Genomic DNA, 225095 nt, shown 5'->3' with positions numbered 1-225095 from the left:
CGATCGGGGGACGAGAGGTGCCAGCCGTCGTCCGTGTCCGTCCGCGCGAGGCCGACAGTATGCTCATACGGCTGACGTCGTACGGCAGAGTGCCCGGCGGGCGGAGGGCCGCCGACTTCGGCCACAACTCGGATCCGGGGGACATCGCATATGGACGCGAGCATCACGTCAGCCTTGATCGGGGCCGTCGCTGTCGGCGGCACGGCGCTGGGAACCGTACTCGGCGGATGGGTCCAGGCACGCGGCGGCCAGGCCCAGGCCCGGGCCGCCCAGCAAGCCGCCCAGATAGCGGCGGAGGCCACGCACCACCAAGCTCTCTACGACCGCCGCTGGTCGCTTCTGGCTGCGTACCTGCGGGCCGCCAGCGAATGCATGGAGGCCGCGGACCAGCTCTACAGCACGGACTCGCTGCCGGAGGCCCGGCGGCGCTGGCACGCGTTCACGCTCGCCCATGCCGAGGCCGAACTGGCGGCGCCGGCGGCGATTCTCGTTCCCATCGACAGTCTCCGCAAAGCCGTGGGACGCATGTACTGGACAGCCCAGCTTTCCGCCCCCGCGAAGCGCGCTCTGAAGGAGCTGCGCAATCGTGCGAAGCAGGGGGAAACGGCAGCGGTCCGGGCGGAGGATGCGTTCGAGAGACTCTGGGATACGGGTGAGCACGTGCCCCTCGCCCAGCGGGAATCGTCTCCGGAGTACGCGGACGCGAGGCAGGCGCTCGACGACCTTCCCGGATTCGGCAGCGAGCCGGCGGCGCTCCTCCTGAAGTTGACGAAGCAGCAGTGGGAGGCCGCCGGACGCGACCGGGAGGCGGGGAAGGAGAACCACCAGCTGGCGCGCAAGGAGTTGGTGTCGGCCGCACGGCAGGCGTTCGGCACAGACCGCTTCTGACGGAGTTCGCATCGGCGGCCGCGGCACAGGGCCGACTCCGGAAGCGCGGCATGCCTGCTCCGCCGGTACTGACGGAAGTCCGGTCGGAGCGGTACCGGCAGTGGCGGAGCAGGACGTGAGCCACAGGCGGATCGGCCGGGAGCCGTAGGCAGTGTCGTCGCGCGCGTAGGGCTAATGGGAGCCGGCGGCCACGGCGAGGATCGCCCGTACCTGGGCGATGATGTCGAGCCGGTTCCGTATGAACTCCGCGTCGGTGACCGTGCCCGTCGCCGGGTCGGTGTTTCCCGGGCCGAACTCGAGAACGGGCGTGTGCACATGTCCGCCGGGCAGCCGGGTGAGGCCGAGTCGGTCGCGCAGCAGCGTCGCCCGGTAGGCGATCTCGTTGGACAGGTAGTTGCCGCCCCCGCCCGCCCTGGCGACGGAGCCGGGCGTCGGCCCGCCGGGGCGGACCACGGGCGTGTCGGTCCCGGCCGGCAGCTCGGTCACCGAAGTGTTGTCGTACACCGGGAAACGACCGGTCGGAGCCTTCGTGATCGCCGCGTACGGAAGGGTCGTCGACGTCCACTGGGGCTGCGCGGCCGGGTCGGCGACGGGCACGGTCTCCGTGCGGGACAGGTTCTCGTTGTCGGGGAAGCCACCGCGCCAGGCTCCGTTGGTGCGCTCGATGTCGAACCGGCCCGGCCGGCCCTGGCTCACCGTGGTGAAGAGGTCCACCTCCGGCAGGTGCGGACGCAGGGTCCGCTCGACCGTGCCGTCGGCGAAGTCCTGCCAGCGGACGGGGAAGACGGCCGTCTCGACCCGGGCAAGAGTGCCGTCGGAGGCGCGCAGCCAGGTGCCGTCCAGAGCGAGCGCGGTGGCCCCTGAGGGGTTGCTGATCCGGGTGTCCCGGTCGAGCGTGAACGGGTCGAAGCCGGTCAGCAGGATGCGCTTCACGCCCTTCCCGGCCGGGTAGTGGATCGAGTCCTGGCCTCGCGAGGACCGTTCGAGCCGATCGATCAGTCGGGCCCGGCCCTCCTCGGTAACGGTGAATCCGGGGCGCCAGGCGCGGAGTTCGCGGGTCAGCGCGAGTCGGGCCCAGTACAGCGGGCGGTCGTCGTCACGTGACAGGTCGCCTCCCGCGTCCCCGCGGCCCTGTGCCCGGTCCACGGCCCGTCGCCAGAGCGCCGCCCCGTACCGGCCGACCGCCCGCTCGGCCGCGGCAAAGCAGCCGGCGTCGGCGAGGGCGTCGGCGAACTCCGGCGCCAGGGAGTCGAATCCGCTGCGCCGCAGGATCTCCTGGGGCGCGGCCCGGTCGAGTCGCGCCTCCTCGACGGAGGCGGAGGCCGTTTCGGGCGCCGAGGCGGAGGCCGTCTCGGACGCCGAGGCGGGCGGGATCGCCAGCACCAGAGTGACGGCGGCGAGGGGAAGGGCGAGTGCGCTACGTATCGAGGGCATCGGGGTCCTTAGTCCTTTCGTACGACCATGGCGTTCCGTCAGAAGTGGACCTTCGCAAAGGAACCCATGCTAGGGCGCCACTCGCCGTGCGCGCCCGGAGTTCCTCCAGGTGCTTGCAGAGATCCAGCCGCCGTCAGTGCCCACGGGGCAACGGGCGTGAAGCGTCGCGATCATGAAACCGCTCAGCGGCAGCGTCACGGACCGGGCGTCGGCTGATCCAGCTGATCCGGCTGCCGCAGTCGACATGTTGGCCGGCCAACCCATCAGCTGTTGAGCCGGCCTCGGCCACGAGACTGTGACGCAGCGGCTGCGTGACGCCACGGCCAGGGTCGATGTTCACCCCAGCCGCAGTACTGGATACTCGACCAAGTGACTGGCGGCCCCACGGCGGCCGGCCGCGAAGAGGTGCTCGCCCAGCTGACTCCCCGTGCGGGCGGACAGCACGAGATCCCCCGGGCCATCGACACGGTGACCTCCCTGTGGCCAGGGTGACTTCAGCCGTCGCGGAGGTTGTCGGCCGTCCGCCGCAGACTTCGCCCAGTGGGCCTCCGCAGAGGCCACGCCCCCGCCCCTGATACACCAACGCGGCGAGGCGCGGCGCATTCCAGAGCAGCCCGGCCGGCTCCGAAGGACTTCGGCGAAGGCCGAGCGAGGGCAACGCCGTATCCTGCAGCGGGGGCGGAGCAGACGCTGCTGATGCGCGCAGTCGTCCATTGCAGTGGGCGCATCCCCACTCCGGGGTACCAGGTACCCGACGAACGACCAGGAGGTTAATCAGTGATCGCGCTGTCCGCTATAGGGGGAGTGGCTCTGGTAGAACTGGGCATGGCCCTGACTCCGGGACCGAACATGATCCACCTCGCGTCCCGCGCGATCACCCAAGGCCGCAGGGCGGGCCTGGTCAGCCTCAGTGGGACCGCCGTGGGCTTCGTGTGCTACCTACTGGCCTCGGCTGCGGGCCTTTCCGCGCTGTTCACCGCCGTGCCGGTCGCGTACACCGTGGTCAAGCTTGCGGGGGCCGCCTACCTGGGCTACCTGGCCTGGGGCATGCTCAAGCCCGGCGGCCGTTCTCCGTTCGCTCCGGCCCAGGACCTGCCTCCGGTCTCCGACGCCCGCCTGTTTTCGATGGGGCTGCTGACCAACCTGCTCAACCCCAAGATCGCTCTGCTGTACGCCGCCCTCCTCCCCCAGTTCATGGATCCGCAGTCGGGTCCGGCCTGGGCGCAGCTGCTACAGCTCGGTTGCGTGCAGATCGTCGTGGGGATCACCGTGAACGGTGTGATCATGTTGGGCGCAGCACGGGTCTCGGGGTTCCTGGCTACCCGACCCCGCGTGATGACCGCTCAGCGGTTCGCGTCAGGCGGCATGCTCGGCATCTTCGCTCTGCGCACCGCACTGTCTCGCGGTCCCGTCTCCACGTGAGCCAAGCCGGGGTATTTGTCGCGCCGCCGGTATTGCATGCCGCGCCGGCTCATGCGGTGTGAGGCCACGGCGGCAATCACCTTGGTCGCTACATCGACGAAGCACGTCACGCGCGGGCGCTGAACGGGGTCCAACCTGATTCGGTGGGTGCGTCGTTGAGAGCCCGACGGTTGTGGTGAGACGTGAGGAAGCTCCTGGTAGGCGGGTTAACGACCGAGGTCGCCTGTCCACTGGGAACTTCCGCACCCTGACCACCTGTCCGGCGTCGATATGTCCGTCGCAAGCTCGGGCCACCTGACCGTCCGATTGCGGAACAGCCGCTGGGAGCGCAACACCCGATGGCGTCCTCTGACAGCGGGGCGGGGGCCTGTTCGTCCTGGCGCGGCCCCCTGCGATCCGGCCACACCGGCGCCCAGTTCGCCGCCAGGCTTCGGTTTCGGTGCCACCACCGCCTGGCGCTACATCGCCTAATCCGTCTGGCCCTGGCCATCCAGGCCCCGATCGGCTCCGTTCACGGATTGGATGCACCCGCAAGGCCCTGGCCCGGCATGAACTCGGACCGGCTGCCAACTGCCTGAGGTAAGCCCGCATCGGCGGGCCCCCGACGCGCTGTGTCGGCCCGCGCTCGTCGCACTGCAGGCCGGTCTTGCTGGGCGAACGGCGCACGGTTCCTGCTCTCCAGGCCCCAAACAGACACGGCGGCCTCCACCACTCACCAGCGTGCCTGGCACCGCTCTTTCCCGACGCCCCGGGCAACGGCTGGAAGCCTCTGTCCCATTCCGGATCAATCCACATCGATCACCGGGGCTGGGCCCGGAAAGTCCGGAGGGAGACCCTCAGGGGGAACCGTTCCGCGCACCAGCCCAGCAAGGTACTCAGTCAGGCTTCCGTTGTACTCGCACCAATCATCGTTGGCTCCCCGGACCAAAATCGTCCAGGGCTCAGATTCCAATACCCCAGTTCGCCAATAGAAGTAGTCTCCATCAATGGAATCCCCCCACGGGAAAAGACCACTCGATTCCGGAAACGGAACATAACCAAGGGACCGTCCAGTATCGCGAAGCCGACTCAGAACCTCGAGTTGCCCGCGCACGCCACGAACAAAATACTGCTCCATTCCCGGATCGGGAATGTGAACGCTCAAGAATTCGTCGACAGCAAAAGACGGGTACCAGTCGGAGAGTTCCATAAAATCCTGTGGCAACGCCACGCCAATCTCACCCTGGATGTATTGCCAATCGATCTCTCGTGCTACAGGGCTCCGGAAATCAACGAGTTGCGGAACCGCCCACTCTAGGTCTTCGACACTCAACAGGACACCCGGACTTCCTGGACTATTCTCGATCTCTGCATCAAAGAGGGTAGCTACCTGGGTGGTGGCCACCAACTTGACCCAGCAGGGATGCACTATCACCCAACCTCCATGGGATGCGTGCGGCCGCGGGGAGGCGGTCGGCGGCGGGCGGGGGCGCGAGTTCCTGGCCGCGATCGCACGAGCGGATCGAAGATCCACCTCGTCACCGGACGGTCCGGCCTGCCGGTCGCGGTCGCCATTTCCGCGGGGAACACTCACGGCAGTCTCCCGCTGAAGCCGCTCGTCGCGTCGATACCGCCGATCCGCAGCCGCCTCGGCCCCCGCCGCCGACGGCCCGACAAGCTCCACGGCGACAAGGGCTACGACTACCTCCACCTGCGGCGTCAGCTCCGCTCTCGCGCACCACGCCACGGGTCGCTCGCCGCGGCATCGAGACCTCACAGCGGCTTGGACGCCACCGATGGGTCATCGAGCGGACCATGGTCCTGGCTCGCCGGCTGGCGTCGGCTCCACCGCCGCTACGAACGCAAGCCGGAACACTTCCTCGCCCTCACAGCCATCGCCACCAGCCTCATCAACTACCGACGTCTCACCAAGTGACGTTCTAGTCGGCGTCGCTGACGGCTGTGCGAGAGGAGCTCGTGGTCACGATGTCGACGGCCGTACGCAAGGACGTCTCTTGCCAACCGAGCAACGCGCGATGATCGTGATCGACTGGATGATGCTCAAGCCGCGTTCAGCCAGCAGATCTTGAACGGCCTCCATCCCTTCACCCGCAAGGACGGGCCGGCATTGCTCGACGAGCGCAGTCCATCGTGCCGCTTCCTCGGGCCGTAGCCCAACGACGTGGTCGAACATGGCTAGACCTGCCTCCCTGAACTTGAGCGAGCGATAGTCCAGGGCTGGTGGCCGAGCCGTGCGGCGTGAGTTCGGAAGTCGAATCAGCCCAGACCATCGACCTTGCACTCGGTGTCGATCTCTTCGAGCGTCCAGCAGCGGTCGGCGTAATCGTCGCCGGCGACGCCTCCGGCTTCGAGGACGTGTGACAAGGAGGCACGGATCTCGGCAGCACCGTCGATGTGGCTGGAGACGCTGACCAGCAGGGCCGCAGGCCGGGCGATGGCCGAGCGCGGAGTCCAGCAGGCGTACGTCCTTGGGATCCCAGCCAACGAACAGGTGACCGTCCTGCTCGTCCATGAAGTCGATGAAGAGCTTCCCGTCCGACCAGTACCCGTCCTTGCCTGGCATCAGCCGGCCGAGCCGTGCGGCTGTCGCGGTCGACTCTCCCGCGGGGAACACGAAGACGCTGCACATGGGCGGAACGTAAACGGCAGCGCGGGCTGCTGCCAGGAATATTCGGCCCATTCAGGGGCTGTCTTCGTCGATGGTGACAGAGCGAGAATGATCAAGCGCAGCCTCATCCTCGTTCGCGCCATCGAACCCAGTAGTCGACCCCGTCGACCCGGTAGCGGCCCCCACCGTCGAACCGCCACTCGGCAACCAGCAGCTTCGCATCTGCCGGCGCTTGGCGGTGTGGGGTGAGCTGTGTCGTCAGCTCGTCATACCGGGGGTCGATACCTCCATGACCAGGATGGCGGTCGATCCCGGTGGTTCCCGCTTCGTAGCAGTCGTTCCACGCGACGAAGATCGCCCACTGTTCACGTTCTAGCGCGACCAAGGTCTCGTCCGCTGGCCACACGAAGTACTCATCTGGCACAACGGAGAAGTCCACGTCGTGGCACTGAAAGTAGTGAGGCACCCCATCGACGTCGACAAGCCCGTCGCGGGGACCGTCGTACCACTCCAACTCGGCATATACATGCTCGAATCCGTCAGCGACCAGTCGCCGTTCGTCCCAGATCTCACCCACGCGTGCAGGCTACCGGCGACCATCCCGGCACGGACATGAAGATCACGATCTACGGCTGGAGCGCTGAGGGGGGACTCCAGACAGCCCACCGCCGATCAGCCGGGGGTACGACCACGGCTTCTACCGCGACCAGGCCTGTGCGCGCAGCATCGTTCCCGCCGTTGCCCGATGTGGTACACCCCACGGCAGCGCCCCAGAGGTCTACTGAGGGGTCGTCGAGCGGGTCCTCGACCGGCTGCAGGGTTTCAAACGACTCCGCATTCTTCTGTTCGAAACGCCGAGCGGACATCCACGATGCGTTCCTCACGCTCACCTGCTGCCTGATGCCCCATCGGCAGGTGCCGTCCCCGACCTGACCACCAACTGCCGCACGCCCATAAAAGGCTCCAGCGCGCTGCTGGCACGAACTGCGATGCTCTGCCGTCCGCACCTGCCCCACATCCGGGTTGGGAATCGCCCCGAGGACAGCGGCCATTTACCATGACCGGCCTGACGAGAGGACGACCACCTGTGAGCGCACAGTCCCCGCACGACAGTCCAAAGATGGATACCGCGCTCTACCCAGAGCTCGGGCCCGACGCCGGCGACCCGGGCGCTGGGCTACGGCGCTTCGCGACAGCAGCAGGAATCACCCTGGCTCCCCTGGATGCCACGGAATGGACACAGGCGCCTCCCGAGCCGGTCGTTGTCGTCGTCGAGGCAGACCGTGGGACCGTCCGGGTCGTCCTGGAACGCGACCGGCACGAGATCCAGGTCAGGCTGACCCTGCCCTGGCTGGGAGCGGCCCTTTCCGGGTACGCCGAGACCCTGACGGACGTGGCACAGGCGATCGGCGACTGGCAGCGTGGCGACGCACTCACCGTGATTGCCGGCCGGCGAGCGTGGCTCACCGCCTGTCCGCGGGCAGTGGCCCACGAGGAGGGGCGCGCTGTCGAGTACGCGTGGGACGCGGCAAGGGCCGCGACCGCCGGCCAGAGCCACGGTCGTCTGGTGGAAGAGGCATTCAACACCCCGGAGCTTCGTCGACTCGCCCCGTTCGTCTCCCACGGAGGGCTCACGTTCCACCGTTCCCCCCTGCCCCCCTTCTCCGAGGACTTCTTCGCGATAGGTCCTGCCCAAAACAACAGCTGGCGGGTCGGCAGTCACGAGACACCACGGGGCACGCATACCGTAGTCGCCACCGTCGCCGAAGCGATCGCCCTGGTCGTAGAGGCGCTGCCCCCGGACTGCAAGTAGGAAGTGCAGACCGGCGACGCCGAGTTCGGCTACGGGCTGTCCGACTCTCAGGAGGGCTAAGCGTCGGGCTCAGACTCCCTCGGGGTCTGCTGCTGCGGCCCAGCGACGGATGTGCGGGTCGGGATGGACCCGGGCGGATGCGAGTGTGCTTTCAAGTAGTTCGTGCAGGGGCGGAGGGTAGACCGCGCGGGAGGCAGGCAGGCCCCGCAGGACACGGTGGCGCATCTGCAGGTCCGTGGCTTCGGCGAGCACCCGCAGGGATGCCTCCAGCCAGGCGGCCTTGATGTCCTGTGACTCGTCCAGCGCGGGATCACGTACCCCGCCGGGTCCGTACGCTGGAGACCGGTCTGCACGCAACGGCACCTGGGCGCTGTACCAGGCCCGCACGGCACCAGCTCGCTCGGCATCCGTGCCGGTCCGCAGATAGTCGACCAATGCCGCCATCACACGGCGGCGTCCGAATGCGTAGACCGCCGGCTCGACGAACCAGCGGCAGAAGCTGGAGTCCGGGTCGTATACGGCTGCCGCCATCAGCGGGACGAACCACTCCTCAGGGAGACTTTCACGTTCGAGCAGGGGCTTACGCACCGCATGGGCGAGCTGGCGGGCATGCCTGCCCTTCGATTCCAAGGCGACATCTCCGACGCCCAACAGCCGAGCCACCTCTGTCACGCACGTCAGGAATGAACGCGGTTCTATGCCGCTCTGCTCGTCTTCGACCACGGCAGCATTCTGGACCGGCCAGGTCAGCAGTCACGCGCTAAGGTGCGGCGGTGGAGGAAATCCCCTGGTTCGAGCACGACAAGAACGACCTAACCTCCGCGCAGCAGGAGTTCGCGGCTGTGCTTTCTGTGCGCGCGGGTTCCTGGTCGGTGGACCCGCTCGACACGGTCCTGCTGCCGGCGCACCACACCAGCTTCGGCGAGCTTCTGGCCTATCTGGACATCGGCGACCCGGAGCGCCACCAGGGTGTGCTGACCATCGGAGCCCACTACAACGGCACGATCGTGCGCGCGGACAAGCTCCACAACCAGAACTTCAGTCGCCCCGACGCACCGACCGAGTTCACCTTCGCCACAGCCGGCAACCCCACGGAGGCTGCGCTCCGGACGGCCGACTGGTTCGAGAGAGTCCTCGCGCGACCGCTGGTCCGCTGCGAGTGGCTGTACGAGGGGAAGGTCTACGCCTTCCGCTACGAGCACGCCGACAGCGGGCGAGGCCTCAGTGAGGTCTTCGAGCCGCCGCTCGCGCTACCTGAGCTGCGAGAACGTTTCGCGGCTGAAAGCGTCGACCGCGGGCGTGGCCGGATCAACCGTGCCGGACTGGGCGAACCCGACCAGGTGGTCCTTGTCCGAGGGGTGCTGTCCAGTCCGTAGTTGGGGGACGGCCCTTAGCGGCTGGCCCTGCCCGAGTCGACTCGAACATCATTTGCCGAGCAGCCCTCAGTCGCGGACCTCGGCCACAGCCTCGCGGACGTCGGGGTGCGGATCGTCGGCGAGTGCGGCAAGGAGTTCCGCGACGCCCGGAGTGGTCCAACGGCCCACCGTCCACACGAGGTCCTCCCGGACCCGGGGGTCGGGGTGGGCGGCGAGGGGGGTGAGGCGGTCGAGCGGTCCGCGGCGGCGCATGGCGAACCAGTGCAGCGCCTCGGACAGGACGGCCGGATCACCGGGTGTGCCGGCTGCCGCGATCCTGTCGAGCAGCACCTTGACGGGCGGCGGCGGCCCGTCGAGCGGATGAGGCAGCCGCTCGCGCAGCCGCCGGCCACCGTACTCGCCGCGGACGCGACATCCGAAGCACGTGCAGGGCCGCACGCCGTGGGCGTCCGGGCGGTACCGCCAGCCGACGAGCTGCGGCGCGGCCCTGATGCGGTGCACTTCGCGCGACCGGATCGCCCGTGGCACGAACACCTCCCAGCCACGCGGGTCGTCGAGCGTGGCGATCCGCCGTACCGCCTCGGCCGCGGACACCGTGTGCTGGGCTTCCCGCGGCCGGTCCCCGTAGTGCCCGACCAGCACTCGCTCGTCGTCGTCCAGTCGCACGTGTACGGCGACGAGCCCGCCCCGGCTGCCGAAGCGGGCCAGTTCGCGCAGCCACTGGTGGGTGAGCGTGTACGAGGCCAGCACCGGGAAGCAGTACACGCCTCGCGCGCCACCCTGCCCATGCGCGTCTGCCCGGATCCCGGACCGCCGCACGCGCGGCGCGTTCGCCGCGGAGGTCAGATGCACGAATATCGCCATGCCCCAGATCACACACCAGCACGTCGACGCTCCGCACCTGGTTTCCGGCCCGCCAATCGTGGTCCGGGCCGGTACTCATGCGTCCTGCCGGGTCGGGGGCTCCGCGGCCCGACCCTGACCTGGGGCGTCGGGGTGCTGATGTGGCCTAATAGGGGGCATGACACTGGACGAGGGTCGGCGCGTGCGGCTGGCGAGCGAGCTGGAACTGCCCCTGGCCGGTGACGTCGGCGGCCTTTCCCTCCGCCTCGCGGCAGGCAACGAGGGCACCGTCGAGCGCGTCACCGAGCACTCCCGCGAGGAGACCCCCGAAGCGCGCGAATACCTCCGGCTCGCTTCCCTCCTTGACGCGTACGGCCCCCAGATGCCGCCCGCCAGCAGGAAGCAGCTGGAGGAGCAGATCGAGGCGCTGGAGCCGGAGTGGCGCGCGTACGACCAGCGCCGTACTCGGGTGACCGTGCGTGTCCGTCTCGACAACGGCTTCCTTCTCGACGACGCGGAGGCGAACCTGTTCGCCCCGCTGGTGCCCTGAGCGACAGCTGCCGGCGTCGATCAAAGGAGCACCTCCCCGCGGGAGAGGAAGCGGACTCGGTTCAGACGCCTCGCCTGCCGGGCCGTGCCCTGTGGATCGTCCTTGGCCGGCCTCTCGTCGCCCCGATACCGTGCTGCCATGGCGGAGATCCTGCGGCACCCCCGACCCGGATTCACGTGGGACTGGTGGGCGGTCGATACCGCGGGCTTCCTGGTGCAGTTCGGTTGCGGTCCCGCCCCTGAGCCACTGTTGGCGCATCTGGACCGTGTCGACGCCGCGGCCGCCTGGGCGGAGGAACACCGCCCCGAGTGGTTCGGCGAACATCCCTTGCCGCCGCTCCACGCCTTCAACTGCAATGGCGAGTTGCCGACCTACACCCGACACGGTGTCCCGTGCTCCCCGTTGCGGCTGTCGGACGCGCCGGCAGTCATCGCGGAAGTCGCCACCTTGGTGCACCTGAGGCGGGCAGTGAGCGACACCTGGACCATCCACCTCGACGACGGATGGGTCGAGGGTCTGTCCGACGGGCCGTATGAGCTGGTCAGGGCCGTGGACTAGGGCTTGCAGCCTTGGCACTTGAACTCCTCGACTGCTCCCTGCCCGCGCGGGGATCGGGCGGGGAGCAGGTCGGGCCCTGCCTGGATCCCTGCCTAGCCGAGTTTCGGAGGGTTCTCGGCTGGACGGCGGCCCCAGGCCGAGATCAGCGGTGCGAGTGTCAGGTCGAGTTCGCCCGCGGCGATGGCGGCCAGGTGTACGTCGATCTCGGCGTCGTCGGCCAGGCCGGCCGCGAGCAGTTCGCCGCGAACGTGCCGGATGGTCGCCGCCTCCAGCCGGTCACAGGCCGGCCCGCCGACCGGGAAGAAGCCCGCTGCGGCGACGTCCACCAGGCCGGCCTCACGCAAGGCCCGTGGCAGTGTCCGGCCGTAGCGCAGATCCGCGCCGCGGCGCGCCAGCAGCTCACGGACCGCTTCGCGCAGCCGGTTGGCCCGCCGCTGTGCGGGGCCGCTGTCGTCCAGGCAGGCCAGTGGCTGCAGAGCGGTATCGGCGTCCTCGATCAGCAGCCGGCCGCCTGGCCGGAGCGCTGCCACCATGGTGGCCAACACGCGGGCCCGGTCGGGTACATGGACCAGCACGAGCCGGGCGTGCACCAGATCGAACGTCCCCGGCTCCGGAGGCGGATCAGCGGCGACGTCGTGGCGGCGCACCTCGTACCCGTCGCCTGCCTTCAGCCACGACGGGTCGATGTCCGTGGCCAGCACGTACCCGCTCGGACCGACGGCCGTCGCGAGCGCCTCCGGGATGCCTGGGCCACCGGCCCCCACTTCCCAGCAGCGCGAGCCGGCTCCGACGCCCAGTCGGTCGAAGTGCCCGCGCGTCACACCGTCGAACAGTTCGGCCAGCCAGACGAACCGCTCGCCCGCCTCGGCGCGCGCGTTGTCCAGCAGGTACCCGCGGCCAGGAGCGGACTCACCACCGGGCGCGGAGGGTCCGCCTGACGGATCCGGTCGGCCACCGACGCGCGACGAGCGAGACGAAGAGGTCATGCCTCCATGGTCGACCCTTCCGAGCTCCGCGCCGCCGGCGCCACGACGACGCGGGAGGGATGCCTCGCTTTGCCATCGAGCCCCCGCACGCCGTGCGGAGCGGTCCGGCATGGTCCGGCGCCGTGACACGCAACCAGTGCAGGTGGGGGCGCTGTGGGCAGGATGGGACGGGGGTATCGGAGCAGGTCAGGGGTTTCTGGTCTGCCCCTCCGGCGTTACTTCCGCTCCCCCGCTCGACGAGCCTCGTCGTCAGCTGTCCTGGCGTTCCGCCGGGAAGACGAAGAAGCCGTTGTCCGTGGTGAGGTACCCGTAGCCGGTGGAGCGGGAGAACAGCGGGATGCCGTCGCTGGGGAGGTCCTTGGCCAGGACCTTCTTCGTGCGGGCCTCCACCGCGAGCGTGCTCGTGCCGGATCCGCCGTCCTTGTCGGTGTCGCCGTACAGCACGCCGTTGGCGGAGAAGCGGCGCGGGGTCAGCGGGATCTCGCCGTCCGCCTGCTTCCACAGCTCCTTGCCGGTCCCGAGGTCCCACAGGGCGGTGCCGCTCTTCGTGTGGGCCGCCGCGAGCTTGTGGTCGGGAGAGAAGACCGAGGAGCCCTCGGTGTTGATCGTGTCGCCAGGGAAGTCGGCGTAGCGGTACGTGGTCGAAGCGCCGATCTGCTTCCTGCTGGCCAGGTCGTACGTCGCCGTGACGAAGGTGTCGGGCGAGAACGCGCCGGCGCCCCACGCGGTGAGGATCCGCCCGTCGCGTACGTCGAGGACGCGGACGGCGCCACTGGTGCGCTTGTGGTCCTTGTCCAGCTCCACGCCCTGGGGCGGGGTGACGTCAGCGGTGCTCCAGACCTTCTTCCCCGTGGCCAGTTCGGACATGACGAGCTGTTCGGGGTCGGTCTCGTACGTGGACGCGTTCTCCACGTGGAAGGTGTACGTCCCGGTGATCAGCGGGGCGTGCGCCTGCGCGCCGTCGATCTCCTTGTTGCGCGGGTCGTAGGAGCAGTGCGCGAGGGTGCCGGTGCAGGTGACCTTGCGGGGCTCGCCGCCGTCGATCGGCGTGAGCTTCAGGGCCCCCTCGCCGTCCTGCTCGATCAGGTGGCCCTCGCTGACCGAGACGCCCTTGCCGTCGCCCGCGTGCTCGATCGTGCCGAGCCGCGCTCCGTCGGCTCCGTACACGGTGACCGTGATGCTGCTCTTCGCCGCGCTGAGCCCGTCGGACTCCTGCGTGCTGGTCGTGGTGACCGCCACCGCCGGCACACCGTTGTGCCAGGTCGTGGCAGCTACGGTGCCGGCCTTCAGGGCGAGGGACTTGCGTACGGCTCCGCTCTTCACGTCCCTGAACTCCAGGGTCACCGCTTCCGGCTTGTCCAGGGAGTAGGCGGAGAAGAGCGTGCCGACCGTGCCGTCCAGGGGGTCGTTCTCGTATCCGCCGCGGGCGTAGTCGCCCTGAGCGGCCTTCACGAAGAGCAGGGCGTCGCCGAGGTCGATGGCCTTGGCCGGCGGCAGGCTCCATGCCTGCTGCTTGGCGAGGCCGGGCAGCGCAGGGCCGGCGTAGACCGGTCCCTTGGGCTTGGGGGCCTCGCTGCCGCCCTTGCCGCCGCCCTGGGCCGCGCTGCCGGGCGTGCCCTTGCCGCCGTCGCCGTCGGAGGAGCAGCCGGTCACAAGTCCGAGAGTCAGGACGAGACTTGTGGTGATCAGTGTGTGCTTCTTCATGTCCCCGCTGGTTTCGCTGAAGTGCGCATGGCAAGCGCAGATGATCTTCGCGAAAGCATAAGGTGTCCCGCCGGCTCTTCCCGAACACCCGGGTCTTTCAGCGCGAGTTCGGCGACCACGGTCCCGGCCGGGCCGCCCGCCCTCGCAAAGGTGCGTGCGGCGGACGGCCATCGATGGCCGCTACGAGGGCGGTTGCCCTCGTAGCGGACCGCGAGTGCCTAGGCGCCGGTGCGTCCGTCGACGAGTTCTCGCACGATGTCGAGATGCCCGTTGTGCCGGGAGGTTTCTTCGATGAGGTGGAGGATCACCCAGCGGAGGTCCACGTGCCGGCCGTCTCTGATGGGGCGCTTGGCCCTTGAGTTCAGGTCGTGGTCGGACAGCAGGCGACGGTAGTGGTCGCTCTGCTCCTCATACTCGGCGAGCAGTCGGGGCAACGGGATGTCGACCGCGGTACGCATCTCGGGGTCGGGGTCGTCGTCGCTCGCCTGGGTGAGCGGACCCGCGGGTTCCTCGCCCAGGAACATCACTTGGACCCAGTGGTACTCGACCCACCGCAGATGGCTGATCAGCCCGGACAGGGTCATCAGCGGCGAGTTCGGAAGCGGGGCTCTGACGGCGTCTTCCGCGGACACGCCCTCACACTTGGCTCGCGCCGTGTCACGGGCGTAGTCCAGGAAGGTCATCAGCTGCGTGCGCTCGTCCCAGGCGGGAGGCTTATCGGTTCGTTGTGTCATCGCGGGGAGTTTCCCGCAGGTCGGAGGGGCGGTCGAGTGATTAATGAGCGGGACCCGTCGAGTACTGCCTCATCCGCACGGGTACGCGGGCCCGACGAGATCCTTCGGACAGCCCTGAATGCACGATTTCGGAGCCGCTGTGAGGGCGGGCCGCTCCTCGCAGCTGGGCCAGGAGAGACGTCGCGTCGGGGGCCCGGCCCCCATGGTCCGGAGTCCCGCCGTCGAGGTCGGCCGTGACACTCGCACGCCCGCGCCCGTTGAACATGCCGACCGAATCGAGGAACCGACCATGAGCACAGTGGTGTTCACTGCCCCGGCTGCCGCCGAGGACGCGGAGCGGATGCGCCGCGCGTTCGCGGCCGCGAGCCGCGGTCTGCAGGTCTCCCCGTCCGGCCCTGAGGTCTGGGGGTGGCAGGGCCGCACGCTCGGGCGCCGCGTGGGCGCGAGCTGGCTGCGAGTGGTGTCCGCGCCGTCCGGGAAGGCCGGCGGACGACTCTGGGAGGGCACCGCCCTCGCGGACGCGGCGATGCCACGGGCGGTGCCGCGTCCGCGGCTGCGGGAACTCCTGGACTGGACGCGCGGACCGTACGCGTACCGGGCCGAGCTCACCGAGTTCGTCACCACGCCGGCGGTCGTCGCCGGCAGCCCGGTCCTCGACCGTGATCCCGGGCTCCCGGACGCCTGGTGGCGAGACCTGCGCGCGGCAACGGCCGCGATCGCCACCGTGCCGACGCATCGCGAGGCCGTGCGGCAGTCCTGGATCGACCGCAACCTCCGCACCTTCCTGGGCATCGCCCCCATGCGGATCGGCGACTGCACCACAGGGCACGCGGACCTCCACTGGGCGAACCTCTCCGCCCCGGCGCTCGTCGTCTTCGACTGGGAGGGTTGGGGGCGCATGCCGGTGGGCTACGACCCGGGTCTCCTGCACGCCTACTCCCTGACGGTGCCGGCGGTCGCCGCCCGCGTCCGCCGCGAGTTCGCCGACGTGCTCGGGGCGCCCGCCGGCCGGGCCGGGGAACTCGTCGCCCTCGGCCAGCTCCTCCAGGCCTGCAGCCGAGGCGTCCACCCGCACCTCGCCCCGTTGATCGCCCGGCACGCCGAGAGCCTCACCGGCACTCCGGTCCCCCGCCACTGACCTTGGCGCTCCGTCTCCGGAGGAGCACGGGCCTGCCCCATCCCCCCTCTACGTCGCCCCCCCCTGGCCGCGTTCGCGCGTCCGCCCCATCCGACCCGACCACGGAAGGGAAGCACCGTGACCACCACGAGCCCGCCGAGCCTGATGGGCGTCTTCGCCCACCCCGACGACGAGTCGCTTCTCGCCGGCGGAGTCCTCGCCCAGCACGCCGCCGCCGGAGCTCGCACCGCGGTCGTCACCGCCACGTGGACCGCGGACAGCCGGCGTATCCCCGAACTCGCGGATGCGCTCGCGGTCCTGGGCGCCGGAGCGCCGCGCCTCCTCGGGTACGCCGACGCCCGCAACCCCGCATCGGCGCCCGGCGGAGCCACCAGGCTCGTCGACGCACCGCTCGACGAGGCCGTCGGCCGCGTCGTGGCCACCATCCGCGCCTTCCGGCCTCAGGTGGTCGTCGGCCACGACTGCGTCGGCCAGCTCACCGGCCACCCCGATCACCGACGCGCCCATCAGATCACCCTCCTCGCCGTGGAAGCCGCACCGGTCGCCGCCCTGTACCCGGACGCAGGGGAGCCCTGGCAGCCCACGGCCCTGTACGCCGCCACCCATTCCGGCCACACGGTCGACCCGCTCGGCGACGTGCTGCGCACGGTCGGGAAGAGCGTCATCGCCGTTCCCGACTCCCACGTCACCACCATGGTCGACGTCTCCCCGTGGGCAGAGGTCAAGTGGGCGGCGATCTGCGCGCATCGCGGCGAGGTCGCCGCCGAACGGCCCCTGCCCGGCCTCCTCGCACGCCTCCCGGAAGCCGAGCGCGACCGGATCATCCGGTACGAGCACTTCACCCGGCTCACACCCGGCCCCTCACCGGCCACGCCCGGCCGACTGACCGCCTGACTTCACCCGACGGCGGTTGCCGGACGGCGGTGGTGGGGTCACAGTGGCGGGCTGTTCTCCCGCGATACGGTGCTGTCATGTCTGGATCAGTCGACACCGGATCAGTCCCGTCCCCCGTCACCGCGGACGACATCGACCTTGCCGTGCGGCTCGCCGTGGGCACCCTCCGGGCCGCGCCCCCTGAGGGGTGGAGCGGTAAGGCCGGTTCGCTGGAGTGGGACTGCTGGGAGACCGTCGAACACCTCGCCAACGACCTGTTCTACTACGCCGTGCAGCTGGGTCCGCAGAGCCCGCCGCTGGACACCCATGTGCCCTTCGCGTTGAGCCGGAAGAGGCCGGAAGCACCCATGGTCTTCGCCTACGCCGAGCGTGACGCGGGTCCAGCCGGTCTGCTGCAGGTGCTGGAGGCGTGCGGCGCGCTGCTGGTCGCCATGGTGCGTACGACGCCGCCCCACGTCCGCGCGCACCACGCCGCCGGAGTGTCGGACCCCGAGGGCTTCGCGGCGCTGGGGCTGCAGGAGACGCTGGTGCACATGCACGACGTGGCGGAAGGCTTCGGGCTTGACTGGACCCCGCCGTCCGCTCTCTGCTCGCGGGTGCTCGCCCGTCTGTTTCCGGAGGCGCCGGGCGGCGCGGATCCCTGGCTGACCCTGTTGTGGGCCACCGGCCGCGCCGAACTTCCGGGCCGCCCGCGTCTCACCACGTGGCGCTCGGACAGCACGGCGCGGTCGTAGGAGCAGAGCGGCTTCGGCCGCTGCAGCGGCAGCGGCCGGGCTGATGGTCCAGCGGGAAGTCGCCGTATACCCGGTGGTGATCACCACAGACCATGATCTACGTTCTGGGCACCGTACCGATGAACGAGAAGCCGAGGTCATGACCAACCACTGCTGCGAGACGATGAGCCTCAAGGTGAACGTGTCCTGCGACCAGCACGACGACCCCTTCGACTGTCCGGACGCGCTGATCAGGTTCAGCGCCAAGTTCCAGGAGTACGGGCTGATCATCCACGACGGCGGCAGGTCTTGCATCGGGATCGACTTCTGCCCCTGGTGCGGACAGCGCCTCCCGGAACCAGAGCGGGACCGATGGTTCGACGAACTGGAGCGCCGCGGAATCGATCCGTGGGAGGACGACGTCCCTGCCGAGTTCGAGGACGACCGCTGGCTCGCCGCGCTGCCTCGGGACTGACGAACCGACAGCCCCTCAAGCAGCGATCCGCGAACGGCGTGGGTGCCTTTCTCCGTCGGGTCCGGCGCACTGGGCGGGGGCGGCGTTCTCGGCGGCGCGGTGATCTACTGCGTACATTGACCATGCGGCCGGCTGGTCCGTACAGGGCTTCCGGCAGAGAGCAGACGAGGCTGTGATGAGTGAACTGACGAAGCCCGAGATCGATCTTCCGGAGGGTGACGCTCCCGCCGAACTGACGATCCGCGACCTCGTCGTCGGGGACGGGGCCGAGGCGAGGCCGGGCAATGTCGTCCGGGTCCACTACGTCGGCGTCACCTTCGAGTCCGGGAAGGAGTTCGACGCCTCCTGGGACCGGGGTGAGCCGTTCAAGTTCGCTCTGGGCGGGGGCCGCGTCATCAAGGGCTGGGACCGCGGGATCAGGGGGATGAGGGTCGGCGGCCGACGCGAGATCGTCATTCCCCCGCGTCTCGGCTACGGCAAGCAGTCGCCCACGCCGCTGATCCCGCCCGGCTCCACCCTCGTCTTCGTCGTCGACCTGCTCTCCGTCGCCGTCTGAGCCCGCCCGCCACCACCCGCACCGCCGCACGGCTGTGGCCCCTGCCGTGCGTGCCGCCCGGGCCGCCCATGCCGTCCGTGCCGTCCGTGCCGTGCGTGCCGTGCACGAATCGGCCCGCTCGCCGATCGGCACGGCATTCGATTCGTGGCGGTGTGGACGGGGTATCGCTTCCCTCGCCCGGGTCACGGACCATACTGGTCGGGCCCCGATCACCCACTGAACGGTTCCATGGCCAAGAACAGCGCACCAGCGACCACCGTCCCCGACACCACCTGGCTCGGGCGCGGGCGTCACCTCGGGTCCGAGCCCGAGCGGGACGTCCGGCGCAACCTGATCGCCCTCAAGGCGGCCCGGGTGATCGACGACTTCCTGCACCTCGACCCCGTCGAGGCGGCCCGCTCCACCGACATGTACCCGCGGGACGAGTCCGCCGACCCCGGCCCGCTGGCCCGCCGCGTCTTCGAGGCTCGCTGGCAGGCGGCCGACGGCGTCACGGTGCGCGCGCAGCTGACCACGTACGATCCCGAATCCCGCCGCGCCGGGGGCGAGGGCGTCGGCTGGGTCCTGGCCGCCGAGGCGGAACGGGCGTGGGAGGCCGGCTGGATCTCGCCCGCCACGGTGTTCTGGCCCGACAGTGAGCAGGTCGCGTGGGACCACGAGACGGTGGGCAACGTGCGGCTGCGGGCGGCGAACCAGCTGCCGAAGGACGACGACGAGCTGCGTCGCCTGCTACGGGACTGCGCGCGGGAGAGCTGGTTCATCCATGTCGTGGTGCACGAGGCGATGACACCGGGCGTCCTGGGGCAGCGGCCCGTCACGGCGTTCCTGCCCCCGAGCCTGCGCCACCGGGTGGTCGAGCACCGTGCCACACCGGAGCAGGCGCTGATCGCCGACTTCGCCATGAAGAAGGAACTGGGTGTGGGGATGCCGCGCGGCGGCGCCGTCGTCCTGCCCGGCGTGCCGCAGGTCTCCGGCTACGACGCGGAGCGCTTCACAGTGCGCAACGTCTTCCTGGACGGCACCGAGCCGACCGAACTCCTCAGCAAGATCGTGGAGTTCGCCGCGCTGCCGCGGCCGCTGCCGGCCGGCGCCGAACAGGTCCTCGCACGGCTGCGGAACGGCTGGCACCTTTACACCCCGGACGAGGAACTCGTCCACGCACGGACCATGGTGACCAAGTACGCCAAGGCGCTCGAAGCCATGACGGCGTCCTGTGACCTGTACCGGGAAGCGGCCGAGTCGGCGCTCGCCGCGCTCGCCGAGGCGACCAGCGGCGACAACGCGCCCCGGACGCCCGCACCTCCCACGGCCAAACCCGACACCACCCCGCTGAAGACCCTCACGAAGACCTTCGGCCTCTTCCGGGGCCCGAAGGGGTAGACGCGAACGGGACACCGGGACCGGGAGCCGGACCGGGACCGGGAACCGGACCGGGACCGGGAACCGGACCGGGACCGGGACCGGCGCTCGGAGCGCGTACGAGGACGCGTCCGCTGTCCGGTTGACCCGGGCTCCGGGCCAACCGGACGGGCTCGGCGGTCAGCTGTCGCCGAGGGCCAGCTTGATGCCGAAGCCGACGAGTACGGTGCCGGTGATCGCGTCGATGGCCCGCCGCACCGAGCCGCGGTTCAGCCACCCGCGCACGAGCTGCGTACCGAAGATCAGCGCGCTGAACCAGACCAGCCCCTCCAGGTCGTGCACGATCGCCAGGACGACCCCCATGAGCAGATGCGGGGCGCCGGCGGGGATGAACTGGGGCAGCATCGCCATATAGAAGACGCCGTTCTTCGGGTTCAGCAGGCTGGTGCCCAGGCCGCGCGCCCAGGACCGCGCCCACGTCTCCTCCGCGGTCGGGGCTCCTGCCCGGTCCCCTGCCGCGTCCGCCGACGCCGGGCGGCCGCGCTCCTTGAGCGTCTGGCGGATCATGCCGATGCCCATCCAGGCCAGGTACGCGGCGCCGGCCACGCGCAGCGCGTCGTACAGCAGGCGGGATGCCGTGAGCACCGCCGAGGCACCGACCGCGGCGGCCACTCCCCACACGAGTACGCCGCTGAGGATCCCCAGCGCCGTCGCGAAGGCCCGGCGCCGGCCCAGGGTGATGGCGGAGCGCAGCACCAGAGCGGTGTCGAGTCCCGGCATGACGGTCAGCATGCCGGCCACGACGGCGAAGGAGACGATGGCAGAGGAAACGGTCATGCGGTCATCCTGGAACCGCGGCCGCGATCACGTCCAACGACGTCTGCTGTATCACGCATCAGCAAAACTGATACGGCTGCTCGACCGCACTGCCCGGTGCGCTGCGGTGGTCCGAGTCCCTGTGTCCGTGTGTCCGTGTCCCCGTGTCTCCGTGTCTCCGTGTCACGCGATCGTCCACAAATCGCGACCGCCGGCCGGACGCACGACGTGTCAGGGGCGGGTGGTCGCCGACGCGGCGTCGGCGGGCTCGCTCCCGCGCTCGCGGACGGCGATCCGGGCGAGTTTCGTCAGCATCATGCCGTTGCGGATGGACACGAGGTAGTCGACGGGGAGTCCGTGCATGCGGGTGCCGGGGCCGCGCAGCGGATGCCATTCGAGGAGGAAGAGGGTGTTCCCGCCCCAGGGGATCAGGTTCATGGCGATACGGGCCGCGCCGAAGGGGTCCGCCTTCGCCTCCAGTTCCAGACGGCGCTCGGGCTCGCAGATGCGCACGACGCAGGTGTCGTCGAGGGTCAGCGGGCCGACGCCCACCCGGACGCGGAGCCGGGCGCCCACCGCGGGCCAGTGCGGGTCGGCGGCCAGGACCTCCTGCGTTCCCGAGACCCACTCGCCGTAGCGGTGGCCACTGGACAGCAGGCGCCACACCTCGGAGGGCGGGCTCAGAATCAAGCGGCGATTCCGGGACACGGCGACCCTTCTTTCTCTCCGCGGACAGCGGCGTCATCGGCCTCGGCCGACGCTATCCACAAGACGGCTCCCCGGCACGCACGACAGAGCGCGTGTCGGCGATCACCGCCACCCCCACGGCCCGGTGCCGCCCTTCGCAACGCACGCCGTACCGCCCGTCTTGACGCGCGCCGTACCGCGACCCCGCACCGCGCGTCGGCGCGGGCGACGAAGCGGGCCCGGGTCGGCAACCATGGCAGTAGGAGATTCGCGGCGCGCGCCAGGCCGCAGGCGGCGGCGGCACGCGGCGCTCGGGGGCGGACGCGAGGAGGAGTGCCATGATCGTCGACTGCGCGCACTACCGCGACGGGCGCCGGCAGCAGGAGGGCCCGATGCCGCTCGAACAGGCGGCCGCGTGCCGGGACGAGGGCGGATTCGTCTGGCTGGGGCTGTTCGAGCCCGGGGAGCCGGAGATGAACCAGGTGCGCAGGAGTTTCGGGCTGCACGAGCTCGCCGTCGAGGACGCCCGGACGTTCCACCTGCGGCCGAAGACCGAACGGTACAAGGACGGCACCGAGCTGATCGTCCTGCGCACGGCGCGGTACGACGACGAACGCGAGGAGATCGACACCGGAGAGATCAGCATCTTCCTCGCCCCGAGCTTCGTGATCACCGTGCGCCAGGGCATCGCCAGCGAACTGCACGGCGCCCGGGCCCGGCTCGAGGACCGTCCCGAGCTGCTGCGCGCCGGCACCGTCTCGACCCTGTGGGCCATCCTCGACCAGGTCGTGGACAGCTACGCGCCCGTCGTGGCGGAGCTCGACCGCGACATCGAGCAGATCGAGGGCACGGTGTTCTCCGGCGAGGTCGCCCCCACCGAGCGGATCTACTTCCTGCGGCGCGAGGCCACCGACTTCTACCGCGCCGTGCACCCGCTGCTGTCCGTGCTCGCCCGCCAGCTGCAGCCCGGCAAGGCACCGTCCGAGCTGCTCCCGTACCTCCACAACGTGCACGACCACCTCCTCCTGGTGAACGAGGAGGTCGCGGCGCAGCGTGATCTCCTCGCCACCGTCCTGGAGGCGAACATCGCGGTGGTCTCCGTCGAGCAGAACAAGATCAACCTTCGGCAGAGCGCGACGATGGAACAGCTCACGATCCTCGCGACCGTGTTCCTGCCGCTGTCGTTCGTGGTCGGCTTCTTCGGACAGAACTTCTCCTGGCTGATCGCCCACATCGGCAGCTTCACGGCCTTCGTCGTGCTCACCGCCGTCGGCCTGCTGCTCCCGTGCCTGGCCCTGTTCCTGTGGCTGCGCCGCCGGCGCCGGTCGCGGCCGCCCACGCCGGGCATGACCCAGGGGATGTGAGCCCCCGGCCGGGAGCATCATCGGAGGTGGGGGCGACGAGCGACGAGGAGTGGCGACGAGCGATGCGGCTGGCCTTTCTTGAGTCCCTCTACGCGGAGCCGGGACCGTATGTCTCCGTGTATCTGAACACCTCGCGGGACGGCGACCACCCCGAGCGGGCGATCGCGCTGCGCTGGCGGCGGCTGCGCGAGAGCCTGGCCCGGCAGGGTGCGGACGCGGCGCTGCTGAACAGGCTGGAGGCGGTGGTCGGCGCCGACGCGGAGGTGCCGGGTGCGCACGGGCAGGCCGTCTTCGCCGCGCACGGCGCGCTCGTCCTGGACGGGGAGCTGCCGAGCCCGCCCGAGCACGACTCCGCCCGCTACGGCACCCTGCCGGACGCGATGCCCCTGGTCACCCAGCACGTGCCGGAGATCCCGTACCTGGCGGCGGTCGTCCACTACGGCGGCCTCCCGACGGCCGGGGCCCACGGCTCGGTGACCCTGGAGGCGGAGGCCGGCACCTGGCCCGTGTCCACCGTCGCGCCGGGTGAGCGCCTGCGCCGCAGGGTCGCCGTGGCGACCTGGCACCGCGCTTCCGCGCTGCTCGGCCACCGGCTGGACGCGTGGGCGCGCCGGGTCCACGCGGACGCCTTCGTCGTGGGCGGGAACGAGTGGGCGTGCAACGTGCTCATCCGCCGCCTGCCGCGCACGGTGCGCGACCGGGTCGTACGCGTCGGCGGCCCCACTCCCACCGACACCGGGCGCGCCCTGCTCGAACCCCAGCTCGACCGCGTCTTCCGTGGTCACCTGGCCGCGCACGACCGGGAGCTCGTGGACCTCTTCGTCCGCCGCCGCGCTGTCGGCGGGCCCGTGGCCGAGGGGCTCGCCGCCACCGTCGCCGCCCTCCAGCGCGGGCAGGTCGCCGCGCTCCTGCTGAACCGGCCGCCCGGCTCCTCGCCGCGGCTCTGGGTGGGCTCCCTGCCGACCCAGATCGCCCGAACCGAGGCGGAGCTGCTGTCCTTCGGCGTGCGTGCCCCGCGCGAGGAGCCCGCCGACGAGGCACTCGTCCGGGCCCTGGTCGGCACCGGCGCCGAGCTCGTCGTCGTACCGGAGGGCGAGCTGCGCCTGGCCGAGCAGGTGGGCGCGCTGCTGCGGTACGGCGACGGGGGCCGGCCCCGCGCCTGAGCCGGTACGCCTGCACGCCGGTACGGCCGGCACACCTGCTGCGCCTGCACGCCCGCACGCCTGCACACCTTCGCCTGAACGCCTGCGGGTGTAGGCCGGCGGGGGCCGACGGCACGGGTACCAACGGGCGCCCGTCCCGTCGCGGTCGTCGCCCGGCGCATGTGGCCGCGCCGTCAGCGCTGGTACGTGCCCATCAGCGCGCCGGACGCCAGCTCCCTGCCCTTGAGCGCCCGGTGTACGTCCTCCGCGCCGGGGTGGCCGTGCAGGGGCAGCGGCTCCGACAGCGCGTACAGGCGGAAGAAGTAGCGGTGCGGGCCGTGGCCCGGTGGCGGCATGGGGCCGCCCCAGCCGACCTGCCCGAAACCGTTGGGCCACGGCAGGCCGCCCTGGGGCTTCTGGCCCTCCACCACTCCCGTGGTCCCCGGGTCGATCCCGGTGACCAGCCAGTGCACGAAGGTCTTCCCCGGTGCGTCCGGGTCCTCGCAGAGGAGCACCAGCTCCGTGGCCCCGCCGGGCACGCCCGACCAGGTCAGGGGCGGTGAGACGTTCTCGCCCTCCCCGCTGTGCTTCCGGGGGATCGCCGTGTGGTCGTCGAACGCGCTGCTGCTGATCCGAATTCCGCTCATGCGCGCCGCCATACCCGCGCCGGCGGCACCGCCACCGCTCCGCACAGCGATCCCCGCCGTTCGGCCCAGCGTGGCAAGGCCCGGTCGCCCGCGTCCCCGACTGCGGGAGCGGCGGCGGAGTGGGACGCTGAGGGGAGGGGCCGTGCCGATGAGTCCCGGGAGGGCCTGATGGGACGTGACGTCCCGGCGCTGGAGTTCACCCGTGAGGACCGTCGCCGGTTCCGGAACAAGGTCCACGCGTGTCTCGACGTGTTCGCGCAGATGCTGCGGGAGTCGCGCTTCGACTTCGAGCGGCCCCAGGTCGGGATCGAGATCGAGCTGAATCTCGTGGACGACTCGGGCCGGCCGGCCATGCGGAGCGCCGAGGTGCTCGAAGCCCTCGCGGATCAGGCCTGGTCGAGCGAGCTGGGGCGGTTCAACCTGGAGATCAACGTCGCGCCGCGCGAACTCGTCGCGGAAGGGCGTGAACCCTGGGAGCAGGAGATCCGGGCAGCGCTCAACCACGCCGAGGAACGGGCCGCGGCGATCGACGCGCACCTGGTCATGATCGGGATCCTGCCGACGCTGGAGCTGAAGGACGTGGGCCCGGCGGCGCTGTCCGAGAACCCGCGCTACCACCTGCTGAACGAGCAGATCTTCGCCTCGCGCGGCGAGGACCTGCTGATCTCGCTGGACGGGGTGGAGCGGCTGAGGACGTACGCGGACACGATCACGCCGGAGGCGGCGTGCACCAGCACCCAGTTCCACCTTCAGGTCTCCCCCGACGACTTCGCGGACTACTGGAACGCCGCGCAGGCCATCGCGGGGGTGCAGGTGGCCCTGGCGGCGAACTCGCCGTTCCTGTTCGGCAAGGAGCTGTGGCGCGAGACCCGCATCCCGCTGTTCGAACAGGCCACGGACACGCGGCCGGAGGAGATCAAGGTGCAGGGCGTGCGGCCCCGGGTGTGGTTCGGGGAGCGGTGGATCACCACCGTCTTCGACCTCTTCGAGGAGAACGCGCGCTACTTCCCGGCGCTGCTGCCGCTGTGCGACGACGAGGACCCCCAGGAGACGCTCGACCGGGGCGGTGTCCCCTCGCTCTCCGAGCTCACGCTGCACAACGGGACGGTGTACCGCTGGAACCGGCCGGTCTACGCCGTCGTCGACGGCGTCCCGCATCTGCGGGTGGAGAACCGGGTGCTGCCCGCGGGTCCGACGGTGGCCGACGTGCTGGCGAACGGAGCCTTCTACTACGGCCTGGTCCGGGCCCTGGTCGACGAGGACCGGCCCGTCTGGTCACGGATGTCGTTCTCGGTCGCGGAGGACAACCTGCACGCCGCCGCCCGCCACGGCATCGACGCCCCGCTGTACTGGCCGGGCATGGGCGAGGTCCCCGCGACCGAGCTGGTCCTGCGCCGCCTGCTGCCGCTGGCGGACCGCGGCCTCGAACGCCTCGGCCTGGACGCGGCGCGCCGGGAACCGCTGCTCGGGGTGATCGAGCAGCGGTGCGTCAGCGGGCGCAACGGCGCGGTGTGGCAGGCGGAGACCTTCCATCACATCCAGGACATCGACCACGTGGACCGGAACGAGGCACTGCGCCGGATGACCCGGCAGTACGCCGACTACATGCACATGAACGCTCCGGCGCACACGTGGCCCGTCGACTGACCGACGCGGCGTGCTCCGTCCTCCGTGCTCCCCGCTCTGCGACGCGCCCTACTCCCAGTCGTCCCAGGGCGGGTCGATCTCCTCCGGGTCGTAGGGCGGCTCGTCCTCGTCCGGCGGTTCCGGCAGGTCGTCCGGCGCGGCGGGCGCAATCGGCGTGGCGGGCGTGGCCGGTCCGTCCCCGGCGGACTCCGCCAGGACGGCCAGGACGCCCTCGCCGTACTTGGTGAGCTTGGCCTCGCCGACGCCGCCGACCGTGCCCAGCTCCGCCACCGTGGTGGGCCGGAGCGTCGCGATCTCGCGCAGCGTCGCGTCGTGGAAGACGACGTACGCCGGGACGCCCTGTTCGCGGGCGGTCGCGGCCCGCCAGGCGCGGAGGGCCTCGAAGAGCGGGACGGCGGCCGCCGACAGGTCGACCGGCACCCGCGCGCCCTTGGCCGAGCGCGAGCCCGAGCCGGAGCCCGAGTCCTTGCGGGAAGGTCCGGCGGGCTTCCGCTCCTTGCGCATCGGGACGCTGCGGCGCCCCGCGAGCACCTCGCCGCTGTTGTCCGTGAGCACGAGCGTCCCGTAGTCGCCCTCGACGGCGAGAAGCCCGAGGGCGAGGAGCTGGCGCACGACGCCCCGCCACTCCGCCGTGCCCAGGTCCGCGCCGACGCCGAAGACCGAGAGAGCGTCGTGCTGGAACTGGACGACCTTGGGCGTCTTCTTGCCCTGGAGGATGTCGATGATCTGGCCTGCGCCGAACTTCTGGCGCCGTTCCTTGGCCAGCCGCCACACGGTGGACAGCAGCTTCTGCGCCGCGACCGTGCCGTCCCAGGACTCGGCCGGGGCCAGGCACGTGTCGCAGTTGCCGCACGGGCTGCCCGACTGGCCGAAGTACGCGAGGAGGCGCACGCGGCGGCACTCAACGGTCTCGCAGAGGGCGAGCATGGCGTCCAGGTGCGCGGCCAGGGAGCGGCGGTGCGTGTCGTCGCCCTCGGAGCCGTCGATGAGCTTGCGCTGCTGGACGACGTCCATCAGGCCGTACGCGAGCCAGGCCGTCGCCGGCTCGCCGTCACGGCCGGCGCGGCCGGTCTCCTGGTAGTACCCCTCCACCGACTTCGGCAGGTCGAGGTGGGCGACGAAGCGCACGTCCGGCTTGTCGATGCCCATGCCGAAGGCGATCGTGGCGACGACCACGACGCCGTCCTCGCGCAGGAAGCGCGCCTGGTTCGCCGCCCGCGCGGCGGCGTCCATGCCGGCGTGGTACGGCACGGCGTCGATGCCCTGCTCCACCAGGAAGGTCGCCGTCTTCTCGACCGAGGCCCGGGACAGGCAGTAGACGACTCCGGCGTCCCCGGCGTGCTCGGTCCTGATCAGCTCCAGGAGCTGCTTTTGCGGGCTGTTCTTGGGGACGATGCGGTACTGGATGTTCGGGCGGTCGAAGCTGGCCACGAAGTGCCGGGCGTCCTCCAGGCCCAGGCGTGCCGCGATCTCCGTGTGCGTGGCCTCGGTCGCCGTGGCCGTCAGCGCGATCCGCGGCACCTTCGGCCAGCGCTCGTGCAGCATCGAGAGGGCCAGGTAGTCGGGCCGGAAGTCGTGGCCCCACTGGGCGACGCAGTGCGCTTCGTCGATCGCGAAGAGCGACACCCTGCCCCGGTCGAGCAGCCGCTGGGTGCCCTCGGTGCGCAGCCGCTCGGGAGCGAGGTAGAGCAGGTCGAGCTCGTCGGCGAGGAACGCCTGCTCGACGGCCTGCCGCTCGTACGGGCTCTGGGTCGAGTTGAGGAATCCCGCTCGCACTCCGAGGGCGGTGAGCGCGTCCACCTGGTCCTGCATCAGCGCGATGAGCGGCGAGATCACGATGCCCGTGCCGTCTCTGACCAGCGCCGGGATCTGGTAGCACAGCGACTTGCCGCCGCCGGTCGGCATCAGGACGAGCGCGTCGCCGCCGGCGACGACCTGCTCGATGATCGCCTCCTGCTCGCCCCGGAAGGAGTCGTAACCGAAGACGCGGCGCAGTACGCCTACGGCTTCGGAGGTCTCGGGAGCAACGGGGACCGCGGAGGGCGGGTCCGGCAGGTCGCGCTGGTCGGAAGAAGAGTCGGTGAGGGCCACACGAAAAGGCTAGTGGCCCGCACTGACATCGTGTGCCACCGCCCGGTCACCCTCGCGGGTCCGGCTCGTCGCCGTCCGTCACGACCGCCGGCCGTGTACGGCGGAAGGCCGTCCGGTAGGCGCTCGGGCGGTGGCCGGTGTGGCGGGCGAAGAGGGTGGCGAAGGTGCCGGGGTCCTGGTATCCGACGGCCAGGGCGACGGCGGCGACGGTGCGGTCGGTGGTCTCCAGGAGGTGGCGGGCGCGGCGGACCCGGGATGCCCGGAGATGGGCCAGCGGGCTGTGGCCGGTCTCGTCGGCGAAGCGGCGGAGCAGGGTGCGGGTGCTGACCTGGAAGGCGTGCGCGAGGGCGGCGAGGTCGTAGCGGTCGGCGAGGTTCTGGTCGAGGTGGCGCATCACCCGCTGGGAGAACGCGCCGCCGGGCCGGGGAAGCAGCCGCGGGTCGACGTACGGGGTCTGCGAGGTGCGCGCGTCGTCGACGAGCGCCACCCGTGCGGTGGCCCGGGCCACGCGGTCGCCGCTGTGCCGGCGGATCAGGTCCAGCGCGAAGTCGTACATGGCGCTGAAGGCGGCCGTGGTCGTCACGCCGGTGTCGGTGACGACCAGGTGCTCGGGCCTGACGTCGGCGTCCGGGCACCGCCCGGCCAGTGCGGCGGCGTGCAGCCAGGAGGTGGTGGCCCGGCGGCCGTCGAGCAGCCCGGCCTCGCCGAGCAGGAACGCGCCGACGCAGAGGGAGACGACGGCGGTGCCGGCGGCGGCGTGGGCGCGGATCGCCTCGGTCTCCGCGCGCAGTCGCGCGAGCCGGGCGTCGAGGTCCGTGTCCAAGAGAAGTTCGAAGCCGGGTACGACGAGGACGTCGACCTCGCGCAGGGGGCGCACCTCCAGATGTGTGCCTCCGGAGGCGGTGACCCGGCGGCGGGGCGAGACGATCGTGACCCTGTAGCCGGGCGCGTCCGGGCCGGCGACGTGTGCGGCCATCGTCAACAGGTCGGGGACGCCGAAGACTTCGGACGCGAAGCAGCCGGGGTACGCGAGAACGCCGACCCGCAGCGCTCCCGGCTCGGTGTCCTCGGCCGGCCCGTCCGCCTGCCGCGCCGCTTCTCGCGCCGCCCGCGCCATCGTTCCCGTGCCCCCCTCGCGTGCCCCTGCCGGTGTCCCCGACGGCGTGCCCCCGGTCCGTCGGGTGTGGCGAGATTACCCCCGATCATGGCGATCCCGCCCCTCAACGGACGGCCGGTTCCCCGGCCAGGCTGGTCCCATGAGCGACGACGATCCGATCAGCGACTTCACCCGCCGGAGCATGGCCGTGGAGGGGGCGGAGAAGACGGTGTACGTGGCCGGGGCCGGGCCCGCGGTCGTGGTGCTGCCGGAGATGCCGGGCATCAGTCCCGACGTGCTGCGGCTCGCACGCTGGGTCCGGGACGCGGGCTTCACCGTCCATGTTCCCTCGCTGTTCGGGACGGACGGGGCCTTTCCGACGGTCGACGGCGGCCGGGAGGTCGTCCGGCGGGCCTGCGTGAGTGCCGAGTTCCGTGCCTTCGCCGGGGGCGGCACCAGCCCGGTGACCGTGTGGCTGCGCGGCCTGGCGCGCCAGGCCCATGCCGCGTGCGGCGGGCCCGGAGTGGGCGCGATCGGCCTGTGCTTCACCGGCAACTTCGCCCTGACCATGGCCCTGGAGCCGGCGGTGATCGCTCCGGTGGTCAACCATCCCTCGCTCCCGCTCGACGATCCCGCCGGACTCGAACTCGACCCGGCCGACGCGCGCGCGGTGCGCGACCGGCTGGCCCGGGACGGGCTCACGGTGCTCGCCTACCGCTTCGAGGGCGACCGCTGGTGCACCGGGCAGCGCTTCGCCGCGTACCGCGCGCTGCTCGGCGACGCCTTCGACGGCCGTGTCCTTCCGGACGGCGCCGCCCATCCGGCCCCGCCGCCCTTCTTCGCCGAGGTGGTCGGGACGCCGCACAGTGTCGTCACCGCCCATCTCGTCGACGAGGACGGCCACCCGACGGTCCGGGCCCGCGACGAGATCCTCGCCTTCCTCACCGACCGCCTGCGGCCACGGGAGGACGGAGTCCGGCGCCCCTGACGTGAGGGCTCGCGAGATGACCGACGGGTCGTCAGTTTGCTAGCCTCACGGGTCTTTGATCTTGAACCACGGGGAGTGACATGAGCGCGCGAGGAGTGAGGGCGACGGCCCTGGCCGTGCTGGCGGCAGCGGTGCTGGCCGGCTGCGGAGGCGAGCCGGGCACGGGCACCGACGACCCTCACGGGCCCGCCGCGGACGGAGCGAAGGCGCTCGCCTCGTTCGCGGTGCCGCCGGCGTACGACGGCGCGAAGGGCTGGGACGAGTCGCTCCCCTGGGTGCCCGGGGACGACCCGGTGGCGCCGGTGGCCGTGGTGCCGGGTGGCGGCGCGGTGGCCCTGCTGACCCTGGACGGCGCCGGATTCGCCGTGAAGTCGAGGGCCGTCGACGGTGGCGGGGTGCGGTGGACCTCGGCGACCTGGCGTCCGCCGGTGCCGATGGAGGACGCCAAGGAGAAGAACGAGATCCCCGCCCTGGTGGGCCTGGAGCAGGACGGCCGGAAGTTCGTCGTCGTGGCCGCCCACGGCTTGGTCGGCAAGGACGATCTGCACGAGGGCACCGAGGTGATCCGTCTCGCGGTGTACGACGCCGGGGCGAAGGGTGCCGGGCGCAAGCCGCTGCGCGAGATCGACGTCCCGGTCCGGACGGAGGAGGGCGACTGGCGGGTCAGCGCCGACGGCGCCCGGCTGCTCGTCGCCTACGGCGAGTCCGGTCCCTACCCTCGCTTCGCGTCCGCCGTGGACGTGATCACGGGCAAGGTGACCGCGTACGACCAGCCCACCGGGCTGCTCAAGCAGTGCGAGGGTCAGTCACTGGCGTGCGACTGGGGCCGCGTGGTGGCGGCCGGCGCCCAGGGGCCGCTGGTGGGCCTCGGGCAGGGATTCGGCGTCCCGGGCGCCTGGTTCAGCGAGGCCGTCCGCCCCGAGGGAGCGGACGCGAAGGACGGCGGCCTCGGCGTCGCCTGGAACGGCGACGTGTACGGAGTGGCGGCCGGGCGGTTCCTCGCGCAGTGGCACCGCACCGGCAAGGACGGTTCGAGCGGGCCGGCCATCTGGTCGGTGCACGAGGTCGGGTCGGGAGCGCTGCTCGCCCGTACGGACTGCGGCTACGACGCGTTCCCGACGATCACCTCGCAGGGCAACCTCCGCGACTACCCGGTCGTCGCCTCCCCGTCCGGCCGCTTCCTCGCGGCCGGGCCGGTGGCGTTCGACCTGGAGCGCAAGCAGGGCGTCTGCCTGCAGGGCGACGGCAACCGCAAGACGGTCACCGTGAGCACCGTCGGGGACGACGGCATCGCCTACGGGCAGGTCGACGACTCCGCGGCGCCGCTGCCCGTCCGGCTCGACCTGACCACCGCCACGGGCGGGGCCAAGGTGCTCGGCGCGGGCGTCGAGCTCCCGCAGCGGGCCGACCTCGGCGGGGCCGGCCTGTTCGTCGTCCGCGACAAGGACCGGAACATCCGCGTCTCGGTGAGGGCCGCCCGCTAGGACCTGTCCGACCCTGATCCGCCGGTCAGGCCCTAGGGCTGGTTGTCGATCCGTGGAGAGCCGACGGCCCCGGTGGCCGTCGGCTCTCCGCGTCTTCGCGGGCCCGGGCCTCGCGGGGCGCGGGGTCAGCGCGTGCGTACGCCGTCGATGGCGATGGTCAGCAGGGCGTCGGCCTCGGCGGGGCCGTCGTGTTCCCGCTCGGTGGCGAGCGCGATGGCGCCGACGAGCTTCAGCAGCCGGGCGGTGGTGATGCCGGGGCGCACGGCGTCCACCGCCCGGGCGCGGGCGAGGAGGGCGTCTCCGGCCGTGGTGATCATGTCGTGGCAGGTTTCGCCCAGCGCCGGGTCGCCGTCCCGCATCAGCGCGGCCCCCAGGCCACGGTGGGTGACGGCGTGCGCCGCGACGGCGTGCAGCCAGGCGGACAGCGCCTGGCCGGGCGGGAGTTGGGCGAGGAGGTCGTCGGCCTTCGCGCACAGGGCCGCGACCCGGTCCTTGAAGACCGCCTCCAGGAGCACCTGCCGGGAGGGGAAGTGGCGGTGCAGGGTGGCCGAGCCGACTCCGGCGCGGCGGGCGACCTCCTCCAGGGAGGCGTCGGCGCCGTGCTCGGCGATCAGGGCGCCGGCGGCGGCCACGATCTTCTCGGCGTTGCGGCGGGCGTCGGCCCGCATCGGGCGACCGGGCGCGGCGGCGTCCTCGGGCACGGGTCCTCCTGACGGCTTGATAAACGGGGCGGTCCTCCATATCGTAACGGGCGATAGAAACGGAGGGCCACCCCACTTACAGGGCGGCTCCCCTTCCGCACGCACACGACGGAGTGGACCGTGACGCTGACACAGAGGACCGTGACGCCGGCGCAGCAGGCCGTCGTGGTGGCGGGTGACGCATGAGCGCCCGCTCCCACGGGCTCGGGCGGGTCGGGATCTGGGGTGGGGACTTCGACCAGCTCTCCGCGCCCGAGGTCCGCGGCGCCGCGGCCGCGGTCGAGGAACTCGGCTTCGGCACACTGTGGTTCCCCGAGACGACGGGCCGGGAGGCCATGGCGCAGTCCGCGATCCTCCTGGCGGCCACCGGGCGCATCACCGTCGCCGCCGGCATGACCGACATCTACGCCCGCGACGCGGTCACGGCCGCCGCCGCGCAGCGCACGCTGGAGGAGGCCTATCCCGGCCGGTTCCTGCTCGGTCTGTGGGAGAGCCATCCGAGCCTGGCCGAGGACGTCCGCGGCCACCGCGCCCGCCCCGCGCCGGCCGCCATGCGTCAGTACCTGGACGCGCTGGACGACGCCCCGTTCGGGCCGCCCGGCACGGCCGCCTCACCCCACCGCGTCCTCGCCGCGCTCGATCCCGGCATGCTCGCCCTCGCCGCCGAACGCGCGCGGGGCGCGACGGTGCTCGGCATGCCCGTCGCGTACACCCGGGAGGCCAGGGCCGTCCTCGGAGACGACGCCCTGCTGGCCGTCACCCAGTTGTGCGTGCTCGGCCACGACCCCGCGGACACCGCCGGCCTGGCCCGCACCACGGCCGCGGCCGCGCTGCCGAACCGCCGCGAGCTGCTGCGCGGGCTCGGCCACGCGGCCCCGGACGCGCTCGACCGCCGGCTGGTGGACGCGCTGGTGGCCCACGGCAGCGCCGAGGACATCGCGCACCGCGTCCAGGAGCACTTCGACGCCGGGGCCGACCACGTCAGCCTCCATCTGGTGACCGCCGCGCCCGGCTCCCCGCCCGTACGGCAGTGGGAGCGGCTCGCCGCGCGTCTTGCCGTCTGACCGGTCAGAGCCGGAGCGCGTCCGCGGACGCCTGGGCCGCCGTCCCCGTCCCGTGCCCCTTCTCCGGGCCGAGCAGCCGTTCCGCGCGGTACGGAGAGGTGTCCAGCTTGGCGAGGACGCCGGGGCTGGCGATGTTCGGGAGGATGAGCTGGTAGAGGCGGGCGATCTCCTCGGAGAGGTCGCGGCCGTCGGGCAGGGCCTCCGTGATGAGTTGGACCCCGGTCCAGGCGCCGACGGCGAGGCGCGCGATCTCCTCGGGGACGGCGTGCGGGAGCAGTTCGCCGCGCTCCTTGGCCTCGACGAGGAGGTCCTGGCCCACGTCGATCCAGTCCGGCCAGCGGGTGCCGAACAGGCCGCGCGCCTTGGGGTCGACGGACAGGTGGATGGCGGCGCGCAGGGTGGGCTCGCGGGGCAGCCGGTGGGCGAGGAGGAGGCCGAGGTCGAGCCATTCCTGGAGCTTGTACGTCTGGGGCACGGTGCCCTCGCGGGTCACCGCACGCGCGAGGACCGCGCGGGCGAGCGCGTCCTTGGTGCGGAAGTGGAAGTACAGGGCGCCCCGGGTCAGTCCGGTGCGGGCGACGAGGGCCGCGATGGTGGCGCCCTCGTAGCCGAGCTCGATGAAGAGCAGGGCCATGGCCTCGAGGATGGCCTCACGGGTCCGGATGGCCCGTTCCTGACGCGCCACGTGGCCGCCCCCTCAGAATCTCCCCGTCCACGCCCCACCGGGGCGCCGACCCAACCGCAATAACATACCGGAGGGTCCGGATGTTTCCAAGGCACTGTCACGGGACACGCGGAGCCGTGGGCAGGGGAGTTCTCCACGGCCCCGCGTCCCGGGCGGTCACGTCACTGGTTGACGAAACCGCCGTCCACGGGCAGCACCGTCCCGGTCAGGAACGGGCACCGGTCGCTGAGCAGCCAGGCCGCGGCCGCCGCGATCTCCTCCGGTCCCGCCGTACGGCCCTGCGGGGTCATCGAGTTGACCGTGTGCTCCAGGCCGGGATTGCGCCGGAACCAGTCCTCGGTGATCTCGCTGCGGGTCGTGCCGGGGGCCACGGCGTTCACCCGGACGCCGTGCTGGGCGTACTCGTCCGCCGCCGCTCTGGTCAGTCCGATCACGGCGTGCTTGGCGGCGATGTACGGCGCCGCGGCCGGAATGGCCACAAGGCCGCCCACGCTGCTGTTGTTGACGATCGCTCCCCCGCCGTGCCGCAGCATGGCGGCGATCTCGGGGCGCAGACAGTTCCAGACGCCGCGGACGTTGACGTCCATGACGGTGTCGTAGACGTCGTCGGACATCAGGTGCAGCGGGGTGCGGTCGCCGCCGACGCCGGCGTTGTTGAAGGCGCCGTCCAGCCGGCCGTACTCCGCCTCGGCGAACTCGACGGCCCGTGCCGCGTCGGCGGCGTCCGTGACGTCGCAGACCACGAACGCCGCCTCGATCCCCTTGGCCCGCAGCTCCCCGGTCAGGTCCGCGAGCCGGTCCGCCCGGCGCGCGGCGAGCACCACCGTGGCGCCCTCCTGGCCGAACACCGCCGCCGCGGCGGCGCCGATGCCGCTGCTCGCTCCGGTGACGAGGACGACTTTCCCGTTGAGGAGGTCGCTGTTCATGCCTTGCTTCCTCCCCCTGCCACGAGCAGCTGCGTGAGGTCGGCCGCGTACTTCGCGACGAGGTCCCGGTCGAGGCCGGGGATGTCCCGGTGCCCGGCGATCGCGCCCGCCCGGACGGCGGCGCGGAACCGCTCGGACGGGACGACGGAGCCCGGAACCGGCTGCTCGGGCTCCTTGAATCCGTGCAGGATGGGGAGTGCCGAGTGCTGCCGCTGGGCCTCGGGCAGGGCGCGCAGGGCCGTCTCGAACCGGACGTACCAGTCCGCGTGGCGGTCAATCCGCTCGACGGGGTGGCCCAGTTCGGTCAGCCAGTCGGTGATCGTGTCGAGGGAGATGCCGTCGTCGTTCGGGTTCACCAGGCCGAAGGTGCGGTACGCCGGCGAGGCCGCGTGCCCGGGTGCGCCGCCGCCGAGGGCGGCGACCGCGGCGGCGGTGAAGTCGACGGGCAGTCCGTCGTAGTGGGCCCGGGCGCCGTCCGCGCGGTAGAAGGTGCGCGGTGCGATGCCGGTGGCGAGGACGCTGTACAGCAGGCGGCTGAACATGTCGGGGACGTTGAGCTGGCCCCGGTACCGGCTGTGCGCGAGGATCATGTTGGAGCGGAAGACGGTGACGGGCAGCCCGCACAGGTCGTGTGCCTCGCGCAGCAGCACCTCGCCCGCCCACTTGCTGGCGGCGTATCCGCCGGCGTAGCCCTCGTCGACGGGCAGGGCGGGCAGGGCGTGGCGGATGTCGGCGTCCTCGTCGAGGGGCCGGTCCGGGTGCGCGGTGGCGACCGCGACGCTGGAGATGTAGGTGAACGGCTTCACGCGGCGGGTGAGGGCGAGCCGGAGGAGTTCGGCGGTGCCGACGACGTTGGCCTCGAAGAGTTCCGGGTAGGGCAGCACGTGGTTGACGAGCGCTCCGGCGTGGACGACGAGGTCGACCTCGTCGGCGAGCCGGTCCCAGGTCTCCTCGTCCTGGCCGAGCCGCGGCTCGGCGAGGTCGCCCGCCACCACCTCCAGATGGTCCGCGGCCAGCTCCCGGTACGTGCGCAGCAGTTCGGGGTCGCCGCTGTCGAAGGCCGCGTCGAGGCGGCGGCGGGCCGCGGCGGTGTCCTTGCCGCGCACCACGGCGATCAGCCGGCCGCCGGCCGGGGCGAGCCGGCCGAGCCATTCCAGGGTGAGGAAGCGGCCGAGGTAGCCGCCGGCGCCGGTCAGCAGCACGGTGCGCGGCTCCCCTTCGGTGCGGGGCAGCGCCGGGGCGTCGGCGAGGGTGGTCGCGTCGAGGAACCGGTCGAGGGTGAGGTCCTTGGCGTGCACCTCGGTGCTGCCGCGGCCGTGCACCGAGGCGAAGGTGGGCCGGTCCGCGGCCGCGCCGCGCCGGGACTCGATGTGCTCGGCCAGGTGCCGCAGGTCGTAGCCGGGGCTGATGACCGTGTCCACCGGCACCCGGACCCCGAAGGTCTCCTCCAGCAGGTTCGACAGCTGTACGGCGGACAGCGAGTCGCCGCCGAGGTCGCGGAAGTGCGCGTCGGGAGCGATCTCTGCCAGGGAGCCGGCGAGCAGCGCCTTCACGGCCCGCTGGACGGTCTCCAGGACCGGCCGGTCGGCGCCGGCGAGGCGGATCTCGGCCAGTTCCGCGTTCTCGCGGGCGGCGGTGTCGGAGTAGAGCTGCGCGAGACGCTCGCCGTAACGTTTCACCAGCCGGGGCCGGAGCAGCTTGCGGTGGTCCGAGAGCAGCCCGTTGGCCTGGCTGAACGGCTCGGTCTCGATCAGGAAGTCGCGGGGGATCTCGTACGAGTTGAGGCCGGCCTCCCTGGCGAGCTCCTGGAACGACTCGGCCAGCAGCTGCTTCAGCGCCCGGTGGTCCGGGCCGTCGCCGTGCTCCCGCAGCGCGTCGGGGGTGGGGACGACGACGGCGAGGAGGTAGGAGCGTTCGCTGTCGCCGTGGACGAAGATCTGGCGGACCAGCGGGCCGGCGGCGAGGATGGACTCCAGGCGGGAGGTGGCCACGAACTCGCCCTGGGACAGCTTCAGGACGCTGCTGCGGCGGTCGACGATGGCGATCCGGTCGGGGCCGAGTTCGGCGACGATGTCGCCGGTGCGGTAGTAGCCGTCCTCGTCGAACAGCTTCGCCGACAGTTCGGGCTGCTTGTAGTAGCCGGGGATCAACGCCTCCGACTTCAGCAGCAGTTCTCCGCGCGGGTGGGGCAGGTCGGTGCGGAAGTAGCCGAGTTCGGGCACGTCGGCGAGCCGGTAGTCGATCACGGGCGGGCTCAGCAGCACGCCGTCGACCGAGACTCCGGCGGCCTCGGTGGATCCGTAGACGTTGTGCAGTTCGAGGCCGAGGAGCGACTCGACGAACGCGGTCAGGTCGGCGGAGAGCGGGGCGGAGCTGTTGCTGGCCCAGGTGACCCGGCCGCCCAGGACGTTCTCGCGGATGTCCGCGAGCGCCTCTGCCTCGGCCGACTGACGGTCGGCGCCGGCGGCGGTGCGCCGGTCGGCCTCGCTCAGGAACCGCTGGTGGAGCATCTCCGACACCCTGGGCACCAGCGACAGTTCGGTGGGCCGCGTCAGCGCGATGTCCTCGAAGAACGTCGACAGGTCGCTGCTGGCGGTGAAGTAGCTGGTGCCGCCGCGCACCATGGTGGCCTTCAGGGAGGAGTGCCCGGCCACGTGGCTCATCGGCATGTAGTGGAAGGTGACGGCGTACGTCTCGTCGAACAGCTTCGCCCAGGCACCGCCCCACATCGCGGCGGCCAGCCGCTCGGTGTACATGGCGCCCTTGGGCGTGCCGGTGCTGCCGGACGTGTAGATGAGCATGGCGAGGGGGTCCTCGCCTTCCGGCGACTCGAACAGCGGAGCGCCGGGCGGCGCGGTCCCCCGCTCGACGGTCTCCGACAAGGCCTCCACCAGCACGTCGGGCCGGGTCTCGGCGAGACGCTCGCGGGCCGCCGCGAAGGCCTCGCGGTGGTCGTCCGCCTCGGGGTGGTAGTCGAAGACGACGAGCCGTCGCACCGAGCCGTTGTCGCGTATCAGCTCGACCGCCGCGTCCAGCCGTTCGAGGCTCGCGGCCAGGAGGAACGGTTCGGTCTCCGCGAGGATCGCCCGCAGCTGCGCCGGCGCGGCGCTGGTCTGCAGGGGCACGGTGACGGCGCCGAGATGGATGCAGGCGAGGTCGATCGTCGCGTAGTCGCGGCTGGTGAAACCGAGCAGGGCGACCCGCTCGCCGGCCCTCAGTGGCCGGTCCGGGGTGTGGTGCCAGGCGCTCGCCACCGCACGGACCCGCGCCCACAGTTCCGCGTAGCTGGTCGTCTCGTAGCGGGGCAGCAGCCGGATCACGACCCGGCCCGTGTCGGGGTCCGGCGCGAATTCCTTCACGCGTTCGCCGACTGCGGGCCGGTCCGGGTGGCGCTGCATGACGGATGCCATCACCTGTGCAAGTCGCATTCTGGGTCTCCGCGTCGCAGGATGGGCCGCCTTCAGGGGCGGGATGCCGAACCGGACGGGAGCGGGCGGGCGGCGGCGTGCCGCGGGGCAGCGCCGAGCGCCTCGGGGCCGCCGCACGGAAGGCCGCCCGCGCCGGTTCCGGCTCGTCGACCGATGCTAGGCACAGCCGATCGGGCCCTCCCGGGAATCCGCCGACGATCCGTCAAGTCCGCTGCGAGCGGCGCTTTCCGGCCCGGGACGGGCCGGGGATCGCACCGGGCCCGCCGCAGACCTGGCAGGGCGCCCGTGCCGGTAAGCGTCTGTACATGCCGCGTTGTCCGCGTGGTAGGAAGGGATGTGCGGCGCACCGGACGTGCGCCCGCGATTCCGCCGCAGCGGTGCCCGCCCTCGCCGGCCCGGCATCCGCGCGGTCGAGCGGCCGACCGCTCCGCCCTCGGCCCTCGCCCACCACTCCCCCACCTTCTTCCGGAGTGCGCATCGCCATGCAGGACCGCGCCGCAAAGACACGTCGTCAGTTGATCCGATCCGCCGCCGGCCTCTTCGACCAGGCCGGCTTCGCGGGCACCTCCATCGGGCAGATCTGTGCCGCGGCCCAGGTCAGCCACGGTGCGCTGCACTTCCATTTCAGGAACAAGCACGCCCTCGGCGAGGCGGTCGAGGCGACCGCCTCCGAGATCCTGCGGTGTGTCATCGGGCCGGTCCCGGTGCGTCATCCCGCGCCGCTCCAGCTGCTCGTCGACACCTCGCACGTGCTCGCCACGAGGGTCGCCCGGGATCCGCTGCTGCGCGCTGGCTTCGGTCTGGCCCTGGACCCGGCCTGGCCGGGCGGGGCCAGTCCGTGGCAGCCCTGGCGGGACTGGGTCCGCGGGCTGCTCCGGCTCGCCCGACGGCAGGGCAGTCTGACCCCGGGCGTGGACCTGGACGGCGCCGTCACCGCGATCACGGCGGTGACGGCCGGCCTGGAGGGGCTGCAACGCGCCCCGGACCGGGCCGGGTCCGTGGCGTCGCTGACTCCGTTCTGGCGGCTGGTGCTGCCGCAGCTGGCCGCGGAGCCGGTACGCGGACGGATCGACGCCGCGGGCAGCCTCGCCCCGGCGGGCGGGCCGGACGCGGAGCGCCATCGGCCCGGACCCGACGGGGACGGGCCGGCACACGCCTGCGCGTGGACGGCCGGCGGGTCGGCGACCGGCCGGCCGATAAGCGACGGGTCGACGACCGGCCGGCCGATGACCGCCGGGGAGCTGTGCGGGCTTGCTCACCAGGAGCTGAGCGGCTCTTCCTGGTAGGCCCGGTGCAGCAGTTCCACGAAGGACGGCGCCTCGGGCAGCGGGGTCGGGCCGATCCGGCGCACGGCGACGCCGGGTGTCCAGGAGTTCATGACCGCGGCGCCGGACAGGGCCCGCAGGTCGGCGGGCGTGACCTCCCGGACGTGCTGGGGGACGCCGAGGCGGTCGAGCTGCCGGCGGACGACGCCCATGGTGACGCCGTCGAGCATGGCTGCCGCGGGCCAGACCACGGCCGTGCCGTCCCAGAAGGCCAGGTTCCAGATCGACGCCTCGCTCAGCCGGCCCCGGCGGTCGGTGAAGGCGACGTCGTCGTGGCCCTGTTCGGTGGCCCGGCGCAGCCAGTAGGTCTTCGCGGGTTCGCCGACGTGTTTGACGGACGGCAGGAACCGCTCGTGTTCCACCACCGCGAGGGACAGCGGGCCGGCCGGCCCCGCGGCGGGGGGTGCGGTGCGGACGAGGAGTTCGGGTTCCTCGTCGGGCGCGGCCACGGTGAACTCGCCGGACGGTGAGAAGACGGTCGCGGTGAGCGAGAGGTCAGCCGGGCCGCCGGCGAGGGCCGCGCGCAGCAGGGACCGCACCCGGTCGTCGGGAAGGGCGCGGCCGAAGAGTTCGAGCGAGGCGTGGCGCAGCCGGGCGAGGTGCAGATCGAGGCCGCGCACCCGGCCGTCACGCACCTGCATCGCGGTGAAGTGGGCGTATCCGGCGAAGGCGAGCGGCGCGAGGTCCGCCGCCGCGGGTTCGCGGCCGTCCAGCCGGGTCGTGGTCGAGCCGTTGTTCGTGCTGGTCGTGCGGGTGGTCGTCATGCCGTGCCCAACGACCCGGCTCCCGCGCGGACACCCCTGGCGGGTCCGCCGGGAGGCGGGCGGTGTGGCGCGCGGGAAGGGGTCAGCGGGGCAGGACGGGCGTGAACGTCCGCGTGGTCACGGCGTCCTGGGCGTTGGCGGCGGCCTTGGCGGCGCGCTGCTCCATGCCGTCGAGGAACGTCTCGAGCCCCGTCTCGAAGTCCTCCTCCGTGGCTCTGAGCGGGGACTGCTCGGGCTTGTCGCCGCCGGGCAGCAGCTGCTGCGCCACGTGCTGGATGCACACCCCCTGGACGTAGGACCAGAGGGCGATCGAGAAGGAGCGCGCCAGGTCCGGGTCCTCGGTGAGGCCGGCGAGCGCGTCGACCATCCAGTCGAGGCAGGACGTGTCGGAGAAGTGCCGGGCCGAGCTGGACGTCACCAGCGCCCAGGGGTGCCGGCAGTACACCTCCCAGTCGAGCCGGGCGGCGAGCCGCATGGCCTCGCGCCAGTCCGGCGGCGCCGGTTCGGGATAGGGGTGTTCGTCGCAGGCCGCCTGGGTGATGGCGGTGAGCAGTGCGTCCTTGTTCGCCACGTGCCGGTACAGCGACATGACGCCCGAGTCGAGCTCGGTCGCCAGGCGCCGCATCGAGAGGGCGGAGACGCCCTCCGCGTCGGCGATGCGGACGGCGGCCGCCACGATCGCGCTCCGCGTCAGGGCGGGCGAACTCACTTGTCTGCCTTGTGTCTTGATGGCCACGCGTTATTATACCCAACACCTTGCGTACGACGTACGCGTGAAATTCGCGTACGATGTACGCACGGGATCGCACCGACGCGTCCCGGACCTTGCGCGTACACCGTATGCACCGCCCGGGATCCTTTTCCCGCCACTCGATGCCAATTGACGCCACTTCACTTCTTCACACCGCTTCCTCGCGCCACTTCCTCACGTCAACTCCCCACCCCTTCGCACACCTTCTCGTGAAAGGTTGCCCCCGTGGCTTCTGACGAATTAGTCGCGGAGCGTGCCGACCGACGAGCCTGGCTCGGCCTTCTCATCGTGCTCGGCCCGGTCGCACTCGTCTCGATGGACGGCTCCGTCCTGTATCTCTCGATGCCCAGCATCACGTCCGCGATCACGCCGACCACCGACCAGGCGCTCTGGATCCTGGACATCTACGGGTTCGTGGTCTCGTCCCTGCTCATCGCCTTCGGCAACCTCGGCGACCGGTACGGCCGGCTCAAGTTCCTGCTGACCGGCGCGGTGGTGTTCGGCATCGGCTCGGCCGGTGCCGCGTTCGCGCCGAGCCCGGAGGTCCTCATCGCCTGCCGAGCGCTGATGGGACTCGGCGGCGCCACGCTGCTGCCCTCCGGCCTCGCCATCATCAGCAGTCTCTTCCACAACCCGCGCCAGCGCTCGCAGGCCATCGGCATCTTCGCGGCGACGTTCGCCGCCGGCTTCGCGGCCGGACCGGTGATCGGCGGCCTGCTCCTGAGCCGCTTCTCCTGGGGCTCGGTGTTCCTCATCAACCTGCCGGTCGTCGTGCTCTTCCTCGTCCTCGCGCCGGTGCTGCTGCGCGAGGTGCGGACCACCAACCCCGGCCGGGTCGACGCCCTCAGCGTGGCGCTGTCCGCCGTCGGCATCCTGCTGGCCGTCTACTCGGTGAAGTCGGCCGCCGCCGCGGGCTTCTCGCTCACCCAGGCCGTCACCGGCGTCGTCGGCCTCGCCCTCCTGGTGTGGTTCGTGCGCCGTCAGTTCGGTCTGGAGCATCCGCTGCTCGACCTGCGGCTGTTCAAGGACCGCGTGTTCACCGTGGCGATCCTCACCGGTCTGCTGACGCTCGTCGCCTGGGCCGCCGCCGGCTACCTCAGCGGCATCTACCTGCAGTCGGTCCTCGGCTACAGCGTCCTCGCGGCGGCCCTGCTGGCGCTGCCCGGCGCCGCCGTCCTGACCATCGTCTGCATCAAGACCAGCAGCATCGCCGACCGGATCGGCACCCGGTCGGCGCTCATCGCCTCCCACTTCTTCATGGGCGTCGGCCTGCTGCTCCTCCTGCTGACGACCACCGAGCACGGCGTGGCGGCCTTCATCGCCTCCACGATCGTCGCCGGCGTCGGCTACGGCCTGTCCTTCAGCCTGGTCGCCGACACCGCCGTCGCGGCCGTGCCGCCCTCGCGCGCCGGATCGGCCGCGTCGCTCGCCGAGACCAGCAACGAGCTGGGCAACGCCCTCGGCATCTCGCTGCTCGGCTCGCTGGCGGCCGTGTGCTTCCGGCTCGTCGGCCCCGATGTCGCGGACACGCTCGACGAGACGCTGGACGCACCGGGCCTGTCCGCCCGCACGGTCGCCGAGGCCGAGGAGGCCTTCCTCACCGGTCTGCACGTGGCGATCGGCGTGGCGAGCCTGCTCTGCCTGGCCCTCGGCGTCCTCGCCCTGCGCTGGGTGCCGAAGGAATCGGGCGAACCGCAGGAGCGGGTGGAGGAGGCCGGGACGGTGCCGGCCGCACACTGACACGCCGGCCCACGCCCACGGCGCGGCCCTGCGGACGACCCCGGCTCGGGGGCGAACCGCGGGGCCGCGCCGCGCGTGTGCGTACCCCCGGCCCTCAGCCGGTGCGTGCCGTGCACCTCGTGCCCGGTGGCGCGTCAGGATCCATGGCTGCGGCAGGAGTTCCGGCACGAGGTCCGGCGGCTTCCCGGGAGCTCCGGTGCCGGGGCTCCCGGAAGTCGACCCGGAAGGCGGGCTCGCCGTCCTGCGTCCCGGTGATCCGCAGGGCGCCGGGCTCGGGAAGCGGCGCGGCCTCGATCCAGCAGGGCCGGTCGAACTCGACGTACCGCCAGTAGGCCGCCTCGACGGCGGTGGGCGCGAAGGAGCTCGGGCACCGCACGGCGCGCGCCGCCTGGTCGGCGGCCTCCAGCAGGACGAGGCCCGGCACGTGGTCGACCGGATGGTCGAAGAGCAGGTGGTTCGCCGGGTCGTTGCGCAGCAGCCAGCGGTGGGGCCGGTCCCCCTCGGCCAGCGCCACGTCCCCCGGGCGCATGCGGCCGACCAGCCCGGCGTCCACCGGTGCCGGGACCGGCCAGGACCCCCAGTCGACGTGCCGCCGGGCGCCCCGGAGCCGTGCGTACACCCGCTCCGGGATCCAGGTGAACTCGCTCTCGGCCCGGGCCAGCGTGACCCCGTCGGCGAGGACGCGGAAGGACATGCGCAGCGCGCGCGGGGTACGCCGCGCGCCCGCGCCGTCTGCCACGGTGACGCGCACGTCCAGTGCCGACGTCCGGCCCCGGGGCATCCGCAGGTCGGGGTCGATGGTGAAGGCCAGGGTGGAGAGCATGGTCTGGTGCGTGAGCGGGACGCCGTGGACGGCGTGCGCCACGACGAGTCCGGTCTGCCGGACGGTCTGCGCGAGCACGCGCGGGTCGTACGGCAACTCCCCTTGCGGCGCAGGCCATCTGACGCCCAGGACCACATCGGGGCCGGACGGCGGCTCCCAGCCGGTGACGAGGAGGTGCTCCTCGCGCCTCAGGTGGGTGTAGGCGCCGAGGAGCGCAGGTAAGGGTGTGGACGGCTGCGCGGGCGCGAGCGTGACGTCGTACAAGATTCCCCCCGGAATCGGATCGGTCGGCGGATCGGTGAGGCCCCGTCCCGTACACACTTGGAGTACAGGACGTTCGTTCGCTTTTCCCCTCGGCCAAATGTACGCCTGAGCGCGGGAAAAGGAGAGTGTGTCCGGATCCTGGAGGCTCCCAGCAACGGGACTACCGTCCGGTAACTTGACACTTTCCACCGGCATGAGATGACTCGACCCCCGTTGCGCCCCTTACGCTCGGGCCGGGCGGCCCCACTTGGCGCCCTGCTCGATCACGGCGGATGGGGGCCGCCTCGGGTTGCAACAGCCATTAGGAGACGCATGCTCAGCCTCGACCCGCGCACGCCGCCCGCCTTACGGGGGATGCCTCTCGCTCCCTCCCGGTCCGGCTCCCACGACGCCGGTCTCACCGAGATCGCCTCGACCCTCTTCACCTCGCTGTCCCGGGCCGACCAGTGCACGAAGGCCCTGCAGTACCTGCGGGGCCTCCTGGAGACACCGGGACGCAAGTCCATACGCAACATCGCCGCGCTCCTCGGCGAGCAGGCCTCGGAGCAGAACCTCCATCACTTCATATCGGGCTCCACCTGGGACTGGATCCCCGTCCGCCGGGCCCTCGCCGACCACTGGATCGACACGCAGCCGCCGCAGGCCTGGGTGGTGCAGCCGGTCATCATCCCGAAGACCGGACGGCACACCGTCGGTGTGGAGAAACATTTCGTCCCGACCCTGGGCCAGGTGCTGAACGCCCAGCGCGCCATCGGCGTGTGGGCCGCCTCCGACACCGCGAGCACGCCCATCAACTGGCGTCTCCACCTGCCGCGGGCGTGGCTCAAGGACGCCCTGCGCCGCAGCCAGGTGGCCATCCCGGAGGGCGCGCCGGTGGAGACGCTCAGCGAGAGCGTCGTCGAGGCGTGCCGGGAGTCCGTGGTCCGGTGGCGGCTTCCGGTGCGGCCGTTCGTGCTCGACTCCTGCGAGGTGCACGCCCTGCCCGTGTTCGAGAGGCTGCACGCGGCCGGCCTGCCGCTGCTCGTGAGCGTCTGCCAGGACCAGCCGCTGACCGTCGCGGACCCCGCCCTGCCCGCGGCCGGCCGGGAGCCGCTGACCGCCGAACAGATCATGCTCATGGCCGGTGCCCTACGGCGTCCGGTCCTGGCCGGCCGCCACGAGCCGGGCGCCGGCCCGCGGACCCGCTGGGCCGCGACCGTACGGGTCGGCGGCGCGCCGCTGCCCGACCCGACCGCCGGCCAGGGCGAGGTGCAGCTGCTCGGCGTGGGCGAGGAGGGCGGCCGCTGGCCCGCCAAGCTGTGGCTGACGAACCTCACCACCACGTCGCCGGCCTCCCTGGTCCGGCTGGGCGCACTGGCCGCGCGGGTCGACCGCGACTTCACCGACATCGCCGACCGCGTGGGCATCCGGGACTTCTCCGGCCGCTCCTTCGACGGCTGGCACCGCCACACCACGCTGGCCTCGGCCGCGCACGCGGTCGTCGCCCTCGCCAGAAGCGGCCGCTGAACCGACCCCGGGACATCCGGGGCACACGCACGCCCCGACCGGCGGGCTGGACGCAGACACCACCGTCCGCCCGCCGGCGCTTCCGCATGCGGAAAAACCCGCGCGCATTCCGGCCGTGCACCACGTGAATTCATGACAGCGGTGTTTCCGCGCCGACTTGACACAAACCCGGTCACCTGACGGATCGCACGTCACCTGATGGATACCGCCCCGCTTGATGGTGGCGCCACGGCATTCCGATCGACGATCAGTTCCGACGATCGACCGTTTCGCAGATACGCCATATCCGTAGGGGGAATTCCGTGGACGACGCCCTGCTCGACATCCGGTACGACCAGGCATTGCAGCAGCCGCCCTGGGAGGACGAGGCGGAGGTGCTCCGGGTGCGGAAGGAGCTCGCCGCCCTGCCCACGCTCGTCCACGCCGAGGACGTGCGCACGCTGCGGACCGTGCTCGCACGGGTCGCCGCGGGCGAGGCCCATGTGGTGCAGGCCGGCGACTGCGCCGAGGACACCGCCGAGTGCACCCCCGGCCATGTCGCCCGCAAGGCCGGCCTGTTGAACGTGCTCGCCGGCCGGCTGGAGATGCACACCTGCTTCCCGGTGGTACGGGTCGGCCGGCTGGCCGGCCAGTTCGGCAAGCCCCGCTCCCGCCCCACCGAGCGGGTCGGCGACCTGGAACTGCCCGTCTACCGGGGCCACATGGTCAACAGCCCGGAGCCCGACCCCGAGCTGCGCCGCCCCGACCCGCGGCGGCTTCTCGGCGGCTACGAGGCGGCCCGTGCCGCGATGGCCCACCTGGGCTGGCTCGACGAATCCGGCCGGACCCGCATCGGCGCCCCGGTGTGGACCAGCCACGAGGCACTGCTGCTCGACTACGAGGTCCCCATGCTGCGCCGCCAGCCGGACGGCCGGCTGCTGCTCACCTCGACCCACTGGCCGTGGATCGGTGAGCGGACCCGGCAGCTCGACGGCGCCCATGTCGCCCTGCTCGCCGAGGTCGTCAACCCGGTGGCCTGCAAGGTCGGGCCCGGGATGACCGCCGACGAACTGCTCGCCCTGTGCGAACGGCTCGACCCCGGGCGGGAGGCGGGCCGGCTCACCCTCATCGCCCGGATGGGGGCCGGGACCGTCGCCGAGCGGCTGCCGGCACTGGTCGGGGCCGTGCGCGCGGCCGGCCACCCCGTGAGCTGGCTGACCGATCCCATGCACGGCAACACCGTCAACACCCCGTCCGGCCTCAAGTCCCGTTTCCTGGAGACGATCACGCGCGAGGTCGACGAGTTCCAGCACGCGGTGGCGGCCGGCGGCGGTGTCGCCGGCGGCCTCCACCTGGAGACCACCCCCGACGACGTCACCGAGTGCGTCCGTGACGCCTCCCAGGTCGACCTGGTCGGCACCCGCTACACCAGCTGCTGCGACCCGCGGCTCAACCCCGACCAGGCCCTGTCCGTGGCCTCGGCCTGGTGGACGACCGGGCGCGCCGAGCGCCCGGCCGCCGCCTGACAGGGCGTCCCGCCGGAGTCACGGGCCAGTCCGTCGTCCGGCGGCGGGCCCGTCCTCGGGCAGGCGAGTCCGCCGTCCGGCGGTGCGCCCGTCCCCGGGCAGGCGAGTCCGTCGTCCGGCGGCGGGCCCGTCCTCGGACGGGCGCTCGGCGACCCGGCGGGCGCTCGCCGGTCCGACGGACATCTCCCCCGCCGGGCCGGCGGCCTTGCCCCCGCGGGTCCCGGCCCGGTCCGGCCCTTCCGGCACGGCACCCCCGTGCCCGTCCCCCGATCCCCCGCCGCGCGCCCCGGCCGGTACGGCCCATCGCGCGCGGCCACCCCTCAGCCCCTCGCCAAGGAGAGAACAGCCATGGCCGGCATACCTCCCATCGCGCCCTATCCGCTGCCGACGGCGGACGACCTGCCCCGCAACACCGCCCAGTGGTCCGCCGACCCGGACCGCGCGGCGCTGCTCGTCCACGACATGCAGAGCTACTTCCTGCGCCCGCTCCCCGCCTCCGTGCGCGATCCCCTCGTCCACCACGCCGCCCTGCTGCGCGAGCGGGCCGCCGCCTTGGGCATGCCGGTGGCGTACACGGCGCAGCCCGGCGGAATGACCGAGGAACAGCGCGGTCTGCTGAAGGACTTCTGGGGTCCCGGCATGCGCGTCGATCCCGCGGACCGCGAGGTCGCCGGGCGGCTGGCGCCCGGCCCTGACGACCGGGTGTTCACCAAGTGGCGCTACAGCGCGTTCTTCCGCTCGGGGCTGCTGGAGTGGCTGCGCGAACGCGGTCGCGACCAGCTGGTCATCTGCGGTGTGTACGCCCATGTCGGCGTGCTGATGACGGCGGTCGACGCCTTCACCCACGACATCCGGCCGTTCCTCGTCGCCGACGCGGTCGCCGACTTCTCCGCCGAGCACCACCGGTCGGCCGTCGAGTACGCCGCACAGCGCTGCGCCGTCGTCACCACGACCCGTCTCCTCCTCGACCAGCTGCCGATCGCGGCGCCCACGGCAGGAACCGCCTCGTGACCGCCCCCGAGCCCGCGGCCGAGCCCGCGGCCGCCGGGCTGCTCGCCCGGGTGCTGGCCCCGCACCCGCCGGCCTTCGCGCTGCTGTACCGGCCCGAGAGCGGCGGAACCGACACGGTGGACGTGCTCCTGGGTGACATCTCCACCCCGGCGACGCTGGCGGACGTGCCGCTCTCCGAGGCGGCCGGGCCCGGCTCCGGCGCGGGTCCGCGGCACGAGGTGCTGACGCTCGTCCCGTACCGGCAGATCGCCGAGCGCGGCTTCGAGGCGCCCGACGACGGCGAGCCGCTGATCGCGATGACCGTCACCGACCAGGCCGCGATCCCGCTGGACGAGGTCCTGCGCCGGCTCCCGGACCGGTCGATCGACCTCGCCGGCGGCCACTTCGACGTCGACGACGCCCGCTACGCCGAGACCGTCCGACGGGTGATCGGCGACGAGATCGGCACCGGCGAGGGCGCGAACTTCGTCATCAAGCGTTCGTTCGTCGCCGACATCACCGGCTACGCCCCGCACAGCGCGCTGTCGTTCTTCCGGCGGCTGCTGCGCGGCGAGTCCGGCGCGTACTGGACGTTCGTCGTCCACACCGGCGACCGCACCTTCGTCGGCGCGACGCCCGAGCGGCACATCAGCCTGTCCGGCGGCACGGCCGTGATGAACCCGATCAGCGGCACGTACCGCTACCCGCCCGCCGGGCCCACGCTCCCCGGGGTCCTGGACTTCCTCGCCGACCGCAAGGAAGCCGACGAGCTGTACATGGTCGTCGACGAAGAGCTGAAGATGATGGCCCGGATCTGCGCGTCCGGGGGCCGGGTGGTCGGCCCGTACCTGAAGGAGATGGCGCGGCTCGCGCACACCGAGTACGTCATCGAGGGCGACAGCACCCGCGACCCGCGCGAGATCCTGCACGCGTCGCTGTTCGCCCCGACGGTCACCGGCAGCCCCCTGGAGAGCGCCTGCCGGGTCATCAGCCGGTACGAGCCCGAGGGCCGCGGCTACTACAGCGGCGTGGTCGCCCTCATCGGGCGCGACGACCGGGGCGGCCGGGTGCTCGACTCGTCCATCCTCATCCGCACCGCCGACATCGACCGGGCCGGGCGGCTGCGGATCGGCGTGGGCGCCACGCTCGTCCGCCACTCCGACCCGGAGTCCGAGGTCGCCGAGACCCGCGCCAAGGCGGCCGGGCTGCTGGCCGCGCTCCAAGCGGACGACACGACGGCGACGGCCCCGACCGCCGGGCCGGCCACCGGCCCGGCCACCGGCCCGGGCGCCGGCCCGGGCGCCGAGCGGGACGCTGAACAGAGCGCTGGGCAGAGTGCCGAGCGGGACGCTGGGCCGGGCGGTGGGCAGCGGTCCGCCGCGACGGCCGTACGCTTCGGTGCCCACCCGGAGGTACGGGCCGCGCTGGAGCGGCGCAACGCCACGCTCGCCGGCTTCTGGCTCGACGACGGAGGCCTGCGCGCCCGGCCCGTGCCGGCCCTCGCGGGCAGCCGGGTGCTCGTGGTGGACGCCGAGGACACGTTCACCGCCATGATCGGCCACCAGCTCCGCTCCCTCGGGCTCGTCGTGACGGTGCGCAGGTTCGACGAGCCGTACGCCTTCGACGGTTACGACCTCGTCGTCATGGGCCCCGGCCCCGGTGACCCGCGGGACGGCGCCCATCCGAAGATCGCCCATCTCGGCTCGGCGATCGACGCCCTGCTCGCCGAACGGCGGCCGTTCCTCGCGGTCTGCCTCAGCCACCAGGTGCTCAGCCGGCGCCTGGGCCTGCCCCTGGTCCGCCGGGAGGTGCCGAACCAGGGCGTGCAGCAGGAGATCGACTTCTTCGGCGCCCGCGAACGGGTCGGCTTCTACAACACGTTCGCCGCGCGCAGCGCGGAGGACAAGGCCGACGTCGAGGGCGTGGGTCCGGTGGAGGTGAGCCGCGACCCGTCGACCGGGGAGGTGCACGCCCTGCGCGGCCCGCACTTCGCGTCGATGCAGTTCCACGCGGAATCGGTGCTCACCGAGGACGGTGTGCGTCTGGTCGGCGGTCTGCTGGCCGACACGCTGGGGGCCGCCGCCAGGCCGTGACCGGCGCGGGCCGGCGGCCCGCGCCTCACGGGGCCTTCGGGTGGCTCAGCGCGCGGCGTGGGCGCCGGCCGGGTGGGTGCGTCGCCATTCCAGCCGGGCGCCGACGGCGCACCCGACGGCGACGAGGGCCGTGATGGCCACGACGAGCCACTCCAGGGCTCCGCTTCCGGCGTCCGGGTCGACTCCGAAGACGATCTCGATCCAGTCGCGCCGGACGAGGGTGATCACGAGGAGCACGGCGGACAGGGATCCGAGGACGACTTCCACCCAGAAGCGGGGACGGAGGGCGCGGGGCGCGGGACGGCGCGGGTGCTGACGGGACATCATGGGACCTCCCCCGTCCGGGCGTCCGCCGCCTGCGTGGGGGCGGGGTGGACGGGCCGGACGACGTAGGTGCTGCCGCCCTGCAGGTCGCCCTGGAACTCCTGCAGGACGTTGAACTGCACGGGCCGCTCCGCCACGCTCTCGGGCAGCCGGACGTTGACGGCGAGACCGCGCGAGCCGCGGTCCGGGTCGATGTGGACGCCCTTCAGCTCGTTCTTGCGGTGCTCGTCGGGCTTCATCACGTACGAGCGCGCGAAGTCGAACTTGCGGATCTGTCCGTTGCGGTCGGTGAAGTCGGCGGGGAGGATCTGCTCCGGGTTCTGGAGCGGGTCCACTCCGTGGCCGGGCTGCGGCCCCTGGGCGTTGCCGAGTTTCTCGAAGGCGATGTAGAGCCGCGTCCCCTCGGGCAGGTTCGCCCAGTCGAACCGCACGGTGTACGGCTGCGGGGTGCTCCGGGGGTTGTTGAGCATGACGACGAACGCCTTGGACGGGGTGACTCCGCCGGGAACGGCGTCCTCGACCTGGAGGTTCTTCAGCGTGGCGTGCTTCCTCGTCGTGACGAGCGTGCCCACGTCGAAGACCTCGGCTGCCTGGACGGGGTCCTCGTCGCAGGTGGCGACGGCCAGGACGCAGGAGTGCTCGGCGGCCGTGGCCGGGATGAGGAAGTCCCATTCGGCCACGCCCGGTTCCGCCGGTCCCAGGCGGGCGAAGGTCCAGGTCGGCCCGAGCGGGGTGTACGCGGTGGCGAGGGGGTCGGCGGCGAAGGGTTTGCCGTTGGACCAGAAGTCCGCGGGCAGGGCCGGGAGGCCGGCGGAGGCGTCGGCCAGGAAGGCCCGTACGCGCACGTTCGTCGCCGCGTTCACGCCCCGGTTGTGCACCTGGACGTAGAAGCGGTTCACGCGGGCCCGGCGCGCGGTGCGGTGGGCGATCGTGGTCAGGGCGACGTAGTCGTCGACCGCGCTGGGCGTCTGGTAGTTCGGCTCGGGGGCGTCCACGACGATGTCGGGGCTCTGCCACCACCACATCGTGCCCGGCGTCGGAGCGGGGTCGAAGGGGTCCGCGACGCCCGACGGGGACGGCTGGACGCGCCCGGAGTCGAGCACGGTGTCGCGCAGGTAGAGGTCGGCCATCGGGGTCTGGCCCGCGTCGATGGGCCGCTCCCACACGCTGCGGCCGTGGGTGGCCGCGCGCAGCAGCCTGCGTTTGGCGTGCAGGACGAGGTCGAAGACCGGGGCGTTGGGCAGGCCCTGGTCCCAGGGGAGCCAGGTCAGGCCGGCGTCCTCGGTCCGGAAGACACCGATGTCGCCGCCGCAGAAGAGCCGGTTGCCGTTCGCCGGGTCGATGACGATCGTGTTGATCGGGTTGGCCTGCGCCAGGCCGTTGGAGCGCGAGGTCCAGACCTTGTCGGTCACGGAACGGTAGACGTGGTCGTTGCTGAACTCGCCGGGTTCCTCGGTGTCGAGCAGGCCCGCGATCGTGACCCAGAGGGTGCCCGCGGTGTCGACCGCGATGTCCGAGATGCACACCAGTGGCAGGGACGGCCCGGTCAGATCGGTGCTGGTCACGTCCGCGGGGTTCCAGGTCGCTCCGGTGCGCCGGTACCGGTAGACGCGTCCGCCCTCCGTGCCGGCGTACACGGTGTTGCTGTCGGCCGGATGGACGGCGATGGCCGTGATCGCCTGGCCCGGCGCCGCCGACACCGACGCCCAGGTGTCCATGCTGTCCGCGCTGCGCCAGAGCTGCGCGCCGCCGAAGTAGCAGGTCGTGGGGGTGGTCGGGTCGAGCGCGAAGGGGGCGTAGAACTGCACGCGGCCGGTGATCCCGCTGTTCTTGAGGTTCCACGAGACGCCGGCGTCGTCGGACCGCAGGATGCTCGCGAAGGTGTACTGCATGAACATCCGGGTGGGTTTCGACGGGTCGATGGCCGCGAAGCCGCCGTCCCCGCCCCTCGACAGCGTCCAGGCCGGTGTTCCCGCGTAGCGCTGGACACCGTTGTCCTGGGTGCCGCCCAGCATGACGTTCTCCCAGTCGGGATGGAGGGAGAGCGACTGGAACTGCAGCGTCGCCAGGTCGCGGTTGCGGTGGCTCCAGGTCACGCCCGTGTCGGTGGAGATCTGGACGCCGCCGTCGTTGACCTCCCAGCAGGTGGCGGGGTTGACGGGATCGAAGACGAGCGCGTGGTGGTCGCTGTGGATGTTGGAGACGTACTCGAAGACGCCGCCTCCCGTGCTGGAGCGCCAGAGCATGCGCTCGGCCACGAACACGATGTTGGGATCGGTCGGATGCACGGCCACGCTGAGGGCGTAGAAGCTCATGTCCGTGATGGCGAGGCTCGCCGTGTGGCTGTGGCCGGTGGCGTCGGGGGCGGTGGTCACGGTCGTCTGCCCGCCGCCGGCCAGGCGCGCGAACTGCTGTGCCGTGAACGGCACCGCGTGGGTGTGGGCGGGGGTTCCGGCCGAGGTGCTGGTGTACGTGTGGGCGGCCGTCGGCGCCGACATGTCCGCGGCCGGCACGGAGACGTCGTGGACGTGCCCGGCGCTCACGGACGTCGTCGCCCCCGTGGGGAAGTCGAGGCGTATCGGGACCGCCGACCAGGTGGCCCCGGCGTCCGTCGTCCTGGCGAGCGCGAGGAAGCCGGGGAACGAGGCGAACAGGGCGAAGGCCAGGTCGGGGTTTCCCGCCTGCTGCGTCATCGCCACCCGGTCGAAGGTGTTCGCCGCCGGCAGCGCCGGGCTGTTGACCACCGTCCAGGCCGCCCACGTCCCGTTGCTCCTGGTACTGGTCCACAGGCCGTTGCCGAAGCGCGCGGCGACGACCTTGAGGGTCCCCGGCGGTCCCGGCACGCGGAGGACCACCATGTCGCTGAACAGGCCGCTGTTCAGGACCGTCCAGTTGGCGCCGCCGTCGGTGCTCTCGCAGACGCCGATGCTGGAGCACACCAGCAGGTGCTTCCCGGTGGAATCCGTCGGGTCGAACACCACGCGCGTGATCTCGGCCCGGTCGAAGACCGCGGTCCCCAGCTCCGTCCAGGTGTCGCCGCCGTCGGAGGAACTCAGCAGCCCGTTGCCGTAGTACGTGTCGGCCGAGGATTTGAACTCGCCCGTCCCCGCGACGACGTGGAGATGGTCGTCGGGGTCGATGGCCAGTGCGCCGATCGCCAGGCTGCGCTGGAAGTCCGACTTCGGGGTCCAGGTCAGGCCGCGGTCGGTGCTCTTCCACACGCCGCCGTTGGCGGTGCCCAGGTACACCGTGTTCGTGTCGGTGGGGTCGACGGCGAGCGCGAGGGCGCGGCCGCCGTAGCCGGTACCGAAGGACACCAGTGGGCCCGGGCCCATGGGCGTCCAGTTGGTGCCGCCCGGCACCGGCGCGGACGGATCCGTCCCCGGGTCCTTGCCGGCGACGGCCCGCAGCCCGGCCTCCAGCCGGTCCCGGCGGTCCCGCAATGCCCTGACCTGCGAGATCTGCGTCTCGCGTACGCCGGGCGGGATGCGGCCGAGATGGCCGAAGCGGCGTTCCCAGTGGAAGCGCTCGCGCTCGAAGGGGTCGTCGCCCTCCTCGTGCTCCGCGCCCTCGCCGGCGGCGGTCCGCTGTTCCGCGTCGGGTTCCCGCGCCGGAGCCCCGCCCCGTCGCGTCTCCCCGCGCGCGATGACCGTCACGGTGGTGTGCGCGCCGGCCTCGTAACCGTCCTGCGCGAACCCCTCCCCCGCGTCCGCGTACGCCGCCGCGATGTGGTGCTCGCCCGGCTCCAGCCGGAGCGTCGACAGCCGGCACAGGAAGGTGCCGGTGCCGTCCGGGCGGATCGCCTCGCCCTTGTCGCGCTCGGGATCGGGCACGGTCTGGCCCAGCAGGACGTGGTCGGGCAGAGCGGCCTGCCCGTCGACCGTCAGCCGGACGGGCCAGCTCTGCCAGTCGCTGCCCCGGACGTCGAGCGGCATGCCCTGCCGGCATGCCGGCAGGCTGACCTCGAGAAGGGGGGTGGGGGCCGATCCGCCCTCGGACCGGCTCGTGATGCTTCCGTAGCCGTCCATGGGATTCACGCTAGTCGCGGGTCAGGGGCGTCGCCTGTCCAGGTTTCAATGTTTGAACGGGAGTCGATGAAGGCGTTCGGGGCCTGGGGCCCGTCCGGCTGAGGGCCTGACGGGCTCTAGGACGCGGGGTACGCCGGGGCGCGGGTGGGGAGTGTGTGGGTGTTTCCGGCGCCGTCGGTGATCTGGGCGGTGGTGTCGCGCGGCGGATAGTCGGACGCGAAGCCGATGAAGAAGCTGGTCTGTCCGCTGCCGGGGCCGTTGCCGGCCGGGACGCCGGGGATGCCGAAGTCGATGGTCAGCCGGTCCCCGCGCTGGGTGACGGAGGCGGGCCGGACCGTTCCCAGTCCGCCCTGGGTGACGACGTAGCAGTCCGAGCCGCCGGTGCCGTCGAAGGCGAGGCGGGTGAGGGGCCCGAAGTCGAGGCTGAGCGTACGGACGGCCGACGCCGGGAGCGGCCCCGAGACCTCCGTCATGCTGACGCGGTACTCGTACGGGTACTTGCCCGCGCCGACGGTGCCGGCGACGCCGCGCGGGAACAGCCGCGACTGGAGGAAGCCCGATCCCGTCGTACCGGCGAGCTGAATGGCCGGCGCGATGTCGTTCACCACGACCGTGCCCGAGGGGTCGAACACGTAGTTGATGTCGGGGGCCCGGACCTCCACGACGCGCGGGGCCCACTCGAACGGGTTCAGCGTGCGACGGATCGTGCGCCTGCACACGCCGCAGAAGGGGGTGAGGTTGCGCATCATGCAGTTGAACGCGGGCCGGTACAGACCGCAGTGGTAGTAGCCGGCCCCTTCGAAGGCGCCGACGGTGCCCGCCGGCACGGGGCTGGCCTGCGGGTCGCACACCGCGCAGTTGGCATTCCTGGTCGTGGGCATCGCGGTCGTCGGCTGGATCAGCGGCGCCCATTTGATCGTGGTCCGGTTGGAGTCGAGGGTGACGTTCGGGGCGGTCGGTTCGGTGCCCGTGTACGAGTTGTGTCCGGTCTCCCCGCTCGAACAGCCGGCCCAGGACTCGTACTCGTCGGCGAGTCCGAACGCGGCGTGCCCCATCTCGTGCGCGGCGACGGTGACCCAGTTCGTGGTCGTCGAGCTCACGGCGATGGCGCCGCCGGAGCCTCCGTACTTGGCGCTGTTGACCACCACGATCGCCTGGTGCCAGGCCGGGACCTGTGCCGTGAGCACGCCCTGCACGATCGCCGTGTCCGCCGTCAGCAGCCGGTCGAGTCCGCCGGAGCAGTACGTGGCGTTGAAGTACGTCTTCGGAGTGGCTCCCGTGCCGCCGCAGGACGCGGGGTCGTCGGCGCCGCTGTCGGTGGAGGTGACGTCCACCCGGTGGATGTTGATCCTGCCCTGGACCGCCGGCTCGTCGAACGGCGGCATGGCGAGGAGCTGGTTGACGAAGAACTGCGCGTCCGTGTGCCACTGCGTCATCTCGGTGCTCTTGTAGCCCTCCGCGACCAGCACGAGGTTCCACCGCGAGGCTGCCGGACCGCTGTTGAGGAGCTGCGTCGTGCCGAGGACGGTGCCGTCGCCGGTTCCCATCAGGACCCACCTCCCCCGGTGCCGTGCCCCAGTGGGTAGCGGGCGACCGTCTGGGTGTGCACCTTGGTGCGCAGCAGCGCCACTTCCTTGGCCTCCGCCAGCGCGGGCACCAGGACGAAGAAGCGTCCCTTGGGCTGGTTGACGGCCTGGTGCGTGAACGGCCGGTCCGGATCGGCGGAGGTGACGAGCTCCACGGATTCCCTGATCGGGTTGTCCAGCGCCCGGCTGTGGATCCGCTCCCCGCGCGCGTTGAGTATGTCCACCCGGTACCCCACCGCCATCCCCGGCTCGTCGCCGGCCCCGGCCGGAGCCAGCCCGACCGACGGACCCTGCTGCCCGCCGCCACCGGCCGGAATCACGAGGTCGACCGGTTCGCTGGCGACCAGTTCGATGTGGTTCCCCTGGTACTCGAAGGTGAGCCGTATCGCACTGCTCATCGCGCGTGCCTCCTCGGATCCGGTTCGGCTCGTCCGGTTCGGCTCGGCGAACACGGTCGTCCCCTCCACCGAACCACCATCGGATACGACCCGCGACAGGGGGCGGGGCGGGTGCGGGCGGGGGCCGTTCGGATTACGCCGAACGGGTGGCGTGGCCGCGAAGCGGCGAGGTGCGCCGGAGCCGCGACGGCGCCCGCTTCCACGGCATACGCGGCGTCTGCGGGGGCCGGCCATCCGAACCCCCGCCACAGCACGGTCGTTTCCCGCTGCGCGAGGAACGACTGCCCGTAGCCGGCCCGTCCGTCACTTCCTCCCGGGTTCGCGGTTCTGCGCGTCCAGGGTGGCGAGGTGGGTCACGAGGTCGTCCGTGAAGCGGCCCAGGAGCCGTCCCAGGGTGTCGCGGTCCTCGGTGGACCAGCCGGCGAGGGCCTGGTTGAAGGAGTCGAAGATCGCCTTCAGGTAGCGCTCGGTGGAGGCCGTTCCCTCGGCGGTCGCCTCGATCAGTCTGGCCCGCTGGTCGTCCGGGTCGACGACGCGGCGCACCAGCCGTCGCCGCTCCAGCTCGTTGACCTGTCGGGTGACGTGCGGTCCGACGACCTGCATGCGGTGGGCGATCTCGCCGACGCGCAGCGGCCCGTCGGCCATGCGCAGTTGGACCAGCACGTTCATGGCCGGTCGGTCCAGCCCCGACCCGGCCTGTTCCATGGCGCGTTCGACGAGATCGCCACGGTTGATGGCCGTGCCGAGCTGGGCCAGGCGCGGGAGCAGGACCATGAGGTCGAGCTGTTCGCCCGCGCCGTTTTCGGCGGCGGCGCCGGACGAGGCGCGTGTGCGCGGAGTACTGTTCATCTCCACCCTCGATAGATACCTAAGTTAGGTATACACTTCCCCTGGGCGCCGGCTTTCGACTGCTCGATCGCGCCCGCAATAAGGATACCTAAGGTACGTATCTGACCGCTGTCGCGGCCGAACAGGAGCCCTCCATGCCCGGGTTACGCCTTCCCCGCCACCGTTCCGTCCTCATCTCCGGCGCCAGCGTCGCCGGACCCGCCCTCGCGTACTGGCTGCGCCGCTACGGATTCGACGTGACCGTCGTCGAGAAGGCCGACGCCGTGCGCGGCGGCGGCTACCCCATCGACGTCCGCGGCACCGCGCTGGACGTCGTGCGCCGCATGGGCCTGCTGCCCGAGCTGCGGAAGGCCCACATCGACACCCGCCGCATCACCTTCCTCGACGCGGACGGCGGCACCGTGGCCGCTCTGCGTCCCGAGGCCCTGGCCGGCGGAACCGGCAATGACCTCGAAGTCCCCCGCGGTGACCTCACCTCGCTCCTCCACGGACTCGTCCGCGACGACGTCACGTTCCTCTTCGACGACTCCATCGCCGCGCTCGACGACCGGCCGGACGGCGTCGAGGTGACCTTCCACAGCGGCGCGCGCCGCGACTTCGACCTCGTCATCGGCGCTGACGGCCTGCACTCGAACACCCGCCGGCTGATCCTCGGGGCGGAGGAACGGTTCCATCACTACCTCGGCTACTGCTTCGCGGGATTCACCCTGCCCAACCATCTCGGACTCGCCCACGAGGGCGTGCTGTGGAACGTGCCGGGCCGGTCCGCCGCCCTGTACGCCGTCGGCGCCGGCCAACAGGTCCACGGCTTCCTCAACTTCGCGCGGCCCGAGCCGCCCCTCGACGCCTTCCGCTCCCCCGAGGCACAGCGCGAGCTGGTCGCGGCGACCTTCCCGGACCAGCGGTGGGAGGTCCCGCGGCTGGTCGCGGCGATGCGCTCCGCCCAGGACCTGTTCTTCGACGTGGTCAGCCAGATCCGCATGCCGCGATGGTCCACGGGGCGCGTGGCCCTGGTCGGCGACGCCGCGTACGCCCCGTCCTTCCTGACGGGACAGGGCACCAGCCTCGCCCTGGTCGGGGCCTATCTCCTGGCAGGCGAACTGGCCACCCGCCCCGAACACCGGGAGGCGTTCGCGGCGTACGAGAGCATGGCGCGGCCGTTCGTGACCGCCAATCAGGAGCTCGTCACCGAGGGGAACGCGGCCCTCTTCCCTCGTACCGAGAGCGCGCTGCTCCAGCGCGACGAGGCCTTGCGCGCCCTGTCCGCCCTTCCCGCCGACACGCCCCGCCCGGCCCACTCCGCCCTCGTCCTGCCCGATTACGAGAACGCGTCCTCGTCCAGCACGAGCTGACGCTTCACGTGCGCGTAGTCGGCCAGGGCTCGCGGCTCGCCCCGGTGATAGTCGGTCCAGAATCCGGGGCGCTGCCAGCGGGCGTGCGCGAGGCGGGTGCGGCCGTCGGTGATGGTCAGGGTCCAGTCCGCGGGTATGCGGGTGTCCACCGTTTCGAAGTCGGCGGGGTCCCAGAGCAGTCCGGGGTCGCGCGTGGCCGGGCCGAGCACGCGGATCTGGCAGTCGATGTCGCGGGCGACGAATTCCAGGACCGGGTAGACGCCGCCCACCCGGATCCCGTCGTACTCCTCGACCGGGACGTCGGCGGCGGGATGGACGATCCGCAGGCATCTGACTCTCATGGGAGAAGTCTGCCGTCTCGGATTCAGGACGGCCCAGGCCGTCCGCGTCGGCGCGTCGATTCCTGCGGGCCTGCGCCGGGCACCCCGCCGTCCGGCTGGTCATGTAGCCGGCACGGATCCGGGGCTCCTGAAAGAATTCGGGGGCCGCTGTCGATCCGGCCCCGCCCCGTTCGACGTCATGGTGTGAGGCGGCCCGCCGCACGACGACCCGACGAGACCCCATGAGGATGCACGTGGATCAGCTGGTGAGAGTCATGAACTTCAACGTCTCGAGCGACGGTGTCGGCGCCGGGGAGGAGCAGAGCCTGGAGCGGCCCTTCGGCAACATCGACCCCGGGAACATGTTCGCGTGGGCGGGGGCCACGGCGAGCTGGCCGATGCGCACCGACGCCGGCGGCAGTCGGGGTCTGGACGACTACTTCACGCGGGATTTCGCGCGCAACATCGGTGCGGAGATCATGGGCCGCAACAAGTTCGGTCCGCAGCGCGGGCCGTGGCAGGACCATGAGTGGCGCGGCTGGTGGGGCGAGGAGCCCCCGTTCCGTACGCCGGTGTTCGTGATGACCCATCACGCGCGGCCGTCGTTCACGCTGTCCGACACGACGTTCCACTTCGTCGACGGCGACCCGGCCACGGTCCTTGAGCGGGCTCGGGAGGCGGCGCAGGGCAAGGACGTGCGGCTCGGCGGCGGAGTCAGCACCATCCGGCAGTTCCTCGAGGCCGACCTCGTCGACACGATGCACGTGGCGGTCTCGCCGGTGAAGGTCGGGTCGGGGCTGCGGCTGTGGGACTCGCCCGACGAACTGCTCGACCGCTTCCACCTGGAGGTCGTACCCAGCCCCAGCGGCGTGGCGCACCACCTCTTCTGGCGCAGGTGACGGACGCGGGTGACGCGCGGGGCCGGGATCACGGGCGTGCGGTAGCTTGCCCGCCATGACTGAACTCGGCCCCGGCGCCTGGCCCCCGGCTCCCGTCCAGACCGAACGGCTCGCGCTGCGCGAGTCCGAGGCGCGGGACCGGGCGGCGTTCGTCGAGCTGTTCGCGTCGCCGGAGGTGGGCACCTATGTCGGTGGTGCCCGGCCCCGTGACGAACTCGAACGCGCGATGCCCGAGGTGCCCGGGCGGCGCCCTGGTCTCTTCGTGGTGGAGCTCGACGGGGCGATGATCGGCATGATCACGCTCGACCGGCGCGCCGCGGAGCGTCCGGGGCGCGTCCGCCCTGATGCCGGGGAGACCGAGCTCGGCTACATGTTCCTGCCGGCGGCATGGGGACGCGGGTACGCCGCCGAGGCGTGCGCTGCCGCCCTCGACTGGTTCGCTGGGGCTCTTCCCGGCGAGCCGGTCGTGCTCTGCACCCAGACCGCCAACGACCGCGCGATGCGGCTCGCCGCGAAGCTGGGGTTCACCGAGGTGGAACGGTTCGAGGAGTACGGAGCCGAGCAGTGGTTCGGCGTGTGGGCGCCGGTCACGTCGGACGTCTGAGCCTGGCGGGTGCGGGGAGGGCCGTCGCCTACTCCCCCGCTCCGTAGCGGAGCCCGTCCAGGATCAGGTCGAGCAGGCGGCCGGCGCGGTCGCGCTGGGCGGGCGTGGCGGTGATCTGGGCGACGCCGGTGAGGCTGAGGCCGACGTCGAGGGGATCGACGTCGGCGCGCAGGAGTCCGGCTTCGGCGCCGGCACGGAGCAGGGAGTCGATCGCGGCGCCGAGCTTGTCGAGGGTCTCGGCGAAGGGATCCGCGCCGGACGCGACGGCGGCGCGCAGGGCGTCGGCCATGCCCTGCTTGGCGGCGAGGTAGTCGATGAAGCGGTCCATCCACTGTCGCATCGCCCGGTCCGGCGGGAGCTCGGCCAGCAGTTCCGCGGCGCTGTCGCAGACCCGGGCCAGCTCGTTGCGATAGGCCGCCTCGACGAGGGCCTCGCGCGTCGGGAAGTGGCGGTAGAGCGTGCCCGAGCCGACGCCCGCGGCCTTGGCGATGGCGTCGAGCGGGACGTCCGGGCCGCGCTCGGCGAAGGCGCGGACGGCCGTTTCGAGTATGCGCTCGCGGTTCCGGCGGGCGTCGGCCCGCAGTGGGCTGGGGCGGGTGGTCAAGGCTGCTCCCCTCGTCGGGTGACCAGTCTACTTGGACAAACGGGGAGTTCCCCGGTTACCGTCACTCAGTAACCGGGGAGCTCTCCGGTTAGTGTCCGGCGCCGGCTGCGCCGCCTGATGGAGGCAACCCCTGATGAGCACCGAGAAGACCGTTCTGATCACCGGCACGTCCTCCGGCATCGGCCTGGCCGCCGCCGTCGGCGCCGCCGGGGCCGGCTGGACCGTCATCGCCACCATGCGGGACACCGGGAAGGCCGAGCCGCTGCTCAAGGCCGCCGAGGAGGCCGGAGTCGCCGACCGCGTGCGGGTCAAGCGCCTGGACGTGGTCGACGCCGCGAGCGTCACCGCCTGCCTGGACGAGGTGATCGCCGAGCACGGCCGCCTGGACGCGCTGGTCAACAACGCGGGCGCCGCCGGCGTCGGCACCATCGAGCAGAGCAGCCTCGACGACGTCCGCGCCACGATGGAGGTCAACTTCTTCGGCGTGGTGACCGCCACCAAGGCCGCGCTGCCCCACCTGCGGGCCTCCGGCGGCCGCGTCGTGACCGTCACCAGTGTCGGCGGCGTCGTCGGCCAGCCCTTCAACGAGGCCTACTGCGCGGCCAAGTTCGCCGTCGAGGGCTTCATGGAGTCCCTGGCGCCCGTCGCCGCGGCCGTGGGCGTCGACGTCACCGTGGTCGAACCGGGCGCGGTGGCGAGCGAGTTCGTTGCCAACCTCGGCCTGGACATCCCCGCCGTGCTCGCCGGGGCCGGACCGTACGCCCCGGCCCTCCAGGCGTACCTCGCCCGCACCCAGGGCTCCTTCGCCAACGCCCAGTCCCCGGCAGAGGCCGCCGCCCCGGTCGTCGAGGCCCTGACCGCCGAGCGCCCCGCCTTCCGCGTCCAGACCTCGCAGTGGGCCCGGGAGTTCGTCGGCACCAAGCTCGCCGACCTCGACGGTTCCGCCGTCCAGACCCTCACCCACGCCTGGGTCCGCTGAACGAAGCCGGCTCCCGGCCGGCGCCGGGATCTGTGGTGGTTTCCGTGGTCGTTTGCGTAGTCGGCACGGAGGCGGATCCGTAGCCTCTCGGATGACGATGTGATCACACCGATCGGCCGAGACGAAGACCACGGGAGCCACGCATGACCAGCACGGACAACAGCGCGTACGAGGGGTTCACGGCCGAGGAGCGGGCCGCGATGAAGGAGCACGCCAAGGAGACGAAGGCCGCGGCCCGCCGCGCCTCCGCCGCGGACAAGGCGGCCCTGGCCGAGCAGGACGTCCTCGCGAAGATCGCGGAGATGCAGGACTCGGACCGGATCATGGCCGAGCGGATCCACGCGATCGTCACGGCCAACGCCCCCGCCCTCGCTCCGAAGCTCTGGTACGGCATGCCCTCCTACGCCCTGGACGGCAAGGTCGTCTGCTTCTTCCAGAGCGCGGAGAAGTTCAAGGCCCGCTACGCCACGCTCGGCTTCAGCGACCAGGCGCACCTGGACGAGGGCACCATGTGGGCCGCTGGATTCGCCCTGACGGAGGTGACGCCGGAGGTCGAGGAGCGGATCGCCGCCCTGGTCAAGCAGGCGGTGAGCTGAGGCGCCCCGATCCGTTCCAACCGGACCGCTCCGCCGCGCTGGGCCGAGCGGGCAGATCCTCGGACACTGGACCGAGCGGGCGGGGCCGTGGCGCGCGTCGGCATGTCGGCTTGCGCCGGCCCGTTCGCCCGCCGAGCGTTTCCTCACCGGACCGTGCGCGTGATCGGAGACCGCTGTGGACGTGCCCCCGAGGATGCCGTTCGGTCCGGACCGGTCGGCCGAGCGGGTCGCCCGGCCCCGGCGCGCGCTGCGCGCGGGTGTCGCCCAGGTGGTCGCGGCGGGCGTGGGGCTCGCGCTGGGGCTGACCCTGCCCGCGATCGACGGCGGGTACCAGGTGACGGCGGAACGGGCCGTCGACGTCCTGAAGGTCGCGGGCGTCGGAGTGCTGAGCGTCGCGACGCTGTTCTTCTCGCTGCTGTTCCTGGTGGTGCAGTGGGCGGCCGGCAACTTCAGCCACCGGCTGGTGCTGTTCCGGGACGATCCGTCGGTGTGGCGGGTCTTCGCCCTCGTCGTCGGGGTCCTGGTCTTCTCGGTCACCGCGACCCTGGCCGTCGGCTCGGACCGGACCACTTCCGTGGCCGTACCCGTGACGGCCCTGGTCCTGTCCGCCGCCGCCCTCGTGCTGGTGCGCCGGCTCCTGCTGGACGCCCTGCGCTCCATCCAGCTCGCGAACGTCCTCGCCGACGTACGGGAACGGGGGCGGACCGTGCTGCGGTCCCTGTTCCTGCCCGCGAACGGCACCGGCGGTGCTGGCGGTGGCGGCGCGCCGGGAGAGCGGCTGCCCGCGGTGACGTCGGCCGTCGCCTGGGCGGCCGGTTCCGCCCTCGTCGCCCAGGTGGACGTGGTGCGGCTGGCGCGCACCGCGGCCCGCGCGGAAGCGGTCGTGGTCCTCACGGTGCCGGTGGGAGCGCCCGTCTACCCGGGTGACGTGGTGGCCGAGATCCGCGGCGGCAGCGCTCCCGCTGCGCAGGCACTCACCGCGGAGGTGCTCGAGGCGGTGGTGCCGGGCACCGAGCGGGTGTTCCACCAGGATCCCGCCCTGGCCTTCCGTCTGCTGTCGGACATCGGGCTGCGCGCCCTCTCCCCCGCGATCAACGATCCGGCGACCGCCGTCCAGGTCCTGGACGCCGTCGAGGACCTGCTCCGGATGGTCGCCGGGACGGAGCTGGGCGCCCGTTCGGTCGCCGACGGGGCGGGTGCCGTACGGGTGGTACTGGCCCTGCCGTCCTGGGAGGAGCTCCTCCGGGTCGGGTTCGACGACCTGTGCCGTGCGGCCTCGGACGCGCCCATGGTGCTTGCGCGTGCCCGCGAACTGCTGGTCCGTGTGCGCGAGGTGGCCCTGGAGGAGCGCCGGCCCGCCCTGGAGGAGCGACTGGTCTGGGTGGAGCGGGAGTTCGCGGGCCGGCATCCGGCGTTCCTGTGGGGCGCCGCGGGTCGCTGAGCCCCCTCGGGCGACGCGTCGTGGCCACCTGCCTCCGGCGTGTTCCGCGTGCGCCCGGCCCGTACGACGCGGACGGACGGCCGGACGCACGCCACCGTGCGTCCGGCTTCACGGTAGGGCGCGTCCGGCGCGAAACCCGCGAGGCGTGGCCAGGCGTGGCCGTCCGGGTGAGGGGGCCGGGGCGCTCGGCCGGGGTGCCTAGGCAGGGGGTGCCTAGGCCGGAGGGTGCCTAGGCGGCCGGGAGCGGCTGCGGCAGGTGGGGAGTCGAGCGGTGCAGGCCGCGGCGGTCGTAGAGGCGGGTGAGGGCGAGTCCGAGGGCGAGCGACACGGCGAAGCCGACGCCGATCATGGTCCAGGCGCGGCCGAGACCGGCATCGGTGCGGGCGCCGAAGTAGAGGATGGACCGGACGCCGTCGACGACCTGGCGGAACGGTTCGAAGCCGGCCAGGAAGCGGTAGAAGTCGGGGAGGGCCTGGAGCGGGATGGTGGCGCCGGCCGACGGGATGGCCAGTCCGATCAGGACCAGCATGGAGATCAGCGGGCCCGGGGTGCCGAAGACGGCGAGCAGGGCGAGGGCGGTGATGCCCATGGCGGCCGTGGCACAGGCGCCGAAGATCCACAGCAGTGGCAGATGGGAGGCGTCGATGCCGATGACGCCGACGGCCGCCGCCATGGCGAGCGCGGAGGTCAGCATGGACAGGACGACCATGAGCGCCGAGCAGACCAGGAAGTGGTGGACCCGGCTGGTGTGCTGGGCGGGCTTGACGACGCGGAACGGACCCTTGTCGCTGGCGAGGTAGCCGAGGGCGGTGTCCACCTGGGTGTGGATGACGTTGGCGCCGAGCATGCCGCCGAGGACGAGGACGAGGGCGTAGAAGAAGGCGCTGAGGCCGAGGCCGCTGTGTCCGCCGAGGTGGTGTCCCTCCTGGACGGAGGCCTTCACCGGGTCGGCGATCATCAGCTGCGCGGCGGCGCCCGGCGCGCCGGCGCCGGCCTTGGCCTGATGTGCGGCCGCCTGCCCCAGTTCCCTGCCGACCTGCGTGGACGTGGTCGCGACGACCTCGCGGTTGATCTCGGCGGCCATGGAGGAGCCGAAGCTGCCGGCGGCGGGGTTGGTCAGCACCGTCATGGTCGGCGGATGCGGCGCGTTCCGCGCCGGTCCGGCGAGGGCGGCCACGGAGGCGGAGAAGTCGTCCGGGATGACGAGTGCGCCGAAGACCTTGCCGCGGGCCAGCAGGTCGTCGGCGGTGCGCCGGTCGACCTGCTTCCAGTCGACCTTCTCCTTCAGGTCGGCGGATCCGGTGATCCGCGCGGTGATCCGCGCGCCCATGTCGATCCGCTCGCCCGCCACCTCGGTGCCCCGGTCGGTGTTCACCAGGGCGATCGGCAGGTCCTTCGTCGAGCCGACCGGGTCGTTGTTGGCACCCAGGTAGAGCAGGGACAGGACGAATGACAGCAGGCCGAGGATCACCGCCGACGGCAGCCACACGCCGCGCCGGCGCAGCAGCCCGCGTGCGCTCACGCGCAGCAGGTGGGTGGGTTCGGACATGGCACGGGCTCCGCTTCGATGGGGCGTCGTCGCTGGTCGGCGACGCATTGGAAACCTTCACTTTCCAACTGAAGAGTGACACTATCGAGTGAAGGTGTCCATTCGAGGGCCTGGGAGACTGATCACATACGAAACCGCTGCGAGCGAGAGTGCCCATGAGGATCTCTGACCTGAGCCGTCTGTCCGGAACGCCGGTCGGGACGATCAAGTACTACCTGCGGGAGGGTCTGCTGCCGCCCGGACGGGCGCTCGGAGCCACGCTGACCCTCTACGGCGACGAGCACGTCCAGCGCCTGCGCCTGATCCGCGCCCTCACCTCCCGCGGCGGCCTGTCCATCGCCGCCACCCGTGACGTCCTCGCGGCGATCGACGAACCGCTCGACCCGCTCGCCACGCTGGGCGTCGTGCACTACGCCCTCCCCACGCCCGTCGACGCCGCGGAGACGGACGCGGTGGACGAGCAGGGGCCACGGGTCGACGAGCTCGTACGCGCCATGGGCTGGGACGTCTCCCCCGACTCCCCGCACCGCCGCGCGCTCGCCGCGAGCCTCATGGACCTGAGCCGACTCGGCGTCGCGTACGACACCGGGGATCTGCTGCCCTACGCCGAGCTGGCCGCCGCCGCCGCGAAACTCGACGTCGACCGCCTGGAGGAACTCGACGACACCGAGGACCGCCTCAGGCTCGCCGAGCACGCCGCCGTCGTCGTCCTCCTGCTCGAACCGGTCCTGGCCCTCCTGCGCCGTCTGGCCCAGGAACACGAGACCCGCCGCCGGTCCGCCTGGGCGCGCACGGCCGAGGACGCCGCACCCGGTCCGCCGGCCGATCACGGCCCGTAGCGAGCGAGGCGGCCCCGGCGACCGGCTTACGGCGTGTCAGGCCCGGTCGAGCGTGCGGCCGATCGCGGCGGCCACCTCCGGGTGACCCAGGTACTCGTCGATCGCGTGCGCCCGGTCGCGCGGATTGGCGACGGCGAGATCGGTGAGTTCTCCCTTCCAGGTGTTCCTCAGCGGACAGCCGACGGCGACCGTGTCGGTCGGGCACCAGGCGTTGACCCAGTGGGCCACCCGGTCCGGGCGTCTGGGGCCGCCGGCGAGCAGGCGGTCGTAGACCGCGTCCAGGCCGAGCGGGCTGCCGGCGGTGACGAGGAGGGTGAGGTCGATCCCGGGGGCGAGCCGGGTGACGAGGTCCATGGCGACGACGGTGCCGAGGCTGTGGCTCACGAGGACGAGCTCGCCGGTGGTGGGCATCGTTTCCGTCACCGAGTCCAGGACCGTCTCCCGGACGCCCGGGTGGTCGAGGTAGGCGGCGACGTCGCGCAGGGTCGCGGCGATGACCCACTCGTCCAGGTCGGTCTTGGCCGCGAGCCAGCTCAGCTGCCGCTGCAGGGCCCCGCCCAGAAAGCCGCCGAGGCCCTCGGTGGCCGGCTGGTCCTCCGACGGCATGCCCGCGGCGCCCGCCGCCCCGGCGATCAGCCGTTCGTAGGTGCCCCTGGCCGGGCCGGCGGGGGCGCAGGCCTCCGCCGCCGCTGCCGGCCCGCCCGGTGCCGCCGCCTCGTCGAACGAGCCGGGGGCGGCTTCGTGTTGCCGGATGGCGTCCATCAGCGCCGCGCCGTAGAAGGGGAAGCAGGCGTCGGCCGGATCGATCGTCGTGAGCCCCGCGCGGGTGAGCCCCCGGTTCAGCCCGGCGGCCCACTCGACGCGGAGCTTCGCCGGATCCTTGTCCTGCTGGCCCCGGCCGTGCAGGAAGACGAGGTGCCGGGCGCCGCCGAAGGCCGTGGGCCGGGCGGCGAGGCCGGCGGGTGCGACGGCCTCCACCGCGCTGGCGGCGGGAGGCGTGCCGACGGCCGGGCGGGCGTCGGGGGGCGGCGCGGCCGCTTCCCGGAGTCCGGAGTCCGCGCCCAGTTCGGCGAGCAGGGCGCGGTGTGCGGCGTCGGGCGACGACGCGGCGAGGTGGCCGAGGACGGAGCTGACGCGTACGCCCTCGTTCGACACCCAGGCGACGGCGTCCTCGCCGTCGCCGGGCTGCCAGATCCGGCCGTCCTTGCGCAGCGTGCGGCCCTGCTCGTCCGTGCGCGGTACCCCGCTGTGGTGCAGGGCCACGACCTCCCACTGGTCGTTGAAGACCGGCGATCCCGAGTTCCCGGGCTCGGTGTCGGTCCGGTACTGCAGGAAGTCGGCGAGCCGGACCTCGAGCTCGTTGTCGCGGACGGCGATCTCCTTGAGGCGTCCCATCGGGTGGCCGATGACGTTGACCGGTTCGCCGATGACCACTTTGCCCTGCTGGGAGCTGAGCCTGTTCCAGCCGAAGGTCTCTCCCGGCGGGCGGCCGCCGTCGGGGGCCGCCACCAGCACGAGGGCGAAGTCCAGTCGCTCGTCGGCGAGGAAGAAGGCGGTGGGGTCGAGCTCCAGGCGGACCGGCGCACCGGGTGCGTTGTCGATGGTCACCTGGGCGTCGAACTCGACGAAGCACTGCCGGGCCGTCTCGGGGTCGGGCAGCACGTGGTGATTGGTCATCAGCAGGCGCGGCGACACCAGGAAGCCCGTCCCGAGCGGCAGCTCGCGGCCGTCCTCGCGGACCGAGATGCGCGCGACGGTGCGCGCCGCCCGTGCTCCGCGCGGCAGGAAGCTCCATGCCTGCAGCTCTCTGGAGAGCCCGATGATGCGTTCGTAGGAGGCGGGCGCGGACAGCGGCTCCCCGCGGATGCCCTCCACGACGGCCGCGGCGGGCACTCCCTGCCGGTCGAGCAGCCGTGCGGCACGGGCCGCGAGGGCCTCCGGTGCGTCGGGGAACGGCACGCCGGCGTTCCGCTGCTCCTGGACGGCGCGGCGCTGGGCGCCGGCCCGGGCGTACCGTTCGGCCGCCCGCGCGGCGTGCTTCGCCCGCGCCGCGCGTACGTTCTCCGCCACTCCCATGGAAAGCCACCTCTCCGGTCCTCGGTCCCCTGTCCTCGCCCGGGCGGCCCGGGAGCTTCTTCGCCGCCGGCCGGCCGGGCGGGGACTCGGGGTTCAGACCAGTCCGATCCACACGCAGGACGATCCGGGCGCGCAGTGCCAGCCTCGGGAGTCGAGGTCCGCGGCGCCCGCGGGGTCGCCGGGCTCGGGGCCGTACCCTCCGTCGGGCAGGCCCATGAAGACCGTCGTCGTGCCGTCGATCACGGCTTCGCCCAGGACGACCAGGGGCGTGTCGTCGGGGCGTCCGCGGTCGGTCACGGCCTGGACGGGCAAGTCAAGTCGCATGGTTCACTCCTCGGTGGTCGAGGTCCAGGAGAGGGTCGGCCTCGCCGCGGCCCGGTGGCCGCCGCTCCCCCGACCGGGTTGCCGATCGCTGGGCCGCCCCGGCGGCCGTGGCACGGTGCGGCCGCCGGGAGGGGAGGGCTCAGAGGAACGGCACGATGGGCGGCGGCGCGATCCCCGTCGGCATCTTGGCGATGATGTCGCTGAAGAAGTTGCTCGCCTCGACACCGGAACCGTCGGCACCGGGGCCGCCGGCCGGGGGCTCCGAGCGGTGGACCGGAGGTGCCTGCTGCGGCATCTGCAGTGCCGGGTGCGGGCACGGCGCCGCGCCGCGTCCGGTGGTACGGGTCCTGTTCATGAGGATCTCCTCTCTTTCTGCGTGCGGCAGGTGCGGTCAGGTGGAGACGCCGTACAGGTGCGCGTAGCACATCTGCCGGGCCGGCCCGGTCATGCCGGCACACTGCGACTTCGACGCCTCGACGCCGGGGGCGCCCGCCGCGCCCGCGGGCGTCGTGTGCGGATCGCGGCGCACCGGTTCGGCCTGGATGGGCAGCACGTTCCTCGGCTGCGTCTTCTTCGTGGTCATCTCGGACTCCTCGGGAGCGGAGGGTTACCGTTCCAGGAACTGGTGGACGGGGGCGAGGCTGACGGGCAGCTCGTCGCTGACGTCGAAGGTGAACTGGAACACGGTCTTCGCCCGTTGGTCGTTCTCCGGGTCGAAGAAGCTCACCAGGACGTCCTGGCAGTCCGAGCCCGGGCGGCAGTACGGACTCTTCGTCACGCGGACGCTGTCCAGGGCGCCGAGCCGCGGCGGCTCGAGGACGCCGTCGGGCTTCACGGCCTGCCGGGTGACGCCCGGGGAGAGCAGTCCCTCCTTGAGCGTGGACCCGAGCAGGAAGCCGTTGGTCCCGGCGAAGTTCAGCGCGCGGTCGGCGGAGGTCTGCCCCAGGTTGCGGAACTGGTAGTAGACCTTGTCGAGGAACGCCCGTACGTGGGCCTTGACCTCGTCGTCGGACAGCGCCGTCGTGTTGTTGCTCACGGCCGCTTCCTTGACCCCCTCGATGATGGCGTCGACGAGCCGCGCCTCGTTCCAGGCGTGCACGCCCCGGCTCTTGACCTCGACGACGGGGACCACCTGGCCGGAGTAGAGGCGGACGGTGCGGCCGGTCAGCACGCCGGGGACGGAGACGCGCGACACGAAGTCTGCGTCGCTCGTCTTGAGCACCTGGCCCCTGAGCGCGTCGCGGAACTTCCGGTAGATCACCGACACCGGCGGGTGCGACAGGTTCTCCAGGAGGGTCCGGAGGTCCGGCATCCCGGCGTCGGTGTCCACGGTGATCGGTTCGTGCCAGTCCATGCCCACCGGCATCTCGGCTTCGAGGGCGTAGACCGGAGTGGCGTCCATGTTCAGCGTCCAGGTGACCTTGTCGGACGCCCACGGGTTCTCCGCGAGGTAGTCGGCGAGCTGGAAGGCGTCGTAGGGGTTCGGCGGCGCCTCGATGTCGCGGTCGCCCTCGCGCGTGACGTGGCTCTTCATCTGCTGGCGGAAGCTGTCCCGGCGCGCTTCGGTCTGGAAGTCGAAGCCGAGCGTGCCGATGGCGTACACCAGCTGACGGCGGGTTCCGCCGCCGCACTGGCACTCCGAGGCGGAGCTCCCGCCGCACGCGCACGCGGGGCGTACGCCGGCGCGCTGGTCTGCGGCGCCCGCGCCGTGGTCGGGAACAGCGGGTGCCGACGCCGGGTGCGCTGCCGAGGCGGCCCGGACGGCGGGAGTGGCCGCGGGTGGCGCGGCGGGGGTGTCCGCGCTATCGGCCGGCGGCGCCTGGGAGGCTCCGCTTCCCTCGCAGGCGGCCAGGACTCCGGCCGTCCGTTCGCCGGGGGGCGGCGCCGTCTCTGCGGGCCCGGCGTCGCCCGGGGTGCCCGTCTCCCCGGCGGCGGGTTCGCCGGCCGCGAGGACTCCTGTCTCGACGGCGGTGCCCGCGGCCCGCACCGTGTCGGGCCGCGCGTCGTTCGCGGCTGCGTCGAAGTTCGTCATGGCTGTCTCTCCTGTCCTGCTGATGAGGGCGTACGCACGCGGGGCGTTCAGGCTTCCGGCGAGGAACCGGCGGCATTCGGGCGCTTCGCCGGGCGAGCACGGGGATGCGGAAGCGGTGTCGAGGACGGCGCGGCCGGCGGCCCTCGGATCGGGAGGCCGGCCGGCGCGCAGCTGTGCGGCCACGAGCAGGGCGGCCACTCCGGCCACCAGCGGGGTGGCGAAGCTGCTCCCGGTGGCGGTGGCGTGGCCGCCTCCTGGAGCGGCGCCGAGGACGGCCTCGCCGGGGGCGACCACGCCGTTCTCGGCGTAGGCGGCTCCCCAGTTGCTGATCGGCAGTGGCCGGCCGTCCGCGCCCGTGGCGCCGACGGCGAGCACGCCGGGGACGGCGGCGGGCACCTGCAGGCAGTCGCACCCGTCGTTGCCGGCGGCCGCGACCACGAGGACGCCGCGGTCCTCGCACAGCCGCAGGGCCCGCAGCAGCAGCTCGTCGGCCTGGCCGTCCGGTGCGCGCTCGCCGCCGCTGATGTTGATGACGTGGGCGCCTTCCTGCACGGCGCGCTCGATGGCCCGGGCCAGGTCCAGTTGGGGGACCCGGGCCTCGTCGGCGTCCTGGAACACCGGAAGGATCAGTCCGCGGCAGCGCGGGGCGATGCCGGTCACGGGGCTGCCGGGCCGGCCGAAGATCAGGCTCGTGACATGGGTCCCGTGCAGGGACATCGGGCCGGAACCCGCCTGCTGGGTCACGAGCGTGCCGATTCTGGTCAGATCGGCACCCTCGAAGCAGGGGTGGGACAGGTCCACCGGGCCGTCCAGGACGGCCACGCACACCTCGGGGGCGCCGAGGAGTTCGTCATGAGGGGCTCGCAGGCCCGTCAGGACCGATCGTGCTTCCATCCCGCCTCCTCCGGATCACGCTCTCCCCCGTCCTGTCCCAGAGCATCCGCCGCCGCTGTGCGGGCGACGTGGCCCGGATGGTGCAACAGGCGTTCCGGAAACGTCGCGCGCGTGTCGGCCTCGCGTCGTTGCCGCAGGAAGGGACCCGTCGTCCGGGGATCTGAAAGGGAATGAGGAACCTGTGCTGACACAGCAGTCGGAGGCGGAGGGGCCCAGGTACCCGGATGCGCGAGGCACATGCCAGTTGCACAGTGGGGATGTGTCGTGCAACGAATCCTCGGGCGAGGTATCGCTCGAACTTCTGAGTGACTTCGAGCTCGTATGCGCCGGTCGCAGGGTGCCCTTGCCCCTCGGAGCGCAGCGCCTGTTAGCGTTCCTCGGACTCCAGGGCGACAGCGTGCAGCGCGTCACGGCGGCGGAGCAGCTGTGGCCCGACTACCCCTGTCACCGGGCCGCGGCGAACCTGCGCTCGGCGCTGTGCCAGGGCAGGCGCGCGGGGTGCGTTCCGCTCATCGAATGCCTCGGGCAACGACTGCGGCTGTCGCCGCACGTCCACGTCGATCTGCACGCGGTCCGCGGTTCGGCGCGGCAGATCATCGACCGGACCGGTCCGCCGCCCGCCGACAGCGACGCCGTCATCGAGGAGCTGACGCGGGAACTGCTGCACGGCTGGCCCGACGAGTGGCTGCAGCTGGACCGCGAGCGCTGGAACCAACTGCGCCTCTACGCCCTGGAGAGCCTCGCGCAGCAGTTGCTGACCGCACAGCAGTACCTGCCCGCCCTGCAGGCGGCGCTGGCCGCCATCTCGATCGACCCGATCCGGGAGACCGCCCACCGGACCGTGATAGAGATCCACCTCGCCGAGGGGAACGTCGCCAGCGCGGTCAGGTCGTACCAGCAGTACGTGGGGTTCCTTCAGCAGGAACTCGACGTGGCCCCTTCCCCGCAGATGACCGGCCTCCTTCAGGGGCTGCGGTCCGCGTAGGGCGGGGCCGCGCACACGCGCGCGACGCCGCCGCGACGCTCGCCGAACGCCACGGGGAACACCGCCGTCACGGGCGTGACCGACGCTGGTAACCGCATCGGCGTCCCCGGCGCTTGAGGGGACCCGGTGTGCCCGCTCGCCGGGTTCCTCCGTCGGCGGGCTCCCGGAAGTGACGCAGGAAGGGAGAACAGCGTGATGAACACTGGATTCGACCGAGAAGCGGACACGCGCAGGCCGACCGGCCTTGCCATGCCCCTGCAGGTGCCGCCCGTCGACCGCTCCGCCGCCCTGCCGCCGACCTCGTACGGCGACACCGCGGGCGTCGAGGCGAGCAGCTTCTGGGACACGCTCGGCGACGTGGCCAAGGTCGCGGGCCCGGCGCTGCTGAGCATCCTGTGAGGTAACGGGGAACGCAGCGGGTGGCCGGCGTCGGTGCCGGCCACCGGCTCGGCTGCCGGAGCGCCCGGGGGAAGGAGCCGACGTCCATGGACGTCGGCTCCTTCGTGTCCGGGGAGCCCCGGCCTGGACCCTGCTACGCCACGGGCTGCTGCTGGGTGACGCAGTGGATGCCGCCACCGCCCGTGCCGAGCCGGTCGATGTTCAGCTGCTCGATCACGCGGTCGGGGTAGAGGCGGGCGAGGGTGGCGCGGGCGGCGGCGTCGGCCTGGGTGTCGCCGAAGTGCGCGCTGATGACGGCGCCGTTGCACAGGTAGTAGTTGGCGTAGGAGGCGAGGAAGTTGCGGTTGGTGGAGCGGATCTTGTTGTAGTCGGGGCCCTGGAGCTGCATCGCGTCGATGGCGCGGCCGGTGGCCGTCGTCGAGGCGGACAGGACGCCGTACTGCCGGCGGGCGTCGCGGGAGAAGGCGTCGGTGTCGGTGGCGAGCGGCATCTGGACGAGGGCCTCGCCGGGGGCGAGGAAGCGGGACGTGGCGTCGACGTGGTCGTCGGTGATGTCCTGGCCGACGACGCCGTCGAACCAGATGACCTTGGAGGCGCCGTAGGCGTCGCACATCGCCGTCGTGATCTGCGACTCGGACATTCCGGGGTTGCGGTTGCGGTTGACCAGGCTGCTGCGGGTGGCCATGAGGGTGCCGGCGCCGTCCTGTTCGACGGCACCGCCCTCGCCGACGAGGTCGGCGTAGCCGAAGGGGACGCCGGTCCAGGCGGCGATCCGCTCGGCGACGAGGGCGTCCCTGGCGTGGGTCTGCTTGTTGCCCCAGCCGTTGAAGTTGAGGCCGACGGCGTCCAGGCCGCCGTAGCCGTCGGTGCGGAAGACGGGGCCGGTGTCGCGCATCCAGCAGTCGTCGACGGGGATCGAGCTGAGCACGGTGACCGACGGACCGCACATCGAGCGGGCGGTGGCGGCGCTGCCGGAGTTGGCGCACATGACGACCGGCTCGTACGTCGCGATGGTACGGGCGATCAGCGCGATGTCCGCCTGGACGCCGCCCAGCTTGCCGGCCCAGATGGCGGTGCTGTCGGGCCAGGCCATCCAGGTGCGGGTGTGGCGGACGTCCTCGGCCGGGACGCGGAAGGCGCCGGCGGCCGCACGGGCCGTGCCCTGGACCGTGGTGGCGAGGGCGGCGCCGGCGGCGGTCGCTCCGGCGACGGCGAGGAAGCCTCGCCGGTTCATGCCTCGGGTCATTCTGAAACCTCCTGTGTGGTGGACAGTTCCTGGCGGGCGGCGGCGATCCGTTCCGGGTCCCAGCCGGGGCGGGGCACGGAGTCGAGCAGCAGCCGGGTGTAGGGGTGTGCGGGTGCGGCGAGCACCTCGGCGGTGGCGCCGGACTCGACGACGCGGCCGTGGCGCATGACGAGGACCTCGTCGGTGACGCACCGGACCACGCCGAGGTCGTGGGTGATGAACAGGTAGCCGATGGGCGTCTGTTCGCGGATGTCGGCGAGCAGGTTGAGGATCTGGGCCTGCACGGAGACGTCGAGCGCGGCGACCGCCTCGTCCAGGACGAGGACGGCCGGTTCGACGGCGAGCGCGCGGGCGATGGCGACGCGCTGGCGCTGCCCGCCGGAGAGTTGGCGGGGCAGCGCGTCGGCGGCGCGGGTGCCGAGGCCGACCTGGTCGAGGAGTTCACGGATCCGGGGTTCGGGGTCCCGGTCGGGGAAGTGCAGGCGCAGCGTCTCGCGGAGGACGCGGGTGACGCTGGTGCGCGGGTCGAGCGAGAGGTACGGGTCCTGGAAGACCATCTGGACCTCGCGGGCGCGGGCCAGGCGCTGCGCCCGGCCGCGTACCCGGGCGGGCCGGGTCCGGCCCCGGAGCCGTACCTCTCCTTCGTCGGCCCGTTCCAGACCGACGACGATGCGGGCGGTGGTGGTCTTGCCGGAGCCGGAGCCGCCGACGATGCCGAGCGAGCCGCCTTCGGGCAGGGTGAACGAGACGCCGTCGACGGCCCGCAGCGGGCCGAAGTCCCGGCGCAGGTCGCTGACGTGCAGCAGGGGTTCAGGCATCGGTGGCCGCTCCTTCGCGGGCGGGCGCGAGCCGGTCGCCGTGGTGGCAGGCGGCGTGGTGGTCGGGCCGGCCGGGCACCGGGCGGGCCTCGGGGGCGCTCTCGCGGCAGATGCCGGTGGCGAGCGGGCAGCGGGCGGCGAAGGCGCAGCCGGCGAGCACGGTGCGCAGGTCCGGGGGCTGCCCGGGGATGGCGGAGAGCCGGCCTCCGGGCGTGGTGAGGCGGGGTGTGGAGCCGAGCAGGGCCGCCGTGTACGGGTGGCGGGGCCGGGCGAACAGGACGTCGGCGGGGCCGGTCTCGGCGATCCGGCCGGCGTACATCACGTACACCCGGTCGCTGATCGCGGCCGCGAGGTCGAGGTCGTGGGTGACGAACAGCAGGCCGGTGCGGAAGCTCGCGCGGAGCCGGGTGAGCAGGGCGATCACCTCGGCCTGGGTGGTGACGTCGAGCGCGGTGGTCGGTTCGTCGGCGAGGAGGAGGGCGGGGTCGCCCATGAGCGCGGCGGCGATCACGACGCGCTGCAGCATGCCCCCGGACACCTGGCCCGGGTACTTGCGGAGGACCGTACCGTCCAGGCCGACGGCGGTGAGGAGTTCGGTGGCGCGGGCGGCGGCGGCCTTCTCGTCCGTCGCCGTGGCCGCGCCCACGCTCTCGGTGAGGAAGTCGCCGATGCGGCGCAGCGGGTTGAGGGCGGCCCGGGGGTCCTGGTAGATCATGGCGAGGGTGCCGGTGCGCAGGGCGCCCAGCCGCTCGGCGGAGGCGGTGAGGACGTCGTGGCCCTCGACGAGCACGGCGCCTTCGGTGGTCGCCCGTGGCGGGAGCAGGCCGAGCGCGGTGCGTGAGGTGAGGGACTTGCCGGAGCCGGACTCGCCGACGAGGGCGACGGTCTCGCCGGGTCCGACGGTGAGGTCGACGCCGTCGAGGACGGGGCGGGCGGTGCCGGGGAGGGTGAGGCGCAGGCCCCGGATGTCGAGCGTGGGCGGCGCGGTGTCCGGAGGGCGCGGGGCGGGCGCGGGGTTTGGGGTCATCGGTCTCTCCTGGCGACGCGGTCGGCCCAGGCTTCGCCGACCACGTTGAACGCGACGACGGTGAGCACGACGAGGACGCACGGCAGAACCGCGGAGAGCGGGTAGCCGTACTGGATGGCGGTCTGGCCGTCGAAGACCATGCGGCCCCAGTCGGGGGTCAGCGGTGGCACGCCGAGGCCGAGGAAGGACAGGCCGGCCAGGTCCATGAGGGCGTAGCCGAAGTTGATGGTGGACTGGGCGAGGACGACGGGGGCGATGTTGGGCAGGACGTGGCGCAGGCAGATCTGGAGCGCCGAGTGACCCTGGACCTGGTAGGCGCTGACGTACGGTCGGGCGCGTTCGGCCAGCACGAGGGAGCGGGTGAGCCGGCTGACGTACGGCAGGTAGGCGAGGCCCAGCGCGACGACGGGGGCGAGCAGGCCCTCGCCGTAGACGGAGATCACCAGGATCGCGAGGAGCATGCCGGGGAAGGCGAAGACCAGCTCGGCGGAGCGGGACAGGGCGGAGTCGAGCCAGCCGCCGCGCCAGGCCGCGGCCGTGCCGACGGCCACTCCGGCGACGGTGGAGAAGACGACCACGCCGAGCGGGCCGAGCAGGGAGGTGCGGGCGCCGAGGAGCAGCCGGGAGAGGGTGTCGCGGCCGGCGGCGTCCATGCCGAGCGGGTGGCCGGCGGAGGGGCCGGCGAGGGCGGCGCCGAGGTCGACGGAGTTGGGGTCGTGGGGTGCGAGCCAGGGCGCGAGCAGGGCCGCGAGGACGACGAGGGCGACGAAGGCCAGGCAGCCGAGGTGGACCGGGGAGCGGCCGGCGGCGGCCCGGAGCCGGGCCAGGCCGGGGCGCCGGGTGAGGGCGGGCGGCGGGGCGGCGGCGGATCCGGGGGAAGGCGCGGATGCGGGGGAAGGTGCGGATGCGGGGGAAGGTGCGGATGCGGTGGTCATGCGGCGGCCCCTCTCGTGCCGAGGGTGATCCGCGGGTCGACCAGCGGCAGGGCGAGGTCGACGAGCAGGTTCACGGTCATGAACAGGGCCACGATGACGAGGGAGATGGCCTGCACGGTCGGGAAGTCCTTGGTTGTGGTGGCCAGTTCGAGGAGCTGTCCGATGCCGCCGATGCTGAAGGCCGTCTCGACGAGGATCGTGCAGACCAGCAGGGTGGAGACGACGAGCCCGCCGGTGGTGAGCACGGTCCCGAGCGAGTTGCGCAGGACGTGGCGGCGGATGACGAGCCGCTCGGGTACGCCGCGGCCGCGCGCCACGGTCACGTGCTCGCTGTCGAGGGCCTCCAGCATGGCGGTGCGGGTGACGCGGGCGAGCATGCCGATCAGGTAGAGCGCGAGGGCGATCGCGGGCAGCGTCAGGTGCCACACCTTGTCGAGGAACCCGTCGCCGGCGCCGCTGCTGGGGAACCAGCCGAGGTCGACGGCGAAGAGGCCCTGGAGCAGTACGGCGGCGACGAACGACGGCGTGCCGACGGCGAGGGTGGTGGTCAGCAGGACGGTGGTGTCGGTGGCTCCGCCGCGGACGGCGGCGATCCGGCCGAGGAGGAGTCCGGCGGCGACGACCAGGACGAGCGCCATGGCGACGAGGAGCAGGGTGGTGGGCAGCCGGTCGGCGAGCAGCCGGGAGACGTCGGTGCGGTAGGTGAGGGAGCGGCCGAAGTCGCCGTGAGCCAAGTCGCCGAGCCAGCGCAGATAGCGCTCGGCGAACGGGTCGTCGAGGTGGTAGCGGGCGTTGACGGCGGCGAGGGCCTCGGGTGACGCGGAGCGGCCGGAGAGCAGGAAGCTCGCGGGGCTGCCGGGGGCCAGGTACATGGCGCCGAAGACGACGAACGAGGCGACGAGCAGGGTGAGCGCCATCTCGACGGCGCGGCGCACGGCGAATCTCAGGAAGGCGGTGGCGTTCACGGGGCGGCTCCCGCGTGGGTGGCTGCGGCGTCTCGCGCGGCTGCGGCGGCTCCGATGCCGGCGGCCCACGGGTAGTACATGTAGGCGATGGTGGTGGGGGCGCCGGTGAGGCGCTTGTTCAGGAAGAGGGCGGTGGGCCATTCCGCGACCGGGATCCAGGGCAGCTGTTCGGCGGCGTGCCGCTGGAGTCCGGTCTCGGCGCGCAGGCGGCGTTCCCTGTCGTAGGTGCCGGTGGCCTCTTCGACGAGTGCGTCGTAGCGCTTGTCGCTGTATCCGGAGAAATTGAGGTACGCGCCGGTGCGGAAGTTGGTGAGGAAGTCGAGCGGGTCGGTGACGGAGTCGTAGTAGGTGAGCGGGAAGGCGTCGATGCCCTCGCGCGCCGCGGGATCGGTGAACAGGGCGGTGAAGGCGTTGGGGGCGACGGACTTGAGGGTGATCCGCAGTCCGATCTCGGTGCCGGCGGCCTGCACGGCGGTGGCGAGGAGGGAGACGTCCTGGCCGATGGAGCTGGTGGCGATGGTCAGGGTGCGGCCGGTGGCGCCGGCCTCCTTGACGAGCGCCCGCGCCTTGTCGAGGTCCCGGGCGGTCGGCGGCAGCCGGTCGAAGGCCGCCTTGCGGGTCGCGGGCGACGCGCCGGCCCAGACGGCGCGGGTGGTGAGGGAGCTGGTGGGCCGGCCCGCGCCGCCGAGTCCGGCGTGCACGAAGCCGGGGCGGTCCAGGGCGAGGGAGAGCGCCCGGCGCACCCGGACGTCGCCGAGCGGGCCCTTCGTGTTCGTGATGCCGAGGTTGACGGTGGACAGGCCCTCTCCGAAGTAGAGCGTGCCGGCGCCGCTGTCCCGCAGCCGCCGGTAGCTCTCGGTCGGGATGAGGTAGCCGCCGTCGGCCTCGCCGCTGAGCAGCGCGTTGGTGCGGGCGGAGGGGTCGGTGAGGAAGCGGAAGACGACCTTGCCGGCCCTGGCGCGGGTTCCCCAGTAGCCGTCGAAGCGCCTCAGTTCCAGCGACTGGCCCTTCTGCCAGTCGCCGAGGGCGAAGGGGCCGGTGCAGGCGAGGCCGCCGGAGGTGCCGTAGTCGGCGCCGGCCGAGGTGACGCCGGCCCGGGAGGCGACGACGCCCGCGGCGGTCGCCATGTACTGGGGGAACTGCGAGTCGGGCTTCTTCAGCTTGACGGTGACCTGGAGCGGCCCGGTCTTGCGGATGGCCGTGACGTTCTCGAAGTTCTGGGCCCAGGCGGCGGCGTTCTTCGGGTCGCGCTGCCGGTCGAGGCTGAAGACGACGTCGTCCGCGCTCATGGTGCGGCCGTCGTGGAAGCGCACGCCGGGCCGCAGGTCGTACACCCAGGTGGTGGGGTCGGGGTTGCTCGCCTTCCGCGCGAGTCCGGGCTCCAGGGTGAGCCCGGGCGTCCAGCGCATCAGGCTCTCGCAGACGTTGGAGAGGATGGTGTTCTGCGGGTAGTCGAACGCCATCGTGTAGTCGAGGGTGGGCGGTTCGGCGTAGAGGGCCCAGGTGAAGGAGTCGACGTCCCCCGTGGGCCGGGGGGTGCCGGAAGAGAGCGCGAACGACGGGTCGGTGCCGTCGGCGGCGCCGCGCGGCGGGCCCGCGCAGGCCGCGAGCGTGGTGAGGGACGCGAGGGCGACGACCGGGGCGAGGGCCGCTCGGGCGGCCCGTCCCGGGCGGCGTCTCGGCCGGTGTCGCGGTACGCGGGGCGGGGGCGGTGCGGGGCTCATCGTCGCGCTCTCTTTCGGTACGGGCGGGGGGAGGGAGGGGAAGCGGTCGGGCGTGGGGGGCTACGCGTCGGTGCGGACCGCCGGGATCTGCTGGGTGATGCAGTGGACGCCGCCACCGCCGTAGGCGATGACGGGTGCCGGGACGCCCACGACCTTCCGGTCCGGATACGCGCCGGCGATCACCTCCAGGGCGGCCAGGTCCTGGGGCACGCCGGCGACCGGGACGATCACGCCGCCGTTGGCGACGTAGTAGTTGAGGTACGAGACCTCGACGCGGCCGCCCGCGACCTCGGCGAACGCGGTCTGCGGGACGTCGACGACCGCCAGGGCACGGCCCTTGGCGTCGGTGGACGCCGCGAGGACGGCGCGGTTGGCGCGCATCCGGGCGTAATCCGGGTGCTCGGGGTCGTCGGGCAGACAGACGACGACGGTGCCGGGGGCGGCGAAGGCGCAGACGCCGTCGACGTGGCCGTCGGTCTCGGTGTCGAGCAGCCCGCCGTACGGCAGCCAGATCACCTTCTCGACGCCGAGCCGCTGCTTCAGCTCGGCCTCGATCTGCTCGCGGCTCAGGTCGGGGTTGCGGTTGGGGTGGAGGAGGCACTGCTCGGTGGTGATGAGGGTGCCCTCGCCGTCGACGGTGATCGCGCCGCCCTCCAGGATCATCCCGGAGGCGATGCGCTCGACGCCGAGGTGGTCCAGGATCAGGGCGCTGACGCGGTCGTCGGAGTCGTACGGGTGGTGCTTGCGGCCCCAGGCGTTGAAGCGGAAGTCGACGCCGGCCCGGCGTCCTTCGCCGTCGAGCACGAACAGCGGGGCGGAGTCGCGGAACCAGGAGTCGTCGAGCGGGAGTTCCACGACGGTGACGTCGTCGCCGCAGTGGGCGCGGGCGTCGTCGGCGGAGCCGGGCGGGGCGACCATCGTGACGGGCTCGAAGCGGGCGATGGCACGGGCGACCTCGGCGTACTCCGCCTTGACGGCGTCGAGTTCACCGCCCCACAGGTCCTGGCGGGTCGGCCAGGCCATCAGGCAGCCCTCGTGCTCGGCCCACTCGGCGGGCATACGGAATCCGGTCATCGGAGATCTCTTTTCGGTCGTCGAGAAGGATGGTGAGGCCTAACTGAATTTTCAGTCAAGGCTTGGGGCATGTATGAGTGCGGTCGGGAACGGGAGGGTCAGAGGAAGTAGAGGCGGCTCAGGGAGACTTCGCGCGCGGGCTCCGAGCGCATCGGTACGCCGTCGAGGGTCACGAGGCCGGTGTGGCCGTCGACCTGGACGTCGCCGGTGCGCGAGTTGAGCCGCAGGTCGGCGGGGCCGATGCCGCGGGTGCCGCGCACGGCCACGCGGCGCCGGCGGGTCGTCATCAGGTCCGACCCCAGGTCGACGGCGGCCTGCGCGACGAACGCCACCGACAGATCGGCGGGCGCGGCGCCGTGGGCGCCGAACAGCGGGCCGAGGACCAGGGGTTCGCAGGTGTCCGTGGCCGCGTTGGGGTCGCCGGTCACGCCGTAGGCGGGGAAGCCGTTCTTGATGACCATCTGGGGCTTGGCGCCGAAGAACTCCGGCCGCCACAGCACGATGTCGGCCATCTTGCCGACCTCGACGGAGCCGATCTCGTGGGCGAGGCCGTGGGCGATCGCCGGGTTGATGGTGAGCTTGGCGATGTAGCGCAGGACGCGCGCGTTGTCGTCGTGCGGGCCGTCGCCTTCGAGGGGCCCGAGTTCGGCCTTCATCTTCCCGGCCATGGCGAAGGTCCGGCGCACGGTCTCGCCGGCCCGGCCCATGCCCTGGGCGTCGGAGGAGGTGATGCCGATCGCGCCGAGGTCGTGCAGGACGTCCTCCGCGCCCATCGTCCCGGCCCGGATCCGGTCGCGCGCCATGGCCGCGTCACCGGGCAGGTCCGTCTTCAGGTCGTGGACGGAGACGATCATGCCGTAGTGCTCGGCGACCGCGTCGCGGCCGAAGGGCAGGGTCGGATTGGTGGAAGAGCCGATGACGTTCGGCACGCCCGCCATCTTCAGCACGTTCGGCACGTGTCCGCCGCCGCAGCCCTCGATGTGGAAGGCGTGGATCGTCCGGCCCTCCAGGACCGCCAGGGTGTCCTCGACCGACAGGCACTCGTTCAACCCGTCGCTGTGCAGAGCCACTTGCACGTCGTGCTCCTCGGCCACCCGCAGCGCGGCGTCCAGCGCCCGGGCGTGCGCGCCCATGTCCTCATGGACCTTGAAGCCGGACGCGCCGCCCTCCGCGAGCGCCTCGACCAGCGGCGCCGGGTCCGAGGACGAACCCCGGCCCAGGAAGCCGATGTTGACCGGCCAGGCGTCGAAGGCGCTGAACGCGTGCTTCAGCACCCAGGGCGAGTTGACGCCGACGCCCCAACTCGGGCCCGCCTCCTGCCCGATGATCGTGGTGACACCACTCGCGAGCGACGCCTCCATGATCCGCGGCGAGAGCAGATGGACGTGGGTGTCGACGGCGCCGGCCGTGGCGATCAGCCCCTCCCCCGGGATCATCGTCGTCCCCGTGCCGACGACGACGTCGACGCCGTCGACGGTGTCGGGATTCCCGGCCCGCCCGATCGCGTGGATGCGGCCCTCCCGGATGCCGATCGACGTCTTGAGGATGCCGAGCACCGCGTCGATCACGACCACGTTGGTGATCACGACGTCGCAGGTCTCCCGTACCGCGGCGGCCTTCAGGTGCAGGCCGTCGCGGGCGGTCTTGCCGAAGCCGGCCAGGAACTCGTCGCCGGGCTTCTGGGAGTCGGACTCGACGCGCACGACGAGGCCGGAGTCGCCCAGCCGCACCCGGTCACCGGCGCGCGGGCCGTGCACGGAGGCGTACTCGTGCGGGTCGATGTGGCGGCTGCGCCCGGGGGCGCAGTGGTCGGCGTGCCGGGTGGGTCGGCTCATGCCCCTGCCCCTTCGGTCGTGTCGTGGTGTTCGGCCGCGCCCAGGTATCCGCAGGCCGCGGCCCTGCGCAGGGCCTCCTCCTTCGCCCCGGGTGCGTCCAGCGGGCCGTCGACCAGGCCGGCGAAGCCGAGGGCCACGCGGGCGCCGCCGATCGGGGCGAGGCCCACGTCGACGGTCCGGCCGGGGTCGAAGCGGGTCGACGCGCCGGCCGGGGCGGCGAGCCGCATGCCGTAGGCGGCGGCGCGGTCGAAGTCGAGGCGCGGGTTGGCCTCGAAGAAGTGGAAGTGCGAGGTGACGCTGACCGGCACGGTCGCCGTGTTGCGGACCGCGAGGGTGACGACCGGCTCGGGTGCGACGGGGAGGTCGGGGCCGGGCAGTACGGCTCCGGGGGCGGCGTCGTTCCGCTCCTCGGCGCCGAACGGCTGGGTGACGGCGGCGAGCCGGGTGCCGTCGTCGAAGACCGCCTCGACCTGGATCTCGGTGACGACGTCGGAGACGCCGGGCAGCAGGTCGTCCGGTCCGAGGACCGCGCGGCCCCGGTCGATCGCCTCGGCGAGGCGCAGCCCGTCGCGGGCGGCCTCGCAGACGGTGTCCGCGACGATCGCGGTCGCCTCGGGGATGTTGAGCCTGAGGCCGCGCGCGTGGCGGGCCCGGGCGAGTTCGGCGGCGGTGAACAGCAACAGCCGGTCCCGCTCGGTGGGAGTCAGTGGCATGTCGGCACTGTGGCACTGACTGAATTTTCAGTCAATACTTGGGGAACGAGAACGGAAACGGAGCCGGAAATGCCGATGGGTGCGGTGCCGTTCCCGGGAGAACGGCACCGCACCCATCGGTGCGCGTCGAAGAGCGAGCGGTCAGCGCTGCCGCAGGCGCGCCAGTTCCACCTCGATGGCCTCGGCCATGAGGGTGCGCGCGTGATCGACGGCGAGGCCGCCGCTGAGCCAGCGCATGCTCAGACCTTCGAGCAGCGCCGTGAGCCGTTCGGCGGCGGCCGCGAGCATGGCCGCCGGCGCGAGCGGATACACCTGGCCGAGCAGGGCGGCGACTTCCTGCACCCACACCAGAGTCGCCCGGGCGAGGTCCTCGCGCAGCACGGGGTCGAAGACGGCGCTGGCCCGCAGTTCACCCCAGGCGGTGCTGTTCTCGCGCACCTCGGGGGTGTCCTGGAGCTCCAGGAGCAGGACCTGGTCCAGTTCCTCACGGGGACTCAGCGGCTCCGCGTCCGGGCCCTGGGCCGTGGTGTACCGCTCGGCGCGGTCGTTGATGAACTCCAGTGTCTGGCGCAGTACTCCGGTGCGGTCCTTGAAGTGGTAGTAGATCAGGCCGGTGGACACCCCGGCCTCCTCCGCCAGTTCCTCCACGCGAAGGCCGCGGACCCCGCGCCGGGCGATCACCCGGGCGGCCGCTTCCAGGATCTGAGTACTGCGAGACGCCATGTCATGAACCCTATCCGGCCCGCCCGGACCCGCGCGCACCTGTCCCGGCACCGCCGGTGCGGTCATCCGTCACGGCGGAATTGGCCGAGCTCGACGGTGACCGGTCCGCCGGCCCGGTCGGCCGCCACCAGCCGTGCCACGACGAGCCGCTGGCCGTCGGCGGAGCGCACGCAGAACGGCCGCTCGTCGGCGAGGTCGTCGTACGACAGGGTCGTCACCGGCTCCGTCTCGATGCCGCGGTCGCAGTCGGCGGGGCTCAGCTCGTATCCCGAGGCGACGAAGGCGTCGGCGTCGTCGGGCAGCACGAAACCGTTCTTGTCCGGGGCGAGGTACCAGTCGGCCGTCTCGGCGGGCGTGACCTTCCCCGCGGCCAGGTCGAACTCGTAGCCGTCGTCGGGGGCGGTGAGTTCGACCCCCGCGTATCCCGGCGTGTACGCGGCCGCGGATCCGCCGCCGTCCCGCCCGGGGCCGGTGAGCCAGTACACGCCCCCGGCCGCCGCCCCGAGCGCGGCGAGGACACCGGCGGACGTCGCCACCAGGGCCGTGCGGCCGCGCCGGGAGGTTCTTCGCCGACCGCGCGCGGACGGCTCGGCGTGCCCGGCGGCGTCCGTCGCGGCCCGGTCCGGCGCCGACGCGGGCGCGGGCGCCGGCGCCGCCCGCGTCGGCCAGTCGTGGGCGGGGGCACCGTCGAGGAGCGTCGGTTCGGGGAACGCGGCGGAGCCGGGCCCGACGGGCTCCGCCGCCCGGCGCGCGATCTCCTCGTCGACCGGCCCGGGCAGCCATCCCCGCCCGGACTCCGGCGACGGGCCCGCGGCCGGGTGCGCGCGCACGGCGGCGATCAGCTCGGCCGGATTGGGACGCCGTCCGGGGTCCTTGGCGAGGCAGCGCTCGACGAGCCGGTGCAGCTCGCCCGGTACGCGGGAGAGGTCGGCCGGCTCGTGGACCACGCGGTACAGGGCGGCCGACTCGGGTCCGGTGCCGAACGGCAGGACGCCGCCGGCGACGTAGGCGGCGAGGACGCCGAGCGCGAAGACGTCCGTGGCGGGGGTGACGGGGTGCCCGAGGGCCTGCTCCGGCGCCATGTACGCGGCGGTGCCGATCCGCAGGCCGGTCCCGGTGAGCCCGGTGGCGTCCGCCGCCCGTGCGATGCCGAAGTCGATGACCCGCGGGCCGTCCTCGGCCACGAGCACGTTGGCGGGCTTGAGGTCGCGGTGCACCACGCCCGCGCCGTGGATGGCCTGGAGGGCCTCCGCGATCCCGGCGACGAGGAACAGGACGGAGCGGGCGGGCAGCGGGCCGTGCCGCTCGACCACCTGCTGGAGGGAGGGGCCGGGCACATAGGCGGTGGCGAGCCAGGGCACGGCGGCGTCGACGCCGGCGTCCACCACCTGCGCGGTGAACAGGCCGTGGATGCGACGCGCGCTCTCGACCTCCTGGGCGAAGCGGCGGCGGAACTCGGGGTCGGTGGCGAAGTCCTCGCGGACCGCCTTCAGGGCGATGGGCCGGCCGCCCGGGGTGTGGGCGAGATAGACGACGCCCATGCCGCCGGAGCCGAGCCGGGCGTGCAGCCGGTAGCCGCCGATCTCCCGGGGGTCGTCGGGCGACAGCGGCGGGTGGTCCGGCCGGCCGCCGGAGAGCGGACTGCCGGAAGACGGGGCCCCGGACGGCTGGGGGAAGGGCATGGGTGGCTCTTTCGGCGGCGGGGAGGGGAGCGACGAATCGCGGGTGCGCGGAACGCGCCCTGCCCGATCGTGCCCGTTGACTAAAGTTTCAGTCAACATGGACGAGCTCAGAGAACGAGGTGGCGGGCACCGTGCCACGAAGGAGCACAGGGTGAAGGACCGGAAGACGACGATCCTCGAAGCCGCCGCCCGGGTGATCGCGCGCCGTGGGGTGCGCGGGTTGCGCATGGAGGAGCTGGCCGCCGAGGCGCGGGTCTCCAAGGCCCTCGTCTACTACCACTTCGGCGACCGCGCCCGCCTGCTGCACCACACCCTGGGCTTCATCGGGGACCGGGCCGAGCGGTACACCGGCGGCGCGCCGACCGGGCCGGGCGTCCGGGCCGGCGAGGGCCCGGCCCGCGAGGAGCCGGCCCGCGAGGACCGGGTCCGCGAGCTGGAGCGCCGGCTGCTCCGGGAGCTCCAGGACGTCCCCGAGGTGCGCGAGAACAGCATCGCGTGGGGCGAGCTGCGGGGCGGCGCGGTCTTCGAGCCGGAGCTGCGGGACGGGCTCGCGCGGGCCGGCCGGGCCTGGACCCGGGAGATCGCGGAACTCCTCGGTCGGGTCGTACCGGCCGCGTCCGGCGCCGCCCTGTCCGCGGCGGCGGAACGGCTCACCGTACTCGTCGAGGGCCTGAGCACGCGCTGGCTGATCGGGGTGCTGCCGGTCGGGCACGCCCGTGAGCTGCTGCGGGACGCGATCGGGGCGGAGATCGAGGGGCTGCGGACACGCCGGGGCGGGCAGGTGCGCACCGGCACACACAGCCGGCCTCTATGCTTTGACTGAAAATTCAGTCAGTGTCAGAGTGGCACCACGACCACCGCCATCACCACGGCCACCACCGCCACCACGCACCCGCCCCCCACGATCGGAGCACCCGTGTCCTTCGCCTTCCCCACCCGGCGCACCGCCCTGCGCGCCTTCGCCGGCATCGGCGGAGCCCTCGCCCTCGGCGCCACGGCCTGCGGCCCGGACGGCTCCGAGGGCTCCGCCCCGGCCGGGGCGACCAGCGGGTCGCCCAGCGGCGCGGGCGGCGAGCGGCGCTTCGGTGCCGAGTGGGAGAGCCACGCGCGTACGTTCATGTCCTGGCCGGCGCTCGCCTCCGTCTGGGAGGAGGACCTGCCCTACGTGCGGCAGGACATCGCGCGCATCGCCCGCGCCGTCGCGGAGTACGAGGCCGTGGTGATGATCGCCCGCCCGGAACAGGTCGCGGCGGCCCAGCGGGCCTGCGGCTCCCAGGTCGAGGTCATCCCGCTCGCCAACGACGACCTGTGGGCCCGTGACATCGTCCCGGTCTTCACCGAGGACGGCGGCAAGCTCCTCGGCGTCGACTTCAACTTCAACGGCTGGGGCGACAAGCAGGAGCACGCCAACGACGCCCAGGTGGGCCGGAAGCTGCTCGCGAAGTACGGCATCCCCCGCGAGGAGGCGCCGCTGGTCGCCGAGGGCGGGTCCTTCGAGACCGACGGCGAGGGCACCCTCCTCATCACCGAGAGCTCGATCGTCAACGCCAACCGCAACCCCGGCAAGAGCCGGGACCGGATCGAGGACGAGCTGATCGACACCCTCGGCGTGGAGAAGGTGGTCTGGCTGGCGGGCGTCCGCGGCGAGGACATCACCGACGCGCACGTGGACAGCCTCGTCCGCTTCACCGCGCCCGGCGTCGTCCTCCTCGACCAGGCGTTCCCCGGCACTCCCCCGGACTCCTGGTCCCGCTCGGCCGACCAGGCGCGCGCCGTGCTGGAGAAGGCGACCGACGCCCGCGGCCGGCACTTCGAGATCATCGACCTGCCGCAGCCCGACCTCGACAAGATCACCGGCCGGGGCGACGACTTCGTGTCGACGTACGCGAACTTCTACATCGCCAACGACTCCGTCTTCCTGCCCAAATTCGGCGACAGGAAGGCGGACGCCCGGGCGAAGGCGATCCTCCAGGGGCACTTCCCCAAGCGGGACATCGTGCAGCTGCAGATCGACACCATCGCCTCCGGCGGCGGCGGCATCCACTGCTCCACTCACGACCAGCCCGGCAAGCCCGCCGCCTGAGCGCCCCCTGACCGCCGCCAGGAACCGGCGGCTCTCACCGGCCACCGGTCCGGTAGCGGCCCGGCGTCGTGCCGACGATGCCGGTGAACGCCGCGATGAAGCCGCTCGGGTTGGCCCATCCGCAGGCATGGGCGGTCCGGGTGGTGTCGTGGCCGTCGGCGAGGAGTACGAGCGCGTGGTGGATGCGGAGCTGAGTGCGCCACTCGTAGAAGGTCATGCCGAGTTCGCTGCGGAACAGCCGGCTGAGGGTGCGGGCGCCGGCTCCGACCGCCTTGCCGAGGTCGGCCAGCGTGGCGTTGTCCGACGGATCCTCGTACAGCCGCCGGGCGACGGCCCGCAGCCGGTCGTCCCGTGGCTCCGGCAGGTGCAGGGGCTGTTCATGTGCCTCGCGGAGCTCGTCGACGAGGACGCGCAGGAGGCGCGAACGTGCGGCGGGGCTGCGGTCCGGCGCGGTGTCGTCGTCGGTGCGCGGGCCGGTCAGGGCGAGGAGGGCCTCGCGTGCGAGACCGGAGGCCAGGAACACGGCGGGGTGGCCGGTTACGAGCCGGGCCAGGGACGGCTCGAGGAAGACGATCCGCATGTCGGTGTCGCCGTGGGCGCGGTGGTGGTGCGTGAACCCGGCGGGGGTCCAGGCGACACGGTTGGCGGGGACGATCGACGTGCCGCGCTCGGTGTGCACCGACAGGACGCCGCCGGCCGCGTACACCAGATGTCCCCGTGTGTGCGACTGCGCCGCGCTCGTCCCGCCGGACGGCCAGAGATGGCGCCCGCCGGACGGCCACATCCGTGACGTCAGGGCGGTGACCGGCCGAGATCGGCCGTGAACGGGCATCAGTTGGCGTCCTATCGGTAACGGGCCGTCGCTTGGTCTGGCGAGACTATCTGTCCACGGAGCGGCCTCCGGGCCGCGCGAAAGGGGAGACAGATGGCGACGTTCGTTCTCGTGCCCGGCGGCTGGAAGGGTTCCTGGTCGTTCGAGGCGGTGGTTCCGCTCCTGGAGCGTGCCGGTCATGCCGTTCACGCGCTGACCCTGACCGGTCTGCGGCCGGACGACGACGAGGCGACGGTCGCGACCGCCAACCTCGACACGCATGCCGACGACGTGTTGCGGCTCCTCGACCGCACCCGCCTCACCGACGCGACACTGGTCGGCCACAGCTACGGCGGAATGGTGATCACGGCCGCCGCCGATCGCGCCGGCGGCCGGATCTCGCGTCTGGTGTATCTCGACGCCTTCGTACCGCGCGACGGCGAGTCGTGCTGGTCGTCGGCGAACGAGTACTTCCGGGACCTGTTCGCCTCGGGCGCCGCGACCTGCGGCTATGCGGTCCGGCCGCCGGACGGCGGCGATCCCCGTCGACGTCCCCATCCCCTCGCCGCGTTCCTGCAGACGATCCGGCTCACGGGCCGGCACGCCCGGGTCCCCCGCCGGGAGTACGTCTACTGCTCGGGATGGGAGGACCGGACCCCGTTCGCAGGCCTCCGCACCCGGCTCAGGGCCGATCCCGCATGGCGGGTGCACGACCTGGCCACCGGCCACGACGTGATGCACGAGGCCCCCGAGGCGGTCGCCGCGCTGCTGCTCGACGGCGGGGCTACCGCCCGAGGATGAGCGCGGGGAGCTCCCGCATGTCGTGGAAGACGGTGGTGCCGGGGCCCGCGAGCCGTTCGGCCGGGGTGAGTCCGCCGGCGTAGCCGAAGGCGCGCATGCCGGCGGCGCGGGCCGCCTCGACGCCGGGGCGGCTGTCCTCGACCACGGCGCATGCGGCGGGATCGACTCCCATGCTCCGGGCGGCGTGCAGGAACAGGTCGGGGGCGGGTTTGCCGCGGGAGACCTCGGTGGCGCTGTGGATGCGGCCCGCGAAGTGGTCGTAGAGGCCGGTGCGGCCGAGGGCGTGGCGCATCTTGTCATGGGAGCCGCTGGAGGCCACGCAGGTGGGCAGGGTGATCGCGGCGAGGGCCTCGGGCAGTCCGTCGACGGCGGCGAGGTCGGCGTCCACGGCCTCGCGGTGCCGCTGTTCGAACCGTTCCGACCAGATCGCGGCGGTCTCCTCGCCGAGCCGGGCGGCGACCTGTTCGCGGATGGCGGCGTGGGAGCGGCCGATGAAGCGGTCGACGACCTCTTCCTCGGTGAGCGGCCAGCCGAGCTCCGCGCCGAGGGCGACCTGGACGCGGGCGGCGATGCGTTCGCTGTCGACCAGCACGCCGTCGCAGTCGAATATGACGAGTTCAATCGGCTTGATCATCTCGGCAGCATAGACGCCCAACGGCCGTGCGAGTCATGCGCTTTCGTCCAATACGTGTAAGGGTGCCCGCCGCGAGAGTGGTCCTCGCCGCCCCGCTGACCAGGGCGGCGTTCTCGGGAAGAAGGGGATCTCCTCATGAAGAAGCTCAAGGCCGCGCTGGCCGTCGCCGGCGCCGTCGCGACCTCGCTGGTCGCGTTCGCTCCCTCCGCTTCCGCGGCCGACGGCTGCCAGCGCGACTGGCTGACCGCGGGTCACTGGGGCACGTACAGCGTGGTCCAGAAGTCCGGCAGCGGCTGCCACGACGTGCAGGTGACCGAGGCGTGGGCGTCCGGTGGCGCCAGCGGCGACTCGTACCGCGCGCAGTACGTCAACGCCTCCGGTTCGTGGGTGTGGGCCTCGCGCCCGTACCAGTGGATCTCGAACGGCAGCTACTCGGTGAACCAGTACATCCTGATCTCCGACCTGTCGACGGGCCGCTACTTCGGCGTCTCGGCGTTCAACACCTACGGCAGCGCCGTTCAGGTCGCGCACTGACCTTCCGGTCGCACCGTATCGCGTGCCCGGCCGTCCTCATGGCGGCCGGGCACGACGCAACCCATCACGCACCAACGGAGGTTCGGGGACGATGCCCCGCCGCAACCCGCTCTCGCGCGCGGCCGCCCGGACGGCGCCGCTTCTCGTCGCGGCCGGTGTCCTGGCCGGTCTGACCGCGTGTTCCGGACCGTCCGACGGCCGGTCCGGCGCGTCCGGGCCGTCTGCGGCCCCGGTGCGCCAGACCCTCCCGGGGCCTCCCGCCGCCACCGTCCCGGTCACCTCCGCGATGCCCGTGGACGTCGCGGACATGGTGCTTCCGGCGACGGGCGCGCAGACCCGCTGGACGCAGGGGCTCGACGCCTTCGGGCGGCTCGCCGCGGACACGGCGGTACGGCGCTGCCTAGCCGAGCGCGAGACGCCGGCGCCGCCGCACGAGCCGCCGGCTTTCGTGCGCTTCTCCGACATCCCCGATCTGCCGTTCATCGCGCGCAACGGCTTCAACGGCGTCATCGTGCCCGGCGCGGCCGACGGCTCGAAGGACCGCCCTGCCGAGGGCGCCGGGCAGCAGGTGCAGGAGAGCTGCATGCGGACCGGCATGGGCGTGGACCAGAGCCTGCGTTCGCTGTATCTGAAGGTGCAGGGCGAGTGGTTCCAGGAGGAGTCGTCGCTGCGGACCGCCCCCGGGGTCGTCGCCGCGCTCGGGGGCTTCGGGCCGTGCCTGGCCGGGCACAAGGTCGAGGCACGGGACGAGAACGCCTTCTTCGCGCTCGTCGACAAGCGTCTGCAGGCCGGTGACAGCGCCGGTGAGCACGCCCTGGCCGGCGCCTACGCGGAGTGCATGAAGCCTGTCGACGACGTCCGCACCGCGCTGCGGAAGCCGCTCGCGGAGCGTTTCCGTGCCGCTCACCGTGCGGAGATCACGGCGCTCGGCACCACGCTGCCCGCCAGGATCCACGAGCTGGAGCGGCGTTACGGCATCCGGATCTCCTTCCCGGCGCTCTGACCGCCCGGCCCGGCGCCGAGGCGCAGGGTCAGGATCTGGAAGGGCCGCAGCGACAGCCCGGCCTCGTCCGGACCCGAACGGACGGCGGCCGTCTGCGCGTCCGGGCCGAGGGGTCGCTCCAGGAGGTCGCACACCGTCACGCCGGTGAGGGGGAAACCGGTGGTCAGGACGGCCCGGGCGCGAGCGCCGTGGGCTTCGTACAGACGGACGACCACGTCGCCGGAGCGGTCGTCGGCGAGCTTGACGGCCTCGATGACGACCGCGGCGTGGTCCACGGAGACGAGCGGGGCGGCGCCGTCGGCGCCGTCGGCGCCGCGGACCGTGCGTTCGGGCAGGTTCAGGGCGTAGCCCTCGCGGATGGCGTCGGCGAGACCGGCCCCGATCACCAGGGAGTGGCGGAGCCGGTGGTGGCCCTGGTCGGCGTCCGGGTCGGGGAAGCGGGGCGCGCGCAGCAGGGTGAGGCGGACGGTCGTGGTGGTGCCGCCGTCGGGGCGGACGTCGCGGGTGACCTCGTGGCCGTAGGTGGAGTCGTTGACGAGGGCGGCGCCCCGGTCGGGTTCGCCGACGTGGAGGTAGCGGTGGGCGCAGATCTCGAACTTGGCGGCGTCCCAGCTGGTGTTGGTGTGGGTGGGGCGCCGGACGTGGCCGAAGGGGATCTCGGCGCTGGAGTGGTCGGCGCGGAGGTCGAGCGGGAAGGCGGCCTTGAGGAGCTTCTCCTTCTCGTGCCAGTCGATCTCGGTGTCGACGTCCAGTCGCCGTGAGCCTTCGCGCAGGGACAGCAGCTGTTCGACGCGCGAGGCGCCGAAGGTGCGGACGACGCGCACGCCGCCGGGATCGCCGGTGACCGTGTCGGCGTCGGTGAGGTCGCGGACGGTGTTCCGGTAGAACTCCTCGATGTCCCAGGCGTCGTACTGGTTGGGGAAGTCCTGGTGCAGCTGGAGCAGGTTGGCGGCCGCGCCCGGGGCGACGGACTCCCGGCCGGTGCCGAGGTCGAGCGCCGAGACGACGAGGCCGCGCGCGTCGATCCCGATCCGGACCAGGCCGTTGTCGAGGACGAAGCCGTCCCCGGCGGGCACCGGGGTGACGGCGGGGTCGGCGGGCGCGGGGCGGACGGCCGCGCCGAGGGCCGGGATGCCGCCGCGCGCGTACGGGGCGGAGTTGAAGACCACCGTACGGTCGCCGGTGCCGGCGAGCGCGCGCTGGGCGTCGTCGACGACGCCGCGCAGTTCGGCGATGACGGCGGCGAGGGTCCGCTCGGCCTCGCGGTGCACCCAGGCGATCGAGGAGCCGGGCAGGATGTCGTGGAACTGGTGCAGCAGCACGGTCTTCCACAGCCGGTCGAGTGCCTCGTACGGGTAGCGGTAGCCGGTGCGCACGGCGGCGGTGGCCGACCAGAGTTCGGCCTCGCGCAGCAGGTGCTCGCTGCGCCGGTTGCCCTGCTTGGTGCGCAGCTGGCTGGTCAGGGTGCCCCGGTGGAACTCCAGGTAGAGCTCGCCGGCCCAGACGGGGGCGTCGGGGTACTCGGCCTCGGCGCGGGCGAAGAAGTCGGCGGGCCGCTCGATGACGACGCGCGGCGATCCCTCAAGGTCGGTCAGCCGGGCGGCGCGGGCGAGCATCTCGCGGGTGGGTCCGCCGCCGCCGTCCCCGTAGCCGAAGGGCAGGAGTGAGCTGTTGGCCGCGCCCTTGTCCTGGAAGTTGGCGACGGCGTGGGCGAGTTCGGCGCCGGTGATCTCGGCGTTGTAGGTGTCGACGGGCGGGAAGTGGCTGAAGATCCGGCTGCCGTCGATGCCCTCCCAGCGGAAGGTGTGGTGCGGGAACTTGTTGGTGGTGTTCCAGGAGATCTTCTGGGTGAGGAACCAGCGCACGCCGGCCAGTCTCATCAGCTGCGGCATGGCCGCGTTGTAGCCGAAGGTGTCGGGCAGCCACACCTCCTCGGTCTCGACGCCGAACTCGTCCAGGTAGAAGCGTTTGCCGTGGACGAGCTGCCGGACGAAGGACTCGCCGCCGATGATGTTGGTGTCGGGTTCCACCCACAGACTGCCGACGGGCAGGAACTGTCCGCTCTTCGCCTTCTCCCGGACGCGGGCGTAGATCTCGGGGCGCTGTTCCTTGAGCCAGGCCAGCTGCTGGGCCTGGGACATCGCGAAGCGGAAGCCGTCGTGGTCGTCCATCAGCCCGGTGACGTTGGAGAGGGTGCGGGCCACCTTGCGGACGGTCTCGCGCAGCGGCCAGAGCCAGGCGGTGTCGATGTGGGCGTGGCCGACGGCGGAGATCCGGTGGGCGCTGGCGGTGGCGGGGGCGGCCAGGGCCGGTCGCAGCACCGCGCGGGCGGCGGGCGCGGTGCCGCCGATGTCCTGGAGGTCGATGACGTCCAGGGCGCGTTCGACGACGGGCAGCAGCTGCCAGCGGCGGGGGTCGGTCTCGGGCAGGGCGTGCATCAGGCCGCCCAGCACGTCGAGGTCCTGGGCGAGTTCCCAGACCTGGGTGTCGAAGACTGCGAGGTCCAGGCGGTGCAGCCGGTAGAGCGGGTCGCCGGCGGGCCCGGCCCCGGTGATCCAGGACGGCCGGCCGCCGAGCGGGGTCGGCTCGTGGCTGTCGCACAGGGCCGGGTTGGCGGCGGCCTCGACGTAGTACGTGAACTCCTCGCCGCCGGCGGCCGGGTCGGCGACCGGCAGCCAGGCGTTGCGCGGGTTGAGCGCCTTCAGGACGGTGCCGTCGGGCCGGTGGACCAGGCCCTCGCAGGAGAAGCCGGCTCCGGTGACGTCGAAGCCGAGGTCCAGGACGGCCTCGACCCGCTGTCCGGCCCACTCCTCGGGGACGCGGCCGGTGACCTTGAACCAGCTGGTCGACCAGGCGGGCCCCCAGCGGTGCCCGACCGACACCGGCCGGTACGGCGCCGCCAGTCCTTCGGCGAGCGGCACGGGCTCGCCGGGGACGTCCCAGATCTCCACCCGGAGCGGGACGGCGCGGGCGTGCACGGCGGGCCGGATCCGCTCGGTGAGGACCCGCTTCAGGCGCTGCTCGACGAGGCGCTGTCTGCTGTGCATGGAGGCTCCCGTGGGGTCTGGTCTCTGAGGGGACTAATCCTGGGACGGGCCCAGGTCGGGCCGGTCGCGCAGCTCGACGGTGCGGGTGGTGGCGGCGTGGAGTTCGAGCACGGTGATCTCGTTGCGGCCGGGCCGCAGGACGGGCGCGGGGACGTAGAGGGTGTTCTGCGGGCCGCGGGACCAGTAGCGGCCGAGCGGGAAGCCGTTGACCCAGGCGTGGCCCTTGGTCCAGCCGTCGAGCGCGAGATATCCGTCGGCGGGCCGGTCGAGGTCGAAGGAGCCTCGGTGGAAGGCGGGGCCGGGCCGCGGCGCGTCGGGGGCGAAGGTCAGGGCGTCGAGGGAGTCGAGGGGCAGCGGGCGGCTGGTCCAGCCGTGCAGGGGGCGGCCGTTGAGCGTGATGTCGCCGAGCAGGCCCTTGCGGTCGTGCAGACCGGGGCCGTAGTTGACCCGGCCCTGGTTCTCCACCAGGACCGTCAGCCGGGCGCCGGGCCGCGGCACGGTGAAGGCGAGGGCGTGCTCGTGGTTCTCCCGCTCCAGTACGCCGACGGGCTGGCCGTCGACGAACACCTGGGCTCGGTCGCGGACTTCGCCGATGGCCAGGACGGCGGGGCCTCCGGCCGGCAGCTCCGTCCCGTACAGCACGAAGCCGAAGTCCTGTCCGAGCTCCTCCATGGTCAGCGGGTCAGGCGACACGACCGCGTCGCCCAGCGACGGCGCGTGCTCCAGGAGTCCGGCGCTGTTGTCGAGGGCGACGGCGAGCGGGGCGAGCTTGGCGGCGGGGGCGGGCAGCGGTTCGTCGGGGACGGGCGCGTGGCGGGCGATGACCTCGCGGAACGCCGCGTACTTGGCGGTGGGGTCGCCGGCCTCGTCGAGCAGCGCGTCGTAGTCGTAGGAGGTGACGGTGGGCCGGTAGGTGCCCTTGTCGTTGGCGCCGTTGGTGAAGCCGAAGTTGGTTCCGCCGTGGAGCATGTAGATGCTGACGGAGGCTCCGGCGGCGAGCAGCCGGTCCAGGTCGGCGGCGGCGTCGGCGGCGTCGCGGCTGGTGTGGGCGGCGCCCCAGCGGTCGAACCAGCCGATCCAGAACTCGGAGCACATCAGCGGTCCGCTCGGCTGGTGTGCGCGCAGTGCGGCGAGTCCGGCGTCCACCCGGCTGCCGAGGTTCACGGTGCGCAGCACGCCGTCGAGGCCGCCGCGGGCCAGGTCGGCGGGCTGGTCGCAGGTGAACAGGGGGACGTCCGTGCCGTGGGCGCGGAGCAGGGCGGCGAGGTCGGCGAGGTAGCCGGCGTCGTCGCCGAAGGCGCCGTACTCGTTCTCCAGCTGGACGGCGAGGACCGGGCCGCCGCTGGTGGAGAGGTACGGCTTGACGGCCGGCAGGAGGGCGGCGAGGTAGCCGTCGACGGCGGCCAGGAAGCGGGGGTCGCGGCTGCGCAGGGCGATGCCGTCCTCGGCGAGCAGCCACGAGGGCAGGCCGCCGCCATCCCATTCGGCGCATATGTAGGGGCCGGGGCGGAGCAGCACGTGCAGGCCCTCGGCGGCGGCGAGGTCGAGGAAGCGGGGCAGGTCGAGACCTCCGTCCAGGTGGAAGTCACCGGGCCGGGGGGCGTGGAGGTTCCAGGGGACGTAGGTCTCGACCGTGTTGAGTCCCAGCAGGCGTGCCTTGCGGAGCCGGTCGGCCCACTGCTCCGGGTGGACGCGGAAGTAGTGCAGTCCGCCGGAGATGATGCGCAGGGGTCGGCCGTCGAGACGGAATCCGTCGTCGGCGATCTCCAGTCGAGGCATGCCGTGGTGCTCCTTGCTGTGGACGCGGGAGGGTCAGTTCAGCGGGCGGCAGAGCAGGGCGTCGGGGACCCCGCCGTGGTTCCACTTCCAGGTGTAGGCGACGCCGGCGAGGTACTCGTCGTCGGCGCACTGGCCCTTGTAGTAGCCGGGTGCCCAGTCGCTCTGGACGGAGCCGCCGGTGGCGGGGCGGTTGTCGCCGTGGTCGAACCAGACGTTGCGGCCGTTGAGCGGCAGCGCGTGGTCGGCGGGGGCGCAGAGCAGGGCGGCCATGGCGTTGCCGTTGACGCTGTAGCCGGTGGCGAAGGTGTTGTCGGGGCACTGGAGCTTGTTGTAGCCGCTCGCCCAGTCGCCGTGGGTGACGTAGCGCTCGTCGGTGACCGTCGTCCAGGCGCCGGTGGACTTGGCGGGCTGGCGGACGTCCGTGCACAGGCCGCGGTTGGAGCTGCGGGCCAGGGCCGTCAGGCGCTGGGTGTCGGGGCAGTTGCCCTTGCGGTTGCCGCTGCTCCAGTCGGGCCTGGCCCGCATGGTGGCGGAGACGTTCTGGTCGCCGAAGTCAAGGTCGAGCATGTTCCAGTGGTCGACGGGGGCGATCTGCCCGGTCCGCGACGGGGCGTTGACCAGCTTGTTCCAGTCGGTGACGCGCCAGTCGCCGGCGTCGGTGACGCTCGTCTTGCGGCCGGTGGAGTCGTACGAGATCAGCGCCCAGTTGTCGTTGGGCGTGCCCGCGGTGTCGCTCCAGCCGACCAGCGGCCACTGGGCGAAGTCGGTGTCGTTGCGCACCAGGATGTCGGTGAAGGTGCGCCACCACGCCTGCTCCTTGGCGTTGGCGGAGCCGCGTCCGCCGGCGCCGAACTCGCTGATCCACACGGGCGCGGTGAAGTGCTGGCCGGTCCGGGTGACGAACAGCGCCTCGTCGTCGACGACCTGGGCGAGCTGTTCGGGGGTGAAGTCCTGGTAGCGGGGGTCACTGGTGGATCCCGCGCTGCCGTCGGCGGCGCCGGTGTTGGCGGGGCCGGTGTAGGCGTAGAAGTGCGCCGCGTAGACCAGCTTGCCGGAGTTGATCAGGGTGTTGGAGAGGTTGCGCACCGGCGTGAGCATGGGCCGGCCGTGGTCGAACGGGGCCGCGGGGATGCCGTACCAGTTGATGCCCTCCATGATGACGAGCATGTCGGGGTCGGCCTGGAGGATGCGGTTGCCGGCCTCCTCGAAGGCGGCGTACTCGTCGTGCGAGTCGCCCCAGCCCCAGTTGGGGTTGTCCCAGGTGTCGCGGCGGACCTCGTTGCGCAGGTCGGCGCCGACCACCCGCTTGTCGGCCTTGTAGCGGTTGGCCAGGAAGACCCAGTCGTCGATCCACTGGGCGGTGGACTGGCCGCTGTTCCACCGCTCGTTGCCGTCGAGGCCGCAGCAGAAGCGGTAGCTGGTGGTGTGGTTGTTGAGGATGACGGCGAAGCCGTCGGCCGTCAGCGCCGCGACGACGGCGTCGAAGACCTGGAGCGGGGTCTTGCCCTTGAGCTGCGGGTTGGCCGTGACGGCGGCGTCGGGCACGGGGGTGGTGTCGTGGACCATGGCGTTGGCGAAGGGCAGCCGGATGCTGTTGATGCCGACGGCGTGGAAGTCGGCCATGATCCGGTCGATCGGCGTGCGGTCCAGGCCGAGCGGGATGTTGTTGGACTTCTGCCGCGCCTGGTGGTTGGCGACGTCGTCGACGTCGCCGCTGCCCTGCCAGGTGCCCTGGGCGCCGGCCCAGTTGCTCGCCTTGAGCTTGAAGCGGTCGCCGTTCGCGTCGACGATGTAGCGGCCCCTGGTGGACAGCGGTCCGGTCCACGAGTCGGCGAGCTGCTGCCCGGTCAGGGCGACGGGGGCGGGTGCGGGGGCGGCGGCCGGGTCGGCGGCGGCCGCGCCGGGGACGGCGGTGGCGAGCAGCGCGGCGACGGCGAGCGCGGTGGGCAGTCCTCGGGCTGCGGTGATGACGGCTCTCATGACGGTTCCCTCCGAAGGGTGTGGGGGCGAGAGGAACGGTGCGGATCGAGCGGTGCGGAGCGGGCGGTGCGGCATGGGGCGGATCGGGCGTGCCTCAGCCCTTGAGTCCGCTGGTCGCGATGCCTTCGACGATGTACCGCTGCGCGATGAGGAACATTGCCACCAGCGGGACAACGGTCACCACCGCCCCGGCGAACAGGCCGGGCAGGTTGATGGTCTGGGAGGTGAGGAACGTGGACAGGGCGATCTGGGCGGTCCAGGCGGACGGGTCCTGGCCGATGACCAGGGGCCACAGGAAGGCGTTCCAGCTGTCGATGAAGGACAGCGCCCCGAGGGAGGCGAGCATCGCGCCGGAGGACGGCAGCGCGATCCGGCGGTAGAGCCCGAGCCAGCCGAGGCCGTCCAGCCGGCCGGCCTCCTCGATCTCGCGCGGGAAGTGGAGGTAGAAGTTGCGGAAGAGGAGGACGGCGAAGGGGTTGAAGAGGCCGGGCACGATGACGCCCCACAACGTGTTGACCCCGCCCATCGATCCGACCACCACGAAGGTCGGTACGAAGGTCACCGAGCCGGGGATCATCAGGGTGGCGACCACCAGCGCGAGGAGCACTCCGCGTCCGGGCACGGGGATCCGGGCGAAGGCGTAGCCGGCGGCGGAGGCCAGGAGCGTGGAGACGGGGGCCGTGATCCCGGCGATCAGCAGGGAGTTGCCCAGCGCCTGGCCCATGTGCAGGGTGGGGTCGTCGAAGAGCGCGGTGAAGTTCTCCCAGTGCATCGTCGACGGCCACCAGGTCCACTCCGGTGACGTGAGGCTCCTGGCGTCCATCAGCGCGTTGCGCAGCATCAGGTAGAACGGCGCCAGGAAGGCCAGGGTCAGCAGCCCCACCAGCAGTCCGCGGGCCGTCGGGCGCAGCCCGTACCGCAGGGTCGTCCTCATGCGCCGCTCACTCCTCGCCCTTGCCGAAGCCGGTGACCCGGCCCTGGATCAGCGTCACGCCCACGATCAGCGCGGTGAGCACGAAGGCCCCCGCCGAGCCCAGGCCGTAGTCCTGGGCGCTCATCGCGGTGGTGTACAGATAGACCAGCGGCGTCTGCACGGGTGCGGTGGCCGCGCCGGACAGACCGCTGTTGAACAGGTTGTAGAACTCGTCGAACGCCTGGAAGGCGGCGATGAACTGCAGCATCAGCACGGCGACGGAGGTGTTGCGCAGCATCGGCAGGGTGATCCGGCGCAGCTTGCGCCATCCGGTGGCGCCGTCGAGCTCCGCGGCCTCGTGGATCTCCCTCGGGATCGCCTGCAGCCCGGCCAGGAACAGCACCATGTAGAAGCCGACCTGGAGCCACAGTCGGACGCTCACCAGGACGATCCAGTACAGCGGCGGTGAGGTGGTCTGCAGCCAGGGGACGGCGGACATCCCGAACCAGCCGCCGATCGTGTTGGCGATGCCCGCCGGCAGGCCGTTGAACAGGCACATCTTCCACAGCAGTGAGGCCGCGACGTACGAGACGGCGGCGGGGATCAGGAAGGCGGTGCGCACCACGGCCCGGCCGCGCCGGACGCGGTGCACCAGCAGGGCGAGGCCGAGCGAGGCGGCGAAGGTGAGCGGGACGACGACGAGCGTGAACAGCAGGATCTGGCCCAGCGAGGCTCGGAACGCGGCGTCGGAGAGCAGCCTGCGGTAGTTGTCCAGGCCGGCCCACCGGCCGAGCGCGATGCTGCCGTGGGCGTCGCTGAGGCTGAGCAGGAAACTCCAGCCGATGGCCACGTACTTGAAGATCCCGAGGCCGGCCAGCATGGGGGCGGTGAGCAGGAGGAAGGCGCCCCGGGCGCGGCGGTCGGCGCGCCGCGCCCGGGCCGGAGCGGGGCCCCGCGACTTCTTCGCCACCGCCGGGTGCCCGGCGCGCGCGGGGCGCGTGGTGGTGCCCGAGACGACGTTCATCAGGCGCGCTGCTTGTCCACGGCGGTCTGGGCCTGGCGGGCCGCGTCGGCCAGGAGCCGGGCCGGGTCGCCCTGTCCGGTGGCGATCTTCGCGGCGGCTGCGTTGAACGGGGTGGAGACGGCGGAGTCCCAGGTGTTCGGGTTGTGCTTGCCGTACTTCGCGGCGAGCTCGACGGTCTCCTTCGCGGTGCCCTGGGAGAGCTTGCCGTCGGAGCCGGCGACGGAGCGGCGGGGCGCGATGTGGAGGCCGTAGTTCTCCGACCAGTCCTTCTGCAGCGCGGTCTGCTCGACCCAGAGCCACTGGACGAACTTCTCGGCCGCGTCGACGTGCTTGCTCTTGGCGTTGACGCAGCTGGTCCAGCCGCCGACCCGCACCACCGGGCTGCCGCCCGGCTTGAAGGCGGGCCACGGCAGGACGCCGAAGTCGTCGCCGAGCGCGGTCTTGATCGCGGGCATGGCCCACAGGCCGCACCACTGCATCGGGACGACGTCCTGGGTGAACGCGGCCGGGTCCCACCAGTCGGTGGTGAAGCCGAGGAGCAGGGACTGGTCGTCGTGCAGGCGCCTGAGGCCGGTGACCGCGTCGACGGCCCGCGGGGAGGCGAACGCCACCTTGCCGTCGGTGACGAGGTCGCCGCCGTTGGAGAACACGGCCAGGATGGCGGTGTCGCCGACGCCGTCGTTGCCGACGAACAGGCCCTTGCGGTCCTTGGTGGTGAGCGCCTTGGCGGCGGCGACGAGCTGGTCGAAGGTGGTGGGCGGGGCGATGCCCGCCTTGGCGAGGACGCTCTTGCGGTAGTAGAGCATCATGACGTCGTCGACCATCTTGACGCCGTAGAGCTTCCCGTCGACGGTGACCACGTCGAGGTCGCCCGGGCTGAAGTCGGCCTTGGCGCTGCCGTACAGCGTGTCGAGCGCGGCTATCTGGCCGCGCCGGGCCATGCCCTCGCTGAAGTCGCCGATCTCGAAGACGTCCGGCGCCGCGTCGGTGAGCAGCGTGGCGTTGAGCTTGCTGGAGTAGTCGCCGGGCACCCAGGTCACCTTGACGGCGATGTCCGGGTGGGCCTTGGTGAAGCTCTCCGCGTAGCGGGTGGCGGCCTGCTGGGTGCCGGCCTCGCCGTACGCGTGGAACCAGACGTTCAGCGTGGTCTTCGCGCCGGCCGTGCCGCCGCCGGCCGGGTCGGTGGTGCAGCCGACGAGCGCGCCGGCGGCGAAGAGTGCGGTGCCGCCGAGAAATCCGCGTCGGCTGAGCTGGGCCCTGTGTGCGCTCATTTCGCATCCCCGAGGGTGTGAGGGTTGAGGGTATGGGTGTCCGTCCCCGGTCGGTGTCCGCCGTCGGTTGCCCGCGGGCGGGTGACGGCGGCGGCCGGGGGTGTGGTGCGCGGTGTGCGGATGTACGGATGTGCAGACGTACGGACGTACGGACGTGCGGCTGTGCGGGCGTTGCGACGTACGGAGGTGCGGGGACATGCAGGCGTTGCGACGTACGGCTGTGCGGACGTGCGGGCGATGCGACGTACGGAGGTGCCGACGTGCCGGATGCGTTACGGGAAGAGCGCCTGGATGCCGAGGACGGCGGCCCCTCTGGCCCATTCCTCCCAGGGGAGCGGGCGCAGCGTCAGCGGGCACTTCGCCGCCGCCTTGAAGCAGTGGCGGGCGTAGGCGTCCCTGATGTGCACGCCGAAGAGGTCGTAGGTGTCGAGTCCCTCTCCGGTGACGACGATGCGCTCGGGTCCGAGCAGGTTGACCAGGGTGGCGATGCCGGTGCCGATCGCCTGTCCGGCCCGGGCGAAGACCGCGCGGGCGGCGGGGTCTCCGCCGCGGGCGAGCTGCACGGCGCCGTCGAAATCCAGGTCGCCCCGGCCGTTCTCGCCCCGGACAGCGGCGAGGATGGCGTCGGTGGAGGCGATGGCCTCCACGCAGCCGACCTGGCCGCAGTGGCACGGCGGTCCCGCCGGGTCGATGCTGATGTGTCCCATCTCGCCGGCGACACCGTACGCGCCGGCGATCAGCTGGCCGTTGACGACCAGTCCGGAGCCGATGCCCGCGCCGATGGTGACCAGCGCGAAGTACTCGGTGCCGATGCCGTCGCCGAACCAGTGCTCGGCGGCGGTGAGCGCCTTCACGTCGTTCTCCACGGTGACGGTCAGGCCGGTCGCCTTCGCCACCGTCTCGGCGAGCGCGATGTCGCGCCAGCCGGGCAGGACCGAGTAGCGGACCCGGCCGGCGCCGCGGTCGACGTCGCCGGAGACCGCGATCCCGAGGTGACGGGCGCGCTCCCGGAACGCCGGGTCCATGTCGAGCATCTCCTCGACGAGTTCGCAGAGGAGGATGACCACGGCCTCCGGTCCCCGGTCCCCGCCCAGCGGACGGCCGGCGGTGGCCCGCATGCCGGCCCGCAGGTCGCAGACCGCGCCGAAGAGCGCGTCGGCACTGATCTTCACCCCGACGAAGAACTCGCGGTCCGCCGTGACGGCCAGTGGGTTGACCGGCCGTCCGGCCCCCGGAGCGGTGCGCTCCGGGGGGAGTTCGTGCAGGTAGCCGTCCTCGATGAGAGGCCGGGCCGCCTTGGTGACAGCGGTCGACGACAGGCCCGTGCGGCGGGCCAGTTCGACCCGGCTCAGCGGGCCCTCGGCCAACAGCAGGGCCAGCATGGCCGTTTCGGCCGGTGCGGTGACCAGTGGCTGGGAGTGGTTCGGAAACACGGCGGCAACGTACCGGTAAATAAATAACTTCGTCCAGTATTGATTTCGGACCGCCGCCTTCCCTACTCTCGGGCGACCTCTCCGTGCCCGTCACGCGCTCCGGACCGGCCCGCCGGCGCTCCGCTCCGGCCCCCCGGTCCCCCGCGCCCACCGCAACTCCATGGGGACATCCGTGCCTGCCGCCTCCTCCGTCATCTCCACCGCCATCTCCTTCGACACCGACCTCGGCCTCGCCGTGCTGCGCACCCGCAACAGCGTCTACGCCCTACGCGTCGGCGCCGACGGCAGCCCCCGCCATGTGCACTGGGGCCCGGAGCTCGATCCGGCAGCGCTGCGGCACCCCCGCTCCCCCGCCGACAGCAGCTTCGAGGACGAGGCGGCCGCCGACGAACTCGGCATCCAGACCGGCCCCCGCTTCGGCCCGGCCGGACTCCAGGTGCGCTTCGCGGACGGTACGGCCGGCGCCCAGTGGCGCTTCCTCGGCCACCGCGTCGAGGGCACCGAACTGCGGCTCCGGCTGGCCGACCGCCGCTATCCGCTGACCGCCGAACTCTGCTACCGGGTGCACCCCGACACCGACGTCGTCGAGCGCTGGACCGAACTCACCCACACCGGCGGCCCGGACGACGGGCAGCCGGACGACGGGCAACATGACGGGCAACACGGCGGGCAGCGCGACGGGCAGGGCTTCGGCCCCGGGGCCGGAACCGAGGCCGGAGCCTGCGGTGGAACCGGGGCCGGTGGCGGAACCGGACCCGGAGCCGGCGGCCGGACCGGGGCCGGCCCGATCACCGTCACCCGCCTCGACTCCGCCTCCTGGACCGCGCCCCGGCTCGCCGACTACCGGCTCAGCCACCTGGTGGGCGGCTGGTCCAGCGAGTTCCAGCTGCAGCGCGACCGGCTGCCGGTCGCCGAGACCGTGCTCACCAGCCGCCGCGGCATCACCGGGCATCACGCCTCGCCCTGGCTGGCGCTCGACGACGGCACCGCCACCGAGGAGCGGGGCGAGGTCTGGAGCACCGCGCTCGCCTGGAGCGGGAGCTGGCGCGTCACCGTGCACCGCGACCCGGTCGGCCGGACCACCTGGACCGGCGGCCTCGGCCACGAGGGGCTCGCCTGGACCCTGCGGCCCGGCGAGACGCTGCGCACCCCGGTCTTCGCCGGCCTCTACACCCAAGGCGGCTTCGGCGGGGCGAGCCGCGCCTGGCACGCCCACCTCCGCGCGCACGTCCTGCCGGAGCCCGGCCGCGACCGGCCCGTGCTCTACAACTCCTGGGAGGCCACCGGCTTCGACGTCGACCAGCCGGCCCAGTGCCGTCTCGCCGACCTCGCCGCCGGGCTCGGCGTCGAACTCTTCGTCCTGGACGACGGCTGGTTCGGCGCCCGTACGAGCGACCGGGCCGGCCTCGGCGACTGGACGCCCCGGACCGCGGCGTTCCCGGACGGGCTGCGGCCCCTCGCCGACCACGTCCACGGCCTGGGCATGGCCTTCGGCCTGTGGGTGGAGCCGGAGATGGTCAACCGGGACAGCGAGCTGTTCCGCGCCCACCCCGACTGGGTGATCCACACGCCGCTCCGGGACGCCACCGAGCTGCGCAACCAGCTCATGCTCGACTTCTCCCGACCCGAGGTCGAGGAGTGGGCGAGCCGGACCCTGGACCGGCTCGTCACCGAGAACGCCGTGGACTGGCTCAAGTGGGACGCCAACCGCCCCTTCACCGAGGCCGGCCGGGCCGGACACCCCGACCCCGACCGGGTGTGGATCGACCACACCCGGGCCGTCCACCGCGTCATGGACCGGCTGCGCGCCGACCACCCGGGCCTGCGGATCGAGGCGTGCGCGGGCGGCGGCGGGCGGGTGGACCTCGGCATGCTCACCCGTACCGACCAGGCGTGGATCTCCGACAACACCGACGCCGTCGACCGGATCGGCATCCAGCACGGCTTCGGCCAGCTCTTCCCCGCCCAGACCATGGCCGCCTGGGTCACCGACAGCCCGAACGGCCTCACCGGCCGGGCGACGCCGCTGCGCTTCCGCTTCCACGTCGCGATGGCCGGAGCGCTCGGCCTCGGCGGCGACCTCGCCCGGTGGACGCAGGACGAGCTGAAGGAGGCGGCCGAACTGGTCGCCCGCTACAAGGAGATCCGGCCCGTGGTCCAGCGCGGCCACCAGTACCGCCTCAGCGGTTCCGGCGACGTCACCTCCGTCCACTACGCCGCCCCCGACGGCGTCGAGCACGTCCTCCTCTCCTGGCGCCCCACCACCCGCTTCGGCCACCGGCCGGCACCGCTGCGCCTGCCCACGCTCGACGCCGCCGCCCGCTATCTCGACACCGACACCGGCCAGGTGCACGACGGCGCCACGCTGCGGCACCACGGCATCGACCCGCGGCTGCCCGCCGGCGACTACGCCAGCAGTCTGATCCGGCTCCGGCGTCTCGACTGACCGGGCCGGGTGGCGAACCGCCGTCGTACGCCGAATCCCGCACGCGAGGGGCAGGAGGCCGACACGGCCGGCACGACACCGACCGGGACGGCGGTGGTGCGCCTGCGGGAGCTCAACGGTTAGTCGTCCCCGGCGTCCCGGGACTCCCTGGCTTCCCGCACGTACCCCACTTCCCGCGCATCCCCGGCCTCCACGGCCGCGGTCCGCAGCGCCGCCGCGAGGCGGGTCGTCGGGTCGGACAGCGGCTGGGGCAGATGGGCGAGGAGGAGACGGCGGGTCTCCTGGGGGCCGCCGCGGACCGGGAGGACGCGCACGCCGGGCGGCGGTTTCTCCAGCACCGCGGCCGACGTCGCGCACGGCGTCGACCTCACCGGCCGGCGCGCCCTGGTCACCGGCGCCTCCTCCGGTCTCGGCGCGGAGACCGCCCGGGCGCTCGCCGCCACCGGCGCGGCCGTCACCCTGGCCGTGCGCGACGTGGCGGCGGGCGAGCGCGTCGCCCGGGACATCGCCGGGGCGACCGGCAACGAGGAGCTCGACGTCGCCCGGCTCGACCTCGCCGACCCGGCGTCCGTCGCCGCCTTCACCGCTTCCTGGCAGGGCCCGCTGCACGTCCTGGTCAACAACGCGGGCGTCATGGCCTGCCCCGAGAAGCACACCGCCGAGGGCTGGGAGTGGCAGTTCGCCACCAACCACCTGGGGCACTTCGCGCTCGCCACCGGACTGCGCGGCGCGCTCGCCGCCGACGGCGCCGCGCGCGTCGTCTCGGTGAGCTCCAGCGGGCACCAGCTGTCGCCGGTCGTGTGGGACGACGTCCACTTCGCCTTCCGCCGTTACGACCCCTGGCTCGCCTACGGCCAGTCCAAGACCGCGAACGTGCTGTTCGCGGTGGAGGCCACCCGCCGCTGGGCCGGCGACAACATCACCGCCAACGCGGTGATGCCCGGCGCCATCCACACCAACCTCCAGCGCCACACCGAGGGCGGCCGCGGCAGCGGCGGCATCCCGGACGAGCTGATCAAGACGGTCGGGCAGGGCGCGGCCACGTCCGTCCTGGTCGCCACCTCCCCGCTGCTCGACGGCGTCGGCGGCCGCTACTTCGCCGACTGCGCGGAGGCCGAGGTCCTGGACCGCCGGGGCGCCCCGCTGCGGGGCGTGGCGCGCTACGCCGTCGACCCGGCGGGCGCGCGGCGGCTGTGGGAGCTCTCCGAGGAGCTGCTCGCGGACGCCGCCGGCTGAGCCGTCGCGGCGCGCTCAGTTGGCGAAGCCGCCCTTGGGCTCGATGATCTCCAGGTTGGTGCCGTCCGGGTCGTTGAAGTAGGCGACCTTCGTGCCGAGCGCCGCGTCGGGCGTGACCTCGCCGGCGATGAACGTGTAGTCGTCGCCGAGGAAGTCGTAGCCGGCCTCCTTCATGCGCCGGTACACGGCGTCGAAGTCGTCGACCTTGAAGCACAGGTGCATGGAGCCGGGGCGGTTGGCCTTGCCGTCGGTGCGTTCGCCGACCGGGTCCTGGAACTGGATGAGGTCGATGCCGAGGCCGTCGATGTTGATCGTCGCGTACCGCAGCTTCGCGACGGGCAACCCCTGGGACTTGCCGAAGGGCACGCTGCTCATGGTCCCCTCGGCGACGGGCGCCTGTCCGGTGAGGGCCGTGTAGAAGGCGATCGACCGGTCGAGGTCAAAGACCGAGATGCCGACGTGGGCGGCCCGGGTGAGGTTCATCGGAGTGCTGGAAACAGCCATGAGGAGTACCTCTCGTACGCACCCTGCCTGGTCGTGCTCGTGCGGTACCCATTCTCCCGACGGCGCCGGGGCCCGCATCTCCTCGTGGACCCGGCGCCGCGGCCTCGCCGCGCGTGATCGCGTACGGCGGCCCTACGGTGAGGTCATGGCGAGCCAGGGCCCGCGCCCGACAGGCATTCCGACGGGCGTTCCGACGGGCGTTCCGACGTGAGCACGGGGCCGTTCCGGCAGCACCGGGATCGGCCTGCTGCTGTTCGGCGGCCCGGCCCTCTCCGTGATCACCCAGGCGTGGTGGTACTACCTCTCCACCGGTCAGGCCTGGGGCGCGCGGCTCGTCGCGTGCGGCGCGTTCGTGGTCGCCGGGGTGGCGGCGCGGTGGGTGCCGCCCCTGGTCTCGGTCCTGGTCCTGGACGCGATCCTCATCGTTCTCGTGGCCGTCCTGACCCGGTTGCACCGGCAGGTGCTCGCGTCGCTGCCGGCCGCACGGGAAGGCTGAGCGGGCCGCGCCCGGCAGACGCTAGCCGCCGGCGGGGAGCGGTGGACCCGGGCGGCCGAGCGCGTCGAGCAGCAGGCGGAGTTCGGTCTCGGCGAGGTCGCCGTCGGCGAGACCGGCCCCGGCGCGCGCGGACCCGCTCGGCTCCGTGCCACTCGACTCCGTCCCGCTCAGCTCCGTCCCACTCGACTCCGTCCCGCTCGGGCCCGCCCCGCTCGGGTCCATCCCGGCCCGCTCGCCGGTGGACGCGTTCGCGGGTGTGCCGGGCGGGGCGACGAAGACCGAGCGGGCGAGGGCGGTGCCGAGCAGGACCAGGGCCAGGACGCTCGTACGCGCCGGGGTGAGCGCGCGGTCCAGCTCCTTGCGGTGGACGGCCCGGTCGACCAGCGTCGCGAAGGTCTCACGGGTCGCCAGATAGACGTCGTCGTGCAGGATCCGCCGCAGGTCCGCGTCGTGCGCGGCCTGGCCCATCAGGGAGAGCAGCGCCGGGCCGGCGGCGGCGTCCAGGATGCGCTGCTTGCGGGTGAGCAGTTCGCGCAGGTCGCCCTCCAGGGAACCGGTGTCGATGCCGCTCAGCTCGTCGAGCGCGATGTGACGGGCGACCGCTCCGGCGAGGGCCTGCTTCGAGGGCCAGCGGCGGTAGAGGGAGGCGGTGGAGGCGCCGGCGCGCCGGGCGACGGCCGTCGTGGTGAAGGCCGCGTACCCCGTCTCGTTGAGGACCTCGATCGCCGCGTTCATCAGGGCCGCGTCCACGCGGGGGTCGTTGCGCCGCCCCCTGCGCGGCGTACTGGTCTGCGTGGTCATACCGGGAACCCTCTCATGCGGCCCGGGGCCCGGGCGGCGGTGCCTCTGCCGGCTCCCCGCCGCCGATCGTGGCGCCCGTCACATCCTAAACGAAAAGCTTTCGTTTCGCTTTTGGGTACGGTGTGGCCATGACGACCTCGATGCCCGCCACGCCCCGGCTCCCCAAGGCGGCCGCCCCGATCTCCCGGACCGTCGCCGACGCCCGCGCCCGCTACGACTCCGGTGCGACGCGACCGCTCGCCGCCCGGGTCCGCTCCCTGCACGCGCTGCGCGCGATGCTCACGGAGAACGAGCCGGCCTTCGAGGCCGCCCTGTGGAGCGATCTCCACAAGAGCCCGGCCGAGGCGCAGGTGACCGAGATCGGCGTGACCATCGCCGAGATCAACCACACCCTGCGCCATCTGCGGCGATGGGCGCGGCCCCGGCGGGGCCCGGTCCCGCTGGCGCTGCTGCCGGGCCGGGCCCGGCTGGTGCCCGAGCCGCTCGGCGTCGTCCTGGTGATGTCGGCGTGGAACTATCCGGTGCAGGTGCTGCTCAACCCGCTGGCCGGTGTCCTCGCGGCGGGGAACACGGCGGTGCTCAAGCCGAGCGAGCTCGCGCCCGCGACCTCCGCGCTGGTCGCCCGCCTCGTGCCGCGGTACTTCCCCGACGGTGCGGTCGGCGTGGTCGAGGGAGGCGTCCCGGAGACCACGGAACTCCTCAGGGAGCACTTCGACCACATCGTGTTCACCGGCAGCGGCACGGTCGGCCGGATCGTCATGCGCGCGGCCGCCGAGAACCTGACGCCGGTGACGCTCGAACTGGGCGGCAAGTCGCCCGCCTGGATCGACGACGACGCCGGTCTCCGGGCGGCCGCCCGCCGGCTGGCGTGGGCGAAGTTCACCAACGCCGGGCAGACCTGCGTCGCCCCGGACTACGTGATGACCACGCCGGACCGGGTGCCGGCGCTCGTCGACGCGCTCAGGGACGCGATCGAGGACCTGTGGGGCACGGATCCGCGGGCGAGCGAGCGGTACGGGCGCATCGTCAACGAGCGACAGTTCGATCGTCTGGTCGGTCTGCTCGACGGGGTCGAGGTGGTGGCCGGCGGCGAGCACGACCGCGGCGAACGCTACGTCGCGCCCACGGTGGTGACCGTCCCCGGCGGCGGCCGCGACGACGCCGCCCGTCCCGTCGTCGGCCCGGACGCCGCCGTCCCCGTGCTGCGGGAGGAGATCTTCGGCCCGATCCTGCCGATCGTCCCCGTCGCCTCGGCGGAGGAGGCGGTGCGGGTGATCAACGGCTGGGACAAGCCGCTCGCGCTGTACGTCTTCACCTCCTCGGCCCGCACCCGCCGCCTCTTCGAGCAGCGCACCTCCTCGGGCGCCGTGGTCCACGACGCGGCCCTCGTCCACGTCGCCGTGCCGGGCCTGCCGTTCGGCGGGGTCGGCGCGAGCGGCATGGGCGCGTACCACGGTGCGTACTCGTTGCGGACGTTCAGCCACCTCAAGCCCGTCCTGAGCAAGCCGCTGCGGCCGGACACGCTGCGCCTGGTCCAGCCGCCGTTCGCCGAACGCGGACTGCGTCTCACCAGGGCGCTCATGCGAAGCGGCCGCTGAGCCCGCCGTGCCCACGCCGCAAGTGCGCGGAAGAAGAAGCGAAAAAGAATCGCGGAGGGATGTCGAGAACGTGTCACCGGCTCCGTCCCCGGGGTGAGCGCGGCCAGAATGGGCCGCACAGCACCGAGGAGACACACCATGGCCAAGTACCTGCTGCTCAAGCACTACCGCGGCGCTCCCGAGGCGGTCAACTGCGTTCCCATGGACCAGTGGACGCCGCAGGAGATCTCGGACCACATGCGGTACATGAACGACTTCGCGGCCCGGCTGCAGAAGACCGGCGAGTTCGTCGACGAGCTGGCGCTCGCCCCCGAGGGGGCATGGGTCCGCTACGACGGGGAGGGCCGGCCGCCGGTCACCGACGGCCCGTTCGCCGAGACCAAGGACCTCGTCGCCGGCTGGATGGTCATCGACGTCGACAGCTACGAGCGCGCGGTCGAGCTGGCCGGTGAGCTGTCGGCGGCCCCCGGGGCGGGCGGGCAGCCGATCCACGAGTGGCTGGAGCTGCGCCCGTTCCTGACCGCGCTGCCCGTCATCACGGAGTGACGTCCGCGATGCCGATGGACGAGGGCCTGCTACGGAGCCTCGTGCCCGGCGTGCTCGGGGTCCTCGTCCGCCGCGGAGCCGACTTCGCGGCGGCCGAGGACGCCGTGCAGGAGGCGCTGGTCGAGGCGCTCCGCATCCGGCCCGCCGAGCAGCCCCGGGACCCGCGGGGCTGGCTGATCACCGTGGCCTGGCGGAAGTTCCTCGACGCGAGGCGGGCGGACACCGCGCGCCGGCGTCGCGAGGACCGGGCCGGCGAGGAGCCGGCGCCCGGGCCCGCGAGCGCGGTCGACGACACGCTGTGGCTCTACTTCCTGTGCGCCCACCCGTCGCTGACCCCGTCGTCCGCGGTCGCGCTCACGCTGCGCGCCGTGGGCGGGCTGACCACGCGCCAGATCGCGCGGGCGTACCTGGTGCCGGAGGCGACGATGGCCCAGCGCATCAGCCGGGCCAAGCGCACGGTCTCCGCCGTGCGGCTGGACCGGCCCGGGGACGTCTCGACCGTGCTGCGCGTGCTCTATCTCGTCTTCAACGAGGGCTATTCCGGCGAGGTCGACCTGGCCGCCGAGGCCATCCGGCTGACCCGGCAGCTCGTGGCCGCCGTCGACCACCCCGAGGCGGCGGGGCTGCTCGCGCTCATGCTGCTCCACCACGCCCGCCGGGCCGGCCGGACCGCGCCCGACGGCAGCCTCGTGCCGCTCGCCGCACAGGACCGTGGCCGCTGGGACACCGGCGCGATCGCCGAGGGCGTCGGGATCCTGCAGGCGGCGCTGGCCCGCGACCGGCTGGGCGAGTTCCAGGCGCAGGCGGCGATCGCGGCGCTGCACGCCGACGCGCCCACGGCCGAGGACACCGACTGGGTGCAGATCGTCGAGTGGTACGACGAGCTGGTACGGCTGACCGACAGCCCGGTCGTCCGGCTCAACCGGGCGGTGGCGGTCGGCGAGGCGGACGGGCCGCGGGCCGGACTCGCCGCCCTGGCGGAGCTGGACCCCGCGCTGCCCCGGTACGCGGCGGTCGCGGCGTACCTCCACGAGCGCGACGGCGACCTGGTGACGGCCGCGCGGCTGTACGCGGAGGCGGCCCGCCGGGCGCCCCACCTCGCCGAGCGCGACCATCTGACGCGCCAGGCCGCCCGGCTCAACGCACGCCTGCGCTGAACGCCTCGTTCTCCCCGGCCGGCGCTACTCGGGCAGGGGCCGCTCGTCGATGACGTTCTTCATGACGAGGGTGGAGGTCAGCCGCTGGACGCCCGGGAGCTTGGCGAGCTGCTGGTCGTAGAGGTGCTGGTAGGCGACGAGGTCGGTGGTGGCGACGCGCAGCAGGTAGTCGGGTTCGCCGAAGAGCCGCTGGGCCTGGATGACGTGCGGGATGGCGGTGACGGCCTCCTCGAAGGCCGTCACGGTCTCCGCCGACTCCCAGCGCAGGGTGGCGAAGACCAGCGCCTCGAAGTTCAGACCGACGGCGGCGGGGTCGACGACCGCGCGGTAGCCGCGGATGGCGCCCTCGCGTTCGAGGTCGCGCAGCCGGCGGTGGCAGGGCGAGACGCTGAGCCGCACGCGGGCGGCCAGTTCGGTGACGGTCAGCCTGCCGTCCAGCTGCAGCTCGGTAAGAATCTTCCGGTCCATGGCATCCATGGAGAAGATTCTCCCTCACAGGGCGCGATCATGAAGGAAGAAAGCAAACACTTTCGGGCATATCCCGCCTAGCCTTCCCTCTCGAACGCATGGAACGTGAGAGGGAACCATCGATGGACACGACGACACTGGCGGCCTTCCTGGCGGTGGACCTGCTGCTGGTGTTCACGCCCGGCGCGGACTGGGCGTACGCGATCTCCGCCGGGCTGCGGGAACGATCCGTCGTCCCGGCGGTCGCCGGTCTCGTGGCCGGCTACGCCGGGTACACGCTGCTCGCCGTCGCGGGCCTGGTGATGATCGTCGCGAGCTCGCCGGCCGTGCTGACCGTGCTGACGGTCGCCGGGGCCGCCTATCTGGTGTGGCTGGGCTGGGGCGTGCTGCGGCAGCCGGCCGTGCCGGCGGCCTCCGGCGCGGCGCTCGGGGAGGCGGGGGCGGCCGGCTCCCCGGGGAGCGCCGGGGGCGCCGGGGCCTCCCGCGCGCGGCTCATGGTCAGGGGCATGGGGATCAGCGGCATGAACCCCAAGGCGCTGCTCCTCTACTTCTCCCTCTTCCCGCAGTTCATCGACACCTCCGGCGGCTGGCCGGTCGCCGCGCAGACCGGGCTGCTCGGCACGCTCCACATGACGGCGTGCGCCGTCGTCTACCTCGGTGTCGGCGTCCTGGCCCGCACGGTCCTGAAGGCCCGGCCGTCGGCGGCCCGGGCCGTCACCCGCGCCTCCGGTGCCATGATGATCGTCATCGGCGGCTTCCTCCTCCTGGAACGCCTGGCCGGCTGACGCACCACCCCGCCTCACCCCGTACGCGGACGAAGGAGAGCACGTGGACGACCCGACGCAGCACGAGACCCGGCACCATACTTGGCAGACGCCGGCCGGCGTGACCGGGCCCGCGCGGTGAGCCCGCGCACCTCCCCCGCCCCCGAGCTGCCGTCCTGGGTGACGTGGTGGCAGCGGCCCTTCCCCGACGCCAACACACTGCTGCTGCACGGACGGCAACCGGCCCTGGTCGACAGCGGTTTCGTCGGCAGCGCGGCGGCCACCGCCGACTGGGCGCGCGAGCGGGCCGGGGCCGTCGGCCTGGTCGTGAACACGCACTGGCACTCCGACCACGTCGGCGGCAACGCCCTGCTCCAGGCGCGCGGCGCCGCCGTCGCGGCCGGGGCCCCGGAGGCGGAGGCGATCGCGCGGCGGGATCCCGGGTGTTGCGCCGCCGAGTACCTGGACCAGCCCGTCGCCCCGTACACCGTCGACGTCCCGCTCGACGACGGGCGGATCCTCCGGCTCGGCGACGCCGACTGGGAGGTCGTCCGCACGCCCGGGCACACGCCGGGCCATCTGGCGCTGTGGCAGCCGGAGGAGCGGCTGCTCGTGGTCGGGGACGCGCTGTCGGACTACGACGTGGGCTGGGTGAACCTCGCCCTCGACGGCCCGGAGGCCGCCGCCACCGCGCTCGCCTCCCTCAAGCGCATGGCCGACCTCGCTCCGCGCGTGATCCTTCCCTCGCACGGCCCGATCCCCGCCGACCCGGAGCAGGCGTTCGCCACGGCGCTGCGCCGGGCCCGGCGGCTGGTCGACGACCCGCACGGGGCCGTCTGGTACGGGGCGCGGCGGATCTTCGCGTTCGCGCTGATGATCCGCGGCGGGATACCGGCCGGTGAGGCCGAGTCGTATCTGCACGCGCGGGCGTGGCTGACGGACGCCGCCCGTCTGCTGGGCAGGAGCCCCGAGGAGCTCGCCGCCGAGCTGGTCACGACCATGCTCGGCAGCGGCGCGATCGTCCTGCGCGACGGCCGGCTGCACGCGTCCGCCGAACACGGGGCGACGGCACCGGAGTCGCTGCGGGTGCCGTATCCGCGGGCGTGGCCGCCGCCGGGGGCGCGCGGGTGACCTCGCGGCCATGGCGGCCCGGGCCGCCATGGCCGGGTCAGCCGATCTCCTTCGGGCCGTAGAGGGCGGCGGGTGCTCCCGTCGCCAGGGCCCAGTAGCGGTCTCCGAAGGACCAGTGCCACCACTTCCCTGATGATTGGATGTGTTCAAGCGTCAGGGGAGGAGCGAGTGTGAGTGAGTGGCATGTGGTGTGGGTGCCCGACCCGGGCCGGTGGGGGACGCTTCCTGAAGCGGGAGTGCTGGGGGTCCAGGATCTGCCGAGGGCGGTCGAGCGGATCGGCTTGCTGCCGGGTGATCCTGTCTTCATCGCTCCAGATTTCACCATCAACTCCGACCTATTGGAGTTCGTTCTCTCGAAGCACTTCCGCTTCCTCGCGCGGGAGACGAAGCGGAACTACGCCACGGACATTCGGATCCTCCTGACCTTCCTGTCCTCGCGCGGGATCGACTGGCGCCGGGCCTCCGAGCAGGACCTGCTGAACTACAGGACCTGGCGCTGTGATGCTCCGCAGAATCCCGAGCGAATCAGCGGGTCGAAATGGAACCGTGAGGCCGCGGCCTTCACACGCCTGTTCAAGTGGGCGAGGGTGAGCCCGCGACCGGTGGACGCGTCCCGGCGGGAGGACCGTGCGGCCGACTCGGTCAGTGCCCGGGTGTCGTGGCTGACACCGCGTACGTGGAGCTTGTGGTCGGACGTTGGGCTGCGCGGTCATGGCCGCGACGGGGTGCCGACTTGGGGGTGGGATGCGCGGACCGAGGCCCGTAACACCTCGTTCGTCCGGTTCACCTTGAGCTCGGGGCTTCGACGGCAGGAAGGTGGGTCGCTGTTGACGTTCGAACTGCCCGCTCAGCGGTTGCAGCACGGGCGCTACCAGCACGGCCAGCTCGCCGGGGCGGTGACCCGATCGAAGAACGGCCGTACCTTCTACACCTCGGTGGACGCCCTGGGGCAGGTCGAGACCTACGTGCAGTCGGAGCGCGCTTGGGCCGTGAAGCGCGCTCAGCAGGTGGGCCGTTACGAGCGGGTTGCGCAGATGCGCCTGATCACGAAAGTGACCCACGGCCGGGCACCGCGAGTCTTCTGGGTGGACCGAGACGGTGTCGAGGGCCATCAGTACTTGACCCATCTGGGCTGGCGGGAACGGCAGTGGCTGTTCCTCGAAGGCCCGGAGGGGCCGGAACCTGCGTGGCTGTGGCTGACCGAGCAGGGCTTGCCGATGCTTCCCGACCGTTGGAACACGGTGTTCACCACGGCGAACCTGCGCTGCGAAGAGGTGCTGTTGTCCCCCGCTGAGCGGGAGGTGAGCCGGAACCTTCGAGCCGCAGAGGTCCGGGGCCTGACTCCGTATGCGACTCCGCACTCCACGCGTCACTCCTTCGCGCTCTACATGCTCATCGTGCTGAACCAGCTGATGGAGGCCCGCTTCGGCTTGACCGCGGCGGATCGCCGGGATTTCGCGATGCTGTTCGGTGATCCCTGGTGGCTGGTCAAGACCCTCCTCGGGCACGCGGACGTCGAGACGACAAAGCGCCATTACCTGGCTCCCGTCGCGCACCTGCAGCTGGAGTCGATCCTGGCGACGGCCGAGGCCGACGAACCCGACCGCAAGGTTGAGGACATCGACGGCGTGTTCACGCGGCTCGCGAAGGAGTCGGCCGGGATTCAGGACATCGACGTCATCGTCGACCGGCTGCCGGTGGCCGGCCGATGAGCCGCCGGGGGCGTCGGGCGGTCCTGCCTCCGACCGACTTCACCACGGAGCCGCCGCTTGCCGCAGGCGGACTGGTGGTCACCGCCGTCAACAAGGCTGGCCACGGAAAGGACTTCGTCTTCTCCGACCTGCCCGTCCCGGAGCCGATGCAGCGCTCTCTGGCAACGGTGTTCGTTGCCCAGCAGGCGAGATGGACCAGCCACTACAGCGCCACAGCCGCCTGGAACAGGCTGAAGACGTTCGCCGAGTTCATCTCAGGTCTCGACACTCCTCCCCAGGATCTGACCGGCCTGGACGCAGCGACGCTCAAACGCTGGCGGCTGCAGAACATCAGCACGAACACCGGTCGCACCACGTTGCGGGTGGTCCATCGGATACTCCGCAGCGACCCCCGGTTGGGCGAAGGGCCGGTCGCAGAGGAGTTGGCCCGTCGCGTTCCCGCACCGAAGCCCGTCAGGAAGTCCTACGACGAGGCGGAACGCGAGCACGTGCTGCTGGCAGCAGGCCGTCAGTTCCGGGCTGCCTGGCTCAGGATCCGGGAGAACAGTGAACTGCTGGAGAGGTGGCGGGCCGGAGCCCTGGATGAGGGCAGCCATGACTGGCGGCTCGGGGAAACGCTGGACCATGTGGCTCGTGCCGGGGACGTGCCCCGTACGCAGCTGCCGAGTGGTCGACAGGCCATCACCAACCGCAGATTGCTGGGCGGCCGCGACATCGAGCACACGTGGGGCCGACTGTTCCTGACCCCGTCGGAGCTGACAGCCCTGGCCGTACTGCTGACCGATCGCTTCGGCTGGAACCTCTCCATCTATGACCGTATGCCGGCCCCGACCAGGGCTCCGTCGGTTGCGGAGAGCACGAACGTGACCTACCACGTGAAGGTCGAGAAGCGCCGGGCTGGGAACGGCCGCTGGTTCTCCACGGAGAACGTCACCGACTCCGGGGCCGACTCGCCAGGGCGATTGATCACGCAGGCACTGCAGGCCACGCTCCACGGTCGACTCCTGGCTGCGCAACTGGCTCCAGGCACAGACCTGCTGATGACAGCCCGCGCGGTTCGACAGAGGGGCGAACGCAAGGACATGGACCGTCCCCAGGCAGTGGGCCCGCTCGTCTTCGGTGTCTCGGGGGTCGACGGGAAGTCCTGGGCGGTCGAGCACAAGCTGAGCGGCTCGCCCTTCCGCCAGATCCGACGCACAACGGTGATTCGGGAGGGCAAGCCTCTCCAGCACACGCAGGGGACGCACGAGAGCATCTACGTGCTGCCCGACCAAGGAGTCCGGCAAGCCTCCCAGCAGGTTTTCGAGGACGGCGCGCTCGAAGCTCTCGACCAGGCGCAGAAGATCTTCTTTGGCGGCCACCTCGCTCAAGGTCCGGACCCGGCCCACGGGCAGACCGCGACCGCGGACTGCGCGGACGAGACCACCACCCCATGGCCCGCCCCGGACGGCGGCTGCGGAGCCGACTTCCTGCTCTGCCTCGCATGCCCCAACGCACATGTCCACCCGGGTCACCACCCCCGCCTCGCCCTCCTTCACGAACACATCCAGGGCCTGCGGTCGGCGATGCCTGAACACAGATGGCACCAGCGCTGGTACGCGCACTGGCAGCGGCTCGACGACCTGGCGGACAAGGTCGGCCGCCCGTCCTGGGCTGCCGCTCGGGTACGGGCCTGCGACACCGACCGCACCCTGGTCGATCTTCTGCTGAAGGGACAACTTGCTTCATGAGCCTCCCTCTTGCCTCGGAGGGCGACCCCTATCTGCTGCCGATCCCCACCCCGGACAGCCCGGTCGTCCTTCCTCGGTGGATCAGCTCCGGAAACGCCAACTCCAACGGTCGTTACCAGGAGCCGGTCTGGCCGCTCGGACCGCTCATCGACCGTCCCGGCGCCGGCCTGATCAAAATCCACTGGAAGAACTGCCCCGAGCCGATGACGGGGCAGATCAAGCAGGTGACCTGGATTCTGTTGAACGGCCAGCTGCGGCCCACCTACCTCCGGAGCCGAGGGATTCGGGCCCGTTCCAGGGGCTCCGCCAATGAAATGCGGGAAACCTGCTACGAGTGGATGCGACTCGGCCGCTGGCTGGACGCCGCTGGCGTCAAAGATCTGCGTGGTTGCACCGACGACCACTGGATCGCTTACGTCACGGACCGTTTCCGTGCCAATCCGGCCCGACACCACGCTGAGGAGACTCTGAGTCGCCTCACCGACCTGTGGGCATTCGACCAGCTCTGCACTCAGCCCATCGGCGTCACGCAACCGCCTTGGGAAAGGGAAGGCGTCGACAACTACCTCCCAGCATCCACCCCGCAGGACACCGGCGAGAACACAACCGAGCCGCTGGATCCGAGCGTGGTGAGCCCGCTACTGATGTGGGCGATCCGCATGGTCGACGACCTCGCGGAAGACATCCTGGCCGCCTGGGCGGAATGCCGCCGCATGCAGCAGTTGGCCGTCACCAACCCGAGCTCTCCCACGGGACTGGCCGCGCTTGATGACTACCTTCTGCCCCGGCTCGCCGCGAGCACGGGTATGCCGACCACCGAGTGGCGCGGCAAGACTGTCCTGGCCGCAACATTCATCGCGGCCACCGTCGGCTGCAGCGTCAACCAGGTCAGTGGCTTTCGACAACGCCATAAGCTCGGCACGCTGCAGCCAGGGCCCTGCCCGCTCCCGGTAGTCGTGACCGGGCAGATCAACGGCAGACCCTGGCGCGAGCACCTCGACTTCAACGAAGCCCCGAACTTGATGCGGCACCTGTCCACCGCCGCGTTGATCGTCTGCCTCTACCTGACCGGCATGCGGCCGCAGGAAGTACAAGGTCTCCGGTCCGGCTGCTGCCCCGACCCCGAGGACGGGGGCCGACATCTCATCCGCAGTCGCCACTACAAGAACGTCACCGACGACGACGGCCAGCACGTCTCGGCCGGTGAGGAACGGGATGTCCCTTGGGTCGCCATCACCCCGGTCGTCCATGCGATCCGAGTCCTTGAACGCATGGTTCCCGAGGGTGAACTGCTCTTCAGTTCCACTCATCTCGACTTTGTCCGTGGCCGCCAGTTCAGCGGCGCCTTGAAGAACGCCGGTATGAACCAGCGGATCGAGAGCTTCGTCGCCTGGATCAACCGGGAAGCCGAATCCCAAGGGCTGCCGGACCAGGGTGTTCCCGAAGATCCTCACGGCGCCATCGGGCTCGGACGGTTCCGTCGGACCCTTGCATGGCACGTCGCCCGCAGACCTGGCGGACTTGTCGCGCTCGCGATCCAGTACGGCCACATGCGCACCGTCCTCGACGCCCGTACGTCGAGCGGGTACGGCAGCCGAAGCCGCCGCGGCATCCACAGTGTCCTTGATGTCGAGACCGCCCTGGCCGCGGCTGACATCGCCGCACGGCTGCGGGACCGCCTCGCTGCCGGCGAGAAGATTTCCGGTCCCGCCGCCCGACGAGCCCTCACTGCCGCGGTCCAGGTGCCACGATTCGAGGGCCGTACCGTCACCCAGAAGTTCGCCAAACAGGCCGCCGACTACCTGGCCCGCGACGGCCTGGTCCTCTTCGACAACCCGGACGCTTCGCTGATCTGCGTCTTCAAGCGCGACACCGCGCTCTGCGAACCAGGCCCCGATGCAACCGCTCCGAACCAGTTCGACTGCCGCCCCGGCTGCGGGAACGCCGTCCGCCTCGACAGTCACGCGAACGAACTGCTGGAAGAGACCGACCGAATCAACAAACTTGCGGCCCTCTCCCCTCAGCCGCTGGCAAGGCGCCTCCGCGTCGCCGCCGAGCAGTACCGCGCCACCGCCGACACTCACCACGCCACCGCCCAATCTGCCGAGGACCTGTCATGACCGAGCAATCCACCGACGAGCGCGCACGCATCCGTGCCGCCATGGACCGGCTACTCACCGGCCGGCCCACAGCCTCCGACGGCGCACTGACCGTCGTCGCTCTCGCGGCCGAAGCCGGTGTTCACCGCATGGCCCTCCAGAAGCGCCACGCCGACCTGAAGGCCGAGTTCTACGAACGCGTCCGCACCGAGACGAAGCAACCCCCGGAATCGGAAAAACGGCTCCGCAAGACCGTGTCCGACCTGAAGGAAACCGTTGCCGCGCAGAAGGCCGAAATCACAGCACTCCGGCACCAAGTCACTCAGCTCGCACTTGCCAACGCCGTCCTCACTCGTCAGGGCCACAATCTGAGCGAGAGCTCGGCGGAGGCACCAGCCAATGTCGTACCCCTCCATCCGAAGAGGGAATGACCAGACCCCCACCTCCGACGCAGGTGCGAGCCACCTCTCTACGCGTAGCACCTGGGACTCGAAATCCAGGAGCGATTCGGTGACGTTCCAGGCAGGATGCCTCTGTGAACCATGTTCTGTGCGGGCTTGCCGCCAACGTAAGCCTGCCGTCCGAGCTGGTCGACCGGCTGATCGCGGTCGCGGACGCCGAGATTGCTGCGGACCTCGCTCATCGGGCCGGCCTCAGCCACGCGCAGGCGGTGGTGCTGGCCTCGCGTGTCGAGGAAAGCGCTGTGTCGCTTGCGTATGCAGGCCTGCTGACCGCCGCAGACGTTGATCCCGCGACGCAACCGGACGTCGCGCTCGCCCTGCTTGCCGAGCGTGCCGGACGCCCGGAGTGGGCGCGTCTCCTCGCGGAAGATCCAGTCGTCGAGCGCCGGGAGAAGCTTGCCGCCTGCTCCGGCCTTCCGCTCGATGTGGTGGAGATGCTGGCCACCGACTCGGAGGTACAGGTCGTCGCGGAGCTCGCGTTGTGGACGACACCGGAGACGGCCACCAGACTCGCGGCGCATCCGCATGCCGAGGTCCGTCGCGCGGTGGCGGCCAACGAGGCGACGCCACCGGCCGTACTGGCGGCGCTGCTCACCGGCGAGGGGCTGCCACCCGCACAGCGGTGCCTGGTCTGCGACCGTGAATCGACGCCGTTCGTGCACGATCCGCAATGCTCGCGACTCGACTGCAATCTGCTGTCCGGCGCCTCCTGCGACGGCTCCCACGAGTCCACCAGACACGACATGCAGCAGGTGGCGATTCGGAACCCGGCCACACCCACTGAAGCCGTCGTCGGCTTCGTCGGCCACCCTTCGCTGCTGTTGCGCTGGGCGCTCGCCGGCCGCCCCGATCTGCCATCGGAGGTCTGCGCTCGGCTCGCCGTAGATTCGAATCCCGGTGCTCGAGCAGACCTCGCCGAGAATCCGGCGATCGACGACGCCCTGATTCGTGCACTGGCAGCCGACCGTGACCACGAAGTGCGACGCAGGCTCGCCCACAACCCACACATACCGCTCGACGTGCTGACCCACCTGGCCGGCGCTACCAAGATCGGTGCCACTTTGCTGCCGCGGATCGCCTCGGCATCCCCCGACGAGGTCGAGAAGCTGGCCGCATCACCGAACCCAGCCGCGCGGATGCTCGTAGCCCAACGCCGCGATTTGCCACCCGCTACACGCGACGCACTGGCCGCCGACTCCGACGCAAAAGTAGTCAAGTCCATCGCTCCACACCCGGGCCTCTCGGAAGGCCAACTGCGCACCATGCTGGACCGGCACGGAGTCCGGATCGTCGCCAAGGTGGCTTCCAATCCGGACGCGACTCCGGCACTTCTGGAAGACCTTGCCCGGCACGAACCATCGGTGCAGAAGGCGTTCCGCGAGATCGCCCGGCATCGCAATGCGTCGGCACCGGCGCTGCTCGCCTGCCTGGCAGACGCACAGGCGAGGCGTATAGCCGCCAGTCATGCGGCACTTCCGCCGCCGATCATCGAAGAGCTACTCACCGACGCCGACTGGCAGGTGGTGGAGGCGGCAGCCGCCAATCCTTCGCTGCCCCTCGCTGTCATGTCGGATCTGATATCGCGGCTGTAAGCCCTGGCCGCCAAAGAACTCTCTGCCCCGGCAGTCACATCCTGGGAGGCCCTTCGAAGGACCTCCTATTCTTGAACACAAGAACTTGACCGGGAACACCACTCCGTGGGGTAGTTCACCAGCCCGGCGGCGGTGAGAACGGCGCCCAGCCGCTCGCGGTTCGCGCGGGCCTCCTCGCCGATGTTCGCGGCATGGGTGTAGCAGGCGCCGTCGCTCTCCTCCGGGTCGGCGTTCATGCGCGTGCCCAGGTCCAGTTCGCGTCCGTCGGCGTCGGCGAGGGTGAGGTCGACGGCGGCGCCGGCGCTGTGCGGGGCGATGTCGGGCGGTGAGACGTACCTGCTCGCCGCCGAGTGGATCCGCTCGGCGGACCAGCCGGGGTGGGCCGCTCGCAGCTGACCGGCGTACTCCTCGAAGTACTCCCGCTGGAGCGCGGGCGGCCGGTACCCCTCGACGAACAGCAGCCGCACACCGTCCGGAAGCAGCGCCTGGGCCTTGAGCAGCCGTTCGTGGACACCTGACCTCAGGTACGCGAAGGCGTCCGCCGGGTCCTGTTTGCGCGCGTCGACGAGGAGCGATCCGCCGCGGCGGACGTCGACGAGTCCTTCGCCGGACTCGGCGACCGGCACGGCGGCGACCCTCGGGTCCGACATCAACACGATCTCAGTCATGCCACGATCATCTCCCGTGCGGGGGTGTTAGGTTCGGCTCCGTGGCGGATCACCGGGACGAGACCAGGGCGGCCTACGACGGCGTCGTGGAACTTTACGCGTCGAAGTTCGCGAACCGGCTGGAGGAGCAGCCGTTCTCGCGGACCATGATCGGCACCTTCGCCGAGCTGGTGCGCGGGACCGGCAACCCGCGGGCGGCCGACGTGGGGTGCGGGCCCGGGCATCTGACGGCCATGCTGCACGAGCTGGGCCTCGACGCCTTCGGTCTCGACCTCTCCCCCGGCATGATCGACCACGCCCGGCGGGCCCATCCGGCGCTGCGCTTCGACGAGGCGCGCATGGAGGACCTGCCGGTCGAGGACGGCGCGCTCGGCGGCGTGCTGGCCCACTACTCGCTGATCCACACCCCGCCCGCCGAACTCCCCGCGCTGCTCGCCGAGCTGGCGCGGGTCCTGGCACCGGGCGGCCTGCTCCTGGTCTCGTTCTTCGGGACCGACGGGCCCGAGCCCGTCCGCTTCGACCACAAGGTGACCCCTGCCTACAGCTGGCCGGCGGACCGCCTCGCCGGACTCCTGACCGACGCCGGCCTCGCCCCGTTCGCCCGGCTGCTCCACGACCCTGCCTCGGAGCGGGGCTTCCTCGACGCCCACGTGCTGGCGCGCCTGCCGTAGGGTCGGTCGGCCGGCACCCCGTTCGGCGGCGCGTCGGTGTCGTTCACCACCGCGGCCGCAGCGGACCACCGTCACCGTCACGCCGATAGAATCACCGCTAATTGCAGAATTCTTTAATTCGTTAGTTGTCGAGTCGCTCAAGAGCGGCGCGGCCGGAGCAGGAGGTGGCATGGGCACGTTTACCGAGGCGCTGCTGGAACGCGTACGCGTGGCGCGGGCGCGGCTGGCGAAGGCGCGCGAGGACGAGGACGCCTTCGACGCCGCGCTCGCCGCCGACGAGCTGGAGGACGCCCTGCGGCTCGCGCGCAAGCACGGCATCGACGTCGGGGAAGGAGACGACGAGTGATCGCGGTCGTCGGGCACACCGACCTCACCGGCCCGACGCTGGAGCTCCTGGAGGCCGAACTCCGCACCCGGCTCGCCGCGTTCACGCGGGCGGGCCGGGCGGGCCTGGTCCGGGTGGGGCAGGGGCTGCCGCTCATCGCGGGCCGCGCCGCGCGCGCCGCGGGGCTGGCCCTGGAGACCGTCCTGCCCTCGCGCCAGGGGCTGCCGGACATGCTGCGGACGCCCGACCACAAGGCCGCCGGAGAACTGCTGATGCTCTCCCGCACGTTGCGGCTCTTCGACTTCGACCCGGCGGACCGCGCGTCGTGCGTGCGCGCCGACGAGTCGCTGCTCCGGGCCTGCGCCCGGGTCCTCGCCGTGTGGGACGGTTCGGCTGCGGACGGCCGGGACACCACCGCGCACCTCGTGGCCTTCGCCCGCGCCCGCGGCATCCGGGTGGACGTCCTGTGGCCCGACGGCGCCCGCCGGGCCGGGGCCTGAGGGTGGGTACCCGCCCTCCCGACTTTGGGTAGGGATACCCATTGATCCGGCGCGGGCGAGGAGATTGGGTGGGCCCGTGCGCGGTCGCCCAGGCCCGCCCCGCCCCACGCACCGGACGGCGGGAAGACCGAGGAGTTCGATCGTGGTCACCACCCGGATCCGCCCGTGACGGCGCCCGCACACCGCCGTGCCCGTGGTGTGCCGGGCCCCACGGCCGGGGCTGTCGTGAACGGGAAGGGCGGTGATCCTGTGGCCCGGCCCGCCGAACGCGGCGACGGCCCGGAGTTCGTCCGGGGTCACGGCTTCGGCTTCGTCGGCCGCGGCCGGGAGCTGGAGCGGCTCCTGGCGGCGCTGCGGCGGCCCCCGGCGGTCGTCGTGCTGGAGGGCGAGGCCGGCATCGGCAAGTCCCGCCTGGTCCACGAGGCGGCCGCGGTCCTGGCCGCCGAGGGCCGCCCGGTGCTGACCGGCTTCTGCCATCCGCTGCGCGAGCCCTTCCCGTACGGCCCCGTGATCGACGCGCTGCGCGGGACCGGCCCGCTGCTCCCCCCGCCCGGGGACGTCCCGCCCACCGCCGGCGCGCTCGCCCCGCTCCTGCCCGACCTCGCCGGCCGGCTGCCGTCGCCGCCCGCCCCGGCGGACGACCCGCGGGCCCAGCGGCACCGCGTCGTCCAGGGGGTGCGTGCCCTGCTCGGGGCGATCGGACCGGCGGTCGTGGTGGTCGAGGACCTGCACTGGGCCGACGAGGCCACCCGCGAGCTGCTTCTGCTGCTGGCCCGGGACCTGCCGGAGCAGCTCGGCCTGGTGCTCACGCACCGCCCCGAGGACCTGTCGGACGGAACACCGGTCCTCGGCTCGGCCTACCGGCGTCCGCCCGGCGTCGGCGGCGCCTCGATCCGGCTCGCCCCGCTGACCTCGGACGACGTCCGAGCGCTGGTGGCCGACGCCCTCGGCGCCCGGACCGCGGCCGGGCTCGCCGGGGTGCTGTACGAGCGCAGCCAGGGCCTGCCGCTCGTGGCAGAGGAGGACCTGATCACCCTGCGCGAGACCGGCCAGGCCCACGGCCGCGGCGACGTGGCCGCCCGCCTCGCACGCGCCGAGGTGCCGCCGGGGCTGCGCGAGGCGGTCACCGAACGGCTGAACCACCTGCCGGAGGAGGGAGCGGCCGTCGTCGCCGCGGCGGCGGTGCTCGCCGTGCCGGCCACCGAACCCCTGCTCGCGCGGGTCGCCGGCCTCGACCCCGAGCGGGGTGCCGAGGGCATCGTCAGCGCCCTGCGCGCCGCCGTGCTGCGGGAGGGCGACCTCGGGCGGTACTTCTTCCGCCACGCGCTGGCCCAGCAGGTCGCCTACCGCCACATCCCCGGCCCCCGGCGACGGCGGCTGCACCGGAGCGCCGTCGCGGCCCTGGAGGCGGAGTCACCCGCGCCGCTCGTGCAGATCGCGCACCACACCCTGGCCGCCGGTGACCGCGCTGAGTGGGCCCGCCGGGCCGAGCGGGCCGCGGACCGGGCCGTCGCGCTCGGCGACACCGGCACGGCCGCGCCGCTGCTGCACCGGCTGCTCGACGAGCCGGACCTGCCGGACGGCATCCGTGCGCACGCGGCTCTCGCGCTGGCCCGGATCGCGGTCGACGGCACGGACCACGCCGCGAGCGCGGCACGGCTGCGCGTCCTGCTCGACGACCCGCGGCTCGGCACCGGCACCCGTGGGCAGATCCGGTACGCGCTGGGCATCCTCACGGCCACCCACGCCGGCGACCGCTCGGGCTTCGCCGTCGTGGAACAGGCCGCCGCCGAGCTGGCGGACCGTCCGGAAGCGGCCGTCCGGGCCATGACGGCACTCTCCCTCAACGAGTGGGACGGGGCCGCCGGTCAGGCGTGGACCTGGATCCGGCGCGCCGAGCAGGTGCTCCACGCCAGCTCCGACGCCGCCGCCCACGCGACGGTGCGCGCGGACCGGCTGACCCTCCTGGCCCGTGACTCGCGGCCCGAGGTGTGGCGGGAGCTGGACGAACTGCCCCGTGACACGGACGAGCCCGGCGTCACCCGGCAGAACGTCCGTGCCCTGTTCAACGTCGCCGACGCCCTGATCGAGGGCGGGCACGACCGCCGTGCCCGGGAACTCCTCGACGAGAGCCTCCGTTCCGCGGCACGCCACGGCCTGCCCACCATGGAGTGTTACAGCCGGTGCGCCCTGCTGCGCCTGGACAGTCTGGCCGGACGGGGGCCGGACCTGGTGGAGCGGCTGGCCGCGCTGGGGGCCGAGTATCCCGGCATGGCGTTCGTCGGGCTGGAACAGGAATTGATCCTCGGTCGGCTGGCGACGGCACAGGGCCGGTTCGGGGCCGCCGAGCGGCACTTCGACGCCGCCGCGGCCCGCGCCGAGCGGCAGGTCCAGATCAGCACGGCGCAGCGGGCCGCCGCCGGACTCGCCGCCGTGCACCTCGCCCGGGACGCGGCGGGCGATGCCTTCGCCGTCACCTCGGCCGCCCTCGCGGAGCTGCGGCGCAGCGGCATCTGGACCCGCGCCACCGGCCTGGTCCCGGTCGCCGTGCGGGCCGCCCTCGCCACCGGGCACCGCGACGATGCCGCGCGGCTCACCGCGGAGGTCGGGGACGGCCTGGCGGGCCGCGACGCACCGGGCGCCCTCGCCGAACTCGACGTCGCGCGGGGGCTGCTGCTCCAGGAGTCCGATCCGCACGGCGCGGCCGGGCACTTCGAGGGGGCCCGCCGGAGCTGGGCGGAGATCGGCCGGCCGTACGAGACCACGCGCGCAACCGAGGATCTCGCCGGCGCTCTGGCACCCACGAGCGCCGAGGAGGCGGCGGCCCGCCTCGGCGAAGCCCTGGACGCCTTCCTCGGTCTCGGTGCCGGTGCCGACGCCGCCCGCTGCCGCAACGGCCTGCGGCGGCTCGGTCGGGGCCGCCCGGCCGCGCGCGGCCGCCGCGGCTACGGTGCGGAACTCTCGCCCCGCGAACGCGAGGTGGCCGAACTCCTCACGCGCGGGGCCACCAACCAGGACATCGCCCGGACGCTGTTCCTGTCCCCCAGGACGGTCGAGAAGCATGTCGCGCACGTCCTGACGAAGCTCGGCACCACCCGGCGGAACGTCCACCGGGTCTTCCCGGAACCGGCCGCCGCGAGCGGCGCGTGAGCGGTCGGCTCCGGATGGGGGTACGCATCAGAGCCGTCCCCCATGGCCACGGCGTCGCGGCAGGGCGCAGAGTCGTGCCCGGCCGGTGCGCACCCACCCCCCACGGCGCACCGGCCGCCGGCCTCCGTCAGGCGGGCAGGTGCCAGATCTGGTTGGCGGTGGCCTTGCAGTCCCAGATGATCAGCTGGGATCCGGCCAGGCTGGAGCCCGGGTCGTCGAGGCACTTGCCGGACTGCGGGTTCCTCAGGGTGCCGTCGGGCTGGGCGAGCCACTGCTGGGCACCGCTGCCGTTGCACTGGTAGAGCTCGACGAGGGTGCCGTTGGCGGTGCCGCTGCGCAGCACGTCGAGGCACTTGCCGAGGGTGTGGACGGTGCCGTCGCCGGGCAGCGTCCACTGCTGGTTGGCGGCGCCGGTGCAGCCGTAGAGCACGACCGGGTTGAGGTCGGCGGTGCCGCTTCCGCGGTCGTCCAGGCACCAGTTGTTGTAGCCGGTGACCGGTCCGGGGCCACGCCAGACGGCCGGGCCTGAGCCCCAGATGTCGGTGATCGGCGCCGCGGCCGCGGCGTTCCCGAGGTACGGCAGGCCGTACATGTCCTCGATGGTGCGCAGCAGGTTGTAGTGGTTGGTCTTCTCGCTGTAGCTGCCGGGCTTGACGCCGGCGCCGTAGACGAGGGTCGGGATGTGGTTGGCGGGCTGGAAGTCGTCCTCGTCCCAGGTCACGATGAGCAGGCTGTTGTGGGTCTTCGCCCAGTTCGCGTAGCCGCCGACGGTGTTGCGCACCCAGGCGTCGCCGCCCGGGACGTTGCCGTCGTGCATGGACTCGTGTTCGTTGCCGTGGACGAAGGTCACGGTCGGCAGGGCGGCGTAGCCGGCCGCGTCGGCCGGGAAGCCGCAGCCCTGGCCGGGCGTCGGGGACGGGCAGGTGAGCCACTTGTCGACCGGGTTCGGGGCGGTCGCGGTGCCGGGCAGGTCGGCGAAGCGCAGCCACGCGGCGGGAGTGGCCTCGTCGGAGTAGTCGGCGAAGGAGCGGCCGTGGGTGGCGAGCTGGCCGGGCAGGTTGTCGGCGTCGACCGAACCGACCGGCGGCGGGGTGCTGTTGACCAGGCCCTGGGTCGAGCCCGACAGCAGGGCGTAGTAGTTCGGCAGGCTCGGGTGCCACTCGCCGTTCGCGGCGCTGAACGACGCGCCCTGGGCGGCCAGCGAGTTGAGGTAGGGGGCCTGGGCGGTGTTGCCGATGATGCCGTCGTAGGGCTCGTTCTCCATCATGACGACGACCACGTGGTCGGGGGTCGGCACCGCGGGTGCGGCGGCGGCCGGCTGCGCGGCGGTGCCGGTGATCGCGAAGCAGGCCGACAGGGCGGCGGCGAGCAGTCCGCCGAGGGCGCGGCGTGATCGAGGGCGTGTGTCCACGTGTGGGCACGGTGGTTCCTTCGGTGAGGGTGTGGTGTCCCGGGCGGCCGGAGACGGCCGGGGTGCGCCGCGGGAGGAGGCGGCGGACCGGCCGGCGCGTTCGCGCGTTCCGGCGGACCGACGGGTCGGGACACTAGCAGCGATCAATCGCCTCACCGCCCTCTCGGAAATGAATTCCAGGCCACCCTCAGCAGAATTCGACAACCGATTGAGAATTAATCCACTTCACCGGACGAATCGACCTGCCGAGCCGTCACTCCGGACCGTGACCAGGGACTTTATCTCGCCCTCCGCGCAATGAATACGCAGTCTTCCCCATTGACGAATGAATTCTCGGGTATTTCGGAAACACGACGGCCGGGGCGCGTCCGCGCCCCGGCCGGAATCGTGCTCAGGCCAGTTCGACGAGCAGGTCGCCGCCTTCCACCTGCTGGATCCGGGTGATGGCGAGGCGGGCCACCCGGCCGCCCTTCGGGGCCGTGATCGAGGCTTCCATCTTCATCGCCTCGATGGTGGCGACGGTCGCACCGGCCTCGACCTCGTCGCCCTCCGCGACGGCGAGGGTGACCACGCCGGCGAACGGCGCGGCGACGTGGCCGGGGTTGGAACGGTCGGCCTTCTCGGTCACCGGCAGGTCGGCGGCCGCCGCGTTGTCGCGGACCTGGATCGGCCGCAACTGGCCGTTGAGCGTGGACATGACGGTGCGCATGCCGCGTTCGTCGGCCTCGCCGATGGCCTCCAGTTCGATGAGCAGCCGGACGCCGGGCCCGAAGTCGACGGCGTACTCCTTGCCGGGACGCAGCCCGTAGAAGAAGTCCTTGCTGTCGAGGACGCTGGTGTCGCCGAACGCCTGGCGGTGCGCCTCGAACGCCTTGGTCGGACCGGGGAAGAGCAGCCGGTTGAGCGTGGCGCGCCGGTCCTTGGCGAGGCCGTCGCGGTCCTCGGCGGTCAGGTCCTGGACCGGCTTGGGGCCGGCGCGGCCCTGGAGGGCCTTGGTGCGGAAGGGTTCCGGCCAGCCGCCCGGCGGGGTGCCCAGTTCGCCGTGGAGGAAGCCGACGACCGAGTCGGGGATGTCGTACCGACCGGGCGTCGCCTCGAAGTCCTCCGGTGCCACCCCGGCTCCGACGAGGTGCAGCGCGAGGTCGCCGACCACCTTCGACGAGGGCGTGACCTTCACGAGCCGGCCGAGCATCCGGTCCGCGGCGGCGTAGGTCGACTCGACGTCCTCGAAGCGGTCGCCGAGACCGAGCGCGACGGCCTGGGTGCGCAGGTTGGAGAGCTGCCCGCCCGGGATCTCGTGGTGGTAGACGCGACCCGTGGGCGAGTCGAGGCCGGCCTCGAAGGGGGCGTAGATCCTGCGGACGCTCTCCCAGTAAGGCTCCAGGTCGCCGACGGCCTGGAGGTCGAGGCCGGTGGGCCGGTCGGAGTGGTCGGTGGCGGCGACGATCGCCGACAGCGAGGGCTGCGAGGTGGTGCCGGCCATGGAGGCGACGGCGCCGTCGACGGCGTCCGCGCCGGCCTGGATCGCGGCGAGGTAGGTGGCGAGCTGGCCGCCGGCGGTGTCGTGGGTGTGCAGGTGCACCGGCAGGTCGAACTCCCTGCGCAGCGCGGAGACGAGCTTCGCCGCGGCGGGGGCGCGCAGCAGGCCGGCCATGTCCTTGACCGCGATGACGTGGGCGCCCGCGGCGACGATCTTCTCGGCGAGCCGCAGGTAGTAGTCGAGGGTGTAGAGCTTCTCGGCCGGATCGGAGAGGTCGGCGGTGTAGCAGAGCGCGACCTCGGCGACGGCCGTGCCGGTCGCCCGTACGGCGTCGATGGCGGGCCGCATCCGGTCCACGTCGTTGAGCGCGTCGAAGATCCGGAAGATGTCGATGCCGGTGGCGGCGGCCTCCTGCACGAAGGCGTCGGTCACCTCGGTCGGGTACGGGGTGTAGCCGACGGTGTTGCGGCCGCGCAGCAGCATCTGCAGGCAGATGTTCGGTACGGCTTCGCGCAGCGCGGCCAGGCGCTCCCAGGGGTCCTCGGCGAGGAAGCGCAGCGCGACGTCGTACGTGGCGCCGCCCCAGCATTCGAGGGAGAGCAGCTGCGGCATGGTGTGCGCCACCGCCGGGGCGACGGCGAGCAGGTCCTTGGTGCGCACCCGGGTGGCGAGGAGCGACTGGTGGGCGTCGCGGAAGGTGGTGTCGGTGACGCCGATGGTGGGCGACTCGCGCAGGCCTCGCGCGAAGCCCTCCGGGCCGAGCGCGGTGAGCCGCTGCTTCGACCCGGCCGGCGGTGCGCCGGCGGGCAGCGCAGGCAGCTTGGTGGTGGGCGCGACGAGTTCGGGCCGCGGGCCGTGCGGCTTGTTCACGGTGACGTCGGCGAGGTAGGTGAGCAGCTTGGTGCCCCGGTCGGCCGAGTGGCGCGCGGTGAGCAGGTGGGGCCGCTGCTCGATGAAGGCGGTGGTGACGTGCCCGGCCTGGAAGTCCGGGTCGTCGAGCACGGCCTGGAGGAAGGGGATGTTGGTGGACACGCCCCGGATGCGGAACTCGGCGACGGCGCGCCGGGCGCGGCCGACGGCGGCCCTGAAGTCCCGGCCCCGGCAGGTCAGCTTGACCAGCATCGAGTCGAAGTGGGCGCTGACCTCGGTGCCGGCGTGCGTGGTGCCGCCGTCGAGCCGGATGCCGGAGCCGCCCGGCGAGCGGTAGGCGCTGATCATGCCGGTGTCGGGGCGGAAGCCGTTGGCCGGGTCCTCGGTGGTGATGCGGCACTGCAGCGCGGCGCCGCGCAGCACGACGGACTCCTGCGCGAGGCCGAGGTCGGCGAGGGTCTCGCCGGCGGCGATGCGCAGCTGGGACTGCACCAGGTCGATGTCGGTGACCTCCTCGGTCACCGTGTGCTCGACCTGGATGCGCGGGTTCATCTCGATGAAGACGTGGTTGCCGTCGCGGTCGAGGAGGAACTCCACGGTGCCGGCGTTGCGGTAGCCGATCTCACGGGCGAACCGCACGGCGTCGTCGCAGATGCGCTGGCGGATCGCCGGGTCGAGGCCGGGGGCCGGCGCGAGCTCGATCACCTTCTGGTGGCGGCGCTGCAGGGAGCAGTCGCGCTCGTACAGGTGGATGACGTTGCCCTCGCCGTCGGCGAGGATCTGCACCTCGATGTGGCGGGGGTCGACGACGGCCTTCTCCAGGAAGACGGTGGCGTCGCCGAAGGCGGACTCGGCCTCGCGGGCCGCCGCCTCGATGGACTCGCGCAGTGTCGCCGGGTCCTCGACGCGGCGCATGCCGCGGCCGCCGCCGCCCGCGACGGCCTTGACGAAGACCGGGAAGCCGATGTCCTGGGCTGCGGCGACCAGTTCGTCCACGTCGGTGGAGGGCGCCGAGGAGCCGAGCACGGGCACGCCGGCCGCGCGGGCGGCGGCCACGGCGCGGGCCTTGTTGCCGGTCAGCTCCAGGGTCCGCACGTCCGGGCCCACGAAGGTGATGCCCGCCTCCTCGCAGGCGCGGGCGAGTTCCGGGTTCTCGGAGAGGAAGCCGTAGCCGGGGTAGACCGCGTCGGCGCCGGCCAGCCGGGCGGCCCGGATGATCTCCGCCACGGAGAGGTACGCCCGCACCGGGTGCCCGGGTTCCCCGATCTCGTACGCCTCGTCGGCCTTCAGCCGGTGCAGCGAGTTGCGGTCCTCGTGCGGGAAGACGGCGACGGTGCGCGCTCCCAGTTCGTAGCCGGCGCGGAACGCGCGAATCGCGATCTCCCCGCGGTTGGCCACCAGCACCTTGCGGAACATTCTGATCCCTTCACCGCTGCCTCGTTTCCGTCACGCTAAGGGCTGCCCTTGCGCCGCCTGAAGGTGCCGGCTCAGTGACATGGATCATCGGGCCTCGCACCCCCCGGGTGGCACAGAATGGGGTCCGTCGTGACGCGTGCGCCGTACCAACCGGTAACTTCTTCCAGTTCGCGGCGCAGGGCGGCGTCGATGCCGCCCCTGCTCCAGTACCACCGGCACAGCCGCGGCACGCGCGCCGCGTCCGCATCGGTGTCGTACCAGGCGAACTCCGCGCGGTGGGCCGCGTAGGCGTGGGCGCCGAGCACGTTGAACTCCGAGAAGCCCCGGGGCGGCCGCCCCGCCACGTAGCGGTCCAGCGGCATCCCGTGCCGCTCCAGACAGAGCGCGCGCACCTGCGGGTAGAGCTGTCGCGGATAGGTGAACGGCGGCTGCTGCATGAAGTCGTGGGCGACCGGACGGCCCAGGAACTCCTCCGTCGGGGCGAGCCAGGGCCGGTGCCGGCCGAGGCGGGACACCGCCCGGCGGACGATCCACGGCCGGCCGCCGGCGTCCAGCAGGTCGGCGGGCGAGACGGGACGGGTGAAGACGACGTCCGAGTCGACGTGGCAGATCAGCCCGGCGTCCGTGCACTCGTCCGCGTACAGCTTGGTCACCTGCTGCCCGAGGTAGTCGTCCCGGAAGTCCGGGCAGACCAGCAGCCGTACGCCGCCGCCGACCGCCCGGCGCACCGCTGCCGAGCCGGTGCGCGGCGTGACCACGACCACCTCGGCGAAGCCGTGGCACCACCGCTCGATGGCCGCGAGCGCGTAGCCCAGCCAGGTGACATCGCGGTGGTAGGTGCGCAGGAACAGGGCCGTCCGCTCGCTACGGTGACCCACGTGTCCGCGTCCGTTCCCGCCTTCTGGTGCCGGGTGCCCAGCCAGGGCAACGTCGGTGACCGGCTCACCCCGTGGCTGATCCGCCGCATCTCCGGCGCCCCGGCCCGCTGGGTCGCTCCGCACGCGCCGGGCCGCAAGCACTTCGTCACGGGCAGCGTGGTCGCGCTCGCCGGGCCGGGCTGCGTGGTGTGGGGCGCGGGCGTGATGGAGGCCGGCGAGCGCGTCGATCCGCGGGCCGAACTGCTCGCCGTGCGGGGGCCGCTCACCCGCGAGGCGGCCCTGCGCTCGGGCGCCGCCTGTCCCCCGGTCTACGGCGACCCGGGGCTGCTCGTGCCGAGGTTCCTGCCGCGGCGCCCCGTCCGCGCGGGCGGCCGGTGCGTGGTCGTCCCGCACTTCGCGGACAAGGCGCGGGCCCGGCGCGGTGTCCCGGCGCGCTGGCGGCTCGTCGACGTGCAGTGCGGCGTCGAGGACGTCGTGGAGCAGCTGACGGGCGCCGGCCTGGTCGCCTCGTCGAGCCTGCACGGCATCGTCCTCGCCCACGCCTACGGGATCCCGGCCGTCTGGATCAGGTTCCGTGACCTGCCCAGCGGCGACGACAGCAAGTTCCACGACTACTTCCTCTCCGTCGGCGTTCCGGTGCCGCCGCCCCTGCCGGTCGGTGCCACCGGCGCGAACCTGGACACGGTCGCACCGGCCGACTTCGCGACGCTCCCGTCGCACCTGCCCGACCTCGACCTGCTCCTGGAGAGGTGTCCCTTCCGATGACCGGACGAGGCGACGAAGACCAGGACGGCCACGACGGCCACGACAGCCGTCGCGACGACGACCGGGATCCGCGGCGGGTGCTGCGCGGCATCCGGGACGCGAACTACCACCACCCCGGCATCCGTTGCCTGCGGCTGTTCACCGCCGACGCCCCGACCCTGCGCGGGCTCGTCGCGGAGGTGGCCGAGCTGCGCGCCCGGCACGCTCCTTCGCTGGCCGGCGCCCCGGGCCATGTGACGGCCTGGGCCGGACCGCGCGGCCGGGTGGAGCAGTTCAGCCTGCTCAACGCCTCGGGCCGCTGCGACGACTTCTCCCGGGACCACGACCTGTCCTGCTTCGGCAAACGCTTCCACGACCGCACGCGCTACCCCGCGCTGGCCGCGCTGGCCGGGGCGCTGCCGCACCTGGTGAACTTCCGGGTCAACGTCCTCGGCCCGGGCGCCGCGCTCGCGCCGCACGAGGAGCACAGCGTCGTACTGTCGCGGTCCGGCACCGTCGGCGTCCGGGCCCGCTTCCATCTGCCGCTGGTCACCGGCCCGAAGGCCACGCTCCTGCTCGACGGCGACGTCCACCGGCTGGAGGCCGGGACCGTCTACCTGGTCAACCACGGCTGTGTGCACGCGGCCGGGAACGCCGGGGCCGCGGACCGGATCCACCTCGTCTGGGACATGCTGGGGACGGCCGCCGCCGCCGAGGTGATGTTCGGTACGGGAGCGGTGCCCGCCGGCTTCACGCGCGCCCGGGCACGGGCCGTGCGCCCCGTGGGCCGGCGGTCGGTCACCCGGTGGGAGCGGATCGCGCCGCAGGTCGCGGAGGCCGGGGCACGACACGTCGGCTACCTCGATCCGCAGTAGCCGGCCCCTTCGCCGGGCCGGCCGCCCGCTCAGTACAGGGTCCGGGTGAACTCGGCCGGCACGTAGTGGAACAACAGGGACGTGTGGGTGCTCCCGTCGGGCAGCGGCGGGCGCCAGTGCGGCACCCGGGTGCCGCGGAAGAGCACGGCCTCGCCGGGGCGCTGCACCAGCGACACCCTCCCGTGGGCACCGTCGAGGAGCAGCGGCCAGCCGCCCGGGATCCCCGGCCCGGACTCGCCGAGCAGCAGCGACACCGTGAACTCGCACTGCTCGCGGTCGACGTGCCGGTCGAGGACGGCGCCACCGCGGTACGCGGAGACGTACGCGTACGACGGCCGCACCGGCCGGCCGGCGAGGCGGCCCACCACCTCGGCGAACTGGTGGTGGAAGAAACGCGCCAGCGACTCGTTGTACCAGCCGTACCGTCCCTCGACCTGCGCGTCGCCGAGCGGCCACGAGCCCGTCGCGATGAGCCGCTCGTAGTAGTCGAGCAGCGCCTGCCGGTGCCCCGGGCGTACGAGCCGGCCCATCCCGCAGACGTCCGTGCGCGCGAACTCCTCGGCGGCGCCCGCCAGCACGGCACGGGCCCGTGCCGTCCGGCGCGCCCGGGTCTCGGCCGTGCCGAGCGCGCCGGCTCCGGCGAGCGCGGCGCGCAGCCGGTCGGGGAAGCCGGGCGGCAGGGGCCGCCCGGGGGCGAGTTCGCGCAGCGCCCGGAAGTCCTCGAAGCGCACCCAGTGCGGCACGAGGGCTCCGGTATCCGGTTCGTCGGTCCACAGCACGGGGTGGCCGGACAGGAAGCGGTCGCGGAAACGGGTGCGGCGTGCCATGCCGAGCGGGACGGTGACCCCGGTCTGGAGCACCGCTGCCGGATCGAGCACCGCGCCGTCGCCGTGGTCCGGCTCCTGGTGGGGGTTCGCCTCGTCGAGCCAGCAGGCGAAGGAGGGACGGCGGCCGGGTGCCGGCCGGCCGGCAGGAGCGGATCTGGGCGATTCGGGCATCGTGGTGCGTCCGTTCGTGAGGCGGCGCAGGGTGTGCCGCATGGCGTCGAGCGCCGCCGGGTCGAAGCCGGGTGTGGTGCGCCACTTGCCGGGGCGCGGCGGGCTGATCGTCGTGGCCGACAGCGGCAGGTCCCGGCCCCGGGCGGTGGCTGGCAGGCCCAGGTCCGACTCCAGCCGGCGGAGCGTACGGGCAGGCGCGCCGCGCAGTTCGGCGTAGTCGACGTCCACCCAGCGGACGGTGGCCGGCCGGGCGTCCCGGGCGTCGAGGGTGGCCTCCACGGCGGCGGCCCACTGCCGGGCCGCGATCCGCGTGAGGTCCTCGCCGGCCCAGCTCCGCCAGCCGGGCGGCAGCAGCAGGTGCCAGGCCCGGCGCGGCCAGCCGGGCAGCTCCGGGATGTTGACGAAGCCCGGGTGGGTCCATGCCCGCACCATGCTGGCCACCGTGTCCCGGGCGTCGCGGCGGAGGTGGACGACGGTGGCGTCGGGGAACAGCCGCAGCAGGAAGGGCAGTCGCAGGCTGTTCTCCGGCGTCTTCTCCAGGAGCCGGGGGGCCGGGGAGCCTTCGCCCGCGAGCGGGCGCCGTCCCGGCGCGGCGCTCCGGTCGGCGAGGAAACCCGCCCGCACCACGTCTCCCCATGCCTCGGCGTCCGCCGCGTCGAGCGCGTGCGAGGCGTAGCCGCGGGTTGCCGGATGGAGTCCGGGCACGCCCTCGATCACGCCCTCGCTCTCGCCGCCGACGGTCCACAGGGCGGGGTTGCGGGCCAGGGCGTCGTACAGCGCGGTACTGCCCGAACGCGGCGGCGAGACGATGATCACCGGCGCCGGGAGGGAGGCCGCGGGCGGGTCCGCCGGGACGGCGCGCACCGGTCCGGTGACCGGTGTCCCGAGACGGGCCAGGGCGGCGTCCCGGCTCGCGGCGAACTCCGCGGCCGCCTCCGCCGAGGCGAAGAGGTAACGGGCGCGCACGCCCCGGCCGTCGGTCCGTACGGCGCGGGCCAGCAGCTCCGGCACGCCGGGGAAGGGGCCGTGGTGGGTCTCGCGCGCGGCCCGGGCGGCGCGGCCGGCCGGGAGCGCGACGCGGCCCACCACGGACCACGCCGCCACCGCCCCTCCCCCGCCACCGGGTCGGCCGCTCACTTCCGGTGGATCCAGCCGGTGACGCTGAAGCGGCTGTCGGCGAACGCCCTGCTCGGCACCCGGACGGGCAGCACCTCGTGGTCGTGCCGGCTGGGGAAGAACACCGCGAGGTTCGGGCGCGGCACGATCGTCTGGCTGCGGTCGGTGGGGACGAGCCGCCCGTTCTCGACGACCGTCTCGAAGACGCGCAGCTCACCGCCGGAGAACTGGCGCGGCTCGGCGGAGAAGAAGTAGACGAAGGAGAGCTCGCGGGTGTCGTCGCCGTCGCTGTCGCGGTGCATGCCGAAGTAGTCCCGGTCGCCGTTGGCCGTCACCTGCAGCTCGATGTCGCCCAGCGGGAACGCCGGGAAGCCGAGGCGGGAACGGACGGCCTCCAGCTGCTCCCGGATGCGTTCCGCGAACAGCGCCCGGAAGCCGCCGAGATCGTGCAGGACCGAGCTGCGCCGGACCCGCTCGTCCACCACCGCCGAGTCGGCCCCGTGCGCCCGGATCGTGGCCGCCTTGAACTCGGACTCCCGGTCGAGGACGTACCGCAGGAGGTCCTCCTGCTCGGCGACGGTGAGGAACTCCCGTACGCCCTGGGCGACTTCGTCGATCACGTCCCGCTCGTACCGGCCGGTCCCGGTCGGCACGCCCGCCGGCTTGCTGTAGTGGCCGCCGCGCACCAGCCGGGCGATCTCGGACGCGACGGAGACCCGGTCCGCCGTCCACTCCGCCCGCGATCCGAGATAGACCGTCCCGTGGAAGGCCGCGTTGCGCTCGAACACCTCGTCGTCGACCGCGCCGGCGAGCACGTCGACCGAGTCCGGTCCGGCAAGGCCAAGCTTCTTCAGCAGCTCTCGGGCCGGTGCGCGGTACGTCAGGTAGCGCGCCGCCTCGGTGAGGAAGACGTCCTCGGTGCGCTCGAAACCCGCGCGGCGCATGGCCAGGTCGACGAGCCGCGAGTCCTCGGCGACGAGGTAGTGCACCTCGGCGCCGGGGTCGACCGCCAGCGTCTCCAGGGCCTCCTTGTACAGCGCGGCGGACAGCCCCGTGTTCGTCAGGTCCTCGTCGGCCACGTGCACCGGGCTCAGCCCCCAGCAGCCGTCGGAGACCAGGTGCGTCTGGAGAACCCCGACGATGTTGCGCGCGCCCAGGCCCCACGGCGGCCACGGCCGGTCGCGGACCGCGGCGAAGATCTGCGAGTCGCCGTCGTGGAACAGCGGCAGCACCACCTCGTCCATGAGGTGCGGTGCGCCCGTCCGCCGGAAGAAGGCGTACAGTGCGGCCTTCGCGGTGTCGCTGAGCTCGTCGAAGATCTCGATCCGCGTGGCGCCGTTGCGATCGCCGTAGAAGTCGCGTCTGATGGGCTGGGTCATGGCCTCTCCTGTCATGTCGCTGGGTGGAAGGACGACGGGTGGACTCCGCCTCGGGCGCGCCGTTCCTGCGGGTGACCGGGCCGGGCGGCGAGCCGCTGCCGTGGGTGGTGGTCCGCGCTCCGGTCGTCACCCGCGCCCAGCACGTACGCCTGAACCAACTCGCCGACGAGGGCTGCCGCTTCGTCGGCGCCACGAGCCATCTGGGTTTCCCGGGAGCGGGATTCCGTGACGAGCGGGACTACGGGCTGCTGTGCGAGGGATGGCTGCACTGCTTCCGGGACCCCGACCGCTTCCTGCCGCCGAACGGGCCGCGGGCCCTGGTGAGCGAGTCCGACTTCACCGACCCGCGCCGCGTCGACCCCTACCGCCTGGGCCCCTACCGCCTCGGCTCGCACCGCTGCGGACCGCACCGCGCCGGTCCGCGACCGGCGCCCCGAGGGCTGCCGCCGGAGCTGGTCGCGGACGTGGTCCATGTGTCGGGTGCGGAGCCCTGGCGGCAGCGGGCCAAGAACTGGCCGCTCGGCGCGCGCTGCCTCGGCCGGGTGGCCGGGGAGACGGGCTTGCGGGTCCTCGTCGTCGACGCCCCGCCCGGCGCGGACCCGAGGCCCGGCGTCCGGCTGACGGGGCCGCTGGAGTGGCCGCTGCTGCTGGCCGTGATCGCCGCCGCCCGCTGTCTGTTCGTGCCGGCCGTGCTCGACGCGTCGCCGCGGGTGCTCGCCGAGGCGCTCTGCCTCGATGTGCCCGTCGTCGTCAACCGGGCGATTCTGGGCGGCTGGCAGTACGTCAACCCGTTCACCGGGGTCTTCTTCGACGGCGTGGACGACGTGGTGCCCGCCGTCCTGGAGGCGGTCGGCACCGCGGCCCGGCCGCGGACGTGGTTCATGGCCCATCACGGGCCGGCCCGCGCGGGCGCGCGCGTGCTGCGGCTGCTGCGCGGCCTCGATCCGTCGCTGCCGGCGCTCAGTCATGTGCTGCTGGCCCCGGACCGGGACGTGCCGGAGCGCGCTGCGCCGGGGACACGTTGAGGACCAGCCGCGGCGGGCCCGCCATGGGCGACCGGTGGATCCAGGCGTCGGTGACGGGATGCGGCGACCAGTGCCGTCGCACGTCGACGTGCCTGAAGTAGACGGTCGCGTCCGGCGGCACCCGGTGGACGGGGGCGTGCGGCCGCAGGAACGAGGGCGCCTCGTCCATGGCGACCAGCGGCCCGAGCGCCTCCGCGCCGGCCGTCTCCGCCCCGGTTGCCTCCGTGCCGTCCGGCGCCTCGGCGCAGGCGCCGCACGCCCCGGCCCCGGCCTCGCGCGCGACACGCTCCCGGCGGGACAGATAGGCGTAGAAGGCCTTCATGCTCACGACGTCGTCGCAGGCCACGTACTCGGTGGTCGGCCCGTTGTAGACCCGTACGGCACCGGTCGTCGGCGCCTGCGGCGGAACGGTGTCGACGTGGAAGCCGCAGCGGCGGGTCGGGGCCTCGGTGAACACCCGCACCATCACGCGCCGCACCCGTGTCGCGGCCATGACCCGCTCCACGATGCCGGTCATGTCCTCCAGGAGCGGACGGGCGACCGCGCCGTCGGTGCCGGCGAGGGCGGTGCGGGCCCAGTCCGCGAACTCTTCACGGGAGACCGCGGCCAGGGTCGTCCGGGCGACGACGAGCCGCCGCTCGACCACCAGCGCCGCCAACTCGTCCAGCCAGCCGGGGCGTTGGCCCGGGCGCAGGACGACGGCGGTCACGCCGGGATCTGTCAGCCGTGCGATGTCGCGGGTCGTGTCCCCGCGGAGGACACCGCTGGGGAACGTCTCCTCGTCGATGGCGACCACGGACGGGACCGTAACCGGCGGCCGGGGCGGAGCCCGGCCCGACAGGCGGGGCCCGGGATGCGAGAACCCGTTCGGCCGCAGCAGGGGACCGGACGGCGCCGATGGCGGACAATTCTTGTGGGGGCGGGCAGGAACCCACCGAGCACTGGGGTCGCCATGACCGATTCACCGGCAGCCGCGACGCCCACGCGGGTGTTCCTCCTGGACGACCACGAGGTCGTCCGCCGGGGCCTGCGTGACCTCATCGACGACGAGCCCGACATGGAGGTGGTCGGGGAGGCGGCGACGGCGGAGCAGGCGCTGGCCCGCGGGCCCGCGCTGCGGCCGGACGTGGCCGTGCTCGACGTACGGCTGCCGGACGGGGACGGGATCTCGGTGTGCCGGGAGCTGCGCTCGCGGATGCCGGGCCTGGCATGTCTGATGCTGACGTCGTTCGACGACGAGGACGCGCTGATCGACGCGATCATGGCGGGCGCCGCCGGATACGTGCTCAAGCAGATCAAGGGCTCGGACCTGGTGTCGGCGGTACGGACCGTGGCCACGGGGCAGTCGATGCTCGACCCGGCCACCACCGCCCGCCTGATGCACTCGCTGCGGGAGCCCGAGGCGGCCGGGGCGCCGGAGGACGAGCGGCTCGCGGTGCTGTCGGAGCGCGAGCGGTCGGTGCTCGACCTGATCGGCGAGGGGCTCACCAACCGGGAGATCGCCGAGCGGCTGTATCTGTCGGAGAAGACGGTCAAGAACCACATCTCGCGGCTGCTCGGCAAGCTGGGCGTGGAGCGGCGGGTGCAGGCGGCCGTGATCGCCGCGCAGGCCCACGAGCACGAACACGAACACGGGCACGGGCACGACGCCGAGGAGCGGTAGCTCCCACGCGCACGACGCCGAGGAGCGGTAGCTCCCACGCGCACGACGCCGAGGAGCGGTAGCTCCCACGCGCACGACGCCGAGGTGCGGTAGCTCCCTCAGGGCCGGCCGGGCGGCAGCGGGACGCGCCATTCCAGGACCGTGCCGCCCGGGGTGCCCGGCCGGGCACGGACCGACAGCTCGCCGTTGAGGCGTTCGGCCCGTTCGGCGAGGTTGCGCAGGCCGCCGCGGGAGGCGCCCGGCGGGATGCCGGTGCCGTCGTCGCTCACCGTCACGGCCAGGGCGCCGTCCTCGACGACGACCGCCACCTCGGCGTGCCGGGCCCGGGCGTGGCGGGCCACGTTGGTGAGTGCTTCGCCGATGACCGCGACGACCTCGTCGGCCGCCCCGCCGGGCACGTCGGTGTCGAGCAGGCCCTCCATGCGCAGGGCCGGCGCGAAGCCGAGCGTCGCGACGGCCTGGTCGACCGCCTTGACGACGCGGTTCCTGAGCTTGGGGGCGGCGCCGGGGGTCTCGTGGGCGCGGAGGCCGAAGATGCTCGACCGGATGATCTTGATGGTGGCGTCGAGGTCGTCGATCGCCCGGGTGAGCCGGTCCACCGCCTCCGGGTGCTCGACGAAGCGGCGGGCGCTCTGCAGGGTCATGCCGGTGGCGAACAGCCGCTGGATGGCCAGGTCGTGGAGGTCGCGGGCGATCCGGTCGCGGTCCTCCAGGATGCTGACCTGCTCGGCGTCCCGGCGCCGGTCGGCCAGTTCGAGGGCGAGGGCGGCCTGTCCGGCGAATCCGGGGAGTGCGGTGACCTCGGCGCCCGAGAAGGGCGGCCGGCCGCGCCGCCGCGTCAGGATGAGCACCCCGCTCAGCCGTTCCTTGGTGCCGACGGTCAAGGCCACCACCGGTCCGAAGCCCTTCCACCGTTCGGGCTGGACGGTGACCCGCGCGTCGTTCTCGACGTCCGCGATCGCGACCAGCCCGTCGTGGGCGAGGGCCGCCGCGGCCAGGGTTCCCTCGATGCTGCTGAGGACCACGCCCCGGTGCGCCTGGGCGCCCTCCCCGCGGGCCAGTGAGCCGCGCAGCTCGCCGCCCGGGCCGACCAGGTAGAAGACGCCCATGTCGGCGCGGGCGATGTCCACGGCCTGCTCCAGCATCCCGTCGAGGACGTCCTCCTCGGCCGCGCCGGACAGCAGGGCGCGGGTGAAGTCGGAGCTCGCGGCCAGCAGGCGCTGGCGCAGACGGCCCTCCTCGTACAGCCGGGCGTTCTCGACGGCGATGCCGGCCGCGACGGCGAGGGTCGTCACCACGGCCTCGTCCTCGGCGTCGAAGTCGGCCGCGCCGCGCTTCTCGGTGAGGTAGAGGTTGCCGAACACCTCGTCGTGGACGCGGATCGGCACGCCCAGGAACGAGTGCATCTCGGGGTGGTGCGGCGGGAAGCCGTACGAGGAGGGGTGCTCGGACAGCTCGGTGAGGCGCAGCGGCTGCGGGTTGCGGATCAGCTCGCCGAGGATGCCGTGGCCCGAGGGCAGCGGCCCGATCCGCTCCCGCAGCACGTCGTCGATGCCGACGGTGACGAACTCGGAGAGCCTGCGGTCGTCGCCGATGACGCCGAGTGCGCCGTACTCGGCGTCCACGAGGGTGACCGCCGCCTCCACGATGCCGCGCAGCACATGGGGCAGGTCGAGTTCCCTGCCGACGGACATGACCGCTTCGAGGAGCCCGTTGAGCCGGTCCCGGGTCCCCCGGACCTCGTCGATGCGGGCCTGGACCTCGTCGAGGAGTTCGTCGAGGCGCAGCCGGGGCAGCCTCGCGTCCGCGTGCGCGGATTCCCCCGCGTCCTCCCGGCCCATCGCACCCTCCGGTCGCCCCGGGCGCGCGGACGGCGCCCGCCGCGCCCGCTCTCACGGTAGTGCGGATCCCGCCGCCGTTCCTGCCGGGCTCACGGTAGTGCGGATCCGGCCGCCGTTCCTGCCGGGCCGGGCGGCCGGGACCCGCCGTGGCATCGGGCACGGGGCCGTGCGGCGACGCAGGCGGCCTGGGCGGGTCTGGTCGGTCCGTGGGGGGACGCCGGCGGCCCGGGCGGCTCTGGCCGGTGGGTGCGGGGACGCCGGCGGCCGGGGCGGGTCCGGTCGGTCCGTGCGGGGAGCCGGGGGCGGCGGCCCGAGCTGGTCTGGTCGGTCCGTGCGGCGGACGCCGACGGCCGGGCGGTCCGGTCGGGCCGTGCGAGGGGGACCGTTCGGCCCTCGCGTGCGGGCGCGTCCGGGTGGACGGTGGGGGCAGCGGGAGGCACGCGGCCCGGGACCCCGGGGCCGTCGTGGCGGGCGACCCGCGCCCGGCCCCTCCCGTACCCGCCCCACCCGCGCCCTCTCCGGCGGCCCACAGACAGGAAACGTGCCGTGGACAGCAACGATCCGACCCGCTCGTTCGTGGCGTCCCTCGTCGAGGACGCCGTCACCGCGCCGTCGATGCACAACGCGCAGCCGTGGAGGTTCGTCCACCGGGCGGACACCGGCACCGTCGAGCTGTACGGCGACCCCTCACGGGCCATGCCGCGCGAGGACCCGGACCGTCGCGCCCTCCACCTCGGCTGCGGGGCCGCGCTGTTCGGTCTGCGCGTGGCCGCCGCGCACCGGGGCCGGCACGCCGAGGTGCGGCTGCTGCCCGATCCGGACGACCCCTGGCACCTCGCCGACGTCCGTCTCCTTCCGCCGTCCGCCGTCGGGCACGACGACGAGCTGGCCGTGCTCCACCCGGCGCTGCGGGAGCGGCACACCAGCCGGTTCCCGTTCACCGACGAGCGGGTCCCCGCCGAGATCCTCGACGGGCTGCGTTCCGCCGCGTTCCTGGAGGGCTGCCGGCTGGTCGTACCGGGCGCCTGGCACGCGGACACGGTGCTCGACCTGGTCCACGACTCGGAGCGCTTCGAGGCGGCGGACGCGCTGGTGCGCGGCGAGATCGACGCCTGGATCCGCACCGGGGCGGACGGCGAGGGGCCGGTGACCGAGGGGATCCCCGCGTACGCCTTCGGGCCGCGGCAGTACGACGTGACCGCCCCGGTCCGGGACTTCGGCTCGCACCGCGCGGTCCCCGGCCGGGACTCGGCCCGCTTCGAGAAGAGCCCGCAGCTCGCGCTGCTCGGCACGGTCGAGGACACGGCGGCCGAGTGGCTGAAGGCCGGCCAGGCGATGCAGCGCGTGCTGCTCCGGGCCACCCTCGACGGGCTGTCCACCTCGCTGATGTCCCAGCCCCTGGAGTGGCCCGAGCTGCGCTCGGTGGCGCGGGATCCGGGGTCCACCACGGGTTATGTGCACATGGTGGTCCGGCTCGGCTACGGCCCCCGGGGCCGGACCACCCCCCGCCGGCCCGTCTCCGAGGTGCTGGCCTTCGACTGACCGTCCCGCTGGCGCCCGAGCGGCCCGGCCCCGTACGCCCGTACGGGGCCGGCCCCGTACGGGCGCTACGGGCCGCCGAGCGCGACCTTGAGGGCGCCGGTCTCGGCCGCGCGGCCGAACACGTCGTACGCCTCCGCCATCCGCCCCGGTGCGAAGCGGTGGGTGACCAGGTCCGCGGCGGGCAGCCGGCCGGCCGCCATCATGCGCAGCAGCAGGGGCGTGGACGAGGTGTCGACGAGGCCGGTGGTGAGGGTGACGTCCTTGATCCACAGGTCTTCGAGGTGGAGCACCGCGGGCTTGCCGTGGACGCCGATGTTGGCGACCCGGCCGCCGGGGCGGACCATCCGCGTGCACATCTCGAAGGTCTCGGGGACGCCGACCGCCTCCATGACCACATCGGCGCCCAGGCCCTCCGTCAGGTCCTCGACGAGCTGCTCGGGGCCTTCGCCGGCCCTCGCGGTGGCGTCGGCGCCGAGCGTGCGCGCGGCGACGAGCCGGGATTGCGCGAGGTCGACGGCGATGATCCGGCCCGGGCTGTAGAGCCGTGCCGTGGCGACGGCGGCCAGTCCGATCGGGCCCGCGCCGACCACGACGACGGTGTCGCCCGGCCGTACCCCGCCGTTGAGGACGCCCACCTCGTAGGCGGTGGGGAAGATGTCCGCGAGCAGCACGGCGTCGAAGCTGTCGACGGCGCTCGGCAGCGGGTACACGGAAAGGTCGGCGAACGGCACCCGCACGTACTCGGCCTGGGTGCCGTCGATCGTGTGCCCGAGGATCCAGCCTCCGCCGCCGCGGCACTGGCCGTAGCGGCCCTCTCGGCAGAAGCGGCAGCGGCCGCAGGCCGAGATGCAGGAGATCAGCACGCGGTCCCCGGGCCGTACGGTCCGGACGTCCCGGCCGGTCTCGACGACCGTGCCGACGGCCTCGTGGCCGAGCACCCGGCCGGGCGTCACCTCGGGCACGTCGCCCTTGAGGATGTGCAGGTCGGTGCCGCAGATGGTGACGACGTCGACGCGCACGACGGCGTCGCCGGGGTCCTCGATGCCCGGGTCGGGCACGTCCTGCCAGGCGATGGGGCCCGGTCCCTGGAAGACGGCTGCCTTCATGGCGCCCACCCACTTCCTTCGGCGTGTTCGGGGTCCTCCACGATCAGGCTCGGACGCCGCCGGGTCGCGGCGCATGTGCCGTTCGGCCCCGGAAGAGGGCCGCTCGGACCCTGTGGCCGGGGCCGCGGCGGGTGCGAGGGTGGAGACGGCACAGCGCAGGCTCCGGACCGAAGGGCCGGGACTGGGGCTCACGACCGAAGGAGGGCGGCCATGTCCGAGGCAGCCCGGCATCCGGCTCCGGCCGCCGAGGCGGCCCGCCCCGCCCTGCTCACCTTCCTGGGCGGCGTGGGCACGGTCACCGGCAGCACGTTCCTGGTCGAGAGCGACGATGCCCGGGTCCTCGTCGACTGCGGCCTCTTCCAGGGGTTCGCGAACCTGTGGCGCCGCAACGGGGAACGGCTGGGCAACATCAACAGCGCGCACCGCCCCGCCGTCATCGTCTCCTCCGCCGGCATGGCGACCGGCGGCCCCGCAGACCCGGCAGACCCGGCAGACCCGGCAAGGAGAGAGCCATGAGCGCCCGGCCGTTCACCGTCGCCGACGTGATGACCAAGCAGGTCGTCGCCGTCCGGCCCGACGCCGAGTTCAAGGAGATCGTCACCGCCATGGAGCGCTGGCGGGTGGCCGCCGTCCCCGTCGTCGAGGGAGAGGGCCGCGTCGTCGGCGTGGTCTCCGAGGCCGATCTGCTCCTCAAGGAGGAGTTCCACGACCACCGCCTCGGCCTCGTCGAGCAGCTGCGGCACCTCGACGCCACCGCCAAGGCCGGCTCGTCGCGCGCCGCGGACCTGATGACCACGCCCGCCGTCACCGTCGCGCCGGACGCCTCGCTCCCCCGTGCCGCGCGCCTGATGGCCGCCCATCACGTCAAGCGGCTGCCGGTGGTCGACGCCCGGGGCGCGATCCAGGGCATCGTCAGCCGCTCCGACCTGCTCAAGGTCTTCCTCCGGTCGGACGAGGAACTCGCCGCCGAGGTCCGCCGCGACGTCGTGGAGCACCTCTTCCCGCTCTCCGGGAGCCGGGTCGACGTCCGGGTGGAGTCCGGCGTCGTGACGCTGTCGGGCGAGGTCCGCGACAGCGCGCTCGTCCCGGTGGCGGCGCGGCTGGCGCGGGCCGTGGAGGGCGTCGTGGACGTGCGGTGCGAACTCTCCGCCCCGACGACGGCCTGAGCGCCGGGACGCGCCGGGGCGCGACGGGGCGCGGCGGACGGGGCGTACACAGGGCTGACGGACCGGGCACAGGGCTGACGCCGACGTCACCGGTCCGGCCCGGTCAGCCCTCGCCGCTCCCGGTGCCGCCGCGGCGGAGCCGGCCGGACCAGACGGGCTCCACCCGCGCCCACTCGCGCTCCAGGTCGCCGAACCGGCGGGCCCGGGACCGGCGGCCGAGCAGGACCGCGCCGAAGGCGGTGGCCGCCACGAGGCCGGTCGTCGCGGCGCCGCCGCCCAGTGCGGTCACGGTGCGGTCCGTGGCGTCGCCGGGCGGCTGCGAGGGGGCGCCCGCGTCGTTCACCCAGATCGTCACCGGGTGCCCCGCGGGCGTCCGGGGCGGGACGTCGACCGTACCGGAGCGGGCCACGCCCTTCGGGTAGGACCAGACGGCCTTGGCGAAGGAGCTCGGCTGCGCCCCGAAGCGGGTGCCGACCGCCGGGTCCACGCTCCGTGCGGTGGTGGTCGCGGTCACCCGGTGGCGGTGCGCGGCGAGGGCGCGGTCGGCCTCGGACCCGGCCTGCCACAGGGCGCCGGCGGCCACCGCTCCGCAGATCAGGGCGACCGTCAGGATGAGGAGGACGGCCGTGCGCCGCACGGTTCCGGTCCGCGGCCGGTCAGGTTCGCGGTCCCACGCCTCGTGGCTCGACGGTTCGTGGCTGTTCATGTCGTACCTCCGGGCGGAACGGCCCGCCGGTCAGGGGGCCAGGTCGCGGCGGCGGAGAGTTGCGTGGGCGAGGATCAGGCCGGCCGCGCCGGCGCCCGCCAGGACGGCGAGGCGGGGCCAGAGCACGGCGCCCTGGGCGAGGGCGTCGCCCGGTGTGTAGTAGTGGAAGGGGCTGAGGAAGCGCAGGGGTGCGGCGGGATGCCAGGCGAGGGCGATGAAGTTGACGGCGAAGCCCACCGCGCCGATCGCGACGACGGCGCCGAGGACCTGGGCGCGCCGGCGGCCGGCGGCGGACACGGCGAGCGCGGGGCCTGTGACGCTGAGCGTGAAGGCGTAGCCCAGGAGTCCCGCGGCGAAGACTCCGCCGAGGCCGACGTCGGCGTGGATCTTCGGGGAGAGCGCCACGCCGGCCGCGACGGTCAGGGTGGCGGCGGCGGTGAGCGCGGCGGAGGCGAGGAGGAGCGCGGCGGTGCGTTCGGCGAGCAGCCGGGTGCGGGTGACGGGCCGGACCATGACCAGCTCGATCGTGCCGGATTCGACGTCGGCGGCGACGGCGGCAGCGGCGAGCGAGCCGATCACGGTCAGCTGGAGGGCGATCCAGAAGGGATGGGTCAGTCCGGCGCCGAGCAGCCCGGGGTAGCTGGCGATCGAGACGTCGCCGCTGGATCCGCTGAAGGCCCGGTAGGCCGAGGGGGGCTGTCTGCCACCGGACAGGAGCTGGCCGGGCGGGATCGTGTGCGTGACGACGATGATGAGCGTCTCGAAGACCACCATGCCGACGAGCAGGGCGCTCAGCATGCGGCGTCTGCGGTGCAGGGCGAGCCACAGCAGCGGCAGCCGGGCCTTCACTGCGGTTCCCCGCTCGTACGGCCGGGGGCGCCGCCGCCGGGCTCGCCGTCCCGGTAGAGGTCGAGGAACGCCTCGTCGAGGCCGGCCTCCTCCACGGTGATGTCGGCGACGGGCAGCGTGAGCAGCTCGCGCAGGGTGCCGGTGAGGTCGCCGGGCGGGACGAGGAGTTCGGCGCGGTCGCCCTGCCAGCGCGGCTGCCAGCGGTCGGCGGCGCCCAGGCTCCGGGGCCGGCCGGCGCGCGGTGCGGCGAGCGTGACGCGGATCCGGCGGGCCCGGGCCTCGCGCAGCGCGGCGACCCGCTCGACGGTGACGAGCCGGCCCTCGCGGATGATGGCGACCCGGCCGCAGGCCCGCTGCACCTCGGGCAGCACATGGCTGGAGAGCAGGACCGTGCGCCCGGCCGCCGGGGCCTCGGCCATCAGCTCGTAGAAGGTCTCCTGGACGAGCGGGTCCAGGCCCTCGGTCGGTTCGTCGAGCACCACGAGCCGGGGATCGTGCTGGAGGGCCTGGACGAGCCCCAGCTTCTGCTTCATGCCCCGCGAGTAACCGAGGACGGGGCGCCGCAGGTCCCGTTCGGAGAGGTCGAGGCGCGCGCACAGTTCCCGGCGGCGGGGGGACGGGGCCTGCTGGAGGGCGGCGAGCAGGTCGAGGGTCTCGGCGCCGGTGAGCTCGGGGTAGAAGCGCAGCTCGCCGGGCAGGTAGCCGAGTGCGGGGGCCAGCCGGGCGTGGTCGGCGACCGGGTCGAGGCCGAGCACGCGCGCGCTGCCGGCGGTGGGGCGCAGGAGCCCGGCGAGGCAGCGCAGCGTGGTCGTCTTCCCGGCGCCGTTGGGGCCGAGGAAGCCGAAGACCTCCCCGGCGTCGACCACCAGGGAGAGGGAGTCGATGCCGACGACCGGTCCGTAGCGTTTCGACAGGCCGCTGAGCTCGATGGCGCGCCTCTCTGCCATACGTCCACTCTCCTCCGGTCGCCGCGAACCGGGCGGTCGGCCGCGGCCCGCTCAGGACTCGGCTTCGCCGGCAGCGGCGACGGCGGGGGCCTCGGCGAAGGCGGGCGGGACGATCTCGACGGGGCAGTGGGCGTGGTGGATGAGGGCGTGGGCGACGCGGCCGAGGGAGGGTCCGACGCCGAGCGGGCGCCGGCCGCGGCCCATCACGAGCAGGTCGGTTCGGCCGCTCGCCTCGATCAGGATGCCGGGGGCGCTGGTGCCGGTCTCCACGTGGTGGTCGACGTTCAGGCCGGGGTAGACCTCGCGGACGCGGTCGGCCAGCTCCTTCGTCGCGCGCACCCGCTGCCGGGCGAATCCGTCGAGGTCGTCGAGCATGGTGGCGACGCGGCCGATGTGGGAGAACACGTTCCACACGCTGATCAGGCGGAGGTCGGCCTTGCGGGCCTCGGCCTCGGCGGCGGCGAGCAGCAGCCAGCCGAGGTCGGTGGCGTCGTGCACGGCCGCGGTCACGGAGCCGGTCTCGGGGCGCTCGCTCTCGCCGCGTACGACGATCACGGGCACGTCGGCGCGGGCCGCGACGCCCAGGCCGATGGAGCCGAGCATCAGGGTGGCGAAGCCGCCGAGGCCCCGGTGGCCGACCACGATCGTGCCCCGGTTGCCGGCGGCCGCCCGCAGTCCGGCGACCGGCTCCTGGCGGCCGAGTTCCGTGGTGACGGTGAGCTCGGGGCAGCGTTCGTGGACCGCGCGCGCGGTGTCGGTGAGCAGGTCGCGGCCCGCTTCCCGGACGGACTGGACCGTCTCGGCGTCGCTGAAGACCATGCGCCGGTCGGTGTCGGCGGCGTGGACGAGGTGCAGGAGGCGGCCCCGGCGGTCCGCCTCGGTCGCGGCCCAGAGCGCGGCCGTCCGGGCGGATGGGGATCCGTCGATGCCCACGACGACGTTGCCGAGCTCGGGCCGGGCAGGGGTCTGGCTGTTCATGGCTCCTCCTCAGCCGTGTGCCCCGTGGGTACACCTTCCACGCTCGCACAAGGTGCTTCCCGGCGGGTTGGGTCCTTCGGCCCCGAGCGGGACCTGTCCGGCCCTGCCGCTGCCCCCGGCGCGCGGTCGGATGATGGTGGGGTGCGGTCGGGCCGTGACCGCGGGACCGGTGAGCACCGCCACGGCAGGCCGGCCCGAACGAGGAGGTGAGCGGGCATGACGCGGAGCATCGTGGTCGGCCTCGACGGTACGGAGCAGGCGGACGCGGCCGCGCGGTGGGCGGCGGACGAGGCGTTGCTGCGCGGCGCCGAGGTGCAGCTGGTGCACGTGCGCGAGGCGTCGCCGGAGGCCCTGGTGCCGTTCGTCTCGCGGCGGCCCGTGGAGGAGTGGGCGGAGGAACTGCTGGCCGGCGGCGCCGCCGCGCTGCGCGAGCGCCACCCGGATCTGTCCGTCACCACCCGGCTGCTGCCCGCCGACCCGGTGCCGAGCCTGCTGGCCGCGGCCGAGAACGCCGAGCTGCTGGTGCTGGGCTCGCGCGCGATGGGCGCCGTGGCCGGCTATCTCGTGGGTTCGGTCGGGATGACGGTGGCGGGCCTGGCGGAACTGCCGGTCGTCCTGGTCCGTGCGACCGCCGCACCCGCTCCGGACGGCCCGGTCGTGGTCGGCGTCGACGTACGCGAGCCGGCCGACGCGGTCCTGGGCTTCGCGTTCGCGCAGGCGTCCCGGCGCGGGAGCGGGCTCGATGTCGTCCATGCGCAGCAGCTGCCGCTCTTCGCCGGCCTGGGCCCGGCCATGGTGCCGGACGTCCGCCCGGCGGTGACTCCGGAGATCAAGCGGTCGCTGGACGATCTGCTCGCCCCGTGGCGGGCGAAGTACGCCGATGTCGCCGTCACGGACCGGGTGGTGATCGGCTCGGCCGGTTCCGAGCTGGTGCGGGCCGCCGAGGACGCGGCGCTCGTGGTGATCGGCCGGCGCATCCAGCGTTCGGTGTGGGGCGCCCGCATCGGCAGCGCGGCCCACGCGGTGCTGCACCACAGCCGCGCGCCGGTCGCCCTCGTGCCGCACGAGTGACGGGCCGCCGTCGCTCCCGGCGCGCGTCGGCGGGGCGCGATGGTCACCAGTCGACGTGCGCGGTGATCCATGCGGTCAGGCCGTCCTCGTCGTCCGCGGGCGGCAGGGCGGGAGCGCCGGCGAGCGGGGTGCAGGACAGCTGGAGGTGGGTGAGGTAGCCGTACGGGCCGTAGTCGGCGGCCGGGCCGAGTACGACGGCGTGGGTGGGGGTGCGCCAGACGCGCTGGGTCAGGTCCGGGCCGGTCGCCACGGCCGCCGAGGACACGAGCGTGCGTTCGGGAGGCGTGCCGAGGTGGGCGCCGACCACCTCGGCGGCCCGGGCGAGGACGTCCTCGCAGTCCCGCTCCGTGCCGGGCCGCCGGCCGGTCCAGCCGGGCAGCTCCTGCCAGGCGTCGAGCAGGCCGTTCAGCCACGGCCCGTTGGCCATGCGCTCGTCCTCCGGGTCGACCGGATACACCTCGCCGAAGACGAGGAAGGCCCGGGCGTCCGGGTCGCCGAACGGGCTGTAAGCCTCGCTGCACATCACATGACCGTGCGCGGTCCGGTAGGACTCGCAGACCAGCCGGTCCTCCCACTCCCAGCCGCGGCGCCGCACCTCGGCGTCGACGGCGTCGGCGTCCTCGGGGACGGGCGGGGCGGCCGGCAGGCCCAGGAACTCGGCGACGGCTTCGGCGGTCAGGGGCCGGTGGGCGAGGGCGTGGACGGTGGACTCCATGATCATCACCCTAACGGCGCGGCTGCGGATCGTCGTCAAGCAGGCGAACCGGCAGTGGGGCAACATCGCGCTGAAAGAACTGTCCGTCGCTTGAGGGACGTTGCGTCCGAAGGAGGCGGTCAGGCGACGCCGCGGATGCGGCGCACGAGCAGGCCGCCGACGAGGATGACCACGGCGGCCGCGGTGTAGAGGCCGGTGTAGCCGCCGAGGTGGGCGATGACGGGGGCGGCGAGGGCGGGTGCGAGGACCTGGGGGCCGGAGTTGGCGATGTTGATGACGCCCAGGTCCTTGGCCCGGTCGGCGGCCTCCGGCAGGACCTGGGTGACCAGGGCCTGGTCGACGGCGAGGTAGATCCCGTAGCCCGCGCCCAGGACCGCCGCGGCGGCGAGCGCCGACGGCCAGGTGTGGAGCAGGGCGAGCAGCAGGGCGGCGGCGGCCATCACCAGGGAGCACAGGACGACGAAGGTCTTGCGGCGGCCGGCGCGGTCCGAGAGGACGCCGACGGGGATGGCGGTGGCCGCGGCGCAGAGCGTGTAGACCACGGTGAGGATCAGCACGCCGGTGCCGGGGTCGCCGTAGTGGACGGCGTCGGCGAGGAAGTAGAAGAGGTAGAGGGTGCCGAGGGCGTTGCCGAGGTTGATCAGGAAGCGGGTCAGCCAGGCCCAGCCGAAGTCGGGGTGCCGGCGGGGGCTGACCCAGAAGGAGCGGGCGAAGGCGCGGGCGTCGAAGGCCGGGCGGAGCGCGCGGGGCAGCGCGGGCTCCGGATGCCGCAGCACGAACGGGAGCGCGAGGACGACGGTGAGCACGGCGAGGGTGGCGTAGCCGGAGCGGACTCCGGTGATCAGCAGTGCGGTGATCAGCGCGCCGAGGACGAGGCCGAAGGACTGCATGAGGCCGGTCCAGCCTGACACCTGCGCGCGCTGGGCGAGGGGCACGCGGTCGGCGACCGGGGTGGTGACCCCGGCGAGCATCGCGTTGAGTCCGGCCTGGGCGAGGCACCAGCCGACGGCGACCCCGGCGACGGTGTGCTGCGCCGCGGTGACCGCGAGGCCAGCCGCCCCGGCGAGGGCGCCGCCGAGGATCCAGGGCCGGCGGCGGCCGAAGCGGCTCGTGGTCCGGTCCGACCAGGCGCCGGCGAGCGGGTTGACCACCACCGCGACGAGTGCGCCGAGCCCGGTGACGAGCGAGAGCGCGGCGTTCTTGCCGTCGGGATCGACGCGCTCCAGCTGGAGCGGCAGCAGGATCTGGATGGGCGTCATGAAGGCCATGAAGACGGCGAGCGTGGCCAGCGAGAGGCCCGCCGTCCAGCCGGCCGTGACGGGGACGCGGGGCTCGGCGAAGACGGCGGCGGCGTCCTCCCCGGCCGGGCCGGTGGCGCGGTCCGGTGCCGGGTCCCCCGCGAGGGCGTGGGCCATGGTGACTCCGTCGGTCAGGGCCGCTGGGCGGCGATCAGGTTGCGGTACCACGCGAAGCTGGCCCGCGGTGTGCGCAGCCCGGTGGCGAAGTCGACCTCGACCAGCCCGAACCGCTGGTGGTAGCCCTCGGCCCACTCGAAGTTGTCGAGCAGCGACCAGGTGAAGTAGCCGCGTACGTCGACGCCTTGGGCCATGGCCCGGGCGATGGCGTCGAGGTGTCCGGCGAGGTAGTCGACGCGCGGCTGGTCGTCCGTTCCGGCGGGCAGCGAGCAGCCGTTCTCGGTGATCCACACCGGCGGAAGCGCGTCGCCGTAGCGGGCCGTCAGGCCGGTGAGCAGTTCCGTGAGGCCGTCGGGGACGACCGGCCAGTCGAACGCGGTGCGCCGGTAGGCCTCTTCGGGCTCGGCGAGGTCGAAGGGCAGGCCGGCGGCGGGATCGGCCGGGGCGGTGACCCAGGTCGGGTTGTAGTAGTTGACGCCGAGGCCGTCGAGCGGTGCGGCGATGGTGGCGAGGTCGCCGTCGCGCACCACGCCTCCCCAGGTGGGGTCGGTCATGCCGTACGCCGACAGGTCGGGGTAACTCCCGGTCAGGACGGGGTCGTTGAAGAGCCGGTTGTGCAGGACGTCGTACGCCGAGGCCGCGGCGCGGTCCGCGTCCGACCGCGCGTCGGAGCGCAGGCGCACGGGAGTGCAGTTGTTGGCCGTCAGCACCTGGACGCCGGGCACGGCGGCGCGCAGCTCGGCGGCGGCGAGGCCGTGGCCGAGGAGCTGGTGGTGCGCGACGGGAAGGGCGTCCAGCATCAGGGCGCGGCCCGGGGCGTGCACGCCGAAGCCGTAGCCGAACGACATGTGCACGAAGGGCTCGTTCAGCGTGATCCACCGCTTGACCCGGTCACCGAGCCGCCCGGCGACCACGGCCGCGAACTCGCCGAAGCGGTGGGCGGTCGCGCGGTTCAGCCATCCGCCCTCGTCCTCCAGGGCCTGCGGCAGGTCCCAGTGGAACAGCGTCGGGGTGGGCTCGATGCCGGCATCGAGCAGGGCGTCGACCAGCCGGTCGTAGAAGTCGAGCCCGCGCGGCTCGACCTTGCCCGCGCCGGCCGGCACGACCCGCGGCCAGGAGAGCGAGAAGCGGTACGCGTCGAGCCCGAGCCGCCGCATCAGGGCGACGTCCTCGCCGAACCGGTGGTAGTGGTCGCAGGCCGTGTCGCCGGTGTGTCCGTCGCGGACGGCGCCGGGGCGGCGGACGAAGGTGTCCCAGATGGACGCGCCCTTGCCGTCCTCGTCGGCGGCGCCCTCGATCTGGTAGGCGGCGGTCGAGGCGCCCCAGACGAAGTCGGCGGGGAATCGCGGGAGTTGCGTCGGTGCGGTGGAGCCGGTGGAGCCGATGGTCATGGGCGCAGCCTTCCGTCCGGAGCGGGCCGCAACATAACATGAACGAGTGTTCACGTTCTAGGGATTCGACACTGCTCCCCCGGCCCCCGTCAGCCGGCTCCGCAGGTCCTCCCAGTAGCAGTGCAGCATCCTCTTGAGCTCGGCCACGCTCTCCAGGTCCGGCTCGCCGTCGCCGTTGAACACCTCGTGCAGCACGGCGTTGGCCGCCCACACCACCATCCGCGCCGCCCGCCGCACCGGCTGTCCCCCGGGCCCGCCGGTCAGCCGCACGACGATGCGCTCCAGCCCCTCGGCGACGAGCGCGTTGCTGGCCTCGTCGGCGCGCGCCAGCTCGGGGCTCAGATGCCGCCCGGCCCACAGCGCCCTACCGCCCGGCTGCGAGCGGAACAGCTCCGCGTACACGTCGACCATCGTGCCGACCAGGTCGTCCAGTTCACCGTCGGCGGCCCGCTCCACGAGCTCGTCGATGGCGGTCTTGAACCCCTCCAGATACCGCCGGCCGAGCGCGTCCACCACCGCGCCCTTGTCCGGATAGAACTGGTAGATGCTCCCGACCGGCACCCCCGCCTCCTCCGCGACCCGCCGCATCGTCAGCGCCTCGAACCCCTCCCCCGCCAGGATCCGGTCGGCCGCTGCGAGGATCGCCTCGACCCGGGCCCGGCTGCGCGCCTGCTGCGGCCGCCTGCGGAGCCGGGCTCCGGGCCCGGCCCCGGGCTCCACCTGCGGACTCGTCGCTTCCGTCACCACACGTTCTCCTTCATCGGTTACGTTTCCGGGCCGGCGCCCGTCACGACTGTGACGAAGCCGCCTCAGGGAAGGTCATCACATGCCCGGCACCACCCGCCCCACGGATCCGCTCGCCCTCGCCTTCGAGGCGCACCGCGACCGGCTCCGGGCCGTCGCCCACCGCGTGCTCGGATCGCACGCCGACGCGGAGGACGTGGTGCAGGAGGCGTGGTTGCGGCTCTCCCGCCAGGATGCCGACACCATCGGCAACCTCGGCGGCTGGCTGACCACCGTGGTCGGCCGCATCAGTCTCGATGTGCTGCGGTCGGGGCGGACCCGCCCGGAGGTGTCGCTCGACGACCGGCTGCCCGGCTGCACGGTGACGCTCGGCGACGTCCCCGCCCCGGAGGAGCTCGTGGCGCTCGGCGACTCCGTCGGCCTCGCGCTGCTCACGGTGCTCGACTCGCTGCGCCCCGACGAGCGGCTGGCGTTCGTGCTGCACGACGTCTTCGCCGTGCCGCACGGGGACATCGGCACCATCCTCGGCAAGTCCGCCGACGCGACCAAGATGCTCACCAGCCGCGCCCGCCGGAAGGTGCGGACCGCCCCGCGGCCGGGTGGCGGCGGACGGGAGCGGCGCGAGGTGGTGCGCGCCTTCCTGGCGGCGGCCGGCGAGGGCCGGTTCGAGGAGTTGCTGCGGGTGCTCCACCCCGAGGTGAGGTTCACCGTCCACACGCCGGACGGCCGGTTCGTCACGATCGGGGCCACCGAGGTCGCCGGCCGAGCGCGCGTCGCCGGCGGCGCGGCACGCGGACACGCGGCGACCGTCGACGGCCGCCCTGGCGTGATCTCCTGGAACGAGGACGGCACCCCGCGCTCCGTGCTCGCCTTCACCGTCGCCGGCGGCGTCATCACCGACGTCACCGCCGTCGTCGACCCGGCGCTGCTCGCGCTCATGGACCTGCCTCACCCGGTGTGAACCGCGCCGGTCCCGGCCGGCCGCGTCACGCCCGGGGCGCGAGGTCCGGGTGTTCCTTCAGCAGCCGGGGCGGCGCGGCCTGCTGCCACGAGTCGAGGACGATCGCCCGCAGTTCGTCCGCGTCGTCGACGGCGGCCAGGCGCACCCGCACCCACGCGAAGGCGGCCTCGTGGCCGGCGATCCAGAACTTCCCGGGCTCGGCGAGGACCAGTTCGTCGCGCTCCTCCCTCGGGCAGCGGACCGCCATCGAGGTCTCGTTCTCGGGGAGGGTCAGGAACATCTTGCCCGCGACACGGAAGGTGGGCATGGACCATGCCTCCTTCTCGGTCGTCTCGGGCAGGGCGAGCGCGAGCGCGCGGACTTCGTCGGAGGTGCTCATACCCCGACCGTATGACGGAGCACTGACATCGACGCGCCGGGGCGGCATAGGGTTCGCTCCGTACGAACACGGCGGGGCACGGATGCCGGGACGGGGGCGGGGAGATGACGGTGGAGTCGGCGCGGCGGTGGGACTCGGTCCTGGACGCGGTGGTGGTGTACGCGCAGGGCGCGCTGTGCCGCCGGCTGGCGCGCGGGGTCGTACCGGCGGACGGGCGGCCGGTACGGGTGCCGGGGCTGCCGCGGGCGCTGGACCCCGGCTCGCTGCGGGCCCGGGTCCTCGGCGGGTCGGGAGCGCGGGTCACCGAGGCCCGGGTGGAGGTCGAGGCCGAGCCGGCCGGCGGTGAGCCAAGTGGTGCGGCCCGGCGCGAGGTGGAGCGGCTGCGCGACGCGTACGCGGCGGCGCGCGAGCGCCGTGACCGGCAGTCGGGCCTGATCGCGGAGGTCGCCGGGCTGCGCCCGGTGCCGCCGGACCGCGAGCGCGAGGATCCGCACCGGCGCACGCCCGTCGAGGCGTGGCTGGAGCTCGCGGAATTCGTCGAGGAGCGGCTGACGGGGCTGCACGCCCGGCTCGCCGAACTGGAGGACGACCTGCGGCGCGCCGGGCACGAGCTGGCCGTCGCGGAGGACCGGCTCGCCCGCGCCTCGTCCGACGCACCGGCCGCGCACGTCGACGCCACCGTCTGCGCGGTGCTCGTCCTCGACGGCGCGCCGGGCGACGAGGTGGAGCTGGAGGTCGAGTACGGCGTGCCGGGCGCGGTCTGGGCGCCGGCCTATCGCCTGAGTCACCGTCAGGGCGACGGCAGCGGCCGTCTGGTGCTGCGGGCGTCGGTCGCGCAGCGGACCGGCGAGGACTGGACGGGCGTGCGCGTCGCGTTCGCCACGGCCGACCTGCGCCGCCGCACGGACCTGCCCCGGCTCGCCTCTCTGCGCATCGGCCGCGGCCAGCCCGCTCCGGCGCCGGCCGGCTGGCGCGAGCCGCCGGCCGGGCTCGCCGATCTGTTCACGGGCTACGACGCCCGGGTCCCGCGTCCGGCGGGCGGCGGCCGCCCGGGTGCGGCCGCCGCGGCGCCGCCGGCCGGCGGCGCCGCTGCCCCCGCCGTACCGCTGCCTCCGCCGCCCCCGCCGGCCGCGCAGGCGCCCGTGCCGACTCCTCCGGGGTCGGCTCCGGTGCCGCCGGGATACGGCGGGCCGCCCGCGCCCGGCCGTGCGTATCGCGCCGCCCCGGCGGCCGCCGTGCCGCGCGGCCCGGCGGCTCCCGGCACGGCCCCTCCGCCGTCCCTCGTGTCGGCCCCCGTACCGGCCCCCGCGCCCGCTCCTGCCCCGCCGGCCGGCCCGCCGCGGCCGAGCGGCGCCGAGCTGGACTACGCCGCCCTCGAACTGAGCGGTCCGGACGAGCCGGGCGCCCGTCGCGGCCGGCTGTTTCCCGGCGCGCCGGCCGACCCGGTGGCGGCCGGGTTCCGGCGGCGCGCCGAGGCGGTGGCGGCGCTGCCCCTGCCCGGACACGCCGTGCGGCCGCGGGAGTCGGCGGGTTCCTTCGACCACCGCTTCGACGCCGCCGCCCGCGCGGACGTTCCGTCGGACGGCACCTGGCACACCGTCACCGTGGGCGAGATCGCGGTCGGCCTGCGGACCGAGTACGTGTGCGTGCCGTCCGTGGAGCAGACCGTGTACGCGACGCTCGTGCTGTCCAACTCCTCCGACCAGGCGCTGCTCGCCGGACCGGTGGAGGTCACCGTCGACGACGACTTCCTGCTGACCGCCGCGCTGCCCACGCTGGCGCCCGGCGGGGTGCGGCGCGTGGGGCTCGGCCCCGCCGAGGGCATCCGGGTGACCCGCCGCACGCATCTGAACGAGTCGACCGCCGGGCTGCGCAACACCACCACCGTCCTGGACCACCGCGTCCACGTGGAGCTGGCGAACCGGCTGCCGCGGCCGGTCACGGTGGAGGTGCGCGAGCGGGTGCCGGTCACCTCCGAAGCGGACGTGAGGATCGAGGAACGGGCCGGGTGGGCGCCGCCGGAGGACGGGCCCGAGCCGCACGCCCCGGGCACCCGCGTCCGGCGGGTCGAGCTGCCGGCCGGCGGCACCACCGCGCTCGACGGCGGCTACGAGATCCGCATCCCGGCCGGCAAGGCCCTCGTCGACGGCAACCGCAGGAGCTGACGCCTCATGTCCGTGAACGCCCCGATCCCCCTCCCCGTCACCGCCGTCACCTGCCTGGAGGACCGCGCGCTCGTCGAGCGCACCGCCGGGCTCGACCTGCGCGAGGGCGTGCAGCGGCTGCGCCTCGGGCCGGTCGGCGCGCTTGCCGTGGACCGTACGCTGCACGCCGAGCTGACGGCCGATCACCCCGTGGCCGTGCACGACGTCCGGATCGTCCGCGCCTGGACCCCGCGCGCCCCGCTGCCGCACGCCGCCCCGGACGCCGACGAGGACTCCGCGCTGCGCCGCCGGCTGCGCGCCCTGACGGAGGAGCGGCGCACGCTCGACCAGCGGCGCGAGCGGCTGCGGACCCGCCTCGACCTGCTCGGCCGGCTCGCCGCCGATCTGCTGCGGGAGATCGGCGAGGGCGCCGGGGCCGGTGAGACCGACACGGCGCGCTGGGCCCGCGAACTGGACCGGGTGGACGAGGAGCGCGACGCGCACGCCGAGCGGCTGCGCGCCGTTGAGGCACGCCTGGTGGCGCTGGGCACGGAGCAAACAGACGCCGAGCGGGCCGTGGAGCTCGCCGAGGAGGAGCCCGCCGAGCTGGTCGGCCATGTCGAGCTGACCGTCGAGGCGGCGGTGGCAGGCCCGGCCCGGCTGCGGCTGACCCACCTCACGCCGTGCGCGCTGTGGCGGCCGGCGTACCGGGCGGTCCTGGACGGGGACACGATGACGCTGGAGACCGACGCGGTCGTCTGGCAGCGGACGGGCGAGGACTGGTCGGACGTACGCCTGACGCTGTCGACGGCCCGCTCGGCGCAGGCCGGGGAGCCGCCCCGGCTCGTCGAGGACCGGCTGACGCTCAAGGACCGCTCGGCGGCGGAGCGCCGCACGATCGACGTGGAACTGCGCGAGGAACGCACCGCGGACCTCGGCCCGGTGCCGGTGCTCGGCCTGCCGGGCGTGGACGACGGCGGCGAGACGCGCGTGCTGCACTCCCCCGCGCCCGTCTCCGTCCCCTCGGACGGCCGCGCCCACCGCGTCCGGCTCTCCTCCTTCACCACGCCGGCGCGCAGCGAGTACGCCTGCGCGCCCGAGCTGTCCCCGCTGGTCACCGAGGTCGTGCGGTTCGACAACCGGTCGGGCCACGCGCTGCTCGCCGGGCCGGTCGACCTGGTCCGCGGCCACGGCTTCGGCGGCCGCGGCACCCTGGACTTCACTCCTCCCGGCGCGCCGGTCGAGCTCGCCTTCGGCAGCCGTGACGACCACCGGGTGGTCCGCCGGGCCGAGGAGTCCCGCGACACCGCCGGCATCGCCCAGCGCACCGTCGTCACCCGTACCGTGCGGCTGCACGTGTCCCGGTTCTCGGCGCCCGGCGAACACGGCGAACACACGGTCGCCGTACGGGAACGCGTCCCGGTCTCCGAGGTGGCGGCCGTGGAGGTGCGCCTCCTGAAGGACGCCTGCTCGCCCGCGCCCGACGCGGTCGACGCCGACGGCATCGTCCGCTGGGACGTCACGCTCGCGCCGGGCGGCCGGCGCACGGTGACCCTGGCGTACGAGATCACGGCGAAGGCGAAGGTCAGCGGGATCTGAGCGGTCGCCCCGGGCGGCGGGCCGCGGCGGCGAGGCCACTCCTGTGGCCGTTCCCCGCGACCTACCCGTATGTGCCGGTGCCGAGCCGGTGGCCGTGCTGAGGGCGCGTCACCGGCTCGGCGTCACGGGGCAGCCGGGGCCGTGACCGCGCTCCCGTGCTCGTCCTTGTCGTTGTCGTTGTCGTAGTCCACGGTCCCGGACGTGATCTGGCCGGCGAGGCCCAGCAGCAGGAAGACCCAGACCAGGATCTTCGCGGGCGTGTCCAGGAGCAGGGGGCGCGTCGCGGAGCGCTTCTCGAGCGCGGCGGGAACGGTGTCGTCGCCCAGGATGCCCTTGGGGTAGACGGGGGTCAGCATCATCGCGTACGCCGAGAGCCGCATCCGGTAGCGGACGACGGCCGCCGTGGCGCCGAAGACCGGTTCGGGGATGCGCCCCAGGACGATCCCGATCAGCCAGAACACCCAGCCGATCGCGAACCAGCCGGACTGCGCCAGGCCGCTGATGATCTGCGCCGGAATCATCAGGAACAGCCGGAACAGCACGGCCAGGCGGTTGAGCGGGGTCCGGCGGAGTTCGATGCGGACGGGGTAGTCCGGTGCGTCGAAGGCGAACGGCGGGTAGCGGTCGACGAGCAGGGTGGAGCTGGCGAGCACCCGGGTCTGGTACGCGAGGACGTCGCCGAGGAAGGACGCGAGCCCGTCGGGCAGGCGGCCGAGGAACAGGGCACAGAACCAGCCCACGATGGTGACGAAGAGCGCGGCGACGGTCAGGACGGCGACGACGATGAACTGCGGAAGGAGCAGCAGCCAGCGCAGCAGCACCGTCCAGCGGCGCTGCGGCCCCGGCGGGGGGATGTCCAGGGGCGGCCGGAATTCGTCCTCGTCGGTGTACTCCGAAGGACGGGGTTCCCATTCTGCCGCCATGCCGCCTCCTGCGTGTCCCGGGTGCTCCCCTGGTGATCCGTGCTGCCCGTGCACGTCGATCCTGGCGCGGCCCCGCCGGCGCCGCACCGCCACCGGGGCCACAGGGGTTAACGGGGGCCGGACCCGCCGGCCAAGTCGTCGAGCCAGGACCCGAACACGCCCCGGACCGTCTCGGCGCATTCGACCTGCGGGTTGTGGCCCGCCCCGTCGAGCACGGTCGCGGCCATCCGCGGGTAGTGGTCGAGGAGGGCGAGCTGGTCGCGCCAGCCCACCAGGGCGTCCTGCCGGGTGGTCAGGAGCAGGTGCCGGCCGGGGTGGGGCCGGGGCGCCCGGTGTTCGGGCCAGTGCGGCAGCAGGAAGTCGGCTTCGAGTTCGGCGGCGGCCGTACGGTCGTGGGCCCGCCAGCCGGGCAGGACGTACCGCTCGAAGAGGTCCAGGCTCCGCCGGGTGTGACGGGCCATCACGGCGCCGAAGAGCACGCGGTCCTCGGCCGGGAGCCCGCCGAGGAGCTCGTCGCCGTCCTCGGCCGCGGTGACGCCGGGCGCTTCGGGCAGGGTGCGGTCGGCGCCCCAGCGGACGACCGGGACGAGCAGGGCGGAGCCCAGGACCTGCTCGCCGTACCGCGCGGTCACGGCCCGGGCCAGCTGTCCGCCGAACGACTGGCCGACGACGGCGAAGGGCCGGCCGCCGAGTTCGGCGTCGAGCCACGCGAAGAGGGCGTCGGCGAGCGCGGTCGCGGACGTCCTGCCCGGCAGCCGGGGGCTGGTGCCGTGACCGGGGAGGTCGGGATAGAGGCGCCGCCACCCGGGGCGGTCGGCGAAGGCGGGTTCGAGGGGGAGCAGGACGCGGTGGTCGAGGGTGTAGCCGTGGATCAGGACGATCGGGGTGCCGGCACCGAACTCGACGTGCCGGATGGCGGAGTCGTTCATGAGCACAGCCTGCATCCTTGACATACGTGTCAAGGTCAAGCGGTGTTCCCCTTGGCCGCCCGGGACGTCTCACCCGGCTGCCGCGTCAGGCGAGCTCCCTGACCGCCGCCAGGTACTCCACCACCGCGTCGCGGTTGCGGGTCAGACAGCGGATCCGGCGGTCCATCCGTTCCGTCTCGCACTCGAGGGTGGCGATCATCTCGGGTGTGGCGTCGGCGAAGTGGATCTTCCGTGGGCTGTCCAGGCAGGGCAGGATCTGCTTGATGATGCGCGTGGGCAGCCCCGAGTCCAGCAGTCCGCGGATCTGCAGGACCCGGTCGACGAGGCTCTCGTCGTACTCGCGGTAGCCGTTCGCCTCGCGGCGGGGCATGAGCAGGCCCTGCTCCTCGTAGTAGCGCAGCAGGCGGGGCGGGGTGTCCGTCAGCCGGGCCAGTTCGCCGATGCGCATGGGACCGTCCTTTCGTCGGGAGCGGTGGGTCGGGAGCGGGTGTTGCGTCGGGAGCGGTGGGTCGGGAGCCGTGCGCCGGGAGCCGCGCGTACGCGCCCGGGCCTGGGCCTGCCGGGGGTCAGCCCAGCCAGCTCCGCAGCAGCTCCTCCCGCTCCGCCTTGCGGGGCGCCGAACCGCCCTCCCACGCGCGGCCCCACTCCGCCATCGCCGCCAGCGTCGTCTGCATCGTCGCGGCGCCTTCGGTGAGGCGGGACAGGAGCGCGCGGGAGAGGTCGGCCTCGGTCTGGGAGTAGCCCGCCGCCGCGGCGACGTAGGCCCCCAACTCGTAGTCCCCGTCGGCCGCTTCCACACAGACCGTCATCAGCGGCGGCGCCTCGATGTCCGGGCCCATGCCCATGGGCAGGGCCAGCTCCTTCACCGTCACCAGGGCGACCTCCGCGACCGCGCCGACCTGCCGCATCAGGGACTTCACGGGGACGCCTCCCACCGTCAGGGCCCGCACGTCCTCCCAGAGGTGGAGGCCGGACTGCCCGTCACCGAGCCCCAGCACTCCCTCGGCGGTCAGCCGCACCCCGGGAGCGTGCCCGGACGGCTTCGCGCCCACGTACACGTCGCCCTCGACGATCCAGAACAGGCCCACCATGGCCATGGGTCGCTCACTTCCCCCGGCGACGGCTCCGCCGTCGTCACGAACATCAAAACGATCAGGTCACCCTCGGCAACGCCGGAAGCGGAGGGAAAGTTCCCCCTCTCCGCGCGTCCCGCCGACGGGAGGGGCCGCGGACCTCCCCGCGGACGGGAGTGCTCTACTAGCGTTTCCCTCCCCGTTCGAACGACAGGTGCGACACGTGCAACTCGCCGGCAGCAGCCGACTCTCCCTGAAAGGGCTCCTCCAGGAACGCCGCGCGGCCATCAGCCCCGAATCCGCCGGGTTCCCGCGGCGCGTGTCCGGGCGCGGGCGGCGGGCCGTGGGGCTCAGCCAGGAGCAGATGGACTCGCTGCTGCACCGCGCGCCCGGAACGTACAACCGGTTCGAGAACGGGCAGCTGGCCAAGGCGTCGAACGAGTTCCTGACCGCCGTGGCCAAGGCGCTGCGGCTCAACGAGCAGGAGTGGACGATCCTGTGGCGCCTGGCGCGGCGGGAGAACCCGCCGTATCCGCTGCACGAGGACTCCGGGATGACGGTGCCCGGGGTGTGGCGGGGCGTGGTGGAGCGTGTCACCGGGGCGATGGCGTACGTGAACGACGCCGAGTGGAACGTGCTGGCGCACAACGAGGACTACCGGCGGCTCTTCCCGCGCGGTGAGCCGCCGGTGAACACGATGCGGTGGATGCTGCTCGACGACGAGGCGCGCACCGAGGTGCTCATCGACTGGGAGAGCCGGTGGGCGCCCGTGGTGATGCCGCAGTTGCGGCACGCGAGGGAGATGCGGCCGGACAACGCGGCGCTCGAACGGCTGGAGGCGGAGGTACTGGCGGACGCGGTGGCCGGGCCGGTCTACCGGGAGGCGGCGGCCGCGGCGATCCCGTACCCGGACGGGTCCGAACGGCCGATCAACCACGCCGTGCACGGCCCCGGCTGGGTGACGACGTGCGTGACCGAACCGGTCACGTCGCCCGGTGCGCGGGTCATGCTGCTCGTGTACACGCCGGGCAGGTCGCTCGCCGAGCGGCATCCCGTGCTGTCGGCACCCCTGAGGTCCTGAGCCTCCGAGGTCCCGAGGTTTTCCGAGGCGGCACCGGGCGGGGGAACAACCGGCACCCGTCACGTACGTTTTCCCCATCCCGAACCGAGGAGTCCCAGCCGTGGCTCACATAGCCCGCCCCGCCATCGCCCTGCCCCCGCACCTGGTCACCACCGACGAGCTGTGTGCCGACATCCGTGCCGCGCATCCCGGGCTGCCCCGTCTCGAGGCGTATCTGCGGATCGCCCGGGCGACGGCCGTGGAGCAGCGGTACTTCACGCGGCCGCTGTCCGCGCCGACCGTCTCCGGCTCGGCGGAGATCGAGGAGCGCAACGTGGCGGCGTTCGAGGACGCGCTGCGGCTGGCCGTCGCCTCGGGCCGCCAGGCCCTGGCGAACGCGGGGCTCGCGCCCGAGGACGTGGACTGTGTCATCACCAGCCACACCACCTCGTGGTCGGTGCCCTCGCTCGACGTGTCGCTGGTCCACGAGCTCGGGCTGCGCGCGGACGTCCGGCGGATCCCGATGGCGAGCGTCGGCTGCGCGGGCGGCGCCCAGGCGATCGTGTACGCGCAGGACGTCATCGCGGCGCGTCCGGGCGCGAACGTGCTGGTGGTCGTCGCCGAGTGCCTGTCGGCGGCGACGTACAACCATGTCGACACCAGCCGCGAGTCCATGATCTACAAGGTGCTGTTCGGGGACGGCTCCGGGGCCGTCGTCGTGTCGGACACCCCGCGGTGGGACGGTCCGAGCATGGAGATCGGCGACACGTTCCAGTACGTGCTGCCGCAGAGCATCAGCCGCTACAAGGGGCGGCTGACCGCCGAGGGACTGCACTTCGACTCCACCGAGGCGGCCACCCGCGCGCTGAGCGACTCGCTGCCGGAGATCCGCAAGTGGCTGGACGGGCGGCCGACCGATTTCGTGGTGGTGCACCCCGGCGGGCCGCGCATCATCCTCGACGCCGCCGAGGGGCTCGGTCTCGACCCCGACCGGACCACGGGTGATCTGGCACATTCCTGGGCGAGTCTCGCGGAGTGCGGCAACCTCGGGGGTTCGGCCGTCCTCGACGTGCTCGCGCGGACGTTCGACGCCCCTCCGGCGCACGACAGCGAGGGCCTGCTCATCGGCTTCGGACCCGGTTTCATCCTGGCCGCGGCCCACGGGCGCTGGCACCACCCCGGCGCCTGATACCGGCCATCACGCGGCGGCGACCGCCGCCGCCCCGCGGCGGGCGCGCGGCCTCGTGCGCCCGGATGGGTGAGCGCAGGGGATTGACGGTTGCATGATCACGGCGTTTCCTGTGACCCGCAAGCGTTCGATTGCGCGTGATTCTGATTGATTGTGTCGCACTCCGGTACCTCCTGCACCTCCGGTCGGTCGAACACCCCAGACAGGAGAACTCACTTGCCTCTGTCCACACGCGGGATCAGGCACGCCGTCACCGCGACGACCACCTCACTCGCCCTGCTGCTGGGCGGCGGCGCCCTCGCCGCCACGGCCACCGCCGGCCTCCAGCTGGCCGCCGCTCCACCGGCGAAGGCCGCCGAGAACACCCTGGCCCGCACGCCGGCCATGGGATTCAACAACTGGAACTCCACCCACTGCAGGGCCGAGTTCAACGAGACGATGGTCAAGGGCATCGCCGACATCTTCGTCTCCCAGGGACTCAAGGACGCCGGCTACCAGTACGTCAACCTCGACGACTGCTGGGCCCTGCCGAACCGCGACGCCGCCGGCAACCTGGTGCCGGACCCGGTGCGCTTCCCCCACGGCATCAAGGCGCTGGCCGACTACGTCCACGCCAAGGGCCTGAAGTTCGGCATCTACTCCAGCGCCGGCACCAAGACCTGCGACTCCCTCGGCTTCCCCGGCGGACTCGGTCACGAGCAGCAGGACGCCAACCTGTGGGCGTCCTGGGGCGTCGACTACCTCAAGTACGACAACTGCAACAACCAGCTCGTCGACGCCAAGCAGCGCTACCGGGCGATGGGCGACGCGCTGAAGGCCACCGGCCGCCCCATCCTCTACAGCATCTGCGAGTGGGGCCAGAACCAGCCGTGGACCTGGGCGCAGGACACCGGCAACTCCTGGCGCACCACCGGGGACATCTCCGACTCCTGGTCCAGCATGATCGGCATCGCGCACGCCAACCAGCCGCTCGCCCCGTACGCCGGACCGGGCGCCTGGAACGACCCGGACATGCTGGAGGTCGGCAACGGCGGCATGACCGACACCGAGTACCGCACCCACTTCAGCCTCTGGGCCGAGATGTCCGCGCCGCTGCTCATCGGCAGCGACCTGCGGACCGCGAGCGCGGCGACGCTGGAGATCCTGAGGAACACCGACGTCATCGCGGTCGACCAGGACCCGCTGGGCGTGCAGGGCACCGTGCTGTCCAGCGGCGGCGGCCTGGTCGTCATGAGCAAGCCGCTGGCCGACGGCAGCCGCGCGATCACCCTGACCAACGAGACCGGCCAGACCCAGACCGTCGCCACCACCGCGCAGGCCGCCGGGATCGGCGGGGCGCCCTCGTACACGCTCAAGGACCTGTGGTCCAAGCAGACCACCACCTCGGCCGGTACGGTCAGCGCCTCGGTGCCGCCGCACGGCACGGTGATGTACCGGGTGACCCCGAGCGCGCCGATCGCGCTGCCCGCCGGCCTCCACCAGCTCGGCGACCTGGCGTGGACCTCGGCGACCAACGGCTGGGGCCCGGTGGAGCGCAACAGGAGCAACGGCGAGCAGGCGGCCGGCGACGGTCACGCGCTGACCGTCGGCGGCACCGGGTACGCCAAGGGGCTGGGCGCCCACGCCGCCTCCGAGGTCCGCTACCACCTGGGCGGGACGTGCCGGAACCTCACCGTCGACGTCGGCGTCGACGACGAGTCCGGCAACAACGGCTCGGTCGTCTTCCGGGTGTACCGCGACCAGACCCTCGCCGCCGACAGCGGAGTGCTCCGGGGCAGCGACCCGGCGAAGCGCCTCAGCGTCGACCTCACCGGCGCGAACGACCTGCGCCTCGTGGTCACCGACGCCGGCGACGGCAAGGACTACGACCACGCCGACTGGGCCGGTGCGCGCCTCGCCTGCGGTGACGGCCCGTCGGCCGGCGGCCACGCCCTGAGCGACCTGGCCTGGAACGGCGCCGCCAACAGCTGGGGGCCGGTGGAGCGCGACAGCAGCAACGGCGAGCAGGCGGCCGGCGACGGGCACCCGCTGACCATCGGCGGTACGCCCTACGCCAAGGGCCTCGGCACCCACGCCGCCGCCACCGTCACGTACTACCTGGGCGGCACGTGCACCCGCCTGAGCACCGACGTGGGCGTCGACGACGAGGTCGGCGGCAGCGGCTCGGTGGTCTTCCGGGTGCTCGCGGACGGTGTGAAGGTCGCCGAGAGCCCCACGCTGACCGGCAACGCGGCCGCCGCCCACCTCGACGCGCCGCTCACCGGCGCCTACGAGCTCACCCTCCAGGTCGCCGACGCCGGCGACGGCAACGGCTGGGACCACGCCGACTGGGCCGCTCCGATCCTCACCTGCGCCTGATCGCGACGGCACGCACACGGCGGCGGGGCGGGGCGCTTCTTCCCCGCCCCGCCGCCGCGCCCTCCACGCCCGTGGGAACGCCCGTTCAGTCCTCGCCCTGGGACCAGGCCGCCACCGGCAGCGACAGGTAGATGCCGAAGTCGTCGAGGCCCGTCGCGGCCTCGATCCGCCGGTGCAGCCGGTCCACGCGTTCCTGGCGGTCGGCTGCCCGGCTCTCGAACCACTTGGAGCGGATCTCGATCACCACGTCGAGGCCGCAGACGTCCAGCGGGCCGAGCCGGCGGAAGCGCAGTTCGACGTCGCCGGGCCGGAGGTCGCCGTCGTACGGCTCCTCGGGACACTCGACGGCGAGCGAGACCAGGTGCGGCAGGACGGCGGCGAGTTCGCGGAGCGTGTCGTCGGGGACGTGAGGGGCGTGGGTGACGTCGACGAGGGGCATCGGGCCAATCTAGCCGCCGGGCGGCTCAGACCGGCGGAGCGCCGGGGACGACGAGGCCGGTTTCGTACGCCACGACGACGGCCTGGGCGCGGCTGTCGACGTGGAGTTTGGTCATGGTGCGGTTGAGGTGGGTCTTGACGGTGGCCTCGCCGATGTAGAGCTGGGCGGCGATCTCGGTGTTGGACAGGCCGCGGGCGGTGAGCCGGAGGACCTCGCACTCGCGGGCGGTGAGGACGTCGAGGCCGGGGGCCGGGTCGGGGGTGGGGTCGGCGTGGCTGACGTACGTCTCGATGAGGCGGCGGGTGACCGTGGGCGCGAAGAGCATGTCGCCGCGGGCGACGGCGGTGACCGCCTCGATCAGGCGCTGGGGTCCGGTGTCCTTGAGGAGGAAGCCGGAGGCGCCGGCGCGCAGGGCCGCGTAGACGTATTCGTCCAGGTCGAAGGTGGTGAGCACGAGGATGCGGGGTACGGGCTCGGGTGCGGCGGCGAGGATGCGCTCGGTGGCCGCGGTGCCGTCCGTGCCGGGCATGCGGATGTCCATCAGGACGACGTCCGGGTGGTGGCGGGCGGCGGCGGTGACGGCGGTCTCGCCGTCGGCGGCCTCGGCGACGACGGTGATGCCGGGGGCCGCGTTCAGCAGGGCGACCAGACCGGCGCGGATCAGGTCCTGGTCGTCCACGACGAGCACGCTGATCACGGGCCGGTCGTCCCTCCGGCGACGGGCAGTCTCAGGCGCACGGCGAATCCTCCTTCGGCTCGCGGGCCCGTTTCCACGGTTCCGCCGTAGAGCCTGGCGCGTTCGCGCATGCCGATCAAGCCGTGTCCCGGGCGCGTCGCGAGCTTGGCCGGATCCGGGTGCCCGCCGGAGCGGCCGGGGCTGCCGGCGACCCCGCTGCCGTCGTCGGTGACGGTGACGCACAGCTCGTCGGCGGTGTGGGCGACGAGGACGGTGGCGCCGGCCTGGCGGCCGTCGCGCCGGGCGTGTTTGAGGACGTTGGTGAGGGCTTCCTGGACGACGCGGTACGCGCAGAGTTCGACGCCCGGCGGCAGCGGGCGCGCCTCGCCGGTGACCGTGAGGTCGACGGGCACGCCCGCGGCCCGTACGCGTGCGGCCACGTCCGCCAGGCGCGCGAGGCCGGGCATCGGGGAGTCCCAGTCGCCGAACGCGCCGGACTCGCCGGCGGAGCGCAGCAGGGTGAGGATGCGGCGCAGTTCGCGCAGGCCCTCCTGGCTGGTGGCGCTGATCGTGTCGAGGGCGGCGCGGGCGGTGTGCGGGGCGGACTCGAAGACGTAACCGGCCATGCCCGCCTGGACGTTGATGACGGACATGTGGTGGGCGACGACGTCGTGGAGTTCGCGGGCGATGCGCCGCTGTTCCTCCGCGACGGCCTGCCGGGCGCGTTCCTCCTGGGCCTCGCGGAGCTGGTCGGTGAGCAGCGCGAGCCGGTGGTTGCGGCGGGCGACGCGACGGGCGTTGTTGCCGAACTCCCAGACGACGGCGGGGAGGGCGACGGCTTGGATGACCGCGGTGGCGAGACCGAGTTCGGGGGCGCTCAGGCCGCTGTACAGGATGACGGCGGCGACGAGGGCGGCGCCGGCCGCGGCGGTCCGGAAGGGACGCTGGGCGGTGAGGCCGTAGAGGGCGACGGCCGGGGCCCAGACGTTCAGGGAGGGCTGGTATCCGGCGGCGAGGTACGCGGCGAAGGCCGCGCAGGACGCCAGCAGCACGGCCGCCGGGGCGACCCTTCGGAAGGCCAGCGGCAACTCGGTCAGGGCGGTGAGGACGTACGCGAGGGCGTCGAAGGGCGGCCAGCCCGGGGGGTGGTAGAGGTGGCCGACACCGGCCGAGGCCGCCGCGAGGCCGAGGGCGAGCCCCGCGTCGACGAGCCGCGGGTCCATGTCGCGTAGCCGTGCCGCCCACGCGGCCGCCCATGTGCGCATCGCACGATGCTAGAGGCCGGCGGGCTGATCCGTCGTCATACCGCAGTGGCAGACGGCGACTTGGAGTGCTACCGCACAGGTTTACCCCGTCGTTCCACTCGGTGGTGGACGCCCGCGGGCTGTCTGCCGGGGGATGGTGAACGGGTCGGAACGCGGGCCCGGTCGCCACCGGCGGGGCGGCCCGCGCAGTCACTTTCGCGGCACTCCCGCGACCACTACAGGGGGAACCCATGAGGATCAGCAAGCGGACCGGCGTCCTGCTCTCGGCCACGGCGCTGCTGCTCGGCGTCGCCGGCACCACGGCCACCACGGCCCAGGCCGCCGGCACCGGCGCCCCGGCCACGCTGGCGTGCAGCACGGCCAACGCCACCAGCCCGCGCACCGCGATGGTCGACAGCATCCACATCGAGCTGCGCTACAGCACGTCCAGCCGCTGTGCGTGGGGCCGGATCACCACCGCGGACCCGGGCGACAAGGTGTGGGTGGACCGGTCGACCGACGGCGGCCGCACCTGGACCGGGCCGATGGGGATGACGACCGTGCAGACCGGCTCCGACACCCACACGCCCGCGTACGACGACGCCGGTTACGTGATGCGGGCCTGCGCCTGGAACGACACCACCGGCACGACCCGCTGCACCAGCTGGTACTGACCGGCCCGCGGCACCGCGCGGCGGCCGGTGCCGGTCCTTCCACGGGGGAGGACCGGCACCGGCCCCGCCGGGCCCGGTCTGCGCTAGGGCCTGTCCGACCCCGATCCGCCGGCCAGGCCCTAACGGCCCTGGAGGGCCTTCACGTTGTCGCCGAACGTCCAGCCCCTGGATCCGTCCCAGTTGGCCGACCACGTCATCAGGCCCTTGAGGGATCCGCCGTAGTGGTTCCACGCCTGCGCGACCGCCGCCGGCGCCATGTGGCCGCCGCCGGCTCCGGGCTGGGCGGGCAGTCCGGGGACCTGCTTGTCGTACGGCACCCGGATGGTGGTGCCCTGGACGACGAGTCCGCGGTTCAGGCAGTCGGTCTGGGCGGTGAACCCGGCGACGGTGCCGGCGGCGTACGAGTCGCCGGAGCAGCCGTACATGCTGCCGTTGTAGTACTGCATGTTGAGCCACCACAGGCGGCCGTTGTCCGCGTACTTCTTGACGACCGGCAGGTACGCGCCCCAGATCGAGCCGTAGGCGACGCTGCCGCCGGTGACGTAGGCGGTCTCGGGCGCCATGGTCAGGCCGAAGCCGGCGGGCATGCGGGCGAGGACGCCGTCGATGACGCGGACGAGGTTGGCCTGCGAGGCGGACAGGGCGGTGATGCTGCCGCTGCCGACGAGCCCGGTCTCGATGTCGATGTCGATGCCGTCGAAGTTGTACTTCTGCAGGATCGGCACGATCGTCTCGACGAAGCGGTCGGCGACCGCGCGCGAGCTCAGGTCGATGCCGGCGGCCGCGCCGCCGATCGACATGAGGATCGTGGCGCCCGCCGCCTTGGCCCGGCACATCTCGGCGGGGGTGGCGACGCGGACGGTGCTGTCCATGCCGTCCTCCCACAGCACCGTGCCGTCGGAACGGATCACCGGGAAGGCGGCGTTGATCACGTTGTAGCCGTGGGCGGCGAAGCGCGGGTCGTCGATCGGGGCCCAGCCGAAGGGCGGGTGGACGCCGTTGGCGGCGCCGTCCCAGTTCTCCCAGTATCCCTGGAGGACCTTGCCGGCGGGCCTGGGCTTGAGGGCGCAGGTGTCGGCGGTCGCGGCCGGCGGGACGGATCCGGAGGCCTGGGCGGGTGCGGTGAGCGCGGTGGCGGCGAGCAGGGCGGCGAGGGCCGGTAACAGGGCGCGGGCGATTCGGTGGCCGGGCATGCGTGCTCCTCGGGACGTGGGGGTGGTCCTGGGCATGGCGCGCGCTGCAGCGACCGTAGATTGGTCCATACCTTTCGTCAACACTCCGCACCGCACTCCGTGCCGCGCCCGCCGTGCCGGGGCCGCACCGGGCGCCGCGGCCCGGACTCACGCCTCGTGCGAGACGCGGATCAGATGGTCGCGGACGACGGCCACGTGCGGGTTGGTGGCGGAGCCGGGGCGCTGGACGAGGAAACCGGTGTTGATCGGCGGGTCCTCGGGCTGGTGCAGCGCCACCAGGGCGCCGGAGGCGAGTTCGGCCGCGCACAGGTAGCGCGGCAGGACGCTGGCCCCGGCGCCGCCGACGACCGCGGCGAGGACCGCGCGCAGGTCGGGGACGGTGACGGAGGGCGTGGCCGTGAGGCGGGTGCCGAAGACGTGCCGCCAGTAGCGGCGCAGGATGGGCAGGTCCTCGGCGTACGCGATCAGGGGCACGCCGAGCAGCGCGGCGGGCCCGTCGGTGTCGACGCGGGCGCTGAGGCGTTCGGCCCACGCGGGCGCGGCGACCAGGACGAACTCCTCGTCGGCGAGCGGGACCGAGGCGAGGTTGCGGCCCCGGGGGCGGACGGTCGCCACCACGAGGTCGTGGCGGCCGGCCCGCAGCGCCTCCAGGAGGTCGTCGGTGAGGCCGAAGGTGACACGGAGCCGTACGCCCTTGTCGACGAGGCCCGAGAGGGTGGGCAGCACGCAGTGCGACAGGTACTCGGCGGGGCCCGCGATGTGCACCGGCTCCGCCTCGCCCGCGCCGAGCAGCCCGCCGGGGGCGTGCACCGCGCCGAGCGCGTCCAGCGGCTCCACGACGCGGGTCGCCAGCTCGTCGGCGAACGGCGTCGGGGCGACACCGCGCGGCAGCCGCTCGAACAGCTCGCGGCCGAGCCGGCTCTCCAGGGCGCGGATCTGGGTGGTGACCGTGGGCTGGGAGAGGCCGAGCATCCGGGCACCGGCGGTGAAGGCACCGGCACGGTAGACGGCGAGGAAGGTGCGCAGCAGGTTCAGGTCGGGCAGGCCCGGGCCCTGCCCGGGGTCCGCCGGCATTCCCGTCGGCGGGCCCGCGGCCGCTCCTGCCCGCATTCCCGCCGCGCCATCGGATTTCCTATCTGCCATATGTCCGAGCCTATTGGATTCGGATGGGTCGTGCCTCCTACCTTCGAGGACGTCGCCGCACTGACGTTCTGCGTCCGCGGTGTCAGAACCCCAAGACGATCCCCCACCGCGTCAGCCTGGAGAGACACGCATGTCGAAGATCCTTTTCGTGATGACCGGCGTCGACCACTGGACCCTCGCCGACGGCACCAAGCACCCCACCGGCTTCTGGGCCGAGGAGGCCGCCGCGCCGTACGAGGCGTTCACGGCCGCCGGGCACGAGGTCACCGTCGCCACGCCCGGCGGTGTCGTCCCGGCCGTCGACCGGGGCAGCCTCGCCCCCGAGGTCAACGGCGGGCAGGAGGGCGCCGACCGGATCGCCGCGATCCTCGACGCGATGGCCGAGCTCCGCAGCCCGGTCCGCCTGGCGGACGTGCGGCTCGACGACTACGACGCCGTCTTCTACCCGGGCGGTCACGGCCCCATGGAGGACCTCGCCGTCGACGCCGTCTCCGGCCGGCTCCTGGTCGACGCCCTGGCGTCGGGCAAGCCGCTCGGCGTCGTCTGCCACGCCCCGGCCGCGCTGCTCGCGGCGGTCGGGGAGGACGGCACCAACGCCTTCGCCGGCTACGCGGCGACCGCCTTCAGCAACGCCGAGGAGGCCCAGGCGGGCTTCGCCGACAAGGCGAAGTGGCTGCTCGAGACCCGGCTCGTCGAGGCCGGCGTCGACGTCCGGGTCGGCGAGCCGTGGGCGCCGCACGTGGTCACCGACCGCAACCTGGTCACCGGCCAGAACCCGGCCTCCTCCGCCCCGCTCGCCGCCGCGCTGCTCGAGAAGCTGGCCTGAGCGTGGGCACCGACCGGCTCGACGAGGTCCTCGACGCCGCCTACGACTGCCTGACCCGGTACGGCGTACGGCGCACCACGATGGACGACATCGCCGCCACCATGGGCGTGTCCCGGTCCGCCGTCTACCAGTACGTCCGCAACAAGGACGACGCCTTCCGCCGGCTCGCCGCCCGGCTGCACGCCCGTGCCCTGGAGCGGGCCCGGCGGGCGGCGGCCGACACGGGCGCCCCGTACGCCGTACGGATCCGGGGCGTCCTGGCCGCCAAGCTCGACCTCGTCGCCGAACTGAGCGGCCCCTCCCCGCACACCGCCGAGCTCGTGGACGCCAAGGCCCGGCTCTTCACCGGCATCTGCGCCGCGTTCACGGCCGATCTGCGAAGCCTGCTCACCGGCCTGTTCGCCGAGGCCGGCACCGCCGCCGACGTCGAGCCCGCGCAGGCGGCGGACATCGCCCTCGCGCTCGTCCTCGGCCTGGAGTCGGTGACCGGGGCCGGGGCGGCGGACGGCCGGGCGCTCTTCGCCCCGGCGACGGACGCGCTGCTCGCGGGACTGCTGGGAACACCGGTGCCGGCACCGGTACCGGCACCTGCGGCGACGGCCCGCTGACCTTTCCTTCCCCTTACCCCTCCCCTCCCCTCTCGCCCTTCTCTCCCATGGAGCTTCGTCATGCCCTTTTCCAGCCGTGAATGGCAGCTCGTCGCCCGGCCCGTCGGCGAGCCCCGGCCCGCCGACTTCGCCTTCGTCACCACCACCGTGCCCGACCCGGCCCCCGGCCAGGTCGTCGTGCGCAACGACTTCCTCTCCGTCGACCCGTACATGCGCGGCCGCATGAACGAGGGCGAGTCCTACATCCCGCCGTTCGGGCTCGGCCAGACCATGACGGGTACGGCCGTCGGCACCGTCGTCGCCTCACAGGCGCCGGACGTGCCGGTCGGCGCGACGGTCACGCACTTCCTGGGCTGGCGGGAGTACGCCCTCGTGGACGCCGCCGCCGTCCAGATCGTCGACACCGCGCTCGCGCCGGCCGAGGCCTATCTGGGTGTGCTCGGCACCACGGGGCTGACCGCGTGGGCCACGCTGACGGAGATCGCGCCGGTGCGCGAGGGCGATGTCGTCTTCGTGTCCGGGGCGGCCGGCGCGGTCGGCTCGGTGGCCGGCCAGTTCGCCCGGAAGCTGGGCGCGGCGAAGGTGATCGGGTCGGCGGGCGGGCCGGAGAAGGCCGCCCGGCTGGTCGAGCAGTACGGCTACGACGCGGCGCTCGACTACCGCGCCGGCGACGTCGCCGGGCAGCTCGCGGCCGCCGCGCCCGAGGGCATCGACGTCTACCTCGACAACGTCGGCGGCGAGCACCTGGACGCGGCCCTCGCGGCGATGAACCTGAACGGCCGGATCGGCCTGGTCGGCGCCATCTCCGCGTACAACGCGACCGAACTCCCGCCCGGCCCGGCGAACCTGCCGCTCGCCATCGGCAAGCGCATCACCCTGCGCGGCATGAACGTGGGCGACCACCTGCACCTGGTCGGCGACTACGCCCGGCAGGCCGGCGGCTGGCTGAAGGACGGCACGCTGGTCGCCGACGAGACGGTCGCCGACGGCATCGAGAACGCCCTCGACGCCTTCCTGTCGATGATGCGCGGCGGCAACACGGGCAAGATGCTCGTCCGCCTCGCGCGCGACTGACACCCGCCCCGGCGGCGGTCCGTGCCCCTCGGCGCGGACCGCCGCCGGCGCTTCCCCTCTCCTCCCCCTCCTGCCCGTACGCATCTTCTTCGGAGCCTGTCCCTCCATGTCACCGCAGCACACCTCCTCCCCCGGGCGGTCCGGCACCGGACTCGTCCTGGCCCTCGGCCTCGCCGCCATGGTCGTGTCGATGATGCAGACGCTCGTCGTCCCGATCCTGGCCGTCGTCGAGCACCAGCTCGACATCACCACGTCCGCCGCGAGCTGGCTCACCACCGCTACCCTGCTGTCCGCCGCCGTGTTCACGCCGCTCCTCGGCCGGCTCGGCGACCAGCGCGGCAAGCGGCCGGTCCTGCTCGCCGTCCTGGCCCTGACCGTCGTCGGCTCGGTGCTCGCCGCCACCACCAGCTCGCTGCCGCTGCTGCTCGCCGCCCGCGCCCTGCAGGGCGCCGCCACGGCGATCTTCCCGCTGGCCCTGTCGGTGCTGCGCGACGAACTGCCGCCACGCCGGCTGCCCGGCGCCATGGGCCTGGTCAGCGGGACCCTCGCGGTCGGCAGCGGCCTCGCCCTGGTCGGCGCGGGACTGCTGACGCGGGGCGACCGTCCCGACTACCACCATGTGTTCTGGCTGGCCACCGGCCTGTCCGTGCTGGCGCTCCTCGTGGCCGCGGTGGCCGTCCCGCCGTCGCCGCGCCCGTCCGGCGGGCGCACCGACTGGCTGGGCGCCGCAACGCTCGCCGCCACGCTCGTGCTGCTGCTCCTGCCCGTGTCGCAGGGCAACGCCTGGGGCTGGGGCTCGGCTCGTACGATCACGCTGTTCGTCGCGGCGGCGGTCACGGCGGCGCTGTGGGTGTTCGTCGAACGGCGGGTGCGCGAACCGCTCGTCGACATGGCGATGTTCGTGCTGCGGCCGGTCCTGTTCACCAACATCGCGGGGCTGCTGCTCGGCTTCGGCATGTTCACGCAGTTCATCGCCGTGTCGTACCTCGTGCAGACGCCGACGGCCCTCGCCGGATACGGATTCACCGCCTCCGTCCTGTCCGCGGCCGTCACCTACCTGCTCCCCGCGACGCTCGCCTCGCTCGTCGGCGCACAGATCGCCGGCCTCCTCGTCCACCGCGTCGGAGCCCGCGTCACGCTGGCGACCGGCGGTGTCTTCGGTGTGCTCGGCTATCTGTGGCTGGCGCTCCAGCACGGCGCCACCGGCTCGGTGATCGCCGCCGGCATGCTCACCGGCCTCGCCGTGAGCTTCGGCCTCGCCTCGCTGCCCGCGTTCATCGTGGCGGGCGTGCCGGTCCACCAGAGCGGCATCGCGAACGGCATCAACTCCATCGCCCGCTCGGTCGGCAGCGCCATCGGCAGCGCGGTGATCACCTCCCTGCTCACCGCCCACCTGATCGAGGGCCTGCCCCCGGGCGTTCCGCCGCTGCCCCAGGAGTCGCAGTACACGACGGCGTTCGTGATCGGCGCGATCGCGTTCGCGCTGGTGACGGTCACGGCGCTGACCGGGCTGCGGATCGAGGACGGGCGGCGCAAGACCGTTATCCGGGCGGCCGAGCCGGCCGAAGCGGCCGAAGCGGCGACCGGCCCGGCGCTGCCGGAGACGGCGGGCGCGGGCCCGCGCTGAGGGTCCATGCCGGCGGCCGCGCGCTGAGAGTCCGTGACGGCGCCCCCGCGGTGACGGCCCCACGCTGAGGGTCCGTGCCGACGGCCCGCGCTGAAGGTCCGCGCCGGCGGCACCGCGCCGACGGCCCGCGCTCATCGCCCGCGCTGACGGCTCCTGTCCGACGGCCGCAGCAGCCAGTGGCCGGACACGCTCCATCCCGTCAGACGGCGGGCACGGCCGCCCGCCGCCGTGCCGTCCGGGCCGAGGGAGCCGCCGTCGCAGACCAGCCGCAGCCCCTCAAGGGCGGGCGCGAGGAGGGTCGCCACCGGCGCCCGGTGGCGGGCGGACTCCTCGGGAAGCCAGGCCAGCACCTCGGCGCGGTCCTTCTCGTCGCACAGCGACAGGTGGAAGAGCATCTGCCGCCAGGCGTAGGCCGCGTCCTTGATGGTGGCGAGCGGGTGCGGGGTGCCGGCCGCGCGGTGTGCGAGGCGGCAGACCGTGGTGAAGCAGCGCCGGGCCAGTTCGGCCCAGCCGGGTGCGGGCGCGATGCCGAAGCGGTGTACGAGGGTGGCCAGGTTGTGGGTGGTGAGGATCTGGGCCTGCTCGATCACCATGCCGTTGCCGGCCACGGACCAGCCGCGGCCGTGCCCGGCCGGCTCGCCGGCCCGCTCCGCGCAGAGCAGGGCGAATTCCGGCGCTTCGCGCTCCGTGCCGGAGCGGTCGGCGAGGAACCGCACGACCGAGTAGTCGATGTCGTAGTACCGCTCGTAGAGCGAGCCGCCGCCGAGGAGTTCGGCGGCGACACCGGCCGCGGCGAGGAACTTGCCGCTGAAGGTGCCCATGAAGATGTCGGCGGCGAGCTCCTCGACCAGCGGCGCGTCGCTGATGCCGGACCTGCGGCCGAGCACGCCGAGTTCGCGCACCAGCGGGTTGGGCAGCAGGGTGCCCGGGAAGCCCGCCACGGCTGCCTCGGCCACTTCCCTCACCGCGCCGAGCGACGAGCGCCGGGCGCCACGGTCCGCCGCGTCGCGCTGCTGGTCCGCCACGGCCCGTACCCAGGGCAGCTCCTCGGGGCGGACCTGGCGTTCCAGATTCAGCAGCAGCAGTGAGCGGCGCGCGCGGAAGGCGCGGTAGTGGGCGGCCATCAGGGTGCGCAGGGCCGGATCCCGGTAGCCCGTCGCGGTCTCCTCGGCGACGAGCTGCGGGACGAGTTCGGCCATGGCCTCGGCCGAGGGGACGATCCCGCGGGCCACGAGCGTGCCGATCGGCGCGCTCAGCGTCGTCTGGACCACCCGGCGCACCGTCGGCGGTACGGCCGCGCCGGCGGGCAGCCCGGTGGTGTGCTGCTCGGCCTCGGTCACCGGGGCGACGAGCGGTGCGATGTCGGCGGTGCCCGTGTCCTGCGGGAGGGCGGAGAGCCGGCCGGCGACGAGCGCGGCGAGGTCGCGGTGCGCGGGCCGCGCGGCCTGCCGGGCCTGGTCATGGCGGAGCGCGGTGTGGCGCTCGGACTCGGGCAGGCCCCGCTTCCGTACCATCGAGGCCGCCGCGTGCCGCAGCAGCCCGAGCCGGCGCGGGTCGAGCGGCCGTCCCGCGACGGTCTCCTCCAGCGCGAGGCGCAGGATGCCCTCGTTGCTCTTGGGGTCGCGATGCCGGCGGGTCAGGGTGTGCCGCTCCGCCAGGCGGGCGTAGCGGTCGAGGAGTTCGCGGCCGCGCGCGTGCCAGCCGCGGTCCGGGCGGAACGCGAGGACGTGACCGGCGGTCCGGCCTTCGGGGGTGGCCGTCTCCAGCCAGTGCCGCAGCAGGTCGTCGGCGAAGGGCCGCCAGACGGCGAGCGCCTCGCGCTGGCTCTCGACCTGCGCGCTGGGTCCGCGGCGGGACAGCGCCGCGGTCGCCTGGGCGACCGTACGGCGGTGCACGGCGCCGGGTGCGGGAGCGGGCGCCGGGGCGGGGCGCGGGGCGAAGCGCAGCCGGTCGGCGAACGGACGGATTTCCCCGGCCAGTTCGAGGGCGGCGTCGTGCTCACCGGCCCGGACCAGCCAGGCCACGGTGAGCAGCGCGGCCTCCTCGGGGACGGTCACCGCGTAGCGGCCGGAGTCCAGCAGGGCCCAGAGGTCGGCGAGCCCGTCCTCGGTGAGGAAGTGGGCGAAGAGCGCGGCCCGGTCCTCGGGCACGCCCGCGCGGCGCGCCGCGTCCGCCTCGTACGGCTGCAGGGGTCCCCCGGCCCGGGCGGCGCCGGTGGCGAAGCCGCCGCGCAGCACCTCGGGCGTCACCCAGACGGGCAGCCCGGACACCGGCGTGCGGGAGCCGACCGTCAGCCGGCCGGTGGTGATGCCGGCCAGGACCGCACGCCAGCCGCGCACCCGGTCGGCCGCACGGCTCCTGGTGTCGGGGTCGGCGTGGGTGAGCGAGGTGACGAAGGCCCGCGCCGCCTGGCCCTCGGGATGGGCGGCGGAGATCGTCATCGGAGGCTGCTGGTCAGCGTGCGCGTTCATAAGCCGACGTGGCGGGTGCCGCCCCCGCGCCCTCCGGGTCCGGAGCCCGGCGCTCTGCTGCTGAGCTACACGTCGATGGATCCGACAGTAGTGACGGGACGGGGGCGGCACAACGGGATTTCCGGGGCGCGGGGTTGGCACGCGTCGTGTGCGGCCCGCCCGGGCCGCGCGCGACGCCGCCGCCCGGCCCCGCCCGCGCACCCCTCCCCCTTCGTGCATGCATGCCTGCACGCCGGACCCGGCCTCGGCCCCGGCGTACGCCGGGGCTTCGGCCGGCCGCGTCCGGCGGGCCGGGGGCCCGGTCGGGTTATCCGGCCGGGGCATACCCCGCCGGACGGGTCGTGAAGGTGCCGCGGCCCTGGGTGCGGCTGCGCAACCGGGAGGCGTAGCCGAAGAGTTCGGCCAGCGGGACCGTCGCCGTCAGGACCGCCGTGCCGCCACGGGTCGTGGAGCCGGTGACCCGGCCGCGGCGGGCGGCGAGGTCGCCGAGGACCGTGCCGACGGCGTCCTCGGGGACGGTGACCGTGACCTCGGCGACCGGTTCGAGCAGCGTCATCTCGCTCGCCCGGAGCGCCTCGCGCAGGGCGAAGCGGCCGGCCGCGCGGAAGGCGAGCTCGGAGGAGTCCTTCACGTGGGTGGAGCCGTCGGTGAGGGTGACGCGGACTCCGGTCACCCGGTGGCCGCCGAGCGGGCCCTCGGCGAGGGCGTCACGGCAGCCGGCCTCGACCGCGCGGACGAACAGCGGCGGGACGCGGCCGCCGACGACCGCCGAGCGGAAGACGAGGTCCGCCATGTGCTCCTCCTCTCCGAGGGATTCCGCGAGGGGTCCGGCTCCACGGGGATCGGCTCCGCGGGGTTCCGCGAGGGGTTCGACGTCGATGACGACGTGGGCGAACTGGCCCGCGCCGCCGTCCTGTTTGACGTGCCGGTACGTGAGGCCGGTGACGCCCCGGCCGACCGTCTCCCGGTACGCGACGCGGGGCCGGCCGACCACGACGTCGAGGCCGTGGGTCCGGCGCAGCTTCTCCACCGTGACCTCCAGGTGCAGTTCGCCCAGACCGGAGAGCACGGTCTGACCCGACTCGGGGTCGGTGCCGACCACCAGGGACGGATCTTCCTCGGCCAGCCGGGCCAGGCCCGCGGCCAGACGCTCGGTGTCGGTGCCGCGCCGCGCCTCGACGGCCACGGACACGACCGGTTCGGCCCGTTCCGGCGCTTCGAGGGTCACCGGCGCGCCGGGGGCGCAGAGCGTGGCGCCGGACCGGGTGGTCTTGGGGCCGACGACGGCGACGATGTCGCCGGCCCCGGCCAGCGCGGTCTCGGTCGTGCGGTCGGCCTGGACGCGCAGGATGCGGGCGACGCGTTCGGTGCGTCCCGACGCGGTGTCGAGCACGGTGTCCCCCTTTCGGAGCGTTCCCGCGTAGACGCGGAGGTAGGTCATGCGGCCGGTGGGCGTGACGCCCACCTTGAAGGCGAGCGCGGTGAACGGCGCCGCCGGGTCGGCGGGGTGCCGGTCGGGGCGTACGGGTGGCAGGTCGGCGGGCGCGGGCAGATACGCGGTGACGGCGTCGAGCAGCGGTTCCACACCGCGGTTGCGGTAGGCGGAGCCGCACAGCACCACGGTCGCCCCGCCGGAGAGGGTGAGCCCGCGCAGCGCGGCGACCAGCGTCCGCTCGCTCAGCGCGCCCGTGGCGCAGAACTCCTCCAGGGCCTCCGGGTGCAGCTCCGCGACCTGCTCGTCGAGTGCTCGCCGCCGCCGCGCCGCCTCCTCGCGCAGCGCCTCGGGCACGGGCCCCTCGACCGGGCCGGCGCCGGCGGCCGCGCCGTCGGGCCACTCGTACGCCCGCATGCGGATCAGGTCGACGACGCCGGTGAAGGCGTCCTCGCGGCCGAGGGGGAGCTGGACGGGCAGCGGGACGGTGCCGAGCCGGGTGCGGAGCGAGGCCACGGCCGTGTCGAGGTCGGCGCCCGCGCGGTCGAGCTTGTTGACGAACGCGATGCGCGGGACGCCGTGCCGGTCCGCCTGGCGCCACACCGACTCGCTCTGCGGTTCCACCCCCGCGACGCCGTCGAACACGGCGACCGCGCCGTCCAGGACGCGCAGCGCGCGTTCGACCTCGCCCGCGAAGTCGACGTGTCCGGGTGTGTCGATCAGGTTCAGCCGGTGGCCGGCCCACTCGCAGCTGACCGCCGCGGAGAAGATCGTGATGCCGCGGTCGCGCTCCTGCGGGTCGAAGTCGGTGACGGTGGTGCCGTCGTGGACCTCGCCGCGCTTGTGGGTGGCGCCGGTGAGGAAGAGGAACCGCTCGGTGAGGGTGGTCTTGCCGGCGTCGACGTGGGCGAGGATGCCGAGGTTGCGGACGTGGGCGGAGACGGGTGCAGAGGTACGCATGGTGAGGGTCCTTCGCGTGCGATGCGGAAGCAGGGCAGCGCGATTCCCGTGACGAGTCGGCGTACGGATACGGGTACGGATACGTCTACCTGTACGTGTACGGGTACGGGTACGACTTCGTCGCGGGTCAGCGGTGACGGCCGCGCAGCCGGCACCGGGCGGCGCGAGAGGCCAGGATCACGTCGTACCGGGCACGGGAGACGGCGGCGACGGCGGCGGTCGCGACAGCACGCATGGTCGTCTCCCTTCATGGCTCGTGGATGTGACGGTCCGCCGATCCGACGGTCCGTCGGTCCGGCGTTTCGTCCGCGTGAGCGAGTGTAGGGAGACACGGTCCCGCCATGACACCCGTTTTTCCTTGTGGGAAGCCCGCGGTCGAGCTATCTTGCATTACATGGTTCCTGGTGAAGCAAGTAACGAGGCAGGTGGCAAGGTCCCCAGTCAGCTCCGCAAGGGCGTACTGGAGCACTGCGTCCTGGCCCTGCTCAGGGACGGGCCGAGGTACGGCATCGAGCTGCTCGGCGAGCTCTCCGCGGTCAGCGTGATGACCACGAGCCAGGGGACGATCTATCCCCTGCTGTCCCGGCTGCGCCGCGAGGGACTCGTCGACACCGAGCTGCGCGACTCGCCGAGCGGCCCGCCCCGGCGCTACTACACGCTCACCCCGGCCGGCCGGGCGGCCCTGGCCGAGTTCACCCGGGCCTGGCCGCTGTTCCGGGACGCCGTCGACCACTTTCTCAACGAATCGCAGGGGGAACCCTCATGAACACCATCGACCACCCGCTCGCGACCGCCTATCTCGACGCCGTCGCGCGCGAGACGGCCGAGCTGCCCGCCGAGCGCCGGGCCGAGCTCCTGGCGGACCTGCGCGAGCACATCGAGGTCAGCGGCGCCGAGGGCGAGCAGCAGCTGCGCGAGGTCCTCGCCGACCTCGGCGAGCCCCGCACGGTGGCCGCGTCGGCGCTCGCCGAGGAGCCCGTCGCCCCGGCGGCGACGACCGCGGAGCCCCCACGGACCGGGCGCGCCTGGCCCGCCGTGCTGCCGCTCACCGCGGCCGGGCCGCTCTTCCTGTTCAACATGCCGCTGGGCGGTGCGGTGCTGCTGATCGGCCTGTGGCTGCTGTGGAACTCGCCGCTCTGGGACCAGCCGAGCAAGACGATCGGCACGGCCACCGCCGCGGCGCCCCCGGTCGCGGTGCTCTTCGGCAGCTTCCTCCTGGCCGCTCCCCGGATCGGCCCGACGGAGCTGCTGCTCCTCCTCGCGTTCACGCTCGCCGTACCGGCGATCGGCGCCGTCACCCTGCTGCGCGCCGCACGCCGCTAGCGACCGCCGTTCGGCCGCCGACCGCCGGCAACCGGCAAGCGGCAACCAGCACGAAATGGCACATCAAGGCCGGCTCCTTCCCCGCCCGGCGCGGGAAGGAGCCGGCCTTTTCGTCGCGCCCGGAACCCCTACGCCTCACCCCTCACCGTCCGCCCCAAACCAGAAACGCACGGCTTTCGCAGGTCCCTAACAACCCGGTTCACCCCGCGCCGAGCCGTTATCCAGCCGTTACAAACGGGCACTTAGCCCCGTTTTGACCGCGTTTTTCGCGCCACTCCGCCGCTCATTCCCACGCCGGACGGCTCGCGCGACTATCACCCCCCATCCGTCCACCACAACCCCGTCTCGCCAGGAAGTTCACCGACGCGCTCGGTAGCTTCGGCGCCCATGACCACAGCACACGCCACCACTGCGACCACCGGCCTTGACGCCGGTCCGGCCGACGGCCCGGACATCGGCCGGGCCGAGATCACGGACGGCGCCGAGCTCTGGCGGATCGCCCGCGAGTCGGGAGAGCTGGACGTCAACTCGCCCTACAGCTATCTGCTGTGGTGCCGGGACTTCGCCGGGACGACGGCCGTCGCGCGGGACGCGACGGGACGCCCGGTCGGGTTCGTCACCGGCTATCTGCGCCCCGAGGCACCGGGGACGCTGTTCGTCTGGCAGGTCGCCGTGGAGGGTTCGCATCGCGGAACCGGGGTAGCCGGAGCACTGCTCGACTCCCTGTCCGCCCGGGTCGCGGCCGAGCACGGGCTCGTCCGGATCGAGGCGACGGTCACCCCCGGGAACGTGGCCTCCGACCGGATGTTCCGTTCGTTCGCGCGCCGGCACGGCGCCGGGCTGACGCGGGAGGTGCTCTTCCCCGCGGCCGTGTTCCCCGTGCCGGCCGGCACGGGCGAGCAGCAGGCACCTCACGAGCAGCACGAACCGCACGAACCCGAAGTCCTCTACCGCATCGGGCCCCTGACGGCCTGACACCCCTTCCAGCCCACCACACCCGCCACCCGCCACCCGCCACGACACCACTTGCGGAGCACGCGTGACCATCCTCACCACCCCCCTCACCCCTCTCGCCCCGTCCGTCTTCGAGACCGTCGAGTCGGAGGTGCGCAGCTACTGCCGGGCCTGGCCCGTGGTGTTCGAGCGGGCGAGCGGGAGCCGGCTGTACGACGAGCACGGGCGGCCCTTCCTCGACTTCTTCGCCGGTGCCGGATCGCTCAACTACGGCCACAACAACCCGGTGCTGAAGCGGGCGCTGCTCGACTACCTCGCCTCCGACGGCGTGACGCACGGCCTCGACATGTCGACGACCGCCAAACGCGACTTCCTGGAGACCTTCCGCAGCACCGTCCTGGAGCCCCGCGCGCTGCCGTACAAGGTGATGTTCCCGGGCCCCACCGGCACGAACGCCGTCGAGGCCGCGCTGAAGCTCGCCCGCAAGGTCACCGGCCGGGAGACGGTCGTCTCCTTCACCAACGCCTTCCACGGCATGTCGCTCGGCTCGCTCGCCGTCACCGGCAACGCCGCCAAGCGCGCCGGCGCGGGAGTGTCGCTCCCGAACGCCACGCGCATGCCGTACGACCACTACCTCGGCGGCCGGACGCCCGACTTCCTGTGGTTCGAGCGCCTGCTGGACGACCCCGGGTCCGGCATGGACCGGCCGGCGGCCGTGATCGTGGAGACCGTGCAGGGCGAGGGCGGGATCAACGTCGCCCGCGCCGAGTGGCTGCGCGGGCTCGCGGAGCTGTGCCGGCGGCACGAGATGCTGCTGATCGTCGACGACGTGCAGATGGGCTGCGGCCGCACCGGTGACTTCTTCTCCTTCGAGGAGGCGGGCATCACGCCCGACATCGTCACCCTGTCGAAGTCCATCAGCGGCTACGGCCTGCCGATGGCGCTGTGCCTGTTCCGCGACGAGCTCGACGTGTGGCAGCCGGGCGAGCACAACGGCACCTTCCGCGGCAACAACCCGGCCTTCGTCACCGCCACCGCCGCCCTCGACGCGTACTGGCGCGACGGCGCCCTGCGCGACCGCACCCTGGCCCGGGCCGGGCGGATCGAGCGCGCGCTCACGGACCTGTGCGGCGAAGACGACCGCACGGCCCGCTCCGTGCGGGGCCGCGGGCTCGTCTGGGGCCTGGAGTTCGCCGAGCCCGAGCGCGCGGCGGCCGTGTGCCGGCGGGCCTTCGACCTCGGTCTGCTCCTGGAGACCTCGGGACCGCACGACGAGGTGGTGAAGCTGCTGCCGCCGCTCACCGCGACCGACGACGAGCTCGACGAGGGGCTCGGCATCCTCGCCCGGGCCGTGCGCCACGCCGCGGCCGGCCGGGCAGCCGCCTGAGCCTCCGGCCCCCCGATCCCCCGCAACGAAAGAGCCACACCATGATCGTCCGTACCTTCGCCTCGCTCGACGGCACCGAGCGCCACGTCCGCGCCGCCTCCGGCACCTGGGAGAGCAAGCGCATCGTCCTGGCCCGCGAGCGGGTCGGCTTCTCCCTGCACGAGACGGTGCTCTACGCCGGGACCGAGACGTCCATGTGGTACGCCAACCACGTCGAGGCCGTCGTCTGCGTCGAGGGCGAGGCCGAGCTCACCGACCACGAGACGGGCCTCACCTACACCATCGCGCCCGGAACGATGTACCTGCTCGACGGGCACGAGCGGCACACCCTCAAGGTCCGGCGCGACTTCCGCTGCCTCTGCGTCTTCAACCCGCCCGTCACCGGCCGCGAGGACCACGACGAGAACGGCGTCTACCCGCTCCTCACCGAGCCGGACCCCGAGCCCGAGCCGAGCTGACCGCCGCACCGCACCCGATCCGCCCACGAGGAAGGAAGGCAGCCCCACCCATGGCATCCGCCCCCACCCGTCCCATCGACCTCTACCCCACCCGCGGCGCCGAGGAGGTGCTGATCGGCCGCAAGGACCCCGTCGTCTGGTCCGCCCCCGGCACGCCCGGCCCGTTCTGGGCGCGCGAGCTGGAGGACTACGAGCGCGACGGCTTCGTCACCGTCGAGGAGCTGGTGACGCCCGACGAGGTCGCCGGGCTGCGCGCCGAGCTGGACCGGCTCGTGGCCGACCCCGCCGTACGCGAGGACGAGCGGGCGATCGTCGAACCGCACTCGCGGGAGATCCGCTCGGTCTTCGAGGTGCACCGGATGAGCGAGGTCTTCGCCCGGCTCGCCGCCGACCCCCGGGTCGCCGGCCGGGCCCGGCAGATCCTGGGCTCCGAGGTGTACGTCCACCAGTCGCGGGTCAACGTCAAGCCGGGCTTCGGCGCCAGCGGCTTCTACTGGCACTCCGACTTCGAGACCTGGCACGCCGAGGACGGGCTGCCGCAGATGCGGACGGTGTCGGTGTCGATCGCGCTCACCGCCAACCACACCACCAACGGCAGCCTCATGATCATGCCGGGTTCGCACCGCACGTTCCTCAGCTGCGCCGGCGAGACCCCGAAGGACAACTACAAGCGGTCGCTGCGGATGCAGGACGCGGGAACGCCGTCGAACGAGGCGCTGACGACGTTCGCCGACGCGTGCGGGATCCGCCAGTGCACCGGTGCGCCCGGCTCGGCGACCTGGTTCGACTGCAACGCGCTGCACGGCTCGGGCGACAACATCACCCCGTACCCGCGCAGCAACGTCTTCTTCGTCTTCAACAGCGTCGAGAACCGGCCGGAGGCGCCGTTCGCCGCTCCGGTGCGCCGGCCCTCCTTCATCGCCTCGCGCGACTTCGCGCCGGTGGTCTCCCCCGCCGGGTGACCTCGTCCGTCCCTCCCCCCGCCCGCCCCTCCCCGGAAGGACCCTCATGACCCGTGCCCTACACCTCGATCGGCTCGACCGGCGTGGCTTCCTCACTCTGGCCTCCGCCTGCGGGGCCGCCGGAGTACTGACCGCCTGCAGCCGCACCGAGGCGGGCACGGGCGCGCCCAGGGAGGACGCCGGACTGCTCGCCAGGCTGCGCGAGCAGGGCTTCGTCCGGGTCGGGTTCGCCGGTGAGGCGCCGTACGGCTTCCAGGACGGCGACGAGCTGGCGGGCGAGGCGCCGACGCTGCACCGGGAGGTGTTCCGGGCGCTCGGGGTGCGCGAACTGCGTCCGACGCTCACCGAGTTCGGCTCGCTGATACCCGGCCTGCTGGCCGGCCGGTTCGACGTCGTGAGCGCGGGCATGTCGATCACGCCCGAGCGGTGCGCCAAGGTGATCTTCTCCGAGCCCGAGTTCGTCTCCCCGACCGCCCTGATGGTGCCCCGGGGCAATCCGAAGCGGCTGACCGACCTCGCGTCCTGCGCGCGGGCCGGGGCGACGGTGGGCGTGCTGACCGCCGCCGTGGAGGCCTCGTACGCGAAGGCGGCGGGCGTTCCCGACGGTTCGGTGAAGACGCTGGCCAAGCAGCAGGACGGCCTCGACGCGGTGCTCGCCGGGCGCGTCGACGCCTTCGCGCTCACCGGGATCTCGCTGCGCTGGCTGGCCGGGACGAACCAGGGCGCTGCGGTGGAGGTGGCCACCCCGTTCGTGCCGGTCGTGGACGGGGTGAAGCAGTGGAGCGCGGGCGGGGCGGTGTTCCGGCCCGGGGCGCGGTCGCTGCGGGACGCGTTCGACCGCGAGCTCGGGAAGATCACCGCTGATCAGGGGCGCTATGTCGGTCTGATCGGCCGCTACGGCTTCACCCGGAACGAGGCGCCGCCCCGGTCACTGCGCACCGCGGACCTGTGCGCGGGCAAGGGGCCGGCGTGAGCGGCTTCCTGCCCGAGCTGCGGCAGGCGCTGCCGCGGCTCGGCGAGGGGCTGGTCGTGACCGTGGAGGCGACGGTGCTCGGCGCGGCGCTCGCCCTGGTACTGGCGTACGCGCTGGGGCTGATGTCGCGCTCGCGGCGGCTTCCGGTGCGGGGCGCGGCCCGTACGGTCGTCGAGTTCTTCCGGGGCACCTCGCTGTACGTGCAGTTGTTCTGGCTGTTCTTCGCGCTGCCCATCCTGGGCTTCCGGCTCGAACCGCTGGCCTGCGGCGTGGTGGCGCTCGGCCTCAACTACGGGGCGTACGGGGCCGAGGTGGTCCGGGGCGCGGTCGCCGCCGTGCCCCGGGCGCAGCGGGAGGCGGCGGTCGCGCTGGGCATGGGGCCGTGGCTGCGGCTGCGGCGGGTGGTGCTGCCGCAGGCGCACGCGCTGATGGTGGCGCCGTTCAAGAACCTGCTGGTGCAGCTGCTCAAGGCGACGCCGCTGCTGTCGCTGGTCACGGTGCCCGACATCACCTTCGAGATCGACCAGTTGCGGTCGGCGACCGGTGACACGGCGGGCGCGTACCTGGTGCTGCTCGCGGTGTACGGCGTCCTCGCCGCCGTGGTGAGCCTGCTGATGAACGCGCTGGAGCGGGCCGCGCGGGCCCGGCTCGGCGGACCGGGCGGGCTCGGTCAGGGAGGTGGCGCGTGATCTGGGACGGGGACGCGGCCTGGGCCGCGCTGCCGGTCGTCCTCAAGGGCTTCGGGGTCACGCTCGTGGCGACCGTGCTCGGCTTCGCGGTGGCGGCGCTCCTCGGCCTGGTGCTCGCGCTCGTGGGGCGGGCCGCGCCGCGCTGGGTGGCGCTGCCGGTGGGCTGGGCGGCCGCGTTCGTGCGGTCGACGCCGCTGCTGGTGCAGCTGTTCGCGGCCTGGGTGCTCGTGCCGGGTCTGGACGCGCCGGTCCTGGGCGTCCTGGTCCTCGGGGTGCACTACGCGGCGTACCTGGCGGAGGTGTACCGGGCGGGCATCGACTCCGTACCGCGCGGGCAGTGGGAGGCGTGCACGGCGCTGTCGCTGCCGCGGCGGCGGGTGTGGCGGGCGGTGGTGCTGCCGCAGGCGGTGCGCAACGTGCTGCCGCCGCTGGGCAACTACGCGGTCTCCATGTTCAAGGAGACGCCGCTGCTGTCGGTGATCACGGTGCACGAGATGGTGCACGAGGCGAACACGTTCGGCAGCACGCACTTCGCCTATCTGGAGAGTTTCACCCTGGCCGGCGCGGTGTTCCTGCTCGCGAGCTGGCCGACGTCCGTGCTCGTACGACGACTGGAGGCACGCCTTGCCCACTGACACCCACAAGAACGGGGCGGAGGCCGGTACCGAGGCCGTGCGGTTCGAGCGGGTGACCAAGCGCTACGGCGACCAGGTCGTCCTGGACGGTCTCGACCTGACGGTCGGGCGCGGCGAGCGGGTCACCCTGATCGGGCCGAGCGGTTCCGGCAAGACGACCATCCTGCGGCTGCTGATGACCCTGGAGCGGGTCACGGACGGGGTCATCCACGTGGGTGGGCAGCCGTACTCGCACATGCCCGGCGCGGCCTCCGGGGCCGGCGGCGCGGGCGGCGCTCTGGTGCCGGCGAGCGAGCGCTACCTGGCCCGGCGGCGGCGCGGGGTCGGCATGGTCTTCCAGCACTTCAACCTCTTCCCGCACATGACGGTGGTGCAGAACATCGTCGAGGCGCCGGTGCACGTGCTCGGCGAGAGCCGGGAGGAGGCGCACGAGCGGGCCCGGGAGCTGCTCGGCCTGGTCGGTCTCGCCGACAAGGCCGACGACCGGCCGACCCGGCTGTCCGGCGGCCAGCAGCAGCGGGTGGCGATCGCCCGGGCCCTCGCGATGCGGCCGGAGATCCTGCTGCTCGACGAGGTGACGTCGGCGCTCGACCCGGAGCTGGTCGCGGAGGTCCTGGACGTGCTGCGGGACGTCGCGCGCGACACGGACATCACCCTGCTGTGCGTGACGCACGAGATGGGCTTCGCGCGGGACGTCTCCGACCGGATCCTGATGTTCGACAGCGGTTCGGTGGTGGAGTCGGGTCCGGCGGCCGAGCTGCTCGACGCCCCCGCGCACGAACGGACCCGCGCGTTCCTGAGCGCGGTGCGCTGAGGTCCGCGCGCCCGGGGATTCGCCCCGCGTCGAACACCCACCACCCGTTCCTGTGCACGAAAGGATGAACGCGGGTCGACGTCGGCGTTTCGCCGCCGGGTCGGCGCCACCCTGCTGACGTGCGTAAAGAGCGCGAGATCACCGTGCCGCGGCAAGGCGGTCCGGTGGCGGTGGGGAAGTCGGTGGGGCCCGGGCGCCGGACCGGGCGGGGACGTCCGGCGCGGCCGGCGGCGGCGCGGCGGCGTCGGGTGAGCCGCCGGGACCGCTTGCGGTACTGGGTGGACCGGGCCGTGGTGCGCGGGATGACCGCGCTCGTCGGCTGGCTGGCGCTGGTGTGCCTCGCGGTGGTGGCGCCCGCGAGCACGCTGCTCGTGTGGACCGACACGCGGGCTCCGGCCACCTTCGGCGGCAAGGCGGCGGCGGTGTGGCGCAGCGTCGGGCAGACGCTGCGGCTCGGCGGCGAGGTCGGACCGCCGCTGCGGATCGTGCTGTCGTTACTGCTCGCGCTGGTGGCCCTGCTGTACGTCTCCACGCTCGTCGGCATCATCACCACCGCGCTCACCGACCGGCTGACGGAGCTTCAGCGCGGCCACTCCACGGTGGTGGAGCACGGCCACACGGTCGTCCTCGGCTGGTCCGAGCAGGCCCCGACGGTCATTGCCGAGGTGGTCGCCGCCCATGCGCAGCGGCGGGCCGGCGCGGTCGCGGTGCTCGCCGAGCGGGACATCACCGAGATGGACGCGGAGCTGCGCGCGGGTCTGGCGGCCGGCTCCCGCCGGACGCGGCTGCTGTGCCGCGGCGGCCGCCCGGCCGATCCCGTGGCGCTCGCCCGGGTCGCACCCGCCACGGCCGGGGCGGTGGTGGTCCTGCCGCCGGACGGCCCCGACAGCGGCGCGCAGGTGGTCAAGGCGCTGCTCGCGCTGCGGGCCGCGCTGGACGAGGACGACGGCGCCGACGGGGGTGCGGTCCGGGTGGTGGCCGCGGTCCGCGGCCACCACCACCGCGCCGCCGCCGCGCTCGCCGCCGGCCCGGACGCCACGGTCCTGGACGTGGACGACATCGCGGCCCGCCTGCTCGTCCAGTGCGTCCACCAGCCGGGCCTGTCGCTCGTCCTGGAGGACCTGCTCGACTTCGCGGGCGCCGAACTGCACACCCTGCACGAACCCGGGCTCGCCGGGCGGCGGTTCGGCTCGCTGCGGACCGGCTGCGCCGAGGCGTGCGCGGTGGGGATCGTACGGGCCGGTGGCGCGCTCGTCCTCAACCCGCCGCCGGAGACGGAGCTGGGCCCCGGCGACGGCCTGGTCGCGGTCGCAGAGGACGGCCGCGCGCGGGCGCTCGGCGGCGCCGTGCCGGTGGTCGACGCCACGGTGATCACGGCCGGCCCGCGGCCCCGTACGCTCCACCCGGGCCGGGTGGTGATGCTCGGCTGGAACCGGCGCGCCGCGCGGGTCGTGCAGCTGCTCGTCCGGGGCGGGGTGCCCGGGTCGACGGTGGACGTGATCGCGGCGGAGGCGCCCGGGGGCGGGGTTCCGGTGCTGTTCCATCGCGCCGATCCGCTGACGGAGGCGGCGCTCCGCCAGGTCGACGGCCGCTACGACCATGTCGTCGTCCTCGGTCCGGACCGTGCCCCGGACCTCGACGGGCCGGACGACCGGACCCTCGTCACGCTGCTCCATCTGCGGGCCCACGAGGCGCGGACCGGCCGGACGCTCCCGCTCGTCGCCGAGCTGGCCGACGCCCGCAACCGGCCCATCGCCCCGGTCGGCCCAGGCGCGGACGTGGTGGTGAGCGGGCGGCTCGTCGGCCTGCTCATGGCCCAGATCTCCCAGAACGGCCATCTCGCGGCGGCGTTCGAGGAGCTCTTCGGGGCCGGCGGCGCCTCCGTGCGGCTGCGGCCCGCGGGCGACTTCGTCCTGAGCGGCGCCGAGACGACGTTCGCGACGGTCGTGGCGGCTGCCGGCCGGCACGGCGCGTGCGCCATCGGCTACCGCTCGGCGGCCGGGGTCCGGCTCAACCCGCCGAAGCGAGCGGTGCGGTGCTGGGGTGACGGGGACGAGGTCGTCGTGGTCGAGGCGGAGCCGGCCGCGCCGCAACCCCGGTGACGAGTTCTCGACAAGGAGTGAGCCCTTCCGCATTCGGCGGGGCCACGCGGGCAGAACGCCCCCGACGCATGACGTGCGGGCGACGACATGAGGAGCACCCATGACGACGTGGCCTCCGGCCGACGAGCCGGTCTTCACCGCGGACTTCGACTCCCGGGAGCAGTGGACCGCGGGGCGCTCCTGGGCGTATCCGGGCGGCGGTCCGGTCAACCCGGGCGACAACAAGCTCGACTACCTGAGCGAGGATCCCGCCTACAGCGCCGGGGGCGTCTTCCGCGCGACCCTCCGCCCGGACGGCAGGTGGGACACCGGCCTCCTGACGACCCAGGACGCTCCCCAGGGCTTCGAACTGCGCACCGGAGACACCCTGGAGGCGCGGGTGCGGCTGCCCGAGGTCACCGGCGCCTGGCCGGCGATCTGGACCTGGCGGGACGGCGGGAGCGAGGTCGACGTCTTCGAGTACCACCCGGACAACCCCGACCTCCTCGAACTGTCCAACCACGTCCGCGGCGCCTCCCACTACCACCGCTCCCCCTCCGTGAGCCCCGGTGCCTGGATCCGTCTGCGCACCGAGTTCGGCGCCCGCTCGGTGGTCTGGTGGCTCGACGACGCCGAGATCTTCGCGGACGGCCGCGGCGTCGGCCGCAACTGGCGCGCCGACCTCATCGTGAACCTCTCGGTCTGCGCCGGCCGCTACCACCCGGCGCCGCCCCCGCAGGCGGTGGAGATGTCGTACGAGGTGAGCGACCTGCGCGTGTACCGCTCGGCGGGAGGCGGCTGGCCGGGCTGGCCGTGACGGTCCGAGCGGCCGGCGCCCGCCCCTGACCGCGGCCGGGGTCACCACCAGTAGGCGGGGTACTTCGGCGCGCCGCGGCGGATGCGGGAGACGGCGAACTCCATGAGGACCAGCAGCAGCGTCGCGCCGAAGAGCAGCGGGACGAAGCGGGCCGGGGCCGGCGACTGCAGGACGATGACCACGGCCGTGGCGCAGGCCGGGGAGTGCGGGGTGCGGGCCAGGTGCGTCAGGGCCAGCGTGACGCCGGCGGCGACGGCCGCGGCCCAGGCGGTGGGGCCGGCCAGGGCCAGGGTGGCGTAGCCCGCGGCGGCGGCGAGGAGGTGGCCGATGACGACGCTGCGCGGCTGGGCGAGCGGCGCGGTCGGGGCGCTGTGGACGAGGGCGGCGCTCGCGGCCAGCGGGGGTATGAGGACCGGCTCGTGGATGGCCGCGCCGATGGCGACGAGCCCGAGCAGGACGACCGTGACGGCGCTCACGCTGTGGAAGGCGGCGGCCGGCTCCGGGCGGGCCGGGGCGCGGCCGGTCATCCGGGGCTTGGCCGTAGTGGTCTCGGGGGCTGCGGTGTCGGTGCTCATGGTGATGTGAGGTGTTTCCGGGGGAGGGATCGGGAGGGCAGGCGTACGGACCCTGTGTTCGACAGTCGGCCCGCCCTTGCGCCCGCGCCCGCGCCGCCGGATGCGGCGACGCGACCACGTCCGATTGTATACAAACCGTTGAAGCGAGGTGTCGGCGGGCCGCGAGCGGACCCGTGATGCAGCCGCGCTCAACCCACTGACCAGGCCTTTCACGTGTCAGAGACCGCTGCCATAATCCGGATCATGATCAAGGGTGACGCGATCCGTCATGTGCCGGAGCTGGGAATGGTGGTGATCCCACCGGGCGATCCCAAGGTCTCGGTGGCGTTCGCCGTGTTCGACGACTCGCTCGCCGCGCTGCGCGCCTTCGTCCTCGGCCGACTGAAGGAGAGCGGGGCCCCGCCGCGGACCCGCCTGCCGGTCGTGGTGGGGCTCAGCCCGCGGCCCGACAACGCGCACAATCCCCGGGCCGTGTCGGTCACCGCGCCGCCGAGTGCGGGCGGCACGGTGCACGAACGGCACCTGGGGTACGCGTACGACAGCCTCCTGCACTTCCACGGCGCCGACATCCACCGTCTCGCCGAGGCCTCGCCCGTACCCGTCGGCTGCCACGGCTGGATCGAACTCGAGCCGATCGACGAGGACGAACTCGACGACGCGGACGGCGACGGTGAGGGCGCGGCGGGGGCGGACCGGGTGCCGGACCGGCGGCGGCCGTTCACCCGGGCCGAGCAGCTGGCCGCGGGCCACTGGATCGGGGCCGTACGGCTCAATCTGCCCGACCGGGACACGCTGCGCGCGCTCGTCGACGCCTTCGACGCCCCGACGCCGCCCCCAGCAGCGGCGCCCGCCGTGGCCGGGCCTCCGGCCGGCGGTCTGCCGGCCCGCGACCGCGAGGCGGAGGAGCGGGTCCGGGCCTGGGCGCGGTACCGGACGCGGACACACGAGCACGAGGGGTTGCGGGCGATCAGCCGGACGGTCCACGGCCGCGCGTCGGTGCTCGTCGTGGACCGCGCGGGTGTTCAGGCGGGCGAGTTCCACCTGCCCGACGGCCCGCTGACGCTGCTCGACGAGCGGGCCCGCGCGGAGGCCGTGGCCGCGCTGCGGCGCCACGGCGTCGAACCGCCGCACGCGGAGCTCACGGACGGCTTCCCCGACGCGACGGTCCTCGTCGACGAGGTGTGGTCGCTGCGCCCGGTCGTGGACTCGGTCGCGCTGCGCGACCTGCCGGAGGCGGGCACCTACGACCCGGAGACGGGGACGCTCACCGTGTACGCCCACGCCTACGCCGAGCCGATGGCCGCGCTCGTACGGCGGCACGGCGGCCACCCGCGCACCGTCGTCCGCCGCGCGCCGGACACGGAGACCGCGGAGCACAACCGAAGGGCCGGGCTGCCCGCGGCGCAGGCCGGTCCGCTGCGCGCCACCTCCCGGCTCACCGCGCGCGCGAAGGCGCTGGTTCCGGAGCGGCACCGGCCGTGGCTGGGCGCCCGGACGGTGGTCCCCGGTGCGCGACAGCCCGCGACGGCCGGCGCCGGCAACCCGTACTACACGCGCGAGCTGACGGCGATGTTCGGCGAGGCCGGGGAGCCGCGGCGGGCGGCGGAGTGCCGGCTGTGCGGCGCCCCGGCGTTGGAGGCCGCGGCCGGGATCGCGTACTGCTTCGGCTGCTGCCGGCTGGCCCAGCGCGGAGTGGTCCGGGACAACGGGACGGACGGTCCGTGGACGGACGCCGTCCTCCACGCCGTGCGCCGGCTGGTCGAGATCGAGTTCTCCGGGCCGCCGTCGCTCGCCCAGCTCAAACGGGTGTCGGTGACCGATCCGGAGGTCGCCGACGAGGCGATGCTCTGCCGGTTCCTGGTGCCCCGGCCCTTCGCCCGCGTGACGACCGCCCGCCCGGCGCGGGCGACACGGACCTGGACGGAGTGGCTGCGGCTCGCCGGGGTCCTCGACGACGGGGTGCGCCGGTCGATGGGCACGGTCACGGTGGCGAGCGACGGGCATCCGTGCCGCTCGCTGTTCGAGCGGCACGTCGACGACTTCCTCCACCACTGGGGCGTGGCGCACGAACCGGAGCCGCACTACCCGCGGCACCCCGAGCTGAACACGACGGGCCTGCGGGCCGACTGGGTGCTCGCCGACGGCACGTACGTCGAGGCGCTCGGCCTCATGGAGCAGGAGCGGTACGCGCAGAAGGCGCGCCGCAAGGCCGAGCTGGCGCGCGCGTCGGGCATACGCCTGGTCACGGTGACGGCCGGGGACCTGGACCGGCTCCCGGAGATCTTCGCGCCCTGGCTGCCCGGCCGGGCCGGCGGCCGGCCTGTGGGAGGGTGAGGCCCGTGACCTCGACGCGAGAAACCGACGACACCCACGACACGCCCACGTCCGCGATACCGGGCGGCCGGGTCCTGCTCGGCTGCATGGGCCTGGGCGGGAGCTGGGACGCCGCCCCCCACTCCCCCGCCGATGTCGACGCCGCCGAGGCGGCGATCGTGGCGGCCCTGGACAGCGGCATCACCGCCTTCGACCACGCCGACATCTACCGGCACGGCAAGGCGGAGGCCGTCTTCGGCGAGGTCCTGGCCCGGACGCCGGGGCTGCGCGAGCGGATCACCCTCCAGTCGAAGTGCGGCATCCGGCTCGCCGACGGCGACCGGCCCGGCCACTACGACCTGCGCGGGCCGAGCATCGTGCGCCGCGTCGAGGAGAGCCTCGCCCGGCTGCGCACCGACGTCCTCGACGTGCTGCTGCTGCACCGGCCCGACCCGCTCGCCGACCCGGCGGAGGTCGCCGAGGCCCTGGAGTCGCTCCACCGCCAGGGGCTCGTACGGCGCTTCGGCGTCTCCAACATGAGCGCGCCGCAGATCGCCCGGCTCCAGGCCCACCTCTCGCTGCCGCTGGTCGCGAACCAGCTGGAGCTGAGCCTGCTGCGCCGCGACTGGCTCGAGGACGGCGTGCTGGTCAACACGGCCGCGTCGGCCGGCATCGGCTTCCCCGCCGGCACGGTCGAGCACTGCCTGGCCCACGGCGTCGGGCTGCAGGCGTGGGGCCCGCTGGCCCAGGGCCGCTACACCGGGCGTCAGGAGACCCCGGAAGAGCACGCCACGGCCGAGCTGGTCGCCCGGCTCGCGAAGGAGAAGGGCACCACCCCGGAGACGATCGTGCTGTGGTGGCTCCAGCGCCACCCCGCCCGCATCGCCCCGGTCATCGGCACGAGCCGCCCCGAGCGCATCCGCGCCTGCCGGGACGCGGCCGTCGCCGCCCCGGACCTCGGGCACGAGGAGTGGTACCGCCTCTGGATCACGGCCCGGGGCACGGCCCTGCCGTAACGGGGCGCGGGCCTGACGTAACGGGGCGCGGCCGTGCCGTAACGGGGCGCGGGCCGGACGTAACGGGGAGCAGCCCTCCTGTAACCGACGGCCGGAGACGACAGCAGCGGCCCGGAGGCGACACGGCAGCGGGCCGGGGGCGACAGGGGGGCCGGGCGGGAACCCGGGGCGCGTCCCGGCCGTTACCGAAGCGCAGGACCGAACGAGCCGGGGACAGGAGCCCGCCAGAGATGATCGACGCGCCGCACGCCGAGGCGTCCTCCTTCGCACAGCTCGCCGGGGATCCCGACTCCCCCGTGCTGCTCCACGTGCCGCATTCCTCCCGCGTGCTGCCCCCGGACGTGCGCGCGGACGTCGTCCTCGGCGACGCGGAGCTCGAGCGCGAGCTCGACCACATCACCGACGCGCACACCGAGGAGATCGCGGCCGTCGCGGCGAAGTCGGCGGGCACGGCGCCCTGGCGGTTCGTCAACCGGCTGTCCCGGCTGGTGGTCGACCCCGAGCGGTTCCCGGACGAGCGCGAGGAGATGCTGGCGGTCGGGATGGGCGCGGTGTACACGCGGACCACCCATCGCGCGGAGCTGCGGCCGGCCGGCTTCGATCCCGGACCGCTCGTCGCCCGCTACTTCACGCCGTACGCCGAGGCGGTGACCCGGGCCGTGGACGAGCGGCTCGCGGCGGTGGGGCGCGCCGTGATCGTGGACGTCCACTCGTACCCGACGGCGCCGCTCCCGTACGAGCTGCACGGCGACGGCGAGCGGCCGCCCGTCTGCCTCGGCACGGACCCCTTCCACACCCCGCCCGCGCTGCTCGCGGCGGCGCGGCGGGCGTTCGCCGGCTTCGGCGGGGTGGGGACGGACAGCCCGTTCGCCGGGACGTACGTGCCGCTGGCGCACTACGGGAAGGACCCACGGGTCACGGCGCTGATGGTGGAGATCCGCCGCGACCTCTACATGACCGAGCCGGGCGGCCCCGCCGGGCCGGGCGCGCGGGCCCTGGGCTGCGCCCTGGCCGCCCTCGTCGACGCCGTCTCCTGAGCGCGGCGCCCGGGTCCCCGCGTAAGATGGGGCGGGTGAGCGCACTGCGGTACGAGCTGGTGTTCTCCGACGGGACGGGCGAGGCCCGGGACGTCGTGGTCGTCGAGCGGACCCCGGCCAGGGGACCCGGCGGGCACCCGGTCTACACCGACGGGACCGGCATCATCCGCGCCGAGATCAGCGACCGCGCCGAGGTGCGGATCCTCGCCTCGGGCGGCCACCAGGAAGCGCCGCAGGCAGTGGTGGCCAGGCGGCTTCCGGAGGCCCCGGACGCAGGTGGCGCGGACGTCGCCTAAGCTTCCCGGATGACCACGATCGACCCCTCATCCGCAGACACCGACCCGCGTTACGTCCGGGTCACCATCGAGCTCGTCGCCGAGATCACCGACGAGCGGGCCCTCAAGGCCGCCGCCCTGGAGCAGGTGCGGAACGACGAGTACCTGGACGACGCCGAGCGCGCCCAGTCCGTCGAGGCGATCGAGCTGGACCCGTCCGGCTCCCTCGCCCACTTCATCGACCCGATCGAGCTGCTCGGCGACGTCCCCGGCGTCGAGCTGACCTCGGCCACCTGGGAGTCCGCCCACACCGAGTACGACCCGGACGAGGAGACCTGGGAAGAGCACTCCGTAGAGGACTGATCCAGGTCCAGGTTCCTGATCCAGGTCCTGATCCAGGGCCACTCTCCTTCCCCGCCGCTTCTCCGCCGCCTCCTTCCGTCGCGCGGTGCTCGACCGGAGCACCGCGTGGCTGGTAGGAGATCCCTGCACAGTACGTCGCGCGAGGGGGCACGGGATGAAGCCGCTGGAGGCAGGGGATCCGGCATCGGTCGGCGACGGCCGGTACCGGCTGGTCGGACGGCTCGGCCAGGGCGGCATGGGGGTGGTGTACCTGGGCCGCTCCCGCTCCGGGCGGGCCGTTGCGGTCAAGGTCGTACGGCCCGAGCTGGGCACCGACCCCGATTTCCGGCGCCGCTTCGCCCGCGAGGTGGCGGCGGCCCGGCAGGTCGGCGGTTTCCACACCGCGCCCGTGGTCGACGCGGACCCCGACGGGCAGCCGGCCTGGCTGGTCACCGCGTACGTCCCCGGGCCCACGCTCCGCAGCGTCCTCGACCGCGTCGGGGCGCTGCCCGCCGACAGTCTCACCGTCCTCGCCGCCGGGCTCGCGGAGGCCCTGGAGTCCATCCACCGGGCCGGGGTGGTCCACCGCGACCTCAAGCCCGCCAACATCATCGCCGCCGAGGACGGGCCGCGCGTCATCGACTTCGGCATCGCCCGGGCCCTCGACGGCACCTCGGCCCTCACCCGCACCGGTCTCCAGGTCGGCACGCCCGGCTATCTCGCGCCGGAGCAGCTCACCGGCGGCACGATCACCCCGGCCGTCGACATGTTCGCACTGGGCGTCGTGCTCTGCCAGGCCGCGGGCGGCGCGCCCTTCGGCGACGGCTCGTCGGCGAGCGCGCTCTACCGCGTCGTCCACGAGGAACCCGAGCTCACCGCCGTCCCCATCGCACTGCGCGGCCTCGTCGCCGCCTGCCTGGCCAAGGACCCGGAGCACCGGCCCACGCCCACGACGCTGCTCGACGCGCTGACCGTTCCACAGCGGGCGGACGGCGGCTGGCTGCCGGACGACGCGACGGTGCTGCTCGCGGCGGCCGGGGAGCATCCGCCGACCGAGGCCGCACGGGAGGAGCCCGTACGGGAGGAGGCGGTACGGGAGGAGCCCGCCGGGTCCGCCGTCCCTGAGGCCGCCCTGGATGCCGCTCCGCGTCCGGCTCCGGATCCGGTTCGGGATCCGGTTCGGGATCCGGATCCCGCCCCGGCGGCCGTGCCGGAATCCGTCCCCGACAGCGGCGGGCACGCGCCCACGGTCGTGCCCGATCCCGCACCCGTACCCACGCCCGCACCCATGCCCGAGCCCACGCCAGTGTTCGTGCCCGCGCCCGAGCCCGTGACCACACCCGACACCTCCACGGCCCGGCGCTCGCGCCGTCGCCGTACGGCCGTGGGTGCCGCGCTCGTCGTGTGCGCGGTCGCCGCCGGGCTGCTGGTCTGGCGGCCCTGGCAGGCGGAGACGCCGGGCGGCGGGGCGAAGCCCGGTGGCGGGGCGAGGAGCGGGGGCCGGGCGACGGCGGCCGGGCCCGCGCCGTTCCCGGCCACGTCCCTGTTGGTCCGTCAGGACACCGCGCCCGGCTGGCCCCGGAGCTGCCACGGCGTGATCGCGATCCGCCCGGCGCGCGCGGACACGCCGCGCCGGCTGATCGACGACGGCGCGTGCGACATGCTGCCGCAGTGGGCGCCGGACCGGGCGTCGTTCGCGTTCACGCGCCGCACGTCCGGGGAGACGGCGGTGTGGACGGCGCGGGCCGACGGCTCGGGCGCCCGGCGGATCGCCGCGATCGCGGGCGGGCGGGTGTCGTGGTCGCCGGACGGCACCCGGCTCGCCGTACTGCGTGTGGTGGACGGTGTGCAGCAGCTGTTCGAGGTGACCGTGGCCGACGGTTCGGCCCGGCAGCTGACCCGTGGAACCGGTCGGGTGGAGGATCCGGCGTGGTCACCGGACGGTGCGCGCATCGCCGTCTGCCTGGAGGCGTCCGGGCCGGGCGACTGGCAGATCCACACGGTGGATCCGTCGGCGCCGGACCGGGAGCCCGTGCAGCTGACCAGGCTGCCGCACCCGGCGCTCGATCCCGTCTGGTCCCCGGACGGCCGGACCTTCGCGTACACCGCCGGTGGTTACCAGCGGACCACCACCCGGGGCGACATCCATCTGGTCCGCACCGACGGCTCCGGCGACCGGCCGCTCGTGGCGACCGCGGCGCACGAGATGGACCCGGCGTGGTCGGCGGACGGCGGCTGGCTGGCCTTCGTCCGGGGCCCGTACGAGAAGCCGGTGATCTGGGCGGTCCGCGCGGACGGCACGGACGAACGGCGGCTGACGACCGGTGACGTGCCGGAGGGGCACCCCGCCTGGCGGTGAGGACGCCCGGGGCCCGCTCCGGAACGACGCGGACGAGGCGACGAGGCGACGAGGCGACGAGGCGACGACGCAGACAAGACGGCGGCGGTACGGGGCAGGGCCCGCACCGCCGCCGTGGTCGTGCCGCGCCGCGTCAGCCGGTGATGGAGTACGGGTCGCCGTAGACGCTCCAGTACAGCGGCGTGTTGAGGTCGTAGTTGTTCTCGTTGAGGAAGCGGCGCTGGGCGGTGCTCACGCGGGTGGTGTCGCTGTGGGCCTCCTCCTTGCGCATCTCCTCCTCGCGCGCGTCGAGGAAGGCGTTGAGGTACGTCTTCTCGTTGCCGCCGCGCGAGGGCGGGGTCGCCCGGGACATGGCGACGGCGCGGATGGAGCGGAAGCCGTCCTCGCCGTGCATCACGGCGGCGTCGTAGTAAGCGAACTGGCCGAGCGCGCGCAGGCCGTCGGCCTTGGCCTGGGAGACGGCGGGGTTGAAGTAGACCCGGTCGCGCTCCTCCTCCTGCGTCTGGGTGAAGACGGAGTCCCGCGCGGCCTGGCGCCAGGCGGCCGGGAAGCCGGGGTCGAGGCCCTCGTGGGAGTCGGTGCCGTTGACCCTGCGCAGGGCGGGCAGGTAGGAGGCGAGCGGGTTGCCCGGCTGCTTGGCGGTGTAGCGCTCGACGAGGTCCAGCATGTCGCCGGTGCCGGAGCAGAAGCCGATGATGCCGGCGGTGTAGCCACGGCCGTCCTTGATGTCCTCGATGTAGGCGAACTGGGCGCGCCAGTCGAGGGAGGAGTTCTCGAAGGAGGACACCAGTTTCATGGCGATCTCCTTCTTGCGCGGGTCGTCGAGGTTGGTGCCGGTGGTGGGCGGCGGGGTGGTGGAGCCGGTGCCGTACGCCTCGACCTCGTAGAGCGAGTAGCCGTACGGGGTGCCGCGCTGGGTGCCGAAGACGCGCAGGTAGCGGCCGGTGCCGTCGACGGCGAGGTCGTCGGTGCCGCCGTCGCCTGTGGTGGTCGAGTAGAGCCCGCGCCAGGTCGATCCGTCGTCGGAGACCTCGACGCGGTACGCCTTGGCGTACGCCGCCTCCCACTTGAGCACGACCCGCTTGACGGCGGTGCCGGCGCCGAGATCGACGCGTATCCACTGGTTGTCGACGCCCTCGGTGCTGGCCCAGCGGGTGCTGGTGGAGCCGTCGACGGCCTTGGCACCGGTCAGCGTGCTGCTCTCGGTGGACGAGGTGGTGACGGGCCGGCCCTGGGCGAGGTTGCCGGCCGCGGCGGTGGCGGGCGTGAGGCCGGACAGGGCGGGGAGCAGGAGCCCGGTCGCCGCGGCGGCGACGAGGGCGGCGGTGCGGTGGCGCCGGAGTGCGTTGATGGTGGGGGGCATGTCACTCCTCGATCTCGGGTTCGCGTTTCGGGGTGCTCGTTCCTGTGTGCGCACGGAGCCGATTAATAGGAAAGCTTCCTAACTGTCGACGAAGGTGAGCGTAGGGGGAGCCCCGGTGGCGCGCAAGAGGAGGGAACGGAAAGGGAGTTGAGTGGGCGTTGGATCCTGGCACAGGCAGGCCCCAAGAACGTGCTTGACCTGCGAAAACCCCCCATCGCACACTTGCCCGACCCCAGGGGGGTGGCTGAGGAGGGGGACCGGATGAGCACGATCGACGCCGGCCGCGGTCGAGCGATGGGCCGGCGCGGGTACTGGGACGACGTGCGGATGCGGATGGCGAAAACGACGGCCCGGGCGCACGACAACGAGCTCACCACCGAGGCCCAGGCCCGGGCCTTCGCCGACGACCTGGCGCGGGGCGACGGCGAAGGGTCCGTGGCCGCCGTGGATCCGACCGACCGTGACGCCGTCGTGCGCGCCGCGACCGTCGAGGCACTGTCCGGGCCGTGGAACGCTCCGGTGCGGCTGATCGGCCGCTACCGCCCCGCCGCATGGGCGGTCGCCATGACCCTGGCCTTGGCCGGCAACCTGCTGCTGCGCCGGTGGAACGTCGTCTACCCGATCGGTCTGTGGGGCTGGCTGTGGGTCGCGCCCGTGCTGCTCGCAGACCGCCGCTTCGCCGCCGTGCGCACGCAGGCGGAAGCACGCCATGTCGCCGCGCTCGAAGCGTCGTTCGAAGCCGCGCGCGCCGAGCGGAGGCGATAGGGTCCCGGCGGGGCATCGGATCGGCAGTGGGGGTCGGATGAAGAGGGCCGTCGTCATGGGCGGCAGCTACGCGGGGCTGTTCGCCGCGCGGGTGCTGAGCGAATACGCCGAGGAGGTCGTCGTCCTCGAAGCGGACGGCGCCGTCGGCGAAGACGGGATCGGGACGCGCGCCCCGCAGCGGCGGCAGCTGCACGCGCTGCTGGCCATGGGGCACAGTCAGCTGGAGCGCTGGTTCCCCGGGATCACGGCGGAGCTCGTCGCGGGCGGCGCGCTGCTCGGCGAGGGCGACGACGTCGCCTTCTACCTGGACGGGCGGCGGAAGGTCGCCGCCGAGGGCACCCGGATGCTGGGTGCCACGCGGCCGTTCCTGGAGGCGGCGGTACGGCGGCGGGTGGCCGGCCTGACGAACGTCCGCCTCGTGACCGCGCGGGCCACCGGGCTCGTCGTCGAGCGCGGCCGGGTCGGCGGCGTGAGCACGGCGGACGGCGAGGTGTTCGAGGCGGAGTTCGCCGTGGACGCGACGGGCCGCTCCAGCCGGCTCGGCAACTGGCTGGAAGAGGACGGCTGGGAGCGGGCGCCGGTCTCCCGGATGCGGATCGATCTCGGCTACGCGACCGGCACGTTCCGGCGCGGCGACGAGCTCGGCAGCACGGTCGTCGTGCACGGCAGCCCCGGCCCGGCGAGCGGCTACCGGCCGACCGTAACGGAGCCCGGCGGGCTCGTCGCCGTCGAGGACGACCGCTGGTCGGTCGTCCTGGCCGGGTACGCGGGCGACCGGCCCGGGCAGGACCCGGAAGAGTTCCGGGCCCGGATGCGCCGCTGCGTGGAGCCCCTGCGCACGGTCGCCGACGCCTGCGAGATGGCCGGCCCGGTGGAGACGTTCCACGTCGCGGAGAGCTTGCGGCGCGACTACCTGCGCCTCGGCCGCTTCCCGGGCGGCCTCGTGGTGCTCGGTGACGCGCTCGCCTCGGTGAACCCGGTGTACGGGCAGGGGCTCACGCTCGCCGCCCTCCAGGCCAACTCCCTGGCCGCGCACCTGCGTTCGGGCGCGTCGCCGCGGGACCCGGCCCGGGGCTACTTCCGGCGCGCGGCGACCGTCGTCGACGCGGCCTGGCAGTTGTCGACCACCGCCGACCTGGCCCAGCCGCACGTCGACGGCCCCTATCCGCCCGGCTACCCGCTGATCCGGTGGGTCGGCGACCGGATCACGGAGGCGTCGATCGTGGACCGCGCCGTGAACACCACGTACACGAACGTGCTGAACATGGTCGAGCACCCGCGCGCGCTCACGCGCCCGGGGCTGCTGCTGCGCACGGCCAGGGTGCTGCTCACCCGGGCCCGATAGGCGCACGGCCCCGTCCGCGCCGGGCGCGGACGGGGCCGTCGGGAGGGCGTCAGCCCTGGCGGGCCTTGGCGCGGGGGTCCTTGCGGTTGATCACATAGACCCGGCCGCGGCGGCGGACCACCTGGGCGCCGGGGCGCGCCTTCAGGGAGCGGAGGGAGTTGCGTACCTTCATGAGGTTCCTTCCGGTGTGGGTGTGCGTGTACGTGCGTGCGGGTACGTGTGTGCGCTTCGTACGGGGGCGTGGTCCGCCCGGGTCAGCGCTGTTCGCGGAAGTCCACGTGGGCGCCGACGACGGGGTCGTACTTGCGCAGGACGAGGCGGTCGGGGTCGTTCTGGCGGTTCTTGCGGGTCACGTAGGTGACTCCGGTGCCGGCCGTGGACCTCAGGGTGACCACGGGGCGCTGGGTGCTGCGGGACATGAATGCTCCTTCCGGCCGGCGGCCGCGCCGGGATCCGCGACTGGATCTTTGACTCGGCCATGTCAGCCACCCCTTGCAACACAGGCACCTCCGGCCTCATTCCCGCGCGAGCCCATACAGCGGACAGGGTGCTGGGCGAGATCAGGGATCCAGCCATTCCGCTGTCCTGTCGCTTCGTCGCTTCGCACATTCCACACGGGCACAGGGGGGAACAAGCCCCTCAAGAGCTCGCCCAGCACCTACATGACGCTCGACGTCACCGTGTGGCGCACCGCCGCACCGGCCGGTTCGGGTGGCTGACCGGGCCGGCCCGCCGGGGTGCCGGGGTGCCGGGGTCAGGACGCGGCCGGAACCACGCCGGGGTGGTCGGCGACCGCCTTGGTGAGGACGGCGGTGGTGCCGAGGAGCGTGCCCGCGGGACCGGCGGAGCCCGCGCGGGTGAGGACCGTGCGCTCGCCGAGGAACGCGGAGGTCGTGCGGTCGAAGATCCACTGGGTCTGTTCGCCGTGCGCGGTACGGGCCACGGCGACGCCGTCGCGGCCCGCCGCGTCCGTCGCGCGCGGCAGCACGGTGGTCCCCGGGATCCGCGCCGCCGCCTCGTACAGCGCGGCGGTCACGCGAGGCGGCGCCCAGGTCTCGGTGAGCAGCGTGCCGATGGCGGTGAAGGCCCGCTGGTGCGGGTCGCCGCCGTCGGTGGGTCGGGTCTGGGCGTAGACGAGCCGGAGCAGGGTCTCGGGGTCGGTGGGCAGCGCGGCGACGAAGGTGTGGGTCGGCTGGGTCACCGACGGCTCGGCCGGGCCGAGGGTGCCGGGGCGGGGCGTGGCGCCGCGGTGGTCGATCAGGCCGACGGGGCCGCGCACGCCGAGCGCGGAGTCGGGCGAGCCCGCCTCGCGCAGCAGGCCCTCCCGGGTCCCGTCGGCGGACAGCCACACCTGGCGGCGGTGCGCCGCCGGCAGCGCGACGGGTCCTCCGTCGGCGCGGCGGGCGGCGTGGGCGGTCAGGCTCTCGATGTAGACGAACTGGTCGGGCCGGGCGGCGGCCCGCGGCGTCGCGGAGGCCGCGAGCGCGGCCCGGGCGAGCACCTGGCCGGCGGTCGGCGCGGCGGGCACGGCGACACCGCCGTCCCGGCTCGGGCCGGCCGGCCCGTGCGGCTCGCCGCTCACCACGGCGGCCACGAGCGTCGCGGCGAGCGCGGCGCCCGCCGCGGCGGGCAGGGCGAACCGCGGTACCCGGCGACGCCGCGCCGGGGCCTGGGCGGCGTTCAGGATCCGGTGGCGGAGGACCTGGTGGCGCAGCGGCGTCAGCTCGGCGGCCTCGGGCGGCGGGAGGAGCTCCACGAGCTCGGCGCGGAGGCGGGTGTCGTCGGCTGGGGTAGGCATGGTCAGTTCTCCGTGACGGGGCGGCGGGACACGAGGACGGGGGCGGTGGCGATGGCGGGGGCGGTGGCGATGGCGGGGGCGGCTGCGGGATCCGGGAGGGTGCCGGCGCCGGGGAGCAGGTCCGGTGCCGGGGCCTGGGCCGGTGCCGGGGCCTGGTCCTGGGCCGGGACTCGGCGCGGCGCCTGGGCCGAAGCAGGAGCAGGAGCCAGGAGCGGAGCCGGGGCCTCGGCCGATGGCTCGGTCACTTCGGCCCCACCCGTACGGACACCCGGCCCCGCACGCCTCGCCGTGCGCAGTTCGGCCTCGGCCAGGGCGCGCAGGCGGTCGCGGGCGCGCGAGAGGCGGGAGCGGACCGTGCCGACGGGGACGCCGAGGGCCTCGCCGGCGGCGGCGTAGTCCAGGCCGGCCCACACCACGAGGGCGAAGACCTCGCGGTCGCGGCGGCGCAGTCGTTTCAGGGCGGCGCGGGCGGCACGCAGTTGTTCGGCGTCGGCCAGCCGGGCGACCACCTCGTCGGAGAAGTCCGGGAGCACGCCGCGGTCGGCGACGCGGGCGAGGGCCGCGTCGCGGCGGCGGGCCTCGCGGGCGGCGCCGCGCAGCACGTTCGTCGCGATGCCGAGCAGCCAGGGGCGCAGGCCGCCGCCGTCCGGATACAGCCGGCCGCGGCTGCGCCAGGCCTCCAGGAAGGTGGCGGACACGGCGTCCTCGGCCGCGGCCGGGTCGCCGCACACGCGCAGCGCGTACCGGTACAGGACCTGCGCGTGCTCGTCGTACGCCTCGCCGAGCGCCGCGGGATCCCCGGCACGGAAACGATCTCTCATAGCTGATTCCACACTGGGTACTGGACGCCGGTTCGTCGGGGTTCCAGTGACGCCCGCCACACCCGCGCACCGCTCACGACTCCCGGCTCCCGGCTCCCGGCTCCCGGCTCCCGGCTCCCGGCTCCCGGCTCCCGGCTCCCGGCTCCCGGCGACTGTGGCACAGGTCACGGGAACGGGGCGGCGGATATGCCCAGTGCAGGTCATGAACGAATCCTCAGCGCATTCCTCCGCCCCCAAGTCCCGCCGGACCGTGCTGCGCGGGCTCGCCGCCACCGCCACCGTGGCCGTCACCGCCACCGCCCTGACGTCCGGCGCCACCGCCACCGCCGCCACGAAGCCGGCGGCCGGCGCGGTCGAGACGTACACCCTGAAGCTCGTCCACCTCGGCCGTACCGGCGCGCCGACCACCGCGCACCGCACCCAGCTCACCGCGCTGTCCGGCCCCGACGCCGGTAGCGGCCAGGTGCCGTCGGCCGGCCCGTCCGACCCGGCCGGCACCGTCACCGTCCGCGTGCCCAAGGGCCGTTACCTGCTGGACAGCACCATCACCACGGAGACGGCGGGCGGCGCCTCCGGCGTCGACTGGCTGGTCCGGCCGCGCCTGGACGTCGACCGCGACACGACCCTGGTGCTCGACGCCCGTACCGCCCGGCCGGTGGACGTCCTCCCACCGGACGCGGGCGCCGTGTTCCGGCACGCCGGGGCGTTCGTGGAGGTCGCGTACCAGGGGACGAAGGGCTTCGCGAACCTCATCACGCCCTCCTCCGACCTGCGGGTGGCGCACCTCGGCCCGGCCACCGAGCGCGGCGCGGTCCGGGCGTGGATCGACACGTACTGGAACGGGCAGCGCGGCACCTACGTCCTCGGCTACACCTTCACCTCCGACCGCGCCCTGACCGGCCTGGTCCGGCATCCGGCGGCGGCCGACCTCGGCACGATCGTCGTCCGCGCCGCCGCGCCCGCGAGCGGACCCGGGTACGGCTTCGTCGACTTCGGGCCGACCGTGGGCCCCTCCCCGGCGCTCGCGAGCGCCCTGCAGGTGCCGGGCAGCGCGACCTACATGGTGACGCCCGAGCGCGGCACCTGGGACGTCGTCTACACCGCGCCGACCGCGTCGGACGAGGAGACCCCCAACCGCTACTTCGCCCTCGGGACCGCGGTCGCGGCCGGGGGCACCACCGTCCTCGCCTTCGACACGCCGGTCTTCGGCCCGGCGCTCGCCACCTCCCGGGGCGCCAAGCCCGCCGCCGTACGCACCGGCAACACGCTTGCCGTGGCGCTGCCGCTGCTCGCCGACGGCGCCGGCAACGTGCCGTCGGCGCCGCCGCACAGCGCCGCCACGACCACGCTGCACCGCAACGGCTCGCTGGTCGGCACCCGTCGCGGCACCCCGGGGCACGCCTCGTTCACCGTGCCGGCCGGCCGGGCCTCCTACCGGCTGACGGCGACGGCGAAGCGGCCGCACGGCAGCGTGACGGCCGCCTGGACGTTCACGTCCGCCGCGACCGGCAGCGCGACGGAACTCCCGCTCAGCGTCGTACGGTTCGCGCCGTCCCTCGGCCCCGACGGTACGGCGGCGCCGCGCCGCGCCGACCACGTCGGCGTGACGGTACGCGGCGCGGCGGAGCGGTCGGGCGTGCGGTCGCTGACCGTGTCCGTGTCGGCGGACGGCGGAGCCACCTGGACTCCGGTGCCGGTTCGGGGCGGGCGGGTCGCGGTCACGAACCCGGGACCGGGCAGGCCGGTGTCGCTGCGGGCGGAGCTCACCGACTCGCTCGGCAACACGCTCACCCAGACCCACATCGACGCGTACACCACGGGCCAGACCGCGCCCAGGACCGCCTAGGCCGTGTCCGTAAAGTCGATTGGTCGTTGGTCCGTTCGTGGTGCGTCGACATGAACTGACGGATGAGTCGTGGGCGTTGATCGCTCCGGTGCTGGCGCCGGGCCGGATGGGCAGGCCGGTGCGGGACCGGCGCCAGGTCGTCAACGGGATCTTGTGGAAGCTGTCCACCGGTGCCGCCTGGCGTGACCTGCCCGAGCGTTACGGTCCGTGGAAGACGGTCTACGAACGCTTCCGGCACTGGTCCGCCGACGGCACCTGGGACCGGCTGCTGGCCCATGTCCAGCAGCATTCCGACGCCGTCGGAATCGTCGACTGGACGATCGCCTGCGTGGACTCGACGACGGTGCGGGCCCACCAGCACGCGGCCGGGGCCCGAAAAGGGGGCCCTGGGAAGGCGAAGCGCTCGGCCGGTCACGCGGCGGGCTGACCAGCAAGATCCACCTCGCCTGCGACGGCCAGGGCCGGCCCCTCGCGTTCACCCTGACCGGCGGGAACGTGAATGACTGCACCCAGTTCGAAGCGGTCATGGACCGGATCCGCATCGCCCGGCCGGGGCCGGGCAGGCCCCGGACCCGGCCCGACCGCGTCGTCGCGGACAAGGGCTACTCGGCCCGCAAGATCCGCGCCTACCTACGACGACGCGGCATCGCCTGCACAATCCCCGAACGGATCGACCAGATCAACAGACGCATCCGCCGCGGCGAGACCCTCTGCCGCCTTGACCGCACCTTCTACCGGCGGCGCAACGTCGTCGAGCGCTGCTTCAACCGGCTCAAGCAGAACCGGGCCCTGGCCACCCGCTACGACAAACGAGCCGCCCACTACCAAGCCATGGTCACCCTCGCCTGCCTCCAACTCTGGCTCCCATGACTTTCCGGACACGACCTAGTACCAGTGGCCCTCACGGGATGTCGCCGTGAGGGCCACCGCCGCGCCGGGCCGAAGCCCGGAGGGAACGGCTAGCTGCGGCGGCCCGAGTTCCGACCGGTCGAGGTCCCACCCGTCGGGGTGCTCCGCGTCCCCGTCGAGGTGCTACCCGTCGAGGTCCGGCGCTTCGTGGTCCGGTACATCGCGGCCCTGTACGTCGCGGTCCGTCACGTCGAAGCCCCGCGCGCCGAGGCCCGCCACACCGGAGTCCGTCTCCTCGACGCCCTCCTCGTCGACGTCCTCCTCATCGACGTCCAACCCCTCGACGTCCGGCGCACCGAACTCCATCGCGGCGAGCCGCTCCGGCTCCGCCACGACCTCGATCCCGGTGATCAGGCCGTCCTCCGCCACCGCGAAGGTGAGCACCAGGCGGAGGCGGCCCTGCGGCGCCATCGCCAGGCCCAGCGCTCCGTCGAGCAGCGCGAGGCCGGTGAACCGGGCCCGGCCCATGGCCGCCATGGCGCCCTGGGCGACGGCGCGGCCGCCGGCGACGAGGATCGGTTCGGGCGTCGGGACGACCAGGCGGTCGGCGTGCAGGACGACGTCCGGGTGGAGCAGGGCGACCAGGGCCTCGAAGTCGCCGCCCCGGGTGGCGGCCAGGAACGCCTCGACGACGCGCCGCTGCCGTACCGCGTCGGCCTCGGCGACGACGGCGCCGCTCTTCACCCGGCGGCGGGCGCGGCTCGCGAGCTGACGGACGGCGGCCGGGGTGCGCTCCAGCATCGGGGCGATGTCCTCGAAGGGCACGGCGAACATGTCGTGCAGCACGAAGGCGAGCCGCTCGGCGGGGGCGAGGGTGTCGAGGACGACGAGCAGGGCGACGCCGACGGAGTCGGCCATCAGGGCCTCCGCCTCGGGGTCTCCGCCGGGACGGCCGGTGTCCGCGCCGGCTGCGCCGGCGGTCCCGCGGGCGGTGTCGGGCTCGCTGAACCGGTCCTCCAGAGAGTCCTCGCGGCGCCGGTCACGGGACCTCAGCATGTTGAGGCAGACCCGGGACACGACGGTGGTGAGCCAGCCGCCGAGGTTCTCGACACCCGCGACACCGGCGCTGTCGGCGCGCAGCCACGCCTCCTGCAGGGCGTCGTCGGCCTCGGCGAGCGAGCCGAGCATGCGGTAGGCCACCGCCCGCAGATGTGTCCGGTCCTGCTCGAACCGCTCGGTCAGCAGCCCGCTGTCGCCCATGTCCTGCGCCCCCGCTCCCCCGTTGTGAACGCCTCATGAAAACACGGGCGTTCAGCCCCCACTCACCGGGGTTCCCTGGTGGTAGTACATCCGCCAGCCGGCGTCGCCCGCGCCCCGGCGCCAGATCGAACTGCGCCTCGCGCGGCGGCCGGCGATTTCGGTCTCGTACGTCAGATGGACGAGATCCGGGGCGAGGAGGACCCCGCGCATGCCGGAAGCCTCGATGCGGGGGCTGTCCGCGCCCGAGCCGTCCAGGGTGGGCAGGGCCTCGACCATCTCCTCGTAGGTCCAGCGCCGCCCCGAGGCGCCGATCTCGACGAACTCGGGGTCGAGCAGCCGCGGGGCGTCCGCCGAGGCCCGGACCTCGGCGTCCAGCAGGCGCAGTTCGCCTTCGACGGCCGCGGCGATCGCCGCCCGCTCCTCGGCGCTCACGCCGCTCGCAGTGTTCTCGGGGTTCTCGGCGTTCACGCCACTCGCAGCGTTCTCGGCGTTCACGCCGCTCTCGGTGTTCTCGGGGTTGTCGATCATGGCCGCATCCTCTCTTCGAATGCGGGCCCCGGGCAACGAATTCCGCACCGACGGGTAGGCGCGCGGCGCGTCTTGCTATACGGTCCGTCCAACGGCTTACTAGACACAGCGTCTAACAAGCTCGTCGGAAACGAACGCGACCGATCCGCCCCCGAGGCCACCAAGGAGCCGCACCATGGCAAGCAGCACCGTCCAGCCGGCGGACCAGGACCGGCACCCCGAGCGCGACGCGGCCCGCCGGCTGCTCGAGTCGTCCGCCAAGCTCTCCTACGACCCCGCCACCCAGGTGGACTGGGACACCCCGCTCGACGAGGACCGCCACGGGATGAGCCCCGAGTGGAGCACCCTCTACGGCACGCCCTACTGGCAGGAACTGACCGAGGCCCAGCGCAAGGAGCTGACCCGGCAGGAGTGCGCCTCCATCGCCAGCACCGGCATCTGGTTCGAGATGATCCTGCAGCAGATGGTGCTGCGCGACATGTACGCGAAGGACCCGACCGATCCGCGTTTCCAGTGGGCCCTGACGGAGATCGCCGACGAGTGCCGGCACTCCATCATGTTCGGGCGCAGCTCGGCGAAGCTCCGCGCGCCCGCCTACCGCCCGCAGCGCTGGATCCTCGAACTCGGCCGCGCCTTCAAGACCCTGGCCGTCGGCGAGGCCGCGTACGCCTCGATCCTCGTCGCCGAGGAGGTCCTCGACGTCATGCAGCGCGACTGGATGCGCGACGAGCGGGTGGTCCCCTTCGTACGGACCATCAGCAACATCCATGTCGTCGAGGAGTCGCGGCACATGAAGTTCGCCCGCGAGGAGACCCGCGCCCGGCTGCGCAAGGCGGGGCCGGTGCGGCGTCACGTACAGGCGCTCGTCGTCTCCCTCGCCTCGTACTTCATCGTCACCAGCATGGTCAGCCGTGAGGTGTACGCGAACGCCGGACTCGACGTCGAGCGGGCGCTCGCCGAGGCGAAGGCCAACGAGCACTACAAGTCGATGATGCGGTCGAGCTGCGCGGGCCTGATGGAGTTCCTGGCCTCGGCGCGACTGCTCACCCGGCCGGCCACCGCCGTCTACCGGCGCGCGCACCTCATCTGAGCCCCCGCCGTCCGAGCACCGAACGGATCCGCCCGCCCGAGCCGCCCGTCCCGGCCACCACCCCGGATCCGCCCGACCACCGTCCTCCCCCGGAGCCCCGCGAGCTGACGACGACATGACCTACGCCATCACCCAGACCTGCTGCAACGACGCCACCTGCGTCGCCGTCTGCCCCGTCAACTGCATCCATCCGACGCCCGACGAGCCGGACTTCGGCCGCACCGAGATGCTCTACATCGACCCCAGGGCCTGCATCGACTGCGGCGCCTGCGCCGACGCCTGCCCGGTCGACGCGGTCTTCCCCGCCGACGCCCTGGCCGCGGCCAGGCAGGAGGAGTACGCGGCGGTCAACGCGGCCTTCTACGAGGAGCGCGCCCCGCGCGACGTGCCGGAGGGCGGGCCGAACTTCCACGCCTGGGGCGCGCCGTCGTTCGCGCGCGGCCTGCCGTACGACTTCGCGCCGATCCGGGTCGCCGTCGTCGGCACGGGCCCGGCCGGCATGTACGCCGCCGAGGACCTGCTGCTGCACACCAACGCCGAGGTGACCCTCGTCGACCGGCTTCCGGTGGCGGGCGGCCTGGTGCGGTACGGCGTGGCGCCCGACCATCCCGCGACCAAGCGCGTCGGCGACACCTTCGCCCGCTTCCACACCCACCCGCGGGTGCGGATGTACCTGGGCGTCGACGTCGGTACGGACATCTCCGCGCAGGAACTGGCCGCGCACCACGACGCCGTGGTGTACGCGGTCGGCGCGGCCGGCGACCGGCGGCTCGGCGTCCCCGGCGAGGAGCTGGCGTGCAGCGTCTCCGCCACGGACTTCGTGGCCTGGTACAACGCGCATCCCGAGGTCGCGCCCGACGCGTTCGACCTGTCGGGCACCGAGCGGGTGGTCGTCGTCGGCACCGGCAACGTCGCCCTGGACGTCGCCCGCATCCTCGTCGCCGACCCGGACGCCCTCGCCGCGACGGACATCGCGGACCACGCGCTGGCCGCGCTGCGGGCCTCCGCCGTGCGCGAGGTGGTGCTGCTCGCGCGGCGCGGCCCCGAGGACGCCTCCTGCACCGCCCCCGAACTCCTCGCCCTCGGGCGGCTGCCGGGCGTCCGCCTGGTCGTGGACGACCACGATCCGCGGACCTGGGCGGCGATCGACGCGGCGGGGCCGCGGGACAAGGCGGCGCTGTTGCGGGGCGCGGCGCGCGAGCGGGTGGACTGGAGCAGGACGCCGGCCGCGGACACCGGGCGGCGGATCGTGTTCCGCTTCCACTCGGCGCCCGAGGAGATCCGGGCCGGCGCGGTGCGGGTGACGGGCGAGGGCGGTCCGGTCACCGTCCCGGCCGGCATGGTGCTGCGGGCGGTCGGCTACCGCGGGCGCCCGGTGGCCGGGCTGCCCTTCGACGAGTCGGCCGGCACGGTGCGCCACGAGGGCGGCCGGGTCGAGGGCCGGCCCGGCACCTATGTCGTGGGCTGGATCAAGCGGGGACCCTCGGGCGGCATCGGCGCCAACCGCACCTGCGCGGCGGAGACCGTGGGCGCGCTCCTCGCCGACGCCGTCGCCGGCACGCTGCCCGCGCCCGCCGGCGGCGCCCGCGCCTTCGACCGCCTGGTGCGCGGCCGCGCCCGGCACGTGGTCGACGCGCGCGGCCTGGCGGCCATCGAGCGCGCCGAGCGCGCCCGCGGCGAGGAGGCCGGCCGTCCGCGCGTGAAGCTGGGCACCGTACCGGAACTGGTCGCCGCGGCCCGGGCCCGCCGCCGGCTGCCGCGCTGAGCCACTGCCGCCGGATGGGAGAAGCCGAGGGGCGCGGGGGGTCAGCCCCGCGCCCCTCGGCGTGGCACCCGAAATCGGCAGGTTGATGCCGATATGAGTGCGAGGCATGAGTGAAGATTCTGCCGCCGTGGTGGCGGGCGTCGACGGTTCCGAGCACAGCAGGCGCGCCCTGGAATGGGCCCTGCACGCCGCGCGGAGCCTGGGCGCCCCACTGACCGTCGCCCATGTCCGTCCCGACGCGCTCCAGCTCGGCAGCGCCCGGATCGCCTCCCTCGGCCCGGCGCCGGAGATCCCCGACACCGTCGTGGACGCGCTGGCCGCCGAGGTCGGGCCGCGGGCCGAGGGGCTCGACGTGCGGTACGCGTCGCTGGACGGCTCCGTCGTCGACGCCCTGGTCGGCGCGGCGGCCGGGGCGCAGCTCCTGGTGATCGGCTCGCGCGGGCGGGGCGGCTTCAAGAGCCTGCTGCTCGGGTCGACCGGCCGCGCGCTCGCCGCCTCGGCGCCCTGCCCGCTGGTCGTCGTGCCGCACGAGGCCCGGGCCGCGTCCCTGGACACCGGCGCGGAGGCCGGCCGGGTGCTGCTCGGGCTGCACCCCGACGAGACCCCGGACGAGGTCGTCGACTTCGCGTTCCGGACGGCGCGGCGGCGCGGGGTGGCGCTGGAGGTGGTGACCGCCTACCCCGTGCCGCCCTCCCCCGCGCTGCTCATCGGCGCGCCGGCCCCGGCGATGCAGATCCCGCCGCCGCTGCCGGACGAGACGAACGAGCTGGCCGACACCACGGGCCGGCACCAGGAGGAGCGGCTGCGGCCGTTCGCCGAGCGCTACCCGGACGTCGAGGTGAGCCGGGCCGTCACACCGGCCGACGCGGCGGGCCGGCTGGTCGAGGACTCCAAGGAGGCGGGGCTCGTGGTCGTCGGCCGGCACCGCAGGCACCGTGTCGAGACGCTGCTCGTCGGCTCGGTCGCGCACGCCGTGTTGCACCACGCGTCCTGCCCGGTCGCGATCGTGCCGCCGGCACCCCAACCCTGACCGGCGCGAAGATCCTCCCGGCAGGACGGAAATGCCTCGTTTTCACCTCTTCGGGTGATGCCGGGGGTGGAGAAACGTGTCTGCCTGTGGCAGGGCCGCGAACCTCGACCCACGGGGGCCGATCCAGTGGAGCGTGTCCATGCATCTGATCCGACGCGGTGATCCGAACCTGGCCGTCCGGTCGAGCGAGGGCCTGACCACTGTCGAGCTGTACGGCGAGCTCGACCTGGTCCTGGTGCAGCGCGTCCGGCCGGAACTCGACGTCCTGACCCGCGAGGCGCCGGCGCTCGCCGTCGACCTGCGCCACGTGACGTTCTGCGACGCGTCGGGCCTCGGACTGCTCGTCCGCTGCGCCCAGCGCGTGCGCGCGCACGGCGGGGCCTGGCACCTGGTCTGCGAGCAGCCGGCGATCCTGCGCCTGATCCGCCTCACCGCCCTGGACGACGTCCTCGCGCCGAGCCCGCCCCCGCCGCCGTCTCCCGCCTCCTGCGCCCGCCCGCCGGGGCCGCGGAGCGGGGTGCCGCGCAGGCTGCGGGTATGAGGGGCGGGGCCGGGAGCCGGTGCGCGAACCGCCGGGCGGGCGGCCTCCCGCCCCTTCGGGGCCGGGGCCGCCCGCCCGGCGGGCTGGGCGCGGCGCGGTTCAGGCCGGCAGCAGTTCCCCGGCGCCCCCGTGCTCGTGCGTTCCGCCCGGGAAGGGCGTGGGCAGCGGGGCCGGCGGGCGCATGCCGGGGAGGCGGAGCTCGATGATGCCGCGGACGGCGGACCACTCCTCATCGAGGATGGAGTAGAAGGCCGTATCGCGGACGACCCCGTCGAGGCCGCGCGAGTGGGCCCGGCGGACGCCCTCGCAGGTGGCGCCGAGGCGTTCGATGGCGACCCGCGAGCGGGTGTTGCGGGCGTCGGCGCGCATCGAGACGCGGCGGATGCCCCAGGTCTCGAACGCGTGGCGCAGCATGAGGTACTTGGCCTCGGTGTTGACGCCGGTGCCGCGCGCCTCGCTGGAGATCCAGGTGTTGCCGATCTCGGCGGCGTCGGGCACCGCGGTGAGCGGGTCCCCGTGCGGCACGCCGGTGACCGGCGGCCACACCAGGGGACCGCGCCAGTAGTCGAGTTCCAGGAAGCGGGTCGACCCGAGCACCCGCCCGTTGCGCGGATTCACCAGGGCGAAGGGCAGTGACCGACCCGCCGCCTGTTCCTCGAGGGCACGGGCGATGTAGTCGCAGGAAGCATCAAGGCCGTGGGGCACGGCGGTGTAGGCATAGGCCGCACGATCCAGTGCGCCCGCCCAGGCGATGCCCTCGGCGTGGCGCATGGCCAGCGGTTCCAGGCGCACGGTGCGCCCGGCAAGGACTACAGGTACTGGCACGGAACCTCGGGTCTTTCCAAGGGCAGGGGTCATCGCACGCCGGATCGCGGCGAGGATGAAGGGAGGGGTTCCCGCATGGTGCCGCCCCCTTGGCCGGAATGGCAAAAAGGCAAGGGAAACGGTTCGTCACCGGTGCGAGGAGGAACAGTATGCAGCCCCGAGCGCTCCGAGAACAGAACCCCACACGAACCCGGGCACACAGCTGGGTGAATGTCCGGTTTACCCCCATCCCCCGTTCGGCCCAGCAGGGCCGCCCGAAGGCCCGTCCCCAGCCGCTAGGAAACGGCATCCGCGCAGGTCGGATGGCCCCAGCCGTCCGCGTTCCTGGTGATCGTCGCGCCCTTCTCGTACGGCTGTCCGCAGCGGCACCGTCCGAGGTAGCGGGCCTTGAGGCTGGGGGCCGATCCGCCGGAACCGGAACGGCGGGGGCGGGCGGCACCGGAGGTGTCGGCGCGCTGCGGGGCGCGCTTGGCGCGGGCAGGGCGCGCGGAGGCGGGCTCGGGCGGGGGCAGGGGCGAGCCGGCGGCGGATCCGGCGGGCTCCTGGCTGCGCGCGGTGTGGCTGGCGGCGCGGTCGGCGGCGTCGTTGAGCGGGTCGCCGTCGACCTGGTGGGCGGGGGTGTAGACGAACTCGACGCGCCGGTCGGCGAGCAGCTCGTCGATCCGCACCACCAGCTCCTTGTTGGCCACGGGCGTACCGGCGGCGGTCTTCCAGCCCTTGCGGCGCCAGCCGGGCAGCCAGGTGGTGACGGCCTTCATCGCGTACTGCGAGTCCATCCGCACCTCGGCGGGCACGGCGGGGTCGAGGCGCTCCAGGAGCCGGAGGAGGGCCGTGAGTTCGGCGACGTTGTTGGTCGCCGTGCCGAGCGGACCGGCCTCCCAGTGCGCGACGCCGCCGTTCTGGTCGCCGATGACCCAGGCCCAGGCCGCGGGCCCGGGGTTGCCCTTGGATGCGCCGTCGCACGCCGCGATGATCTTCTCTGTCATCCCTCGATCCTGACACGCCCGGGGGCATGTCCCTGACCGGCGGCGGTTCAGCCGATCCGGGCGGCCGCGGCGAGGAGGGCGTCGCGCCCGATGGCGTCGGCGCGGCTCGCGGGCACGGTGCAGGCGTACGCGCCGGCCACCGTGCCGTACCGGGCGCAGGTCTGGACGGGCGCGCCGGTGAGCCAGCCGTAGAGGAAGCCGGCGGCGAAGGCGTCCCCGGCGCCGTTGCTGTCGACGACCGGCGCGGGCGGGGCGGCGGCCGGGATGTGGACGGGCTCCGCGTCGGGGCCGGTCAGCAGGGTCGCCCCGGCGGCTCCGGCGGTGGCGACGACCACGGAGGCGCGGCCGTGCGCGGCGATGTCGCGCAGGGTGCGCTCGGGGTCGTCGAGGGCGGCGGCGGACAGGAAGACGACGTCGGCCTCGTACGCGAAGGGCCGGTGGTAGTCGTTGCGCCCGTCCCAGTCGTGCAGGTCGGTGGAGAGGGTCACGCCCGCCTCGTGCAGCAGCGGCAGCGCGTGGGCGCAGGGCTGGGTGAGGGAGACATGGGCGTGGCCGCTGCGGGCGGCGAGGGCCTTGACGGTCTCCGGGGGCAGCCGGTCGTCGTCGTGGCCACGGGTGGCGTCGTAGAGGGAGAGCCGGCGCCCGGCGGGGTCGACGAGATTGACGGCCCGCTTGGTGCCGGCGGGCTGGTGCACGCCGGTGAGCGGGATGCCCTGGTCGTGGTGGAAGGCGCGGACGAGCTCGCCCTCGGGGTCGGCGCCGATCATGTCGAGGTGGTGGGTGCGCAGGCCCAGGCGGTGCAGCCCGAGGGCGACGAAGTCGCCGGTCTGCCCGGCCCGGGTGCGGATCCCGGGCCGGATCATGTGGCTGTCCGCGAGCGGCAGCGGCAGCTCGGGGACGTACACGATGGTGTCGACGCCGGCCCCGCCGAGGACGAGGACGTCGATGTCGTCGAAACCCTCGGCGTCGAAGCCCTCAAGGTCGAGGCCTTCCGAGTCGGGGCCTTCGAGGCCGAAGCCCTCGGGGTCGAGGCCGGGGCCGGGGCCGGGTTCGGGGTCACTGCCGGGTTCGCTCATCCGGGCAGTCAAGCAGCGGCCCACGACGGGCCGCAAGATCTTTCATTGGCTTTCCGCAAGATCCCTGTCGGCCCGATCCCGCCCCGATTCCGCCGGATTCCCGGCCGGATCAGCGTGCCAGCCGCTCCTCCAGCCACTGGAGCACCTCGGGCGTCACCGGGTCCGTGATGTCGGCGAACTCCGTGTGCTTCTTGAGGAACTTCGCCACGTACGGACAGACCGGCACGATCCGCATCCCGGCCGCCCGGACGTCGGTCAGCGCCTCCTCGACGAGGATCGAGGCGAGGCCGCGACCTCCGTAGGCGTCGTCGATCTCGGTGTGGAAGAAGACCCTCCGGTCGTCACGGTCGCGGTAGGAGGTGAGGCCGGCGCGCTGGTCGTCGACCAGGATCTCGTAACGGTGCCGGGCGTCGTTGCGGCGGACGACGGGGGCCGTCTCCTGCTGGGTCTGCGTCATCACTAACCTTTCGCTGAATACGTCTACCTGGCCGGAACGATCAATGGCCCCCGACCATTCCCCGCGCCCCTTCAGGTCCCCGACGCCGCGCGGAACGCCTCGGTCAGCCTGTCGACGGCGCCCGCCGGATCGCCGGTGAGCAGCAGATGGTCGGCCTCGGCGAACGGCTTCGCCACCGCCTCCGTGACGTGCTGCCCGACGCGGCCCTGGACGACGAGCCGGGCCCGGTCGACGAGCCGCCGGGCGGCGGCCGAGTCCCCGAGTCCGGCCTTCGCGAGGGCCCGGGCGGCGAGGCCGATCGCCCGCAGCACCGGTTCCCCGCCCCGCGGCGTGCCGTGGAGCGTGGTGAGGCCCCAGCCGTACGGGTACTGCGGGTCGTAGCGCCGGTCGCCCACGTTCAGCGGCAGTTGGCCCTCCGACCTCGGCCAGCTCACCGGCAGCCGGCCGGTGAAGGGCCGCCTGCCGTACAGGACGTCCGCCACGCCGTCGCCCTCGGTGCCGGGCAGCCAGGAGGCCACCAGGGCGTCGATCGCGGGCAGCCGGTCGCCGATCAGCTGGGGGCGGCCGGAGACGACGAGGACCGCGCACGGCAGCGCGGCGCAGACCCGGTCGACGGCGGCCTTGTCGGCCGCGCTCAGCTCCAGGTCGTGGCCGTTGCCGACGTCGCCCATGCCCTCCGCGTACGGCTTCTCGCCGACCACCACGACACCGACGTCGTGTCCGGCGGTGGGCGCCGAGGCGTCCTGGGAGTAGGTGAGCGTGGTGCCGGGTGCGACGGACTTGCGCAGGGCGTCGAGGATCGTGGTGCCGGTCGTGGTCCGGCCGGAGGCGCCCTGCCAGGTGACGGTCCAGCCGCCGGCCTGGTTGCCGAGGTCGTCCGCGTTCGAGCCCGCCACGTACACGTTCCGGCCGGGCCTGAGCGGCAGCACGCCGCCCTCGTTCTTCAGCAGCACCTGCGAGGCGGCGGCCGCCTGCCGGGCCACCGCGCGGTGCTCGGGCGAGCCGACGGACGCCAGGTGGGTGGTGTCCGCGTACGGCTTCTCGAAGAGGCCGAGGCGGAACTTCTGCGTGAGGATGCGGGCGACGGCGTCGTCGATCCGCGTTGCGGGGATGCGGCCGGCCTCCGCCTCGGCGACCAGTGTCCGGGTGAACCCCGGGTAGTCCGTCGGCACCATGATCATGTCCAGGCCCGCGTCGATCGAGGTCCGCACGTCGCTCGCGTAGTCGCCGGGGATCTGGTCGATGGCCTGCCAGTCGCTGACGACGAAGCCCGCGAAGCCCATCCGGTCCTTGAGCACGCCGTTGATCATCTCGCCGTCGGCGTGCATCTTCACCGGCCCCCGGTCGTCGCCGAGGACGTCGAGCGAGGAGTACGAGGGCATGACGGTGCCCACGCCGTGCCGCACGGCGGCGGCGAAGGGCGCGAGGTGGACGGTCTCCAGCTCCTCGCGGGTGACCCGGGTGACGCCCTGGTCGATGGTGTACGAGCCGGTCGTCGACGAGCCGAACGCGGTGCCGCCGTCGCCCACGAAGTGCTTGGCGGTGGTCAGCACCTTGTCGTTGCGGTCGAGGTCCCGGCCGTCGGGCGCGCCCTGCATCCCGTCGATCACGCTCTCCATGGCGGTGACGAGCGCCGGGTCCTCGCCGAAGGACTCGTACGAGCGGCCCCAGCGTTCGTCGCGGGTCACGCACAGGCAGGGCGCGAAGTCCCAGGGCACGCCCGTGGCCCGGACCTCCCTGGCGGTGACGGCGCCGGTGCGGGCGGCGAGACCGGGGTCGCGCGCGGCGCCGATGCCGATGTTGTGCGGCATGACCGTCGCGCCGATCACGTTGTTGTGCCCGTGCACGGCGTCCACGCCGTAGAGCAGCGGGATCTGCAGCCGGGTGGCCCGGGTGCGCAGCTGGTACGCGTCGACCATCCCGGCCCAGGCCTCCGGAGTGTTCGGGGCAGGGGCGGAGCCGCCGCCGGAGAGCAGCGAGCCTAGCCCGTAGGCCGCGATGTCGCCGGGTGCGCGCAGGGCGCCCCGCTCGGCCTGGGTCATCTGGCCGGCCTTCTCGCGGAGCGTCATCCGGGAGAGCAGGTCCGCGACGCGCTCCCGCACCGGCAGGCGGGGGTCGAGATAGGGCAGCCCGTGCGCGTTCACGACGACCGACGGTGTCTCGTCGGGCGCGCGGGCGCCGTCGGCCGTCAGTCTCACCGGGATCGTCTCGGCCTCCTCGCCGGCGTCGTCGGCCAGGGTCCGCACGGTGATGCTCCGGGTGGTGCCGGAGGGGGTCCCGGCCGGGAAGACGAGGGTGCCGGACACCGGGAGGTAGTCCCTCCCGGCCTCGGCCGGGCTGCTGCCGGCCGTGTCACCGTCCTTGCCGGCGCCCCTGTCGTCGGTGGTGTAGGCGACGGTGACGGGCGCGGCGGTCGGACCGGAGCCGGTGGTGGTCACGGAGACGTCGATGCGCGCGGTGCCGCCCTCGTCGACGGGGTGGACCACGGCCCCCGTGACGACGCGGGTGTCAGGGACGGGACCGGCCGTTGCGTGCGGCGCGGCGCCGTGGGCGGGCGGGCCGGCGAGGACCGCGGTGGTGGCGGTGACGGCGAGCGCGACGGCGCTCGCCCTGCTGCGGTGGCGCGGGTGCGGCATGCGGTCTCCTCGGGAGAGCGGGGAGGGCCGGGACCCGCAGGGCAGGACCCGGCCGGGGTGCGGGGATCAGGTCGGCTGGTGGGTCCACTTCTGGTGGGCGCAGGTCCAGGTCTGGGTGCGGGTGCCGTCGGCGGTGGCCGCTCCGACGACGCCGAGGCACTTGCCGGCCAGGCCGGTCAGCGGACCGCTCGGCGCGCTCGCCGTCGTACCGGACCAGGTGAAGGTGGCGGTGGTGCGCCCCGCCGTCCTGGACGGTGACCAGCCCCGTGCACGTGCCGCAGCCGCCGTTGTGCGGGCCCATGCCCTGGTTGACCGCCAGGCTCCACTTCACCACGCTGCCGCTCCAGTTGCGGGCGAAGCCGACGATGTCCTTCGGGTCCTCGTCGTGCAGATGCCGCCGGAGTGCTCGGTGCCGAACTGCCGCACCGACGGGTACTGGCCGTGGACCTGGCTGCCGACGACCGGGTCGCCGACGTAGCCGTGCCAGGCGATCCCGCCGGAGAGCGGGTCGTCGCGCCCGCCCGCGTCGCCGACGACGGCCGCGCCGAAGTTCGTGTGGTCGCCGTGGTTCCAGTCGTGCACCAGGACCTTGGTGGTGATGCCGGCGGCCCGGAAGGCGGGGTGGACGCGGGTCTTGGTGAACTCGACCAGGCCGGAGGGGTTCCTGCTCATGCCCGGATGGTTCATGCGGTGGGGTTGCCTGCCTGACAGCAGTTCGGCTCGTTCTGGACGGAGAGGTGGTCGACCTTGAGGCCGGCCGCCTGGTAGCTCTGGATCCACTTGACCAGATACTGGGCGTAGAGCGGGTGGTACTCCCACTTCAGCCAGCCCATCTGGTCCATCCGGCCGCTGTCCTTCATCCATCCGGGCGCGCTCCACGGCACCGCGCGCCCGCCCGGCGGCCGCCCGACGAGGGGGCGCCGGGCGGGTGCGTCCCCGGCAGGCCCCGGATCGGCGGCGAGCGGCGTACCGGAGTGGCCGAAACCGTTTCACGGGGCCCATGCACAGCAGGCGGTTCGCCCCTTCCTGATACCTCCTGACCCCTTGCGCCGGGTGGCCGAAAGCCTCTATAAGGTTCCGTGCAGGCATCGGTTGGGATGGCCGGAAGGGCATCCATGCCGCCGACCAGGGGGACCCTCCACTTCCCGCCGGAAGCACCGTGCGCGCACGCGTACCGACGGAGAACGTGAGGCCATGACCGACAACGACGCCTTTCGCGATGCCCTGACCCGTCTCGCGGTCGATCCCGCCTTCGCGGAGCAGCTCTCGGGTGACCCCGAAGAGGTGGCCCGAAGACTCGGCCTGACGCCCGAGCAGGTCACGGAGCTGCGCCGGCTCCGCGTGGAGTCCGGTGCCGCCGAGGGGCCGGCCACCCTCGACGCCCGCCTATCCAAGTCGTCGCTGTTCTTCGGCAACGCGGCCCACGCCCTGGCCCACCACGACATCCCCGTCGACACCGGCACGCACGACGCCGCGGAGGCCCCGGACGACGTCCACGACCCGGCCGGCGCACTCGACGGTACGGCGTCGTCCCACGTCACCGGCCTGACCGGCGACCGCCTCACCGGCATTCCCGGCGGCGACAGCGGCTCCCTCCTCGGCGACTTCGGCGGGCTCGGCGGCGCGGACGACCTCGGCGGCCTGGGCGAACAGGGCGGCCTGGCCGACTCCGGCGATTTCGGTGACTTCGGCGGCGCCGGTGACTTCAGCGGCGCCGGGGAGTTCGGTGGCTCCGACGGCCTCGGCGAGTTCGGCTCCTTCGGCGACGGCGACACGGGCTTCGGCGAGCACGGGGTCGGTGGCCACGACGGCGGTTTCGGGGACGGCTTCGGCGCCGAGCTCGGGGGCGGTCACGAAGGCGCCCTGGGTGACGGATTCGGGGGCGGCCACGAAGGCGGCCTGGGTGACGGATTCGGGGGCGGCCACGAAGGCGGGCTCGGCGACGGCCTCGGGGACGGGTTCTCCGGCGGTCACGAAGGCGGCCTCGGGGACGGATTCGGCGGTGGGTTCGGCGAGGCGCCGGGCGGCCA

The 225095-nt window shown here is 73.3% G+C and carries 201 protein-coding genes, 1 tRNA gene and 7 pseudogenes (1 of these 209 running past the window's edge); 104 read left to right on the top strand and 105 right to left on the bottom strand.

All coding sequences use genetic code 11. From position 1 onward, the window contains the following. The first annotated feature begins 150 nt into the window (after positions 1 to 150). A complete protein-coding gene (locus tag ACFYU9_RS05165; protein ID WP_389342540.1) occupies positions 151 to 888 on the top strand; it encodes a hypothetical protein in 738 nt (245 codons plus the stop codon). Between the two features lie 171 nt (positions 889 to 1059). On the opposite strand, the gene ACFYU9_RS05160 is transcribed toward ACFYU9_RS05165, so the two are convergent. Continuing rightward, the gene (locus ACFYU9_RS05160) at positions 1060 to 2322 is read right to left on the bottom strand and encodes a pyroglutamyl peptidase (protein WP_389342537.1); all 1263 of its coding nucleotides are present in this window, start codon (positions 2320 to 2322) and stop codon (positions 1060 to 1062) included. A 369-nt stretch (positions 2323 to 2691) separates the two neighbouring features. On the opposite strand from ACFYU9_RS05160, the gene ACFYU9_RS05155 reads away from it, so the two are divergent. Together ACFYU9_RS05155 and ACFYU9_RS05150 are read left to right on the top strand one after the other, a co-directional pair. After that, positions 2692 to 2814: a hypothetical protein gene (locus tag ACFYU9_RS05155; RefSeq protein ID WP_389342534.1), complete on the top strand. Its 123-nt coding sequence runs from the start codon at positions 2692 to 2694 to the stop codon at positions 2812 to 2814. 285 nt (positions 2815 to 3099) lie between these two features. Continuing rightward, positions 3100 to 3744 carry a LysE family translocator gene (locus ACFYU9_RS05150; protein WP_389342531.1) on the top strand — a complete coding sequence of 215 codons (645 nt, stop codon included), beginning with the start codon at positions 3100 to 3102 and terminating at the stop codon, positions 3742 to 3744. A 784-nt stretch (positions 3745 to 4528) separates the two neighbouring features. Here the strand turns inward: ACFYU9_RS05150 and ACFYU9_RS05145 are convergent. After that, the gene (locus ACFYU9_RS05145) at positions 4529 to 5128 is read right to left on the bottom strand and encodes a hypothetical protein (RefSeq protein ID WP_389342528.1); all 600 of its coding nucleotides are present in this window, start codon (positions 5126 to 5128) and stop codon (positions 4529 to 4531) included. Positions 5129 to 5146: 18 nt separating this feature from the next. On the opposite strand from ACFYU9_RS05145, the pseudogene ACFYU9_RS05140 reads away from it, so the two are divergent. Continuing rightward, positions 5147 to 5659, top strand: a pseudogene (locus tag ACFYU9_RS05140) (IS5 family transposase). Between the two features lie 341 nt (positions 5660 to 6000). On the opposite strand, the gene ACFYU9_RS05135 reads toward ACFYU9_RS05140, so the two are convergent. Together ACFYU9_RS05135 and ACFYU9_RS05130 are read right to left on the bottom strand one after the other, a co-directional pair. Continuing rightward, positions 6001 to 6228 (bottom strand): hypothetical protein, encoded by a 228-nt coding sequence (locus tag ACFYU9_RS05135; protein WP_389342525.1) that lies wholly within the window; start codon positions 6226 to 6228, stop codon positions 6001 to 6003. A 248-nt stretch (positions 6229 to 6476) separates the two neighbouring features. After that, positions 6477 to 6929, bottom strand: coding sequence for a hypothetical protein (locus ACFYU9_RS05130; RefSeq protein ID WP_389214408.1), 453 nt, complete (start codon positions 6927 to 6929; stop codon positions 6477 to 6479). 100 nt (positions 6930 to 7029) lie between these two features. On the opposite strand from ACFYU9_RS05130, the pseudogene ACFYU9_RS05125 reads away from it, so the two are divergent. Together ACFYU9_RS05125 and ACFYU9_RS05120 are read left to right on the top strand one after the other, a co-directional pair. Beyond that, a pseudogene (locus ACFYU9_RS05125) lies at positions 7030 to 7285 on the top strand (IS5/IS1182 family transposase); the annotation flags it as partial. Positions 7286 to 7472: 187 nt separating this feature from the next. Continuing rightward, on the top strand, positions 7473 to 8165 hold the full coding sequence (locus tag ACFYU9_RS05120) for a DUF6193 family natural product biosynthesis protein (protein WP_389342522.1): 693 nt from the start codon (positions 7473 to 7475) through the stop codon (positions 8163 to 8165). Positions 8166 to 8234: 69 nt separating this feature from the next. Here ACFYU9_RS05120 and ACFYU9_RS05115 read toward each other — a convergent pair whose 3' ends face one another. Continuing rightward, entirely contained in the window at positions 8235 to 8888 is a 654-nt protein-coding gene (locus ACFYU9_RS05115) for a hypothetical protein (protein WP_389342519.1), read from the bottom strand. Positions 8889 to 8938: 50 nt separating this feature from the next. On the opposite strand from ACFYU9_RS05115, the gene ACFYU9_RS05110 reads away from it, so the two are divergent. Continuing rightward, positions 8939 to 9541: a hypothetical protein gene (locus ACFYU9_RS05110; RefSeq protein WP_389342516.1), complete on the top strand. Its 603-nt coding sequence runs from the start codon at positions 8939 to 8941 to the stop codon at positions 9539 to 9541. A 66-nt stretch (positions 9542 to 9607) separates the two neighbouring features. Here ACFYU9_RS05110 and ACFYU9_RS05105 read toward each other — a convergent pair whose 3' ends face one another. After that, positions 9608 to 10405 carry a HEAT repeat domain-containing protein gene (locus ACFYU9_RS05105; protein ID WP_389342513.1) on the bottom strand — a complete coding sequence of 266 codons (798 nt, stop codon included), beginning with the start codon at positions 10403 to 10405 and terminating at the stop codon, positions 9608 to 9610. A gap of 157 nt (positions 10406 to 10562) precedes the next feature. On the opposite strand from ACFYU9_RS05105, the gene ACFYU9_RS05100 reads away from it, so the two are divergent. After that, on the top strand, positions 10563 to 10934 hold the full coding sequence (locus ACFYU9_RS05100) for a hypothetical protein (protein WP_389342510.1): 372 nt from the start codon (positions 10563 to 10565) through the stop codon (positions 10932 to 10934). Between the two features lie 138 nt (positions 10935 to 11072). Further along, positions 11073 to 11492: a hypothetical protein gene (locus ACFYU9_RS05095; RefSeq protein ID WP_389342507.1), complete on the top strand. Its 420-nt coding sequence runs from the start codon at positions 11073 to 11075 to the stop codon at positions 11490 to 11492. A 92-nt stretch (positions 11493 to 11584) separates the two neighbouring features. Here ACFYU9_RS05095 and ACFYU9_RS05090 read toward each other — a convergent pair whose 3' ends face one another. From ACFYU9_RS05090 to ACFYU9_RS05080, 3 genes are all read right to left on the bottom strand, one after another. Continuing rightward, on the bottom strand, positions 11585 to 12478 hold the full coding sequence (locus ACFYU9_RS05090) for a methyltransferase domain-containing protein (RefSeq protein WP_389342504.1): 894 nt from the start codon (positions 12476 to 12478) through the stop codon (positions 11585 to 11587). A 249-nt stretch (positions 12479 to 12727) separates the two neighbouring features. Continuing rightward, positions 12728 to 14182 carry a hypothetical protein gene (locus ACFYU9_RS05085; protein WP_389342501.1) on the bottom strand — a complete coding sequence of 485 codons (1455 nt, stop codon included), beginning with the start codon at positions 14180 to 14182 and terminating at the stop codon, positions 12728 to 12730. 218 nt (positions 14183 to 14400) lie between these two features. Beyond that, the gene (locus tag ACFYU9_RS05080) at positions 14401 to 14916 is read right to left on the bottom strand and encodes a DinB family protein (protein ID WP_389342499.1); all 516 of its coding nucleotides are present in this window, start codon (positions 14914 to 14916) and stop codon (positions 14401 to 14403) included. Between the two features lie 289 nt (positions 14917 to 15205). On the opposite strand from ACFYU9_RS05080, the gene ACFYU9_RS05075 reads away from it, so the two are divergent. From ACFYU9_RS05075 to ACFYU9_RS05050, 6 genes are all read left to right on the top strand, one after another. Further along, the gene (locus ACFYU9_RS05075; RefSeq protein ID WP_389342496.1) at positions 15206 to 16054 is read left to right on the top strand and encodes a hypothetical protein; all 849 of its coding nucleotides are present in this window, start codon (positions 15206 to 15208) and stop codon (positions 16052 to 16054) included. Positions 16055 to 16171: 117 nt separating this feature from the next. Continuing rightward, positions 16172 to 16948, top strand: a complete 777-nt coding sequence (locus ACFYU9_RS05070) for a PIG-L deacetylase family protein (RefSeq protein WP_389342493.1) — start codon at positions 16172 to 16174, stop codon at positions 16946 to 16948. Between the two features lie 77 nt (positions 16949 to 17025). Next, complete coding sequence (locus ACFYU9_RS05065; RefSeq protein WP_389214435.1) at positions 17026 to 17682, top strand: hypothetical protein; 657 nt, start codon at positions 17026 to 17028, stop codon at positions 17680 to 17682. Positions 17683 to 17821: 139 nt separating this feature from the next. Next, entirely contained in the window at positions 17822 to 18136 is a 315-nt protein-coding gene (locus ACFYU9_RS05060) for a DUF6980 family protein (protein ID WP_389342490.1), read from the top strand. 175 nt (positions 18137 to 18311) lie between these two features. Then, positions 18312 to 18692: an FKBP-type peptidyl-prolyl cis-trans isomerase gene (locus ACFYU9_RS05055; protein WP_389214441.1), complete on the top strand. Its 381-nt coding sequence runs from the start codon at positions 18312 to 18314 to the stop codon at positions 18690 to 18692. A 228-nt stretch (positions 18693 to 18920) separates the two neighbouring features. Next, positions 18921 to 20072 (top strand): hypothetical protein, encoded by a 1152-nt coding sequence (locus ACFYU9_RS05050; RefSeq protein ID WP_389342487.1) that lies wholly within the window; start codon positions 18921 to 18923, stop codon positions 20070 to 20072. A 159-nt stretch (positions 20073 to 20231) separates the two neighbouring features. Here the strand turns inward: ACFYU9_RS05050 and ACFYU9_RS05045 are convergent, their stop codons facing one another. Then, on the bottom strand, positions 20232 to 20888 hold the full coding sequence (locus tag ACFYU9_RS05045) for a LysE family translocator (protein ID WP_389342484.1): 657 nt from the start codon (positions 20886 to 20888) through the stop codon (positions 20232 to 20234). Between the two features lie 210 nt (positions 20889 to 21098). After that, positions 21099 to 21575 (bottom strand): SRPBCC family protein, encoded by a 477-nt coding sequence (locus ACFYU9_RS05040; RefSeq protein ID WP_389342481.1) that lies wholly within the window; start codon positions 21573 to 21575, stop codon positions 21099 to 21101. Positions 21576 to 21892: 317 nt separating this feature from the next. Here ACFYU9_RS05040 and ACFYU9_RS05035 point away from each other — a divergent pair, with 317 nt between their 5' ends. Further along, on the top strand, positions 21893 to 22918 hold the full coding sequence (locus ACFYU9_RS05035) for a CorA family divalent cation transporter (protein WP_389214452.1): 1026 nt from the start codon (positions 21893 to 21895) through the stop codon (positions 22916 to 22918). 116 nt (positions 22919 to 23034) lie between these two features. Further along, entirely contained in the window at positions 23035 to 24081 is a 1047-nt protein-coding gene (locus ACFYU9_RS05030; protein ID WP_389342478.1) for a hypothetical protein, read from the top strand. Positions 24082 to 24254: 173 nt separating this feature from the next. Here the strand turns inward: ACFYU9_RS05030 and ACFYU9_RS05025 are convergent, their stop codons facing one another. Further along, entirely contained in the window at positions 24255 to 24707 is a 453-nt protein-coding gene (locus ACFYU9_RS05025) for a YbhB/YbcL family Raf kinase inhibitor-like protein (protein WP_389342475.1), read from the bottom strand. A gap of 168 nt (positions 24708 to 24875) precedes the next feature. On the opposite strand from ACFYU9_RS05025, the gene ACFYU9_RS05020 reads away from it, so the two are divergent. Continuing rightward, on the top strand, positions 24876 to 26354 hold the full coding sequence (locus tag ACFYU9_RS05020; protein WP_389342472.1) for a glutamate--cysteine ligase: 1479 nt from the start codon (positions 24876 to 24878) through the stop codon (positions 26352 to 26354). A 48-nt stretch (positions 26355 to 26402) separates the two neighbouring features. Here ACFYU9_RS05020 and recQ read toward each other — a convergent pair whose 3' ends face one another. Both recQ and ACFYU9_RS05010 read right to left on the bottom strand, forming a co-directional pair. Then, the gene (gene recQ / locus ACFYU9_RS05015) at positions 26403 to 28409 is read right to left on the bottom strand and encodes a DNA helicase RecQ (protein WP_389342999.1); all 2007 of its coding nucleotides are present in this window, start codon (positions 28407 to 28409) and stop codon (positions 26403 to 26405) included. A gap of 82 nt (positions 28410 to 28491) precedes the next feature. Then, complete coding sequence (locus ACFYU9_RS05010) at positions 28492 to 29562, bottom strand: GlxA family transcriptional regulator (protein WP_389342469.1); 1071 nt, start codon at positions 29560 to 29562, stop codon at positions 28492 to 28494. Between the two features lie 139 nt (positions 29563 to 29701). Between ACFYU9_RS05010 and ACFYU9_RS05005 the strand changes: the two genes are divergently transcribed. Together ACFYU9_RS05005 and ACFYU9_RS05000 are read left to right on the top strand one after the other, a co-directional pair. Further along, positions 29702 to 30529 (top strand): dienelactone hydrolase family protein, encoded by an 828-nt coding sequence (locus tag ACFYU9_RS05005; RefSeq protein WP_389342466.1) that lies wholly within the window; start codon positions 29702 to 29704, stop codon positions 30527 to 30529. A gap of 80 nt (positions 30530 to 30609) precedes the next feature. After that, positions 30610 to 32013: a hypothetical protein gene (locus ACFYU9_RS05000; RefSeq protein ID WP_389342463.1), complete on the top strand. Its 1404-nt coding sequence runs from the start codon at positions 30610 to 30612 to the stop codon at positions 32011 to 32013. Positions 32014 to 32138: 125 nt separating this feature from the next. Here the strand turns inward: ACFYU9_RS05000 and ACFYU9_RS04995 are convergent, their stop codons facing one another. Then, positions 32139 to 32714, bottom strand: coding sequence for a TetR/AcrR family transcriptional regulator (locus ACFYU9_RS04995; RefSeq protein ID WP_389342460.1), 576 nt, complete (start codon positions 32712 to 32714; stop codon positions 32139 to 32141). Between the two features lie 182 nt (positions 32715 to 32896). Between ACFYU9_RS04995 and ACFYU9_RS04990 the strand changes: the two genes are divergently transcribed. Beyond that, positions 32897 to 33778, top strand: a complete 882-nt coding sequence (locus ACFYU9_RS04990; RefSeq protein ID WP_389342457.1) for a TIGR03620 family F420-dependent LLM class oxidoreductase — start codon at positions 32897 to 32899, stop codon at positions 33776 to 33778. 4 nt (positions 33779 to 33782) lie between these two features. Here the strand turns inward: ACFYU9_RS04990 and ACFYU9_RS04985 are convergent, their stop codons facing one another. The 3 genes from ACFYU9_RS04985 to car form a co-directional block, all read right to left on the bottom strand. Beyond that, a complete protein-coding gene (locus ACFYU9_RS04985; RefSeq protein ID WP_389342454.1) occupies positions 33783 to 34463 on the bottom strand; it encodes a ScbR family autoregulator-binding transcription factor in 681 nt (226 codons plus the stop codon). A gap of 161 nt (positions 34464 to 34624) precedes the next feature. Continuing rightward, a complete protein-coding gene (locus ACFYU9_RS04980) occupies positions 34625 to 35389 on the bottom strand; it encodes a glucose 1-dehydrogenase (RefSeq protein ID WP_389214483.1) in 765 nt (254 codons plus the stop codon). Beyond that, entirely contained in the window at positions 35386 to 38817 is a 3432-nt protein-coding gene (gene car, locus ACFYU9_RS04975; protein WP_389342451.1) for a carboxylic acid reductase, read from the bottom strand. Before car ends, ACFYU9_RS04980 begins: the two co-directional genes overlap by 4 nt. A gap of 482 nt (positions 38818 to 39299) precedes the next feature. On the opposite strand from car, the gene ACFYU9_RS04970 reads away from it, so the two are divergent. Further along, on the top strand, positions 39300 to 40103 hold the full coding sequence (locus ACFYU9_RS04970; RefSeq protein WP_389342995.1) for a ScbR family autoregulator-binding transcription factor: 804 nt from the start codon (positions 39300 to 39302) through the stop codon (positions 40101 to 40103). Here ACFYU9_RS04970 and ACFYU9_RS04965 read toward each other — a convergent pair. Together ACFYU9_RS04965 and ACFYU9_RS04960 are read right to left on the bottom strand one after the other, a co-directional pair. Continuing rightward, positions 40073 to 40906: an aminotransferase class IV family protein gene (locus tag ACFYU9_RS04965; protein ID WP_389214489.1), complete on the bottom strand. Its 834-nt coding sequence runs from the start codon at positions 40904 to 40906 to the stop codon at positions 40073 to 40075. The two genes, ACFYU9_RS04970 and ACFYU9_RS04965, sit on opposite strands and share 31 nt — an antisense overlap. Positions 40907 to 40988: 82 nt before the next feature. Continuing rightward, on the bottom strand, positions 40989 to 41615 hold the full coding sequence (locus tag ACFYU9_RS04960; protein WP_389214492.1) for a TetR/AcrR family transcriptional regulator: 627 nt from the start codon (positions 41613 to 41615) through the stop codon (positions 40989 to 40991). A 357-nt stretch (positions 41616 to 41972) separates the two neighbouring features. Between ACFYU9_RS04960 and ACFYU9_RS04955 the strand changes: the two genes are divergently transcribed. Beyond that, on the top strand, positions 41973 to 43397 hold the full coding sequence (locus tag ACFYU9_RS04955; protein WP_389342992.1) for an MFS transporter: 1425 nt from the start codon (positions 41973 to 41975) through the stop codon (positions 43395 to 43397). Between the two features lie 94 nt (positions 43398 to 43491). Here ACFYU9_RS04955 and ACFYU9_RS04950 read toward each other — a convergent pair whose 3' ends face one another. Further along, positions 43492 to 44484 (bottom strand): ScbA/BarX family gamma-butyrolactone biosynthesis protein, encoded by a 993-nt coding sequence (locus tag ACFYU9_RS04950; RefSeq protein ID WP_389342448.1) that lies wholly within the window; start codon positions 44482 to 44484, stop codon positions 43492 to 43494. Positions 44485 to 44838: 354 nt separating this feature from the next. Here ACFYU9_RS04950 and ACFYU9_RS04945 point away from each other — a divergent pair, with 354 nt between their 5' ends. The 4 genes from ACFYU9_RS04945 to ACFYU9_RS04930 all read left to right on the top strand — a co-directional run bounded on the left by ACFYU9_RS04945 (position 44839) and on the right by ACFYU9_RS04930 (position 50578). Then, positions 44839 to 45990, top strand: a complete 1152-nt coding sequence (locus ACFYU9_RS04945; RefSeq protein WP_389214496.1) for an IS701 family transposase — start codon at positions 44839 to 44841, stop codon at positions 45988 to 45990. 302 nt (positions 45991 to 46292) lie between these two features. Then, positions 46293 to 47495: a 3-deoxy-7-phosphoheptulonate synthase gene (locus tag ACFYU9_RS04940; RefSeq protein WP_389342445.1), complete on the top strand. Its 1203-nt coding sequence runs from the start codon at positions 46293 to 46295 to the stop codon at positions 47493 to 47495. A 348-nt stretch (positions 47496 to 47843) separates the two neighbouring features. Beyond that, positions 47844 to 48506: an isochorismatase family protein gene (locus tag ACFYU9_RS04935; protein ID WP_389342442.1), complete on the top strand. Its 663-nt coding sequence runs from the start codon at positions 47844 to 47846 to the stop codon at positions 48504 to 48506. Continuing rightward, a complete protein-coding gene (locus tag ACFYU9_RS04930) occupies positions 48503 to 50578 on the top strand; it encodes an anthranilate synthase family protein (RefSeq protein WP_389342439.1) in 2076 nt (691 codons plus the stop codon). The genes ACFYU9_RS04935 and ACFYU9_RS04930 overlap by 4 nt, the downstream gene beginning before the upstream one ends. Before the next feature lie 45 nt (positions 50579 to 50623). On the opposite strand, the gene ACFYU9_RS04925 is transcribed toward ACFYU9_RS04930, so the two are convergent. The 5 genes from ACFYU9_RS04925 to ACFYU9_RS04905 form a co-directional block, all read right to left on the bottom strand. Continuing rightward, complete coding sequence (locus ACFYU9_RS04925; RefSeq protein ID WP_389214502.1) at positions 50624 to 50905, bottom strand: ABC transporter permease; 282 nt, start codon at positions 50903 to 50905, stop codon at positions 50624 to 50626. Further along, a complete protein-coding gene (locus ACFYU9_RS04920) occupies positions 50902 to 54930 on the bottom strand; it encodes a glycosyl hydrolase (protein WP_389342436.1) in 4029 nt (1342 codons plus the stop codon). Before ACFYU9_RS04920 ends, ACFYU9_RS04925 begins: the two co-directional genes overlap by 4 nt. 116 nt (positions 54931 to 55046) lie before the next feature. Next, positions 55047 to 56477 (bottom strand): M64 family metallopeptidase, encoded by a 1431-nt coding sequence (locus tag ACFYU9_RS04915; RefSeq protein WP_389214507.1) that lies wholly within the window; start codon positions 56475 to 56477, stop codon positions 55047 to 55049. Then, positions 56477 to 56914, bottom strand: coding sequence for a hypothetical protein (locus ACFYU9_RS04910; RefSeq protein WP_389342433.1), 438 nt, complete (start codon positions 56912 to 56914; stop codon positions 56477 to 56479). The genes ACFYU9_RS04915 and ACFYU9_RS04910 overlap by 1 nt, the downstream gene beginning before the upstream one ends. 303 nt (positions 56915 to 57217) lie before the next feature. Then, positions 57218 to 57763: a MarR family winged helix-turn-helix transcriptional regulator gene (locus ACFYU9_RS04905; RefSeq protein WP_389342430.1), complete on the bottom strand. Its 546-nt coding sequence runs from the start codon at positions 57761 to 57763 to the stop codon at positions 57218 to 57220. A gap of 134 nt (positions 57764 to 57897) precedes the next feature. Here ACFYU9_RS04905 and ACFYU9_RS04900 point away from each other — a divergent pair, with 134 nt between their 5' ends. Next, a complete protein-coding gene (locus ACFYU9_RS04900; RefSeq protein WP_389342427.1) occupies positions 57898 to 59115 on the top strand; it encodes an FAD-dependent monooxygenase in 1218 nt (405 codons plus the stop codon). Here the strand turns inward: ACFYU9_RS04900 and ACFYU9_RS04895 are convergent. Next, positions 59082 to 59456, bottom strand: a complete 375-nt coding sequence (locus ACFYU9_RS04895) for a hypothetical protein (RefSeq protein WP_389214522.1) — start codon at positions 59454 to 59456, stop codon at positions 59082 to 59084. The two genes, ACFYU9_RS04900 and ACFYU9_RS04895, sit on opposite strands and share 34 nt — an antisense overlap. Before the next feature lie 233 nt (positions 59457 to 59689). Here ACFYU9_RS04895 and ACFYU9_RS04890 point away from each other — a divergent pair, with 233 nt between their 5' ends. Then, positions 59690 to 60334 carry a dihydrofolate reductase family protein gene (locus ACFYU9_RS04890; RefSeq protein WP_389342423.1) on the top strand — a complete coding sequence of 215 codons (645 nt, stop codon included), beginning with the start codon at positions 59690 to 59692 and terminating at the stop codon, positions 60332 to 60334. Positions 60335 to 60389: 55 nt separating this feature from the next. After that, positions 60390 to 60938 (top strand): GNAT family N-acetyltransferase, encoded by a 549-nt coding sequence (locus tag ACFYU9_RS04885; protein ID WP_389342421.1) that lies wholly within the window; start codon positions 60390 to 60392, stop codon positions 60936 to 60938. 28 nt (positions 60939 to 60966) lie between these two features. Here the strand turns inward: ACFYU9_RS04885 and ACFYU9_RS04880 are convergent, their stop codons facing one another. Next, on the bottom strand, positions 60967 to 61542 hold the full coding sequence (locus ACFYU9_RS04880; RefSeq protein ID WP_389342419.1) for a TetR/AcrR family transcriptional regulator: 576 nt from the start codon (positions 61540 to 61542) through the stop codon (positions 60967 to 60969). 133 nt (positions 61543 to 61675) lie between these two features. On the opposite strand from ACFYU9_RS04880, the gene ACFYU9_RS04875 reads away from it, so the two are divergent. The 3 genes from ACFYU9_RS04875 to ACFYU9_RS04865 all read left to right on the top strand — a co-directional run bounded on the left by ACFYU9_RS04875 (position 61676) and on the right by ACFYU9_RS04865 (position 64558). Next, complete coding sequence (locus tag ACFYU9_RS04875; protein WP_389214533.1) at positions 61676 to 62521, top strand: SDR family NAD(P)-dependent oxidoreductase; 846 nt, start codon at positions 61676 to 61678, stop codon at positions 62519 to 62521. Between the two features lie 143 nt (positions 62522 to 62664). Next, on the top strand, positions 62665 to 63117 hold the full coding sequence (locus ACFYU9_RS04870; protein ID WP_389214536.1) for an iron chaperone: 453 nt from the start codon (positions 62665 to 62667) through the stop codon (positions 63115 to 63117). 175 nt (positions 63118 to 63292) lie between these two features. Beyond that, a complete protein-coding gene (locus tag ACFYU9_RS04865; RefSeq protein WP_389342416.1) occupies positions 63293 to 64558 on the top strand; it encodes a DUF2254 family protein in 1266 nt (421 codons plus the stop codon). Positions 64559 to 64787: 229 nt separating this feature from the next. On the opposite strand, the gene ACFYU9_RS04860 is transcribed toward ACFYU9_RS04865, so the two are convergent. Beyond that, positions 64788 to 66107 carry a DUF3533 domain-containing protein gene (locus ACFYU9_RS04860; RefSeq protein WP_389342414.1) on the bottom strand — a complete coding sequence of 440 codons (1320 nt, stop codon included), beginning with the start codon at positions 66105 to 66107 and terminating at the stop codon, positions 64788 to 64790. 155 nt (positions 66108 to 66262) lie between these two features. On the opposite strand from ACFYU9_RS04860, the gene ACFYU9_RS04855 reads away from it, so the two are divergent. Then, positions 66263 to 66946, top strand: a complete 684-nt coding sequence (locus ACFYU9_RS04855) for a MerR family transcriptional regulator (RefSeq protein ID WP_389214545.1) — start codon at positions 66263 to 66265, stop codon at positions 66944 to 66946. Between the two features lie 36 nt (positions 66947 to 66982). Here ACFYU9_RS04855 and ACFYU9_RS04850 read toward each other — a convergent pair whose 3' ends face one another. From ACFYU9_RS04850 to ACFYU9_RS04830, 5 genes are all read right to left on the bottom strand, one after another. Then, positions 66983 to 69022, bottom strand: a complete 2040-nt coding sequence (locus ACFYU9_RS04850) for a trypsin-like serine peptidase (RefSeq protein WP_389342412.1) — start codon at positions 69020 to 69022, stop codon at positions 66983 to 66985. Between the two features lie 93 nt (positions 69023 to 69115). After that, positions 69116 to 69346: a hypothetical protein gene (locus ACFYU9_RS04845; protein ID WP_389342411.1), complete on the bottom strand. Its 231-nt coding sequence runs from the start codon at positions 69344 to 69346 to the stop codon at positions 69116 to 69118. Positions 69347 to 69485: 139 nt separating this feature from the next. Beyond that, positions 69486 to 69701, bottom strand: a complete 216-nt coding sequence (locus tag ACFYU9_RS04840) for a hypothetical protein (RefSeq protein WP_389342408.1) — start codon at positions 69699 to 69701, stop codon at positions 69486 to 69488. Between the two features lie 36 nt (positions 69702 to 69737). Continuing rightward, the gene (locus ACFYU9_RS04835; protein ID WP_389342405.1) at positions 69738 to 69929 is read right to left on the bottom strand and encodes a hypothetical protein; all 192 of its coding nucleotides are present in this window, start codon (positions 69927 to 69929) and stop codon (positions 69738 to 69740) included. A 24-nt stretch (positions 69930 to 69953) separates the two neighbouring features. Next, positions 69954 to 72272, bottom strand: coding sequence for a S8 family serine peptidase (locus ACFYU9_RS04830; RefSeq protein ID WP_389342402.1), 2319 nt, complete (start codon positions 72270 to 72272; stop codon positions 69954 to 69956). Positions 72273 to 72615: 343 nt separating this feature from the next. Between ACFYU9_RS04830 and ACFYU9_RS04825 the strand changes: the two genes are divergently transcribed. Beyond that, positions 72616 to 73257: a BTAD domain-containing putative transcriptional regulator gene (locus tag ACFYU9_RS04825; protein WP_389214562.1), complete on the top strand. Its 642-nt coding sequence runs from the start codon at positions 72616 to 72618 to the stop codon at positions 73255 to 73257. 195 nt (positions 73258 to 73452) lie between these two features. Beyond that, positions 73453 to 73656, top strand: coding sequence for a hypothetical protein (locus ACFYU9_RS04820; protein ID WP_389342399.1), 204 nt, complete (start codon positions 73453 to 73455; stop codon positions 73654 to 73656). Positions 73657 to 73789: 133 nt separating this feature from the next. Here ACFYU9_RS04820 and ACFYU9_RS04815 read toward each other — a convergent pair whose 3' ends face one another. The 11 genes from ACFYU9_RS04815 to ACFYU9_RS04765 form a co-directional block, all read right to left on the bottom strand. After that, positions 73790 to 74902 (bottom strand): agmatine/peptidylarginine deiminase, encoded by a 1113-nt coding sequence (locus tag ACFYU9_RS04815; RefSeq protein ID WP_389342397.1) that lies wholly within the window; start codon positions 74900 to 74902, stop codon positions 73790 to 73792. Next, entirely contained in the window at positions 74899 to 75720 is an 822-nt protein-coding gene (locus ACFYU9_RS04810; RefSeq protein WP_389214570.1) for an ABC transporter ATP-binding protein, read from the bottom strand. The genes ACFYU9_RS04815 and ACFYU9_RS04810 overlap by 4 nt, the downstream gene beginning before the upstream one ends. Then, positions 75713 to 76747 carry an ABC transporter ATP-binding protein gene (locus tag ACFYU9_RS04805; protein ID WP_389214573.1) on the bottom strand — a complete coding sequence of 345 codons (1035 nt, stop codon included), beginning with the start codon at positions 76745 to 76747 and terminating at the stop codon, positions 75713 to 75715. The genes ACFYU9_RS04810 and ACFYU9_RS04805 overlap by 8 nt, the downstream gene beginning before the upstream one ends. After that, positions 76744 to 77682 carry an ABC transporter permease gene (locus ACFYU9_RS04800; RefSeq protein ID WP_389342394.1) on the bottom strand — a complete coding sequence of 313 codons (939 nt, stop codon included), beginning with the start codon at positions 77680 to 77682 and terminating at the stop codon, positions 76744 to 76746. The genes ACFYU9_RS04805 and ACFYU9_RS04800 overlap by 4 nt, the downstream gene beginning before the upstream one ends. After that, entirely contained in the window at positions 77679 to 78647 is a 969-nt protein-coding gene (locus ACFYU9_RS04795) for an ABC transporter permease (protein WP_389342391.1), read from the bottom strand. Before ACFYU9_RS04795 ends, ACFYU9_RS04800 begins: the two co-directional genes overlap by 4 nt. Continuing rightward, positions 78644 to 80371: an ABC transporter substrate-binding protein gene (locus ACFYU9_RS04790; protein WP_389342388.1), complete on the bottom strand. Its 1728-nt coding sequence runs from the start codon at positions 80369 to 80371 to the stop codon at positions 78644 to 78646. Before ACFYU9_RS04790 ends, ACFYU9_RS04795 begins: the two co-directional genes overlap by 4 nt. A 60-nt stretch (positions 80372 to 80431) precedes the next feature. Beyond that, complete coding sequence (locus ACFYU9_RS04785; RefSeq protein WP_389214585.1) at positions 80432 to 81445, bottom strand: agmatine/peptidylarginine deiminase; 1014 nt, start codon at positions 81443 to 81445, stop codon at positions 80432 to 80434. A 98-nt stretch (positions 81446 to 81543) separates the two neighbouring features. After that, a complete protein-coding gene (locus ACFYU9_RS04780; RefSeq protein WP_389342385.1) occupies positions 81544 to 83280 on the bottom strand; it encodes an urease subunit alpha in 1737 nt (578 codons plus the stop codon). Beyond that, the gene (ureA, locus tag ACFYU9_RS04775) at positions 83277 to 83993 is read right to left on the bottom strand and encodes an urease subunit gamma (RefSeq protein ID WP_389342382.1); all 717 of its coding nucleotides are present in this window, start codon (positions 83991 to 83993) and stop codon (positions 83277 to 83279) included. Before ureA ends, ACFYU9_RS04780 begins: the two co-directional genes overlap by 4 nt. Before the next feature lie 141 nt (positions 83994 to 84134). Further along, positions 84135 to 84716, bottom strand: coding sequence for a TetR/AcrR family transcriptional regulator (locus ACFYU9_RS04770; RefSeq protein WP_389214594.1), 582 nt, complete (start codon positions 84714 to 84716; stop codon positions 84135 to 84137). A 62-nt stretch (positions 84717 to 84778) separates the two neighbouring features. Then, positions 84779 to 86398: a serine/threonine-protein kinase gene (locus ACFYU9_RS04765; RefSeq protein WP_389342379.1), complete on the bottom strand. Its 1620-nt coding sequence runs from the start codon at positions 86396 to 86398 to the stop codon at positions 84779 to 84781. 151 nt (positions 86399 to 86549) lie between these two features. On the opposite strand from ACFYU9_RS04765, the gene ACFYU9_RS04760 reads away from it, so the two are divergent. Both ACFYU9_RS04760 and ACFYU9_RS04755 read left to right on the top strand, forming a co-directional pair. Then, positions 86550 to 87221, top strand: coding sequence for a TetR/AcrR family transcriptional regulator (locus tag ACFYU9_RS04760; RefSeq protein ID WP_389342376.1), 672 nt, complete (start codon positions 86550 to 86552; stop codon positions 87219 to 87221). Positions 87222 to 87314: 93 nt separating this feature from the next. Further along, positions 87315 to 88481, top strand: coding sequence for an agmatine deiminase family protein (locus tag ACFYU9_RS04755; RefSeq protein WP_389342373.1), 1167 nt, complete (start codon positions 87315 to 87317; stop codon positions 88479 to 88481). 34 nt (positions 88482 to 88515) lie between these two features. On the opposite strand, the gene ACFYU9_RS04750 is transcribed toward ACFYU9_RS04755, so the two are convergent. Continuing rightward, complete coding sequence (locus ACFYU9_RS04750) at positions 88516 to 89265, bottom strand: AraC family transcriptional regulator (RefSeq protein WP_389342989.1); 750 nt, start codon at positions 89263 to 89265, stop codon at positions 88516 to 88518. A 141-nt stretch (positions 89266 to 89406) separates the two neighbouring features. Here ACFYU9_RS04750 and ACFYU9_RS04745 point away from each other — a divergent pair, with 141 nt between their 5' ends. After that, on the top strand, positions 89407 to 90093 hold the full coding sequence (locus tag ACFYU9_RS04745; RefSeq protein WP_389214602.1) for an alpha/beta fold hydrolase: 687 nt from the start codon (positions 89407 to 89409) through the stop codon (positions 90091 to 90093). On the opposite strand, the gene ACFYU9_RS04740 is transcribed toward ACFYU9_RS04745, so the two are convergent. Next, complete coding sequence (locus ACFYU9_RS04740; protein WP_389342370.1) at positions 90077 to 90727, bottom strand: HAD family hydrolase; 651 nt, start codon at positions 90725 to 90727, stop codon at positions 90077 to 90079. The genes ACFYU9_RS04745 and ACFYU9_RS04740 overlap by 17 nt on opposite strands. Before the next feature lie 135 nt (positions 90728 to 90862). Between ACFYU9_RS04740 and ACFYU9_RS04735 the strand changes: the two genes are divergently transcribed. After that, a complete protein-coding gene (locus ACFYU9_RS04735) occupies positions 90863 to 91261 on the top strand; it encodes a hypothetical protein (protein ID WP_389214608.1) in 399 nt (132 codons plus the stop codon). 91 nt (positions 91262 to 91352) lie between these two features. Beyond that, positions 91353 to 92264 carry a hypothetical protein gene (locus ACFYU9_RS04730; RefSeq protein ID WP_389342367.1) on the top strand — a complete coding sequence of 304 codons (912 nt, stop codon included), beginning with the start codon at positions 91353 to 91355 and terminating at the stop codon, positions 92262 to 92264. On the opposite strand, the gene ACFYU9_RS04725 is transcribed toward ACFYU9_RS04730, so the two are convergent. The 7 genes from ACFYU9_RS04725 to ACFYU9_RS04695 all read right to left on the bottom strand — a co-directional run bounded on the left by ACFYU9_RS04725 (position 92231) and on the right by ACFYU9_RS04695 (position 103711). Continuing rightward, positions 92231 to 95311 (bottom strand): alpha-mannosidase, encoded by a 3081-nt coding sequence (locus ACFYU9_RS04725; protein WP_389342365.1) that lies wholly within the window; start codon positions 95309 to 95311, stop codon positions 92231 to 92233. The genes ACFYU9_RS04730 and ACFYU9_RS04725 overlap by 34 nt on opposite strands. A 33-nt stretch (positions 95312 to 95344) precedes the next feature. Next, positions 95345 to 97090 (bottom strand): beta-galactosidase, encoded by a 1746-nt coding sequence (locus ACFYU9_RS04720; RefSeq protein ID WP_389342362.1) that lies wholly within the window; start codon positions 97088 to 97090, stop codon positions 95345 to 95347. A 33-nt stretch (positions 97091 to 97123) separates the two neighbouring features. Continuing rightward, positions 97124 to 99070, bottom strand: coding sequence for a glycoside hydrolase family 5 protein (locus ACFYU9_RS04715; RefSeq protein ID WP_389342359.1), 1947 nt, complete (start codon positions 99068 to 99070; stop codon positions 97124 to 97126). Between the two features lie 94 nt (positions 99071 to 99164). Continuing rightward, complete coding sequence (locus ACFYU9_RS04710) at positions 99165 to 100004, bottom strand: carbohydrate ABC transporter permease (RefSeq protein ID WP_389214623.1); 840 nt, start codon at positions 100002 to 100004, stop codon at positions 99165 to 99167. A 7-nt stretch (positions 100005 to 100011) separates the two neighbouring features. Further along, positions 100012 to 101007, bottom strand: a complete 996-nt coding sequence (locus ACFYU9_RS04705) for a carbohydrate ABC transporter permease (protein ID WP_389214626.1) — start codon at positions 101005 to 101007, stop codon at positions 100012 to 100014. Next, on the bottom strand, positions 101007 to 102278 hold the full coding sequence (locus tag ACFYU9_RS04700) for an ABC transporter substrate-binding protein (RefSeq protein WP_389342356.1): 1272 nt from the start codon (positions 102276 to 102278) through the stop codon (positions 101007 to 101009). Before ACFYU9_RS04700 ends, ACFYU9_RS04705 begins: the two co-directional genes overlap by 1 nt. Positions 102279 to 102550: 272 nt before the next feature. Beyond that, positions 102551 to 103711 (bottom strand): ROK family protein, encoded by a 1161-nt coding sequence (locus ACFYU9_RS04695; RefSeq protein ID WP_389342353.1) that lies wholly within the window; start codon positions 103709 to 103711, stop codon positions 102551 to 102553. A 172-nt stretch (positions 103712 to 103883) separates the two neighbouring features. Here ACFYU9_RS04695 and ACFYU9_RS04690 point away from each other — a divergent pair, with 172 nt between their 5' ends. Then, positions 103884 to 106157, top strand: coding sequence for an alpha-galactosidase (locus ACFYU9_RS04690; protein WP_389342351.1), 2274 nt, complete (start codon positions 103884 to 103886; stop codon positions 106155 to 106157). 119 nt (positions 106158 to 106276) lie between these two features. Here ACFYU9_RS04690 and ACFYU9_RS04685 read toward each other — a convergent pair whose 3' ends face one another. Continuing rightward, positions 106277 to 106549 carry a hypothetical protein gene (locus ACFYU9_RS04685; protein WP_389342348.1) on the bottom strand — a complete coding sequence of 91 codons (273 nt, stop codon included), beginning with the start codon at positions 106547 to 106549 and terminating at the stop codon, positions 106277 to 106279. Here ACFYU9_RS04685 and ACFYU9_RS04680 point away from each other — a divergent pair. Beyond that, positions 106482 to 107393, top strand: a pseudogene (locus tag ACFYU9_RS04680) (SDR family NAD(P)-dependent oxidoreductase); the annotation flags it as partial. The gene ACFYU9_RS04685 and the pseudogene ACFYU9_RS04680 sit on opposite strands and share 68 nt — an antisense overlap. Positions 107394 to 107408: 15 nt before the next feature. Here ACFYU9_RS04680 and ACFYU9_RS04675 read toward each other — a convergent pair. Continuing rightward, positions 107409 to 107897: a VOC family protein gene (locus ACFYU9_RS04675; RefSeq protein WP_389214641.1), complete on the bottom strand. Its 489-nt coding sequence runs from the start codon at positions 107895 to 107897 to the stop codon at positions 107409 to 107411. Positions 107898 to 108171: 274 nt separating this feature from the next. Between ACFYU9_RS04675 and ACFYU9_RS04670 the strand changes: the two genes are divergently transcribed. After that, positions 108172 to 108393, top strand: coding sequence for a hypothetical protein (locus ACFYU9_RS04670; protein WP_389214644.1), 222 nt, complete (start codon positions 108172 to 108174; stop codon positions 108391 to 108393). A gap of 21 nt (positions 108394 to 108414) precedes the next feature. On the opposite strand, the gene ACFYU9_RS04665 is transcribed toward ACFYU9_RS04670, so the two are convergent. Next, complete coding sequence (locus ACFYU9_RS04665) at positions 108415 to 109194, bottom strand: TetR/AcrR family transcriptional regulator (protein ID WP_389342345.1); 780 nt, start codon at positions 109192 to 109194, stop codon at positions 108415 to 108417. Positions 109195 to 109322: 128 nt separating this feature from the next. Between ACFYU9_RS04665 and ACFYU9_RS04660 the strand changes: the two genes are divergently transcribed. The 3 genes from ACFYU9_RS04660 to ACFYU9_RS04650 all read left to right on the top strand — a co-directional run bounded on the left by ACFYU9_RS04660 (position 109323) and on the right by ACFYU9_RS04650 (position 112495). Continuing rightward, positions 109323 to 110792 (top strand): aldehyde dehydrogenase family protein, encoded by a 1470-nt coding sequence (locus tag ACFYU9_RS04660; protein ID WP_389342342.1) that lies wholly within the window; start codon positions 109323 to 109325, stop codon positions 110790 to 110792. Positions 110793 to 110930: 138 nt separating this feature from the next. Next, positions 110931 to 111338 carry a YciI family protein gene (locus ACFYU9_RS04655; protein ID WP_389214653.1) on the top strand — a complete coding sequence of 136 codons (408 nt, stop codon included), beginning with the start codon at positions 110931 to 110933 and terminating at the stop codon, positions 111336 to 111338. 14 nt (positions 111339 to 111352) lie between these two features. Continuing rightward, the gene (locus tag ACFYU9_RS04650; protein ID WP_389215106.1) at positions 111353 to 112495 is read left to right on the top strand and encodes an RNA polymerase sigma factor; all 1143 of its coding nucleotides are present in this window, start codon (positions 111353 to 111355) and stop codon (positions 112493 to 112495) included. 24 nt (positions 112496 to 112519) lie between these two features. On the opposite strand, the gene ACFYU9_RS04645 is transcribed toward ACFYU9_RS04650, so the two are convergent. Further along, entirely contained in the window at positions 112520 to 112972 is a 453-nt protein-coding gene (locus tag ACFYU9_RS04645; protein WP_389214656.1) for an Lrp/AsnC family transcriptional regulator, read from the bottom strand. A gap of 113 nt (positions 112973 to 113085) precedes the next feature. Here ACFYU9_RS04645 and ACFYU9_RS04640 point away from each other — a divergent pair, with 113 nt between their 5' ends. Both ACFYU9_RS04640 and ACFYU9_RS04635 read left to right on the top strand, forming a co-directional pair. Continuing rightward, positions 113086 to 113748: a LysE family translocator gene (locus ACFYU9_RS04640; RefSeq protein ID WP_389214658.1), complete on the top strand. Its 663-nt coding sequence runs from the start codon at positions 113086 to 113088 to the stop codon at positions 113746 to 113748. Between the two features lie 117 nt (positions 113749 to 113865). Next, positions 113866 to 114858, top strand: coding sequence for an MBL fold metallo-hydrolase (locus ACFYU9_RS04635; RefSeq protein WP_389342339.1), 993 nt, complete (start codon positions 113866 to 113868; stop codon positions 114856 to 114858). A 37-nt stretch (positions 114859 to 114895) separates the two neighbouring features. On the opposite strand, the pseudogene ACFYU9_RS04630 reads toward ACFYU9_RS04635, so the two are convergent. Further along, a pseudogene (locus tag ACFYU9_RS04630) lies at positions 114896 to 114985 on the bottom strand (dipeptidase); the annotation flags it as partial. A gap of 43 nt (positions 114986 to 115028) precedes the next feature. Here ACFYU9_RS04630 and ACFYU9_RS04625 point away from each other — a divergent pair. The 5 genes from ACFYU9_RS04625 to ACFYU9_RS04605 all read left to right on the top strand — a co-directional run bounded on the left by ACFYU9_RS04625 (position 115029) and on the right by ACFYU9_RS04605 (position 122452). Continuing rightward, positions 115029 to 116570 carry a site-specific integrase gene (locus ACFYU9_RS04625; RefSeq protein ID WP_389342336.1) on the top strand — a complete coding sequence of 514 codons (1542 nt, stop codon included), beginning with the start codon at positions 115029 to 115031 and terminating at the stop codon, positions 116568 to 116570. Between the two features lie 74 nt (positions 116571 to 116644). Further along, a complete protein-coding gene (locus ACFYU9_RS04620) occupies positions 116645 to 118300 on the top strand; it encodes a hypothetical protein (RefSeq protein ID WP_389342333.1) in 1656 nt (551 codons plus the stop codon). Next, a complete protein-coding gene (locus ACFYU9_RS04615) occupies positions 118297 to 120420 on the top strand; it encodes an integrase (RefSeq protein ID WP_389342331.1) in 2124 nt (707 codons plus the stop codon). Before ACFYU9_RS04620 ends, ACFYU9_RS04615 begins: the two co-directional genes overlap by 4 nt. Next, positions 120417 to 120830: a hypothetical protein gene (locus ACFYU9_RS04610; RefSeq protein ID WP_389342328.1), complete on the top strand. Its 414-nt coding sequence runs from the start codon at positions 120417 to 120419 to the stop codon at positions 120828 to 120830. Before ACFYU9_RS04615 ends, ACFYU9_RS04610 begins: the two co-directional genes overlap by 4 nt. Before the next feature lie 104 nt (positions 120831 to 120934). Beyond that, positions 120935 to 122452: a hypothetical protein gene (locus ACFYU9_RS04605; protein WP_389342325.1), complete on the top strand. Its 1518-nt coding sequence runs from the start codon at positions 120935 to 120937 to the stop codon at positions 122450 to 122452. 65 nt (positions 122453 to 122517) lie between these two features. Here ACFYU9_RS04605 and ACFYU9_RS04600 read toward each other — a convergent pair whose 3' ends face one another. Beyond that, positions 122518 to 123120, bottom strand: coding sequence for a M15 family metallopeptidase (locus ACFYU9_RS04600; RefSeq protein ID WP_389342322.1), 603 nt, complete (start codon positions 123118 to 123120; stop codon positions 122518 to 122520). Between the two features lie 41 nt (positions 123121 to 123161). On the opposite strand from ACFYU9_RS04600, the gene ACFYU9_RS04595 reads away from it, so the two are divergent. The 4 genes from ACFYU9_RS04595 (at position 123162) to ACFYU9_RS04580 (ending at position 127766) form a co-directional block, all read left to right on the top strand. Beyond that, a complete protein-coding gene (locus ACFYU9_RS04595) occupies positions 123162 to 123791 on the top strand; it encodes a class I SAM-dependent methyltransferase (RefSeq protein ID WP_389214665.1) in 630 nt (209 codons plus the stop codon). Positions 123792 to 123960: 169 nt separating this feature from the next. Continuing rightward, positions 123961 to 124137 carry a hypothetical protein gene (locus tag ACFYU9_RS04590; RefSeq protein ID WP_389214668.1) on the top strand — a complete coding sequence of 59 codons (177 nt, stop codon included), beginning with the start codon at positions 123961 to 123963 and terminating at the stop codon, positions 124135 to 124137. Next, positions 124134 to 124616, top strand: coding sequence for a hypothetical protein (locus ACFYU9_RS04585; RefSeq protein ID WP_389342319.1), 483 nt, complete (start codon positions 124134 to 124136; stop codon positions 124614 to 124616). Before ACFYU9_RS04590 ends, ACFYU9_RS04585 begins: the two co-directional genes overlap by 4 nt. 249 nt (positions 124617 to 124865) lie before the next feature. Next, the gene (locus ACFYU9_RS04580; RefSeq protein WP_389342316.1) at positions 124866 to 127766 is read left to right on the top strand and encodes an ATP-binding protein; all 2901 of its coding nucleotides are present in this window, start codon (positions 124866 to 124868) and stop codon (positions 127764 to 127766) included. A 127-nt stretch (positions 127767 to 127893) separates the two neighbouring features. On the opposite strand, the gene ACFYU9_RS04575 is transcribed toward ACFYU9_RS04580, so the two are convergent. From ACFYU9_RS04575 to ACFYU9_RS04565, 3 genes are all read right to left on the bottom strand, one after another. After that, positions 127894 to 129177 carry an alkaline phosphatase family protein gene (locus ACFYU9_RS04575; protein WP_389342313.1) on the bottom strand — a complete coding sequence of 428 codons (1284 nt, stop codon included), beginning with the start codon at positions 129175 to 129177 and terminating at the stop codon, positions 127894 to 127896. Positions 129178 to 129568: 391 nt separating this feature from the next. Next, positions 129569 to 132943 carry a pyruvate carboxylase gene (locus tag ACFYU9_RS04570; protein WP_389342310.1) on the bottom strand — a complete coding sequence of 1125 codons (3375 nt, stop codon included), beginning with the start codon at positions 132941 to 132943 and terminating at the stop codon, positions 129569 to 129571. Between the two features lie 71 nt (positions 132944 to 133014). Beyond that, a complete protein-coding gene (locus tag ACFYU9_RS04565) occupies positions 133015 to 133821 on the bottom strand; it encodes a hypothetical protein (protein WP_389342307.1) in 807 nt (268 codons plus the stop codon). Here ACFYU9_RS04565 and ACFYU9_RS04560 point away from each other — a divergent pair, their 5' ends adjacent. Next, the gene (locus tag ACFYU9_RS04560) at positions 133822 to 134586 is read left to right on the top strand and encodes a polysaccharide pyruvyl transferase family protein (RefSeq protein ID WP_389342304.1); all 765 of its coding nucleotides are present in this window, start codon (positions 133822 to 133824) and stop codon (positions 134584 to 134586) included. Then, positions 134583 to 135440, top strand: coding sequence for an aspartyl/asparaginyl beta-hydroxylase domain-containing protein (locus tag ACFYU9_RS04555; protein WP_389342301.1), 858 nt, complete (start codon positions 134583 to 134585; stop codon positions 135438 to 135440). Before ACFYU9_RS04560 ends, ACFYU9_RS04555 begins: the two co-directional genes overlap by 4 nt. Before the next feature lie 29 nt (positions 135441 to 135469). Here ACFYU9_RS04555 and ACFYU9_RS04550 read toward each other — a convergent pair whose 3' ends face one another. Both ACFYU9_RS04550 and ACFYU9_RS04545 read right to left on the bottom strand, forming a co-directional pair. Then, on the bottom strand, positions 135470 to 137542 hold the full coding sequence (locus tag ACFYU9_RS04550) for a sulfotransferase (RefSeq protein WP_389342298.1): 2073 nt from the start codon (positions 137540 to 137542) through the stop codon (positions 135470 to 135472). A 29-nt stretch (positions 137543 to 137571) separates the two neighbouring features. Next, positions 137572 to 138933, bottom strand: a complete 1362-nt coding sequence (locus ACFYU9_RS04545) for a 2OG-Fe(II) oxygenase (RefSeq protein WP_389342295.1) — start codon at positions 138931 to 138933, stop codon at positions 137572 to 137574. A gap of 38 nt (positions 138934 to 138971) precedes the next feature. Here ACFYU9_RS04545 and ACFYU9_RS04540 point away from each other — a divergent pair, with 38 nt between their 5' ends. Beyond that, the gene (locus tag ACFYU9_RS04540) at positions 138972 to 139958 is read left to right on the top strand and encodes a hypothetical protein (protein ID WP_389342292.1); all 987 of its coding nucleotides are present in this window, start codon (positions 138972 to 138974) and stop codon (positions 139956 to 139958) included. Here ACFYU9_RS04540 and ACFYU9_RS04535 read toward each other — a convergent pair. Next, positions 139894 to 140754 (bottom strand): DUF1826 domain-containing protein, encoded by an 861-nt coding sequence (locus ACFYU9_RS04535; protein WP_389342289.1) that lies wholly within the window; start codon positions 140752 to 140754, stop codon positions 139894 to 139896. The two genes, ACFYU9_RS04540 and ACFYU9_RS04535, sit on opposite strands and share 65 nt — an antisense overlap. Positions 140755 to 140910: 156 nt before the next feature. Here ACFYU9_RS04535 and ACFYU9_RS04530 point away from each other — a divergent pair, with 156 nt between their 5' ends. Beyond that, positions 140911 to 141621 (top strand): response regulator, encoded by a 711-nt coding sequence (locus ACFYU9_RS04530; protein WP_389342285.1) that lies wholly within the window; start codon positions 140911 to 140913, stop codon positions 141619 to 141621. A 98-nt stretch (positions 141622 to 141719) separates the two neighbouring features. On the opposite strand, the gene ACFYU9_RS04525 is transcribed toward ACFYU9_RS04530, so the two are convergent. Continuing rightward, complete coding sequence (locus tag ACFYU9_RS04525) at positions 141720 to 143462, bottom strand: GAF domain-containing protein (RefSeq protein ID WP_389342282.1); 1743 nt, start codon at positions 143460 to 143462, stop codon at positions 141720 to 141722. Positions 143463 to 144008: 546 nt separating this feature from the next. Between ACFYU9_RS04525 and ACFYU9_RS04520 the strand changes: the two genes are divergently transcribed. Beyond that, entirely contained in the window at positions 144009 to 145004 is a 996-nt protein-coding gene (locus ACFYU9_RS04520) for an Acg family FMN-binding oxidoreductase (RefSeq protein ID WP_389342279.1), read from the top strand. Positions 145005 to 145069: 65 nt separating this feature from the next. Here the strand turns inward: ACFYU9_RS04520 and ACFYU9_RS04515 are convergent, their stop codons facing one another. Beyond that, positions 145070 to 146110, bottom strand: coding sequence for a zinc-dependent alcohol dehydrogenase family protein (locus ACFYU9_RS04515; RefSeq protein WP_389214710.1), 1041 nt, complete (start codon positions 146108 to 146110; stop codon positions 145070 to 145072). A 210-nt stretch (positions 146111 to 146320) separates the two neighbouring features. Between ACFYU9_RS04515 and ACFYU9_RS04510 the strand changes: the two genes are divergently transcribed. Both ACFYU9_RS04510 and ACFYU9_RS04505 read left to right on the top strand, forming a co-directional pair. Beyond that, complete coding sequence (locus tag ACFYU9_RS04510) at positions 146321 to 146626, top strand: hypothetical protein (protein ID WP_389214713.1); 306 nt, start codon at positions 146321 to 146323, stop codon at positions 146624 to 146626. Then, positions 146623 to 147276, top strand: coding sequence for a CBS domain-containing protein (locus ACFYU9_RS04505; protein WP_389214716.1), 654 nt, complete (start codon positions 146623 to 146625; stop codon positions 147274 to 147276). The genes ACFYU9_RS04510 and ACFYU9_RS04505 overlap by 4 nt, the downstream gene beginning before the upstream one ends. Positions 147277 to 147379: 103 nt before the next feature. On the opposite strand, the gene ACFYU9_RS04500 is transcribed toward ACFYU9_RS04505, so the two are convergent. From ACFYU9_RS04500 to ACFYU9_RS04485, 4 genes are read right to left on the bottom strand one after another with little or no spacing between them, the layout of a single operon-like run. Further along, a complete protein-coding gene (locus ACFYU9_RS04500; RefSeq protein ID WP_389214719.1) occupies positions 147380 to 147982 on the bottom strand; it encodes a hypothetical protein in 603 nt (200 codons plus the stop codon). A 30-nt stretch (positions 147983 to 148012) separates the two neighbouring features. Then, complete coding sequence (locus tag ACFYU9_RS04495; protein ID WP_389214721.1) at positions 148013 to 148831, bottom strand: ABC transporter permease subunit; 819 nt, start codon at positions 148829 to 148831, stop codon at positions 148013 to 148015. After that, on the bottom strand, positions 148828 to 149778 hold the full coding sequence (locus ACFYU9_RS04490) for an ABC transporter ATP-binding protein (protein WP_389214724.1): 951 nt from the start codon (positions 149776 to 149778) through the stop codon (positions 148828 to 148830). The genes ACFYU9_RS04495 and ACFYU9_RS04490 overlap by 4 nt, the downstream gene beginning before the upstream one ends. A 51-nt stretch (positions 149779 to 149829) precedes the next feature. Beyond that, positions 149830 to 150756: a universal stress protein gene (locus ACFYU9_RS04485; RefSeq protein ID WP_389214727.1), complete on the bottom strand. Its 927-nt coding sequence runs from the start codon at positions 150754 to 150756 to the stop codon at positions 149830 to 149832. Between the two features lie 216 nt (positions 150757 to 150972). Here ACFYU9_RS04485 and ACFYU9_RS04480 point away from each other — a divergent pair, with 216 nt between their 5' ends. After that, a complete protein-coding gene (locus ACFYU9_RS04480; RefSeq protein ID WP_389214730.1) occupies positions 150973 to 151827 on the top strand; it encodes a universal stress protein in 855 nt (284 codons plus the stop codon). A 43-nt stretch (positions 151828 to 151870) separates the two neighbouring features. Here ACFYU9_RS04480 and ACFYU9_RS04475 read toward each other — a convergent pair whose 3' ends face one another. The 4 genes from ACFYU9_RS04475 to ACFYU9_RS04460 all read right to left on the bottom strand — a co-directional run bounded on the left by ACFYU9_RS04475 (position 151871) and on the right by ACFYU9_RS04460 (position 156092). After that, positions 151871 to 152542 carry a hypothetical protein gene (locus ACFYU9_RS04475; protein WP_389214733.1) on the bottom strand — a complete coding sequence of 224 codons (672 nt, stop codon included), beginning with the start codon at positions 152540 to 152542 and terminating at the stop codon, positions 151871 to 151873. A gap of 119 nt (positions 152543 to 152661) precedes the next feature. Further along, entirely contained in the window at positions 152662 to 153957 is a 1296-nt protein-coding gene (locus ACFYU9_RS04470) for an MFS transporter (RefSeq protein ID WP_389214736.1), read from the bottom strand. 14 nt (positions 153958 to 153971) lie between these two features. Next, entirely contained in the window at positions 153972 to 155348 is a 1377-nt protein-coding gene (locus tag ACFYU9_RS04465) for a GH1 family beta-glucosidase (RefSeq protein ID WP_389214739.1), read from the bottom strand. A gap of 57 nt (positions 155349 to 155405) precedes the next feature. After that, complete coding sequence (locus ACFYU9_RS04460; protein ID WP_389214742.1) at positions 155406 to 156092, bottom strand: TetR/AcrR family transcriptional regulator; 687 nt, start codon at positions 156090 to 156092, stop codon at positions 155406 to 155408. An 82-nt stretch (positions 156093 to 156174) separates the two neighbouring features. Here ACFYU9_RS04460 and ACFYU9_RS04455 point away from each other — a divergent pair, with 82 nt between their 5' ends. Next, complete coding sequence (locus tag ACFYU9_RS04455; RefSeq protein WP_389342276.1) at positions 156175 to 157053, top strand: sigma-70 family RNA polymerase sigma factor; 879 nt, start codon at positions 156175 to 156177, stop codon at positions 157051 to 157053. 25 nt (positions 157054 to 157078) lie between these two features. On the opposite strand, the gene ACFYU9_RS04450 is transcribed toward ACFYU9_RS04455, so the two are convergent. After that, positions 157079 to 157432 (bottom strand): MmcQ/YjbR family DNA-binding protein, encoded by a 354-nt coding sequence (locus ACFYU9_RS04450; RefSeq protein WP_389214745.1) that lies wholly within the window; start codon positions 157430 to 157432, stop codon positions 157079 to 157081. Positions 157433 to 157536: 104 nt separating this feature from the next. Here ACFYU9_RS04450 and ACFYU9_RS04445 point away from each other — a divergent pair, with 104 nt between their 5' ends. After that, the gene (locus tag ACFYU9_RS04445) at positions 157537 to 159597 is read left to right on the top strand and encodes a DUF4139 domain-containing protein (protein ID WP_389214749.1); all 2061 of its coding nucleotides are present in this window, start codon (positions 157537 to 157539) and stop codon (positions 159595 to 159597) included. 6 nt (positions 159598 to 159603) lie between these two features. Further along, on the top strand, positions 159604 to 161175 hold the full coding sequence (locus tag ACFYU9_RS04440; protein ID WP_389214752.1) for a mucoidy inhibitor MuiA family protein: 1572 nt from the start codon (positions 159604 to 159606) through the stop codon (positions 161173 to 161175). A 122-nt stretch (positions 161176 to 161297) separates the two neighbouring features. Here the strand turns inward: ACFYU9_RS04440 and ACFYU9_RS04435 are convergent, their stop codons facing one another. The 4 genes from ACFYU9_RS04435 to ACFYU9_RS04420 all read right to left on the bottom strand — a co-directional run bounded on the left by ACFYU9_RS04435 (position 161298) and on the right by ACFYU9_RS04420 (position 164124). Then, the gene (locus ACFYU9_RS04435; protein ID WP_389214755.1) at positions 161298 to 162098 is read right to left on the bottom strand and encodes a DUF4389 domain-containing protein; all 801 of its coding nucleotides are present in this window, start codon (positions 162096 to 162098) and stop codon (positions 161298 to 161300) included. A gap of 107 nt (positions 162099 to 162205) precedes the next feature. Continuing rightward, positions 162206 to 163027, bottom strand: coding sequence for an alpha/beta fold hydrolase (locus ACFYU9_RS04430; RefSeq protein WP_389342273.1), 822 nt, complete (start codon positions 163025 to 163027; stop codon positions 162206 to 162208). A gap of 85 nt (positions 163028 to 163112) precedes the next feature. Then, positions 163113 to 163475 (bottom strand): MerR family transcriptional regulator, encoded by a 363-nt coding sequence (locus tag ACFYU9_RS04425; RefSeq protein ID WP_389214761.1) that lies wholly within the window; start codon positions 163473 to 163475, stop codon positions 163113 to 163115. Positions 163476 to 163593: 118 nt separating this feature from the next. Then, complete coding sequence (locus ACFYU9_RS04420) at positions 163594 to 164124, bottom strand: hypothetical protein (protein ID WP_389214764.1); 531 nt, start codon at positions 164122 to 164124, stop codon at positions 163594 to 163596. A gap of 199 nt (positions 164125 to 164323) precedes the next feature. Between ACFYU9_RS04420 and ACFYU9_RS04415 the strand changes: the two genes are divergently transcribed. The 3 genes from ACFYU9_RS04415 (at position 164324) to ACFYU9_RS04405 (ending at position 168707) form a co-directional block, all read left to right on the top strand. After that, a complete protein-coding gene (locus ACFYU9_RS04415) occupies positions 164324 to 165181 on the top strand; it encodes a helix-turn-helix domain-containing protein (protein ID WP_389214767.1) in 858 nt (285 codons plus the stop codon). Positions 165182 to 165281: 100 nt separating this feature from the next. Next, complete coding sequence (locus tag ACFYU9_RS04410) at positions 165282 to 166349, top strand: PhlD (protein WP_389214770.1); 1068 nt, start codon at positions 165282 to 165284, stop codon at positions 166347 to 166349. A 222-nt stretch (positions 166350 to 166571) separates the two neighbouring features. Beyond that, complete coding sequence (locus ACFYU9_RS04405; RefSeq protein ID WP_389342986.1) at positions 166572 to 168707, top strand: NPCBM/NEW2 domain-containing protein; 2136 nt, start codon at positions 166572 to 166574, stop codon at positions 168705 to 168707. A gap of 85 nt (positions 168708 to 168792) precedes the next feature. Here ACFYU9_RS04405 and ACFYU9_RS04400 read toward each other — a convergent pair whose 3' ends face one another. The 3 genes from ACFYU9_RS04400 to ACFYU9_RS04390 are packed head-to-tail and all read right to left on the bottom strand — an operon-like array spanning position 168793 to position 171087. Beyond that, a complete protein-coding gene (locus ACFYU9_RS04400; RefSeq protein WP_389214776.1) occupies positions 168793 to 169146 on the bottom strand; it encodes a hypothetical protein in 354 nt (117 codons plus the stop codon). 25 nt (positions 169147 to 169171) lie between these two features. Beyond that, positions 169172 to 169843: a response regulator gene (locus ACFYU9_RS04395; RefSeq protein WP_389342270.1), complete on the bottom strand. Its 672-nt coding sequence runs from the start codon at positions 169841 to 169843 to the stop codon at positions 169172 to 169174. Beyond that, complete coding sequence (locus ACFYU9_RS04390; RefSeq protein WP_389342267.1) at positions 169840 to 171087, bottom strand: sensor histidine kinase; 1248 nt, start codon at positions 171085 to 171087, stop codon at positions 169840 to 169842. Before ACFYU9_RS04390 ends, ACFYU9_RS04395 begins: the two co-directional genes overlap by 4 nt. 230 nt (positions 171088 to 171317) lie before the next feature. Here ACFYU9_RS04390 and ACFYU9_RS04385 point away from each other — a divergent pair, with 230 nt between their 5' ends. Beyond that, positions 171318 to 171740, top strand: coding sequence for a DUF2690 domain-containing protein (locus ACFYU9_RS04385; protein WP_389214784.1), 423 nt, complete (start codon positions 171318 to 171320; stop codon positions 171738 to 171740). 119 nt (positions 171741 to 171859) lie between these two features. On the opposite strand, the gene ACFYU9_RS04380 is transcribed toward ACFYU9_RS04385, so the two are convergent. Both ACFYU9_RS04380 and ACFYU9_RS04375 read right to left on the bottom strand, forming a co-directional pair. Next, positions 171860 to 172933, bottom strand: coding sequence for a chitinase (locus ACFYU9_RS04380; protein WP_389342264.1), 1074 nt, complete (start codon positions 172931 to 172933; stop codon positions 171860 to 171862). Positions 172934 to 173080: 147 nt separating this feature from the next. Continuing rightward, positions 173081 to 174076: a LysR family transcriptional regulator gene (locus ACFYU9_RS04375; RefSeq protein ID WP_389342261.1), complete on the bottom strand. Its 996-nt coding sequence runs from the start codon at positions 174074 to 174076 to the stop codon at positions 173081 to 173083. Between the two features lie 130 nt (positions 174077 to 174206). Here ACFYU9_RS04375 and ACFYU9_RS04370 point away from each other — a divergent pair, with 130 nt between their 5' ends. From ACFYU9_RS04370 to ACFYU9_RS04355, 4 genes are all read left to right on the top strand, one after another. Then, positions 174207 to 174902, top strand: coding sequence for a type 1 glutamine amidotransferase domain-containing protein (locus ACFYU9_RS04370; RefSeq protein ID WP_389342258.1), 696 nt, complete (start codon positions 174207 to 174209; stop codon positions 174900 to 174902). Between the two features lie 2 nt (positions 174903 to 174904). Further along, positions 174905 to 175510 carry a TetR/AcrR family transcriptional regulator gene (locus ACFYU9_RS04365; protein ID WP_389214795.1) on the top strand — a complete coding sequence of 202 codons (606 nt, stop codon included), beginning with the start codon at positions 174905 to 174907 and terminating at the stop codon, positions 175508 to 175510. A 60-nt stretch (positions 175511 to 175570) separates the two neighbouring features. Next, complete coding sequence (locus ACFYU9_RS04360) at positions 175571 to 176584, top strand: NADP-dependent oxidoreductase (protein WP_389342255.1); 1014 nt, start codon at positions 175571 to 175573, stop codon at positions 176582 to 176584. Positions 176585 to 176690: 106 nt separating this feature from the next. Continuing rightward, positions 176691 to 178211, top strand: coding sequence for an MFS transporter (locus ACFYU9_RS04355; protein ID WP_389342252.1), 1521 nt, complete (start codon positions 176691 to 176693; stop codon positions 178209 to 178211). 131 nt (positions 178212 to 178342) lie between these two features. Here the strand turns inward: ACFYU9_RS04355 and ACFYU9_RS04350 are convergent, their stop codons facing one another. The 3 genes from ACFYU9_RS04350 to fusA all read right to left on the bottom strand — a co-directional run bounded on the left by ACFYU9_RS04350 (position 178343) and on the right by fusA (position 183074). Further along, positions 178343 to 180682, bottom strand: a complete 2340-nt coding sequence (locus ACFYU9_RS04350) for a hypothetical protein (protein ID WP_389342249.1) — start codon at positions 180680 to 180682, stop codon at positions 178343 to 178345. A 3-nt stretch (positions 180683 to 180685) separates the two neighbouring features. Continuing rightward, a tRNA-Arg gene (locus ACFYU9_RS04345) sits at positions 180686 to 180757 on the bottom strand. 232 nt (positions 180758 to 180989) lie between these two features. Continuing rightward, on the bottom strand, positions 180990 to 183074 hold the full coding sequence (gene fusA, locus ACFYU9_RS04340; RefSeq protein WP_389342246.1) for an elongation factor G: 2085 nt from the start codon (positions 183072 to 183074) through the stop codon (positions 180990 to 180992). A 394-nt stretch (positions 183075 to 183468) separates the two neighbouring features. Between fusA and ACFYU9_RS04335 the strand changes: the two genes are divergently transcribed. The 12 genes from ACFYU9_RS04335 to ACFYU9_RS04280 all read left to right on the top strand — a co-directional run bounded on the left by ACFYU9_RS04335 (position 183469) and on the right by ACFYU9_RS04280 (position 194167). Beyond that, positions 183469 to 183840: a PadR family transcriptional regulator gene (locus tag ACFYU9_RS04335; RefSeq protein WP_389214809.1), complete on the top strand. Its 372-nt coding sequence runs from the start codon at positions 183469 to 183471 to the stop codon at positions 183838 to 183840. Beyond that, positions 183837 to 184397, top strand: a complete 561-nt coding sequence (locus tag ACFYU9_RS04330; protein ID WP_389342243.1) for an HAAS signaling domain-containing protein — start codon at positions 183837 to 183839, stop codon at positions 184395 to 184397. The genes ACFYU9_RS04335 and ACFYU9_RS04330 overlap by 4 nt, the downstream gene beginning before the upstream one ends. Before the next feature lie 387 nt (positions 184398 to 184784). Beyond that, a complete protein-coding gene (gene ectA, locus ACFYU9_RS04325) occupies positions 184785 to 185372 on the top strand; it encodes a diaminobutyrate acetyltransferase (protein WP_389214815.1) in 588 nt (195 codons plus the stop codon). Positions 185373 to 185442: 70 nt separating this feature from the next. Then, the gene (gene ectB / locus ACFYU9_RS04320) at positions 185443 to 186738 is read left to right on the top strand and encodes a diaminobutyrate--2-oxoglutarate transaminase (protein WP_389215109.1); all 1296 of its coding nucleotides are present in this window, start codon (positions 185443 to 185445) and stop codon (positions 186736 to 186738) included. Between the two features lie 41 nt (positions 186739 to 186779). Then, entirely contained in the window at positions 186780 to 187196 is a 417-nt protein-coding gene (locus ACFYU9_RS04315) for an ectoine synthase (RefSeq protein WP_389214818.1), read from the top strand. A gap of 50 nt (positions 187197 to 187246) precedes the next feature. After that, a complete protein-coding gene (thpD, locus tag ACFYU9_RS04310) occupies positions 187247 to 188158 on the top strand; it encodes an ectoine hydroxylase (protein ID WP_389342240.1) in 912 nt (303 codons plus the stop codon). 46 nt (positions 188159 to 188204) lie between these two features. Further along, entirely contained in the window at positions 188205 to 189131 is a 927-nt protein-coding gene (ehuB, locus tag ACFYU9_RS04305) for an ectoine/hydroxyectoine ABC transporter substrate-binding protein EhuB (protein ID WP_389342237.1), read from the top strand. Further along, complete coding sequence (ehuC, locus tag ACFYU9_RS04300) at positions 189128 to 189820, top strand: ectoine/hydroxyectoine ABC transporter permease subunit EhuC (protein WP_389342234.1); 693 nt, start codon at positions 189128 to 189130, stop codon at positions 189818 to 189820. The genes ehuB and ehuC overlap by 4 nt, the downstream gene beginning before the upstream one ends. Beyond that, positions 189817 to 190455 carry an ectoine/hydroxyectoine ABC transporter permease subunit EhuD gene (gene ehuD / locus ACFYU9_RS04295; RefSeq protein WP_389342231.1) on the top strand — a complete coding sequence of 213 codons (639 nt, stop codon included), beginning with the start codon at positions 189817 to 189819 and terminating at the stop codon, positions 190453 to 190455. The genes ehuC and ehuD overlap by 4 nt, the downstream gene beginning before the upstream one ends. Then, positions 190445 to 191269 carry an ectoine/hydroxyectoine ABC transporter ATP-binding protein EhuA gene (gene ehuA / locus ACFYU9_RS04290; RefSeq protein ID WP_389342228.1) on the top strand — a complete coding sequence of 275 codons (825 nt, stop codon included), beginning with the start codon at positions 190445 to 190447 and terminating at the stop codon, positions 191267 to 191269. The genes ehuD and ehuA overlap by 11 nt, the downstream gene beginning before the upstream one ends. 302 nt (positions 191270 to 191571) lie before the next feature. Further along, a complete protein-coding gene (locus ACFYU9_RS04285) occupies positions 191572 to 193371 on the top strand; it encodes an NAD-binding lipoprotein (protein ID WP_389342225.1) in 1800 nt (599 codons plus the stop codon). A 100-nt stretch (positions 193372 to 193471) separates the two neighbouring features. Continuing rightward, positions 193472 to 194167, top strand: coding sequence for a beta-glucanase (locus ACFYU9_RS04280; RefSeq protein WP_389342222.1), 696 nt, complete (start codon positions 193472 to 193474; stop codon positions 194165 to 194167). Between the two features lie 41 nt (positions 194168 to 194208). Here the strand turns inward: ACFYU9_RS04280 and ACFYU9_RS04275 are convergent, their stop codons facing one another. Beyond that, positions 194209 to 194742 carry an HPP family protein gene (locus tag ACFYU9_RS04275; protein WP_389214842.1) on the bottom strand — a complete coding sequence of 178 codons (534 nt, stop codon included), beginning with the start codon at positions 194740 to 194742 and terminating at the stop codon, positions 194209 to 194211. Positions 194743 to 194985: 243 nt separating this feature from the next. On the opposite strand from ACFYU9_RS04275, the gene ACFYU9_RS04270 reads away from it, so the two are divergent. From ACFYU9_RS04270 to ACFYU9_RS04245, 6 genes are all read left to right on the top strand, one after another. Further along, a complete protein-coding gene (locus tag ACFYU9_RS04270; RefSeq protein WP_389342219.1) occupies positions 194986 to 197076 on the top strand; it encodes a hypothetical protein in 2091 nt (696 codons plus the stop codon). Positions 197077 to 197081: 5 nt separating this feature from the next. Beyond that, complete coding sequence (locus tag ACFYU9_RS04265; RefSeq protein WP_389342216.1) at positions 197082 to 198071, top strand: aldo/keto reductase family oxidoreductase; 990 nt, start codon at positions 197082 to 197084, stop codon at positions 198069 to 198071. A gap of 230 nt (positions 198072 to 198301) precedes the next feature. Next, entirely contained in the window at positions 198302 to 199108 is an 807-nt protein-coding gene (locus ACFYU9_RS04260; protein WP_389214851.1) for an N-formylglutamate amidohydrolase, read from the top strand. Between the two features lie 26 nt (positions 199109 to 199134). Continuing rightward, positions 199135 to 199404 carry a DUF6296 family protein gene (locus ACFYU9_RS04255; protein WP_389214854.1) on the top strand — a complete coding sequence of 90 codons (270 nt, stop codon included), beginning with the start codon at positions 199135 to 199137 and terminating at the stop codon, positions 199402 to 199404. Between the two features lie 9 nt (positions 199405 to 199413). Beyond that, complete coding sequence (locus ACFYU9_RS04250; RefSeq protein WP_389214858.1) at positions 199414 to 199746, top strand: hypothetical protein; 333 nt, start codon at positions 199414 to 199416, stop codon at positions 199744 to 199746. 154 nt (positions 199747 to 199900) lie between these two features. Continuing rightward, positions 199901 to 202084, top strand: coding sequence for a protein kinase (locus ACFYU9_RS04245; protein ID WP_389342213.1), 2184 nt, complete (start codon positions 199901 to 199903; stop codon positions 202082 to 202084). A 133-nt stretch (positions 202085 to 202217) separates the two neighbouring features. Here ACFYU9_RS04245 and ACFYU9_RS04240 read toward each other — a convergent pair whose 3' ends face one another. Together ACFYU9_RS04240 and ACFYU9_RS04235 are read right to left on the bottom strand one after the other, a co-directional pair. Then, positions 202218 to 203018, bottom strand: a complete 801-nt coding sequence (locus ACFYU9_RS04240) for a chitosanase (RefSeq protein WP_389342983.1) — start codon at positions 203016 to 203018, stop codon at positions 202218 to 202220. 6 nt (positions 203019 to 203024) lie between these two features. After that, positions 203025 to 203447 (bottom strand): annotated as a pseudogene (locus ACFYU9_RS04235) (discoidin domain-containing protein); the annotation flags it as partial. 261 nt (positions 203448 to 203708) lie between these two features. Here ACFYU9_RS04235 and ACFYU9_RS04230 point away from each other — a divergent pair. Both ACFYU9_RS04230 and ACFYU9_RS04225 read left to right on the top strand, forming a co-directional pair. After that, complete coding sequence (locus tag ACFYU9_RS04230; protein ID WP_389342210.1) at positions 203709 to 204212, top strand: hypothetical protein; 504 nt, start codon at positions 203709 to 203711, stop codon at positions 204210 to 204212. A 37-nt stretch (positions 204213 to 204249) separates the two neighbouring features. Beyond that, entirely contained in the window at positions 204250 to 205557 is a 1308-nt protein-coding gene (locus tag ACFYU9_RS04225) for an NAD(P)/FAD-dependent oxidoreductase (protein WP_389342207.1), read from the top strand. A 49-nt stretch (positions 205558 to 205606) separates the two neighbouring features. On the opposite strand, the gene ykgO is transcribed toward ACFYU9_RS04225, so the two are convergent. The 4 genes from ykgO to ACFYU9_RS04205 form a co-directional block, all read right to left on the bottom strand. Further along, positions 205607 to 205729: a type B 50S ribosomal protein L36 gene (gene ykgO / locus ACFYU9_RS04220; protein ID WP_389214869.1), complete on the bottom strand. Its 123-nt coding sequence runs from the start codon at positions 205727 to 205729 to the stop codon at positions 205607 to 205609. Positions 205730 to 205811: 82 nt separating this feature from the next. Then, a complete protein-coding gene (rpmG, locus tag ACFYU9_RS04215) occupies positions 205812 to 205976 on the bottom strand; it encodes a 50S ribosomal protein L33 (RefSeq protein WP_389214872.1) in 165 nt (54 codons plus the stop codon). Positions 205977 to 206311: 335 nt separating this feature from the next. Then, positions 206312 to 207355 carry a CU044_5270 family protein gene (locus tag ACFYU9_RS04210; RefSeq protein ID WP_389342204.1) on the bottom strand — a complete coding sequence of 348 codons (1044 nt, stop codon included), beginning with the start codon at positions 207353 to 207355 and terminating at the stop codon, positions 206312 to 206314. Positions 207356 to 207357: 2 nt separating this feature from the next. Then, complete coding sequence (locus ACFYU9_RS04205) at positions 207358 to 208176, bottom strand: RNA polymerase sigma factor (RefSeq protein ID WP_389342201.1); 819 nt, start codon at positions 208174 to 208176, stop codon at positions 207358 to 207360. A 202-nt stretch (positions 208177 to 208378) separates the two neighbouring features. Here ACFYU9_RS04205 and ACFYU9_RS04200 point away from each other — a divergent pair, with 202 nt between their 5' ends. Together ACFYU9_RS04200 and ACFYU9_RS04195 are read left to right on the top strand one after the other, a co-directional pair. Continuing rightward, positions 208379 to 210022: a serine protease gene (locus ACFYU9_RS04200; protein WP_389342198.1), complete on the top strand. Its 1644-nt coding sequence runs from the start codon at positions 208379 to 208381 to the stop codon at positions 210020 to 210022. Between the two features lie 37 nt (positions 210023 to 210059). After that, positions 210060 to 210892: pseudogene (locus tag ACFYU9_RS04195) on the top strand (IS5 family transposase). Positions 210893 to 211231: 339 nt separating this feature from the next. On the opposite strand, the pseudogene ACFYU9_RS04190 reads toward ACFYU9_RS04195, so the two are convergent. After that, positions 211232 to 212131 (bottom strand): annotated as a pseudogene (locus tag ACFYU9_RS04190) (sigma-70 family RNA polymerase sigma factor); the annotation flags it as partial. Between the two features lie 51 nt (positions 212132 to 212182). Then, on the bottom strand, positions 212183 to 212659 hold the full coding sequence (locus ACFYU9_RS04185; RefSeq protein ID WP_389342195.1) for a DUF4440 domain-containing protein: 477 nt from the start codon (positions 212657 to 212659) through the stop codon (positions 212183 to 212185). 175 nt (positions 212660 to 212834) lie between these two features. On the opposite strand from ACFYU9_RS04185, the gene ACFYU9_RS04180 reads away from it, so the two are divergent. The 4 genes from ACFYU9_RS04180 (at position 212835) to ACFYU9_RS04165 (ending at position 217085) form a co-directional block, all read left to right on the top strand. After that, positions 212835 to 213749 carry a diiron oxygenase gene (locus tag ACFYU9_RS04180; RefSeq protein WP_389214885.1) on the top strand — a complete coding sequence of 305 codons (915 nt, stop codon included), beginning with the start codon at positions 212835 to 212837 and terminating at the stop codon, positions 213747 to 213749. 115 nt (positions 213750 to 213864) lie between these two features. Beyond that, complete coding sequence (locus ACFYU9_RS04175) at positions 213865 to 215514, top strand: FAD-dependent oxidoreductase (protein WP_389342192.1); 1650 nt, start codon at positions 213865 to 213867, stop codon at positions 215512 to 215514. Positions 215515 to 215620: 106 nt separating this feature from the next. Continuing rightward, positions 215621 to 216544 (top strand): universal stress protein, encoded by a 924-nt coding sequence (locus ACFYU9_RS04170; protein ID WP_389342189.1) that lies wholly within the window; start codon positions 215621 to 215623, stop codon positions 216542 to 216544. Positions 216545 to 216683: 139 nt separating this feature from the next. Continuing rightward, positions 216684 to 217085, top strand: a complete 402-nt coding sequence (locus tag ACFYU9_RS04165) for an STAS domain-containing protein (RefSeq protein WP_389342186.1) — start codon at positions 216684 to 216686, stop codon at positions 217083 to 217085. A 99-nt stretch (positions 217086 to 217184) separates the two neighbouring features. Here ACFYU9_RS04165 and ACFYU9_RS04160 read toward each other — a convergent pair whose 3' ends face one another. The 7 genes from ACFYU9_RS04160 to ACFYU9_RS04130 all read right to left on the bottom strand — a co-directional run bounded on the left by ACFYU9_RS04160 (position 217185) and on the right by ACFYU9_RS04130 (position 223925). Then, positions 217185 to 217910: a GNAT family N-acetyltransferase gene (locus ACFYU9_RS04160; RefSeq protein WP_389214897.1), complete on the bottom strand. Its 726-nt coding sequence runs from the start codon at positions 217908 to 217910 to the stop codon at positions 217185 to 217187. Positions 217911 to 218185: 275 nt separating this feature from the next. Beyond that, on the bottom strand, positions 218186 to 218896 hold the full coding sequence (locus ACFYU9_RS04155) for a ribonuclease H (RefSeq protein ID WP_389342183.1): 711 nt from the start codon (positions 218894 to 218896) through the stop codon (positions 218186 to 218188). A gap of 47 nt (positions 218897 to 218943) precedes the next feature. Further along, on the bottom strand, positions 218944 to 219972 hold the full coding sequence (locus ACFYU9_RS04150) for a PfkB family carbohydrate kinase (protein ID WP_389214903.1): 1029 nt from the start codon (positions 219970 to 219972) through the stop codon (positions 218944 to 218946). Between the two features lie 109 nt (positions 219973 to 220081). After that, entirely contained in the window at positions 220082 to 220429 is a 348-nt protein-coding gene (locus tag ACFYU9_RS04145; protein WP_389214905.1) for a GNAT family N-acetyltransferase, read from the bottom strand. A gap of 71 nt (positions 220430 to 220500) precedes the next feature. Further along, positions 220501 to 223065: a glycoside hydrolase family 3 N-terminal domain-containing protein gene (locus ACFYU9_RS04140; RefSeq protein WP_389342180.1), complete on the bottom strand. Its 2565-nt coding sequence runs from the start codon at positions 223063 to 223065 to the stop codon at positions 220501 to 220503. Positions 223066 to 223392: 327 nt separating this feature from the next. Further along, complete coding sequence (locus tag ACFYU9_RS04135) at positions 223393 to 223737, bottom strand: hypothetical protein (protein WP_389342177.1); 345 nt, start codon at positions 223735 to 223737, stop codon at positions 223393 to 223395. 11 nt (positions 223738 to 223748) lie between these two features. After that, positions 223749 to 223925, bottom strand: a complete 177-nt coding sequence (locus ACFYU9_RS04130; RefSeq protein ID WP_389342174.1) for a hypothetical protein — start codon at positions 223923 to 223925, stop codon at positions 223749 to 223751. 334 nt (positions 223926 to 224259) lie between these two features. Between ACFYU9_RS04130 and ACFYU9_RS04125 the strand changes: the two genes are divergently transcribed. Then, a protein-coding gene (locus ACFYU9_RS04125; RefSeq protein ID WP_389342171.1) for a hypothetical protein crosses the window boundary here: on the top strand, positions 224260 to 225095 show its 5' portion. The gene runs 628 nt beyond the window's last position; 836 of the gene's 1464 nt are visible here — the first part of the coding sequence; its start codon is at positions 224260 to 224262; its stop codon lies off the right edge, out of view.

It is taken from the genome of Streptomyces sp. NPDC004327, assembly GCF_042873935.1.
Taxonomy (GTDB): Bacteria; Actinomycetota; Actinomycetes; order Streptomycetales; family Streptomycetaceae; genus Streptomyces.
This window is presented reverse-complemented; position numbering and strand designations above follow the sequence as displayed.

Coding starts and splice junctions, on each gene's coding strand:
- ACFYU9_RS05165 (WP_389342540.1), top strand. CDS start 151: ATGGACGCGAGCATCACGTCAGCCTTGATCGGGGCCGTCGCTGTCGGC.
- ACFYU9_RS05160 (WP_389342537.1), bottom strand. CDS start 2,322: ATGCCCTCGATACGTAGCGCACTCGCCCTTCCCCTCGCCGCCGTCACT.
- ACFYU9_RS05120 (WP_389342522.1), top strand. CDS start 7,473: ATGGATACCGCGCTCTACCCAGAGCTCGGGCCCGACGCCGGCGACCCG.
- ACFYU9_RS05105 (WP_389342513.1), bottom strand. CDS start 10,405: ATGGCGATATTCGTGCATCTGACCTCCGCGGCGAACGCGCCGCGCGTG.
- ACFYU9_RS05100 (WP_389342510.1), top strand. CDS start 10,563: ATGACACTGGACGAGGGTCGGCGCGTGCGGCTGGCGAGCGAGCTGGAA.
- ACFYU9_RS05095 (WP_389342507.1), top strand. CDS start 11,073: ATGGCGGAGATCCTGCGGCACCCCCGACCCGGATTCACGTGGGACTGG.
- ACFYU9_RS05090 (WP_389342504.1), bottom strand. CDS start 12,478: ATGACCTCTTCGTCTCGCTCGTCGCGCGTCGGTGGCCGACCGGATCCG.
- ACFYU9_RS05085 (WP_389342501.1), bottom strand. CDS start 14,182: ATGAAGAAGCACACACTGATCACCACAAGTCTCGTCCTGACTCTCGGA.
- ACFYU9_RS05080 (WP_389342499.1), bottom strand. CDS start 14,916: ATGACACAACGAACCGATAAGCCTCCCGCCTGGGACGAGCGCACGCAG.
- ACFYU9_RS05075 (WP_389342496.1), top strand. CDS start 15,206: ATGAGCACAGTGGTGTTCACTGCCCCGGCTGCCGCCGAGGACGCGGAG.
- ACFYU9_RS05065 (WP_389214435.1), top strand. CDS start 17,026: ATGTCTGGATCAGTCGACACCGGATCAGTCCCGTCCCCCGTCACCGCG.
- ACFYU9_RS05060 (WP_389342490.1), top strand. CDS start 17,822: ATGACCAACCACTGCTGCGAGACGATGAGCCTCAAGGTGAACGTGTCC.
- ACFYU9_RS05055 (WP_389214441.1), top strand. CDS start 18,312: ATGAGTGAACTGACGAAGCCCGAGATCGATCTTCCGGAGGGTGACGCT.
- ACFYU9_RS05050 (WP_389342487.1), top strand. CDS start 18,921: ATGGCCAAGAACAGCGCACCAGCGACCACCGTCCCCGACACCACCTGG.
- ACFYU9_RS05045 (WP_389342484.1), bottom strand. CDS start 20,888: ATGACCGTTTCCTCTGCCATCGTCTCCTTCGCCGTCGTGGCCGGCATG.
- ACFYU9_RS05035 (WP_389214452.1), top strand. CDS start 21,893: ATGATCGTCGACTGCGCGCACTACCGCGACGGGCGCCGGCAGCAGGAG.
- ACFYU9_RS05025 (WP_389342475.1), bottom strand. CDS start 24,707: ATGAGCGGAATTCGGATCAGCAGCAGCGCGTTCGACGACCACACGGCG.
- ACFYU9_RS05020 (WP_389342472.1), top strand. CDS start 24,876: ATGGGACGTGACGTCCCGGCGCTGGAGTTCACCCGTGAGGACCGTCGC.
- ACFYU9_RS05010 (WP_389342469.1), bottom strand. CDS start 29,562: ATGGCGCGGGCGGCGCGAGAAGCGGCGCGGCAGGCGGACGGGCCGGCC.
- ACFYU9_RS05005 (WP_389342466.1), top strand. CDS start 29,702: ATGAGCGACGACGATCCGATCAGCGACTTCACCCGCCGGAGCATGGCC.
- ACFYU9_RS05000 (WP_389342463.1), top strand. CDS start 30,610: ATGAGCGCGCGAGGAGTGAGGGCGACGGCCCTGGCCGTGCTGGCGGCA.
- ACFYU9_RS04990 (WP_389342457.1), top strand. CDS start 32,897: ATGAGCGCCCGCTCCCACGGGCTCGGGCGGGTCGGGATCTGGGGTGGG.
- ACFYU9_RS04980 (WP_389214483.1), bottom strand. CDS start 35,389: ATGAACAGCGACCTCCTCAACGGGAAAGTCGTCCTCGTCACCGGAGCG.
- car (WP_389342451.1), bottom strand. CDS start 38,817: ATGCGACTTGCACAGGTGATGGCATCCGTCATGCAGCGCCACCCGGAC.
- ACFYU9_RS04970 (WP_389342995.1), top strand. CDS start 39,300: ATGCAGGACCGCGCCGCAAAGACACGTCGTCAGTTGATCCGATCCGCC.
- ACFYU9_RS04965 (WP_389214489.1), bottom strand. CDS start 40,906: ATGACGACCACCCGCACGACCAGCACGAACAACGGCTCGACCACGACC.
- ACFYU9_RS04955 (WP_389342992.1), top strand. CDS start 41,973: ATGGACGGCTCCGTCCTGTATCTCTCGATGCCCAGCATCACGTCCGCG.
- ACFYU9_RS04945 (WP_389214496.1), top strand. CDS start 44,839: ATGCCTCTCGCTCCCTCCCGGTCCGGCTCCCACGACGCCGGTCTCACC.
- ACFYU9_RS04935 (WP_389342442.1), top strand. CDS start 47,844: ATGGCCGGCATACCTCCCATCGCGCCCTATCCGCTGCCGACGGCGGAC.
- ACFYU9_RS04925 (WP_389214502.1), bottom strand. CDS start 50,905: ATGATGTCCCGTCAGCACCCGCGCCGTCCCGCGCCCCGCGCCCTCCGT.
- ACFYU9_RS04920 (WP_389342436.1), bottom strand. CDS start 54,930: ATGGACGGCTACGGAAGCATCACGAGCCGGTCCGAGGGCGGATCGGCC.
- ACFYU9_RS04915 (WP_389214507.1), bottom strand. CDS start 56,477: ATGGGAACCGGCGACGGCACCGTCCTCGGCACGACGCAGCTCCTCAAC.
- ACFYU9_RS04910 (WP_389342433.1), bottom strand. CDS start 56,914: ATGAGCAGTGCGATACGGCTCACCTTCGAGTACCAGGGGAACCACATC.
- ACFYU9_RS04905 (WP_389342430.1), bottom strand. CDS start 57,763: ATGAACAGTACTCCGCGCACACGCGCCTCGTCCGGCGCCGCCGCCGAA.
- ACFYU9_RS04900 (WP_389342427.1), top strand. CDS start 57,898: ATGCCCGGGTTACGCCTTCCCCGCCACCGTTCCGTCCTCATCTCCGGC.
- ACFYU9_RS04895 (WP_389214522.1), bottom strand. CDS start 59,456: ATGAGAGTCAGATGCCTGCGGATCGTCCATCCCGCCGCCGACGTCCCG.
- ACFYU9_RS04885 (WP_389342421.1), top strand. CDS start 60,390: ATGACTGAACTCGGCCCCGGCGCCTGGCCCCCGGCTCCCGTCCAGACC.
- ACFYU9_RS04875 (WP_389214533.1), top strand. CDS start 61,676: ATGAGCACCGAGAAGACCGTTCTGATCACCGGCACGTCCTCCGGCATC.
- ACFYU9_RS04870 (WP_389214536.1), top strand. CDS start 62,665: ATGACCAGCACGGACAACAGCGCGTACGAGGGGTTCACGGCCGAGGAG.
- ACFYU9_RS04860 (WP_389342414.1), bottom strand. CDS start 66,107: ATGTCCGAACCCACCCACCTGCTGCGCGTGAGCGCACGCGGGCTGCTG.
- ACFYU9_RS04855 (WP_389214545.1), top strand. CDS start 66,263: ATGAGGATCTCTGACCTGAGCCGTCTGTCCGGAACGCCGGTCGGGACG.
- ACFYU9_RS04850 (WP_389342412.1), bottom strand. CDS start 69,022: ATGGGAGTGGCGGAGAACGTACGCGCGGCGCGGGCGAAGCACGCCGCG.
- ACFYU9_RS04845 (WP_389342411.1), bottom strand. CDS start 69,346: ATGCGACTTGACTTGCCCGTCCAGGCCGTGACCGACCGCGGACGCCCC.
- ACFYU9_RS04840 (WP_389342408.1), bottom strand. CDS start 69,701: ATGAACAGGACCCGTACCACCGGACGCGGCGCGGCGCCGTGCCCGCAC.
- ACFYU9_RS04835 (WP_389342405.1), bottom strand. CDS start 69,929: ATGACCACGAAGAAGACGCAGCCGAGGAACGTGCTGCCCATCCAGGCC.
- ACFYU9_RS04830 (WP_389342402.1), bottom strand. CDS start 72,272: ATGGAAGCACGATCGGTCCTGACGGGCCTGCGAGCCCCTCATGACGAA.
- ACFYU9_RS04820 (WP_389342399.1), top strand. CDS start 73,453: ATGAACACTGGATTCGACCGAGAAGCGGACACGCGCAGGCCGACCGGC.
- ACFYU9_RS04815 (WP_389342397.1), bottom strand. CDS start 74,902: ATGACCCGAGGCATGAACCGGCGAGGCTTCCTCGCCGTCGCCGGAGCG.
- ACFYU9_RS04810 (WP_389214570.1), bottom strand. CDS start 75,720: ATGCCTGAACCCCTGCTGCACGTCAGCGACCTGCGCCGGGACTTCGGC.
- ACFYU9_RS04805 (WP_389214573.1), bottom strand. CDS start 76,747: ATGACCCCAAACCCCGCGCCCGCCCCGCGCCCTCCGGACACCGCGCCG.
- ACFYU9_RS04800 (WP_389342394.1), bottom strand. CDS start 77,682: ATGACCACCGCATCCGCACCTTCCCCCGCATCCGCACCTTCCCCCGCA.
- ACFYU9_RS04790 (WP_389342388.1), bottom strand. CDS start 80,371: ATGAGCCCCGCACCGCCCCCGCCCCGCGTACCGCGACACCGGCCGAGA.
- ACFYU9_RS04785 (WP_389214585.1), bottom strand. CDS start 81,445: ATGACCGGATTCCGTATGCCCGCCGAGTGGGCCGAGCACGAGGGCTGC.
- ACFYU9_RS04780 (WP_389342385.1), bottom strand. CDS start 83,280: ATGAGCCGACCCACCCGGCACGCCGACCACTGCGCCCCCGGGCGCAGC.
- ureA (WP_389342382.1), bottom strand. CDS start 83,993: ATGCCACTGACTCCCACCGAGCGGGACCGGCTGTTGCTGTTCACCGCC.
- ACFYU9_RS04770 (WP_389214594.1), bottom strand. CDS start 84,716: ATGGCGTCTCGCAGTACTCAGATCCTGGAAGCGGCCGCCCGGGTGATC.
- ACFYU9_RS04765 (WP_389342379.1), bottom strand. CDS start 86,398: ATGCCCTTCCCCCAGCCGTCCGGGGCCCCGTCTTCCGGCAGTCCGCTC.
- ACFYU9_RS04750 (WP_389342989.1), bottom strand. CDS start 89,265: ATGTGGCCGTCCGGCGGGCGCCATCTCTGGCCGTCCGGCGGGACGAGC.
- ACFYU9_RS04745 (WP_389214602.1), top strand. CDS start 89,407: ATGGCGACGTTCGTTCTCGTGCCCGGCGGCTGGAAGGGTTCCTGGTCG.
- ACFYU9_RS04740 (WP_389342370.1), bottom strand. CDS start 90,727: ATGATCAAGCCGATTGAACTCGTCATATTCGACTGCGACGGCGTGCTG.
- ACFYU9_RS04735 (WP_389214608.1), top strand. CDS start 90,863: ATGAAGAAGCTCAAGGCCGCGCTGGCCGTCGCCGGCGCCGTCGCGACC.
- ACFYU9_RS04730 (WP_389342367.1), top strand. CDS start 91,353: ATGCCCCGCCGCAACCCGCTCTCGCGCGCGGCCGCCCGGACGGCGCCG.
- ACFYU9_RS04725 (WP_389342365.1), bottom strand. CDS start 95,311: ATGCACAGCAGACAGCGCCTCGTCGAGCAGCGCCTGAAGCGGGTCCTC.
- ACFYU9_RS04720 (WP_389342362.1), bottom strand. CDS start 97,090: ATGCCTCGACTGGAGATCGCCGACGACGGATTCCGTCTCGACGGCCGA.
- ACFYU9_RS04715 (WP_389342359.1), bottom strand. CDS start 99,070: ATGAGAGCCGTCATCACCGCAGCCCGAGGACTGCCCACCGCGCTCGCC.
- ACFYU9_RS04710 (WP_389214623.1), bottom strand. CDS start 100,004: ATGAGGACGACCCTGCGGTACGGGCTGCGCCCGACGGCCCGCGGACTG.
- ACFYU9_RS04705 (WP_389214626.1), bottom strand. CDS start 101,007: ATGAACGTCGTCTCGGGCACCACCACGCGCCCCGCGCGCGCCGGGCAC.
- ACFYU9_RS04700 (WP_389342356.1), bottom strand. CDS start 102,278: ATGAGCGCACACAGGGCCCAGCTCAGCCGACGCGGATTTCTCGGCGGC.
- ACFYU9_RS04675 (WP_389214641.1), bottom strand. CDS start 107,897: ATGGCTGTTTCCAGCACTCCGATGAACCTCACCCGGGCCGCCCACGTC.
- ACFYU9_RS04665 (WP_389342345.1), bottom strand. CDS start 109,194: ATGACCACGCAGACCAGTACGCCGCGCAGGGGGCGGCGCAACGACCCC.
- ACFYU9_RS04660 (WP_389342342.1), top strand. CDS start 109,323: ATGACGACCTCGATGCCCGCCACGCCCCGGCTCCCCAAGGCGGCCGCC.
- ACFYU9_RS04655 (WP_389214653.1), top strand. CDS start 110,931: ATGGCCAAGTACCTGCTGCTCAAGCACTACCGCGGCGCTCCCGAGGCG.
- ACFYU9_RS04650 (WP_389215106.1), top strand. CDS start 111,353: ATGGACGAGGGCCTGCTACGGAGCCTCGTGCCCGGCGTGCTCGGGGTC.
- ACFYU9_RS04645 (WP_389214656.1), bottom strand. CDS start 112,972: ATGGATGCCATGGACCGGAAGATTCTTACCGAGCTGCAGCTGGACGGC.
- ACFYU9_RS04640 (WP_389214658.1), top strand. CDS start 113,086: ATGGACACGACGACACTGGCGGCCTTCCTGGCGGTGGACCTGCTGCTG.
- ACFYU9_RS04615 (WP_389342331.1), top strand. CDS start 118,297: ATGAGCCTCCCTCTTGCCTCGGAGGGCGACCCCTATCTGCTGCCGATC.
- ACFYU9_RS04610 (WP_389342328.1), top strand. CDS start 120,417: ATGACCGAGCAATCCACCGACGAGCGCGCACGCATCCGTGCCGCCATG.
- ACFYU9_RS04600 (WP_389342322.1), bottom strand. CDS start 123,120: ATGACTGAGATCGTGTTGATGTCGGACCCGAGGGTCGCCGCCGTGCCG.
- ACFYU9_RS04590 (WP_389214668.1), top strand. CDS start 123,961: ATGGGCACGTTTACCGAGGCGCTGCTGGAACGCGTACGCGTGGCGCGG.
- ACFYU9_RS04570 (WP_389342310.1), bottom strand. CDS start 132,943: ATGTTCCGCAAGGTGCTGGTGGCCAACCGCGGGGAGATCGCGATTCGC.
- ACFYU9_RS04555 (WP_389342301.1), top strand. CDS start 134,583: ATGACCGGACGAGGCGACGAAGACCAGGACGGCCACGACGGCCACGAC.
- ACFYU9_RS04545 (WP_389342295.1), bottom strand. CDS start 138,933: ATGACCCAGCCCATCAGACGCGACTTCTACGGCGATCGCAACGGCGCC.
- ACFYU9_RS04530 (WP_389342285.1), top strand. CDS start 140,911: ATGACCGATTCACCGGCAGCCGCGACGCCCACGCGGGTGTTCCTCCTG.
- ACFYU9_RS04525 (WP_389342282.1), bottom strand. CDS start 143,462: ATGGGCCGGGAGGACGCGGGGGAATCCGCGCACGCGGACGCGAGGCTG.
- ACFYU9_RS04515 (WP_389214710.1), bottom strand. CDS start 146,110: ATGAAGGCAGCCGTCTTCCAGGGACCGGGCCCCATCGCCTGGCAGGAC.
- ACFYU9_RS04510 (WP_389214713.1), top strand. CDS start 146,321: ATGTCCGAGGCAGCCCGGCATCCGGCTCCGGCCGCCGAGGCGGCCCGC.
- ACFYU9_RS04505 (WP_389214716.1), top strand. CDS start 146,623: ATGAGCGCCCGGCCGTTCACCGTCGCCGACGTGATGACCAAGCAGGTC.
- ACFYU9_RS04500 (WP_389214719.1), bottom strand. CDS start 147,982: ATGAACAGCCACGAACCGTCGAGCCACGAGGCGTGGGACCGCGAACCT.
- ACFYU9_RS04490 (WP_389214724.1), bottom strand. CDS start 149,778: ATGGCAGAGAGGCGCGCCATCGAGCTCAGCGGCCTGTCGAAACGCTAC.
- ACFYU9_RS04485 (WP_389214727.1), bottom strand. CDS start 150,756: ATGAACAGCCAGACCCCTGCCCGGCCCGAGCTCGGCAACGTCGTCGTG.
- ACFYU9_RS04480 (WP_389214730.1), top strand. CDS start 150,973: ATGACGCGGAGCATCGTGGTCGGCCTCGACGGTACGGAGCAGGCGGAC.
- ACFYU9_RS04475 (WP_389214733.1), bottom strand. CDS start 152,542: ATGGAGTCCACCGTCCACGCCCTCGCCCACCGGCCCCTGACCGCCGAA.
- ACFYU9_RS04470 (WP_389214736.1), bottom strand. CDS start 153,957: ATGGCCCACGCCCTCGCGGGGGACCCGGCACCGGACCGCGCCACCGGC.
- ACFYU9_RS04465 (WP_389214739.1), bottom strand. CDS start 155,348: ATGACCATCGGCTCCACCGGCTCCACCGCACCGACGCAACTCCCGCGA.
- ACFYU9_RS04455 (WP_389342276.1), top strand. CDS start 156,175: ATGCCCGGCACCACCCGCCCCACGGATCCGCTCGCCCTCGCCTTCGAG.
- ACFYU9_RS04450 (WP_389214745.1), bottom strand. CDS start 157,432: ATGAGCACCTCCGACGAAGTCCGCGCGCTCGCGCTCGCCCTGCCCGAG.
- ACFYU9_RS04445 (WP_389214749.1), top strand. CDS start 157,537: ATGACGGTGGAGTCGGCGCGGCGGTGGGACTCGGTCCTGGACGCGGTG.
- ACFYU9_RS04440 (WP_389214752.1), top strand. CDS start 159,604: ATGTCCGTGAACGCCCCGATCCCCCTCCCCGTCACCGCCGTCACCTGC.
- ACFYU9_RS04435 (WP_389214755.1), bottom strand. CDS start 162,098: ATGGCGGCAGAATGGGAACCCCGTCCTTCGGAGTACACCGACGAGGAC.
- ACFYU9_RS04430 (WP_389342273.1), bottom strand. CDS start 163,027: ATGAACGACTCCGCCATCCGGCACGTCGAGTTCGGTGCCGGCACCCCG.
- ACFYU9_RS04425 (WP_389214761.1), bottom strand. CDS start 163,475: ATGCGCATCGGCGAACTGGCCCGGCTGACGGACACCCCGCCCCGCCTG.
- ACFYU9_RS04420 (WP_389214764.1), bottom strand. CDS start 164,124: ATGGCCATGGTGGGCCTGTTCTGGATCGTCGAGGGCGACGTGTACGTG.
- ACFYU9_RS04400 (WP_389214776.1), bottom strand. CDS start 169,146: ATGCCCCTCGTCGACGTCACCCACGCCCCTCACGTCCCCGACGACACG.
- ACFYU9_RS04390 (WP_389342267.1), bottom strand. CDS start 171,087: ATGCGCACATGGGCGGCCGCGTGGGCGGCACGGCTACGCGACATGGAC.
- ACFYU9_RS04385 (WP_389214784.1), top strand. CDS start 171,318: ATGAGGATCAGCAAGCGGACCGGCGTCCTGCTCTCGGCCACGGCGCTG.
- ACFYU9_RS04380 (WP_389342264.1), bottom strand. CDS start 172,933: ATGCCCGGCCACCGAATCGCCCGCGCCCTGTTACCGGCCCTCGCCGCC.
- ACFYU9_RS04375 (WP_389342261.1), bottom strand. CDS start 174,076: ATGGCAGATAGGAAATCCGATGGCGCGGCGGGAATGCGGGCAGGAGCG.
- ACFYU9_RS04370 (WP_389342258.1), top strand. CDS start 174,207: ATGTCGAAGATCCTTTTCGTGATGACCGGCGTCGACCACTGGACCCTC.
- ACFYU9_RS04360 (WP_389342255.1), top strand. CDS start 175,571: ATGCCCTTTTCCAGCCGTGAATGGCAGCTCGTCGCCCGGCCCGTCGGC.
- ACFYU9_RS04355 (WP_389342252.1), top strand. CDS start 176,691: ATGTCACCGCAGCACACCTCCTCCCCCGGGCGGTCCGGCACCGGACTC.
- ACFYU9_RS04350 (WP_389342249.1), bottom strand. CDS start 180,682: ATGAACGCGCACGCTGACCAGCAGCCTCCGATGACGATCTCCGCCGCC.
- fusA (WP_389342246.1), bottom strand. CDS start 183,074: ATGCGTACCTCTGCACCCGTCTCCGCCCACGTCCGCAACCTCGGCATC.
- ACFYU9_RS04335 (WP_389214809.1), top strand. CDS start 183,469: ATGGTTCCTGGTGAAGCAAGTAACGAGGCAGGTGGCAAGGTCCCCAGT.
- ACFYU9_RS04330 (WP_389342243.1), top strand. CDS start 183,837: ATGAACACCATCGACCACCCGCTCGCGACCGCCTATCTCGACGCCGTC.
- ectA (WP_389214815.1), top strand. CDS start 184,785: ATGACCACAGCACACGCCACCACTGCGACCACCGGCCTTGACGCCGGT.
- ACFYU9_RS04315 (WP_389214818.1), top strand. CDS start 186,780: ATGATCGTCCGTACCTTCGCCTCGCTCGACGGCACCGAGCGCCACGTC.
- thpD (WP_389342240.1), top strand. CDS start 187,247: ATGGCATCCGCCCCCACCCGTCCCATCGACCTCTACCCCACCCGCGGC.
- ehuB (WP_389342237.1), top strand. CDS start 188,205: ATGACCCGTGCCCTACACCTCGATCGGCTCGACCGGCGTGGCTTCCTC.
- ACFYU9_RS04285 (WP_389342225.1), top strand. CDS start 191,572: ATGACCGCGCTCGTCGGCTGGCTGGCGCTGGTGTGCCTCGCGGTGGTG.
- ACFYU9_RS04280 (WP_389342222.1), top strand. CDS start 193,472: ATGACGACGTGGCCTCCGGCCGACGAGCCGGTCTTCACCGCGGACTTC.
- ACFYU9_RS04275 (WP_389214842.1), bottom strand. CDS start 194,742: ATGAGCACCGACACCGCAGCCCCCGAGACCACTACGGCCAAGCCCCGG.
- ACFYU9_RS04270 (WP_389342219.1), top strand. CDS start 194,986: ATGATCAAGGGTGACGCGATCCGTCATGTGCCGGAGCTGGGAATGGTG.
- ACFYU9_RS04260 (WP_389214851.1), top strand. CDS start 198,302: ATGATCGACGCGCCGCACGCCGAGGCGTCCTCCTTCGCACAGCTCGCC.
- ACFYU9_RS04255 (WP_389214854.1), top strand. CDS start 199,135: ATGGGGCGGGTGAGCGCACTGCGGTACGAGCTGGTGTTCTCCGACGGG.
- ACFYU9_RS04250 (WP_389214858.1), top strand. CDS start 199,414: ATGACCACGATCGACCCCTCATCCGCAGACACCGACCCGCGTTACGTC.
- ACFYU9_RS04245 (WP_389342213.1), top strand. CDS start 199,901: ATGAAGCCGCTGGAGGCAGGGGATCCGGCATCGGTCGGCGACGGCCGG.
- ACFYU9_RS04230 (WP_389342210.1), top strand. CDS start 203,709: ATGAGCACGATCGACGCCGGCCGCGGTCGAGCGATGGGCCGGCGCGGG.
- ACFYU9_RS04225 (WP_389342207.1), top strand. CDS start 204,250: ATGAAGAGGGCCGTCGTCATGGGCGGCAGCTACGCGGGGCTGTTCGCC.
- ykgO (WP_389214869.1), bottom strand. CDS start 205,729: ATGAAGGTACGCAACTCCCTCCGCTCCCTGAAGGCGCGCCCCGGCGCC.
- rpmG (WP_389214872.1), bottom strand. CDS start 205,976: ATGTCCCGCAGCACCCAGCGCCCCGTGGTCACCCTGAGGTCCACGGCC.
- ACFYU9_RS04210 (WP_389342204.1), bottom strand. CDS start 207,355: ATGCCTACCCCAGCCGACGACACCCGCCTCCGCGCCGAGCTCGTGGAG.
- ACFYU9_RS04205 (WP_389342201.1), bottom strand. CDS start 208,176: ATGAGAGATCGTTTCCGTGCCGGGGATCCCGCGGCGCTCGGCGAGGCG.
- ACFYU9_RS04200 (WP_389342198.1), top strand. CDS start 208,379: ATGAACGAATCCTCAGCGCATTCCTCCGCCCCCAAGTCCCGCCGGACC.
- ACFYU9_RS04185 (WP_389342195.1), bottom strand. CDS start 212,659: ATGATCGACAACCCCGAGAACACCGAGAGCGGCGTGAACGCCGAGAAC.
- ACFYU9_RS04180 (WP_389214885.1), top strand. CDS start 212,835: ATGGCAAGCAGCACCGTCCAGCCGGCGGACCAGGACCGGCACCCCGAG.
- ACFYU9_RS04175 (WP_389342192.1), top strand. CDS start 213,865: ATGACCTACGCCATCACCCAGACCTGCTGCAACGACGCCACCTGCGTC.
- ACFYU9_RS04170 (WP_389342189.1), top strand. CDS start 215,621: ATGAGTGAAGATTCTGCCGCCGTGGTGGCGGGCGTCGACGGTTCCGAG.
- ACFYU9_RS04165 (WP_389342186.1), top strand. CDS start 216,684: ATGCATCTGATCCGACGCGGTGATCCGAACCTGGCCGTCCGGTCGAGC.
- ACFYU9_RS04155 (WP_389342183.1), bottom strand. CDS start 218,896: ATGACAGAGAAGATCATCGCGGCGTGCGACGGCGCATCCAAGGGCAAC.
- ACFYU9_RS04150 (WP_389214903.1), bottom strand. CDS start 219,972: ATGAGCGAACCCGGCAGTGACCCCGAACCCGGCCCCGGCCCCGGCCTC.
- ACFYU9_RS04145 (WP_389214905.1), bottom strand. CDS start 220,429: ATGACGCAGACCCAGCAGGAGACGGCCCCCGTCGTCCGCCGCAACGAC.
- ACFYU9_RS04140 (WP_389342180.1), bottom strand. CDS start 223,065: ATGCCGCACCCGCGCCACCGCAGCAGGGCGAGCGCCGTCGCGCTCGCC.
- ACFYU9_RS04135 (WP_389342177.1), bottom strand. CDS start 223,737: ATGAGCAGGAACCCCTCCGGCCTGGTCGAGTTCACCAAGACCCGCGTC.
- ACFYU9_RS04130 (WP_389342174.1), bottom strand. CDS start 223,925: ATGAAGGACAGCGGCCGGATGGACCAGATGGGCTGGCTGAAGTGGGAG.